Below are 230,686 nucleotides of genomic sequence, written 5' to 3'. Positions count from 1 at the left end.
AATTGATCAGCGTCGCGTGACTGCCGCCGGGCAGGTCGGTGCGTCCGACCGAGCCCGCGAACAGGACGTCACCGACATGGGCAAAGCGCAAGTCCTTGTTGAAGAACGCTACGCTGCCCGGTGAGTGGCCGGGGCAGTGCAGAATGTCGAACCGCAAGCCGCCGATCGACACGGTGTCGCCCTCCTCCAGCCAGCGGTCGGGCGCAAAATTGCGCACCCCGGTCATGCCGAAGCGCGCACCGCTCTCGACCACATTGTCGAGCAGGAACTTGTCCGCCGCATGCGGGCCTTCGATCGGCACCTTCAGCGCATCGCGTAAGTCGGCTGCGCCACCGACATGATCGATATGACCGTGGGTCAGCCAGATCTTCTCCACGGTGACGCCGGTCTGCTTGATCGCCTCCAGAATCTTCGGCACGTCCCCGCCGGGATCGATCACCACGGCCTTCTTGCCGGGCTCGTCCCAGATGATGGTGCAATTCTGCTCGAACAGCGTCACGGGAACGATGATCGCGCCGGCCTTGGCTTGCTGGGGGTCCCTGGTGTCATTTTGCTCAGTCATGGGCGTCACAATGCTGATTTTTGCCCGATCTCCAAGCAAAAGATTCGTGCTCGTTCCAGGGAACGGCGGCGGCGCCCGCCACACCGCCGTCCCAATTGGCCTGCTGGTTTGAACCGGGGCGTTCCTTCCGCGTTCTCCCGCGCGGAGCAAATCTCAGGATGGCGATTCCAACATGGCTCAGGGCGGCGAGAACTGGTGGCGCGAGGGCATCTTCTATCAGGTCTATCCGCGCTCCTTTCAGGACTCGAATGGTGACGGGGTCGGCGATCTCGCCGGCATCCTGCGGCGGCTGCCTTATGTGAAATCCCTCGGCGTCGACGCGATCTGGCTGTCGCCGATCTTTCCCTCGCCGATGGCCGATTTCGGCTACGACATCTCCGACTATGTCGGCATCGAGCCCCTGTTCGGCACGATGGCGGATTTCGACGCGCTTCTCGGCGCCGCGCATGACAACGGCTTGAAGCTGATCCTCGATCTCGTGCCCAACCACACCTCCGACCAGCATCCCTGGTTCCTCGAGAGCCGGTCCTCGCGCGACAACCCCAAACGCGATTGGTACATCTGGCGCGATCCGAAGCCTGACGGCAGCGCGCCGAACAACTGGCTGTCGGAGTTCGGCGGCAGCGGTTGGCAGTTCGACGAGACGACCGGCCAATATTACCACCACGCCTTCCTCGCCCAGCAGCCCGATCTCAACTGGCGCAATCCGGATGTCCGCGCGGCGATCTACGACGTGATGCGGTTCTGGCTGGAAAAAGGCGTCGACGGCTTTCGCGTCGACGTGATCTGGCACCTGATCAAGGATGCCGAATTCCGCGACAATCCGCCAAACCCGCATTATGTCGAAGGCCGGCCGCCGAACGAAAAGATCCTGACGCAATATTCCACCGACCAGCCGGAGGTGCATGACGTGATCGCGCAGATGCGCCGCGTCACCGATGCCTATGGTGCGCGCGTGCTGATCGGCGAAATCTATCTGCCGCTGCACCGTCTCATGGCCTATTACGGCAACGATCTCACCGGCGCGCAGATGCCGTTCAATTTCGCGCTGCTCTCGACCTTCTGGAGCGCGCGGTCGATCGAGAAGATCATCGAGGATTACGAGAAGGCGCTGCCGAAAGGCGCCTGGCCGAACTGGGTGCTCGGCAATCACGACCGTCCGCGGGTCGCAAGCCGGGTCGGGCCGGAGCAGGCCCGTGTCGCCGCCATGCTGTTGCTGACGCTGCGCGGCACGCCGACGCTCTACTACGGCGACGAGATCGGCATGCATCAGCTCGCGATCGCGCCCGAGGACGTACGCGATCCCTTCGAGAAGAACGTCCCCGGCATCGGCGTCGGCCGCGACGGCTGCCGCACGCCGATGCAGTGGGATTCGTCCAACTTCGGCGGCTTCTCGGACGTCAGGCCATGGCTGCCGCTGCCGGAGGATCACATCCATGAAAACGTCGTCAATCTCGAAGCCGACCCACGCTCGATTCTCGCGCTGTACAAGCGGCTGATCGCGTTACGAAAGGCCTGTCCGCCGCTGGTATCGGGCGACTATCACCCGATCGCGGCGCAAGGCGATCTCTTGGTCTATCGCCGCGAGGCCGAGGGCAGGGCGGCGATCGTGGTGCTCAATCTCGGCCCCGATCCGATCGCCGTGACCACCAGCGCGGTTCGCTTCGGCAGCGAGATATTGCTCTCGACGTTTTTGGATCGCGAGGGCGAGAAGCTCGAAGGCGTGCTCGATCTGCGCGGCAATGAGGGCGTGGTGGTGACGCCGCCTTCCTGACCGTCGTCCCGGCCTTCGCCGGGACGACGGCGGAGAATGGGGAGGCATCTCGTCTGTATCGAAGGTGTTCGCACCCGATGGAATCGGCTACACTCCCCCCATGGACAGCACCGTCCGCAACATCGCCCTCGTGCCGCCGCCCGACCGCCGCCAGTCAGAGACGGCGTTGGCGATCGCGCGCGGCACAGCGCGGTTGCTGCGCTCGCTCGGTTTCTCCTGCATCAGCGAATTGCCGCTGCCGTCAGGCCGGCGCGCCGATCTGGTGGCGCTGAACGAGCGCGGCGAGATCTGGATCGTCGAGATCAAATCGTCGGTGGACGATCTGCGCGCCGATCAGAAATGGCCCGAATACCGCGCCCATTGCGACCGGCTGTTCTTCGCCTTCACGCAGGATCTGCCCTGCGAGATCTTTCCGGAAGGCACCGGCCTGATCATCGCCGACGCCTACGGCGCGCATCTGCATTGCGAGGCGCCGGAGCACAAGCTGCCGGCGCCGACGCGCAAGCAGATGACCGTGCGCTTCGCGATGGCGGCAGGCTTGCGGATCAATCGGCTGGTCGATCCGCAAGGGCATGCGGAGTTCTGGGAGTAGCTGCGTACAGTAAGTAAGACCCTCATCCTGAGGAGCGCGCTCTTTGCGCGCGTCTCGAAGGATGAAGGCCGAGCTGCTACAGCGCGGCCTGCATGGTTCGAGACGGCGCTGACGCGCCTCCTCACCATGAGGAGATAGATCGAATAGCCGGAAGTGCGTTACCGCGGCGCGCGCTTGGCCAGAATCCGCTGCAACGTGCGCCGATGCATGTTCAGCCTCCGCGCCGTCTCCGAGACGTTGCGGTTGCACATCTCGTAGATGCGCTGAATGTGCTCCCAGCGCACGCGGTCGGCCGACATCGGGTTCGCCGGCAGCTCGGATTTGTCCGAGCCGGTTGAGAGCAGCGCGGCGACGACGTCGTCGGCATCCGCAGGCTTGGAGAGATAATCGATCGCGCCCATCTTCACCGCGGTCACCGCGGTGGCGATGTTGCCATAGCCGGTCAGCACGATGGCGCGGGCATCGGGCCGTTTCTTCTTCAGCGCCGAGACGACGTCGAGGCCGTTGCCGTCGCCGAGCCGCAGGTCGACCACGGCGAATGCGGGCGCCGCCTTGCCGATCTGTGCAAGACCATCCGAGACCGTGTCGCACGATGTCACGGCGAAGCCGCGTGTTTCCATCGCGCGCGACAACCGCTCCAGAAACGGCTTGTCGTCCTCCACGATGAGAAGCGAGCGGTCGGTCCGTTCGTTCAGTTCGGCGATGGCGTTCAAGGTTTTGTCCTCTCTCCAGCGCGTCCACATATGGCGTCACAATCAGGCAGTGCCAAGGCCGCCAATAGTAGATCGGCCCCGTTGTGCGACGCAAGGTCGCGGCCTATCCTATTGTTTCTTCAAGCGTCTCGATAGCCTCAAAACGCTGCCTGGGCCACGCAATCTGGACTACCGCACCATGGTCCGGGAAAGTCCGATTGCTAAACGCGACCTTGGCACCGGTTCGTTCCAGCAAGGTGCGTGCGATGAAGACACCAAGTCCAAGGCCGCCGCCTTCGTCCTGGCTGCGCCGCCGCGACAGATAGGGCTCGCCGATCCGGTTCAACAAATCGGGCGGAATGCCCGGGCCGTCGTCGGAGATCACGAGCTCGATGGTATCGTTGTTCCACCAGGCGTTCACCTCGACGGTGGTATTGGCGAAATCGACGGCGTTCTCGATGATGTTGCCGACGCCGTAGAGGATCGCCGGGTTGCGCGAGCCGACCGGTTCGGCCGCGGCGGCAATTGCGATCCGCACCTTGATGTCGATGCCGAAATCGCGGTGCGGTGCCACCACCTCCTCGATCAGCTCGGACAGCTTCATGCGGTCGAACGGCGCGCCGCTGGAGGAGAGTTGCGTGATCTTGCTCAGGATGTCGCGGCAGCGCTGCGTCTGCTCGCGCAAGGTTTTCAGGTCGGCAGCAAAGCTAGGCTCTTTCACCGTCTTTTCCAGCTCGCGCGAGATCAGGAAGATGGTCGCCAGCGGCGTGCCGAGCTCGTGCGCGGCGGCCGCAGCGAGCCCGTCGAGCTGGGTCAGATGCTGTTCACGCGTCAGCACCAGCTCCGTGGCAGCCAGCGCGTCCGTAAGCTTGCGCGCCTCCTGGGTCACCTGGAAGGAGTAGAGGCTGGTGACGCCGATCGCGAGCACGATCGAGAGCCAGACACCGACGAGATAGATCGGCGGCAGCACCAGCGGATCGTCGGAATCCCAGGGCAGCGGCAGATGGAAGAAGAACAGGATCGAGGCACAGGCCACGGCGAGGAGACCAAGGCCGAAGGTGAGCCGCGCGGGCAGCGCGGTCGCCGAGATCAGCACGGGCGCGAGGAACAGGAACGAGAACGGGTTCTGCAATCCGCCAGTGAAGAACAGCAGCCCCGCCAGTTCCACGATGTTCAGCGCAAGCAGTCCGGCCGCCTGGATCGGCTCGAGCCGCTGCATCGGATTGGCCGCGGTTTGCAGCGCCAGATTGACCGCCGCCGACAGCGCGATGATGCTGACGCAAGGAACGATTTCAACGTTGAACTCGAGCCCCTGCGCCACGATGAAGATCGCGGCGAGCTGGCCCAGCACCGCGAGCCAGCGCAGCCGCAGGATCGTGTCGAGGCGGATATGTCGCTGCACGTGGCGAAAATCGGTATCGGCGGTCTCGGTCATCTCTTCCAATCTAACGACGCATGGGGCCGATCACAAACACGCTTGGCCACACGTTCCATCGCCTTGCAAGCCTCTTACATCAAGCCTTTACAACAAGCCTTTGCGTCTAGACCTTACGTCAAGTCTTGCGCTTGATCCCGCAATGGCGGAAGAACGGCCCCAGCATGACCGGGAACGACAACGCTTCAAGTCGGCCGACTGTCGCGGATGAGATTTCGTCCGCGGCAATCGAGGTCGACCGTCTGGTCAAGGTCTACAAGCAGACCCGCGCGGTGGACGACATCTCATTTTCGCTTCCACGCGGCAGCATCACCGGCCTGCTGGGCGGCAACGGCGCCGGCAAGACCACCACCATCGCGATGATCATGGGCCTGGTGCTGCCGACCTCCGGCCGCGTACGGGTGCTCGGGCACCGGATGCCGGAGCAGAGCGCCGCGGTGCTGGGGCGGATGAATTTCGAGAGTCCCTATGTCGACATGCCGATGCGGCTCACGGTCCGCCAGAACCTCACCGTCTTCGGCAAGCTTTATGCGGTGAAGAATCTCGCCGACCGCATCGCAAAGCTGGCCGGCGACCTCGACCTCACCGAATTCATCGATCGCGCCAACGGCAAGCTCTCCGCCGGGCAGAAGACCCGTGTCGCGCTCGCCAAAGCGCTGATCAACCAGCCGGAGCTGCTGCTGCTGGACGAGCCGACCGCCTCACTCGATCCTGATACGGCCGACTGGGTGCGGGCGCATCTGGAACGCTATCGCCGCGACAACAATGCCACCATCCTGCTTGCCTCGCACAATATGCTCGAGGTCGAGCGGCTCTGCGATCGCGTCATCATCATGAAGCGCGGCCGCATCGAGGATGACGACACTCCCGAGGCCATCATGACGCGCTACAATCGCTCGACGCTGGAGGAAGTGTTCCTGGATGTCGCGCGCGGCCGGGGGAATGGCGTTCGGGAGGCCGCGCGATGAGCGAGCCCCTATGTTTCAGCCGTAGCCTGGATGGAGCGAAGCGCAATCCGGGGCCTTCGTCGCTTGTGGCACGATTCCCGGATTGCGCCACCGGGCGGCGCTTTGCGCCGACCCGTTGGCTCCATCCGGGCTACTCGGTGCAGCCATGAGCGAACTGTCCCTCCATCGCGGCATTTCCATGCAGCGCATCGGCGCGATGATCCTGCGCTACTGGTATCTCCTGATGTCGTCCTGGCCGCGGCTGCTCGAGCTGCTGTATTGGCCGGCGCTCCAGGTCATCACCTGGGGCTTCCTGCAGCTCTACATCGCTCAAAACGCCAATTTCTTCGCGCGCGCAGGCGGCACGCTGATCGGCGCCGTCATCCTCTGGGACATCCTGTTCCGCGGACAGCTCGGCTTTTCGATCTCGTTCCTAGAGGAGATGTGGGCGCGCAACATCGGCAATCTCATGATGAGCCCGTTGAGGCCGATCGAGTTTCTGCTGTCGCTGATGATCATGAGCCTGATCCGGCTCGCGATCGGCGTCATTCCGATGACGCTGCTGGCGCTGTTCCTGTTTCAGTTCAACGTCTACGGCCTCGGCCTGCCGCTGATCGCCTTCTTCTGCAATCTGATCTTCACCAGCTGGTCGGTTGGCATCTTCGTCTCGGGGCTGGTGCTGCGGAACGGATTGGGAGCCGAGAGCATCGTCTGGACCTTAATGTTCGCGATCCTGCCGCTTGCCTGCGTCTACTATCCCGCCAGCGTGCTGCCCGCCTGGCTGCAATATGTCGCCTGGGCGCTGCCGCCGACCTATGTGTTCGAGGGAATGCGCGCACTTCTGATCGAGAACACCTTCCGCACCGACCTGATGCTGGATGCGCTGGCGATCAATGCGGCGCTGCTGGTTGCATCTTTTGGGGCATTCCTCGCCCTTTTGCGCAGCGCCAAGAAAAACGGCTCGCTGCTGTCGGGCGGCGAATAGCTTCACTTTCCCGTGGATTCAGGCTGGTTTAGCCGTGTGCGGCACGTAGATCTACGGAACCAAGCATTGACGCAATATTACGCATTCGGCAGTATGCTGCGATGCGAAGAGGGATATGATCATGCCTATTGGTGAGTTCGGCGGCGCGCCGCCCCTGGCGGCTGAAGGCAGTCCGGTCCTGACGACGCCGATGTACTGGATGTACGAGATGGCGCAGGCCTCTCTCAATCCGGCACGCGCCGTCACCGATGCGACCAAGCTCCTGTTTCAGAATCCCCTGAATCCCTGGGCGCGCACCGAGGTCGGCAAATCGCTCGCCGCGGCCTGCGAATTGTTCGAGCGCACCACGCGCCGCTACGGCAAGCCGGAATGGGGCCTCAACGATACCGAGGTCAACGGCATCCGCGTCCCCGTCGAGGTCCGCTCGGTCTGGGAAAAGCCGTTCTGCCGGTTGCTCTACTTCGATCGTAAGTTCGCGCGTCCCGTGCGCAGTCCGCAGCCACGCGTGCTGATCGTCGCGCCGATGTCGGGCCACTATGCGACGCTGCTCCGCGGCACGGTCGAAGCCTTCCTGCCGGCGCATGAGGTCTACATCACCGACTGGGCCGACGCCCGCATGGTTCCGCTCAGCGACGGCCGCTTCGATCTCGACGATTACATCGACTACGTCATCGAGATGCTGCACGTCCTCGGCGGCAACACCCATGTGATGGCGGTGTGCCAGCCCTCCGTGCCTGTCGTCGCCGCCGTTTCGATCATGGAGGCGCGGCGCGATCCCTTCGTGCCGACCTCGATGACGCTGATGGGGGGCCCGATCGACACCCGGCGCAATCCGACCGGCGTGAACAATCTCGCCCAGGAGCGCGGCATCGACTGGTTCCGCAACCACGTCATTACCAAGGTGCCGTTCCCGCATCCGGGCATGATGCGCGACGTCTATCCGGGATTCCTGCAGCTGAACGGCTTCATCAGCATGAATCTCGACCGGCATATGAATGCTCACAAGCAGCTCTTCGCCAATCTGGTGAAGGGCGACGGCGACCTCGTCGACAAGCACCGCGACTTCTACGACGAATATCTTGCGGTGATGGATCTCTCCGCCGAATATTATCTGCAAACGGTCGACACCGTGTTCGTAAAGCACTCGCTGCCGAAGGGCGAGATGACCCATCGTGGAACACGCGTCGATCCCTCCAAGGTCACGCGCGTCGCGTTGATGACGGTCGAAGGCGAGAACGACGACATCTCCGGGCTCGGCCAGACCGAAGCGACGCACGGATTGTGCAGTTCGATTCCCGAGCACCGCCGTGTTCACTACGTCCAGAAGGGCGTCGGACATTACGGCGTGTTCAACGGATCGCGCTTCAAGTCGGAAATCGTGCCGCGGATACACGATTTCATGGTCTCGGCAGCGAATCCGAATTCATTGCAGGCTCTCGCAGCCGAATAGCAGCGTTTTTCGGCTTTCCCGTCAAAAATTCGAAGCCCGCCGGAGGGCTGGTTCCCGCCAGATTCGTGGTATTTAGGTAGTTTTCTAGGAGTGAGTCTTACCTCACCCCTTGGGGGTGCCGCATGCGTTCAACGGGGGCGAAAAATTGGGGTTCCAACCCCAGTCTGTAGGGTCTCCCGGACGCCTGACCCCTGTATATTGGGCAAATGATTTGTTTTTGCGCCGAGCGCTTTCCCTGGCGGCGGTTATGGCAGAATCCGGGCGCACTCCTGCCCCCCGGACTGACAGACATGGCCACTCGCGCGCTTCTCTATCGGCGGCCCCACGAGCCGAAGACCCTCGTCATCACTCATGGATCGCAATTTTTCGCGATTCGGCTGCGTCGGCACCGCCGCGCACGCCGTTACACGCTGAGAATTCATCCGAGCGATCGCGAAGCCATCCTCACCATGCCGCCGCGCGGCACGCTCGCCGAGGCGAAAGACTTCGCGCAACGTCACGGCGCCTGGATCGCGGCACGTCTCGGCCGATTGCCGAAGGCGGCACCGTTCCAGCCCGGCACACTGATACCGCTTCGCGGGGTGCCCCATCGCATCGTTCATCGCGCCAGCACGCGCGGCACGGTGTGGACCGAGGTGCGCGATTCCGGTGAACGCATTCTCTGCGTCGCCGGCGGCGTCGACCATGCCGACCGCCGCGTCCATGACTTCCTCAAGCGCGAGGCGCGCCGGGATCTTCAGCGCTCGGCGGAGGCCTATGCGGTCGAACTCGGCGTCAAGGTCAAGCGGCTCTCGATTCGCGATCAATCCAGCCGCTGGGGCTCTTGCACCTCGGCCGGCTCGCTGTCGTTCTCCTGGCGCCTGATCCTCGCGCCGCCCTTCGTGCTCGACTATCTCGCCGCCCATGAGGTCGCCCATCTCGTCGAGATGAATCACTCGGCGCGGTTCTGGCGCGTGTGCGGAAAAGTCTGCCCGTCGATGGAGCGCGCCAAGAAGTGGCTCGACACCTACGGCAACGATCTGCACCGTTATGGGGCCGAGGATTAGGACTGGGTGCGAGCATCACGGAAGCTGTCATCGCCCGCGAAGGCGGGCGATCCAGTATTCCAGAGACGGTTGTTATTAAGCCGAGACGCCGCGGCGTACTGGATTCCCCGCCTTCGCGGGGAATGACAGTCGAGAGTGAGGCGACACTAGCGCGTTTTGCGCGACTCTCGCTCCACGCCGCGGTGATTGCGTGCCACGCTTGATTTGCGTCGTCGCCTCAAAGGTTTCGCACAATCAGCCGCGCGTCGCGCCGGACATCCCCGGCTACTGTGCATGGGGTTGTTTTTCAGTTTTGGTTTTGAGGCCGCAGAGATCTCGGGCCGACGCTACCGATTTCCGCCGAACAGCCGGTCCATCAACCAGCCATCGAGTCCCGCCGCGGGTTCCGGCCGCACATTGGTGCGCGTCGGCGGCGGGCGATAGCCGCTAGTGGTGGCCGGTGCTGAAGCAGATGGTGTCGGCGGCGACACTTGCGAGGCGGCCTGCGCTAGATTCGACAGCCCCCAGCCACCTGGCGAGCTCGGCAGGTTCGCGACCGGCACGCCTTCGTGCGCGGTGCGCATGAAGCGGGACCAGACTTCCACCGGCAGGCCGCCGCCGGTCGCCTTCTTGGTCGGCGAGTTGTCATCGTTGCCGAGCCAGACGCCGGTGACGAGGTTGGCGGTGTAGCCGATGAACCAGGCGTCGCGATAATCCTGGCTGGTGCCGGTCTTGCCGGCTGCCGGCCAACCGGGGATCTCCGCCTTCTTGGCGGTGCCGGAGATCAGCGTCTCCCGCATCATCGTGTTCATCATGCCGACATAACGGGGGTCGATCACCTGGTTGTGCTCGTCGGCCTGGCGCATATAGAGCAGCTTGCCGTCGAGCGTCTTGATCCGCCGCACTACATGCGGCGCCACCGCGAAACCGCCATTGGCGAAGGGCGCATAGGCGCCGACCAGCTCGACCACCGAGACCTCGGAGGTGCCGAGCGCGATCGAGGCGTTGGGCTCGAGCTTCGAGGAGATGCCGAGCCGGTGCGCGGTGCGCACCACGTTCTTCGGCCCGACCTCGAGCCCGAGCCGGATGGCGACCGTGTTGAGCGACATTGCCAGCGCCTGCGTCAGCGTCACCGCGCCGAAATATTCATGGGTGTAGTTCTCAGGTCTCCAGCCCTTGACCTCGATCGGCGCGTCCTGGCGGATGGTGTCGGGCGTCAGCCCGGCTTCGAGCGCGGTCAGATAGACGAACGGCTTGAACGAGGAGCCCGGCTGGCGCCTTGCGGTGACCGCGCGGTTATACTGGCTCTCGGCATAGTTCCGCCCGCCGACCATGGCGCGCACGCCGCCGTCGGGCGTCATCGCCACCAGCGCGCCCTGGCTGACATTGAACTTCACGCTCTTGGCCGCGAGCTCGTCGATGATGGCGGCCTCCGCCACGCTTTGGAGCTTCGGATCGATCGTGGTCTCGACCGTGATGCTCTGGTCGATCTGTCCGACGAGGTCGTCCAGCACCTCGCCGATCCAGTCGGCGACGTAATTGACGGTGCCGGCGCCGACCGGCTTCACATTGTAGGAGGGATGGCCGATCGAAGCCTTGGCCTGCGCGTCGGTGATGAATTTGGCGTCCGCCATCGCCGTGAGCACGATTTGCGCGCGCGCTTCCGCGCCTTCCGGATTGCGGTTCGGCGCCAGCCGCGACGGCGATTTGACGAGGCCGGCCAGCATCGCGGCTTCGGCGACGGTGACGTTCTTCGCCGACTTGCCGAAATAGCGTTGCGCAGCGGCCTCGACGCCGTAGGCGCCGGAGCCGAAATAGACGCGGTTGAGATAGAGTTCGAGAATCTCGTTCTTGGAATGCTTGCGCTCCAGCCAGATCGCGAGCTCCGCCTCCTGCAGCTTGCGCGCCATGGTGCGTTCCTGGGTCAGGAACAAATTCTTGGCGAGCTGCTGCGTCAAGGTCGAGCCGCCCTGCGACACCCCCCGATGGAGCACGTTGGTGACGAGGGCGCGCAGGATCCCGACCGGGTCGATGCCGAAATGCGAATAGAAGCGGCGGTCCTCGATAGCGATGAACGCCTTCGGCAGATAGGGCGGCAGATCCTTCAGCGACACGTTGGCGCCGGCCATCTCGCCGCGCTGCGCCAGCATGCTGCCGTCGATGCCGACGATCTGGATCGTCGGCGGCCGCTTGGGGATTTCCAGCGACTGGATCGGCGGCAGATGCGCGCCCACCCAGACCACGATTCCGACCACGGCGATCGCGCCCCACAGGCCCAGCACCGCGCCCCAATAGACCAGACGGCCGAGGCTAAAACTGCCACGGGACTTCGACCGGCGCTTGGCGCCGCTGCGGCTGGCCTGCGCCTTCCGCTCGCGCGGCGGCTCGTCACCTGAATTCTCGCTCTTGCGCTTGGTAGATGATTTTGCGGATTTTTTCGGCTTATCCTCGGCGTTGGGGATGCGGTCTGCCACCGTCAGGCGCAGATCGGCGAGCGCCGCGGGCAGGCCGAATAGCGGCTCTTTCCGCCCGCCACCCTTTTTCTTTCCCCACGCCATACGCAAAACGCCCGGTCAGCCCGCCCCGCCGCACGCTAGCGGTCGCTGTTTAAGGCCCGGTTACCCAGAGCTTAACGCGCGATTAGGAGGTGCGGCATTCGCCCGCCGCAGTTCCGCTCGTCAGGCGGCGGCGCTAGGATCGACGGGATAAAAACGAGGGAAAACGCATGGGCCATATCGATCCGACCAAGGAGATCTTTGCGCAATTCCGGGACAACGACCGCCCCGGTCCGATCCACATGCTCAACCTGGTGCGGCTGCGCAAAGAGGCAGCCTATCCGGACGGCCGCAAAGTGTCCGGTGCGGAAGCATATGCGGCCTATGGCCGCGAGAGCGGCCCGGTGTTCGAGCGGCTTGGCGGCCGCGTCGTCTGGCAAGGCAAATTCGAGCTGATGCTGATCGGCCCGCAGGAGGAGCGCTGGGACCACTGTTTCATCGCCGAATACCCAAGCGTCAAAGCCTTCGTCGAGATGATCCGCGATCCCGTCTATCGCGAAGCGGTGAAGCACCGGCAGGCGGCGGTAGAGGACTCGCGCCTGATCCGCCACGCGGTGCTGCCGGTGGGAAAGAATTTTGGCGAGATACCGGAGTAGACGCCTACAAATCGGCGATCCCTCTCTCCGTCATCCTTGAGCTGCGAGCTCTTGCGAGCCTCGAAGGATGCGCGGCCCCGATTTCTCCGCACGGCCAATAGCAGGGCCGTCGCCCTTCGAGGGCCGCTGTAGAAGCGGCCACCTCAGGGTGACGGAGATGGATTGGGTGAAGCTCCAAAAAAATCGGCGGCCGGAAGGCCGCCGATCGCCTTTCAGAATTCAAACAACCACTAACCGGCCGGACCTGCATCCTCCATGATCGGACCGAACAGCTCCCAGCGCTCGCCGTTGAACTTCATCATCTGCATCTGCTTGTTGACGCGGTAGTCGTTCGACCCGGTGTTGATCTTGATGCCGGGCAGCGCGAAGCTCGGGGTGAAGTCCTTGATGTTGGCGACCTGCCTCATGACGTTCTCGCGCGTGAGGTCGTCGCCGCATTGCTTCAAGACCTGCGTCAGCAGCTCGGCCACCGAATAGGCATAGGTGTTGACGGTGTTGAGCTTGTCGCCTTCCGGGAAATACTTGTCCATGAAGGCGAAGAAGGCCTTCACGCCCGGATCGTCCTTCCACTGCGGATCGCCCGGCTCCTTGCCGTATTGGGTCGAAATGATGCCCTTGGAGATGTCGAGGCCGGCCGGCTTCAGCGTTGCCGAGATCGGGCTCGCATTGATGTCGAGGATGTGGACCGGCGTCCAGCCGAGATCGGCAAGCTTCTTGATCGCCTGTGCCGCGAATTTCGGTGTCGAGGCATCAAAGAACACGTCGACGCCCATCGACTTCAGCTTGACGACCTGAGAGTCCACGGTCGGATCGGTGACCTCGTAGGACAGCTCGCCGACGACCATGCCGGCGGCCTTGTCGCCGAGCCCGCTCTTCAGACCGGCGAGATAGTCGCGGCCCATGTCGTCGTTCTGGTAGAGCACGCCGATCTTGGCGTTGGGGTGATTGGCGAGAATGTACTTTGCGTAGATGCGCCCCTCGGACACGTAGTTCGGATTATACGCGATGGTCCAGGGATAGTTCTGCGGATCGTTGAAGCGTGCGGCGCCGGTCGAGGCCAGCAACTGCGGCACCTTCTTGCCGTTGAGATATTTTTGTACGGCGGCATTCGCCGCGGTACCTATCAGCTGGAAGGTGAACAGCACCTCGTCGCCTTCGACGAGCTTGCGCACCTGCTCGACCGTCTTCGGCGGCGAATAGGCGTCGTCATACTGGATCAGATTGATCTTGCGGCCATTGATGCCGCCCTGATCGTTGATCATCTTGAAGTAGGCGGCCTGGGTCTTGCCGATATTGGCGTAGACGGAATAGGCCCCGGAGAACGGCACGGTCTGGCCGATCTTGATCTCGGTGTCGCTCGCACCGGTATCGTATTTCTTCTGTGCCAGGGCTTGGCTGGCTGAGAACGCGAAGGCGAGCGCCGCCGTGGCAGCTATGAAGGCTCTGCGATTGTTCATGTTGGGTCGTTCCTCCTGACGGAATTTTCGATCGATGGTCTTTTTCCGTTGATTGCAACGGTCGCCATCGCTGCCGAAGATTGTGGAGGAACGTTCGCCGCCGCGCAAGGATCGCGACGCCGCGCCGGAGCGGCCAAGAGATTTAGGCCAGGAATAATGCGGCCAGCGCGATCGCGGCCGGCAGGGCCTGCACGATCAGGATGCGCGTGCTGACGGTCGCCGCACCGTAGGCGCCGGCCACGATCACGCAAAGGAGGAAGAACGCCTTGATCTGGAACGCGAACGCCGGATTGCCGTGGACGAGGCCCCAGATCAGGCCGGCGGCGAGGAAGCCGTTATAGAGCCCCTGATTGGCGGCCAGCACTTTGGTGATCTCGGCCTTCTCCGGCGTGTTGCGGAATGTCTTCAGGCCCAGCGGCTTGTCCCAAAGGAACATCTCCAGGATCAGGAAGTAACCGTGCAGCGCGGCGACCAGCGCTACCAGGACATTGGCGATCAGGATCAAGTTGAGCTCCCCCAAAGCGTCAGCTTTCGGGTGGACGTTAGCATGGCCGGCATGGCAAGTGCGACACGTGTTTGGATGCAATGGTGAAGCAATGACCGGCCGACCGACACGTTTGCCCGAGAGTTTTGGCCTCGATCGCCTGGCGACGCCGATCGGGATCGCGTTGCTCGTCACCGATGCCGAGGGCGCGTTGCGCGCGCTCGACTGGGAAGACTACGAGCACCGCATGCGCGAGCTGCTGCGCCTGCATCATGGCGCGGTGTGTCTCAGTGACCAGCCTGCGCCGGCGGCCATGCGGGCTGCGCTGTCGGGCTATTTCGAAGGTGATCTCGGCCAGCTTTCAGCCGTCGCGTGGCGCGTCACCGGCACGCCGTTCCAGCGCAAGGTCTGGACCGCGCTTGCCCAAATCCCCGCCGGCACCACGCTGAGCTATGGCGCGCTCGCCGCCAGGCTCGGCATGCCCAAAGCGGTCCGCGCCGTCGGCCATGCCAACGGCTCCAACCCGATCAGCGTCGTGCTGCCCTGTCACCGCCTGATCGGTGCCGACGGTTCCTTGGTAAAATATGGCGGCGGCCTGGAGCGCAAGCGCTGGCTGCTTCGGCACGAGGGGGTGGAGATTTAGTGAGCCTGCTCAGCGCCCCAGCCTCTTCCCTTGTCATTCCGGGGCGCGCGAAGCGCGAGCCCGGAATCCATCTGTCACCGGTTGCGAGATGGATTCCGGGTTCGCCGCTGACGCGGCGCCCCGGAATGACAGATGGAGAGAGGCTTCGCGCCGTCCCTCACGCCGCCGGCGCAACCGCCTTGTCGCCGGCCATGACATGGGTCAGCGCGCTCTTGATCGCGGCTTGGCGCGTCGGTGCGTTGATCTGCGCGCCGAGGAGGTCGGTGACGTAGAACACGTCGCGGGCGCGCTCGCCGAAGGTTGCGACATGGGCCGAGGCGATGTTGAGATTGAGCTTCGAGATCGCGGTCGTCAGCTCGTAGAGCAGGCCGGGACGGTCGAGGCCGGACACCTCGATCACGGTGTAGCGGTCGGACCATTGGTTGTTGATGGTCACTTCCGGCTCGATCACGAACGGCCGCGCCTTGCTGCGCACGGTGCGACGCGCCACCACTTCCGGCAGGCGCAGCTTGCCTTCCAGCACGTCCTCGATCATCTCGCCGATCCGGGTGGCGCGCCGTCCCTCGTCCTCGTCGCGGTCGTACTCGCGGGAGATCGAGATGGTGTCGAGTGCTCGGCCGTCGGTCGTGGTGTAGATCTGGGCGTCGACGATGTTGGCGCCGGCCGAGGCACAGGCGCCCGCGATGATCGAGAGCAGCCAGGGATGGTCGGCGGCGAAGATCGTCAGTTCCGTGACGCCGCGCACCTCGTCGAAGCCGACATTGATCGCGAGCTTGTGGCCGGCCTGTTCGCTGGAGCGGACGAAGCGGGCGTGGCGGATCTTTCGCGGCAGCTCGACCTTGAGCCAGTAGGCCGGATAATGCCGGCCGATATAGGCATCGAGCTCTTCCTTAGGCCATTCGGCGAAGGCGATGCGGAATTCGCCGTGTGCGGCTGCCAGGCGCTTGCCCCGGTCGACCTCCGAGAAGCCGCCGGTGAGCACCGGCTCGGTCTCGTAGTACAGGGAGCGAAGCAGCTGCGCCTTCCAGCCGTTCCACACGCCCGGACCGACGCCGCGAATGTCGGCGGTGGTCAGGATCGTCAGCAGCTTCATCTGCTCGACCGACTGCACCACGGCGGCGAAATTCTCGATGGTCTTGCGGTCGGACAGGTCGCGCGACTGCGCAACCGTCGACATGGTCAGATGCTCCTCGATCAGCCAGGCCACGAGCTCGGTGTCGGCCGGGCTGAAGCCGAGCCGCGGGCACAGCCGGCGCGCCACCTTGGCGCCGGCGATTGAGTGATCCTCGGGCCGGCCCTTGGCAACGTCGTGCAGCAGTGTCGCGATGTAGATCACGGACCGGTGCTCCGGCCGGGTCTTGCGCATGAGGTCGCTGGCGAGCGTGAACTCCTCGCTGCCGCCGCGCTCGATGTCCTGGAGGAAGCCGATGCAGCGGATCAGATGCTCATCGACGGTGTAGTGATGATACATATTGAACTGCATCATCGAGACGATCTTGCCGAAGGCGCGGATGAAGTGGCCGAGCACGCCAGTCTCGTTCATGCGTCGCAGCACGATCTCGGCGTTGTCGGAGGTCAGGATCTCCATGAACAGCCGGTTGGCTTCGGGGTTCTCGCGAAGCTGCGCGTTGATCAGGCCGAGCGAGCGCGTCACGTCGCGCATCGCATCCGGATGGAAGGCGAGGTTGTTCTTCTGCGCCAGGCGGAAGATGCGGATCAGATTGACCGGGTCGTGCTTGAACACGTCGGGCGCGGCGACGTTGATGCGGTTGTTGTCGACGATGAAGTCGTCGCTGTCGGGCACGCGCCGCTTCACGGCGGTGGGCCGCAGCCGCGCCATCATCCGGCTCAGTACCGGCGCGGGCTTGGCCTGCTGGTCCTCGAGCTTGGCGCAGAGGATGGCGGTGAGGTTGCCGACTTCCTTGGCGACCAGGAAGTAGTGCTTCATGAAGCGTTCGACGTCCTGCATGCCGGGATGCGAGGTGTAGCCGAGCCGGACCGCGATCTCGCGCTGGAGATCGAACGACAGCCGCTCTTCAGCCCGTCCGGAGTGGAAGTGCAGGTTGCAGCGCACCGACCAGAGGAAGTCTGCGCAGCGGCGGAAGGTGCGGTATTCCTGCGCGTCGAACACGCCGCGCTCGACCAGCTCGTCAGTGTCGCGGACGCGGTAGACATACTTCGCGATCCAGAACAGCGTGTGCAGGTCGCGCAAGGCCCCCTTGCCGTCCTTGACGTTGGGCTCCACCAGATAGCGCGACTGACCGCCGCGACGGTGCCGTTCCTCGCGCTCGGCAAGCTTTGCGGTGACGAATTCCGATGCGGTGCCTTGCACCACTTCCTTGTCGAAGCGTGCAACCAGCTCCTCATAGAGCGGCTTGTCGCCGGTGAGGAAGCGCGTCTCCAGGATCGCGGTGCGGATCGTCATGTCGCCGCGCGCCTGCCGGATCGATTCATCCACCGAGCGCGTGGCGTGACCGACCTTCAACCCCATGTCCCACAGGCAATAGAGAATTGCTTCCGCCACCTGCTCGCCCCAGGCGGTCTGCTTGTAGGGCAGGATGAAGAGCAGATCGATGTCGGACTCGGGTGCCATCAGGCCGCGGCCATAGCCGCCGGTCGCCACCACCGCCATGCGCTCGGCCCCGCTCGGAATCGGCGAGCGATAGAAATGACGGGTGGCCGCCGAATACAGGATGCGGATGATCTCGTCCTGCACGTGGCACAGCCGCTCGGCGCAGCGGCGGCCGTGGCGATCCTTCAGCAGGATCGCTTGCGCCGCGGCGCGCGCCGCGATCAGTTCGGCCTTGAGCAGTTGCGCAACTGCGGTGCGGAACGTGTCCTCGCGTCCCTGGTGCTTTTCGGCAAGCGCGTCGACCGCGGCGGTGATCCGCGCGCTGTCAAAACGATCATCCACCTCGGCCCTGTGCTCAGTCGCGACGCTGTCCATGCCTCACCGGATATAAGAGGCGACAGGCGCTGTCACCCGCCATTCTCTGGCAATAGTCGTTCCACGCTTGGAAAGGCGTGCTCGTGCAGATTCGTATTCCGCGAGCCTGCCTTGAAGATGTGGGTTCTCGGCTCAAATCTAAGGTTAACTAATTGAAAAACAATAAAATTACAGTGACCGCAGAGGCGATCCCGTCTTGCGGCCGGCCGGCATCGTCGACAATCCCGCCTCAAGCCGGTATTCGAGGGGCGATTTTTCCGGGAGAGAACAAGATGGACGCCGCAGAGCTGCGCCAGATGCAGGCCCCGATCAAGGAGCGCTACAAGACCGACCCCAAGGCCGCGCTGATCACGCTGAAGGCCAAGGGCTCCACCGACAGCGACGGCATTGCCTGCAAGGTCGAGACCGGCCGTGCCATCGCGATGGCCGGCCTGCATCCGGCCACCGGCGGCTCCGGCCTCGAGCTCTGCTCCGGCGACATGCTGCTCGAAGCCCTGGTCGCCTGCGCCGGCGTCACGATGAAATCGGTCGCGACCGCGATCGAGGTGCCGTTGAAGACCGGCAACGTCTACGCCGAGGGCGATCTCGATTTCCGCGGCACGCTCGGCGTCGACAAGGAGACGCCGGTCGGCTTCGCCGAGATCCGCCTGCGCTTCGAAGTCGACACCGACGCTCCGCAGGACAAGCTCGATCTTCTGCTCAAGCTCACCGAGCGTTATTGCGTGGTCTATCAGACCATCAAGAACGGCCCGAAGGTCTCGGTGTCGATGCAGCGGATGTAAGGCTCTTACCCTCCCCTGGAGGGGGAGGGTCGATCGCGCGCAGCGCGAGCGGGGTGGGGTGATCTCTCCGCGTCGCACAGTGCCCGTGTTGAGAGATCACCCCACCCCGTCTCGCATCGCTGACGCGCCGCGAGCCGACCCTCCCCTCCAGGGGAGGGTGTTCACAGCACCCATGCACATCGAACTCCACTTCATCTTCATCCTCATCCTTCTCCTGCGCATGGCGATCGCGGCGGCGTTTGTCGTGTCGGCGTCGATCATCACGGAGCGCTCCGGCCCGGTGATCGGCGCGCTGGTCGCGACCTTGCCGGTGTCGGCCGGTCCGTCCTACGTCTTCCTCGCGCTCGACCATGACGCCGCCTTCATCGCGCAAGGCGCGCTGTCGAGCCTTCCGGTCAATGCTGCGACGATCTTCATGTGTCTCGCCTATGTCGTGCTGGCGCAGCGGCGTAGCCTTGCCGTGAGTTGCGGAAGCGCTGTCGCGATCTGGATCGTGCTTGCCTCGATCATCCGCCAGTTCGATTGGCCGCTCACCGCAGGGCTCGCCGTCAATCTGGTTGCGTTCGGCATCTGCATTCCGCTGCTCGCGCGCTATCGCCACGTGAAGATGCCGCTGGTGACCCGCCGCTGGTACGACATTCCGATGCGGGCTACGCTGGTCGCGACGCTTGTCGCCATCGTTGTCTCGACATCGGGCTGGGTCGGTCCCCGGATCAGCGGCATCATCGCGCTGTACCCGGTCGTGTTCACCAGCATCATGGTGATCCTGCATCCGCGCATTGGCGGTCCGCCGACGGCGGCCGTGCTCGCCAACTCCGCCTGGGGCCTGCTCGGATTTGGTATGGCGATCGCGGTGATGCACGTCGCGGTGGCTTCGTGCGGCTCTGCCATTGGTTTGTGTCTCGCGCTCGGCACCTGCGTGGCCTGGAATCTGACGCTATGGGGACTCGGGCGGCGTGCAATGCACAAGGCGTGGCAAGCACCGTGACACTACGGACATGCGTGATATCGAGTCGCGAACGGTATCTCCGGCGAAACCTGCTTGCCCCAACAGCGCGTGCATCTCCGCAACTCGTTGAATTACAAATCTCATTTCAGGTCACGCGATGGCCGCTGCCGAGTGCGAGCGAGCGTTCGTGCAGCGCTAAGTTGCTCTTTCGCCTGCCAATTTCCAAAAATCCGTTAGAACTTTATTCGAATTCTTCCGGTAGGAATTATCTTGCGTACCCGCCTCGGTTTTCGCCAATGCGAATTTTGCCCGCGGGAGTTGTCGATTGGAATTCGGCACCCGTTGCCGCGCTGTCACATCCCACTGGTCCCCGATGAGCATGTGCCATCGGCGCAATTTCAAACTTGGAGATTGATTGATGTTTGGTCGTAAGCCCACGTTCGATGCTCTCACTCTTCTGGCAGCCAAGGTGGTTGACGCGAACATTATGGTGGCGGACGAAAATCTGCACATCGTCTATCTGAACGATGCCGTGAAAAGCCTGCTTCGAGAAGCCGAGGCCGATCTCAAGAGGCAACTCCCCCAGTTCAGCGTCGATCGGCTGATCGGCTGCAATATCGACGTATTCCATAAGAATCCCAGCCATCAACGCCAGCTGCTCGAGGCTCTGAATTCCAAGCATCGTGCGACCATCAAGATCGGGAGCTGGACTTTCGACCTCATTGCAACCCCGTTCAAGTATCCCGATGGCAAGCGCGCCGGCATCGTGGTCGAATGGTCCGATGCGTCGATCCGCCTGCAAAATCTAAATTATGCGGCACAGGCCGCCGCCATCAGCCGCGCGCAGGCGGTCATCGAATTCAACCTCGACGGCACCGTTGTCACCGCCAACGAGAATTTCCTGAACACGTTGGGATATTCCCTGGATGAAATTCAGGGCAAGCATCACAGCCTGTTCATGCCGCCGGACGAGCGCGCTGCGGCCGCCTACCGCGAATTCTGGGCCGCACTCAACCGCGGCGAGCTTCAGGCCGGCGAATTCAAGCGCATCGGCAAGGGCGGTCGGGACGTCTGGATCCTGGCATCCTACAATCCGGTGCTGGACGAGAGGGGCAAGCCGTTCAAGGTCGTCAAGTTCGCCACCGACATCACTGCGGAGAAGCTGAAGAATGCCGATCTCGCCGGGCAGATCGCGGCGATCGACAAGGCGCAGGCGGTGATCGAGTTCGACATGGACGGCACGATCATCACCGCAAACGCGAACTTCCTCGGCGCGCTCGGCTATTCGCTGGCCGAGATCAAGGGCAAGCATCACAGCATGTTCGTTGAGCCGTCGGAGCGCGAGGGCGCTGCCTATCGCGAGTTCTGGGCCGCGCTCAACCGCGGCCAGTATCAGGCGGCCGAATACAGGCGTATCGGCAAGGGCGGCAAGGAGATCTACATCCAGGCCTCCTACAACCCGATTCTCGACCTCAACGGCAAGCCGTTCAAGGTCGTGAAATATGCGACCGACACCACGAAACAGGTGCTGGTCCGCATGGGCAACGAGCGTGTTCGCGGCATGATGGAGTCGGTCGCCGCGGGCTCGGAGGAACTGAACGCCTCGGTGCGGGAGATTTCCGAGGCCATGACCAAATCGCGCGAGACCGCGATGAGCGCGGTGGATCAGGTCGCATCCGCCGACGCGCAGGCCCAGCGCCTCACCGAGGCCGCACAGTCGATGAGCGGCATCGTCGAGATGATCAACAGCATCACCGGCCAGATCAACCTGCTGGCGCTGAACGCCACGATCGAATCCGCTCGCGCCGGCGAAGCCGGCCGCGGCTTCGCCGTGGTCGCCTCCGAAGTGAAGAGCCTCGCCAACCAGGCCAAGCAGGCGACCGACAAGATCGGCCAGGAGATCGGGAATCTCAACGGCATCTCCGGCGACGTCGTCGGCGCGCTCGGCTCGATCAAGCAGGCGATCAACAACGTCAGCGAATACGTGACCTCGACCGCGGCCGCCATCGAAGAGCAGAGCACGGTGACGGCCGAGATGTCGACCAGCATGCAGCGCGCTGCTGCGGAAGCAGCGGCGATCGCGGCGAGGGCGTAGCCAGCGGCGCATTCATCGCAGGTGGTGAGGCTATGGACGCCGGATGGGCGTCGAACTTTACCACCCGCGACCCGCGGGCTTCGCCTCTCCGGCTCGCAGGGCGCATCACGCGCTGCTCATTACCTGCCTGGCGGGAGTGGTGACCGAACGATCAGAATTCGGCGTCGATGTCGACGACGTCGATCAACTTGTGATTGACGAACTCCTTGATGCCCAAACCGAGCAGTTCGCGGCCGTAGCCGGAGCGGCGGATGCCGCCGAACGGCAGGTCGGCCTTGACCATCGTCGGATGGTTGACGAACACCATACCGGTCGAGATTTTCCTGGCCACGTCTGCCCCATGTTTGGGATCCGAAGTGAAGACCGAACCACCCAGACCGAACGGAGAATCGTTGGCGATGCGTACCGCGTCACTTTCATCCCTGGCGCGGAACAGCATCGAGACCGGCCCGAAAAACTCCCAATAGCGGGCGGGATTGTCTTCGGCGACGTCAGTCAAAATCGTCGGTTGCACGAACGCGCCTCTGTTGGGAACGCTGGGCCCGACTTCAGTCGCCTTGGCGCCGTAGCTGACCGCCTGCCGGATCTTCTCCTTGATCTCGTCGGCCGCGCCCTGCGACGACAGTGGCGCCAAGGTGGTTTCCGGAGCGAATGGATCGCCCGCGCGCAGGCCAGCTACGCCTTCGATATAGCGCTCGAGGAACTGGTCGTAGACTGTATCCACGACGATCATTCGCTTTGAGGATACACAGACCTGTCCGCCGTTCCAGTGACGACCGAAGACCGCCCATTTGATCGTCTTCTCCAAATCGGCATCAGCCAACACCACAAACGCGTCCGCGCCACCGAGCTCCATCGTGGATTTCTTCAAGGCCTTGCCAGCCTGGGCCGCGATCTGGGCGCCGGCAACCTCGGATCCAGTAAGCGCAACACCATGGACGCGCGGATCGTTCAGGATGAGCTCGATCTGCGAGCGCGTGGCGTAGAGATTCCTGAAGGCGCCCTTCGGCAGACCGGCTTCCCACATCAGCTTCTCGAAGGCCGCCGCGCTTTGAGGGACATTGGAGGCATGCTTGAGCAACATCGTGTTGCCGGCGGACAGTTGGGGCGCAATGATCCGCGCAATTTGGTAGTAGGGAAAATTCCAGGGTTCGATCGCCAGCAGTACGCCAAGCGGATCGTGCACAATCATCGCCTCCCCTTCCGAAGACTTGGCCACCGGCAGCTTCTGCGGCGCAAGCAGAGCCTCGGCATTCCGGACGTAGTACTCGAAGATCTCAGCGCATAGCTCCACTTCCGCCTTGGCCTCGGAAAAAAGTTTGCCCATCTCAAGGGTAAGAAGCTTGGCGTAAGAATCGATGCCCTTGCGCAGTATGTTCGCTGCCGCCTGCATCACTTCGGCGCGCTCGGCGAACGAGGTCTCCTTCCAGGACAGAAACGCAGTGTGTGCGTCATCGATGGCCTGCCTGACCTCATCATCGGCGGCATCCGGAAATGTCTTCTGCAATTCACCGGTATAGGGGTTTGTGGTGGCATAAGTCATGACGATCTCTTCTCTGCACATTGCGCCGGATCACGCATCTGGAGCCCGCCGCGCTGATTTTCAGGTTGTCATCCGGCGGCGCATCGAGCGTTGATCCGTGTCAAGCTGAGCACCGCGAACACGCCGGTGGTACTTCCTCAGCTTGGGAAACCGACGGAGGAATTGACGGCGACGGCGAGCACGATGAACGCGGTGGTCCTGCGGTTCGTGGGATCCGGCAACCAACGATCTCAACAAAAGCTCATGGCGGAGGGGGGCCGAAGGCGCAACCCACCGCTCCCCGCGCGGCGACAAAAGGGTGGATTGCGCTTCCCTAACCTCACCCTACCGCAGCGTCATTGCTTCGGAAGCTTCCCCTTCAGCGCGTAGAGCGCATCCAGCGCCTCGCGCGGGGTCATCTCGTCCGGGTGCAGCGCCTTGACCGCTTCCATCAACAGTTCGGCCTCGCTCGGCGCAGCAGCTTCGGCGGCGGCGCGCGAGGGCACGGCGAACAGCGGCAAATCGTCGACCAGCGCGCGCGCGGTCTGGCCGCGGTCCTGGGCTTCGAGTTTTGCCAACACGGATTTTGCGCGCGTGATCACGGCCGGTGGCAGGCCTGCGAGCTTGGCCACCTGGATGCCGTAGGAACGGTCGGCGGAGCCAGGCAGGACCTCGTGCAGGAACACGACATTGCCCTGCCATTCCTTCACTCGCACCGTCGCATTGAACATCCGCGGCAGCTTGGTCGAGAGCGCGGTCAGCTCATGATAATGCGTGGCGAACAGCGTTCGGCAGCGATTGCTCTCGTGCAGATGCTCGATCGCGGCCCAGGCGATCGAGAGACCGTCGAAGGTTGCGGTGCCGCGACCGATCTCGTCGAGGATGACGAGCGCGCGTTCGCCGGCCTGGTTCAGGATCGCCGCGGTCTCGACCATCTCCACCATGAACGTGGAGCGGCCGCGGGCGAGATCGTCGGCGGCACCGACGCGCGAGAACAGCCGGTCGATGATGCCGATGCGCGCGCGCGAGGCCGGAACGAAGCTGCCGATCTGGGCGAGCAGGGCAATCAGCGCATTCTGGCGCAGGAAGGTCGATTTACCCGCCATGTTGGGACCGGTGAGCAGCCAGAGCTGGCCGGATTTTTGCGCAGGTCCAGGCGAAAGATTGCAGGCATTGGCAATGAACGGCTCGCCGTTGCGCTTGAGCGCCTGCTCCACCACGGGGTGGCGGCCGGCCTCGATGGCAAAACCGAGCGAGGAGTCCACCTCGGGCCGAACGTAATTCTCCTCGACCGCGAGCTTGGCGAGCGAAGTTGCAACATCGAGCAGCGCAAAGCCATGCGCGGCAGCGCGCAAATCGTCGCTGATCGCCAGCGCCCTGGCGCTGAGCCGCTCGAAGATCTCGAGCTCGAGTCCGAGCGCGCGATCGCCGGCGTTGGCAATCTTGGCCTCGATCTCCCCGAGCTCGGAGGTGGTGAACCGCACCTGGCCTGCCAGCGTCTGGCGATGGATGAAGGCCGCATTCAGCGGTGGCGACATCAGCTTGTCGCCATGCTGCGCCGTGACCTCGACGAAATAGCCGAGCACGTTGTTGTGCCGGATCTTGAGGCCCTTGACGCCGGTGCTGTCGGCGTAGCGCGCCTGCATTGAGGCAACGACCAGGCGCGAGGCGTCGCGCAGGTTTCGCGTCTCGTCGAGCGCCGGCTCGTAGCCCTGGCGCACGAAGCCGCCATCGCGCTTGATCAGGGGTAGCTGCTCGTCGAGCGCGCTGGCAAATTCTGCCGCGAGCTCGCGCGACGGCCGCTGCAGCGCCGCCATCACCGCTGCGATCTCCTGCGGCGGCTGGTCGATCTCGGCGAGCCGCGCCAGCGCCTGGTCGGCGGCCATGATGCCATCGCGCAGGCCTGCGAGGTCGCGCGGACCGCCGCGGCCGACCGAGAGACGGGCCAGCGCCCGTGACATGTCGGGCGCACCGCGCAGGATGCTGCGGATGTCCTCGCGCGCTGCCGAATCCGCAACGAAGCTGCTGACGGCATCGAGCCGCCGTGCGATTCCCGTCGCATCGGTCAAGGGCGCAGCCAGCCGCTGCGCCAGCAGGCGGGAGCCGGCCGAGGTCACCGTGCAGTCGATGGCATCGAGCAGAGAGCCGCGTCGCTCGCCCGCCAAGGTTCGCGTCAGTTCGAGATTGGCGCGGGTGGCCGGATCGATCGCCATGGTGGCGCCCGAGCTTTCGCGCGCGGGCGGCGACAGCGGCGGGTGCTTGCCGACCTGGGTGCGGTCGACATAGGTGACGGCGGCGGCCGCTGCCGTGGCTTCCAGCCGTGTCAGCTGCGCCAGCCCGTCCATGGTTGCGACCGCAAAGTAATCGCACAGACGCTTCTCGGCCGTGGCGCCGTCGAAGACGTCGCGGGTCAGCGGCGTTACCGCCGGCAGCTCGCGCAAGGTCGGCCCGAGCTCGCTGTCGTTATAGAGCGCGTCGGCAACGATGGCTTCGTTCGGGTTGATGCGCGCCAGCGTCGCGGTGAGCTCGCTCCCTGCGCATTCCGTCACCATGAATTCGGCGGTCGAGATGTCGATCCAGGCGAGGCCGAAGCGGTCGCCGCCGGCGGAGGAGCGGGCGCGCGCGATCGCCAGCAGATAATTGTTGGCGCGCGCGTCGAGCAGCGTATCCTCGGTCAGCGTGCCCGGAGTGACCAGCCGCACCACGCCGCGGCGCACCACGCTCTTGTTGCCGCGCGCCTTGGCGGCGGCGGGATCCTCGGTCTGCTCGCACACCGCGACCCGGTGCCCGGCAGTGATCAGGCGGTGCAGATAATCCTCGGAGCGCTCGACCGGCACGCCGCACATCGGGATATCCGCGCCCTGATGCTTGCCGCGCTTGGTCAGCACAATGCCGAGCGTCCTGGAGGCGATCTCGGCGTCCTCGAAGAACAGCTCGTAAAAATCGCCCATCCGGTAGAACAGCAGCAGGCCCGGATGGGCCGCCTTGATCTCCAGATATTGTTCCATCATCGGGGTGACGCGTGCAGCGGCTTCCGCTTGCGGTGCGGGCGTCGGGTCGGGCTCCGGCGCGGGGATGGGTTGTTGTAATGTCATGGGCGGCGCAACCTACAAAATTTCGCCGCTCGCTCCTATCGCTTTGGCTGGGGAGGGGAGGTTTTCCACGTTGTCCGCACGACGGGATACGTACGAGTGTCACACCCTCAGTCGTCATTCCGGGATGCGCCGCCGGGCGCAGGCCCGGAATCCATTCATCAGCGGTCTCTGCGGCCCTATGGATTCCGGGCTCGCCCCATCGGGCCGCGCTTCGCTGACCCGGTGGGGAGCCCCGGAATGACGGCTGAGGTTTCACATGCATCGCCCGCGAAACCGTCAATTGACCTGCCGCGGGCGCGCTCCTAAAACTCCGCCGTCATTGAAGAATTCTGGCCGAACCGCGGCATTTTGGGAGAACAGCGATGCGTGACGTCTTTATCTGCGATGCCGTGCGGACCCCGATCGGCCGCTTCGGCGGCGCCCTCGCCAAGGTGCGCGCCGATGATCTGGCCGCAGCTCCTATCAAGGCGCTGATGGCCAAGCACCCCAATCTCGACTGGTCGCAGGTCGATGAAGTCTTCTTCGGCTGCGCCAACCAGGCCGGCGAGGACAATCGCAACGTCGCGCGCATGGCGCTGCTGCTTGCCGGTCTGCCGGATTCGGTTCCCGGCCAGACACTCAATCGCCTCTGTGCCTCCGGGCTCGACGCCGTCGGCGCTGCCGGCCGCGCCATCCGCTCCGGCGAGGTTGAACTGGCGATCGCCGGCGGCGTCGAATCCATGACACGGGCGCCGTTCGTGATGGGTAAGGCACAGGAAGCGTTCTCGCGCTCCGCCGAGATATTCGACACCACCATCGGCTGGCGCTTCATCAATCCGCTGCTGAAGGCGCAGTATGGCGTCGACGCCATGCCGGAGACCGGCGAGAACGTCGCCGAAGAATTCCAGGTCTCGCGCGCCGATCAGGACGCCTTCGCGATCCGCTCGCAGCAGCGCGCGGGCGCCGCGATCGCCGCAGGTTACTTTGCCGAAGAGATCACCCCGATCACCATTCCCGGCGGCAAGGCCGGCCCGATCACCGTCGACAAGGACGAGCATCCGCGTCCCGAGACCACGCTCGAAGCCCTCACGAAACTGAAGCCGATCGTGCGCAATCCGGGCACGGTCACCGCCGGCAATGCCTCCGGCGTCAATGACGGCGCCGCCGCGATGATCCTGGCGTCTGAAGCCGCCGTGAAGAAGCACGGCCTGACGCCGCGCGCGCGCATCCTTGGCCTTGCCTCGGCCGGCGTGCCACCGCGCATCATGGGCATCGGCCCGGTGCCGGCGACCCGCAAGCTGATGGAGCGTCTCGGCAAGAAGATCAGCGATTTCGACCTGATCGAGCTCAACGAAGCCTTCGCCTCGCAGGGCATTGCTTGCATGCGCCAGCTCGGCGTTGCCGACGATGCCGATTTCGTCAATCCGCATGGCGGCGCCATCGCGCTCGGCCATCCGCTGGGCATGAGCGGCGCCCGCCTCGTGCTTACCGCCGTGCACGGCATGGAAAAGCGCGGCGGCAAGCTCGCCCTCGCCACCATGTGCGTCGGCGTCGGTCAGGGCGTCGCGGTTGCGATCGAGAAGTTGAACTGACGGGACGCTTAGCGTCCCGTCATCCCGGGGCCGCCCGCAGGGCGGAATCCGGGATCTCGAGATTCCGGGTTCAGTCCCACTCGGGCTGCCCGGAATGACAGAGTCGGATAAAGGAAGGAATCCTCAAACCCGCTTCCCCCAATTAGTTATATCCTATAATGATTGGCGGAAGCGTTGACCGGCTGGACCGAAATGGCCGGGGAGGAGTTCGCCGATGACATTCATCTATCCCGTCGACAGCAACAAGGCGCATCCGCTGCCGTTGTCGCCCGAGTACAAAAGCTCGATCAAGCGCGCGCCGAACAAGCCCTTGATCCCGATGCGCCACACCCTGTCGGAGCTGACCGGACCGGTCTATGGCCACGAGACCGTGCGTGAAGGCGACAACGATCTCACCCGCCAGCATGCGGGCGATCCGCTCGGCGAGCGCATCATCGTGCACGGCCATGTGCGCGACGAGGACGGCCGCGGCGTGCCGAACTCGCTGGTCGAGATCTGGCAGGCCAATTCCTGTGGCCGCTATGTCCATGTCCGCGACCAGCATCCGGCGCCGCTCGATCCGAATTTCACGGGCGCCGGCCGCGCGCAAAGCGATGCTTCCGGATACTACCGCTTCGTCACCATCAAGCCGGGCGCGTACCCCTGGGGCAATCATCACAATGCCTGGCGGCCGGCCCACATCCATCTCTCGGTGTTCGGCCATTCCTTCGTCACGCGCCTGGTGACGCAGATGTATTTCCCGAACGATCCGCTGTTCCCGTTCGACCCGATCTTCAACTCGGTGCCGGACGAGAAGGCGAGGGCGCGGATGGTCTCCTCGTTCGATCTCGAGAACACCCAGCCCGAATGGGCGCTGTGCTACCGCTTTGACATCGTGCTGCGCGGCAAGAACGCGACCCCAATGGAGACCAAGTAACGTGCAGGACAACGAGAAGGATAACGGGATCACGCCATCGCAGACGGTCGGTCCGTTCTTCAAATACGGCCTGACGCCGAACGGCGAGTACGCCTGGAACGACGCCTTCACCAACTCCACCCTCACGCCCGACGTCTCCGGCGACCGCGTCCGCATCGAGGGCCGTGTGTTCGACGGCGACGGCGTCGCCGTGCCGGATTGCATGCTGGAAATCTGGCAGGCCGACGCGCAGGGGCGCTTTGCCGATCCGCAGGACAAGCGCGCGCTGCCGAATGCAAGCTTCCGCGGCTTCGCCCGCTGCGGCACCGACAAGGACGGCAATTATTCCTTCGAGACCATCAAGCCGGGCGCGGTCCCGGATCCGGACGGCAAGCCACAGGCGCCGCATATCCTGCTTGCGGTGTTCGGCCGGGGCATGCTGCGGCATCTCTACACCCGCATCTATTTCAGCGACGAGGCCGGCAACGCCGCCGATCCCGTGCTGGCGGTGGTGCCTGCTGAGCGCCGCGCCACGCTGATCGCCGTGCGCGAGGCCGGCAAGCCGGTCTATCGCCTCGACCTGCGGCTCCAGGGCGGCGACGAGACGGTATTCTTCGACGTATGATGCAGCGCGTGCCGGCGATATCGGGTCGCCGGCACGGGTTTCTCATTCAGCGCAACTGCGCCCGTGGCTGCCTGCTTCAGGCCCGAATGATCCTGTTTCGCGTTTGTGTGTCAGCCACACTGACTTAAAATCGACCGTTTGGCGCTCTGTTCCCGTAGTCTAGCGGTGTTTGCGCGCTACAATTTCCGCGCGTGGCAAGTCCGTGTTTACCGTAATGATTTAGGGTCACCGCAAATCTGACGCGGGGCCCGGATCTCTCCATGAAAATTCGCCTGTCGTTGTCCTCCGCGATCATCGCGTTCGGGATCGTTCTCGCCATTGGCTTCACCGCCGTGGTTTCGACCAGCCTCTACGCCTTGAAGGAGCTGAAGGTCGGCGGCCCGCTCTATTCCGACATCAAGCTGGGCAACGATCTGATCGCCGACATCCTGCCGCCGCCGGAATACGTGATCGAGGCCTACCTCGAGGCGACGCTGGCGATGCGCGAGCCGGACCAACTGGCGGCCCATGGCGAACGCCTGGTCCAGCTCCGCAAGGACTATGACGAGCGCAAGGCATTCTGGGTCGCCTCCAGCCTCTCGGCCGATCTGAAGACGGCGCTGGTGTCGAAATCCGATACCGAGGTGCAGAAGTTCTGGAAGCTCCTATCCGACCAGCTCCTGCCGGCCGTCAAGGCCAAGGACACCGCCGCTTCCGAGCGCGCCTATGCGCAGCTCAAGGACGCCTACACCGCGCATCGCGCGGTCATCGACAGCATCGTCGAGAACGCCAACAAGCAGAATGCCGACATGGAGAAGCTGGCCGCGGACCGCGACAGCTCCATGCTCTACATCCTTCTCGGCGTGTCCGCTGCGGTCCTGGCCTTCATTGCCACCGGTCTGCTCGGCGTCGCGCTCGGCGTGGTGCGCCCGATCGTGCGCATGACGGATACGATGCAGAAGCTTGCGACCGGTGACCTCGCCGCCGACATCCCCTTCGCGCACCGTCAGGACGAGGTCGGATCGATGGCGGGCGCCCTGCTCGTGTTCAAGCAGGCGGCGGTCGACAATGCCCGGCTGCGCGAAGAACAGCAGCAGAAGGAGCAGGAGGCGGCGCTCGCCAAGCGCGGTGCCCTGCACCAGATGGCCGAGACCGTGGAGCGGGAAACCGGCCGCTCGGTCGATACCGCGAGCGCTGCGACCCAGGGCGTTGAACGGGCCGCCTCCAGCCTCTCCGAGATTGCCCGGTCGTTGTCCACGGAGTCGCAGGCGGTGGCTTCGGCGTCCACCCAGGCCCTGAGCAGTTCGCAAACCGTCTCGGCCGCGGCCGAGGAGCTGAGCGCCTCGATCCGGGAGATCGCGACGCAGGTCGCACGGACCAGCACCGTCACCAAATCGGCGGTCTCCGGCCGCGAGCAGGCGCGCTCGACCATTCAGGCGCTGGCCGGATCGGTGAAGAAGATCGCCGAGGTCACCGATCTGATTGGCGGCATCGCCGGCCAGACCAACCTCCTCGCGCTCAACGCCACGATCGAGGCGGCGCGCGCCGGCGACGCCGGACGTGGCTTTGCGGTGGTCGCAGCCGAAGTGAAATCCCTGTCCGACCAGACCGCCAAATCGACCGAGGAGATCGCGCGCCTGATCGCCGAGATCCAGGCCTCGACGCAGGCTGCGGTCGACGCTGTCGAAACCATGGGAGGCCACATCGCCGAAATTGACGGCGTTGCGACGTCGGTTGCCGCGGCGATGCAGGAGCAGGACGCGGCGACACGGGAGATCGCGCGGTCGATTTCCGAATCGGCCTCCGCCGCGAAGGAAGTCTCGGCCAAGATCGCCAATGTCAGCCGCGATGCCGGTTCGGTGAACGAGCGCGCCGCGGAGGTCAGGCAGGCCATCGCCGGCATGGTGGCCAATCTCGAAGCGCTGCGGTCGGTCGTGGTCCGGACGGTGCGGGACTCGACGGCGGCGGCCTAGCCGGCTGTTAAGGCCGCTGGCGCCCGCCAGAGCGGTATGCAGAATGGAGCAACGCGACGGGGGTCGGGCGCTCATGACAGATTCACGATTGCCGGAGGTGGCGGACGCAGCACGCCTCACCGCGGCGCTGCGCAAGGCCGGCGCGCTGGACGCCGGCGCCGTGCGCGAGGTGAAGGTGCTGCATGAGCGCGACACCGTCGTGTCGCACATCACCCGGCTCGGCCTGCGCTATGTCGGGGAATCCGCAGGCGCCCCGCAGTCTCTGATTTTCAAGACGCCGCATGCCGCATTCGCCAAGCCGCTGGCGAACGCTGGTCGCCACGAGGTGGCCTACTACACACAGATTGCACCGAGAATGCCGGCGCTGCTGATGCCGCGCTGCTTCGACGGGAATTTCGACGAGGAGAGCCTCGCCTGGCATCTGCTGCTGGAGGATCTCACCGACAGCCACGAGATCGCAACCGCCTGGCCGCTGCCGCCATCGCGCGGTCAGGCGACGGCCATCGTCACCGCGCTCGCGCGCTGGCATGCGGCGTGGTGGGACCATGCCGGTCTCGGCGAGACCGTCGGGGCCTGGGCGAGCATTGCCGATACAGCCGGAGATATGGAGACGTTCGCCTCCCACTACGACCGGTTCGCCGATCAGCTCGGCGACCGCCTCAACGAAGAGCGCCGCACGCTCTACCGCCGCTTCATCGATCGGTCGGACCGGCTGTTGCAGCGCTACCATTCGCACCGCCACGTCACCATCACCCATGGCGATGCCCATATCTGGAATTTCCTGCTGCCGCGTGCCGGCGTGGCTGACACCGTCCGCATCTTCGATTCCGACCAGTGGCGCATCGGCGTGCCGACCCGCGATCTCGCCTACATGATGGCGATGCACTGGTATCCGGAGCGCCGGCAGGCGCTCGAACGCCTTCTGCTCAACCATTACCACGACACGCTGATCGCGCACGGTGTCAGCGGCTATACGCGCGGCGCGCTCGATCAGGACTATCGCTGGTCGGTGCTCTGGCACATCACCAAGCCGGTCTGGCAATGGAGCATCAACATCCCGCCGGTGATCTGGTGGAATAATCTGGAGCGGGTGATGATGGCGGTGGAGGATCTCTGCTGCGAGGAGTTGTTATAGCGCGCTCGTGCAGCAAGCCGTCATTGCGAGGTGCACTTGCGACGAAGCAATCCAGGCTGCCGCCGCGGATACAGTCTGGATTGCTTCGCTGCGCTCGCAATGACGGTGTGAAGCGCTAACGTCCGAATGATCACTCCATCACCGCGTGTTCCGGCCCGGCCGCCTGCTTGCGCAGCGTGGCCTTGGTCGAGCCGATCAAGAGGGCGAGCGGGATGGTGCAGAGGATGAAGATCATCACCAGCTGGTAGTCATGCGAGAACGAAATGATCTGCGCCTGCACGCTGACCATTCTGTCGGCCATGGCGCGGCCGGCGTCGGTGGACAGATTGATCATGCCGCTGACGTCGGGCATCTGCAGTGCGTGGTTGAACGGGTTGATCCGCTCGGAGAGGATCGCATAGGTCCTCCGCGTGCCCTGCGTCAGCTGGGCGATGACGACGGAAATGCCGACCGAGCTCGCGACGTTGCGCATCAGGGTCAGCATCGCGGTGCCGTCGGTGCGCAGCTCGTTCGACAGGGTCAGGAACGCCACGGTCGAGAGCGGCACGAAAACCAGCCCGAAGCCAAAGCCCTGGATAACGCTGACGGTCACGATCTCCGGCACCTGGGTCAGGTCGGTCCAGCCGGTCATCTGGAATAGCGAGCCCGCGGTCAGCGTCAGGCCGATGATGATCAGCGTGCGCGCCTCGAAATAGCGCATCATGCGGCCGACCAGCATCATGGCGAAGAAGGTGCCGAAGCCGCGGCTCGCCAGCAGCAGGCCGGCGGTGATGATGGGATAACCGATCACGTTCTGCATGTAGGGCGAGGCCAGCGCCATGGTCGAGAACAGCACGAGCCCCATCACGATCATGAACATGCAGCCGGTGACGAAGTTGCGATCGCGAAACAGCGCGAAACGGATGAACGGCGTCGAGGTCGTGAAGGAGTGCGCCACGAAGAAATAGAAGGCGACCGCCGAGACGATGAATTCCGCGATGATCTCGTTCGATTCGAGCCAGCCCAATTGCTCGCCGCGGTCGAGCGCGAGCTGGAGCGCGCCGATCGCGATCGCCAGCGCCGCGAAGCCGAACCAGTCGAATTTGAGGCTCAGGTCCTTCCTGGTCTCGTCCATGAAAATGATCAGTCCGAGCACGGTGATGGCGCCGAACGGCAGATTGACGAAGAACACCCAGTGCCAGGAATATGTCTCTGTCAGCCAGGCGCCGAGCGAGGGGCCCATGATCGGCCCCATCATCACGCCCATACCCCAGATCGACATCGCCTTGGCGCGCTCCTGGAGCGTGTAATAGTCGAGCATCACCGACTGCGACAGCGGCACCAGGGCGGCACCGAACACGCCTTGCAGCAGGCGGAACAGCACCATCTGGTTGATGTCCTGCGCGAGCCCGCACAGCACGGAGGCGAAGGTGAACCCAGCCGAGCAGATGATGAAGATGCGCTTGCGGCCGAAGCGGTTGGAGATCCAGCCCACCGGTGCCGTCATGATCGCGGCGGCGACGATGTAGGAGGTCAGCACCCAGTTGATCTGGTCCTGCGACGCCGACAGCGTGCCCTGCATATAGGGCAGGGCGACGTTGGCGATGGTGGTGTCAAGCGCCTGCATGATGGTCGCGGTCATGGCGCAGATCGTCACCATGTTCCGGCGCAGGCCGGGGACCATCAGGTGGGCATTGGGGCCGGACACGGGATCAGTCCTTGTCCTGGTTCGCCGCGGCGGCCAGGCCGAAGAGGCCGGCCAGCGAGCGCTGATGGCCGGTGTCGATGGTGGCATAGACGCTCATGCCGGCCTTCAGCTTCCGCACGTATTTGTCGGTTTCGTCGAAATAGATCCGGATCGGCACGCGCTGCACCACCTTGACGAAGTTGCCGGTGGCGTTCTGCGGCGGCAGGATCGCGAATTGCGCGCCGGTGCCGGGCGAGAGCGAGCCGATCTTGCCCTTGAAGGCATGATTTGGGAACGCGTCGACCTCGAGCGTAACGGGTTGTCCTTCGGTGACGTAGGTGAGGTCGCTCTCCTTCGGATTGGCATCGACCCAGGGATGGGCAACGTCGATGATGGAGAACACTGGCGTGCCGGCGGTGACGTAGCGGCCGAGCTGGATCTGTTCGACCTGCGTCGCAACGCCGCCCATCGGCGCGCGCAGCACGGCGTGGTCGAGATTGCGCTCTGCGTTGTCGAGCTTGGACTTGGCCTGGGCATAAGGCGGGAATTTTTCCAGCGGCAAGTCGGTGTCGCCAAGCAGTTGCGTCTTGGCCGTCGAAATCTGCTGCTTGACATATTGCGCGATCGAGCCGGATGTCACCAGCGCGTTCGCGGCGTTGTCGAGGTCGAGCTGCGAGCCATAGCTGTTTTTCACCAGTGCCTGCTTGCGTTCGACGTCGCGCTGTTTCAGGTCGACGCCCCGCTGGGCGAGATCGAGCATGTCGCCGTAGATCTTTATGTTGGCGCGCAGGTTGTCATAGCTCGTCTGAGCCTGCGCGAGCTGCGCCTTGGCCTCGTCCACCGCGAGTCGGAACGGCACGGGGTCGATCTCGAACAGCTCGTCGCCCTGCTTGACGAGCTGGCCTTCCTTCACGACGACCTTCTCGATCTTGCCGGAGATATCGGGCGTCACCAAAACCTTTTGCGCGCCGACATAGGCGTCGTCGGTGCCGACGTAGCGGCCGCCATTGAGGTAGAAGGTGAAGCCGGCGACGGCGACGGCGATCGGCAGCACGACCAGGAGCAGGACGCGACGATAGCGGCGCAAGCCGGCCATCAGGCGGCGGCGCGGGTTGGTGCCGGCTTTCTTGGTGGGCTTGCCGCTGTCGATCTTCTGCTCGGGCTGGAATTTGAGAACCTGATCAGCCATAGCGTTGCTCCTTACGCGCTTGTTCCGCTCCGCTGGTCTGGATCGCGTTACGCACGTTTTCCTTGATTGTTTCGAGTTGGGTGAGGAGACGGTGCGCGTCAGCCGGACTGATGCCGTCGAGCGCATTGGCGGTGATTTCGGAGCGCAGCCCGCCCATTCGGCCGAGCAGCGTCCGACCCGCCTTTTTCAGGTACAGGCGTTTGACGCGACGGTCCGAGGCGTCATTGCGGCGCTCGAGCCAGTCATTGTCGCAGAGCTTGTCGATCAGGCGCGTCAGCGTGATCGGCTGCACCTCGAGGAGTTCGGCGAGTTCCGACTGCTTCATGCCCTCGCTGCGCTCGACCTTGGCCAGCACCGCCCATTGCGCGCGGGTGATGCCGAAACGGGATGCCTCCTTGTCGGCATAGACCCGCAGCAGGCGGTAGAGCTCGGAGAGCGTAAACAGGAAGTTCTGGTCCACGGGCCCGCGGCTCATGAGCTTGGTCTCCAATAAGCTTGAAATACTATAAGCAAGCTTATGATTATTTCATGGCGGCTTGGCGCGCCGCTGCCCCGCCGGAAAAGCATGGCTGACAGCCGCACCCGGCCCGGCCTTTGGGTTCCACGGCCAAAATGCTAGAACGCGGGTCACATGACCCTCGCAAAGCCGGCATTTCCTGCGCCCGACCACGATCACGACCGCTGCACCGCGGACGCGCTGGCGCATGCCGAAGAGGTCTGCGAGCAGCGCGCGCAGAAGTTCACACCGATTCGCCGCCAGGTGCTTCAGGCATTGCTCTCCAGCCATCGGCCGCTCGGCGCCTATGAGGTGATCGACGAGCTCGCCAAGGCAATGCCTCGGCCGGCGCCGATCACTGTCTACCGTGCTCTCGATTTCCTGATGACCAACGGCCTCGCGCACCGCATCGAAAGCCGCAACGCCTATCTCGCCTGCGCCGCGCACGACCACGACGCGACCTCCGCAGTGGCGTTCCTGATCTGCGAGCACTGCGGCCTGGTCGGCGAAATCCCGTCGGCGTCCTTTGCCAAGGACCTTAACGCTGCCGCGCGCGTCTCGGGCTTTGCGCCGAGATTATCCGTGGTCGAGATCACCGGCACCTGCACCCATTGTCAGAAAACATCTTGAGGATGGGAGTCTCAGGTCAAGCCGCGCTGAAGGTGTCCACCTCTCCCATGGGGAGAGGTCGGCGCGAGGCGCCGGGTGAGGGGGTCCGCTCTCTCGTGGGACCTGTACCCCTCACCCGATTTGCTGCGCAAATCGACCTCTCCCCGTCGGGGAGAGGTGAAGAGCGCGCCGATATCCGATACATCGAAAAACAACGGCAATAAGCCGGTCCGGGAAGAAATGTCCTCACCTCAAGCAATATCGTCCGCCGGGCGCCCCCTCAGCGCCGGCGCCATCGCCCTGATGCTCATGCTGTGCTTGACGTGGGGATTCAATCAGATCGCGGTGAAGCTGGTGCTGCCGGATATCCCGCCGATGATGCAGGCGATGATCCGCTCGATGGGCGCGCTGCCGGTGCTGTTCATCGTCGGCAGCTTGCGCGGCGTCAGATTCTTCGAGCGTGACGGCACCTGGAAGGCGGGCCTGATTGCAGGATTGATGTTCGGCATCGAGTTCGTGCTGATCTTCCAGGGCCTGCGCCTCACCTACGCCTCGCGCGCGGTGGTGTTCCTCTACACCGCGCCGTTCTTCGTCGCGCTCGGCTCCTACCAGGTGCTCGGCGAGCGGCTCGGTAGCGCGCAATGGCTGGGGCTCGCGATCAGCTTTGCCGGTGTCGCGCTCGCGATCGGTGTGCCGCAGCCCAATGTCGATTCACACATTTTGCTTGGCGATCTCATGATCGTGGGCGGCGCGGCGCTGTGGGCCGCGACCACGCTGGTCGCCAAGGGCACGCGGCTGCGCTTCGCTGCGCCGGAGAAGGCGCTGGGCTATCAGGTCGCCACCTCGATCCCGATCCTGGGGCTGGCGGCCTGGCTGTTCGGCGAATCCATCACCCATACGCCGGCGCCGCTGTCCCTGGCCTTGATGGCCTTCCAGGCGATCTGGGTGGTCGGAACCACGTTCACGCTTTGGTTCGCGCTGGTGAAGACCTATTCGGCCAGCAAATTGTCGGCTTTTACCTTCATCACCCCTTTGTTTGGCGTGGTCGGTAGCTATTTCATCATGCATGACAGCCTGAGCCTGGCTTTCGGGGCCGCCGCGGTCCTTGTAATTGCTGGGCTTTTTCTGGTTAACCGTCCGAGCTCAACGGCTGCGGCGCCGCGCGATGCATTGCTGAATGTCACCAAAACCTGATATTTGGACCCCATGAACAAGCTCGAAAACACCATCGATTCCGACATCGCGGGCCCTGCGCCGCGTCATCACACCACCCAGGTCAAGGTCGGCGACGTCCTCGTCGGCGGCGGCGCGCCGATCGTGGTGCAGTCGATGACCAACACCGACACTGCCGATATCGACGGCACCATCGCCCAGGTCGCAGCGCTCGCGCGCGCCGGCTCCGAAATGGTACGCATCACCGTCGACCGCGAGGAGGCCGCTGCCGCCGTTCCGCACATCCGCGACGGCCTGCTCAAGCGCGGCATCACCACGCCGCTGATCGGCGACTTCCACTATATCGGCCACAAGCTGCTCGCGGCCTATCCGGCCTGCGCCGAAGCGCTTGCCAAGTACCGCATCAATCCCGGCAATGTCGGTTTCAAGGACAAGCGCGACACCCAGTTCGCCGACATCATCGAGATCGCCAACAAGAACAGCAAGCCGGTGCGCATCGGCGCCAATTGGGGCTCGCTCGACCAGGAGCTGCTGACCAAGCTGATGGACGAGAACGCCGCCTCGGCCAATCCGCGCGACGTGCGCGCGGTGACGCGCGAGGCCATGGTGCAGTCGGCGCTGCTGTCGGCCGCGCGCGCCGAAGAACTCGGCATGCCGAAGGACCGCATCATCCTGTCGGCGAAGGTTTCGGCCGTGCAGGATCTGATTGCGGTCTATCAGGATCTCGCCTCTCGTTCCGATTACGCCATCCATCTCGGCCTCACCGAGGCCGGCATGGGTACCAAGGGCATCGTTGCTTCCTCCGCCGCGCTCGGCATCCTGCTTCAGCAGGGCATCGGCGACACCATCCGCATCTCGCTGACGCCCGAGCCCGGCGGCGACCGCACCCGCGAGGTGCAGGTCGGCCAGGAACTGCTCCAGACCATGGGCTTCCGCACTTTCGTGCCGCTCGTTGCGGCCTGCCCCGGCTGCGGCCGCACCACCTCGACCACCTTCCAGGAGCTGGCGCGCTCGATCCAGGATTTCATCCGCGACGAGATGCCGAACTGGAAGACCAAATATCCTGGCGTCGAAGAGCTCAACGTCGCTGTGATGGGCTGCATCGTCAACGGACCCGGCGAATCCAAGCACGCCAATATCGGCATCTCCTTGCCCGGCACCGGCGAAGCTCCGGCCGCTCCCGTCTTCGTCGACGGCAAGAAGTTCCGCACACTGCGCGGCCCGACCATCTCGGCCGACTTCAAGGCGCTGGTGATCGACTACATCGACCAGCGCTACGGCGAGGGTGCCAAGGCGCCGGTGACCGCGGCGGAGTAGTTTCGCTCCGCTATTTGTGACGCGCGCGTGGCCCGGATGGAGCGGAGCGAAATCCGGGGCTCTCTCAAGCTAATAAACCGTTCCCGGATTGCGCTCCGCTCCATCCGGGCTACGATGTCCTCAATCAAGAATGATTGGGAGACACGCCATGAGCTCGCTGTCCGGCAAGCAGGGCCCGCGCTATCGCCACATGGCGGACGACGGCGCGCCGTATGAGACCATCGCCGTTGAAAAGCTCACCCCGATCATCGGCGCGGAGATCTCCGGCGTCGACATCGGCAAGCTGGTCTCGGATGACGCCCGCTCCAACCCGCAGATGGACGAGATCCATCGCGCGCTTGCCGAAAACCTCGTAATCTTCTTCCGCGACCAGCATATCACGCCACAGCAGCATCTTGCCTTCGGCCGCAAGTTCGGCGAGCTGCATTTTCATCCCGCCGCCCCGCACGAGGACGAAGACCCGGCGCTGATGAAGATCTACGCCGACTCGAACTCGCCGCGCGCCAATGGCGAGGGCTGGCATTCCGACGTGTCCTGCGATCTCGAGCCGCCGATGGGTTCGATCCTCTACATCAAGCAGTGCCCGCCGCGCGGCGGCGACACGCTGTTCGCCAACATGTACGCGGCCTATGAGGCGCTGTCGGACCGCATGAAGGCCTATCTTGACGGGCTGACCGCGCTGCATGACGGCGAGCCGATCTATCGCGGGCTCTACGCCAATTACGGCGTTGCCGACCGCCCCGCTTATCCGCATGCCGAGCACCCGGTGGTGCGCACGCATCCGGTCACGGGCAAGAAGGCGCTCTACGTCAACCGCGGCTTCACCCGCCACATCAACGGCGTCCCCCGCGACGAGAGCGACGCGATGCTGGCCTATCTCTACCAGCACGCCGAGAACCCGCTGTTCCAGTGCCGCTTCCGCTGGACCGAGAACGCCATCGCGTTCTGGGACAACCGCTGCACCCAGCACCGCGCGATGTGGGACTACTGGCCGCATACGCGGTCGGGGACGCGGGTGACGGTAAAGGGAGAGCGGCCGGTTTAACGTGGGTAGGGTGGATTAGCGAAGCGTAACCCACCACTTGTGCTTCCGCGGAGATAGACAGTGGTGGGTTACGCGTAGAGGACTGCGCTTCGCGCGTCCGCTACGCTAACCCACCCTACCAATCCTCCCGTGTGGCGCCTACGCCCCCTGGTCGAACGCCTTGCGCAAGGCGACATAGCCCTGTTGCTGCTGGGTCCAGTTGCGGCCGCCGGTGATGGCGCCGTCGACAACGAGGTCGTGGCCGTTGATGAAGCTGGATTCGTCGCTGGCCAGAAACACCGCGGCATGCGCGATGTCGTCGGGAAGACCCGCGCGCGGGATCGGCTGCGCGGTCTTGTAGACCTCGCGCATCACAGCCGGCGTCTTCTCGGCCGCATCGGTCGAGAGCCCCAGCGCCTTGCCGAAAATTCCGGTGGCGATGGCGCCTGGCGAGATCGAGTTGACGCGCACGTTGGATTCGCCGAGCTCCATGGCCACGCATTTGGTGAGATGGATCACGGCGGCCTTGGCCGCGCCATAGACCATTGAGGACGAGTAGCCGGCGAGGCGGCCGGCGATGCTGCCGTTGTTGATGATGCTGCCCGACCCCTGCTGCTTCATGTGGGGCGCGGCGTGCTTCATGCCGAGCATGACGCTGCGCACCAGCGTCGCCATCGCCGCGTCGAACCGCTCGGCCTCGAGGCCCTCGATGCCGCCGGTCTGCGCCGGACCGCCGGCATTGTTGAACAGGCAATCGATCCTGCCGAACTTTTCGACCGCGAGCGCGATCAGCGCGCGCATCTGCTCTTCGACCGTCACGTCCGTCTGGCGGAAGATGCAGTCGGCGCCGAGCTGCTTGGCCAGCGCCTCGCCTTCCGGTCTGCGCCGGCCTGCGATCACAATTTTGGCACCTTCAGCAACGAAGACTTCCGCGGTCCGCAATCCGATCCCGCTCGTCGCGCCCGTAATCACCGCAACCTTGCCGTCCAGCCTGCCCATGGAGTGTTCCTGTTTCCGAACCGTTTAATGCCAAATTGCGGGCGCAGATCGATGACGGCGCCGCGACAATCACTATTCCTGCCTGCTCCGGACAAGGCAAGCTATGCTTGTGCGGGCGACATGCATAACATTCCCGCCCAGAGCTCGATTTTCAGACGCAGATCGCAACCGGGCAGCGCATGGGGAAGCTGATCGACGAATTCCGCAACAGCTGGCAGGGCGTGGCCCCGCCATCGATCGGCCTGACCATCGCCTTCGCAGTGGCCTGCCTGCTGGTGGCGACCCTGGCGCGCTGGGGCCTCGCGCATGTGCGCCCGGACGTCTACTTCACGCCGTACTTCCCGGCGGTGTTCTTTGCCGCCGCGTTCGGAGGCTTGCGGATCGGCGTCGTGACGGCACTGGTCGGCGGCGTGCTCGGCGTCGTGCTGAATTTCGGCGATGCCTTTGCCGATCGCGCCCGGTTCGCCCTGCTGGCGCTGTATTGGGGGGTCAGTGCGCTCACCATCTGGGGCGTCGAGCATTATCGCTCGCTGCTGATCGAGCAGAGGCGGATTTCCAAGCGCCTGATCGAGGAAGAGGACTACCGCAAGCTGCTGGTCGACGAGCTCCAGCACCGGCTGAAGAACAAACTGTCGACGGTGCATGCCGTGCTGCATCAGGTGCTGCACGACCAGCCGCAGATCTGGGCCCGGATCGATCCGCGGCTGCGGTCGCTGGCCGCGACCGACGACCTGATTTCGCGGATCGACAGGGCCGGCTGCGACATCCGCGACCTCCTGATCTCGGAGCTCGGCCCATACGGCCATGTCCGCTTCACGCTCAACGGCGACCGGCTGTTCCTGCCGCCGAAGCTCGCGGTGACGCTGTCGCTGATGTTTCACGAGCTCGCCACCAACGCAGGCAAATATGGCGCGTTCTCCGCGCCGCGCGGATTGCTGCAGGTGTCATGGACCGTCAGCGATGACCGCCTGTCCATCACCTGGGACGAAACCGAGGGACCGAGCATCGACACGGTATCCGAAGCCGGCTTCGGCACCCAGCTGCTGAAGTCGGCGCTGTCAGCCTTCGACGGCAAGACCGAGATCTCGTACTTGAAGACCGGGCTGCATTGCACCATGCAATGCCGCATTCCCCGCAGCGAATAGCCGCTGCAAACGAAAGCGGATCGCGGGCTTCGCTGGCGCTTTCGCAAGCGGCGTTGACCCCCTGTTAATGACGATCGGCTGCCCGCGCCAGAACGCCGCAAGTTTCTCGCAAAACACCCCCGTATTTCTCCCGACCCCTTAACCAAACCTAAGAGGGAACCGCGCAAGATCGCGCTCATTGCAAAAGGCGCGCTGAAACAACAAGATTCATGAATTCTATGAACGACAACAGATACTCCGGCGCGACCGAAGCCGAGCTCGGTTTTCTCAAGGAAATCGTTAGAATGCTTCCGGCCGGCGTGATCGTGCAGGACGCCGGCGGCGAACTTCTTCTGGTCAACGATGCCGCGGCCACCCAGCTCGGCATGGACGGCAGCCGTCCTGCGCCGGATCTCGCGCAGCGCCGGGAGGCCTGCCGCCGGGCGCTGAGCGCCGGCCAGGCCGTCGTCACCGAGGAAGCGCTCGAGGACGGAGCTGCACGCCAGGTGCTGCTCACCACCCATCGTCCGGTCCACCTCGCCGGACGCGAGCTCCTGATCTCAGCCTCCGCCGACATTACCGAGCAGAAGAATTTCGAGGACCAGCTATTCCGCTCGGCCTATTTCGACGAGCTGACCGGGCTGCCTTCGCGGCGTGTGATCGAGCACCGCGCCACCGGCCTGCTGGCGCGGGACGACGAGCGCTTTGCGCTTGCCTTTCTCGACGTCGACAATTTCAAGCACATCAACGACTATTACGGCCATACGGTCGGCGATGCGCTACTGGTCGAGCTCGCGAAGCGGCTCGGGCGGGACCTGCGCGACTCCGACATGCTGTCGCGCATCTCCGGCGACGAATTCCTGCTGCTGCTGTCGCCGATCCAGAGCCAGGAGGAAGTCGCCGAGTTCATGCAGTCGACGCTGGAACTCCTGACCGCGCCGTTCTTCATCGACAATTCGGAGGTGTTCGCCTCCACCTCCGTCGGCGTCAGCCTCTACCCCGATCACGGCCGCAGCTTCGCGACGCTGCGCCAGAACGCCGACATCGCGATGTACCGCATCAAGAACAATGGCAAGGGTTCGGCGGCCTTCTTCGATTCCGGCATGGAGCGCGAGGCGCTGGCGCGAATGAAGATCGAGCAATCGCTGCGGCTCGCCATTCTCGAAAAGCGGTTCTGCTGCGCCTTTCAATCCAAGGTCGACATCAGGACGCAGGCGGTGGAGGGCATCGAGGCCCTGGTACGCCTGCGCGACGACGAAGGCATCATTCAGGCACCCGGCTCTTTCATCAACCTTGCGACCGAACTGGGGCTGATCGACGAGCTGACCCACCTCGTGCTCGCCGAGATCGTCAAATCGATCGACCTGATCAACGACACATTCGGCGCAGACGTGAATATCAGCATCAACGTCGCCGCCAAACAGGCCGGCAACCCCGAATTCATGCGCAGCTTTGCGCAGGCGCTGGACGACACCGGCTTTCCCCAACGCTTCATGATCGAGGTGACGGAAGACGCCTTCGTCGCCAAGAATCATTTCCAGGCCGAGATCCTGCCGATGTTCCGCAAGCTCGGTGTCGGCATCTCGATCGACGATTTCGGTAGCGGCTATTCCTCGCTCTCCGCGCTCGCCGACATCACCGCCGACGAGATCAAGATCGACCGCTCCTTCATCACCGACATCCATAAGCGTCCGCGTAACCAGGGCATCTTGCGCGCGATCGAATCCCTGAGCGAGGCGCTCGGCATGGTCGTCATCGCCGAAGGCGTCGAATCCTACGAGGAACTGGCGTATCTGCAGGCCGCAACCCGGATCCGCTATGCGCAGGGCTATTATTTCGCCCGCCCGATCTTCCTCGAGGAGCTGACGCTGGCAACGCCCATCTCCAGCGAGGCGCGCGCCAGCGTGGCAAGCCGCCCGACGCAGCCGAACCGGCAGGGCTATTCGCGAGCGAGCGGGTACCGGCGGTAGGGGCGCGAGGCCCATCCCTGGCGTCGTCCTGGCGAAAAGCCAGGACCCATTACCCCAGCGAGCAGTTGTGGGACGAGATGGCCGTTGGCAGTCTTCGCCAAACCACCTCTTGGGGTAATGGGTCCTGGATCTGCGCTCCGCTTGTCCAGGACGACGGCTATGGTGCGGCCAGTTCCGCAAACCCCCGTTTTCGCCCTTTGAAATTGCTGCCCTTTTGGTAATAAGCAGACCGGCTTCCCGCGAGGCATGCCATGTCCACTCTCTCTTCCGCCGTCAGCGATCCCGCCTATGTCCGCGCGCGGGCGATGGTGACGCTGTTCGAGCGGCTGGAGCATCTCTGCGAGGGCGCGATTGCGATCGACCGCGGCGGGCGGGTCGTCTACGTCAACGAGAAATACCTCGCCGCGCTTGGCCTCAAGCATATTGCGGAAGCGATCGGACGGCCGATCGAGGAGATCATCCCGAACAGCCTGATGCGGAAGGTGGCCGAAACCGGCGAACCAATCCTGCTCGACATCATGGAGCTCGGCGGCGAGCAGCTCGTGGTTACGCGGATGCCGATCGAGGACGAGAACCGGAAGGTCATTGGCGCGATCGGCTTCGTGCTCTATGACCATCTGGAGAGCCTCAAGCCGCTATTGGCCCGCGTCAGCCAGCTCGAGAGCGACCTGCGTCTGGCGCGGCGGCAATTGTCCAACGCCCGCGCGGCGCGCTTCACGTTCGCGGACTTCGTCGGCGTGACACCCGGAATCGCGCAGGCCAAGGAGCTTGCAGGGCGCGCCGCGCGGCAGAGCGTCACGGTGCTGCTTACCGGCGAGACCGGGACCGGCAAGGAAATGCTGGCGCAGGCGATCCACAACGCTTCATCGCGCGCGGACAAGCCGTTCGTCAGCGTCAATGTCGCTGCTATTCCCGACACGCTGATCGAATCCGAGTTTTTCGGTACCGTGCCCGGCGCCTATACCGGCGCGGACCGCAAGGGCCGCGAGGGAAAATTCCGGATCGCCGACGGCGGCACGCTGTTTCTCGACGAGATCGGCGAGATGCCGCTGCAATTACAGGCCAAGCTCTTGCGCGTGTTGCAGGAGCGCGAGATCGAGCCGCTCGGATCGGACAAGGTCTCGAAGGTCGACGTGCGCGTGGTCGCCGCCACCAATGTCGATTTGCGCAAGCGCGTCAGCGACGGCGCGTTCCGCGCCGACCTCTATTACAGGCTGAACGTGCTCTCGATCGATCTGCCGCCGCTGCGCGACTGCCTTGGTGATCTTCCCGAGATCAGCGCCCGGTTGCTCGAGGACATCAGCGCGTCCGGCGATTACGTCAGCGCCAAGATCACGCCGAGCGCGCTCGCCGCGCTTGCCTGTTACGACTGGCCGGGCAACGTTCGGGAACTTCGCAACATCCTGGAGCGCGCACTGATCCTCAGCGATTCCGGGCGGCTGACCGGCGACGATTTCGTGCGCATCCTTCCTGTCGGCACGCAGACCAGGCTCGCCGTGCCGATGCGCGCGGCCGGCCTCGTGGTGCCCTATGCCGAGGCCGAGGCGGAATTCGAGAAGCACACGCTCGAACAGGCGCTCGCCGCCAGCAACGGCCAGATCTCCGAAGCCGCCAAGATGCTGCGCATCTCGCGCGCTACCTTCTACAAGAAGCTCGCCAAGTTCGGCCTCGCCGCGGGACCGGCCGCCGTCTGAGTTTCGAGACACGGCGCGTCCGGAGTCTCGGATTCCTGACAGCGCGCTTTTGCCGCTCTGTCCCGGAGCCAGCGCTGAAACTGCTGGATTTTCAGCCATTTTGTGCAAACGAACGGCATCTGGCGCGGAGCTTGCTCTTCGCTTTGCACAATGACGCATGCTGCACATGCGCATTCGCAAACAGGGAGGAAGCCAGATGAGTGAAGCGATCTCAGTCCATCAGCTTCAGGCGAAACAGCCGTCGCACGTGACGGTCGCCACCGCGAGCCTGATCGGCACCGCCATCGAGTGGTACGATTTCTTTCTCTACGGCACCGCCGCGGCGCTGATCTTCAACAAGCTGTTTTTTCCGACCTTCGATCCGGCGGTCGGCACGCTGCTGGCATTCGCGACCTACGCGCTCGGCTTCATCGCGCGTCCGCTCGGCGGCGTCGTGTTCGGCCATTACGGCGACAAGATCGGCCGCAAGACCATGCTCTATCTCACGCTCCTGATCATGGGCGCCGCGACCGCGGCGATCGGCTTCCTGCCGACCTACGAGACCGCCGGCATCTGGGCTGCGATCCTGCTCGTCACCTGCCGCCTGATCCAGGGCTTTGGCCTCGGCGGCGAATGGGGCGGCGCCGTGCTGATGGCAGTCGAGCACGCACCGGAGGACAAGAAAGGCTTTTACGGCAGCTGGCCGCAGCTCGGCGCCCCGCTCGGCCTGGTGCTCGGCACGCTGGTGTTCTCGGTGGTGTCCTCGATGCTGACCGACGCCCAGCTCTACGCCTGGGGCTGGCGCATCCCCTTCCTGTTCTCGATCGCACTGGTGCTGGTCGGCCTGTGGATCCGTTTTACTATCGCGGAATCGCCGGAGTTCCAGAAGGTCAAGGACAGCAAGCAGGAGGTGAAGATGCCGATCGTCGACGCGATCCGCATGTATCCCAAGAACATCCTGCTGGCGATGGGCGCGCGATTCGCGGAGAATGGCTTCTTCTACATCTACGCCACTTTCGTGCTCGCCTACGCGACGCAATCGCTCGGCATGAACAAGCAGGACATGCTCAATGGCGTGCTGATTGGAGCTGCGATCGAGACCTTCACCATTCCCGCCTTCGGCGCGCTGTCCGATCGCGTCGGGCGGCGGCCGATCTACATCTTCGGTGCGGTGTTCTCGGCGCTGATGTCGTTCCCGCTGTTCATGCTGCTGGCGACCAAGAATCCGCAACTCGCCTGGATCGCGATCGTGCTGGGTCTGGCCATCGGTCATGCCGCGATGTACGGCCCGCAGGCGAGCTTCCTGTCGGAGTTGTTCGGCACCAAGGTGCGCTACAGCGGCGTCTCGCTCGGCTACAACCTCGCCTCGATCTTCGCCGGCGCACTGTCGCCGCTGATCGCCACCGGCCTGATGACGGCCTACGCGCCCGCCACCTGGCCGATCTCGGCCTACATGATCGCGCTTGCGCTCGTCACCATCGTCTCGGTCTACTTCGCAACCGAAACACGCAAGATAGTGCAGCGCTGAACGGCCTGATCCCATTCAATCGCGCGGAGCGGCCTGTTCCAGAACCTCTCCGCGCGATAGGATGGCTGCAAAGCAAGAACAAGCGCATGCGATCCAGATAGCGGGAGGAACGCCGTGAGCCAGCACCCAGTGTTGCCTTACCTGCGCAATTCGGAGAAGGGCAAGGTCGTCACGGCGGCAGACGCCGTCATGCTGATCCGTGACGGCGACACGGTGGCAACCGGCGGCTTCGTCGGCATCGGCTTTGCCGAGGAGATCGCGCTGGCACTGGAGGAGCTCTATCTCTCGAACGAGGGCGATGCGCCATACACGCAAGGCAAGCCGCGCAACCTGACGCTGGTCTATGCCGCAGGTCAGGGCGACGGCGAGCATCGGGGACTGAACCATTTCGCCCATGAAGGCCTGGTGCGCCGCGTGATCGGCGGCCACTGGGGCCTCGCGCCAAAACTCCAGCAGCTCGCGATCGCCAACCAGATCGAGGCCTACAACCTGCCACAGGGCGTGATCACGCATCTGTTCCGCGATATTGCCGCACACCGGCCGGGCCACATCACCCACGTCGGCATGGGCACCTTCGTCGATCCGCGCCATGGCGGCGGCAAGCTCAATGCCCGCACCACCGAGGACATGGTGGAGCTGATCACGCTTCGCGGTGAAGAGTGCCTGCTCTACAAGACCTTCCCGATCCATGTTGGCATCATCCGCGCCACCACCGGCGACCCCGACGGCAACCTCACCATGGAGAAGGAGGCGCTGACGCTGGAAGCGCTCGCCATCGCCATGGCCGCGCACAATTCCGGCGGCATCGTCATCGCCCAGGTCGAACGTGTCGCGGAGAGCGGCAGCCTCAATCCGCGCCAGGTCAAGGTCCCCGGCATCCTCGTCGATTGTGTCGTGGTGGCGAAGCCCGAACACCACTGGCAGACGTTTGGCACCCAATACAATCCGGCGTTCAGCAGCGAGATCCGGGTCCGCACGACCTCGCTGCCGGTGATGCCGATGAGCGAACGCAAGATCATCGCGCGGCGGGCCGCCTTCGAGCTCAAGGCCAACAGCGTCGTCAATCTCGGCATCGGCATGCCCGAGGGGATCGCCTCCGTCGCCAATGAGGAGCGGATCATCGACCTCATCACGCTGACCGCCGAGCCCGGCGTGATCGGCGGCATCCCGGCAAGCGGCATCGATTTTGGCGCGGCGATCAACACCCAGGCCGTGATCGACCAGCCCTATCAGTTCGACTTCTATGACGGCGGCGGCCTCGATGCCGCCTTCCTCGGGCTCGCCCAGGTCGACCGCGCCGGCAATCTCAATGTCAGCAGGTTCGGGCCGAAACTCGCTGGCGCCGGCGGCTTCATCAACATCAGCCAGAATGCCAAAGAGGTCGTATTCGTCGGCACGTTCGGCGCCGGCAAGCAGCGCATTGCGGTGAACGACGGCAGGCTTTCGATCCTGGACGAGGCGACGGCACGCAAATTCGTCGACAAGGTCGAGCACGTTACTTTCAGCGGCGCCTTCGCCGCCGCGCGCAAGCAGCGCGTGCTCTATGTCACCGAACGCTGCGTTTTCGAGCTGCGGCCCGACGGGCTCGAGCTCACGGAGGTCGCGCCCGGCATCGACATCGAACGCGACATCCTGCGCCTGATGGATTTCAAGCCTCGGATCCCGCGCGATCCCGCAACCATGGATGCGCGCATCTTCCGCGACGGGCCGATGGACCTGCGCGAGCGGCTGCTCGCCATCCCGCTCGACCAGCGCTTTACGCTGGACGAGCGGCAGAACCTGTTCTTCGTCAATCTGGAGCGCTATCCCCTGCGCAGCAAGGCCGACATCGATGCGATCGCGCGGATGGTCGAGGCCAGGCTCACCCCGCTCGGCCACAAGGTCTACGCCATCGTCAACTATGACCACTTCTCGGTGCTGCCCGAGCTGCTGGACGATTACTCGGCCATGGTCCGCAGCCTCGTCGACCGCTTCTATACCGGCGTGTCGCGCTACACGACCTCCGGCTTCTTGCGCATCAAGCTCGGCGAAGCCCTGGAGAGGCGCGGCGTCGCGCCGCATATCTTCGAGAGCGCGGAAGAGGCCCAATCGGATTGGCGCCAGCTCGTGGGAGTTGCGCCCGATCACGGCGGGCAGCGCGCGGCGCGGCACGCCTGGAAATGATGCATGTCTTACGCCAGCCGCTCAGCCGGAAGGTTTAATTGCAATGTTCGCAACGTTATGCAAATCGCTATGGCCGAGAAACTTTGAATCAGGAGGGACCATCGTGCGTCGATCACTCATCATAACAACAACCATTCTCGCTCTGGCCGCGAGCACCTCCGTGAAGGCCGACGACCTAAAGGTCGCGCTGATCTACGGCAAGACCGGGCCGCTGGAGGCCTATGCCAAGCAGACCGAAACCGGCCTGCAGATGGGATTCGAATACGCCACCAAGGGCACCATGACGCTCGACGGTCGCAAGATCGTCATCATCACCAAGGATGACCAGGGCAAGCCGGACCTCTCCAAGGCCGCGCTCGCCGAAGCCTATCAGGACGACAAGGCTGACATCGCGATCGGCACGACCTCCTCGGCCGCGGCGCTGGCCATTCTGCCCGTCGCCGAAGAGAACAAGAAGATCCTGATCGTCGAGCCGGCGGTCGCGGACCAGATTACCGGCGAGAAGTGGAATCGCTACATCTTCCGCACCGCGCGCAACTCCTCGCAGGACGCGATCTCCAACGCGGTCGCGATCGGCAAGCAGGGCGTCACCGTGGCGACGCTGGCCCAGGACTACGCCTTTGGCCGCGACGGCGTCGCCGCCTTCAAGGAGGCGCTCGCCAAGACCGGCGCGACGCTCGCCGCGGAAGAATATGCGCCGACCTCGACCACCGACTTCACCGCGGTCGGCCAGCGCCTGTTCGACGCGCTGAAGGACAAGCCCGGCCGCAAGGTGATCTGGGTGATCTGGGCCGGCGCCGGCAATCCGCTGGCAAAGCTCCAGGACATGGATCCGAAGCGCTACGGCATCGAGTTGTCGACCGGCGGCAACATCCTGCCGGCGCTCGCCGCCTACAAGGGTCTGCCCGGCATGGAAGGCGCGACCTATTATTTCTACGCGATCCCGAAGAACCCGGTGAACGACTGGCTGGTCGCCGAGCACCAGAAGCGCTTCAACGCACCGCCGGACTTCTTCACCGCAGGCGGCTTTGCCGCCGCGATGTCCGTCGTCGCCGCCGTCACCAAGGCGAAGTCGACCGACACCGAGAAGCTGATATCAGCCATGGAAGGCCTGGAGTTCGACACGCCGAAGGGCAAGATGATGTTCCGCAAAGAAGACCATCAGGCGCTGCAGAGCATGTATCACTTCAAGGTCAAGGTCGATTCGAACGTCGCCTGGGCCGTGCTCGAGCCGGTGCGCGAGCTAAAGATCGAGGACATGGACGTTCCGGTCCGCAACAAGCGCTGAGCGCTTCACCTCTCCCGCTTGCGGGAGAGGTCGGCGCGAAGCGCCGGGTGAGGGTTCTCTCCTCGTGGGGGTTCTCGCCTGCGGAAGCACCCTCTCCCCAGCCCTCCCCCGCAAGCGGGGGAGGGAGCGCGGTGTGATTGTGGATACATCTTCGTCTCACGCTTCCCGGAATCTAAATGACGCTGACTCTCGAAACCCGCGACCTGACGATCCGCTTCGGCGGCCATGTCGCGGTCAACAACGTCACCTGTACGTTCCGTCCGGGCGAGCTCACCGCCATCGTCGGGCCGAACGGCGCCGGCAAGACCACCTATTTCAACCTGATTTCGGGCCAGTTGCGTGCGTCCAGCGGCAGCATCCTGTTCGACGGCACCGACATCACCCAGCACTCCGCGCCCTTACGCACGCGCGCAGGCTTGGGCCGCGCCTTCCAGCTCACAAACCTGTTCCCGAACCTGACGGTCGAAGAAAACGTCCGCCTCGCCGTGCAGGCCGCGAGCGGGACCCATTACGACATGTTGCGACCCTGGATGGTGCGGCGCGACCTGATCGCCCGCGCCGACGCCATCCTCGACCAGGTCGCGCTCGGCACCCGCCGCGGCGTCACCGCGACCGCACTGTCGCATGGCGATCAGCGCAAGCTCGAGGTAGCGCTGATGATCGCGCTGCAGCCGAAGGTGTTCATGTTCGACGAGCCCACCGCCGGCATGAGCATCGACGAGGTGCCTGTGGTGCTGAACCTGATCGCGCAGCTCAAGCAGGACAGGAGCAAGATCATCCTCTTGGTCGAGCACAAGATGGACGTGGTGCGCTCGCTCGCCGACCGGATCATCGTGCTGCATAACGGGCAACTTGTTGCAGATGGTCCGCCGGCCGAGGTGATCGCCTCGCCGATCGTGCAGGAAGCCTATCTCGGCGTTGCCCCCAAGCGCGCGACGTCAGGGAGTGCGGCATGACAGACCTGCTCAAGCTCTCCGGCGTGCACACCCATATCGGCCGCTATCACATTCTCCAGGGCATCGATCTTTCGGTCGCGCAGGGGCAGACCACCATGCTGCTCGGCCGCAACGGCGCCGGCAAGACCACGACGCTGCGCACGATCATGGGTCTCTGGCAGGCCTCCAGGGGTGAGATCAGCCTCGCAGGCGAGCGCATCGAGAGCCGCACAACGCCCGATATCGCGCGGCTTGGCGTCGGCTATGTGCCGGAGAGCATGGCAGTGTTCTCCGACCTCACGGTCAAGGAAAACCTGGTGCTGGCGGCCCGCGACGGCCCGCTCGACGACAGCCAGCTCGAGTGGATTTTTGGCTTCTTTCCGGCGCTGCGCCGGTTCTGGTTGTCGCGCGCGGGAAGTCTCTCGGGCGGACAAAAGCAAATGTTGTCCATCGCGCGCGCCATCATCGAGCCGCGCAAGCTCTTGCTGATCGACGAGCCGACCAAGGGGCTGGCACCCGCGATCGTGGTGGCGCTGATCGAGTGCCTCAAGGAGATCAAGCGCAAGGGCGCCACCATTCTCCTGGTCGAGCAGAATTTCTTCGCCGCCCGCGAGCTTGGCGACAATGTGCTGGTCATGGACAATGGCACCATCGTCCATCGCGGCGACATGGCAGCCCTGGCCTCCGACGTGCCGCTCCAGGAGCGGCTGTTGGGCCTGAGCCTGGAGACGCATCAGTGACCGAGCTTGCTGCAACCGATCCGCTGCCGAAGCCCAAGCGCGACATCGCACCGATCCTGCTGCCGGTCGCGCTGGCGGTGGTGACGATCCCGCTGATCGGCTCGCCCAGCACCTGGCTGACACTGACGGCCGCGAGCCTCGCCATGGGCATGATGATCTTCATCATGGCCTCGGGGCTGACGCTGGTGTTCGGCTTGATGGACGTGCTCAATTTCGGCCATGGGGCGTTCATCGCGGTCGGCGCCTATGTCGCGACCCTGGTGCTGGCGCCGTTCGCAGCCTCGGTGCAGGCGGATTCGCTATGGGTGAACCTTGCCGTGCTGGCGCCGGCGGCGCTGCTGTCGATGGCGGTGTCCGGCGCGCTCGGCCTGATCGTCGAGCGCGTGCTGATCCTCCCCGTCTACGGTCAGCACCTGAAGCAGATCCTGATGACGACCGGCGGGCTGATCGTCGCGGAGCAGACACTCTATGCGCTGTGGGGACCGCAGATCATCCCGACGCCGCTGCCGACCTCGCTGCGCGGCTCCTTCATCATCGGCGACGTCGCGATAGCGAAGTACCGCGTGCTGGCGACGCTGATCGGCCTCGCCGTCTTCATCGCGATCCAGCTCGTGCTCAACCGCACCAAGCTCGGGCTTCTGATCCGCGCCGGCGTCGAGAACCGCGAGATGGTCGAGGCGCTCGGCTATCGCATCCGCCGGCTGTTCCTGGGCGTATTCATGACGGGATCGGCGCTCGCCGGTCTCGGCGGCGTGATGTGGGCGCTCTATCGCGAGCAGGTCCACGCCTCCATGAGCGACGACCTCACCGTGCTGATCTTCATCGTCGTCATCATCGGCGGGCTCGGCTCGATCGGCGGCTGCTTCATCGGCGCCATCCTGGTCGCGATGGTCGCCAACTACGGCGGCTTCCTGGTGCCGAAGCTCGCGCTCGTCTCCAACATCCTGCTGATGGTCGCCATTCTGATGTGGCGGCCGCGCGGCCTCTATGCGGTGACCAGCCGATGATGATCCTGTCAGGCGATCCGCCGAAGAGCCGCGTCCTCACCCTCGTTCTCATCGTCATCATCCTGGCGCTGGCGGCGACACCGTTCCTGTTCCCGGGCGCCAAGGCGCTCAACGTCGCGGCCAAGATCTGCGTCTTCGCGGCCCTTGTTGCGTCCTACGACCTGCTGCTCGGCTATACCGGCTCGGTGTCGTTCGCCCACACCATGTTCTACGGCATCGGCAGCTACGCGATCGCGATCGCGCTGTATGGGATGGGCCCGAATTGGGCCGCGATCGCAACCGGCATCGTGGCCGGCCTGCCGCTCGCCGCCCTGCTCGCGCTCGCCATCGGCCTGTTCTCGCTGCGGGTCGCGGCGATCTTCTTCGCCATGATCACGCTCGCGGTCGCCTCCGCCTTCCAGGTACTGGCTTCCCAGCTCTCCTGGCTGACCGGCGGCGAGGACGGACGCAGCTTTCAACTGCCGGAATTGCTCAGGCCCGGCACGATCCTGATCTCCAAAAGCCTCTTCGGTTTCGAGGTCAACGGCCGGATCCTCACCTACTATCTGGTATTCGCCACCTCGGCCGTGATGATCCTCGCTTTGTTGCGGGTGGTGAACTCGCCGTTCGGGCGGGTGTTGCAGGCAATCCGCGAGAACCGTTTTCGCGCCGAAGCGCTCGGCTTCCGCACCGTCTTCCACCTGACCTATGCCAACTGCCTCGCCGCGCTGGTGGCCGCCGGCGCCGGCATCCTCAACGCGCTGTGGCTGCGCTATGCCGGCCCCGACACCTCGCTCAGCTTCTCGATCATGCTGGACATTCTCCTGATGGTGGTGATCGGCGGCATGGGCACGATCTATGGCGCAATCATCGGCGCCGCAATCTTCATCCTCGCCCAGAACTACCTCCAGTCGCTGATGGGCGTCGCCTCAAAGGCGGCATCGGAAGCCGGCCTGCCGCTGCTGCCTGGACTGCTGCATCCCGACCGCTGGCTGCTGTGGCTCGGGCTGCTCTTCATCGCCAGCGTCTATTTCTTCCCGACCGGTGTGGTCGGACGGCTGCGTAATGCGGGTGCCAAGAAGGCGGGAGGCGTCTCGCATTAAGTCGACATTAACAGTGCGGCCGTCCTCATGGCATTTGCGCAAGGCACAATCTGAAGACGATCCAACGCGGTTCCTCGCTCGCCGCATCGGGCTAAGGCATTGCCGCTATTAAACCTTTGAGTAACCGGCTTTCCTAAGCTTTGTGCCACTTGTCGAGGGTATGCATATCCCTCGGAGGGTGGGGGAATGCGTCAGATCGTTTCCACGATTGCAGCGAGCATAGGCTTGGCCGCCAGATCCGGCTGGGCGACTCTTTCGCGGCGCGGCCCCGTGCTGTGGCTGACCTTGAGCGGCGCGCTGCTCGTCGCCGGCATCTTTATCGCAACCATCCTGACCGTGGGCGAGTTTCGCGAGCGGGCGCTGGTCAATAGCGAGCGCGAGCTGGAAAACACCGTCCTGCTGCTGACCCGCCATTTCGATCAGCAGTTTGAGGATTCCGAGATCGTCGCGGCCGACTTGATCGCGCAGATGAACCTGTCGGATATCGCCTCGCCCGAGATGTTCAACGAGCGCATGTCGAGCGCAGAAGCGCGTCGCATGCTCACGAACAAGATCAGCGCCGTGAACTATCTCGGAGACATCGCGATCTACGACATAAACGGCGACATCATCAACTGGTCCCGCAACGAGCCGCTGCCGAAGATCAATATCTCCTCCCGCGCTTACTTCCAGACCTTCAAGTCCAACCCGCAGTCCGAGCCGGTGCTGCTCGAGACCGTGCACAGCTTTCTGATCGGCAAATGGACGACGGTGGTCGCACGCCGGCTGACAAATCCAACGGGCGAACTGCTCGGCATCATGGTGCGCCGGATCGACCCCGAGAGCTACCAGAAGTTCTTCTCGTCGGTTGCGCTTGGAAGGGGCGCAGCGATCGCGCTGCTCGACCGCGGCGGCACAATGCTGGCGCGTCACCCACACGCCGAGGCGTTGATCGGCAAGAGTTACGCCAGTGGCCCCTTACTGCAGAAGATCGTCGCCAACGGCGGCCGGCAGACAGTGCGGATCGAGAAGAGCCCGATCGACGGCGTTGGACGGCTGGGTGCGGGTGCGCAGCTGGCGCATTTTCCCATTCTGATCATGGCAACCAATACGATGGATTCGGCGCTGGCGGATTGGCGCGAGCAAACCAGGCTTATGGTGACCGCGGCCACGGTCTCGGCCACGATCATCGCACTCATTCTCTATCTCATCATTCGCCAGATCAACCGGCAGAACCGCGAGACGCAGGAGCGGATCGAATCGGAGCGGCGGCGGCTCGACACCGCCCTGAACAACATGTCGCAGGGGCTGATCCTGTATGACGCTGCCGGATACATCGTCACCTGCAACCGCCGCTATGCCGACATGTTCGGCCTGTCCCACGACGTCATCAAGCCTGGCTGCCACATCCATGAGGCCATGTACCATCGCAGGGAACGCGGAGCATTCAATGGCGACGTCGAGGCGTTTTGCGCCGACGTCATGAGGGTTGTCGCCGAAGGCACGGTCTCCACCAGGGTCCATGAGCTGTCCGGCGGCCGCGCCTTCCAGGTCATCAACACCCCGCTCGCGCAGGGCGGATGGGTCGCCACGATCGAGGAGGTCACCGAACGGCGCAATCTGGAGCAGGAGCGCGACCGCAACTACACTTTCCTGCGCGAGATCATCGACCATATCCCATCGCAGATCACGGTGAAGGACGCTCGCACGCGGCGCTATTTGCTGATCAACGGCGTCGCCGAGCAACAGTTTGGCCAGTCGCGTCAAGAGGTCGTCGGCAAGACGGCGTTCGAAATCTTTCCCAAGCGGTCGGCGACGCTGGTGACCGAGGATGATAGCAAGGCTTTGCAATCGCCCAAGGGGCTGTTCAAAGACGAGCACCCCTGGCAGACCCAGGCCATGGGGCTGCGCTACATCACCTCGACCCGGATCGGCATTCGCGACGACGCCGGCGAGCCGCGCTACCTCATCCATGTCGTCGATGACGTCACCGAACGGCGGCGCGCCGACGAGAAGATCGCGCACATGGCGCACTATGATGCGCTGACCGACCTGCCCAACCGCGCGCTGTTCCGCGAGCAGATCGAGCGCGAGTTGGAAAAGGTCGCCTGCGGCGATCAGTTCGCGCTGCTTTATATCGATGTCGACGAGTTCAAGGGCATCAACGATTCGCTGGGCCATCACGTCGGCGACGAGCTATTGAAGGCGATCGCGGGCCGCATCCGCGGCTGCCTCGGCGCGGGCGACCTGATCGCCCGGCTTGGCGGCGACGAATTCGCGGTGATCCAGACCGGAATCGAGTCGCCTGCGGACGTGCTATCATTCGTGACACGGATCTATGAGGCAATCCGCCGCCCCTATCACTGCTTCGGTCATCAACTCTCCACCGACGCCAGCATCGGCATCGCGCTGGCGCCGCAGGACGGCACCGATCTCGACCAGCTCATCAAGAATGCCGACCTCGCGATGTACGGCGCCAAGGCGGAGGGACGCCGCACCCATCGCTTCTTCGAGCCGGCGATGGATGCGAGCGCCAAGGCGCGCCTGACCATGGAGCAGGATTTGCGTCAGGCCCTGGTGAACGGCAGCTTCGAGATGCACTACCAGCCGCTGGTCGATCTGCGCACGAACGAGGTCTCCGGCTGCGAGGCGCTGCTGCGCTGGCGGCATCCCGAACGCGGCATGGTATCGCCGGCGGAATTCATTCCGGTCGCCGAGGATACCGGGTTGATCAACGAACTTGGCGACTGGGTGCTGCGCACGGCCTGCAACGAGGCCGCGACCTGGCCCGCGCATGTGCGGCTCGCCGTCAACGTCTCGCCCGTGCAGCTCAAATGCGACACGCTCGCCCTCAAGATCGCCGGCGCGCTCGCCGCCTCCGGACTCGATCCGCGCCGGCTCGAGCTCGAAATCACCGAGGCCGTGCTGATCCGCGACGACGAGGCGGCGCTCTCCATCCTGCATCAGCTCCGATCGATCGGCGTGCGCATCGCGCTCGACGATTTCGGCACCGGCTACTCCTCGCTGAGCTATCTGAAGCGCTTCCCGTTCGACAAGATCAAGATCGACCGTTGCTTCGTCGCCGATATGGCGGAGGCAAGCGGCGCGCCGGTCATCGTACAGGCGGTGGTGAACATCGCCGCGGCCAGCAACATGACCACGGTCGCCGAAGGCGTCGAGACCGAGGCCCAGCGCGAGATGCTGCGCGCGCTCGGCTGCACCGAGATGCAGGGCTATCTGTTCAGCGCCGCCAAGCCGGCCGCCGAAGTGCGCAGACTGTTCGGCGCCGACGCCACCCCCGTGGCGGCGGTGGCCTGACGTGGCGAAGCCGGACAAAACCATCGACGTCGCAGATTCCTACGCCGTGCGGCCGATGCAGCATCTCGTCGTGCCGACCTTTCGTGATCGACCCGAAGCGCCGCGTCGTGATCTGGAACTGGGCCTGTGAGCGACTGACCGGCGTCGCGGCCTCGGAAGTCATCGGCACGACGAAGCACTGGCAGGCCTTTTACGAGACCAAGCGACATTGCCTCGCCGATCTGGTCTCACTCGACCGGCCGGAGCAGCTGCCGGAGCTCTCCGCCCGCTCGACCTCGCCAGCTGCTATGGCGGCGAGGAGTTCGCGCTGATCCTGCCGGACCTGAATTGCGATGCCGCCTGTGCCGTCGCCGACGAGCATGGCCATGCGGATCGCCCATGGCACCACGGGGGCTGGCGACCACGTCACCCTCAGCGTCGGGGTGGCGAGCCACATCCCGGGCGAGAGCGACGGCGGGCCAGACCGACTGTTAGCTGCGGCCGACCAAGCGCTCTACGCGGCAAAACGGCTCGGCCCCAATCGCGTCATCTGCGCCGAACGCCTGCTCGCCGAGTTCGCCGGCCTCGGCCGCGACCCGGTTCCGGCGCCCGGGCGGCGCAAATCGGCCTAGCCCGCCGCGGCGAGAAGCGGTTGCCCGCCCCTCGCCAATCGGCTACATGAGGCCTCGTTGCGCCCGTAGCTCAGCTGGATAGAGCGTTGCCCTCCGAAGGCAAAGGTCACACGTTCGAATCGTGTCGGGCGCGCCACTTTGGTACAAAACCGGGCACTCCAAAACCTGCCGTTTTTGCGCTCGAAGCGGCGACGAGCGTGCACAGAAGCACGCTTTTCGATCCCATGATGCGAATCTCTTTCGAGTCTACTTCGACGCGCTGGGCCAGCGCACGGAGGTGGTCGCGGCGGTAGCCGCCCGATTCGGTCCGCATGCGCCTGCGGGCCTGGCTGGCGAAGGTTTTCAGCGCCTGCGGTGTGACGCTCGGCCCAGCCCGATCGAGCGCGCCCTCGGCTCGCTCCGCGTCAGCGCGGGCCTGATCGCGGATGGCTTTCAGCTCGATCACGCGCTCCTTGAGCAGCGGATCGGAGATGTCGGCGATCCCGTTTTCGATGGCGTCGTAAAGGCGCTTGAGTTTGGCTTCGGCTTCGGCCGCGCGCTTGCGCAATTCGGCAATATGCGCCGTTCGACGCTCGGTGCGCTCTTTCCGGCGATGAAGTACGGCCGATAAGATTCGCTCGAGACGCTTGGGGCTGCAAAAGCCGCTGCTCGATGTGTTCGGCCACGAGGCCGTCCTGCGCGTCTTGAGCAGCGTCTGCACCGCCTCAAACTCGGCGGCCTCGATGATCGGCGGCACGGCCATCTCGACCACCTCAGCCTCCGGTTTGCGCTCGCGCGTCTTCCAATGCTTGGTGTTGAAGCGGTGGCGGCCGATGTACGTCGTTCGGGTGAGCACCTTGTGCACGGCATCGACCCCCCAGCGTCCGCCGTCGCGGGTGCGGATGCCGGTTTCATTCAGATGTTTGGCAATCGACTTGACGCCCATCGGCCCGGAGGAGCCGTTTCCTTCGCGCGCCAGCCGGTCGAGAAGGCCGCACCGTTGTGGTCTGGGAAAAGTGGAATCGCCGATCCAGTGAATGGCTCCAGCCAGAAGCCGCGAACACCTACGCACACTTTGGGCGGGGTCGTGAGGCATATGCCGCCATTCAGTCTCGCCGAAGTGGTCGGGTTGCGTGCCTTCAGCTGCCTCGCCCTACAGCTTGTCGATAACGAGCTTCCAAGACCGCGGCAGCCGCCTGTAACGAAATTTCTTTGGACCAGATTGACGCGGTCTCACGGTAGTCAGCGGCTCTCATTCTTCGGGCAATCCGGCCTTCCTAAGTCCTTCGACGATCCGCTGATACTGGGCGACAAAGACCGGATTGTCCGAATAACCTTCATTCGCCCATTTTTTTACTGTGTAATTTGGTACTAGCTTATTCAGCTCGGCTATTGCGGCCTGCGCGTTATCCTTCTGCCCCTTCCAGCCATAGGCAGAGATCAGGTCAATATAGACATACCAAAGCGGATTAGTGGCGATCGACTTGCTACACCAGTCGATCGCTTCGTCGTCGTGACCGAGATGTGTATGTGCGTGACAGATCCAGTATAGCCAAACGCTCAGGAGCGGGTCGCGCGGACTCAGCCGGATAGCGGTTTCGACTGGCGTGAACAACTGCTCCGCGCGCCCTGCAAAGAGCTTGGTAAGGCCACTCGCACCATAGGCGTTCGCGAGATTGCGGTCGAGATTGATAGCCGTCTCGTACTCAGCAATCGACTGCTCAAACTGTTTTCGCGCCCGCAAAATGTGGCCCTTAGTATCGTGTGCCAGCGCATCGTCGGGCCAGCTCCGGAGGACCCGCCCCACCGCTTCATCGGCGCGCATAAGGTCATCAGCCGGCGCGTTGCTAAAGCGGCTTGTTACCGCCCAGGCAAGCGTGCGCGCCAGACCGTGCAGTGCCTGCGGAGATTGAGGATTGATACGTAATGCTCGCTCGAACAGCATCCGCGCCTCGGCCAACTGCTGAGCGGACAGCGGTCGGTAATAGGCGGCCCAGCCCCGCATGGCGAGATCGACCGCGTCGGGATTGTCCGCATGCTCGCGCTCTGCGCGCTGGCTTTCCGCCCTGATCAGTTCCAGGTTCAAAGTCCCGGCAATGCGAGCGGTGACCTCGTTCTGCACTTTGAAGATATCTGCCCGATCTTTGTCGAACCGATCAGCCCAAACGTGTGCGCCGGTTTCGGCGTTAATGAGCTGCGTATTTACTCGGACTTGGTCTCCGTCCCGCCGTACGCTGCCCTCCAAGACATACCGCACATTCAACTCGCGGCCGACCTGTTTGATGTCCACCGGCTTCCCCTTGAAGGTAAACGCAGTGTTGCGGGCGATCACGAAGCTATCCGAGATGCGTGACAAGTCGGTCGTCAGATCATCGGTAATGCCGTCCGCGAAGTATTCCTGATCCGGATCGCTGCTCGTGTTCGCGAAGGGCAACACGACAATCGAGAAGCGTGGTGGGGAGCTTGCGTGAGAAATCGCAGCAATGCTTTTGGTGGCGGCGTTGTTCGTAGCAACAGACGCCGATGAGGCGGTGTTAGAAGACGGTCGAAACCACCAAGCGGCCGCTACTGTGACGCCGATGACAAGCACCAAGGCAATCGCGGCCATAGCCCAAAGAGATCCGCGTGGCCGCGACCTCACGGGTGCAGGATTCACGGACGGTGCCGAAAGACCAGCCAGAGCATCGGGCTGCAAGGCAAAAACGCGCACAGGTCGGGCGATGTTCTTGACAGAATGCTCACCCAGATCGGCGAACTCAACCCGGATCTTGTCTCTGATTTGATCGTAGGCAGCAGAGGAGATGCAGATGCCGCCAGGTTCGGCGATACCCTCAAGCCGCGCCGCGATGTTGACGCCATCTCCAAAAATATCATGCGGCTCAACTATGACGTCGCCGATATTGACGCCCACGCGGAAAGCAATACGCCTGTCCTCAACCTCGCCAATTGTAAGCTCCTTGATGCGGGTTTGGAATTCTGTCGCAGCTCGAACCGCCTCGACCGCGCTTGGAAACTCCACCAAGAACCCGTCACCGGTGTTCTTCACGAGGTGCCCGCCGTGCTCGGCGATTGCCGGGTAGACGGCGTCGGTCAGGAGTGCGGTTAGCCTGGCGTGTGTAGCTTCTTCGTCGCGATGCATGAGCCGCGAATAGCCCGCCACATCGGCAGCCAATATCGCCGACAACCTACGCTCGACCCGGACTGGCCGCTCTTGCACCATGGCCCGCAATCCAACTCGGCACATTTGTACGACGGATCACGCCGCAGCGCCAAGGCGCTTTGACGGGGGTGCCTCCCAGGGCGCATGCCGGTCGTTGCCGTTAGCTTGAAATGTCAGCCGCACTGACCGATGCCTGCCTGGATAGGTGAACAAACATTGGGAAGACGTGCTGCTGATGTCGCCGAATGGCTCATCGTGAATCCACGATTTGATGGAAAAAGGCCCGCTATCAAGGGTAGCCGGACTACCTGCGATATCGGGAAGTCGGGCGGCCCCCAATAGGCTAGTGCAAGATCGCAGTCCGTCGCGGTTTTGCCGATTGGAGCGCCCAGCGGGCCACGGCATCATAGCGCCACGGCGAAAGAATAGTGCCCGTCTTCATCGGCCGCCGCGCGCCAATCTACGCAAAAGCGCGATAGGGTGCCCTATCGACGCCCCGCCGCCTCCTGCGGCGCTCCGCACGCGGCGCTTAGCCTGCGTTCTTGATCGCGGCCTCGAAGCTCTTTGCATCGAAGGCCGGCATACTTTGGATCCGCCCCAGACCCTGAGTGGAGTACCAGACAGAGAACGCGAGCATCGCTTCCGGATTCGGGGCATCAACGATATCGACGAAATCGTAGTAGCCCTGCGTGTAGTGGATCGACTCGATCTTGATGCCCAGATTGTCGAGCTTCGCCTTGGCTTTGCCGACCCGTTCCGATTGCTTGCTCGCCCACTCTGGGGCCAGATTACCAAGCAGCACATATTTCATGGCCACCTCCACGTCATGTTGATCATTTTGCGCGAGGGACCCGATAATTGTACGCCTCCCCGCAGCCCGCGTACATCCCCTTGGGCAGCGGAGACGGTTATGGAAGCCGGGCCTGGGAGAAGATTGCCCGACGACGCGTAGTGCAGAATCGAAGGCTAGCCGTGCGCTGGTAACCGGACCGGGTTCCCGGCCACAACATCATAGCGCCACGGCGAAGCAATAGTGCCCATCTTCATCGGCCGTGGCGCGCCATTTCCTTCCAACTCCGTCTGGCGGCGTGGCAGCACTCAGTGCTTCATTTGCTCGAACACCACGATCACACCGGTCGGCTCGGGCTCATGCGCCGTCAGGCGCGTCAGGTCCGAATCGGCCCAGTTGGCGAGGCTGACAACTTCGCCGCTCTGACGGTCCGTCGCGGGTTGGTGCGGTGGCCGCGCTGCTCGGCGGCTTCCACGATGCGGTAGCCGATCGGGGGCAGCGCGCCATTCCAGAAGCCTTGGCGGGCATTCTCCTTCATGGCGCGCAGCGTATGCTTGGCGTTCTCCTTGGACTGGTATTCGTCGAATAGCGCCATGATCTGGCGGATCATGTTGCTCATTGGGTCGTCGCCGAGCTCCTGCGTGATCGACACCGGGCGCACGCCGTTCTTGGCAAGCCGGCGAACATAGAACTCAAGCTGGAACTGGTTGCGGAAGAAGCGGCTGAAGCTGTGGACCACGATCACGTCGAATGCCGTCGGCTTGACCGTCGCCGCGTCGATCATGCACTGGAACTCCGGCCGCCGATCGTCGGTCGCAGACGCGCCCGGCTCGACATAGTCGGAGGCAATCTCCCACCCACGCGATGCGCAATAGCCCTTCGCCTGGCGGCGCTGATCCGGGATGGAGAGATCGTTATCGGCTTGCCGTCCCGTCGAGACCCGCAGGTAGAGAGCAGCCCGAACCGTTGCAGCCATGGTGATGTCCCCTCAGTCCTTTCCAAACAACTCGTCGAACAGATCACCGAACCAGGCTTCGAAGACATCGATCTCCGTTTCGGTCACTGACACGTCCTTCGGCCAGTCGTCCGTCACCGCCCATGTCACCGAAGCGCGCTTCGCTCGTCGTCGACCAGGACGCGCGGGCGCACGCGCATAGTCGTAGAGATCGTCAAGTGGGGTGCGGTCCGGCGGACGCCGTAGCTGCGATTTGTGAGGAAGAGCCATGGCGCCACTGTGGCAAGCCTGGCCGATCCGCAGAACGGCCGATGTCTACGCCAAGTCACGCTGCAGCCCTGCGAACTCGCACTTTCTCTGCAGCATGAGCGCGATCGCGCAGTGCAGGCCATGAACGCATGGAAGCAAAAGAGCCGGGCCAGCGGAGCGCCGTCAAGGCCGCGAGCCGGCGGAGCCGGTCGCGCGCAGCGCGAGCCTTGGCGGTGCACCGTTGGTCCGGCAGTGGCCTCCCATGCGGTCATGGCAATATCGACGCTCTTGACCCAAATCGGACGGCGAAGAGGCGGTTCAGAGGCCCCGATCTGAAGGGGTTTACCCGTATCGTCGACGATGAGTCTCACGCCACCGATCTCACCGCGAGCGTGGTACCTTAGCCCCAGCATTTTTGATACCTAGCGCCCCCTCCGCAACTAGGCTACGCTCCCTCAGAACAGACAAAGGGAGGCCCTCGATGCGTGCGGTCGCTCTCATGTCGTTTGTTGCCGGGTTGCTTGTGAGCGGAGCGGCACTGGCGGAATGCCCGACGGCCGAGGCAATCCAGATCTTCATTAAGGACTGGCAAGCGAAGCGTCCGACGAAGGCGCTGCCCGTTTCCGACATGAGGGATGCCGTATGCGCTCGCGACAAGCTCGTCGAGGCCTTGACCGACTCGCAAGGCAAGGTCGTTGGGTACAAGGCCGGGCTGACAGCTAAAGCGGTTCAGGAGCGCTTCAACTGGAACGCGCCTGTTGCGGGCCTTGTGCTCGAAAAGATGGTGTTGAACGATGGCGCCACCGTGCCGGCGACGTTCGGGGCGCGCCCCGTATGGGAGTCCGATATGCTCCTCGTCGTAAAGGATGACGGTGTAAATCAGGCAAAAACCCCGGAGGAGGCCCTGCGACATATATCAGGGATGCGGCCCTACATCGAGCTGAACGACATCGCGCTCGGCCCCAACGAGAAGATCGACGGCCTTCAGCTAATCGCGATCAACGTTGCCGCTCGTCTCGGAGTCGCGGGCCCTGAAGTCCCGTTAGAGAACACGCCGGAAACTCTGAAGCGTCTCGCTGAAACGAAGATCGTCGCGACCGACGAGAGCGGCGCTATGCTGGCCGAAGGGGTCGGTGCGGCGACACTCGGGAATCCGCTAAGCGTGGTCGTGTGGCTTGCGGAAGACCTCGCGAAGAGCGGCCGCAAGCTGAAGGCTGGCGACCTGATCAGCGTCGGGGCGTTCTCGCCGTTAACCCCGCCGAAGCCCGGTCAGACGGTCACCGTCCGATATGAAGGACTGCCGAGCATTCCGAGGGTGTCAGTGAGATTTGAGTAGACCATTTCGTTTCGGAGTCGATGGATCCGGGCCGAGCCGGCGCATCGCATCAGGACCTGCTCTGTTGTAAAGCGCGGGCGCAAGTGTTCGGAACCTCGCGTGAGGGCTATGCGATGGTACTGGAGACACGGTATGCCAAAAGCGGAGAGGTTCGGATCGCTTATCAGGTGGTCGGGAACGGGCCGCTTGATTTGATCCTTGTGCCAGGCTTCATCTCCAATCTCGATCACCAGTGGGACAACCCGGCGCTGGCGCATTTCCTGTCGCGGCTTGCGAGCTTCAGCCGTCTCATCCTGTTCGACAAGCGCGGCACCGGGCTTTCGGACAGGACCGGAAGCATCCCGACCCTGGAAGAGCGCATGGATGATGTGCGCGCGGTGATGGATGCCGTTGGCAGCGAACGCTCCGCCGTCTTCGGCACCTCGGAGGGCGGTGCGATGAGCATGCTGTTTGCGGCGAGCTATCCCGAGCGGTGCCAGGCCCTCGTGCTCTATGGAGCCTACGCCCACTTCTTCACGTGGGTCCTGCCGCCGGATAAGTTCGAAGGCTTCCTCGACAAGGTCGAGCAGTCGTGGGGAACAGGGGCGAGCATCACTGCGTTCGCGCCGACGTGGGCGCCGGACGAGCGATTCAGGCAATGGTGGGCACGCTCCGAGCGATTGGGAGCGAGCCCCTCGGCCGTCCTTGCGCTCCTGCGCATGAACAGCGAGATCGACGTTCGGCACATTCTCCCGACCATTCACACGCCGACGCTCGTGCTGCACCGGACCGGCGACACCAGGGTCAACGTAGAAGCTGGCCGCTACCTGGCGCAAACCATTCCGGGAGCGAAATACGTTGAGCTGTCTGGACAGGATCATTTTATCTCGGCAGGCGACCACGACAGTGTCGCTTGCGAGATAGACGAATTCCTCACGGGCTCACGAGCCCACGTCGAGCGGGATCGCATCCTCGCAACGGTAATGCTCACCGACATCGTCGACTCGACGAAGCGCGCATCGGAACTCGGTGATACGCGCTGGAGCGCGCTGCTTGACCAGCACGACCGCATTGCACGGCTGGAGATTGAACGCTTCAAGGGACGGGAAGTGAAGACAACAGGCGATGGGTTCTTGGCAACTTTCGACGGTCCTGCTCGCGCAATTCGGTGCGCTGCCGCCATCTCCGAGGGCGTGCGCTCGTTGGATCTCCAGGTCCGAGGCGGAGTGCATACGGGGGAGATAGAGGTAAAGCCGGACGACATTAGCGGAATAGCTGTGCACATCGCAGCTCGCATCTGCGACTTGGCCGGAGCTGGGGAGGTGCTCGTGTCCAACACCGTTCGTGATCTGGTCGCCGGCGCAAACCTTCGCTTCGGAGATTACGGTTTTCATGCCTTGAAGGGACTTGATGAAGCCGTGCACCTGTATCGGGCCGAGACTGAAGAGCATGTGCGGGCCGCCTCGGCGAGGTGACTCCAACGCTTGGGCTGCGCTGTCGTTTTCATTTCTTGGCGTCCCGAAGCAGAGCCCGCGTAGGCGCGTGTGATTCTTATTATCTCGATATTCAGGGCCGCAGCACAAAGGCAGCGTGGCTGCCGTCCCTTGAGCGCCGGAACAACTTCTCAGGCGAAGATGCAAGGTCGGTTCCTGGCCCATCGCGCCGTTCCCGGGATTGATCGAAATGGCCGCAGCCGAAGGGTAACCGGACCACCGGCGAAATCGGGCGGACAGCGCCCATGAGGCGTAGCGCAAGATCGCAGGCCATCGCTGGTCATCCGGCCGGATCGCTTAAGCGGCCGTTGCATCATAGCGCCACGGCGAAACAATAGTGCCCATCTCCATCGGGCCGTGGTGCGCCATTCTGAACGATGGCTTGGGTTGGCCGGCCCCGATTTGTGGCCTGTGCGCGTCATGAACCGTGGCGCAGCCATTCAGGTGGCAACCTTTTCGGCTTATCTTCCTTGTTTGGCGGCGTTGCCGGGCACCACGTGCGTCCTAATGCTATCGATACGGGTCTTGGCGCTCTTCAAGCACTCATCACTTCGATAGTTCGCGTACCCGTAAGCGATCGTCCAGCCGATCATCAGGATACCAACCGCACCCATAAAGAGGCCGTACCTCATGTTGTTTGGAGCTGCGTCCGCGATATTGCTCATCCCTATTTCCCTGTCCCCCGAATCGTGGCGTCGAGGGCCTCCAATTCGATCTGCTGGAATCGGCACGCGTCGAGCGATTGGTATTTGCGATACAAATTGTAGAACATGCAAGGCAGCAGCAGGATCCAAAAGACGACACTGAGCATCCTGAGCTTTGAAGCGTCTACGCGCATCTGGCCGCCTTCAATCTTGAAGCAATCGTTCGAAAGATATCGTCGAGAGGTCAGTAAGGAACTTCGCCGGGCGGGAGCCGCGACCCCGGTCGCCACCCGGGGGGATTGGGCTTGCAACCCGTTGCCGTATGATGCCAGCCGCGATTGCAGCTGGTCTTATTTGCCTGGATACAACGATTTCTATCGCAGTCCGAACGACAGCTTAAGATCGCCGCGCCGGTGTAATGTCGGTCACAAACCATGTAACAAAATACGCAATCTCCGCCGGATCTTCCCTGAGCCGCGGCTGGCAATATTGGTGCAACTGAACAACCGACAAGCAACACGAAAGCCTTGTTCTGGCTCAATGCATACATCTCAAAAGCTCCGGATTGACCAGTGATCCACCCAGCGCATTCAGAGTGGTGCGTTCATATGCGGCTTTAGGCTTGTTCGATGCGGCCAATGGCGTTTTGACGCATTGGTCGCATGATAGTTGACATGGCGATCACCCAACCAAGCTTGCCCAGCCCAGGACAAGCTCGCGCCGAGCCCAAGACGGGTGATGGGATATGCCTATTCGCGCCCATCCGCTACTTCGTTGCCGAAGCTCGAGAAATACGAGGCCGCAGAAAGATGATTGCAGGACGGTTCAACTTCGTTCGATGCCGCAGACCCCCTGATGCCGGCCACAAGCTATTAGTCGCAATCCCACGGTAACAGTTCATTCGATCCAGCCCATTTCGTGGCTGATCTCATTTGTCGGCGAGTCTGCAGTGTTTCGGCGCTCCGAGGTGAGCGCCAAACCGGCTCAGCCCAGAGCCTCACGTCGTGATCATCGTTCAGCAACTCAACGGCGCTTGCCGGCCTGACTGAGGTTGCAGGAACACCATCATAAACGCAATGAGCGGCTCTTCGTGAATGATCTTCTGTCTAGACCCGGTGAAGGGTCTGCCGGGGCTGGCCGCTTCGCCAAGATATCGGGTGCTGAGTTGCCACCTCGTTACTCGTACCCATACTGCCGGTTGCAGTAGTGCCGGCCACGCTCCTGAGCGGCAGCTTCCTGGGCCTTGCCTTGGGGGTGTCCGTTGTTCCATCCAGCGAGGAAGGTCGTTGTCTTGAGACATTCCACGTATGGCTGATTGGAAAGCCAATCCAAATTCAGCCCTCCGGCGTTGGCGGCCGAGTCATACGCAGAGCCAATCACCGAACTAAGGCCCACGAGGGCGGCGAGGGCCGCGAAGCGAACGGTTCTCATTGTCCAGTCTCCCGTTTACGAGGCGTAAGGATCATCCCCCGTCCCGACGGTGTAAGAACTAGATTGTCGCGCGGAGACTCGCTGTGATGTCCATCACGTTGATTTCAGCGCTGACGTTTTGAGCCCGCTTGGCTTTGCCCGCAATGGCGGCTGGTCTTTGTCGGTTACCCGCGTTCAACCGACGTTTGCAGTGGCCCTCGAAATCCGGATCGCACCATGGAGGTGCACATCGTCAGCCACGCATCTGATGCGGACCTTCAGAACCATCGCAATGATTCCCCGGCGCGCATTGCGCGCGCCGGGTGGCTGAAAAAAGCTCCGCGCCATTGGCTGGCGAGCGTCTCTCAATGGCCGCCGATCTTGCGAAGGTGCTTAGCCCGGAGGTCCTTTGGCCGATTTTACCACGACTGACCGCCAGCTTTACACGCCCTGGTGGCGTCAGTGCTTCATTTGCTCGAACACCACGATCACACCGGTCGGCTCGGGCTCATGCGCCGTCAGGCGCGTCAGGTCCGAATCGGCCCAGTTGGCGAGACTGACAACTTCGCCGCTCTGACGGTCCGTCGCGGGCGATGGGGTGGGTTCGACAACCTTGAGTCCTGACTCATCGACAAAGAACGTGTGCTCGCCGAACATGCTGCTGAGCTGGGGCATGGCGGGATGCTCGTCGGGCAGCACCTGAGCGCCGAGTTGATTGACGGTCTGCTTGACCTGCGTGGATGTTAGCTTCATGGGCTGCTCCGTTTTTGTGATTTTCGGGTTTCGTTGGCTTGGGCCAGAGCAGGCGTTCCCTGCGCTTGTGTTCGCCTGGCTCAAACTCCCGAACGGATGCTGCGCACAAATGTTCCGCCGAAATGCATTTCGTGATGACGAATCGCGCCTGCCGCAGCTTCGGCGCGAGGTCGCCACACCATGCACATCATTTTGGCGCTCCGGCGCCAGCGCGCTAGAGATCGAAATTGGTCGGCAGCATGACGACATCGCGAATCGTCATGCTGCGCGGCCGCGTCAGCATGAACATCACGACGTCGGCGACCTCGCCGGCTTCCAGCAGGCTGCCCGAGTCCCGGGCCTCCTTGAGCTTCTCAGGCGGCCAGTCCGCGAGCAGCGCGGTGATGACGGGACCGGGCGACACCGACCCGACGCGGATGCCGTGCTTGCAGACCTGACGCCGCACGGTCTGGACGAAGCAATTGATCGCCCATTTGGACGACGCATAGACCGGCTCCCACGGCGTTGGAAAATGGGCCGCCAGCGAGCTCGTGACGATGACGTCGCCGGTCCGGCGTTCGATCATGTGGGGCAGCACGTCGCGCACATTCTTCATCACGACATTGATGTTCAGGTTCAGCATCCGGTCGATCGCAGTGCCGTCGGCATCGACGAGGTCGCCGCCGACATAGGCGCCCGCATTGGCGTGCAGGATGTCGAGCCGGCCGGCGGTCTCCAAGACTCTCGGCAGCAGCGTGGCGCAATCCGTGGGATCAAGGAGGTCGATGACGAGCGGGATCACGGCATCGCCGTGCTTGCCGTGGAGTGCCTTCAATGCCGCACCGTCGCGGTCGACCGTCGCCACGCGCGCGCCGGCGGCCAGCATCGCCTCGGTGCTGGCCAGTCCAATGCCCGACGCAGCCCCCGTGACGACGGCAACCTTGCCTTCCAATTCACCTGCCATGAGCGTCACTCCGTTACTCTCCTCGCTATTCTTCCCGGTTCTCGCCAACCGACAGCGCGCAGATGCGCGACAAATGCGTGTAGGGCAGTCCGGTCTCCTCGGCCCAGGCGTTGAACTGCGCCTGCACCCTGGCGAGATCGCCCTTCGATTTGACCTCCTCGGCGATGTCGAGGCCGGCCTCGCGCAGGCAAGCGACGACGTCCTTCGACGTGACGAAGCCGTCCCAGCCGACGAAGCGCAGCAGCATCTGGCCCGTGTTGCCCCCGAGCCGGCTGCCACGCTTGGCCAGAAGGTCGAGCAGGCCGATTTCGTCGGACGACGGCCACTTCGCCAGAAACCTGCCGAAGCTGCCGTGCTCCTTTGCGATGTCCTGGACAAAGGCGGCGTTGTCGCGCACCGACATGATCTTGGCGCCGTTGCGCACGATGCGCGCGTCGCGCAGCAGGCCTTCCCAATAATCCTCGGGCTGGAAGCTGAGCCTGGCCGGCTCAAAGCGCAGGAAGGCGCCCTCGAAACCGTCCCATTTTGCGTCGATTACGCTCCAGGCAAATCCCGCGCAAAACACCCGCCTGGTCATCTCGGCCAGGATGCGATCGTCGCCGAGCCTGGCCAGCCGCTTCAAATCGGGCTTTGCCGGCATCAGCTTTTCGAGTGCCTTGGGCCCGCCCTTGCGCTTCTCGGCGCGGGTGCGAACGGTCTTGAAGGAGATCATGCGATCACCGCGTTGGGGATGGACCACGACATCAGAATTCGATGACCCGGTCCAGCCCTGCGGCGTCAGGCACTTGCGCGTGGGAGCGCGCAGGAGCATGCTTGCCCGATCGGATTGCCAAGGGGCGGGCATGCTGGTCTGCTCCTTGCTTAGAACATTTTGCAATTCCCAAACATTTTCAATCTCTCGCTCACGGATTTTTCCATGCGCTGCCTGGTCGTCGCCGACCTGCATTACTCACTGCCGCAGTTCGACTGGCTGGTCAGCGCGGCGCCGCAATTCGACCTCGTGATCTTCGCCGGCGATGCGCTCGACATCGGCTCGATGGTGGATTTTCGCGCCCAGATCGTGGTGGTGAAAAAGTACCTTGCGCTGCTCGCCGCCCGGACGCGGGTCATCCTCTGCTCCGGCAATCACGATCTCGACGAGCGCAATACGGAAGGCGAGAAAGTCTCGCGCTGGATCTCGGAGGTGCGGGAGCTCGGGATCGCCTGCGACGGCGACAGCTGCACCATCGGCGATACGCTGTTCACAGTGTGCCCCTGGTGGGACGGTCCGCTGGTCAAGCAGCGTCTCACCGACCAGCTTCGCGATGCCTCGATCAACCGGCCGCAGCGATGGATCTGGGCGCATCACGCGCCGCCGGCGGATTCGCCGACGAGCTGGGGCGGCAAGCGCTTCTTCGGCGATGTCGAGCTGGTGCAGTGGATCATGCAGTATCAGCCATCGCTGGTGATCTCGGGCCATGTCCATCAATCGCCCTTCATCAAGGACGGCTCCTGGTTCGACCGGCTCGGCCCGACCTGGGTCGTCAATGCCGGCCTGCAACCCGGCCGGCCGCCGACCCATATCGTACTGGATCTCGAGGCGGACCAAGCGTTCTGGCTGGCGGCGGGCGAAGCGCAGTGGATCGATCTCAGCGCGCCCCTGAAGCGGCCCGCTTTGCCGGTCGCGGCTGCGCCGGACTGGCTTACATTCTTGGATCGGATTCCCGATCCGAGCCTGGCGAGACCTCAAGCGGCGGCAGGTTGATCATGCTCTGGAGCACCTCGCCGACCATCGCCAGATGCGTGCCGTGGCCGGCATATTGCCGCTTGAGATCGGCGAGATAGGTGTTGGCGACGTTGAGCCGCTGCGCCAGCAGGCGCGCGATCAGCAGCGCAACCTCAGGCTCGCGCTTGAGGACCGAGGCGGCATCCTCGAATTCGTAGACGATCGAGTCGGAGCAGGCCCGCACCGTCGCCGTGTGCGGCTGTCCCAACAACACCGACATCTCACCGAGCACCGCGCCGGGCTCCGTGACAATTGCGACCACCATCTCGCCCTTGAGCACTTCGAGCTTGCCTTGCATCAACACATAGAGGTGACCGGTGGTACCACCCTCGGTGATGATGAGCGTGCCGGCCGTGACCTGCCGTTCCGTTCCGCCGGTGCAATAGTCCAGAACTGCGCGCATCTTGCGAAAAGCTCCCGTCGCGAAAGGCCACTAGAGCATGATCCGCGGGAACGTGCAGCGGTTTTCGGGCACGCCATACGCCTGCTCAAGTTTTCGGCACACCGACGCCGAGCATCACACTCGTGAGAGCGACGGCACCTCCTCCGGCATGATCGCCTGCAGGCCGCCGAAACGACGCTCGCGGCCATGAAATGATGCGAGCGCCTCGGCGAGGTCGACCGCCTCGAATTCGGGCCACATCCGCTCGGTGAAGTGCAGCTCGGCATAGGCGCCTTCCCACAACAGGAAGTCCGACAGCCGTTTCTCGCCGCTGGTGCGGATGATGAGGTCGACGTCGCGCAAGCCGGCCTCGCCGGTGACGAGCTGCGAAAAGGCCTCGCGGGTCAGGTTGGTCAGCGCCGCCGCCTTCGCCGCCGCCTTGAGGATGGCATCGCGCGCGGAATAGTCGACGGCGATGCGCAGATGCAGCGTGCTGCCGTGAGCGGTGGCGGCTTCGGCACGCGCGATGGCGGCGGCGATGCCGTCAGGCAGCCGGTCGCGGCGGCCGATCACCGTCAGGCGCACGCAGTTCTTCACCAGGCTCTGCACCTCGTTGGCGAGATAGAACCGCAACAGCGTCATCAGCGCGGCGACCTCGGCCTTGGGCCGGCGCCAATTGTCGGTGGAGAAGGCGTAGAGCGTCAGCGTGCCGATGCCCTGCTTGGGTGCGATCTCGACGACGCGGCGGATCGCCTCGACGCCGGCCTCGTGGCCGCGTGCGCGCGACAGGCCGCGGCGTGTCGCCCATCGGCCGTTGCCGTCCATGATGATACCGACATGAAGCTTCTGGTTCTGGGACGTGACGTCACTTTGCATTGCAAAGTCTCCGGTCAAAAAGGGGGGCGATCAGGTCGAGAGCATGCCGAGCCGGCCGAGCGGCGGCGCCTCGCGGCCGGCGGCCTTGGCGGCGTCGCGGACCAGGCGCTCGAGCACGGCGAGATAGTCGAGGAAGCGGCGGCGGCCGGCCTTGGTCAGGCGGCAGGTGGTGTGCGGACGGTTGCCCTCATAGCCCTTGGTCACCTCGACGAGGCCGGCGTCCTGGAGGACGGCGAGATGCCGGCTGAGATTGCCGTCGGTGAGGCCGCAAAGCTGCTTGAGATCGGCGAACGCCAGCCCTTTCGGATGCGCCATCAGCGAGGTCAGAAGCCCGAGCCTCGCCTTCTCGTGAATGACGCGGTCGAGCCCCTGATAGGAAAACGGCGCGCTGTCAGTCTTCGACATCGTTGTCTCCGGACGCGAAATACAAAATGGCCGCCATCACCGACTGGCCGATCACGAAGGGCAGGCCCATGGTCCATGGCGACAGCGTATGGGTCGCGCTTGCCAGCACCACCACGGCAAAGCCCGAAATGAAATACCAGGCGCCGGCAAGCGCGACCGTGCGCGGCAGCGAGCGGACGGAGGCGAAAATGCCGAGCGAAACCAGGATCTGCCACAGGCCAGGCAGCAGCCATAGAGTCTCGGCCGCGAACTTCCACATCACCACCGCGAGCAGGACGCCGGCGACGCCGGCGGGGAGGAACTGCTCGACCGCCTGGTGGATCATCGCATCGGCGAGACCGGAATGATGGCGGCGCGAACGCGCGCGCATCTCGATCCCGATGATCAGGCCGGAAAGTGCGGCGGCGATGAACCAGCCGAAAAAGAAGCCGAGCGGCTCGCTGGTGGGATCGCCGAGCAGCCAGAATTGCAGCACCGCGGTAACGAGCGCGACCGCGCCGGTTGCAGCCATCGTCGCCGGGCCGTAGCCGCGGAACGCGGTGCCGGCCGCGATCTGGCTTCGGATCGCTACGATGTCGGCCAGTGCCTTGTCGAGATCACGCATTGGCAACGCCAAGCCCCGCTCCGCCCATGCTTTCGAGATCGCCTATCCCGTCACTTTGTATTGCAAAGTATATAGGATTGCAAAGTAAAGACAAGGTCGAAGGTGCGGTAAGGAGACGTTGCCAGGGGCAAACAACTGCCGGTTGCGCAACCTGTCTTGCCCTGGATAAGATAGCATCAAAACATTCCCGGGGGCTCGTATGTGGCTTAAGTCAATTGTGGTTGCGTTTGTTTTCCAGGCGGTGCTCGCCGGGCTCGTCCATGCGGCGGGGCCTTTCGGCACCATCCATGTCGGCAACTGGAACGGTGGCGCGTATACTAATGATTCGACCGGCGCGTTCTCCCATTGCGCCGCGAGCACGCCCTACGCCAACGGCGTAACTTTGCTTGTAGGCCAGGATTCAAACAATGCGTGGCTGCTGGGCTTTGCCAATCCAGCGTTTCGTTTCAAGAAGGGCGAGAATCTGACGATCGACGTGACCTTCGATGGTCAGGCCGAGGCAAGGCTCTTCGCGACGGCGTTTTCCGAGGTCATGGTCTCAGCGGTTCTGCCTACGACCGTCGCTCGTGCGTTTCAGAAGGCGAGCCTGATGGTGGCGGTGGCAAGAGGCACGCCATTTCAATTCAGTCTGACATCGACTGCACCTTTGGTCGCCGCGGTCACCAATTGCGTGGCTCGAGTCAAGGCCGACGGGCTGGACAAAGCCGGCGATTTTACGAAAGTTGCCGCCAAGCCGCAGGCTGCTCCGGACAAACAGGCGCCGCCGGCTGCCAGCAAACCTGGCAGGGGGAAGAGCGGCACCGGTTTCGTGGTAAGTGCCAACGGGCACGTCGTCACCAACAACCATGTGATCGACGGCTGTGTTGGCGACATCAAGGGTAACCTCACCGGCGAGGCCGCGATGGTGCTGCGCGTCGTGTCGAGCGATGCCAACAACGACCTCGCTCTGTTGCAGGCGCCGTCGACCACCACGTTCAAGGACTTTGCCCGGATCCGCGACCGTTCGATCCGCTCCGGCGATTCCGTCATCGCGATCGGCTTTCCCTTCCACGGCCTGCTAACCTCGGATTTCACCGTGACCACCGGCATCGTCAGCTCGCTCAGCGGCATGCGCAACGATTCGCGTTTCCTGCAAATCAGCGCGCCGGTGCAGCCCGGCAACAGCGGCGGCCCGCTGTTCGACACCACCGGTCAGATCGTGGGCGTGGTCACCGCAAAGATCCCCGTACTGCGCATCGCCGCTGCGACCGGCAACATTCCGGAGAACATCAACTTCGCCATCAAGACCGGCGCGCTGCGCGACTTCCTCGACAATTCCGTGGTGCCGTACCAGACCGCGGAGCCGAAGGGCGGCTCAAGACCACCGACATCGCCGGCAACGCGCGGCCCTACACGATGTTGATCTCGTGCAACGGCACCGAGCAGGCCGATGCGAAGCGGTAAGGCAGGCTGCAGATTACGCCGCCGCGTCAACTACCCCTGTCATTCCCCGCGAAGGCGGGGAATCCAGTACGCCGCGGCCTTTCCGTATCATAGCGCGGCCTCTGGAATACTGGATCGCCCGATCAAGTCGGGCGATGACGCTGTTGGTGTGGACCTAGCGGGCCCGACAACTCACCCGTGGCAGCACGAACCCTTTGCCGCCTGCGGTTCGTATTGGTCGCGCAGGCGGACCCAATCCATCGGGTAGGGCAGACCCTCTTCATGGCGGCCGAGCGGCGTCAGGTCGAGGTATTGATAGGCGGCGTTCATCATGTCGAGGCCGCGGGCGAAGCATGAGTAGGTGTGGAAGACCTCGCCAGCCTCATTGCGGTAGAATACGCTGATGCCGGGAAGCTCGGGGCCATAGATGCGCGTGGTGCCGAAATTGTACATCGGCTTGCCGGTGGCGATCTGCTCAGGCGAGAACGTCACGCCGTAATCCTGATTGAAACTGCTGCTCCCTGAGGAGACCCAGTCGAAGCTCCAGCCCATCCGCTTCTTGAAGGCTTCGAGCTTTGCGACCGGCGCCAGCGAGACCGCGACCACGCTGGTATCGCGCGCGGCCAGATGCGGCACCATGCGCTCATAACCATCGGCCCAGAACGAGCAGCTCTTGCAGGCAGCGTCCCAATCGGACGCAAACATCACATGCTGAACGACGAGCTGAGGGCGCCCCTTGAAGAGATCGCCGAACTCCACCTTGCCGTTCGGCCCGTCGAAGACGTAGCTCTTGTCCACCTTGACCCATGGCAATGCGCGGCGCTCTTCGGCGAGCCGCTCGCGCGCTTGTGTCAACTCCTTCTCATGGGCCAGATGGGCCTTGCGGGCTGCAATCCATTGCTCACGCGAGACGATCTGATGCTGTTGCATGATATCCTCCTTTGCAGGGATCAGGCGATGAAGGCGTCGAGCTTGTCGAAGGACGAACTCCAGCCGAGTTGATGGTTGTCGCGTGCGGTCTCGTCGAAGAACTGGGCGTGATGGAACACCATCAGCGTGCCGGCGCTGTCGGGCTTGAGCGAGATCGTCACCAGCGACTCGCGTTCCGGCGTCGAATGCCAGGCCCAGGTGAAGACCAGCCGTTCGTTCGGCACCACCTCGCGATAGCTCCCACGAGCTTCAAAATACTCGCCATCATCGCGCGTGAAGCTGATCCGGAAGTGGCCACCAGTGCGGACGTCCAGTTCGGCATCGAGCGTGGCTGGCTTCATGTTCGGCGGGCCGAACCATTGCATCAGTTGCTCGGCCTGCGTCCAGGCGGCGTAGACTTTTTCCGGGCGCGCACGGAGCCGGCGCGTGAGCGTGAGGCTTGGACGCTCGGTTGGACGTTCGTTGGCGCGGGGGTCGGCGTTGACGGCGGCGGCGGCCATGGGTCTTCCTCCACAAAAGCGGCAAGGCGATCGAGATTGTCGGACCAGAACTGCGCGTAGCGATTGAGCCAGTTCATCGCCTGCTCCATCGGCTGCGCGGTAAGCCGGCAGGAGACCGTACGCCCGGTCTTCTCCCGCACGACCAGGCCTGCATCGGTGAGCACGTCGAGATGCTTCATGATCGCCGGCAGCGAAATCGAGAACGGCGCGGCCAGTTCGCTCACGGACAGGCTGTCCCCTCCGCCGAGGCGCGCGAGCAGCGCGCGTCTGGTCGGATCGGATAGCGCCGCAAAAGTCCGATCCAGGATCTCGTCTTGATACTTAACCATGTGGTTTAGTATAGGCCCGAGCGGAAGCGCGTCAAGCCTCTCAAGAAAAAAGCCCTGCCATACGGCAGGGCTCCATCCCAACGATCACAAGATCGCTACTCGACCTTGAGGCCGGCGAAGTCGACGACCTTCTTCCACTTCTCGGTCTCGGCCTTGATCTCCTCGCCGAACGCCTCGGGCGTCTGCACCCGCGGCTCGCCGCCGAGTTCGACCAGGCGCTTGGTCATGTCCGGCTCCTTCATGAGCGTGTTGATCTCATTGTTGAGCTTGGCGATGATCTCCTTCGGCGTGTTCTTCGGCGCGCTCATGCCGAACAGCGCGCTGGCCTCGTAGCCCTTCACGGTCTCGTCGACCGTCGGCACGTCGGGCAGTTGCGCCGAGCGCTGCGTGGTGGTGACAGCGAGCGCGCGCAGACTGCCGGAACGGATGTGCTGGATGATCGAGGGCATGTTGTCGAAGATCACCTGCACCTGGCCGCCGAGCATGTCGGTGATCGCGGGCGCGGCACCGCGATAGGGCACGTGCTGCATCTTGCAGCCGGTCATCGCCATGAACATCTCGCCGGACAGATGCACCGAGGTGCCGTTGCCGGACGAGGCCATGTTCACCTTGCCGGGATTGGACTTCACGTACTCGATGAACTCGGCGACGTTCTTGGCAGGCACGTCCTTGTTCACGGTCATCACGTTCGGCACGCGCTGGAACGAGGCCACCGGCGCGATGTCGCGCACGAAGTTGAACTTGAGGTTGGTGTAGAGCGAAGCGTTGATGTAGTTGGCCGGATTGACCAGCTGCAGCGTGTAGCCGTCTGGCTCGGCATTGATGACGGATTCGGTGGCAATATTGTTGCCGGCGCCGGGCTTGTTCTCGATGATGAATTGCTGGCCGAGCCGTTCCGACAGCCGCTGGCCGATCAACCGCGCCAGGATGTCGGTGGCCCCACCCGGCGGATAGCCGACCACCCATTTCACCGGCCGGGCCGGGTAATCGGCGGCAAAGGCCTTCGACAGCGGAGTGGCTGCAAGCGGACTGGCAGCGAGCAGGCCCAGCGCGGTACGGCGAGTGATCATCTCAAGGGTTCTCCCACGTGTTGTTCTTCAAAGCCGGATGTCTTGAAAGTGGCGTGAGCGGCGTTGTAACAAAGCCCGGAGCACGCGGAAAGTGCGCAACGCACATGGCGACGAAAGGATTAAGGCATGCCGGTCAAGGTCCAGGCCCTCGATCACCTCGTCATCAACGTCGCCGATGTTGCAGCTACGGCCGAGTGGTATCGCAGGATCCTCGGCATGGAAGTCAAGGTGTTCGACCCCGGCGGCGGCAAAGCGCCGCGGACTTCGCTGCAATTCGGTAACCAGAAGATCAACGTCCGGCCGCGCGATGCCGACAAGGTTGAATGGTTCACCGCGGACCATCCGGCCGCCGGCAGCGAGGATCTGTGCTTCCTCACCTCCGCGACACCCGAAGAGGTCGTGGCGCATTTGCAGGCCAACGGGGTTGCGATCGAAGAGGGTCCCGGACCGAGGCAAGGCGCTCGCGGCACGTTGCGCTCGGTCTACTGCCGGGATCCCGACGGCAGCCTGATCGAGATTTCGTCGTACGAGGATTAGAGGCCAGGCAGCCCGCCGTTGGCGCCAGCGCCGCTAGATCAGCTACAGCGACTTGTTCAGAACGATCCCAGCGCCACCGGGCGGAATGCCTGCAACAGCTGCTGATCGAGCTTGCCGCCCATGCCTTCCATCATCGTGAAGGCGCGGGAGTGGGTGAAGGGCATGCGGTAGGCGCGCTTCTCCACCAATGCGGCGTAGATGTCGACGATGGTGGTGAGGCGGACGATATCGCTGATCTGGTTCGAGGACAGGCCGTTGGGATAGCCGCTGCCGTCGAGGAATTCGTGGTGGTGCAGCACCACATCTAACATCTCCGGCGGGAAGCCGCCTTGCGCTGCAAGCGCGTCATAGCCGCGGCGCGGATGCTGGCGGACCTCGTCCATCTCCTCGTCGGTGAGCTTGCCCGGCTTGTCCAGGAGCGCGGACGGAACGAAGGCCTTGCCAACGTCATGCAGCAGGGCGGCGCGGGTCAGGCGGCGCTGATCGTCCTCGCGCATGCCGAGATGCTGCGCGAAGGAGACCGCAAAACCGGTGACGAACAGGCAGTGCCGATAGCTGCCGACATGATGGCAACCGACGGTGGTGAGCCACTCGCGCAGCGAGGAGTGCTTGATCGCCTTCAGGATCTTGCTCTCGGCGGCGATGATATCGTCGAAGGTCAGGGGCACGCCGAGCGGCAGCTTCTCGAACATCTTCCTCAGCACCGCATGCGCCGCCTCGACGCCGCGGTTGAGCGTCTTGCCGCGATCGGTCGCGTCATAGCTGGCGGTGTCGGGAAAGGCGGCGCGGATGCGCTGCAAAATCGCCTCTGGCTGAAGCGGCCGCGAGATCGTGTCGGTGGCGCCGAGCGCCCAGGCCTGCATGGTGCCGTGATGCAGCGCGTCGGCGAGCACGAACAGCCGCGGCATCGCACGATAGGCGTCGCCGCGCAATTTGTTGCGCACCCGCTGCACGCTCTCAGGCGAGCGCAGGTTGATGTCGACCACGAGGCCGGAGAGACCGCGCGCCGGCTGCTCGGGGATCGCCTCGGTCGTCACCGTCGCGACGTCGCCCACCGCCTTCAGAATGCTGGCGAGTTCGCTGCTCTCGTCGCTCCGGTCGGAGGCGAGCAGAAGCCGGCGTTTGGCGGCAGGTTTGGCTGAGGCGTTCATGGCTTCCCCAAGAGCAACTGAAGTGCACGGGACTGTGTTGGGCATCAGCCTAAGCCCGATCGGGTTCTCCGGCCCTTAAGAGGCGTGCTCAATGGAGGCCTGAGGAATTGCACGCAATTTTACGGACTTCGGTTGCCGGAGGGTCCAAATCAAAACAGCGAAAACAACCCCATGCACAGTAGACGGACCGTTGATGATAAAGGGGGTTTTGGGGCGCGTCAGTCCCACCCCCGCCGTCATCGCCCGGCCTCGACCGGGCGATCCAGTACTCCGAGACGGCGCGGCTAGAACCGAGAAGCCGCGGCGTACTGGATGCCCCGCCCCAGTGCGCAAGCGCGCACAAGGCGGGGCATGACAGTGAGATTGTGGAGGCCGTTCTCCCAAAAAGAAATCCGCCGGTGGTTGCCCTCCGGCGGATCGGGTCAGATAGATCGAACCCCGCTTACGCCTTCATCGCGCCCTTCCCCGCTTCAGCCGCGATCGGCAAGGCGTGCACGCGGCGCTTGCCGCGCGCGGGATGCTGACCCAGCGCGATGCGCGCGTGATGGAGCTGTTGCCGGATATCAAGGTGCCGTCGCTGATCGTGGTCGGTGCCGACGACACGCCGTTCCTGGCGGCGTCTGACTACGTGGCGGCCAAAATCCCCAGCGCGCAAAAAATCGTGATCCCCGCGGGCGGGCACGCCGTCAACATCGATCAGCCGCAGGCTTTTGTTGACGCGGTGGTGGCTTTCCTGAAGAACTTGCCGGCATAGGCCGGTCAGACGGGAACGCAGACGATGAAGCAGGCGATGTTGGCCGCGATCATGGCGGCGGGATTGCTCTCGGCGCCGGTGCGCGCCGAACCGTTCGGTGCACCGCCGCCGCGCCTGCCATTCGTCGCGACATTGTCAAACACTACGCCGCTGGCGTTCGGCATGGACGCCGGGCAGACCGCGCGTGCCCTGGGCCGGCCGCTGCAATACGTCCGCGGGGGTCCAAGCAACGAGATCTATCTCGCCCTGCGCAACATCGGCGGCAGCGGATTGATCCCCTCTCGCCACCGCCTGTTCCTGCAATTCCGACATGGACGGCTGGCAGGATGGAAGGAGGACTACGGCGAGAACTGGATGTGGGAGTGACGCATAACTCCCACCCCTCATGGTGAGGAGGCGCGCAAGCGCCGTCTCCGGACGATGCTTGCATCGCCGGGCGAACCATGAAGGCCCGGCGGCCACCCCTCATCCTGAGGAGCTTGCGAAGCAAGCGTCTCGAAGGATGAAGGCCCGGCTGAGGCGGCACCGGCCTCTATCCTTCGAGACGCCCGCTTAGGGCGGGCTCCTCAGGATGAGGGGATAGGATGGAATTTCGGATTGGCAACAAGATCAACAAGCAAGAAGGACAACCCGCGTGGGACAAGACATCAAACTGACGGCCGCCGACGATTTCCAGTTCGGCGCCTATCGGGCTGATCCGGCAGGGAGCCCGAAGGGCGCGGTGGTGGTGATCCAGGAGATCTTTGGGGTCAATCACCACATCCGCTCGGTCTGCGACCGCCTCGCCGAAGAGGGCTATGTTGCGATCGCGCCGTCGATCTTCGACCGGACCGTGCCCAACTTCCAGTCGGGCTACTCGCCCGATGAGATTGCCGAGGCCCGCAAATTCGTGGCCAATCCAGATTGGGCTGCGATGCTGCGCGACACTCAGGCCGCGATCGACGCCGTGGCGAATGTCGGTGCCGTCGGCATCATCGGCTTTTGCCTCGGCGGCAGCGTCGCCTTTGTTGCGGCGACGCGGTTGTCGGGCTTGAAGGCGGCGATCGGGTATTACGGCGGCGCGGTCGTGCGCTTTGCGGATGAGACGCCGAAGGTGCCGACGCAACTGCATTTCGGCGAGAAGGACGCCGGCATTTCCCTGACCGACGTCGAGACCATCAAGGTGAAGCGACCTGAAGTCGAAGTCTTCATCTATCCCGGCGCCCAGCACGGCTTTCATTGCGACGAGCGTGCGAGCTACGACAAGACCAGCGCCGACATCGCCTGGCCGCGCAGCATGGGGTTTTTTGCCAAGCATTTGAGGAAGTAGCGCGCGGCCAACTTTAAGTCTCCGTCGTTCCGGGATGCGCCGACAGGCGCAGGCCCGGAATCCATCGTGCGTCAGTGTTTGTGGGCCGATGGATTCCGGGTTCGCGCTTCGCGCGCCCCGGAATGACGAGGGAGGGAGAGTTGCGCCACTCCTAAGCAGAAATCGGGTGGGCACCGCCTGGCGCGCGGCAGTAGAGCTGGCCAATCAAGCCAGCTCACGCCGGAGAACAACATGCAGCAGGCCGTCACGCACCTCGTCATCCGCAATCCCTTTGGAACCATGGACGTTCCCGAGCCCGGCGATTCCGAGGTCATGGACTATGCCGCGACCGCCACGCTTGCCGGCAATGCGGCCGACGACAATGTGGCACAGTGGGCGTCCTTTCCCGTGCCCGATCCGCTCGACGGCACCTGGGCGAGCCGCTGGAATGGCGGCGCCGATCCGACTATCGCCGGCGACACCCCTGAGACATGGAAACAGGGCCGCGCCGAGATCCGCGCCGTCGGCGAGCGTATCTATCTGCGCTTTGACTGGGACAACGGCCGCCGGCACGGACTGATCGATGCCGCACGCGACGGCGCGCATCGGCTGGTGGGCAAGTACATCAACCTGACCACGCCGGCGATCAGACGGCCATGGGTCGGGCTCGTGGTCGATGCCACGCGCATTGACGGCCGCTTTCCGAACGGACGGCTGGATTTTCGGCGATGAGGCGCGGGATCGCCGACATCACCTCTGCTGTCATTCCGGGATGCGCCGCGAAGCGGTGCAGGCCCGGAATCCATCGGGCGACAGAGTTGGTGGAGGAATGGATTCTCTGATGCGCAATTGCGCATCGTAGCTCGCGACTTTGTCGCGCCCCGGAATGACGAGGGGAGATTTGGAACGAACTTAAAACCAGCGCTCGCCGACGAACACGGTGTCGCCGGGGCTGAGGGGGGTACCGAGCGGCACCATGGCGCGCATGGCGCCGCCGGCTTCGGTGTGCGTGATGGTGACCACGTCGCGCTTGGCGCGCGGCGAAAAACCGCCGGCGATGGCGACCGCGCTCTCGACCGTCATGTTCGGCACGTAGGGATATTGGCCGGGCGCGGACACTTCGCCGAGAATGAAGAACGGGCGATAGGCCTCGATCTCGACCGCCACCGAGGGCTCGCGGATATAGCCGTTGCGCAGGCGCGCGCCGATTTCACCGGCGAGTCCCGCCGTGGTGCGGCCGCGCGCCGGCACGGCGCCGATCAAGGGCATGGTGATCGAGCCGCCGGCATCGATCGCATAGCTGTTGGTGAGACCTTCCTGGCCATAGACCACGACGCGCAGCTTGTCGCCGGCGTCGAGATGGTAGGAGGCGTCGTAGCGGACCGGTGCAGCCATCGGCGCGGCATAGCCGACCGGCATGGGTGCAGGAGCCGACGCAAAGGAATTGCGCAACGCGCCGATGGCACCGCCGGTGTCGGCGACGACAACCGGCTGCGGGGCGCTGTAGGGCTGGCCATAAACCATCGAGTCGAGATCGGCGCGCGGCTGCGCGATCGCGACCGGACCGGCGGTCTGCATGCAGCCGCCGAGGGCAAGCGCGGCGGACACTGCCAAGATCGACAATCGAAACGCGCGCACAACCCGCACCAGAGCCATCCCTCGAAACGAGACAGCGTTAGTGATGCACCGGGTATGGTTAATAAAGCGTTGAGGGGTGTGGCTGTGACGGTCGCACCCTCCCCTGGAGGGGGAGGGCAATCGCATATGGGTGCACGATGCGGCGACATCGGCAGTGGGCCCCCTCGCCCGCTTGCGGGAGAGGGTTGGGGTGAGGGTGTCTCGGCGACCGAGAATCCCCTGGAGGAAAGAACCCTCACCCGCCGCGCTCGGGACGATGCTTCGCATCGCCCGGGGCGCGTCGACCTCTCCTGCAAGCGGGAGAGGTGCACCGAGTTCGTCGCTAGCTTACGCGCTCACGCCGGCGCCGATCGGGCAGGACACGCCGGTGCCCCCTAAACCGCAATAGCCGGAGGGATTTTTTGCCAGATATTGCTGGTGGTAGTCCTCGGCGAAGTAGAACTCGCCGGCAGGCGCGATCTCGGTGGTGATGGCGCCGAGGCCCTTGGCGGCGAGTGCCTTCTGATAGAGCGCCTTCGACTCGTCGGCAGCCTTCTGTTGCGCATCCGAGTAAGTGTAGATCGCGCTGCGGTACTGCGTGCCGACATCGTTGCCCTGGCGCATGCCCTGCGTCGGGTTGTGGCTCTCCCAGAACGTCTTCAGGAGCTTGTCGTAAGAAACCTTCTTCGGATCGAACACGACCAGCACCACTTCGGTGTGGCCGGTGCGTCCCGAGCAGGTCTCTTCATAGGTCGGGTTCGGCGTGTGCCCGCCGGCATAGCCGACCGCAGTCGTGTAAATGCCGTCGCCGAGCTCCCAGAACTTGCGCTCGGCACCCCAGAAGCAGCCGAGTCCGAACACGGCCTGCTCGAGACCGGCGGGATAAGGCGGCTTCAGCTTCGCGCCGTTGACGAAATGGGTGGTGGCGGTCGGTAGAGGCTGCGCGCGGCCCGGCAGCGCTTCGGCTGCGCTCGGCAGTGCGGTGGTCTTGCGCATGAACAGCATGGTCGGATCTCCGAGACGAGCCGCGTGTCGCCCAAGGTGTATTCAAGTCAATCTCCTGAGCCAAAGCGCTCAGGCGGCGAGCTCGCGATAGAGTGGGAATATAGGCATTTTCGCAGCGATAGGCAGCTCTGTTACGCCGCAGCGTCGCGCGAAAGCTCAATCCCGGGAATAACCGATCAAAGGCCTGCGCGGCCGGAACAGGATCATCAAGAGGATGCCGAGAATGCCGAGCACGGCGAAAACCGGCTGATCCAGCACGAGGCGGATCACGGAGGTCCAGAGCCACGGCGCCTTGGCCTCGACCCAGGTCCGGAACGCCGACTGGCTGGCCTGATGGATGTCGTTCCAGAATTGGCCGAACCGGGTGAACCGCAGGGTCTGGTCGGCCACCCAGCGGGCGCCGTCATAGACCATGAAAATGAAACCGCCGGCGAGCAGCAACAGTCCAATCAGTCGGAAAAAGCCGCGGATCATGCCTCACCTTCATATGGTCGTCCGATCGAACGACCTTCGAGACGCTGCCAGCCAATAGCCGCAAGACGGCAGAAATTCAACCTCATCAGTGCGTTAAGGCCATAGCTGGAGCGCCAAAGGGCCGGTTTTCCGGGCCTGGAAAGCGTTGACGGTGCCGCAGACCCCCTCTATAAGGGCGCCAACTGGCGGCGGGCGCAATCCTGCCGCCGCTGTTCTTTGAGCAATTGCAGGCTCCTCGAGCCTCAGAGATCGCCGCAAGGTTGTCGCTCATGTTCCGGGAACGGCCTTGAACCGAACACCCTAAATCCGAGCGTCGATTTCGCGGTCAAGCAGCCGGCGCCACCCGATCAAGACGCGACCGGTACCCGCAGAGGACATTTGAGACCATGGCCAATACCACTTCCGCCAAGAAGGCGACGCGCAAGATTGCCCGCCGCACCGCCGTCAACAAGTCGCGCCGCACCCAGATGCGCGGCGCCGTGCGCACTGTCGAGGAAGCCATCAAGACCGGCGATCGCGCCGCCGCCGTGACGGCGCTGGCGAATGCTGAGCCCGCTCTGATGCGCGCCGCGCAGCGCAACATCATTCACAAGAACAATGCCAGCCGCAAAGTCTCGCGGCTCACCGCGCAGATCGCCAGGCTCGCTAAGTAAACGACAACCGAGCTGACGAATCCGTCGATCGATCCGATCGATGATCGCAACCATCAATCAGCCCGGCATCTCGCCGGGCTTTTTTTGTTGCCCGTCATATTGACGCATGCGTTCGGCGACTGGCTCCTGGCTGAAAGATCTGTCTCGTTGCCCGCGAGCTGCACTCCGTAATTTTACCGCCGATGATCTGGAAACGACGAGTGCGCTGCGCAAAAAACCTTGCGGGGCCGGCTCAACTTGAAATCGTGCGTGCGCGAGCTTTGCATACCGTAGTTTACCGGAACGCGCATCGCGGTGGAGTTACCCTCCGAAACGAGACTCAAAAAACGATGCTTCGATAATCACTTATCCACATAGTGACGACAAGCATTTGGAAAATGAGCCGGCGCGGCACTCGCGTGAAGGTTTTGTAAAATATTTTTGGTCGGCGTTCGAGAAATGTCACACATCGCGTTTCGTCTTCGATTCTGTGCGCTGATTCAAAACGTTGCTCTCAAGCCTGTGAACAACTCGCGCGCGGCGTTAACGCAGATCAAGTTTTTTGACGCCTCAAGTCTGAATCAATTTCGTTGCGAGTCTTTCCGCATAGTGTATTCCTTAAGTCGTCGCGGCGCCCACGATCTTGAGACCAGCGCGGTTTTGGAAAACGGGGCGAGCGTGCAAATCGGCGGCGGTGTGCACGTTGGCGGCGCTTAATCAAGCGATGGTCGGTTCGAAACCCATAGCAATATGGGAACGGTATGTTTTGTCTGAACGTTTCCAAGCGGGATCTTAAGTGGTCTCGTTCGCGCCAAGCGCAAATGAGAGACGGTTGAAGCTACCCGACACGCAAGATGGCGAAGCCAGGCGAACGACTAGTACAGAGGGCAGGACAGTCGCGGCTTTTGGCGCGGTTGTCTTCAAGACACGCAGGACCTTGCCGTGAGCAATCACGGCAGGACGGGGAGGTATCATGTCTTACGGACTCAACGCGGTATTGAAACAGGTTTCCCATTGCAGCGATGCCGTCCTAGATCCGTCCGATCTCCAGCCTCCCGCGTGTAACGGAGCGCCGAGTACGCGCTGACCTCGCGACCCATCCATCTCTGACATCATCGATCGGACGCGGCGTTCTCGCCGAACGGTTGAGCCATGCCTGAAGATGGAATCGCTTGAGGTCCTCGCCATTCTAGGGTCTTGGCAGGAACCCTGCATGGCGCCATCACCACGCAACCTTATCTCTCAAGAAAAGTTTTCAAACGATGACAACACCGGAACAGGATCGCTGGTCACGCGTGAAGGGTCGGCTGCGCTCGAGCGTTGGCGAAGACGTCTATACGAGCTGGTTTGCGCGCATGGATTTGGAAGGTGTGCAGGAAGAGAGCGTGCGGCTCTCGGTTCCGACCCGCTTCCTGAAGAGCTGGATCCAGGCCCATTACGCCGAGCGCGTGTTGTCGTGCTGGCAGGCCGAAATGCCGGAAGTGCATCGCATCGACCTCACCGTGCGCACCGCGGTGCGACCCATCGCGCCGCCGAAGGAAGCGCCCGCGCCGGTCGAGATGCGCCGCGCGCCGGCATCCGAGCTGCGCTCGACCGCGACCGCGCCGGTCTCCGCCAATCATGATGCGCTCGGCGGCTCGCCGCTTGATCCGCGCCTGACCTTCGCAAGCTTCGTCGTCGGCCGCTCCAACACGCTGGCGCATGCGGCCGCGCGCCAGGTCGCGGAAGGTCGCAGAGGCGATCCGGTGATGTTCAACCCGCTCTACATCCATGCCGGCGTTGGGCTGGGCAAGACGCATCTGCTCCAGGCGGTGACCTGGGCCGGCAATTCCGGCAACGAGCGCAAGGTGCTGTATCTGACCGCGGAAAAATTCATGTACGGCTTCGTCGCCGCGCTGAAGACGCAGACGGCGCTCGCCTTCAAGGAGGCGCTGCGCGGCATCGACGTGCTGGTGATCGACGATCTCCAGTTCCTGCAGGGCAAGTCGACCCAGGCCGAATTCTGTCACACGCTGAACGCGCTGATCGATGCCGGCCGCCAGGTCGTGATCGCGGCCGACCGTCCGCCGTCCGATCTCGAAAGCCTCGATGACCGCGTGCGCTCGCGGCTGGCCGGCGGCCTCGTGGTCGAGATGGGCTCGCTCGGCGAGGAGCTGCGGCACGGCATTCTCAAGTCGCGCGTCGCGGCAGCCCGCGCCCATCACGCGACGTTCGAGGTGCCCGAGGAGGTGCTGACCTATCTGGCCCGCGCCATCACCCACAACGGCAGGGATCTCGAAGGCGCGATCAACCGTCTGCTTGCGCACTCGAAACTGAATAACCGGCCGGTGACGCTGGAGATGGCGGAGCACGAGGTGCGCGATCTGATCCGGCCGCAGGAGCCGAAGCGGATCAAGATCGAGGACATCCAGCGCGTGGTGGCGCGGCAATATAATGTCAGCCGCTCCGACCTGTTGTCCTCGCGCCGGACCGCCAACGTGGTCCGCCCGCGCCAGGTGGCGATGTACCTCGCCAAGACGCTGACCCTGCGCTCGCTGCCGGAAATCGGCCGCCGCTTCGGCGGACGCGACCACACCACGGTGCTGCACGCCGTGCGCAAGATCGAGGCCCTGGTCAGCAAGGACACGGCGCTGTCGGAAGAGGTCGAATCGCTCAAGCGCCAGCTTCAGGAATAAACGCCTATTTCTTTCTGCGCAGGTGTGACTCCATCCCAACTGCATCGGAGATCGTCATGCCCGGGCTTGTCCCGGGCATCCACGTTCTTCGGACGGCAAACCAAGACGTGGATGGCCGGGACAAGCCCGGCCATGACGGGTGGGGAGACGTCCGTGCCCGGCGAGGCGTTAAGCGCGTCGCGGAAACATAGGTAAATCGTGGGGAACCGGCCCCGCAATCCCTTGAATCGGATGGCTTTCCGCGCCAACTTGGGCGACCTGGTGGCTTTTGGTCATATCGGCTGGATGATCCGGCTTTCCGGGGTCTTCGGTGCCGTGGCGCGCGTCCCGCCGCCCGGCTTTTCCATCGTTGTGTTTCCTTGGGGATCGGGCGAGTAGTGCAATGAAGGTTACGGTCGAACGCGCGCAACTCCTGAAATCGCTGGGCCATGTCCACCGCGTGGTCGAGCGCCGCAACACGATTCCGATCCTCGGCAACGTCCTGGTCCGCGCCGAGAACGCAAAACTGTCGCTGAAGGCGACCGACCTCGATCTCGAGGTGACGGAAACGCTCGCCGCCGAGACTGCGACCGCCGGCTCCACCACCGTGCCGGCGCACATGTTCTACGACATCGTGCGCAAGCTGCCGGACGGCTCGCAGATCGTGCTGGAGGCCGACGGCGACCGCGCCGTGCTGGCGATCCGCGCCGGCCGCTCGCGCTTCACGCTGCAGACCCTGCCGGAGAATGATTTTCCGGATCTGGCCGCCGGCGACATGTCGCATTCCTTCTCGCTCGCCGCCAAGGACGTCAAGCGGCTGATCGACCGCACCCAGTTCGCGATCTCGACCGAGGAGACGCGCTACTATCTCAACGGCATCTATCTGCACGCCGCCGGCACCGCGAAGGCCGCGACCTTGCGCGGTGTCGCCACCGACGGCCACCGCCTCGCCCAGCTCGACCTGGTCCAGCCCAAGGGCGCCGACGGCATGCCGGGTGTGATCGTGCCGCGCAAGACCGTCGGCGAGGTGCAGCGGCTGATCGAGGACAACGAGGCCGAGGTCACGATCGAGCTGTCGCAGGCAAAAATCCGCTTCACCATCGGCAATGTGGTGCTGACCTCGAAGCTGATCGACGGCACCTTCCCCGATTATGGCCGCGTCATTCCGCAGAACAACGACAAGGAACTGGTGGTCGACAAGAAGGACTTCGAGAACGCGGTCGACCGCGTCTCGACCATCTCCAGCGAGCGCGGCCGCGCCGTGAAGCTCTCGCTGTCGCCGGGCAAGCTGGTGCTGTCGGTGACCAATCCGGATTCCGGCAGCGCGACCGAGGAGATCGAGGTCGAATACGCCTCCGACGCGCTCGATATCGGCTTCAACTCGCGCTATCTGCTCGACATCGCTTCCCAGATCGAAGGCGAGGTCGCAACGCTGAGGCTCGCCGACCCCGGCTCGCCGACCCTGGTGCAAGACCGCGACGACAAGAGCGCCCTGTACGTGCTGATGCCGATGCGGGTGTGAGGGCTATGGCCCGCCTCCACGAGGCATCATTTGGTGAACCAGGCGCGCTGCGAATGACTGCGCCCTCTCCCTTGTGGGAGAGGGCAGCTCCGCCATCAGCCATGACCTCATTTGGGTGAGGGGTTAGTGACGCAAGAGCCGTCCCATCGGCCAGTCCCCAAACATCTGCGCGAGTTTGCGAGGAATATGCGGCGCGAGCCGACCGATGCGGAGGCTGCAATGTGGCGACTGCTCAGGGAGCGACGGTTATCTGCCTACAAGTTTCGCCGGCAAGTCCCATTCAAGAACTACATTCTCGATTTCGTCTGCTTCGAGAAGCGCTTGGTGATCGAGATCGACGGAAGTCAGCACGCGGAATCGCAACGCGACGCGGCCCGTGCAACAGCATTGGCATCTGAAGGATTTCAGACAGCGCGGTACTGGAACAACCACGTGTTGCAGCAACCGATGGCCGTGCAAGAGGACATCCTTGCAAAGCTCGTCTCGCGGTAACATACCCCTCACCCGTCGCCTCACTTCGTGAGGCGCCACCCTCTCCCACAAGGGGAGAGGGTAAGCAGAGCGTGCCGCAGTTCCAACATGACCCCCTCCCGCATACATCGCCTGACGCTGACGCATTTTCGCAATTATCGGGCGGCGGGGCTCGAGACGGCGGCTGACATGGTGGCGCTGGTCGGGCCCAATGGCGCGGGCAAGACCAATTGCATCGAGGCGATCTCGTTCCTGTCGCCGGGCCGCGGCTTGCGCCGCGCGACGCTGGACGACGTCGCCGACAACCAGGGCGACGGCTCCTGGGCGGTGTCGGCGCAGGTCGAGGGCGCGCTCGGCCTTGCCACGCTTGGCACCGGCATCGACGCGCCGCTGCCCGACAGCGCGGTCAGCCGGCGCTGCCGCATCGACCGCGAGCCCGTCAATTCGGCCAGCGCCTTCGGCGACCACATCCGCATGGTCTGGCTGACGCCGGCGATGGACGGGCTGTTCATGGGTGCGGCGTCCGAGCGGCGGCGCTTCTTCGACCGCCTGGTGCTCGCCATCGACAGCGACCATTCCAGCCGCATCTCCGCGCTCGAACGTTCCTTGCGCTCGCGCAACCGCCTGCTCGAGACGCGCAACTATGACGACCATTGGTGTGACGCGATCGAGCGCGAAACCGCCGAGCTTGCGGTCGCAGTGGCGGCCACGCGCGGCCAGACCGCCGCACGGCTGACCGGCATGCTGAACATGCGCGCGCAGGCCTCCGCCTTCCCGTCGGCTCAAATCGCGCTCGACGGCTGGATGGAGAACGCGCTGCTCACGGAGACCGCGACCGCGGTCGAGGACCGCTACCGCCAAATCCTGCGCGACAACCGCCCGCGCGACGCCATTGCCGGCCGCACCACCGACGGCCCGCATCTCACCGACCTGCAGGTGATCTATGCGCCGAAAAGCATGCCGGCGCGCGATGCCTCGACCGGCGAGCAGAAGGCGCTGCTGATCGGCCTCGTGCTGGCGCATGCGAGCCTGGTGGCCGAGATGACCAACATCGTGCCGCTGCTTTTGCTCGACGAAGTCGTCGCCCATCTCGATCCGAGCCGGCGTACCGCGCTGTTCGAGGAGCTGCGCAAGCTCGGCGCGCAGGTGTGGCTGACCGGCGCGGACCCCGCTGCCTTCGCCGAGATCAGCGCCGGCGGCGAGGTTTTCGACGTCGAGAACGGACGGGTGTCGGCCCGGCGCTAGCTGCCCCTGTTGAACCTCTCCGGTTCCTGCCGCGACTAGTTGTCTGAGGCCGCGCCGACGGTATCGCAGCCTGCAGCCGCGCGTGGAATGAAGACCGGCGCGAAAATCCAGGAGTTTTGGCGATGTCGATGATCATGCGCGGGACCCGGGTCCCGGCACGCTGGCGGCTGCTTGCCTGCAGCCTTCTGTTCATGGCGAGCGCTTCGCTTCCCGCGCGCGCCGACGATGGCATCGTCGACGTTCACGCCCTGCCGCAGCTCGCGGGCGCGGTCGAGGACACATCGCACCCGGATCGCTACCGCGTGGAATATCGCGTGCCGACGCCACAGGTGGTGACATTGCCCGCGGTGCGGAAGCTCCTGAGCGCCGACGGCTGGGTGCCCTATGTGATGCCGCTGGAGGAAAAAAGCACCACGCTGAAATTCAAGAAGGGGCGGCAGGGACTTTCGGTTCATTTCACCCAAGCACTCGGCCGGCCCGACCAGTCCGTGGTCTATTACACGACCGACCGGATCTATTCGAACGTGCCGTTCCCCGAAGGCGCAAGCGACATCGTGTTCGATGGCACCCGGCCCTATCTCGGCTGCGTCGCGCCGACCGCGCTCGATGCGACATCGGATTTCTACACGAGCCAGATGGCGGCGATCGGCTGGCGGAAGCTGACGCCCGAGACGGCCGCACCCTGGACGACGACCGGTCTGGACGAGACCGTTCCGAATGGCCAGCGCGCGTTCTTCGACCATCCCGACGGCGACGTCACCGGCTTCTACAAGCAGAAGCCGGTCATGCTGACGCTGACGCGCCGCGACGACGGCAGGACCAATGTCGACATCAGGATCGCGCCCTTCGCTCTCCCCGCCGATCTCAAGGCAGACAGCGACCTCGCCGGCCTGCCGCGGCCGAGTCCAACCAAGACGGCCATGGGTAAGGGCAGCGCCAGCTCCGACAAGCGCGAGATGTCGGCCGCCGTGATGGCCGAGCTGCCCGCGGTGCTCGCCTTCTATCGTCGCGAGCTCGCTGCGCGCGGATGGCAGGAGAATGGCAACGCGACGGTTGCCACGGACGACGAAATGGCGATCAAGGTCTCCTCGGCCGAGGAAAGCGGCGTGCTGCGGCTCAGCCGCAAATATGATTTCACCATTGTCAGCCTGGCCACGCAGTTGACGGAAGCGGCGCTGGCGGTGCGGATCAAGGCGAAAAAGGAAGCCGACGAGAGATTCTTCAAGGATGCGGAAACGGCCGCCAAGCAGGCCATCGCCGCCGACGAAGTCCGCCGCAAGGCGCAGGCCGCAACACTGTCCGACGCGCCGCTGAACGCGCTCGCTGACAGCAAAACGCCCGTGCCGCTCCCCGAAACGGCCGAGGGGGTGAAGTTTGCCGGCGACGACGGCCAGCTCGAATTCTCGTCCGGCTCAAGCGTGAAAGCGCTCACCGCCTTCTATCGCGCCTCGATGAAGACCTCAGGCTGGAAGGAGCAACCATCGGTCATCAACCAGCCCAACATGGCTGTGATGGAGTTCTCGAAAGGCGGCAAGGCGATCTCGATGACCGTGATGCAGATGGGCCCGAAGGTGAATGTCCGCGCCGACGGCTCCGGCCTCATGATGGCCGCGGCCAAGCCTGCGGCCAGCGTTGAGGCGCAGGCCAAATCCGCGGAGCCGCTCACGCCCGATTCCGAATCCCAACTGCCGGTACCGACGCAGCGTTCATCGACCTCGCTCGCGACCACAAAGCTGCCGGGCAGCGAGGCCCCGTTCCGCCGCGAGCTCGAAGCCAGCATCCCTGCCCCGCTTGGCGACGTCCTGGCCTTCTACCGAACCGAACTTGGGAAGCTCGGCTGGCAGGAAAAGGCCGACAATTCATCCGTGTCCACAGAACGTGCGCAAATCGACTTCGCCTCGCCGCAAGGGCCTGCCGTGCTCAAACTCGGCCGCGCCAGGGGCGAGACCACGGTCAATCTGGCGCAGAAGAATCCGGACGCTGCGACCAAGGCCGACATCATGCCGAAGCCCGGACAGGCCAGGCTGATGCTCGGCAATGTGGGGCCAAAGGAAGCTGCGCTGACGATCAACAAGCAGACTATCAAGATCGCAGCCGGTGCTGGCGGCCCGCAATCGCCAAAAGGCCCGATGCTCGATCTGCCGCCCGGCAAGTACCAATATGCGCTGCGCGTGGCGGGGCGTCCCGCCCGCAACGAGACCCTCACCGTGGCCGCCGGCGATGCCTGGGGCCTCATGGTGGGGCCGAGCGGCGATGTCCTGCCGCTCCAGATGTACTGAGCGCGGGTCGTTCCGGGGCGCGCAAGGCGCCTCGGAACCACGCTTCCCATATCCGCAAAATCCACGCCTTCCGGGACTGAAAACCAGGGACCGAATCGGGCTTTTCGCAGTGCTCCAAATCAGCTTTCAAACGCCTTGAAAACCGGGCGAAAATCCCTATCTGCTCAAAGGGTTGCGGGAGGATACTTTGCGCTAGGCGCAATCCTCCTTTCATGGCACAAATAGCTGCAATCAGCGCCTTTTTGCGCCGCTGATTCGACGACATCCTCGAAGGCCTCTCAATGACAGAACCTGCCCGGCAGACCACCGCCGAAACCGAGTCCACTCCCGCGAACGAATACGGTGCGGAATCGATCCGGGTGCTCAAGGGTCTCGATGCGGTCCGCAAGCGTCCGGGCATGTATATCGGCGACACCGACGACGGTAGCGGCCTGCACCACATGGTCTACGAGGTCGTCGACAACGCCATCGACGAGGCGCTCGCCGGCCACGCCACGCGCGTTGACGTGATCCTTAATGCCGACGGTTCCGTTACCGTGCGCGACGACGGCCGCGGCATTCCCGTCGACATCCACAAGGGCGAAGGCATCTCGGCGGCCGAGGTCATCATGACCCAGCTCCACGCCGGCGGAAAGTTCGACCAGAACTCCTACAAGGTCTCCGGCGGCCTGCACGGCGTCGGCGTCTCCGTGGTCAACGCGCTGTCCAGCAAGCTGGGCTTGCGGATCTGGCGCGACAACAAGGAGCACTACGTCGAATTCGCCCATGGCGATGCCGTCGCACCGCTCAAGGTGGTCGGCGACGCGCCGGGCAGGCGCGGCACCGAGGTGACCTTCCTCGCCTCGCCCGACACCTTCAAGAACATCGAATATGATTTCGCGACGCTCGAGCACCGGCTGCGCGAACTCGCCTTCCTCAACTCCGGCGTCAACATCGCCCTCTCCGACATGCGTCACGCGGTCGAGAAGCGCGAGGAGATGTACTATTCCGGCGGCGTCGAGGAATTCGTCAAATATCTCGACCGCAACAAGAAGGCGATCGTGCCGGCGCCGATCATGGTGCGCGCGGACGCCAACGGCATCGGCGTCGAGGCCGCGCTGTGGTGGAACGACAGCTACCATGAGAACGTGCTGTGCTTCACCAACAACATCCCGCAGCGTGACGGCGGTACTCATCTCGCCGGTTTCCGCGGCGCGCTGACGCGTCAGGTCAACGGCTATGCCGAGAACAATGCGAAGAAGGAAAAGATCGCGCTGACCGGCGACGACTGCCGCGAAGGCCTCACCGCGGTGCTGTCGGTGAAGGTGCCCGATCCAAAGTTCTCGTCGCAGACCAAGGACAAGCTGGTGTCCTCGGAAGTGCGTCCCGTGGTCGAAAACGTCCTCAACGAGGCGCTGCAGGCCTGGTTCGAGGAGCACCCCAGCGAAGCCAAGATGATCGTCGGCAAGGTGATCCAGGCAGCTGCCGCCCGCGAAGCCGCGCGAAAGGCGCGCGAGCTGACGCGCAAGAGCCCGCTCTCGGTCTCCTCGCTGCCCGGCAAGCTCGCCGACTGCCAGGAGAAGGACCCGGCGAAGTCCGAGTTGTTCATCGTCGAGGGCGATTCGGCAGGCGGCAGCGCCAAGCAGGGCCGCAACCGCGAATTCCAGGCGGTGCTGCCGCTGCGCGGCAAGATCCTCAACGTGGAACGCGTGCGTCCTGACAAGATGCTGGGCAGTGAGCAGATCGGCACCTTGATCACCGCGCTCGGCACCGGCATCAGCGACGAGTTTTCGATCGAGAAGCTGCGCTACCACAAGATCATCGTGATGACGGACGCTGACGTCGACGGCGCCCACATCCGCACGCTGCTGCTCACCTTCTTCTACCGGCAGATGCCCGCCATTATCGACGGCGGCTATCTCTATATCGCCCAGCCACCGCTCTATAAGGTCAACCGCGGCAAGTCCGAACAGTACCTGAAGGACGAGCGGGCGCTGGAGGATTATCTGATCGATACCGGGCTCGACGACTGCGTTTACATTCCCGGCACCGGCGGCGATCGCACCGGCCGCGATCTGCGCTCGCTGGTCGACGATGCCCGCACCGTCCGCGGCGTCCTGCGCAGCCTGCACAGCCGCTACAATCGCAAGGTAATCGAGCAGGCCGCCATCACCGGCGTGCTCAACAAGACGATCTACGGCGATCCGGAGAAGGCCGCCGCAGCCGCCCAATACATTGCCGCCCGCCTGGACACTCTGGCCGAGGAGGTCGAGCGCGGCTGGATCGGTCAATACGTGGAAGGCCAGGGTTTCAAGTTCGAGCGCACGGTGCGCGGTGTCAAGGAAGCCGCCGTCATCGACGACGCCTTTCTGGGATCGGTCGAAGCCCGCAAGCTCGACGAACACACGGAGAAGCTCCAGGAGGTTTACGCCCGCCCCGGCAAGCTGCGCCGCAAGGATGTCGAGCACATGGTCTACGGCCCGGTCGACCTGTTCGAAGCGGTCACCGACGCCGGCCGCAAGGGCGTCACGCTGCAACGCTACAAAGGTCTCGGCGAGATGAACCCCGAGCAGCTCTGGGAGACGACGCTCAACACCGACGCGCGCTCGCTGCTCCAGGTCAAGGTCAAGGAGGTCGACGAGGCCGACGACATCTTCACCAAGCTGATGGGCGACGTCGTCGAGCCACGCCGCGACTTCATCCAGGAACATTCCCTGAGCGCCACGATCGATATCTAGGCGGAATGGCTTCGTTACTCTCTGCCAGCCAAGCACTCGCTGCACCTCTCCCGCTTGCGGGAGAGGTCGACGCGCCCCGGGCGATGCGAAGCATCGTCCCGAGCGCGGCGGGTGAGGGCTCTGTCCACTCAGGGACGATCTCGATCGTGGAGACACCCTCTCCCCAGCCCTCCCCCGCAAGCGGGGGAGGGAGCGCACCTTCTTCGTGGCTGCGAAGCGACCCAATCCGCGACAAGTGCAGAATTGCTACCTCGCTCAATTCTCGGTAGTTTCCGCCTCCAAACCGGCTCCGCCTCACCCACACGACAACGAGAGACCCAAGTGGCGCCCATCCAATATATCGTCGAGGGCGGTCACCGGCTCTCGGGTTCAATCGAGCCGTCCGGCAACAAGAATTCGGCGCTGCCGATCATCGCGGCCGCGCTGCTCACCGAGCATCCGGTGACGCTGGAGAACGTGCCGCGGATCCGCGACACCGAAACGCTGGTCGAGCTGATCCGCTCGGTCGGCGCGTCGGCCGAATGGACCGCCCGCAATACGCTTGTTATTCACGCCAAGAGCATCCGCGCCGCCGATCTCGATCCCGAGCTCTGCGTCCGCATCCGCGCCTCGATCCTGCTCGCAGGTCCCCTGCTCGCCCGCTGCGGCGAGGTGATGCTGCCGCCGCCCGGCGGCGACGTCATCGGCCGGCGCCGGCTGGACACGCACATGCTGGCGCTGGAGCAGCTCGGGGCCAAGGTGACCGCGACCGACCGGCTTGAATTTCGCGCTTCGAAGCTCACCGGTGCCGACGTGTTCCTGGACGAGCCCAGCGTCACCGCGACCGAGAACGCGCTGGTCGCGGCCGTGGCCGCCGACGGCATCACGTATTTGCGCAACGCCGCCTCCGAGCCGCATGTGCAGGACCTCGCCAACTTCCTGGTCGCGCTCGGCGCGAAGATCGAAGGCATCGGCACCAACACCATGATCGTGCACGGGCCGGCAACGCTGCGTTCAGCGACCTACAGGATCCAGCCCGACCATATCGAGGTCGGCTCGCTGATCGGACTTGGCGCCGTGACCCGCTCGCCCTTGCGCATCGTGCGCGCCGGCGTCGAGCATCTGCGCTCGATCCGCATGGGGTTCGAACGGCTCGGCATCGTCTGCCGCGTCGAGGGTGACGACCTGATCGTGCCCTCCAACCAGACGCTGAAGATCCAGGACGATTTCGGCGGCCACGTGCCGAAGCTGGAGGACCAGCCCTGGCCGGCCTTCCCCGCCGACCTGATGTCGATCGCAATCGTCACCGCCACGCAATGCGAAGGCGTGATCCTGATGTTCGAAAAGATGTTCGAGTCGCGGATGTTCTTCGTCGACAAGCTGATCGCGATGGGCGCGCGCATCGTGCTGTGCGACCCGCACCGCGCCATCATTGCCGGACCAAGCCGCCTGCGCGGCGCACCGATGACCTCACCGGACATCCGCGCCGGCATGGCGATGCTGCTTGCGGCGGTCTGCGCCGAGGGCACATCGACGATCAACAACGCCGACCAGATCGAGCGCGGCTACGAGCGCATCGAGGAACGGCTGAACGCGCTCGGCGCCAGGATCAAGCGCGTGCCCGAGCGCAAGGGCTGAGGCCTCCTTCCCTTCTCCCCTTGTGGGAGAAGGTGGCATAGGCAGCCTTCGGCTGCCGTTCTTAAGAACGCCGAAGCGAAGCTTCGGCTATGGCGCCGGATGAGGGGTTGCCTCCGCGAATCCATTGCAAGAGATTTACGCGCGGAGAGAGACCCCTCACCCGTCTCGCCGCTAAGCTGCGAGCCACCCTCTCCCACAAGGGGAGAGGGAAAAAGCCGGGCCATGCTTTCGACGTGTGGCTGTGTTATTGACCGGCCATGCTCGACACCGTCAAGCCTCGTTCGCAGCCGCAAGGCGTGCAGGCCAACCGTCTCGCCGATGAATTCGCCGAGACGCTGCGGCTGGCCGTGCCGATGATGCTGACGCAGCTCGGACAGATCGCGATGATGACGACCGATCTCGCGCTGATCGGCCGGCTCGGCGAGGACGCGGTGGCGGCCGCCGCGCTGGCGCATACGGTTTATTTCGTCAGCTTCACGTTCGGGCTCGGGCTCGTGGTGGCTGTGTCGCCGCTGGCGGCGCAGGCGTTTGGGGCCGGCGACGTCAAGCGGCTTCGACACGCCTTGCGGGCCGGCTTGTGGGTCGCGCTGCTGATCTCGCTGCCGATGATGGCCTCGCCGCTTTATGGCGAGCAGATCCTGCTGGCGCTCGGACAGGCGCCACATTCCGCAAGCCTTGCCCAACACTATCTGAACGGGCTGGCCTGGGGCATCGCGCCGGCGCTGGGCTTCGTCGCACTGCGCAGCATGATGAGCGCGGTGAACCGGCCGCTGGCGCCGCTGTGGATCACGCTCGCGGCGATCCCCGCCAATGCCGCGCTGGTTTATGTCCTGATCCACGGACTGTTCGGCCTTCCGGAGCTCGGCCTGCTCGGCGCCGGCGTTGCAACCACGCTGGTCAATGCCGGCACCTTCGCTGCCGCGATCACCATTGTCGGCTTGCGAAAGCCGTTCGCCGATTATCGTCCGCTTGCCCATCTCTGGCGGATCGACTGGCCGTTGATGCGCGAGCTCGTCATGATCGGCGCCCCGATCTCGCTGTCCCTGCTGATGGAGTATGGCCTGTTCTCGTCGGCTGCGCTGCTGATGGGGCTGATCTCGACTACCGCGCTGGCAGCGCACCAGATCGCGCTCCAGGTCACGGCCGTACTATTCATGGTTCCGCTCGGCATCGGCATGGCCGCGACCGTGCGGGTCGGCCACGCCTTCGGCAGCGGCGACCCGCTCGCGGTGAAGCGCGCGGGTCTCGTCGCCGCCGTGCTCGGGATCGCGCTGGTGTCCGCTCTCACGATCGCAATCGTGCTCGGCCGCTACGCGCTGGGCCGGCTGTTCTTCGGCAGCGGCGAATCCAGCGCGGCTACCGTCGAGCTGACGGCAATGCTGCTCCTGGTCGGCGCGACCTTCTTCATCGCCGACGGGCTCCAGACCATCATGGGCGGCGCGCTGCGCGGCATCAATGACACGCGGATGACGCTGGTGTTTGCCGCCATCGGCTATTGGTGCATCGCGTTCCCGATTGCCTGGGTGCTGGCCTTTCACGCCGGACTTGGTGCCGTCGGCGTCTGGATCGGGCTGTCGATCGGGACGTTTATCTATGCCGGGCTGCTGATCTTGCGGTTTCGGATGTTGGCGCGCAAACTGGGCGGATGAGCTCCGTCCACGAAGTTACCCCAAATGTCGACGCGAATGCTGTGCTCGCTGGCGCGCAGTTCATCGACGCCTTTCGCGTCGAGATCGGCACCGCCAGCCTCGATGCGCGGCAGGCCTGCACCCGCATGGTGCTGCACGGACCGCGCTGGGTCGATGTGCTGGTGCGCCTGCGCAATCTTATGGTGACGCCGTTCGGGCTGAAGACCTCGGGCGAAGCTACCTCACGCTGATCATGCCCTTCCACAAGCTCGTGGTGCGCGGCATGATGGGACGCATCGTGGAGCCGGCCCGATAATCAATCGGCAACCCGCGCGGGCTTGTCGGCGGCGGCCTCCGACCATTCGCCGACGACCCGATCGAGATCGCAGAGATTCTGGTGCATCTGCTCCAGCGAGAATCCGATCGCAAAAAAGCGTTCGGCGGTATCGCTGGGCTGGCCGCGGATCAGGCCGTCCTGGCGCACGGCGGCGACTGCTTCGGCGTAATGCTGGAGCGCGACATGCACGGGATGGATCGGCGGCGCGCCGGCTCCGGCCCGAAGCGCTTCCGCTCCCGACCGCAGGAAGCGCGTAATCGCCGCGCTGACCTCTGCCAGCGGCGCGGCGAGCCTGATCTGCACGTCGGCCGGCAGCGGCACCACGGTGGCGCGGCCGATCATCACGACATCATGGCGCAGCCGCAAAATCGTTCGCAGCAGCGGGCCGGTGTCGGGGCCGCTCGACAGACGCGCTGCGCGCTCGCGTTCGGCCTCGGCGCCGATAGCGTTGAGGCCGACCATCGCTGTGCCGATGCCGTCCTGGATCCCGTGCAGCGCGTCGTTGTCGCGCCCGCGCGTGAGCCCTGCGAGCAGTTCGGTGAAGGCCTCCGCGATCAGTTCGAGCAGCTTGGCCGCGCTGGCGCGGATCTGCCGCACCGCGCGCGACGGCAGCACCACGAAGGAGACCAGCAATCCCGTGATGGCGCCGACCCCGACCTCGCTGACGCGATCGATCGCCGAGGTCATGGGATCGGAATGATGCATGGTCGGAACCAGCAGCACGATCACGGCCGTCACGGTGGCAGCGCTGAGGCTCGGATTGATCGCGGCGATGAAGGCGAGCGGAGCGACCGAGAGCACCAGCAGGCCCAGCAACCCGACCTCGCTGGAATAGGGGATCAGGATCGCGATGGCGCCGCCATAGATGGCGCCGCCGATGGTGCCGAGCATGTAATCGCGCGTCGCCTTCAGCGAGCGCCCGACGCTCATCTGGGTCACGATCAGCGAGGTCAGCACCGCCCACAGCGGCAGCAACAGATGCAGCGCAGTGGCAATCGCGTAGGCCGCGGTCGCCGCCACCGTGACGCGGATCGCCAGTCCCAGCTGCGTTCGCCGCGACCGGATCCGGTCGAACAGCTGTCTTGCGAGGGTCATCACCAAATGTCCCGGTCGCCGGTCCCGTCCATGCCGGCAGCATAGCTGATGCCCGCGACCGCAAGGCCGCTTGAAAGGCCAAATCAGCCCGCCTAACTTGCGCGCCAAAACGAGGAAACACGATGGCCCACGAAACCGCAACGCTCGCCGCCTATGTCGCCAGCCTGAAATATCAGGATATTCCGGCAGAAGTGCTGGATCGCGCCAAGGTGCTGACGCTGGATTTCCTCGGCAGCGCGATCCGGGCGAGGCGGGAGGCGGAATCCACCCCGTCGCTGCTGAAAATGCTGGAGGCGCTGGCGCTCGACACCAAGGGCGAGTCCACCGTGTTCGGCGATGCTAAGACCTGGACGCCGGCGGTCGCGGCGCTGCTCAACGGCGCGCTCGGCCACTCCCTCGATTTCGACGATACCCACGCCGATTCCTCGCTGCATCCGAGCGCGCCGGTCGTTCCCGCCACCTTCGCCCTCGGCGAGATGGTCGGCGCTTCCGGCCGCGACGTGCTGACCGCGATCGTCGCTGGTTACGAGGTCTGCTGCCGCCTCGGCAATGCGCTCGACCCGACTTCACACTATGCCCGCGGCTTCCATCCGACCGCGACCGCAGGCACCTACGGCGCGGCGGCGGCAGCGGCCAAGCTGTTCGGCCTCTCCGAGAAGCAGATCATCGCCGCCTTCGGCGTTGCCGGCAGCCAGGCGGCAGGCTCGCTGCAATTTCTGGTGAACGGCGCCTGGAACAAGCGCTACCAGGTCGGCGCCGCCGCGATGAACGGCGTGATCGCCGCGACACTGGCGCGCAACGATTTCGTCGGCGCGACGGAATCGGTCGAAGGCAAGCACGGTCTGCTCGCGGGCTATACCGACGACGCACATCCGGACAAGGCCGTCGCCGGGCTCGGCAAGACCTATGAGACCATGAAGATCGGCGTCAAGCCGTATCCGAGCTGCCGCTACACCCATGCCGCGATCGATGCGCTGATCGCGATGCGGCGTGAGCACAATCTGACCCCCGACCAGGTCAAGCGCGTCGAGATCGGCCTGCATCGCAACGGCATCACGCTGACCGGCGACGCCGCGACCAAACGCCATCCCACCTCGATCGTCGGCGGCCAGTTCTCGATGTTCTTCACCGGCGCGCTCGCGCTCGATCAGGGCAGCTTCGGCTGGGACGATTATGACCGGCTCGGCGATGCCGCGATCGACGCACTCGCCGACAAGTTCGACGTGGTGCAGGACGACCGGCTCGAGATCGGCCGCCCCCATCCGTTCGGCGCGCGCGTCAGCATCACCACCGATGACGGCGTGCACGAGCGCCTCTACGCCGATCCCTCCGGCGAGCCGACCTCCTTCCCGGATGCGCAAGCGATGCAGCAGAAGTTTTTGACCTTGGCACGGCCGGTGCTGAATGCACGGGCGGAGAAGTTCGCGGATGCGATCATGTCGCTCGAGCGGTTCGACCGCGTGGCGAAGGCGACGGAGCTGGGGAGGCAGTAGCGCGGCATCGGCACTGCACCCTCGCCCCCTGTGGGAGAGGGTGGATCGCCGCGAAGCGGCGAGCCGGGTGAGGGGTCTCTCTCCGCGAATGAATCTCTAGCGATTGAATCGGTGGATAGAGACCCCTCATCCGGCGCTTCGCGCCACCTTCTCCCACAAGGGGAGAAGGGAAAGAACGCCGCTAATCCGTCCCCGCCATCTTCCCCTTCTCGCTCGTTGCTGCCACCACATCCCGCACGAGCTGAAACACGCCATCCGCTTCCGGCGGCCAGTTGGGCGAACGGCCCAGGCGGACGATGACCAGGCGCTCCGATGGAATCACGATCGCATATTGCCCGATCGTTCCCTTGGCAAAGAACGCATCGCGCGGCCAGCCGTGCTCGATGCGATAGGTTGCGCCAAAGCCGTCGCCTTGGTTGGTCCAGAAGCCGGCGCCGATGCCGACCCATGCGTGCGGCGTTGCCGAGGCCGAGTAACGCACCCATCCCTCCGGCAGGATGCGCTTGCCGCCGGCCATGCCGTCATTGAGATAGAGCTGGGCGAAGCGTGCCCAGTCGCGCGCGGAGGCCAGCATCTCGCTCGATCCTTCCACGGTGCCGGCACCGTCAAGCTGAAGCGTGACGTGGCGCATGCCGAGCGGCGCGAAAAGTTCGCGGCGCGCGAAGGCAAGTACGTCGGCCGGATTGCCACCGGTCGCGTTGCGGATCAGATGCGAGAGGATGATGGGGTTGCCGTCGTGATAATTCCACGCGGTGCCCGGCGCGGTCTCGAGCGGCATGCTTTCGGCATAGGCGGCCATGTCGCCTTTCATGAACTTCATGCGATTGACCGGCTCGAAGGCGGAGCCGAGCGAGGCCTGCAGCGAACTGCCGAGGGCAAGGCCAGCGGTGTGACGCAGCAGCTGATCGACGGTGATGGCATGGCGCGGATCATCCGGGTCCTTCCAGGCGGCGACCGGCGCGGGCCCATTGAGCTTCAGCTTGCCTTGGCGCACCAGCACGCCGATCAGCGCCGAGGTCACCGATTTCGTCATGGAGAAGCCGAGCAGCGGCGTTTCCAGTCCAATGCCATCCGCATAGCGCTCAGCGATGACGCGGCCAGCTTTCATGACGACGACGGCGCGGGTGCGGCGGAAGGGCGGCTGCGCGGGTTCAGTGAAGGCGCGGTCGAGCCCGGCGGCCAGTTGCGGAGTTTGCGGCGACACGATCGACGGGCCGGCGATCTCCGGCAGCAGCGCCGGCTGCCTGTCATCCGCGGGCAGTGTCACGTCGGCGAGCGCCGCGCCATGATCGAGCGTGCAGCCGAGCCCCTCGCGGTAGACGGCATGGCTGCGGCCGATGCCGAACAATGTCACGGTGACGTCCTTGCGCGCACGGTCGACCCAGTAGTCCATCGCCCAGGTGATCAGGCCGGTGCCGGGCATCGCATCGGCGGTCTCGCTGAAATTGCGCCGGGGGTCGAGGTTTGAGACGAACGTCTCGGCGCAGAGGATGTCGGCGACGAAGCCGGTAGCGACCTTCGGCACGTCGCGGGCGCGCGCCGCGCCGAGCGCGAGGCCGGCACAGGCGATGGCGGTGGTGAGGAGGACGATCTTGCGGCGGCGGATCACGGGCTTTCTCCGGCTTGGGCGAGGTGTGCCGGGGATGAAGCGGGATGCGTGCGAGATCTGCTCGCCGGATTTGGAAAACGACCTCGCCGAAGCTTCGCAAAGGCTTGCCGATTCCAAAATTATCCAATTATTCCAGCGGCTTAGAGATCAGATCGCATTCACCTTGAGCCGCCGATACTCCGTCGGCGTCACGCCTGTGACCGCCTTGAAGGCGCGGTTGAAAGGGCCGAGCGACTGGAAGCCGGCGTCCATGGCGATGGTGATGACGGGCACCGCGGCCTGGGCGGGATCGGCGAGTGCGGCCTTGACCTCCTCGATCCGGTGGTTGTTCAGGAAGACGTTGAAGTTGCGGTAGCCGAGCCGCTGGTTGATCAGCCGGCGCAGCCGGTATTCCGGAATTTTCAGCCGGCCCGCCAGCACGCCGATGGTGATGTTCTCGTGGCGATAGATCCGCTCGTCCGCCATCAAACGCATCAAGGCATCGATCAGCTTTTGGTCGGCAGCATCCTCGGCCGCAGCGGGCGGACTCGGCTCGATCGCCGGAGCGGCCTCCGCGGCGACTGGAAACAGGTCGGCGCCGTCGACCCGCAGCATGGCGTAAGCGATGGCCGCGACGATGCAGGCGAGCACGCCGGCATTGATCGTGTCGGCGAGACCGCCGACATCACGGCCGGCAACAAAGATCTGGAGCAGCGCGTTCAACCCGCCATAGAGCGCAGCGGCGCAGACGGTGAAGACGCGGACATTGCGGCGGCTCTCGACCAGATCGGCCGGCCACGAGGCGATCGTCTGCACGACGGCAAGCGCGATGAAGCCGAGCACGATCAGATCGACCATAGTGACGGAGAAACGGACGTTCCCGCCCGGTGCAATCCAGAGGCACCCGATGAAGCTGAAGGCGGTCACCAGCCCCCAGATCAATCCATGCCACCAGCGCAGGCAGAAATCGTCGTCAAACAGCGCGCGCGTGAACAGCCAGAACACCACGATATTGCCGGTCGACAGCGCGATCGGCGGCGCATGCCAGGCCGGGACCAGAGACGATACGCCAACGGAATAGCTTGCCGCATGCGCGGCCGACCCGAGCGCGAAGGCGGCGCCGAGCCGGGCCGCCAGCACGTTGCGAAAATCCGCGAGCAATGACGCAGCCAACATCAGTAGCAGCGCGACGGCGGCTGAGCGGAACGCGAGTTCAAGGGCGGCGAGGGTCATATCGAATATTGCGCAACGGCCTGCGAAGAGAAGCCGAACATCCTCCGTCGCACTGACATTTTCAAGGACCATCCGAACCGAGCGGAGAGCGGCGCCTCATCAGGCACACCCTCAACTTGTCATCCACAACTGTCGTCGCCCGGCTTGACCGGGCGATCCAGTACTCCGAGAGGCTAATGAGCAAGCCGAGAGGCCGCGGCGTACTGGATGCCCCGCCTTCGCGGCTGACACCGGAGCGAGACGATGACAGCGGAGCGTGTGGAGCTATTGCCACCCGAAAGCGGGCTTTGCCGCGACGGCGATGCCAAATCCTGCTAGGGTCGTGCCCAAGAAGTTCAGAAGGAGTTTTACCATGAGCTGGCAACCCTCCAACGATCCGGTGCTCGGCGATCCCATGTCCTGCGATGCGCTCGACCTCGTCATCGTGCCGCGCACCCGCGATCTCGGCGACGGATTTCAGGTGCGGCGCGCGCTGCCGCATGGCAAGCGGCAGATGGTCGGTCCCTTCATCTTCTTCGACCATTTCGGCCCGGTCCAGTTCATGTCCGGCAAAGGCATGGACGTGCGGCCGCATCCGCATATCGGGCTTGCCACCGTCACCTATCTGTTCGACGGCGCGATCATGCATCGCGACAGCGAGGGCAACGTCCGGGAGATCCAGCCCGGCGCCATGAACCTGATGACGGCAGGCCGCGGCATCGCGCATTCCGAACGCACGCCGGATGCGCAGCGCGCCTCGGGCCAGAAGATGCTGGGACTGCAAAGCTGGATCGCGCTGCCGGCCGGCTCGGAAGAGATCGCGCCGTCGTTCCAGCATTACGGCGCGGGCGATTTGCCGATGATCTCGGAGCGCGACTTCACCGCGCGGGTGATCGCGGGCTCCGCGTTCGGCATCGCCTCGCCGGTCGCGATGGTGTCGCCCTGGTTCTACACCGAGGTCACGGCTGTTGCGGGCGCAAGCGTGCCGCTCGATCCTGATCACGAGGAGCGCGCCATTTACGTCGTCGACGGCGAGGTCGAGATCGCGGGCGAGCGCTATGAGGGGCCACGGCTGCTGATCTTCCGGCCCGGCGACCGCATCACGGTGAAGGCGCTGAAGGCCACGCGGATGATGTTTCTCGGCGGCGATGCGCTGGAAGGGCCGCGCCACATCTGGTGGAATTTCGTCTCCTCCAGCAAAGAGCGGATCGAGCAGGCCAAGCAGGACTGGAAAACCGGCCGCTTTGCGGCGGTTCCGCAGGAACATGAGTTCATTCCGCTGCCGGAATAGGCTAATCCGGTTTCCGGTCGCGCTGTCCGGCGCGGCTGGATTTTCCGCGCGAAAGCCTGCCTGCGAAAGTTTTTCCGATGACCACCATGCTCACCAGCGACCTGCCCCTGCCCAAGATCGGGCGCGGCAAGGTCCGCGATATCTACGCCGTCGACGACGACCGCCTGCTGCTCGTCACCACCGACCGCATCAGCGCCTTCGACGTCGTGATGGGCGAGACCATCCCGATGAAGGGCGCGGTGCTGACGCAAGTGAGCGCGTTCTGGTTTGGCGAGCTCGAAGGCGTGGTGCCGCATCACATGATCAGCGCCGACACCGACGCGATCATCGCAGCCGTGCCGGCCTTGAAGCCGCATCGCGCCGAGATTCTCGGCCGCGCCATGCTCTGCCGCCGCACCACCGTGTTTCCGATCGAATGCGTGATCCGCGGCTATCTCTCCGGATCGGCCTGGAAGGAATATGCGGCAAACGGCACGCTCGCGGGCGAGAAGCTGAAGGCTGGGCTGGTCGAGAGCGAGAAGCTGAACCCGGCGATCTTCAGTCCAGCGACCAAGGCCGAGACCGGCCATGACGAGAACATCACCATCGCGCGGATGCGCGAGGTCGTCGGCGACGAGACTGCCTATACGCTCGAGAGCATGACGCGCGCGGTCTATACGCTGGGCGAGGAGCTGGCGCGCGAACAGGGCATCATCATCGCGGACACCAAGTTCGAATTCGGCCGCGACAAGGACGGACGCATCATCCTGATCGACGAGGTGATGACGCCGGACTCATCGCGATTCTGGGCGGTCGACGCCTACAGGCCCGGCCAGCCACAGGCGAGCTTCGACAAGCAGCCGCTGCGCGACTATCTCGATGTCGAGCGCCGCGCCGGCCGCTGGAACGGCGACGCCCCGCCGCCGCCATTGCCCGCAAGCGTGGTGGAGGCGACCAGCAAGAGGTATCTGGAAGCGTATCGGCGGGTGACGGGGAAAGAGCTGAAGATTTAGGCTTGCCTCTCGCCTCACTTCGTCATTGCGAGCGCAGCGAAGCAGTCCAGACTGTCTCCGCGGCGGGATCCTGGATTGCTTCGCTCCGCTCGCAATGACGTGGGGAGGTCCGGCCCTCTAGATCGCTGCCGAGGTCGCCCCGAAAACTATCGGCAATTTCACACTTGAAAGAATCCTGTTTGCGCTAGGCTCGCAGTCCTCTACCTCTGGGACGGCAATTTTCATGAGCGAGTGTCAGGACGTGACAGATCCAGCAATTGACTTCGGTCCGGTTACCGGGGTCAATCCGTCGCTCAAGCGTGCGCTGAATGATATTTTGGGCGGAGGGGCCGCCAGCGTCCTGACCGTCACCTTCGGGCTGTCCTATGCGCTGCTGATCTTCGCCGGCCCGCTGTCGCCTTTTCTGTCCTACGGCATTGCCGCGACCTTCATCAGCTCCGCGGTGCTTGCGGCGACCATCGGACTTGGCAGCTCCCTGCCCTTTGCAGTCGCCGGCCCCGACAGCTCGACCGCCGCGGTGACGGGCATCATGGCCGCCTCGCTGGTCGAACGCATCGAAGCGGCGCATTTACCCCTGCTCCCGCCCGTCCTGATCACGCTTGGCCTGTCGACCGTGCTGACCGGGGTAGTGCTGTGCGGATTGGGACTGACACGGATGGGCCGCGCCATCCGCTACGTGCCATATCCGGTGATCGGCGGCTTCCTCGGCGCCACCGGGCTTTTGATTGTGCTGGGTGCGATCCGGGTGATCACCGATCATCCCGTGCAGCTGGCCACGCTGCTGCACTTGACCAACGGCGTCACGCTTTCGGAACTGGGCGCCGCCTGCGTGATGGCGCTGGTGCTGTACCTGACCTGGCACCGTTCGCGCAGCCCGTTCGGACTGCCGATCATCCTGATCGGGGGCATGCTCACGGCACATCTGGCGTTCTGGATCACAGGCATCTCGCCGGAGGAGGCGCGCGCCATGGGCTGGACCTTCCAGCCCCCGCCGCCGGCGGCGTTCATGCTGCCCTGGCACACCGAGGATCTTGCCCGCTATCCCTGGTCCGCAGTACCGGACCTGCTCGGCAATCTGGTCGCCGTCATCTTCGTCACAGCCTCCAGCACGCTGTTCAATACCACGGGAATCGAAGTCGCCGTGCATCGCGAGGCCAATCTGGAGCGCGAGCTGAACGTCACCGGCGCCGCCAACATTCTGACCGGCGCCCTCGCCGGCTATGCCGGCTGTGTCTCGGTCAGCCGCTCGATCCTCAATTTCTCCAGCGGCGGCCGCGGGCGCCTGTCCGGACTCACGGTTGCAGCCATGTCGCTGCTGATGCTCGCCGTCGCACCGGAGCTACTCGGCTTCATGCCGAAATTCGTGCTCGGCGGGCTGCTGCTCTATCTCGGCGCCGACCAGCTGCACAAATGGCTGATCGAGTCGCGCAAGCGGCTCTCGAAGCTCGAATATCTGTCGCTGGTCGCCATCATCGCGATCATCGTCGCCTGGGGCTTCGTGCCCGGCATCCTGATCGGCGTCGTCATCGGCTGCGCGACCTTCGCGTTCAGCGCGGCGCGGGTCGAATCGATCAAATACAGCTTTGACGGTTCCGAATATCGCTCTTCGCTCGACCGCTCGCGCGACGACCAGCAGGTGCTGCTGGCCCATGGCGGCAAGATCCAGGGCCTCAATCTCCAGAGCTACCTGTTCTTCGGCTCCGCCAACCGGCTCTTCCAGCACGTCAAGCTGCTGCTCCAGCAGCGCCCGGAGTGCCGCTATCTGCTGTTCGACTTCAAGCTCGTCACCGGCGTCGATTCCTCGGCCGCCTACAGTTTCGCCCAGATCAAACGCAGCGCGGGTGATCTCGGCGTCGAGCTGATCCTGGTGCACCTGTCAGCCGCGGCCGAGAAGGTGCTGCGCTCCAGCGATTTCATCGGCGCAGGCGTCACCGTCATTCCCGAGCTCGATCGTGCGCTGGAGTGGTGCGAGAACGAACTCATCGCGCAGCACCAGGAGCTGGCACGGGAGGAAGCGAGCCTGCGCGACTGGTTCACGGGGATGCTCGACAGCGAGGACGACGCCGACGAGCTGATCCGCCGCTGCCAGCGCCTCGAGGTCGAGGCCGGCGAGATCATCGTGCAGGCCGGCGATCCCGCCGATTCCATGCACTTCATCCTCGACGGCCGCGTCGGCATCATGATCCCGGCCGACGACGACCGCACCACCCGCGTGCGCAGCCTCGGCCGCTACACCACGATCGGCGAGATGGGGCTGGTGTCACAGACCCCGCGCAGCGCCACCATCCAGGCCGAAGTCGACAGCGTGCTCTATGTGCTGAACATGCACCAGTTCGACGCGATCAAGAGCGAGGATCCCGCGCTCAGCCACAAGCTGCTGACGTATTTCGTCTCGGTGATGGCCGAGCGGCTGACATTTGCAAACCGCACGATCTCGGTGCTGCGGCGCTGATGGTGACGTAGCCCGGATGGAGCGAAGCGCAATCCGGGATTTTGCCACGAGCCGCGGAGGCCCCGGATTACGCTTTCGCTCCATCCGGGCTACGAGACTACGGCCCTACACCCCCGCCATCATCACGTATTTGATCTCGACATACTCTTCCATGCCGTGATGCGAGCCTTCGCGCCCCAGGCCGCTTTCCTTGACGCCACCGAAGGGCGCGACTTCGGTGGTGATCAGGCCGGTGTTGACGCCGACCATGCCGGATTCCAGCGCTTCGGCGACGCGCCAGACGCGGCCGAGATCGCGGGCGTAGAAGTAGGAGGCGAGGCCGAACGGCGAGGCGTTGCACATCGCAATGACGTCGGCTTCGTCCTTGAAGCGGATCACCGGCGCGAGCGGGCCAAACGTTTCCTCCTGCGCCACCAGCGAATCCGGCTTGACCTCGGCGAGCACGGTCGGCTCGAAGAAGGAGCGCCCGAGCTCGCTGCGCTTGCCGCCGGTGACGATTTTGGCGCCGCGCTTCACCGCATCGGCGATGTGGCGTTCGACCTTGTCGATCGCTTTCATGTTGATCAGCGGACCCTGGGTGACGCCGCTCTCGGTGCCGTCGCCGATCTTCATCATGGCAACTTTCTTCGACAGCTTCTGCACGAACTCGTCGTAAATCTTGTCCTGGGCGTAGAGGCGGTTGGCGCAGACGCAGGTCTGGCCCATGTTGCGGTATTTCGAGACGATCGCGCCTTCGACTGCCGCATCGATGTCGGCGTCGTCGAACACCACGAACGGCGCATTGCCGCCGAGCTCGAGGCCGAGCCGCTTCACGCCGACGGAGGCCTGCTGGTAGAGAATCTTGCCGACGGCGGTCGAGCCGGTGAAGCCGACGAAGCGCACCGCCGGATGCTCGCACAGCACCTTGCCGATCGGCGGCGCATCACCGGTGATGATGTTGAACACGCCCTTGGGCACGCCGGCCTTCTCCGCCAGCACCGCAAGCGCCAGCGCCGACAACGGCGTTTCGTTGGCGGGCTTGAGCACCACGGTGCAGCCGGCCGCGAGCGCCGGCGAGACTTTTCGCGTGATCATCGAGTTCGGGAAATTCCACGGCGTGATCGCGCCGCAGACGCCGATCGGCTGCTTGATCGCGAGCAGGCGCGCATCGGGGCGTTGGGTCGGAATGGTCTCGCCATAGACGCGGCGCGCTTCCTCCGCGAAGAATTCGACATAGGCGCCGCCGATGTCGACCTCGCCGAGCGCCTCGCTGAGCGGCTTGCCCTGCTCGGAGGTGAGGATCAGCGCGAGGTCCTCGCGGTTGGCGATAATCAGCTCAAACCATTTGCGCAGGATGTTGGAGCGCTGCTTGGCGGTCTGCTTGGCCCAGGCCGGGAACGCGCGCTCGGCGGCCTCCACGGCCCTGGTGGCATCATCGGCCGAAAGCTGCGGCACCTTTGCGAGCTCGACGCCGGTCGCCGGATTGTTCACGGCAAACGTCGGCGAACCGACCCAGGCGCCATCAATGTAGCAGGCCTCCTTCAGCAGCGACGGGTCCTTCAACCGGCCGCGCAGGGCGGCGGTGGTGTGCTGAGCGCGTGCGGCGGCGGTCGGGGTCATGGCGTTACTCCCTAGGACGATCGGATCGGCCGGAATATAGGGACAAGCGGCGCGCAATGCACCGTCCCGCAACGCGCATCTGCCTATGAGGAAATTTGGGAGCCCGGCGTCAGGCCGCGCCGCTCATATAGGTCTCGCGCCGGCCGATCATGCGTTCTGCGGCCACCTTGGCGTCGGCCTTCGAGGAGGTTGCGCAGGTGCGGTATTCGAGATCGGGCGCGTCGGACGTGTCGCGGCGGCCGAACCAAGATTTCGCGCCAACCGGCAGCAGTGCCAGCGCCTGTGCCAGATTGTCGACGGCGCCGAAGGAATAGAGTGCGCCGGTGCCGGTGATGCGGACCTCGTAGATGCCGGGCGCGATCGGCGCCTCGAGGTTCTCGCCCCGTCCGGGACGGGGATAGCGCTTCCATTCGCTCCAGGTCGAAATCATCAAGGGTCCCCTCGCGGCCTATGACCGCCAAATTTGCATCAAGTCTTAACGTCGGCCGCGCGATTGGGCCGGGTGCTGAACGCCGCAACGCACAATATGTTTCAAGTGCTCGAAAGCGCTCGAAACATATCGCCTCGGCCTATCCCGGGTCACCGCGAAGTGCGGCCATCCACCGCAGATTGTGACGAAGTGTTGCAGTCCAGTCGCCTTGTCGTCGTGCGTCAGGCACGGACCGTCAAGTCACGACATCGCGACCGGCGCAGGTACGTGGATGTGCTTGCCGCGAGGAGCATGCGGGAGGACAATCGATCACTTCCAACAATAATAAAACCGGAGGAAACGCGTATGCAAAACCAAGCAGAGATCGACGAAGTCCTGCGCAAGAAGAGTGACGCAAAAGAGATTCCCGGCGTTGTGGCGATTGCCGCCAGCGGCAGCGAAGTGCTCTACCAGGGCGCGTTCGGCAAGCGCGATTTGTCCAAGCCCGATGCGATGACCACGGACAGCGTGTTCTGGATCGCATCGATGACGAAGGCGGTGACGACCACAGGCGCGATGCAACTGGTCGAACAAGGCAAGCTGTCGCTGGATGCGCCGATCGGATCGGTGCTGCCCGATCTCGCCTCGCCGCAGGTGCTCGAAGGCTTCGACGCCAATGGCGAGCCGAAGCTGCGGCCGGCCAAGTGGCCGATCACGCTGCGCCAGCTCATGACCCACACCGCCGGCTTTGCTTACAACGTATGGAACGGCGACTGCGCGCAATATCTGGAGAAGACTGGAACCCCGAACATCTTCTCCTGCCAGAACGTCGCGTTGAAGACGCCGATCATGTCTGATCCCGGCACCCGCTGGGAATATGGCATCAACATCGATTTCGTCGGCAAGGCGGTGGAAGCCGTGAGTGGTCAGCGGCTCGACGCTTATCTGCGCGACCACGTGTTCACGCCGCTGGGCATGAATGACACCGGCTTCAAGATCACCGACAACATGCGCCAGCGGCTGGTCGCCACGCATGCACGCGGCGAGGATGGATCGCTGGCGCCGATCCCGTTCGAGATCGAACAGAGTCCGGAATTCCATATGGGCGGCGGCGGCCTTTACGGCACTGCCGGCGACTACATCAAGTTCACCCAGATGATCCTGAACAAGGGCCGCGGCAACGGCAATCAGGTGCTGAAGCCCGAGACGGTCGCTCTGATGGGCCAGAACCACATCGGCGATCTCACCATTGGCAAGATGACGACGGTGGCACCCATGTACACGAACGACGTCGATCTCTTTCCCGACATCGTGAAGAAGTGGGGGCTCTCCTTCCTGATCAACACCGCCAAGACGGCGGAAGGCCGCAGCGCCGGCAGCCTCGCCTGGGCTGGTCTCGCCAACACCTATTTCTGGATCGATCCGGCGCGCGATGTTTCCGGCGTGATCCTGATGCAGGTGTTGCCGTTCGTCGACGCCAAGTGCCTGGAGACGTTCGCTGGGTTCGAGCGCGGGGTGTATGCCGGGCTCGATGCGGGGAGCGGGCAGAAGGCGGCGTGAGGGCCCCGTCTTTCACCACACAAAGACTGTCATTCCCCGCGAAAGCGGGGAATCCAGTACGCCGCGGGTTCTCCGTATTCCTCTGCCGTCTCGGATTACTGGATCGCCCGGTCAAGCCGGGCGATGACAGCGGAGAGTGAGGCGCGCACCCGCCTCCACATCGTCATTGCGAGCGGAGCGAAGCAATCCAGTCTGTCTCCGCGGAAAGACTCTGGATTGCTTCGCTTCGCTCGCAATGACGGGAGAGAGACGAGACTACCCCGTCAGCCCGCGCTGCTCGGCGAGCTCCTTCAGCGACACTTGCGGGCGCGCGCCGATGTGCTGGATCACTTCGGCAGCCGCCAGCGCACCGAGCTCACCGCACTGCTTGTACGCAAGGTTACGTGCGAGGCCGAACAGGAAGCCGGCGGCGAAGAGGTCGCCGGCGCCGGTGGTGTCGACCAGCTGGGCAATCGGGAACGCGGGCGCGGCGACCGCGTCTTCCGACGACACCACCATGCAGCCCTTCTCGCTGCGGGTGACCACGCCGAGATTGACGTCGTTGCGCAGCTGCTTGAGCGCGGTATCGAAGTCCGAAGTGGTGTAGAGCGAGTGCAGCTCGGATTCGTTGGCGAAGACGATGTCGACGGTGCCGTTGCGCATCAGCGCCAGAAACTCGTCGCGGTAGCGATCGACGCAGAACGAATCCGACAGCGTCAGCGCCACCTTGCGCTTTGCGTCATGGGCGATCTTGGCGGCCTTGACGAAAGCGTCCTTGGCATTCTTGGGGTCCCAGAGATAGCCCTCGAGATAGACGATGCCGGCGCCGGCGATTTCGGCCGGGTCGATGTCGGCGGGCGACAAATCTTGCGCGGCGCCGAGATAGGTGTTCATGGTCCGCTCGCCGTCCGCGGTGACCAGGATGTAGGAGCAGCCGGTGGCGGCGCCGTCCTTGGCGGCGGGCGTGTTGAAGGCGACGCCGGCGGCGCGGATGTCATGGACGTAGAGCTTGCCGATCTGGTCGTCCTTGACCTTGCCGACATAGGCCGCGCGGGCACCGAGACTACCAATGCCGACAATGGTGTTGGCAGCCGAGCCGCCAGAGACTTCAGTGGCCGGACCCATGTCCTTGTAGATGGCGGCGGCGCGGGCCTCGTCGATCAGGGACATGCTGCCCTTGGTCATGCCGTGCCGGGCGAGAAAGGCCTCGTCGGTCCGGACCAGCACGTCGAACAGCGCGTTGCCGATGCCGAGAACGTCATATTTCACGTCAGCCATTCACTTTGATCCCGTTGCCCGATTGCGATCTCGCGGAAAATCCGCTTCCTGTCGGCCTGAAAATGTAGCCCGCGGCCTATCACGACCGGCCGTGCCCGAGCAAGCAACGGTATTATTACGCCAGATGATCCGCTCCTTCCTGACGGTATCTACGGGAACACTGGCCTCGCGGCTACTGGGTTTTGCGCGCGATTCCATGATTGCCGCATTGCTGGGCACCGGCGCTGTGGCGGATGCGTTTCTGGCGGCGTTTCAGCTCGTCAACGTGGTGCGGCGTCTGCTCAGCGAGGGAGCGCTGAACGCGGCGCTGATCCCAGCCTGGCTGCGCATCCGCGAGCGCGGTGGCGAGAAGGCCGCAGCGGCATTCGCAGGACGCGTGCTCGGCACGGTCAGTGCGGCCCTGATCGGAATCTCGATCGTCATTGCGCTCCTGATGCCGCTGATCATCACGGTCATTGCGCCCGGATTTCTTGGTAGCGGCACGCTCGATCTCGCCGTTCAGAATGCGCGGCTGATGCTGCCCTATCTCGCCTTCGCCGGCCCGGTCACCGTGCTGATGGGACTGCTCAACGCGCAGGGGCGCTTTGCGCTCACGGCGTTCTCGCCGCTGCTGTTCAACATCGCGCTGATCGCCGCGATCGCGGCACTGCTGTTCGGCCACGCCGACGCTGTCTTCGCCGCGTGGATGCTGGCTACCACCGTCGGCCTCGCCGGCCTGCTGCAACTCCTGATGCTGCTGTCGCAGCGGAGTGCGCGACTGGCAACGCCGCTGCGCGCGACGTTCGACAAGGAGATGCGCGGCTTTTTCGCCAAGGCCGTTCCCGGCATGATCGCGAGCTCGGGTCCGCAATGGCTGATGGTGGCCGGCGCGATCATCGCCTCGGCCACGCCGTCCGCGGTCTCATGGCTCTATTTCGCCAACCGCCTGATCGAGCTGCCGCTCGGCATCGTCGGTGTCGCCATGGGTACCGTGCTGGTGCCGGAGCTGACGCGTGCGGTGGCTAGCTGCGACCGCAACGCGGTGGCGCATGCGGAATCGCGTGCGCTGGAGCTTGCAACCGGGCTGGCGCTGCCCGCCACGCTCGGCCTGATCGTGCTGGCCGAGCCGATCGTGCGGCTGTTGTTCGAACATGGCGCCTTCGGTGCCGGTGACAGCGCAGCCACCGCGCATGCGCTGAAATGGCTGGCGCTGGGCCTGCCGGCTCATGTGCTAATCAAGGCGCTGTCGCCGGCCTTCTACGCCCGCAGCGATACGATGACGCCGCTGCTTGCAACCGCCAAGGGATTTGTGATCGCCGTCGCGCTCGCGGTCTTGCTCGGCCATTTTTTCGGCGCAACCGGGATCGCCGCGAGCATCGCCGCGGGCGCCTGGAGCAGCGCGCTCGCCCTGCTGCGAAAGGGCACCACCGAGTTCGGCTTCTCGGTCGACGCAGCCGCCCGCAAAAGGCTGCCGCGGATCGTACTCGCCGCAGCCGTCATGGGCGCCCTGCTCTGGCTGACCGCGGGCTTCATCCCTGCCGGCAGCTACGGCGTCATCCGCTTTATCGCGCTAGGCCTGCAGATCGCGGCGGGAATCGCCGTCTACGGCCTGCTCCTCCATATCCTCAGCGTCGCCTCCTGGCGCGAGGCGGTTAGCGCCCTGAAGCGTCCGAGGCATTAGAGTAGCTCGTCGAGGGACCCTTCACCTCTCCCATCGGGAGAGGTCGATTTGCACAGCAAATCGGGTGAGGGACCCGGTCTCTCGTTGTAGCCTAACCCCTCACCCGCGCCTTCGGCGCGACCTCTCCCTATGGGAGAGGTGGAATTACACTTGACGACGCTGCGCCGCTGTTGGAAACGACGGCCGATTACCTCCAGGAAAGCTTGCCAGGAAAGCTTAACATGCCATTCGTTGAACGGGTCTTTTCGGGCGTCCAGCCGACGGGCAATCTGCATCTCGGCAATTATCTCGGCGCGATCGTCAACTTCGTGAAGCTGCAGGAAACCCACAACTGCATCTATTGCGTCGTCGACATGCATGCGATCACGCAAGGGCTGGACGTCTGGGGCGGACCGGCCGAGCTCGCGCGCAACACCCGCGAGGTGACCGCGGCGTTCATCGCCAGCGGCATCGATCCGAACAAGCAGATCGTGTTCAACCAGAGCCAGGTCTCGGGACATGCCGAGCTCGCCTGGATCTTCAACTGCGTCGCGCGCATGGGCTGGCTCAACCGCATGACCCAGTTCAAGGAGAAGGCCGGCAAAGACCGCGAGAACGCCTCGGTCGGGCTGTACGACTATCCCGTGCTGATGGCCGCCGACATCCTGCTTTACCGCGCCACCCACGTGCCAGTCGGCGAGGACCAGAAGCAGCATCTCGAGCTCTCGCGCGACATCGCGCAGAAGTTCAACAATGATTTCGGCGACTCGATCCGCGGCCACGGCGCCAATGACGGCCTGTTCTTCCCGCTGCCGGAGCCCTTGATCACGGGACCCGCGACGCGCGTGATGAGCCTGCGCGACGGCACCAAGAAGATGTCGAAGTCGGACGCATCGGACAATTCGCGCATCAATCTGACCGACGACGCCGACACCATCGCGCAGAAGGTGCGCAAGGCGAAGACCGATCCGGAACCGCTGCCGATCGAAGAGAAGGGTCTGGAAGCGCGTCCCGAGGCCGACAATCTCGTCGGCATTTTCGCCGCGCTCTCCGGCCGCTCCAAGGCCGAGGTGCTGCGCGATTTCGGCGGCGGCCAGTTCTCCAGCTTCAAGAACGCGCTGGTGGAGCTGTGCGTCACCAAGCTTTCGCCGATCGCCGGCGAGATGAAGCGCCTCGTCGCCGACCCCGGCCATATCGACGCGATCCTGAACGGCGGCGCCGACCGGGCCCGCGCGATCGCCGACGAGACCATGAAGCTCTCCAAGGACATCGTCGGCTTCATCCGCCCGCGCTGATTGTTGCGTTCGCGACCCCCGGGCGCCGGCCGACCTTCCCTCTCCCAAAGCATGATGGAGTGTGGCAGCATGCCAGCCGTGCTCACGCCGGGACATGCATGACCAGCAAGCGACAGTGCTTCGAGCCGGGTCACAAGCCCAAATGCCTTGTCATCGTCGACGACACTGCCGAATGGGATCGCGCGGTCTATTACGCCAGCCGCTGGGCGATCCGGGCCGGCGGCGGCGTGGTGATGCTGCGCATCATCGAGATCGAGGACCAGAACCAGCAATGGCTGGGGGTCGCCGACATCATGCGCGCCGAGGCGCATGAGGAGGCCAACGCCGCGCTCGACCGCGCCACCGGCCGCGCCAACGGCATTGCCGCGATTACGCCGGAACGGGTGATCCGCGAAGGCGCGCCGATGGAACAGCTGCTCGCGGTGATCGACGAGGATCCCGACATCGCCATGCTGGTGTTGGCCGCCAATCCCGGCGCCGAGGGCCCGGGGCCGCTGGTCACACTGCTCGCACATGCGCTCGGCACGTTCCCCGTTCCCGTGACGATTATTTCCGGCGCCCTGAGCGACCAAAGCGTGGATTCACTGTCGTAGCTTGCTCTTTACCCTCCCCTGGAGGGGGAGGGTCGGCTCATGTTGAGCGAAGCGAGACATGAGACGGGGTGGGGTGAAGGTCTCTCCACCTCTCACGCTGCCCGTGGGGAGAGATCACCCCACCCCGCTCGCGCTTCGCGCGATCGACCCTCCCCCTCCAGGGGAGGGTAAGAGGAGCCTAACCCGCTGAAAGTGATGGGTGAATTTCCCGCCACCCCTTGACCGTGCGTTCCCCGTCGCCATCTGCTAGTGGATAGCCTGCGCGCCGGCCTTGAACCGGCGACGTCCGGAGAAAGCCATGTTCATTCAGACCGAAGCCACCCCCAATCCCGCCACGCTCAAGTTCATTCCCGGCCGCGTCGTGACCGACGGCGGCCCGATGGAGTTTTCGAGCCGCGAAGCCGCCACGCGCTCGCCGCTCGCCGAAAAGCTGTTCGAGGTGCCCGGCGTCACCGGCGTATTCTATGGCTCCGACTTCATCACCGTGACCAAGGCGGGCGGTGAATGGCAGCAGCTCAAGCCAGCGATTCTCGGCGCCATCATGGAGCACTACATGTCCGGCGCGCCGCTGCTCGCCGACGGCGCGGCGCCAAGCGATAGCGACCTCGACTACGCGGACGAGTTCTTCGACGAGGCCGATGCCGAGACGGTCGACATGATCAAGGACCTGATCGAGACCCGCGTGCGGCCGGCGGTCGCCAATGACGGCGGCGACATCACCTTCCGCGGCTTCAAGGACGGCATTGTCTATCTCAACATGAAGGGCGCCTGCTCGGGCTGCCCGTCATCGACCGCAACGCTCCAGCACGGCATCCAGAACCTGCTCAAGCATTTCGTGCCCGACGTGGTCGAAGTCCGGCCGATGTGATTGCGCGTTCGACGATCGAGTTGAACACCGTCATGCCCGGGCAAAAGCGCGAAGCGCGTTCTTCGCGCTAGATGTCCCGGGCATCCACGTTCTTGGGACTCAAAGTCGTGGATGGCCGGGTCAAGCCCGGCCATGACGACGGGATGATGCTATGATCGTTCCATGCTGATCCTCGCCATCGATACTGCGCTCGAAGCATGCGCGGCCGCCGTGCTCGATACCGAGGCCAGCGAACTCCTTGCGCAGGAGCAGCTTCTGATGAAGCGCGGCCACGCCGAGGCGCTGATGCCGATGATCGCGCGCGTCATGCTATCAGCCAATCTGGCCTTCACCTCGCTCGACCGCATCGCCGTCACCGTCGGTCCCGGCAGTTTCACCGGCTTGCGCGTCGGCATTTCGGCGGCACGCGGCCTTGCGCTCGCGGCCAAACGGCCGGCCGTCGGGCTGACGACATTGTCGGCCTACGCTGCCGCCATCGTCGGCCAGAGCGGAACGACGCCCGTGATCTCGGCGATCGATGCGCGGCACGACCACGTCTATTTCCAGATCGTCGCCGGCGACGGCAGCCAGCTGGTGCGGCCGAACGTGGCCAGCATCGACGAGGCGATTGCGGCCTCGCAATTCGGCGCGCCGCATTTGGTCGGCAATGCCGCAAATATCCTCGCCGAGCGCTGGCCAAAGGACGCACCGCAACCGGTTGCGGTCGACGCGCAGCCTGCGCCCGACGTCGGCTGGGTCGCATGGCTCGGCGCGGCCGCCGATCCCGAAACAACGCCGGCGCGACCGTTTTATCTGCGCGCGCCCGATGCAAAGCCGGCAGCACAGCCGCCACGCGCAGCGCAAGCCGCGACCCCATGATGAGATGGTTGTCGCAATGGTGGCGCGGCGGCACTGCCGCCGTCGAGCCGGCTGCTGCGCGCGACGCCGCGCGGCTGGCGCAGCTTCACGGCGAATCCTTCGCGCGCGGCTGGGGCGAAGGTGAGTTCGAGACCATGATCGGCGAGCGCAACACGCTGGTGCATCGGTTGCGCCTGGGCCGCAAGACGGTCGGCTTTGCAGTGTCGCGGATCGGCGCGGATGAAGCCGAAATCCTCTCCATTGCCGTCGACCCGGCCCTTCGCGGCCGCGGCCTGTCCCGCACGCTGCTGATGACCCATCTCGGCCACCTTGCAGGGCGCGGCGTACGCACGATATTTCTGGAAGTCGAGGAAAACAACCAGCCGGCGCGACGGCTCTACGACCGGGCCGGATTCATGGTGGTCGGGCGCCGCGAACGCTACTATAAGCAGCCGAACGGGGAACAATTGAACGCACTTCTGATGCGACGTGACTTGTCGTAACATTGTTGGCACAAAGCGCCCCCGTCAGGCAGACAATTATGACCGCACTGAAACCTTCCTCGGCAGCCCCCACATCCAGCGCGTCCGGCATCGAGGCACGCTGCGCCGCCACCGGCATGCGCATGACCGAGCAGCGGCGTGTCATCGCCCGCGTGCTTGCGGAGGCGGTCGATCATCCCGACGTCGAGGAATTGTACCGGCGCTGCGTCGCCGTCGACGACAAGATCTCGATCTCGACGGTCTATCGCACCGTCAAGCTGTTCGAGGATGCCGGCATCATCGAACGTCACGATTTTCGCGAAGGCCGCGCCCGCTACGAGCAGATGCGCGACAGCCATCACGACCACCTCATCAATCTGCGCGACGGCAAGGTGATCGAGTTCACCTCGGAAGAGATCGAGAAGCTGCAGGCCGAAATCGCCCGCAGGCTCGGCTACAAGCTGGTCGACCATCGCCTCGAGCTCTATTGCGTCCCGCTCGACGACGACAAGTCGACGTCTTGAGCACGCTTTTTCGGATCATGCGCTAGTGCCCGTCGATCTCATCATCTTCGATTGCGACGGCGTGCTGGTCGACAGCGAGGTGATCTCCTGCCGCGCGCACGCGGATGTGCTGACCCGGCACGGCTATCCGATCACGTCGGAGCAGGTGTTCGAGCGTTTCCTCGGACGATCGACACGGCAGGCCAATATCGAGATCGAGTCCGAACTCGGGCGCAAGCTGCCCGAGGCCTATCACGGCGACTTGCAGGACGAGCTGTTCCGCGCGTTCGAAGCCGATCTCGAAGCGATCCGCGGTATTCATGACGTTCTCGATACCGTCACCCAGCACGTCTGCGTCGCTTCCAGCGGATCGCATCAACGTATGCAAGTGAGTCTCGGAAGCACGGGCCTCTATGAGCGCCTCGCGCCGAACATCTTCTCGGCCTCGCAGGTGAAACACGGCAAGCCGGCACCGGACCTGTTCCTGTTCGCGGCCTCCGAAATGGGCGTGCCGCCGCATCGCTGTGTCGTGATCGAAGACAGCCTTGCCGGCATTGCCGGGGCGCGAGCGGCCGGCATGACTGTGTTCGGCTTCCACGGCGGCAGCCATTGCGACGACGGCCATGCCGAGACGTTGCGCCAGGCGGGCGCCGACCTGACCTTCGACGACATGCGGCAATTGCCGGAATTGGTCCGGCGGGTCGAGGCGGACGCTTTGGCCGGCTGATTCCGCCCCATCACCGTCATTCCTGGGCACGCGCAGCGCGCGTGAAGGCCGGAATCCAGGGCTTTTGGGTCGAGATTCCGACTTTGCTCGCTCCACAAGCGACCGGAATGCCCCCGTGGGGTCCATTCGCTGGATTTTCGCCGCTCCAGCCTATATCTGAGGGCCTTCCTCCACCTCAATTTCGGGTTCCATGACGCCGCCGCGCAAGCTGCACATCAAATCATACGGCTGCCAGATGAACGTCTACGATGCCCAGCGCATGGTGGACACGCTGGCCCCGGAAGGATTCGTGGAGACGGCCAGCGCCGAGGACGCCGACCTCGTCATCCTCAACACCTGCCACATCCGCGAGAAGGCATCCGAAAAGGTCTATTCCGAGCTCGGCCGGCTGCGCGTCGCCAAGGACGAGGCCGCACGCGGAGGCCGCGCGATGCAGATCGCAGTCGCGGGCTGCGTGGCGCAGGCCGAGGGCGAAGAGATTGTGCGCCGCGCTCCTGTCGTCGACGTCGTGGTCGGCCCACAGAGCTACCATCATCTGCCGGAGCTGTTGAAGCGCGCCGGCACCGAAGGCCGCGCGATCGAGACCGAATTTCCGGCCGCCGACAAGTTCGGCTTCCTGGCCCAGCCAAGACCCGAGGCGATCCGCGCACGCGGCATTTCCGCCTTCGTCACGGTGCAGGAAGGCTGCGACAAGTTCTGCACCTTCTGCGTCGTGCCGTACACGCGCGGCGCCGAAGTCTCGCGTCCGGTGACGAAGATCATCGACGACGCGACGCGGCTTGCCGACAACGGCGTGCGCGAACTGACGCTGATCGGGCAGAACGTCAACGCCTATCACGGCGACGGACCCGACGGAAAAAGCTGGCCGCTCGGCAAATTGCTCGAGCGCCTGGCGCGGATTCCCGGCATCGCGCGGCTGCGCTATTCGACCAGCCATCCCTGCGACGTCGACGACAGCCTGATTGCGGCCCACCGCGATCTCGAGGCGCTGATGCCGTTCGTGCACCTGCCGGTGCAGTCGGGCTCGGACCGGATTCTGGCGGCCATGAACAGGAAACATACCGCCGATAATTATCGGCGCGTCATCGACCGTTTCCGGGCCGCGCGCCAAGACATTGCTTTTTCATCAGATTTTATCGTCGGCTTCCCCGGCGAGAGCGAGCAAGATTTTCTCGCGACCCTCGCACTTGTCACGCAAATCGGCTACGCTGCGGCTTATTCGTTCAAATACTCCGCCCGGCCGGGAACGCCGGCCGCGGACATGCAGGAGACGGTGTCCCCCGCCGAGATGGACCAGCGATTGGAGCGGCTCCAGGAACTGATCGACAGCCAGCAATCGGCCTTCAACAAGGCCGCGATTGGCACAACGGTCGACGTGCTGTTCGGACGCCCGGCACGCAAGGACGGCCAGATCGTCGGCCGAACCGCCTTCCTGCAGCCTGCCCACGTGATGGCGCCGCCCGATATCATCGGAACGATCCTGCCGGTCCGGATCGACAGCCTCGAGCGCTACAGCTTCCTCGGTGAGCTCGTGACGCCGCGCACTGGGCGCGAGCCCGCTTTATCCCCCATTGCCACTGGAGCCTGAACCCTTGCCAAAAAGCGCATCGGATTCGCCTTCCTTCGCTCCCAGCCGCAAATTTGACCGCGACATGCAGGTACCGCCGGAAACCCAGGTCGTCATCGATTTCGACGACAACCGCGCCGCGTCCGCACTCGTCGGCCCCTACGGCCAGAACCTCGCGCAGATCGAGCGGCGGCTCGGCGTGGTCGTGGATTCCAAGGGCAACCACATCACCATCGGCGGCACGCGCGACGGCTGCGATGCCGCCCGCCGCGTGCTGGAAATGCTCTACGCCCAGGCGGTGAAGGGACAGGATCTCGACCAGGGCGAGGTCGAAGGCGCGATTCGCTCCGTGATCGCGCAGGGATCGCTGTTCGAGTTCGATGCCAAATCGGCCAAGTCGACCTTCGAGAGCATTAATTTGCGCAAGCGCCCGGTGCGGGCGCGCACCGCCGCGCAGGACTCCTACATCCGCGCGCTGAAACGCCACGAACTGGTGTTCGGCGTCGGCCCCGCCGGCACCGGCAAGACCTGGCTCGCAGTTGCGCATGCCGCGCAGCTGTTCGAGCGCAAGGAGGTCGACAAGATCATCCTGTCGCGCCCCGCGGTCGAGGCCGGCGAGCGGCTCGGCTTCCTGCCCGGCGACCTTCGCGAGAAGGTCGATCCCTATCTGCGCCCGATCTACGACGCGCTCTATGACCTCATGGACGCGCGCATCGTCGAACGCGCGCTCCAGACCGGCGAGATCGAGATTGCGCCGCTCGCCTTCATGCGCGGCCGCACGCTCACCAATGCCGCCATCATCCTGGACGAGGCACAGAACACCACGTCGATGCAGATGAAGATGTTCCTGACACGTCTCGGCGAAAACAGCCGCATGATCGTGACCGGCGACCCCTCGCAGATCGACCTGCCCAACGGCCAGACCTCGGGCCTTGCGGAAGCGACCCGGCTGCTGAGCGGCGTTGAGGGCATTGCGCAAGTTCATTTCACCGCCGAGGACGTGATTCGCCATGAGCTCGTGGCGCGGATCGTCTCGGCCTACGAAGGGCAGCCGCAGCGGCCGTCCATCGGCAACAGATCCTGACGGGACAACAGCCGGATCATGCGGGCGCGCATACAGCGCCCTTCGTTCCGAACAAAGCGATGTCACATCCCAACCTTCCCATGACCGAGGTCCTCGTCGTCGCCGATTGCTGGCAGAGCGAGCCCGACGCCGAGACCGTGATCCAGCGCGCGGTCGCAGCCGCCGCCGAGTCGGTCGACGAAGACGTCGCCGAGGCCGAAGTGGCCGTCATGCTGACCGACGATGCCGGCATCCGCACGCTCAACAGCAACTGGCGCGGCCTCGACAAGCCGACCAACGTGCTGTCGTTTCCGGCGCTCCAGCCGGAGGGCGCGTGGAAGCCGGGCGATGCGCCGCGCATGCTCGGCGACATCGCCATCGCCTACGAGACCATGCGGCGCGAGGCGGACGAGGAGCAGAAGCCGTTCGACCACCATTTGAGCCATCTGGCCGTGCATGGATTCCTGCATCTGGTCGGCTACGACCACGAGAATGACGACGACGCGGAGGAGATGGAAGCGCTCGAAACCCAGATCCTGGCTCATCTCGGCATCCCCGACCCCTATGCCGACCGCTGACGGATGGATTGAGATGCCGGATTCCGACCCGACCCACGACAATCCGCGCAACACGCGCAACCTGCCCGTCGTCGTCACGCCCGGCGAGGTGATGCGCCCGACCGCGGAAAGCTGGCTGCTGCGCGCCATCCGCACGCTGTTCGGCTGGAAGGCGGGATCGGTGCGCGACGATCTGCAAGTCGTGCTCAACGCCACGACGCCTGACGACACCGGTTTCTCCACCGTCGAGCGCACCATGCTGCGCAACATCCTCAGCCTGCATGAGCGCCGCATCGCCGACGTCATGGTGCATCGCGCCGACATCATCGCGGTAAAGCGCGACATCCCGCTCGGCGAATTGATGGATCGTTTCGAGAGCGCCGGCCATTCGCGCCTCGTGGTCTACAACGAGACGCTCGACGATCCCGTCGGCATCGTCCATATCCGCGACCTGCTCGCCTTCATGACGGCGCGAGCGCGCGTGCCGCCAGTCACCAAGGCCAAGCGCAAGAAGCCGCTGCCGGCCGGGCTCGACCTGCGCGCCGTCGATCTCGCGCTGCCGCTCGAGGATGCGCGTATCATCCGCAAGCTGCTTTATGTGCCGCCGTCGATGCGGGCGATCGACCTGCTCGCGCAGATGCAGGCCACGCGCATTCACCTGGCGCTGGTGGTCGATGAATATGGCGGCAGCGACGGACTGGTTTCGCTCGAGGACATCGTCGAGCAGATCGTCGGCGAGATCGACGACGAGCATGACAGCGACGAGCCGCCCTCGATCGTGCGCCTGCCCGACAACGCCTTCATCGCAGACGCCCGCGCCAGCCTCAACGACGTCCGTACGGTGATCGGGGAGGACTTCGTCACCGGCGAGGCCGGCGAGGAAGTCGAGACGCTGGGCGGCTATCTCGTCAGCTTCGTCGGCCGCCTGCCGGTGCGCGGCGAAGTGATCTCGGGTCCGGGCAATTACGAGGTCGAGGTACTCGATGCCGATCCGCGCCGCGTCAAGCGGCTGCGCATCTCGACGCGGAAGGAGCGTCCCGCGCCGCGCACCCAGCGCGAGAGCCGCCGACGCGAGTCGGCGCCCGAGAGCGGACAAACGCCTTCCGGTGACACGCCCACTCCGCCGCCTGCCGACGGGGCCGGTTCCCAGTGAGCCCCTTCCAGCGGCTTCGTCAGATCGCCCTCGCCATCATCCTGACTTGGGGATGGAAGCGCGCCATCGTCGCAATGTCGGCCGGCGCGCTGTCGGTTCTTGCGCTGGCGCCGTTCAACGCCTGGCCGGTGCTGTTCGTCACCTTCCCGGTGCTGGTCTGGCTGATCGACGGCGCCGGCGCCGGCCGGCTCGGCGGCGTCCCCGCGGCGGCGCTGACCGGCTACTGGTTCGGGCTCGGCTATTTCGTGCCCGGCCTCTACTGGATCGGCTATGCCTTCTTCGTCGAGGCCGACGTCTTTGCCTGGCTGACACCGTTCGCCGTGCTCGGCCTGCCGGCCTATCTTGCCGTCTTCACGGCGATCGGGTTTGCCACGGCCCGCCTGCTCTGGAGCAAGGACGCCACGCGCGTGCTTGCGCTCGCGGCAAGCCTAACCATCAGCGAATGGCTGCGCGGCCACGCGCTGAGCGGCTTTCCCTGGAACGCTTTCGGGTATGCACTATCTGAGCCGCTGCCGCTGGCGCAGACGGCGTCGCTGATCGGCCTGTGGGGCATGACCTTCCTCACCGTCGCGGTCTTCGCGAGCCCAGCGGTGCTGATCGACCGCACGCGCGATCGCCGCCTGTCGTGGCATGCGCCGGCCGCTGCGGTCGCGCTGCTGATTGTCATGGGCATCTTCGGCGCGATCCGCCTGTCGCTGCATCCGACCACGATGGTCGCGGGCGCCAAGCTGCGTCTGATGCAACCGAACCTCCAGCAGGACGCAAAATTCAACTACGCCGCCAAAGCGGAGGTGATGAGGAAATACCTCGCGCTGTCGGACCGCGCTTCCGGACCGCAATCGACCGGCGTGCGCGACGCCACCATCCTGATCTGGCCGGAATCCGCGTTTCCGTTCTTTCTGACCCGCGAAGCCGACGCGATGGCGCAAATCACCGAGCTGGTGCCGAAGGGCACGGTGCTGATCACCGGATCGGTCCGCGCCCCTGACCTGCCGCCGGGCAAGCCGATCACGCGTGCCTATAATTCGATCTACGTGATCGACCACGACGGCAGCGTGCTCGCCATCTACGACAAGCTGCATTTGGTGCCGTTCGGAGAATATCTTCCTTTCCAGAGCGTGATGGAGAAGCTCGGCTTCGAGCAACTCACGCGGGTACGCGGCGGCTTCATTCCGGGCACCGTGCGGCATGCGTTGCCGGTGCCGGGTGCGCCGCCAGCGCTGCCGCTGATCTGCTACGAGGCGATTTTTCCCGGCGAAGTCGCAGCGCGCAACGAGCGCCCGGGCTGGATCGTGAACCTCACCAATGATGGCTGGTTCGGCATCTCGACCGGCCCTTACCAGCACATGGAGCAAGCGCGAATGCGCGCGATCGAGCTCGGCTTGCCGTTGGTCCGCTCCGCCAATACCGGCGTCTCGGCGGTGATCGATCCGGCGGGGCGAACCATCGCCAGCCTCGGCCTCGGAATCGAAGGCATTTTGGATGCAAACCTGCCCGCCGCAATCCCGCCGACCATCTATGCAAGGGTTGGCGACGCGCCCGCGGCCGTGCTCGTTGCGTTGGCTGTGATTCTGGCGGTACGGCGACGTGTTGCCAAACCGTACCCCTGATCACGCCATCACTGCCGACGCGTCCGGAAACCTTTGACAACCGTAGTCCCACGGTTGACAGACTGCAGCCGGGCTCCTCATTCTGCATCGGCTGCGCAAGACAGCGGTACATTGCTAAATTTCTCCGCAATGTTTCCCCAATCAGAGTGGAGTTTTGATGTCGCTGTCACCTGAGGCAATACTTCCCATTGCGCCGAGGGTGGTGTTTGGAGGGCTGAGGAAATGTCGAAAGCGCCCAACCCTGTTGACAAATATGTCGGCAGTCGCGTGCGTATGCGCCGCATCATGTTGGGCATGAGCCAGGAAAAGCTCGGCGATGCTTTGGGCCTGACTTTCCAGCAGGTTCAGAAGTACGAGAAGGGCACCAATCGCGTCGGCGCGAGCCGCATCCAGCAGATCGCCGAAATTCTCCAGGTGCCGGTGTCGTTCCTGTTCGAGGGCGGCCCGAGCGGCGTGGCCGGCCCGGACGGCTTCGCGGAAGGCGCCTCGCCCTCCTACGTCTCCGACTTTCTCGCGACTTCCGAAGGGCTCGCTCTGACCAAGGCGTTCACCCGAATCACCGATTCGAAGCTGCGCCGCTCCATCGTCGATCTCGTCGAACAGATCGCCGCCCGCGAGGGCCCCGACAAGCGCTGACACGTCAGCTCAATTCGGTTTGAGGCGGCGTCAAATCTGGCCTATGTCGTCATTTGCGGGCACGCCCTGGTATGCGTCCTCTCAGATGATCCGATTCAAAGGCCTAGATGCTTCCATGGCGAGCTCCAATTTGTTCGACTATCAAACTATTCTCGATGGCATCCGCCGCTGGGTGGAGATCGAGACGCCGACGGAAGTGCCTGAACAAGTCAACAAGCTAATCTCGATGGTCGCGGATCAATATCGCGATCTGCCCGTCGCGCTCGAACGCGTCGCCGGCGTCGATGGCTGCGGCGATCATCTCGTGGCACGCTCGACCTGGGGCCAGGACCGGCCGGGCATCCTGGTGCTGAGCCACCTCGATACCGTCCATCCCATGGGATTCATCGAACGCCTTCCTTTCAAGGTCGAAGGCAACAGCGCGTTCGGTCCCGGCATCTACGACATGAAGGGCGGCGCCTACATCGCCTATCACGCCTTTCGCGCGCTTTGCGCCACGGCCGACAGTTCGCCACTCGGCATCACGCATGTATTCACGTCCGACGAAGAGATCGGCAGCCCCACCTCGCGCGCGCTCATCGAGACGGAAGGACGCAAGGCCAAATACGTGCTGGTCACGGAGCCGGCGCGCGACGGCGGCAAGATCGTCACCGGACGCAAGGGCGTCGGACGATTCCAGGCGTTCATCAAGGGCGTGCCCGCTCATGCCGGGACGCGGCCCGAGGACGGCCGCAGCGCCGTCCGCGAGCTCGCCAATGTCATCCAGGCGCTGGAGGGCATGAACGATCTGAAACGCGGCGTCACCGTCAATGTCGGCGTGGTGCGCGGCGGCACGCGGCCCAACGTCACGCCGGAGGAGGCCTATGCCGAGATCGATCTGCGCGTACCGAGCCTCAAGGACGCGGAAGAGCTCGTCGGCAGGATCCTTGGATTGAAATCGAAAACCGAAGGCGTCAGCGTCAAGGTCACGGGCGAGCTCAATCGTCCGCCCTATGAGAAGAGCAATTCCGGCGCAGCGCTGTACGAGCATGCAAGGACGCTGGCCGCGGAGATCGGCTTCGACCTGGTCGACACCCACACCGGCGGCGGCTCGGACGGCAATTTCACTGCGGCCAACACCGGCACGCTCGACGGGCTCGGCGTCGACGGCAAGGGCGCGCACACCCATTACGAGCAGCTTTATGTTTCCTCGCTCGAACCGCGCGCGCGGCTGCTCTATCGCCTGTATCAGACGCTGCAATGACCGAGCGCAAATCAGATCCCGAGCGCGACGACAGCGAGCGCGCGTTCTTCGGACGCCGCAAGGGCCACAAGCTCAGGCAGCACCAGGCCGAGCTGATCGACCATCTACTGCCGCGTCTCGCACTCGACATCGCAGGTGAAGCGCCGGCGAATGCCGGCGAGATATTCGCTCCCGCAACGGATGATGTGCGACTCGAGATCGGCTTCGGCGGCGGCGAGCATCTTGCGGCGGAGGCGCAAAACTTTCCTGCGACCGGCTTCATCGGCTGCGAGCCCTATGTCAACGGCATGGCGAAGATCCTCGCGCAGATCGAGGCCGGCAACATCGGCAATATCCGCCTGTTCGCCGGCGATGCCGCCGAGCTGCTGGCCTGGCTGCCGCAAGCCTCGCTGTCGCGGATCGACCTGATCCATCCCGATCCCTGGCCGAAGCGGAGGCACTGGAAGCGGCGCTTCGTTCAGGACAGGACGATCGCGGCAATGGCGCGCGTGCTGAAGGCGGGCGGCGAATTCCGCTTCGTCTGCGACATCGACGATTACTGCGCCTGGACACTGTCGCATCTTTCACGCTCGCCGGAGTTTCAGTGGCTCGCCGAGCGCGCCGATGATTTCCGGCGCCCCTGGGACGGCTACACCATGACGCGTTACGGCCGCAAAGCCGCGCGCGAGGGACGCAAGGCCGCGTATCTGCGGTTTCGCAGGGTCTAGATCGTCTGCCGGTTGCGCCAGAAATTGACGACGCGCTCGGCCGTCGCCGGCATCAGGCGCGTGAAATTCATGCGCGCCGCCTCGATATCGGCATCGGCGGGCGTGCGATGCGGCCCGTACCACAACAGGATGAGCGCGCGCACCGTGGGCCAGCCCAGGTTCAACATCCGCCCCACGATCAGAATCGGATCGTAGCGGTCGCCCGTGATCAGACGGTCGAGGATCGAGATCCTGACGCCCGACATCGCCGAGAGCGAGGCGATCGCCTCCTCGTATTTGTGCGCCTTGGCGAATCCGAGCAGCGCGCTTTCGCCGAGATGACCGCCGCGATGCAGGCCGAGCACCGTGCGCTGCGCCGCCGAATAATCGCGCCGCGGCCCGGGCGGCTGCGTGGCTTCCTCGATTGAAGCCATCGCGCGCTTGATTTCGACCTGGCGCACCGGGTTGACCACGATGGAGAGGCGGCGGCGGATGACGTCGAGCGTGCCGTTCAGCAGCTCCTTCAGATGCTCGCCGGATAGATCCTCGCGCTGGCCGATCTTGAGCGTCAGCACGCCGTCCTGCGCCGCGCGCTTGATCAATTCCGAATAGCCGCCGGACGAGAACGCCGCGCCGGCATTGCCGGCGGCACGGCGCACCACGTCGCGATCGCCGCGCTCGACCAGCACGTCGGTGATGTCGGCCGACAATGTCGGACGCTCGGTCATGGCCAGCAGATGGCCCTGGCCCTTCAGCCGCGCAATCTCGACCAGTGCGGCATCATCGAGCACGGGCGAGCGGCGCAGCACGGGCCCCGCCACCATGATCTCGTTTTCGCGCGCGAGCTGGCGCACGAGGTGCGGCGGCGCATTGTTCAGGTGCGAGAAGCGCTCGGCGAGATCGACGCGCGAGGCAAGCTCGGCATGCGGGACGAGATCGATGAGGAGATTGTCGAAGAGATCGACGAGGTCGGGACGGAGGTTTGCAGCGTCGTGGAAGAACAATTCGGAGATGGCGCGCGCGACCTCGCCGCGGCGTCTCGGATCGCCGCGTTTGACGATATCGTCCAGTCCTGGAATAAGCGACGTGGCACCGGTCATGGAACGCTACTCGAATCTGGCACGCCGTGGGCGCGCCATAGGCTCAAGCCGCCCCACAATCGGAGAATTTAGGTCCCCTTGATGAAGGAAGCGTTGCGCGAGCGGCCGCAGACCGGGTCGCAAAAGGCCCGCCGCAAGCTGCAATGGGCCTTGTCCGGGTGGGTGGAAAGCGCTATATCGACCCCAACTTCATCTTCTCATGCGATCCGCGTAGTGAGAGTGGGCCCGAAAGGACCCGCTCTTTTTTATTACCTGAAGGTGGCTTGGCAGAAGATGCGCCGCCGACCACCTGTTGGGACAGAGAGTTCCGAAGCGGGCCCTGAAATCGTAACCAAGCCTTAACCATCGAGCGCCTTGACCCTGGATATGACCGAGCCGAACCCTGGTTCCACGGATGCCGAATTGCTGGCCGAGCCGCGGCTCGTGGTCGAGCCGGGCGTGGCGGCGCGGGTGTCTGCGGTCGCCGGTCCCGTGCTCGAGGGCATGGGCTACCGGCTGGTGCGGATTCGCATTTCAGGCGAGGCCGGCTGCACCGTGCAGATCATGGCCGAGCGGCCGGACGGCACGATGCAGATCGAGGATTGCGAGGCGATCTCACGGGCGCTGTCGCCGGTGCTCGACGTCGCCGACCCTATCGAGCGCGCCTACCGGCTGGAGATTTCCTCGCCGGGAATCGACCGGCCGCTGGTGCGTCGCTCCGATTTCGAGCGCTATACGGGTCACCTGGTCAAGGTCGAGATGGCAACCGCCCATGAGGGGCGGAAGCGATTCCACGGCACGCTCGCAGGCGTCGAGGGCGACCGCGTGCGGCTGAAGCGCGACGACGTCAAGGGTGACGACGATGCCGAGGTCCTCCTGGTGATGGAGGATATCGGCGAGGCGCGGCTGGTGCTGACCGACGAGCTGATCGCGGAATCCATGCGCCGTGGCAAGGCTGCGGCGCGCGAAATGCGACGTAATCTCGGCTTGGAGCCGCCGGCTGCACCGCACGCCAGCATCAGCGAGAAGACGACCAAGAACACCGGGCCGGAGAAGAAGAAGCCGGCCCCGACCAATACAAAGAAACATCGCCTTGCTGCCGAACGTGCGCGGCGCGGCGAGATCGAGCCTGACGAAGGAGACTAGCCATGGCAGTCAGTGCCAATCGACTTGAACTGCTCCAGATCGCCGACGCCGTTGCGCGCGAGAAATCGATCGACCGCGGCATCGTGATCGCGGCGATGGAGGATGCCATCGCCAAGGCGGCGCGGGCTCGTTACGGCAGCGAAACTGACGTTCATGCCGAGATCGACCCGAAGAAGGGCGAGCTGCGGCTGTCGCGCCACATGCTGGTGGTCGACAAGGTCGAAAACCATTCCAACCAGATCTCGCTGTCGGACGCGCAGCGCGCCAATCCCGGCGCCCAGGTCGGCGACACCATCGCCGACACCCTGCCGCCGCTGGAATATGGCCGCATCGCCGCGCAATCGGCCAAGCAGGTCATCGTGCAGAAGGTGCGCGAGGCCGAGCGTGACCGGCAATATCAGGAGTTCAAGGACCGCATCGGCGACATCGTCAACGGCGTCGTCAAACGCGTCGAATATGGCAGCGTGATCGTCGATCTCGGCCGCGGCGAAGCCATCATCCGCCGCGACGAGATGCTGCCGCGCGAGGTGTTCCGCAACGGTGATCGCGTCCGCGCCTATATCTTCGACGTCCGCCGCGAGACCCGCGGCCCGCAGATCTTCCTCTCCCGCACCCATCCGCAGTTCATGGCCAAGCTGTTCGCGCAGGAAGTGCCGGAAATCTACGACGGCATCGTCGAGATCAAGGCGGTCGCCCGCGATCCCGGCTCGCGCGCGAAAATCGGCGTGATTTCCCGCGATTCCTCGGTCGATCCGGTCGGCGCCTGCGTCGGCATGCGCGGCTCGCGCGTGCAGGCGGTGGTGAACGAATTGCAGGGCGAGAAGATCGACATCATTCCCTGGTCGCCCGACATCGCGACCTTCGTGGTCAACGCGCTGGCGCCGGCCGAAGTCTCCAAGGTCGTCATCGACGAGGACCGCGAACGCATCGAGGTCGTGGTGCCCGACACCAACAACCAGCTTTCGCTGGCGATCGGCCGCCGCGGCCAGAACGTCCGCCTCGCCTCGCAGCTCACCGGCTGGGACATCGACATCCTGACCGAGCAGGAGGAATCGGAGCGCCGTCAGGCCGACTTCGAGAATTCCACCCGCGTCTTCATGGAATCGCTCAACGTCGACGAGGTTGTCGGCCAGCTGCTGGCATCCGAAGGCTTCACCTCGGTCGAGGAACTCGCCATGGTGGACATTAAGGAGCTTGCCGGCATCGAGGGCTTCGACGAGGAGACCGCACAGGAGCTCCAGAATCGCGCCCGCGAATATCTTGATCAGCAGGAAGCCGAGCTCGAGGCCCGGCGCAAGGAACTCGGCGTCGATGATGCCGTCAAGGACGTGCCCGGCGTGACCTCGAAGATGCTGGTGAAGTTCGGCGAGAACGACATCAAGACCGTCGACGACCTCGCCGGCTGCGCCACCGACGACCTGGTCGGCTGGACCGAGCGCAAGGAAGGCGGCGAGCAGACCAAGTACGCTGGCGCGCTCGAAGGCCTCGACGTCTCCCGCGACGATGCGGAAGCCATGATCATGCAGGCCCGCGTCAAGGCCGGCTGGATCACCGAAGCCGACTTGGCCAAGCCGGCCGAAGAGGCCGAGGCGACCGAAGATCAGCCGGCTTAAGGGCGGCAGGAGATGTCGACCGGATGCTCGCGGATAATGACCACGATCTCGACAATGGCCCGCGGACCGAAAGGTCCGCGACCATGCGGATGTGCGCGGTCAGCCGCGAGGTCAAGCCGATCGACGAGCTGATCCGCTTCGTTGTCTCGCCGGAAGGGCAGATAGTTCCCGATCTCAAGCGCAAGCTGCCCGGGCGCGGCATGTGGATATCGGCCTCGCGACAGACGGTTGCGGAAGCCGTGCGTCGTCACCAATTTAGCAAGGCCTTCAAGCGCGAGCTTCGCGCGCCTCAGACGCTTCCCGCCGACATCGAGGCGCTCCTGGTTCGGAGCGTGATGGAAGCCCTTGGAATCGCCGCCAAGGCGGGCCAGATCGTAGCCGGCTTCGGCAAGGTCGAGAGCGCCGTGCGGGAAGGCACGGTCGAGGTCCTGATCCACGCCAGCGACGGGGCCGCGGACGGAATTCGCAAATTGGACACGCTGGCGCGTCAAAATGCCGGAAATCGCGGTGCCAAGCCGCAGATTCCCGTCATCACCGCGCTGAAATCGATAGAATTGGATTTGGCACTTACCCGGTCAAATGTGATACATGCTGCGCTGCTCGCGGGCCCGGCGAGCCGGTCATTCCTGTCACGTAGCCAGATGCTGGTCCGATACCGGATGGCGGACGATGACAAGACGGCCGAAAAGCGCGGCCAGGATTTCTGAGAGACAACGACCACCCGATAGGACGGTGCGGCAACGCACAACGTTAACAAAGATCAGGATTAGGACTGCTGAATGGTTGATACCAAGACCCCTGGCGACAAGAAGCTGAGCGTTCCGAGCAAGACGCTATCGCTCAAGCCGCGCGTCGAAACGGGCACCGTGCGCCAGAGCTTCAGCCACGGCCGCAGCAAGCAGGTCGTGGTCGAAAAGCGCGGCAAGCGCCGGATCGGCGACGGCCCGGAGCCGCAGGCAGCTGAGGTTGCGAAGCCGGCGCCGGCCGCGCCCGCTGTGGCGCCGCGTCCCGTGCCGAAAGCTGCTCCGCCGCGCAACGCCGGTTCCGGCGTGGTGCTGCGGACCCTGACCGAGGACGAGCGTTCGGCGCGTGCCAGCGCGCTCGCCGATGCCAAGGTGCGTGAGGTCGAGGAACGTCGCCAGGCCGAAGAGGAAGCCCAGCGCCGCGCCATCCGCGAAAGCGCCGAGCGCGTCGAGCGCGACGCCGCTGAAGCCCGCCGCAAGGCCGAGGAAGAACGTCACCGCCACGAAGAGGAGGCCAAGCGCAAGGCCGAGACCGAGGCCAAGAAGCGTTTTGGCGAGGGTGAGCCGTCTCCGTCTGCCGCGCGCGCTGCGACAGCCGCGCCGGCCACCAGCGCACCGCGCTCCACACCGACCACGTCGCGACCGGCGACGACCACAGCCCGACCGGCCACGACGACTGCACAGCGGCCGGCCGGTGCGCCGGGTCGCGCCCCCGGCGTTGCAGCCGGGCCGGACGAGGATGATGGTCCGCGCCAGATCCGTCGCGGTCCCGGCGGCGCCATGCGTCCCGTGGCAGCCCCGAAGACCACCCACAAGCCGGGTCCGCAGAAGGAACGCGGCCGCCTGACGCTCGTCACCGCGCTCAGCGCCGGCGACGTGCGCGAGCGCTCGATCGCGTCGTTCCGCCGCCGCACCCAGCGCCTGAAGGGTCATGTCTCGAACGAGCCGAAGGAAAAGCTGATCCGCGAGGTGGTCATTCCGGAAGCGATCGCCATCCAGGAACTCGCCAACCGCATGTCCGAGCGCGCGGTCGACGTCATCCGCATGCTGATGAAGCAGGGCGCGATGCACAAGATCACCGACGTGATCGATGCCGACACCGCGCAGCTCATCGCCGAGGAACTCGGCCACACGGTCAAGCGCGTGGCGGCCTCCGACGTCGAAGAAGGCCTGTTCGACGCCATCGACGATTCCAACGACACCGAGCCGCGCTCGCCGGTCGTGACCGTGATGGGCCACGTCGACCACGGCAAGACCTCGCTGCTCGACGCGCTCCGTCATGCCAATGTTGTCTCCGGCGAAGCCGGCGGCATCACCCAGCATATCGGCGCCTATCAGGTGCTGTCGCCGGAAAGCGGAAAGAAGATCACCTTCATCGACACGCCCGGCCACGCCGCGTTCACCGCGATGCGCGCTCGCGGCGCCAAGGTGACCGACATCGTCGTGCTGGTGGTTGCGGCCGATGACGGCGTGATGCCGCAGACGGTCGAAGCCATCAACCACGCCAAGGCGGCGCGGGTGCCGATCATCGTTGCCATCAACAAGATCGACAAGCCCGATGCGAAGGCCGAGCGCGTGCGCACCGAGCTACTCCAGCACGAGGTTCAGGTCGAATCCTTCGGCGGCGATGTCGTCGACGTCGAGGTGTCGGCCAAGAACAAGACCAATCTCGACAAGCTGCTCGAAATGATCGCGCTCCAGGCCGACATTCTCGACCTGAAGACCAATTCGGAGCGCCCGGCCGAAGGCACCGTGATCGAGGCCAAGCTCGACCGCGGCCGCGGCCCCGTCGCGACCGTGCTGGTCCAGCGCGGCACGCTTCGTGTCGGCGACATCATCGTCGCCGGCGCCGAGATGGGCCGTGTCCGCGCGCTGATCTCGGATCAGGGCGAGACGGTGCAGGAAGCGGGTCCGTCGGTGCCGGTCGAGGTGCTCGGCTTCAACGGTCCGCCGGAAGCCGGCGATCGTCTCGCAGTGGTCGAGAACGAAGCCCGTGCCCGCCAGGTCACCAGCTACCGCGCGCACCAGAAGCGCGAAAACGCGGCTGCCTCGATCTCCGGCATGCGCGGCTCGCTCGAGCAGATGATGTCGCAGTTGAAGACGGCGGGCCGCAAGGAATTCCCGCTGATCATCAAGGCCGACGTGCAGGGCTCGCTGGAAGCCATCCTCGGCTCGCTGGAGAAGCTCGGCACCGACGAAGTCGCCGCCCGCATCCTGCATGCCGGCGTCGGCGGCATCTCGGAATCCGACGTGACGCTCGCGGAAGGCTTCAACGCCGCGATCATCGGCTTCTCGGTCCGTGCCAACAAGGAGGCCGCTGCCGCCGCCAAGCGCAACGGCATCGAGATCCGCTACTACAACATCATCTACGACCTCGTGGACGACGTGAAGAAGGCGATGAGCGGCCTGCTCGCGCCGACCTTGCGCGAAACCATGCTCGGCAATGCTTCCATCCTGGAGATCTTCAACATCTCCAAGGTCGGCAAGGTCGCCGGCTGCCGCGTCACCGACGGCACCGTGGAACGCGGCGCCAATGTGCGCCTGATCCGCGACAACGTCGTCGTGCACGAGGGCAAGCTGTCGACGCTGAAGCGCTTCAAGGACGAAGTGAAGGAAGTCCAGTCCGGCCAGGAATGCGGCATGGCCTTCGAGAACTACCACGACATGCGCGCCGGTGACGTGATCGAGTGTTACCGCGTGGAGACGATCCAGCGCTCCCTGTAAGTCCAAATCTTACCGAAGCGCCCGGATCTTTTTGAACTGAAATTGCGAGAACGCGATGGCCGGATTTATTCCGGCCATCCGCGCCTCATTCGTTTCAACCGGACAAATGACAATGCCCGTGCCGCAAACGCGGACATGACGAGGTGATTTTCGAACAATGCCCCGCCACCATCAGAAGAAAAGTTCCGCGCCAGGCGGAGGCTCGCAGCGTCAGTTGCGCGTCGGCGAGCAGGTTCGCCACGCGATAGCCGATATTCTGGCGCAAGGCAGCGTGCATGATGCGGACCTCGAAGGCCACATCATCACCGTGCCGGAGGTGCGGATGTCGCCCGACCTGAAGCTCGCAACGGTCTACGTGATGCCGCTCGGTGGCCGCGACGCCGGCATCGTCATCGCTGCGCTCGAACGCAACAAGAAGTTCCTGCGCGGCGAGGTCGCGCGGCGCGTTAACCTGAAATTTGCACCTGACCTTCGCTTCCGCGTCGACGAACGATTCGACGAAGCGGAACGGATCGAGAAGCTTTTGCGAACGCCTGCGGTGCAGAAGGACCTGGAACAGGATCCGGACTCGGATCGGGAAGAAGAACGATGATGATGGACCCGGCTCACGGCACGATCGGCGGCGAAGAGCCCGATACGCGCGACGTGCAGAAAAATAATTTCGCGGACGTGGGCGACGATACCCAGCCGCATCAGGAGCCGCGCCGCGTCAACAATGATCCTCGCGCGGGCAAGCAGAAGGGCAATCAGCCGCGCCGCGATCGGCGCGATGTCCACGGCTGGGTCGTGCTGGACAAGCCGATCGGCATGACCTCGACGCAGGCCGTCGCCGTGCTCAAGCGCCTGTTCCAGGCCAAGCGCGCCGGCCATGCCGGCACACTTGATCCGCTGGCCTCCGGCGGCCTGCCGATCGCGCTCGGGGAAGCCACCAAGACAGTTCCCTTCGTCATGGACGGCCGCAAGCGCTATCGCTTCACCGTATGCTGGGGCGAGGAGCGCGACACCGACGACATCGAGGGCCGGGTCACCCACACCTCGGACCAGCGCCCGACCCGGGAGGCCATCGAGGCCCTCCTGCCCCGCTTCACCGGGGTGATCGAGCAGGTCCCGCCGCGTTATTCCGCGATCAAGATCCAGGGCGAGCGCGCCTATGACCTCGCCCGCGACGGCGAGATCGTCGAGCTGGCGCCCCGCCCGGTCGAGATTCACCATTTATCCCTTGTGGATCAACCTGATAACGACCGGTCGACGTTCGAGGCCGAGTGCGGCAAGGGCACCTATGTCCGCGCGCTGGCCCGCGATATGGGCCGGATTCTCGGCACTTATGGCCATATCTGCGCGCTGCGGCGGACCCTGGTCGGTCCATTCGGCGAGAACGACATGATTCCACTGGATCAGTTGGAGGCTTTGTGCGATAGAGCCGCGTCCGGCGAGGGTAGCCTCGCCGACGCGCTTATGCCCGTTGAGACCGCGCTGGACGACATCCCGGCACTGGCCGTCACTCGGGCTGATGCGGCAAGGCTCCATCGGGGCCAGGCCGTTTTGTTGCGCGGACGGGATGCGCCCAATTGTAGCGGCACAGTCTATGTCACGGTGGCAGGCCGGCTTCTCGCGCTTGCTGAAGTTGGCAATGGCGAAATCATCCCCAAGCGTGTGTTCAACCTGACCGGCCTGACTGCCAGCTCCGGTCGCAACGAGAGAAATTGACGATGTCGATTGCCGCAGAACGCAAAGCGGAAGTCATCAAGACGAATGCCACCAAGGCCGGCGATACCGGCTCGCCCGAGGTTCAGGTCGCGATCCTTTCGGAACGCATCAACAACCTCACGAGCCATTTCAAGACCCACGTGAAGGACAACCATTCGCGTCGCGGCCTCTTGAAGCTGGTCTCGACCCGCCGCTCGCTCCTCGACTATGTGAAGAAGCGGGACGAGGCGCGCTACAAGGCGCTGCTCGAGAAGCACAACATTCGCCGTTAAGTGTTGCTGCGCGCGCCAAATGGCGCGCGTTTTCGCGCGTGGTTTCGAACGAAAGCGCTTGTTTAAAGGTTTTTGATCGAGGCTGCGTGCGCGTCGGGTGCGAGCCAATGATGATTCGCATCCGGGGCATGATCGGCGAAGACCGCGGTTCGGTATTCGCGTTCGTGCCGACTGACAGTCCAGCAGCAATCCGGCGGCTGGGCACAACGGGCAAGGCGCCCGTATGACCCGAAAGGATGGACGCCATCCGAATTCCAAAAACCATGGCAGGATCGCAGGACGCTGATCGCCCGCTCCGATCAGCGTCCCGCAATCTTGCGCATGGTTTTTGTTTTTCGAGCCGTCCTTCTTTCGAGAACCCATGAAAGAAGACCTCTATGTTCAATAAGCATTCAGTCGAGATCGACTGGGGCGGACGCCCTCTCAAGCTCGAAACCGGCAAGATCGCACGCCAGGCCGACGGCGCCGTCGTCGCCACCTATGGCGAGACCGTGGTGCTCGCCACCGTCGTCGCGGCGAAGTCGCCGCGCGAAGGCGTCGACTTCCTGCCGCTGACCGTCGACTACCAGGAAAAGACCTACGCTGCGGGTCGCATTCCCGGCGGCTATTTCAAGCGCGAGGGCCGTCCGACCGAGAAGGAGACGCTGGTCTCCCGCCTGATCGACCGTCCGATCCGCCCGCTGTTCGTCGACGGCTGGCGCAACGAGACCCAGGTGATCGTCACCGTGCTGTCGCACGACATGGAGAACGATCCCGATATCGTGGCGCTGGTGGCATCGTCGGCGGCGCTGACCCTGTCCGGCGCCCCCTTCAAGGGCCCGATCGGCGCAGCGCGCGTCGGCTTCGTTAATGACGAATACGTGCTCAACCCGACCCTCGACGAGATGGTCGACACCCAGCTCGACCTGGTCGTCGCCGGCACTGCCGACGCGGTGCTGATGGTGGAATCGGAAGCCAAGGAGCTGAACGAAGACATCATGCTCGGCGCGGTGATGTTCGGTCACCGCCACTTCCAGCCGGTGATCAACGCGATCATCGATCTCGCCGAGAAGGCCGCGAAGGAGCCGCGCGAGGTCACCACGATCGACAATTCGGCGCTCGAAAAGGAAATGCTCGGCCTCGTCGAGCAGGAACTGCGCGCCGCCTACGCCATTCCGGTCAAGCAGGATCGCTACGCTGCGGTCGGCAAGGTCAAGGAAAAGGTGATCGCCCATTATTTCCCTGAAGGGCAGGAGCCGAAATACGACAAGCTGCGCATCGGCGGCGTGTTCAAGGAGCTCGAAGCCAAGATCGTTCGCTGGAACATCCTCGACACCGGCAAGCGCATCGACGGCCGTGACTCCAAGACGGTGCGCAACATCGTCGCCGAAGTCGGCGTGCTGCCCCGCGCCCACGGCTCGGCGCTGTTCACCCGCGGCGAGACCCAGGCGATGGTCGTGACCACGCTCGGCACCGGCGAGGACGAGCAGTACATCGACGCGCTGTCGGGAACGTACAAAGAGACGTTCCTGCTGCACTACAACTTCCCTCCCTACTCGGTCGGCGAGACCGGTCGCCTCGGCGGCACCAAGCGCCGCGAGATCGGCCATGGCAAGCTCGCCTGGCGCGCGATCCACCCGGTGCTGCCGCCGCATCACGAGTTCCCCTACACGATCCGCGTGGTCTCCGAGATCACCGAATCCAACGGCTCCTCGTCGATGGCTTCGGTCTGCGGCGCTTCGCTTGCGCTGATGGACGCCGGCGTGCCGTTGAAGCGGCCGACCGCGGGCATCGCGATGGGCCTGATCCTCGAAGACAAGCGCTTCGCGGTTCTCTCGGACATCCTCGGTGACGAGGACCATCTCGGCGACATGGACTTCAAGGTCGCCGGCACCGAGCAGGGCATCACCTCGCTCCAGATGGACATCAAGATCGAGGGCATCACCGAGGAGATCATGAAGGTCGCGCTCGGCCAGGCCAAGGATGGGCGTATCCACATCCTCGGCGAAATGTCGAAGGCGCTCACCAACGCGCGCGCCGAGCTCGGCGAATATGCGCCGCGCATCGAGACCTTCAAGATTCCGACCGACAAGATCCGCGAAGTGATCGGCACCGGCGGCAAGGTGATCCGCGAGATCGTCGAGAAGACCGGCGCCAAGGTCAACATCGAGGACGACGGCACCGTGAAGGTCGCCTCCAGCGACGGCGAAGCGATGAAGGCCGCGATCAAGTGGATCAAGTCGATCGCGTCCGAGCCGGAAGTCGGCCAGATCTACGAAGGCACCGTCGTCAAGGTGATGGAGTTCGGCGCCTTCGTGAACTTCTTCGGCTCCAAGGACGGCCTCGTTCACATCAGCCAGCTCGCTTCGGCGCGCGTGCAGAAGACCTCCGACGTCGTCAAGGAAGGCGACAAGGTCAAGGTCAAGCTGCTCGGCTTCGACGACCGCGGCAAGACCCGGCTGTCGATGAAGGTGGTCGACCAGACCACCGGCGAAGACCTCGAGGCCAAGGAAAAGGCCGCCGAGGGTCAGCAGCCTCCGCGCGAAGCGGCGGGCGAGTAAGCCTCGCGGCCGACATCGGAAACACGAAGGGCGGCCTCACGGCCGCCCTTTTTGTTTGGGTTCTCCCCCGAGCCATATGCGCTCCCTCTCCCGCTTGCGGGAGAGGGCTGGGGAGAGGGTATCTCCGCAGAGAGAGTCCCAACGAGGACAGAGCCCTCACCCGCCGCGTGCGGGACGATGCTTCGCATCGCCCGGAGCGCGTCGACCTCTCCCGCAAGCGGGAGAGGTGAAGCAAGACCTCAGGCGGCGAGATCGAACCGGTCGAGATTCATCACCTTGGTCCAGGCCTTGGCGAAGTCCTTTACGAACTGCTCCTTGGAGTCCGAGGTGGCATAGACCTCGGCATAGGCACGAAGTTGCGAGTGCGAGCCGAAGATCAGGTCGACGCGCGTGCCGGTCCACTTGACCGCGTTGGTCTTGCGGTCGCGTGCCTCGTAGGTGCCGTCAGTGCCGGCCGGAGTCCATTGCGTGCTCATGTCGAGCAGGTTGACGAAGAAGTCGTTGCTCAGCGTTCCCACCTTCGAGGTGAAGACGCCGTGCTTCGAACCGTCCGTATTGGCACCGAGCACGCGCAGACCGCCGACGAGCACGGTCAGCTGGGGCCCGGTGAGCCTCAGCAGCTGCGCGCGATCGATCAGGGCCTCTTCGGGCATCATGAACTGCTGCCGCTTGCCGATGTAGTTGCGGAAACCATCGGCGCGCGGCTCCAGCGGCGCAAAGGAAGCTGCGTCGGTCTGCTCCTGCGAGGCATCCATGCGGCCAGGCGTGAACGCGACCTGCACCTCGACGCCGGCGTCCTTCGCGGCCTTCTCGACCGCGGCGGTGCCGCCGAGGACGATCAGGTCGGCAAGCGAGATCTTCTTCGCGCCGGCCGAACCGTTGAACTCCTTCTGGATCGCTTCGAGCTTGCCCAGAACCTTCGAGAGCTGAGCCGGCTGGTTCACCTCCCAGTCTTTCTGCGGTGCAAGCCGGATACGCGCGCCATTGGCGCCGCCGCGCTTGTCGGAGCCGCGGAACGTCGACGCCGACGCCCACGCTGTCGACACCAGTTCCGGCACCGAGAGGCCCGAGGCCAGGATCTTCGTCTTCAGCGCGGCGATGTCCTGATCGCTGGTCAGCTCGTGATTCACGGCCGGAATCGGATCCTGCCAGATCAGCGTCTCCTTCGGCACCAGCGGGCCGAGATAGCGCGCGATCGGGCCCATGTCGCGGTGGGTGAGCTTGAACCAGGCGCGGGCGAACGCGTCCGCAAGCTGATCGGGATGCTCGAGGAAGCGCCGCGAGATCTTCTCGTACGCCGGATCGAAGCGCAGCGAGAGATCGGTGGTCAGCATGGTCGGCCGATGCTTCTTGGACTTGTCGAAGGCATCCGGAATGATTGCCTCGGCGCCCTTGGCCGTCCACTGGTGCGCACCCCCCGGGCTCTTGGTCAGCTCCCATTCGTACTTGAACAGGTTCTCGAGGAAGTTGTTGCTCCACTTCGTTGGCGTCGTCGTCCACGTCACTTCGATGCCACTGGTGATGGCGTCACCTGCCAGGCCCGAAGCGTGCTTGCTCTTCCAGCCGAGGCCCTGATCCTCGAGCGCGCCCGCTTCCGGCTCCGGTCCGACCAGCGACGGATCGCCCGCGCCATGGGTCTTGCCGAAGCTGTGGCCGCCTGCGATCAGCGCGACGGTTTCCTCGTCGTTCATCGCCATGCGGAAGAAGGTCTCGCGGATGTCCTTTGCCGCCGCGATCGGATCCGGCTTGCCGTTCGGGCCTTCCGGATTGACGTAGATCAGGCCCATCTGCACGGCGCCCAAGGGCTCTGCGAGCTGGCGCTCGCCGCTGTAGCGCTCATCGCCCAGCCACGTGCCTTCGGGACCCCAATAAAGCTCTTCCGGCTCCCACACATCGGCGCGGCCGCCGGCGAAGCCGAAGGTCTTGAAGCCCATCGATTCCAGCGCAACGTTGCCGGCGAGGACCATCAGGTCGGCCCAGGAGAGCTTGCGGCCATATTTCTGTTTGATCGGCCACAGCAGCCGGCGCGCCTTGTCGAGGTTGGCGTTGTCGGGCCAGCTGTTGAGCGGCGCGAAGCGCTGCTGACCAGCACCGGCGCCGCCGCGGCCGTCGGTGATGCGATAGGTGCCTGCGCTGTGCCAGGCCATGCGGATCATCAGACCGCCGTAATGGCCGAAATCGGCCGGCCACCACTCCTGTGAGTCCGTCATCAGGGCGGTCAGGTCCTTGATGACCGCGTTCAGGTCGAGGGTCTTGAATTCCTTGGCATAGTCGAATTCCTTGCCCATTGGATCCGACAGGCCGGAATTCCTATGCAGCACGTCGATGCTGAGCTGGGTTGGCCACCAGTCGCTGTTCGTCCGCGCGGGTTTTCCGCCCGAAAACGGGCATTTTGAAGTGTCGTCCATGAATACCTCCTCTGGTGGCGTCGAGCTCGCGCCTTTGACCAGGTAGAACCACTCTAAGCTCCCCATTCCATCAGGGGAAGTTGACTTTAATGATCGCTGCGATAGGATTTTCTGATGGTCAACGTGACGATGCGCCAGCTCCGGTATTTCGATGCGCTGGCGCGCCACAGCCATTTCGGCCGCGCGGCGGAGGCCTGCTCCATCTCGCAGCCGGCCCTGTCGATGCAGATCAAGGAGCTGGAGGAGGCGCTCGGCGGCCTGCTGCTGGAGCGTAGCGCCCGGCAGGTCGCGCTGACCCGGTTCGGCGAAGAGCTCGCGCCGCGCGTCCGCGACATTCTGCGCTCGGTCGATGAACTCGGCGACTTCGCGCGCGCCTCGCAGGACCGGTTCGCGGGCCGCCTGCGCATCGGCATGATCCCGACGATCGCACCCTATCTCCTGCCCAAGATCACCAAGAATCTGACGCGGCTGCATCCCGAGCTCGATATCCGCGTGCGCGAGACGATGACGCCGCGGCTGATCCAGGAACTGGTGGAAGGCCGGCTCGACACCGCCATCGTTGCGCTGCCAGTGTCCGAGCCCTCTCTCACCGAAGTCGCGCTGTTTGACGAGAAGTTCCTGCTGGTCCGTCCGGGCGTGGACGAGGGAACGCCGGTGCCCTCTCGCGAGATGATGCGCGAGATGCGGCTGTTGCTGCTCGAGGAAGGGCACTGCTTCCGCGATCAGGCGCTCTCGTTCTGCAATATGCAATCGGCGCCGCCACGGGAGATGCTGGATGCGAATTCACTGTCGACGCTGGTGCAGATGGTCAGCGCCGGCATCGGCGTTACGCTGATTCCGGAGATGGCTGTGCCGGTGGAGACGCGATCGGCCTCGGTCTCGCTGGCGCGCTTCCACGACCCGCAGCCCTCGCGCACCATCGGCATGGTGTGGCGCAAGACCAGCCCGCTGGCGCGACAGCTCCTGCAAATCTCCGAGGTGGTGTGCCTCTCGGCCGGCAAGGCGCGTCCACGGCAAACCCTACGCAGCCAGAGGGTTTGAGCTCCCGATGTCACGTCCCGTGATCCGCCTCGCCCGCGCGGACGAATATGACGAGGTCGCCCGCGTCTGGATGGAGAGCTGGGTCTCGACCGGGCTCGCTGAAGCGAGCGACTTCCTGCTCGCGAATCTGCGCGCGCGCATCCGTCGCGAGATCGAGGACGGCTGGAGCCTGTTCGTCGCCGACGACGACGGCGCGATCGCCGCCATGCTGGCGCTGCATCTGCCAAAGCTCTATCTCGACATGCTTTTCGTCGCGCCCGCCTATCAGGGTCAATCGCTCGGCCGGCAATTGCTCGCCTTCACGCGCACGCAACTGCCCGACGAGATGCACCTGCGCTGCGTGCGCGAGAACGAAAAGGCCTGGCGCTGGTACGAGCGCGAGGGCTTTGTGTTCGAGCAGGAAGAGATCGAACCCTCGAACGGGTTTGTGATGAAGTATTATCGGTGGAAGCGGCAGCGGCCAACCGGATAGACAGCGATTCCGGCTGCAGCTTGCGGTTGTCACGATCCCAACCTAGTGTGGCGTGTCCGATGACCTCTTGCCTCTGATCCCTGGAATCCATGATTCGATCTGCTGCCTCGGCGCTCGTCCTGCTGTCCTTTCTCACTCCGGCAGCCGCGCAAACTCCTTCCTCGACCGCCCCGCCATCCGCTCAAGCTGCACCGGCGAAACCGGTTGCCAAGAAGTCGGCGCCGAAGGCCAAACCGGTTGCGAAGCAACCGGTCGCGGCGGAGAGCGGCCCTTGCCGGCTTGGCGTGATCTCGGTGATCGGAGACCATTACTCGGTACAGAAATTTGGTCTTACGATCTTCGAGAATGAGGCAAGCGAGGTTCCAGTCGACTGGGGCCTCGATGACCTCGTCTTTGCGCGGGTGCGCGTGGCAACGAACAACGATCCCGCAGTGCGCAGGATCGCCTATCCCAAGGGCGTCTTCGAGCCCTTCTATAATCCGAAAACGATCCTCATCCGAGATCCCGGAGAGCGTCTGCCGGTGATCGTGCGCAGCTTCACCGCGAATGCGAATTGCGATCGCTATCTTGTTGCAACCACGTTCAAGGCGGAGTTGCCGAACACGCATATGACGCTGAATGGCATCGGCACCTACAATCAGGGGCTCGGCGGCCTGCTCCGGCACTCCCACCTTTTCGCCAATGTTGCGATCACGCTGATTGACGGCCGGAGCTACGAGGAGATCAAGCGCCCCTTTGTGAATTTCGGCGCGAACTTCGCCGCAAGCATGCGACTGACCGAAGACCCGCTGACCAAGCTCGACAACTCTCTATTCCCCGACCCGCCCGCGGCGGCTTCGGCCAACACGGCGCTCCGCGACAGGACACGAGCACTCGTCGCAGACAGGCTCGACCGGGGCCTGCCGGGCTATCTTAGGGAAGACTGAGCTGGAGCATTGATTCCGGACGAGGCCGCCGAAGAAGCTCGGATCATCTGGACCCTAGACGTAGTGCGTTGCGGATTCGAAGGAGACGCGCGATGAATGGACCCGTGTTCGCCTCCCGTCGATGAAAGGTTCGCTCGCCATGATCAAGCTGTATTGGTCGCCCCGCTCGCGCTCGTTCACCACGCTTTGGCTGATGGAAGAAAGCGGCCTGCCCTATGAGCGTGTGCTGACCGACATTTCGACCGGCGCGCAGAAGGCGCCGGATTTCCTCAAGGTCAATCCGATGGGCAAGGTGCCGGCGCTCAGCGATGGCGACGCCGCGCTTGGCGAGGCTGCGGCGATCTGCGCCTACATTGCCGACCGTTATCCCGAGACCAGGCTCGCCCCTGCTGTGACCGACCCGCGTCGCGCGCGCTATCTGCAATGGCTGTTCTTCTCGCCGGGCTGCATCGAGCCCGCCATCATCCAGCTCTTCACCAAGATCGAAGTGCCGACCTCGACCGCGGCCTGGGGCAGCGCGACGCAGGTCTTCGACGTGCTGGAAGCTGCGCTTGAAAAAGGGCCGTGGATTCTCGGCGAGGAGTTTTCCGCGGCCGACATCACCATCGGCTCGGGCCTCAACTTCGCGGTGCGCCTGTTCAAGATGGTGCCGTCGCGTCCGGCCTTCGATGCCTATCTCGCCCGCTGCATGGCGCGGCCGGCATTTCAGCGCGCGGAGAGGATCGCGGCCGGGTGAGGCGGCCGGCTCAGAGCTTGACCTTGAAGACGGCCAGGGCGGACTGCTGGAGCAGACCGGAGGATGTAGCCGCAAGGCCATAGCGGAGGCCGAGATCAAAGTGGTTGTTGTCGGCCGCCACGAGTCCGAGCGCAGTCGAATAGATCCATGGCGAAAGCGCAAGGCCGTTGGTGACGAAGGCGTCGCCACCTCCGGCAAACGCTGCCTTGATCTGAACTCCCTGATTCAGCGCATTGTAGCCGACGCCGAAATCGCCGGTGAGATAAACTTGCCGCGCGATCCTGTAGGCGCCCTTCAACCCTGCCGTCAGCGTCAATTCGCGATAGGCTTGCGAATCCACATTGAGGCTGAATCCTCCAGCGCCACTCTCCTGGTAGGCGGGTGACCGGACCTGCCCATAATCCAGCCGCAGCGACGGCGAGATCGCCAAGCCCGATTCGATCGGGATCAGCTTGCGGATGCCGGCACCCGCGTGCCCGCTATAGGACCGATAGCCGGCCGCGGCGGTGCCGTTGATGAACGTCAGCGAACGGCTTTCGCCATTGTCGTTCAACGCACCATCGAGCTGGGCATCGATCTGGATGCCGTTGCCGAGCGCATATGCGCCATAGAGCCCCGCCTGATATGAATCGATGACGAGCCGGTTGGGAACCGCATCCTCGCTGCCGGTGATGGCCTGATGGGAATAGGCGAACACGCCGCCAAGCATCCCGCGCGAGGCGACCGGCGTGTCCGCGCCCACGGCAATGCCGCCCCCGGAGGCGTTGTATCCGGAAACGCCATCGACGCCTCCCTGCCGAACGCTGCCGCCGAGCGGCTTCATCCAAAAATTCCGCTCGGGCAGAGCGCCGGCGTTCAGACCGAGCACATCGTCCAGCCGCCCCGCCACCGCCTGTTGGAACGCGCGCTGCGTGGCATAAGTCGCCTGCGATGCCGCGCCGGTGACAACGGGCAGGGTCTGGTTGACAGCGTTGACTAGACCAGGGCCGCTCAAATTATCAAGCGCGACGAAGCCGGGCGCCATGGTGCCGGACCAGCCAAGCGACGTCGTGGACAAGCGATAGAGAGTATCGGCTGCAGCGAGCCCCGCGCGGCTGTTCTGGGCTTGCAGGATTTCTGCATAGGGTCGCACCAGGGATAGATAAGCGACGCCTCCGGTCGGGTTGCCCGCCGAGTCATAGGTGCTGACGAGCATCTGCGCGCCCGATGCGTCGCCGCTCGCCGCCCCGTAGAGGCTGGCAAGAGTGCCGCGCGAAAGCGTGTTGAAGAGAACGTTGCCCTCCGGCGTGACCGAGCCCAGGAGCGTGAAATTGGGAGCGCCGCCGCCTGGGGGCGCGACGCCGGCGCCCCAGAAATAGCCGTTCTGATAATTCGTGATGACAAAGCGCCCGGGAGCCGCGGTGCCGAACAGAGCGGGGCTGACGATCCGCCACGGCGTGCCGGCCGTCCATGCCCATTGCGGCACTGAATTGGCCGGAACAGGTTGCGAGGCCGGCGGCGTGTACGCCGCGGGATCGTAGGGCAGCATGTAGGCCCAATGCGTCACGAGCAAGCTGTCTCCCGTGATCATCTGCATTTCCATCCCGGTCACGCCGTTGATGGTTCGCATGTGGCCAAGGCCGATGGTCGCCGAACCGCCCGAGGTCGGCGTGAACAGCATCGTGATCTGGCCTGTGCTCGTGACAAAGCCCTGGATCGTCGAGGTGTCGGTCAGATGCGCAGGTCCGATCGCAAGCTGCGCCACGCTCGTTCCGGTGAACGAGCCATTGGTCGCGGCCGCGAGCGACCACAGCGTCTGGTCGCCGATCGAAATCGGATTTGAAAAGCCGGTCTTCGGCGCAGCGTAGGCGAGCAGTTGCGCCGTCGGTACGTACCAGTGCGTGTTGGATAGGACCGAGTCCCAGACCGTCGACTGGGCCAGGACAGGGAAAGTCCCACAGGTCAGCACGGTGCCGACAACGGATGCCAGCGCACCAGCGCGCCACATCGCTTGCATCATCGGCAAGATCGTTCCTCCCGAACCGCGTGACGCGCTATTCGCGCAGCACAATCAGGCACAGCAAACATGATCCTGCTGCCCGGTCAGCCCCATGATCGTGGGGGTTCCGCCAACCGTCGCGACCTCAGGCCTGCGGACAAGTCATTCCGTCTTCAGATCGTCCGGCCTCGGCATCAGCACGGTGTTGTAGCCGGAATCGACATAGTGGATCTCGCCGGTGACGCCGCCGGAGAGGTCCGACAACAGATACAGCGCCGAACCGCCGAGCTCGTCGAGCGTGACACCGCGGCGGAGCGGCGAATGTTTTTGCATGAACGCGAACATCGCGCGCGCCTCGCCGATACCCGAGCCGGCGAGCGTCCGGATGGGGCCTGCGGAGATCGCGTTGACGCGGATGCCGCGCGGCCCGAAATCGGAGGCGAGATAGCGCACGGAGGCTTCCAGCGCCGCCTTGGCCACGCCCATCACGTTGTAATTCGGCATCGCCCGCTCCGAGGCGCCGAAGGTCAGCGTGACCATGCTGCCGCCCTCCGTCATCAGCTCGGCGGCGCGTTTTGCAACCTCCGTGAAGGAGAAGCAGGAGATCACCATGGTGCGCGAAAAATTCTCGCGGCTGGTGTCGGCGTAGCGGCCCTTCAGCTCGTTCTTGTCGGCAAAGCCGATGGCGTGGATCACGAAATCGAGCCGGCCCCATTTCTCGCGGAGCACATCGAATGTGGCGTCGACACTGGCGATGTCCTCGACGTCGCAGGGCAGCACCAATTCCACACCAAGCGATTCCGCCAGCGGCTTGACGCGCTTGCCGAGGGCTTCGCCCTGGAAGGTAAAGGCAAGCTCGGCGCCATGGGCATGCAGCGTCTTCGCCATGCCCCAGGCGATCGAATGATCATTGGCGATGCCCATGATCACACCGCGCTTGCCTTTCATTAATTCCTGCATTGCAGCCGTCGCTCCCATTTTCGACGTCATCGCCCGCGCAGGCGGGCGATCCAGTATTCCAGAGACGATCGTGATAGATCGAAAAGCCGCGGCGTACTGGATGCCCCGCCTTCGCGGGGCATGACAAAGTGCCGCGTCACACGTCCAACCGGCTGAAAACCAGCGTGGCGTTGGTGCCGCCGAAGCCGAAGGAGTTCGACAGCACGGTGCCGATTTTGACGTTGTCGATGCGCTTGCGCACGATCGGCATGTCGGCGAACACGGGATCGAGCTCCTGGATGTGCGCGCTTTCGCAGATGAAACCGTTGTTCATCATCAACAGCGAGTAGATCGCCTCCTGGACGCCGGTGGCGCCCAGCGAATGGCCGGTCAGCGCCTTGGTCGCCGAGATCGGCGGGCACTTCTCGCCGACGCCGAACACCTTGCGGAGCGCCTCGATCTCCGGCGGATCGCCGGCCGGGGTCGAGGTGGCGTGCGGATTGATGTAGTCGACCTTGGTCTTTACCGTCGACATCGCCATGCGCATGCAGCGCTCGGCGCCTTCGCCTGATGGAGCCACCATGTCGTAGCCGTCGGATGTCGCGCCGTAGCCGACGATCTCGCCGTAGATGCGCGCGCCGCGCGCCTTGGCATGCTCGAGCTCTTCCAGCACCAGCGTGCCCGCGCCGCCGGCGATGACGAAGCCGTCGCGGTTGATGTCGTAGGGGCGCGAGGCGGTGGCGGGCGTGTCGTTGTATTTCGACGACATCGCGCCCATCGCGTCGAACAGCACCGATAGCGACCAGTCGAGCTCCTCGCAGCCGCCGGCGAAGATGATGTCCTGCTTGCCGATCTGGATCGTCTCATAGGCGTTGCCGACGCAATGGTTCGACGTCGCGCAGGCCGAGGAGATCGAATAGTTCACGCCCTTGATCTTGAACCAGGTCGCGAGAGTCGCCGACGCCGTCGACGACATCGCCTTCGGCACCGCAAACGGTCCGATCCGCTTCGGCCCCTTGGTGCGGGTGATGTCGGCGGCTTCGACGATGGTGCGGGCCGACGGACCACCGGAGCCCATGATGATGCCGGTGCGGACGTTGGAGACTTCGTCGGGTCCGAGACCGGAATCCTGGATCGCCTGCTCCATCGCGATGTGATTCCACGCCGCACCCTGGCCGAGGAAGCGCATCGCGCGCCGGTCGATCACCGTCGAAGGATCGAGCGTCGGTTCACCCTGAACCTGGGAGCGGAAGCCGAGTTCGGCATATTTCTCAGCCCGCGAGATGCCTGACTTCGCCTCGTGAAGGCTCGCAAGCACTTCCTGGGTGTTGTTTCCGATGGAAGAGACAATGCCCATCCCGGTGACCACAACCCGTCTCATGACAGCCTCGCCTTAATCGTTGTCTTCTTGGTGATGCGCTCAGCCCAGGCTCGTGCCCTGCTTGAACAAGCCGACTTTCAGATCCTTCGCGCGATAAATAATCTGGTCGTCGACCGAAAGCCATCCGTCGGCGATCCCGAGCACCAGCTTTGAACGCATCACCCGCTTGATATCGACATTGTACACAACCTTGCGGGCCTCGGGCAGCACTTGGCCGCCGAACTTCAGCTCGTTCAGGCCAAGCGCGCGGCCGCGACCTTCGCCGCCGATCCAGCCCAAGTAAAAGCCGACCATTTGCCACAGCGCATCGAGGCCAAGGCAGCCGGGCATCACCGGATCGTTCTTGAAGTGGCAGCCGAAGAACCAGAGATCGGGCTTCACGTCGAGCTCGGCGCGCACCAGCCCCTTGCCGAATTCGCCGCCGGTCTCGTTAATGTCCGTGATGCGGTCGAACATGAGCATCGGCGGCAGGGGCAATTGTGCATTGCCCGGACCGAACATCTCGCCGCGGCCACATGCCAGCAAATCTTCATATTCGTAACCGTTGCGCCTGTTCAACATGCGGAAGCCTCTGTGTTCTAACCCCGATTGAGCGGCGTTTCTGGCGAAAATCGGCCCCGTCTTGTTCGGAAAGCAACGCCAATTGCCGTCGTCAGGCGCGAATGCCGAGAGCCCGGATGGACCTGCGGGCCGGGCCTCAATGCCTGGCTGCGCCAAAATCGGCTAAGCGGAACCGCGCGCTCTCTAACACAGGCCTTTTCGGGTGGCAAAGCGGTCTCGTGAAGGTAAAATGACGACGGCCCCGCCCGGTTCCTTGCTCATTAGAACCACTCTAGTTGCGAGAAACTTGCATCTGCATCTATCTCTCAATATATTGCAGACAGATAGTGTTCACGCGTGCCCGAATTTGGAAATGAACGAAAACAACGCGCCCCATCGCGACGACGACGCCCAGGCGGCGGCCCTTCTGTCCGGCCGCCAGCCGGCCCTGACCGGCTGCCCCTGGCATGACGTCAACGAAATGCTCCAGTCCGCCGGCCTTCGTCCGACGCGGCAAAGGATGGCGCTCGGCTGGCTGCTGTTCGGCAAGGGTGCACGCCATCTCACGGCTGAAATGCTCTACGAGGAAGCGACGCTGGCCAAGGTCCCGGTCTCGCTTGCGACGGTCTACAACACGCTGAACCAGCTCACCGATGCAGGCCTGCTGCGTCAGGTCAGCGTCGACGGCACCAAGACTTATTTCGATACCAACGTCACCACGCACCACCACTATTACCTCGAGAACAGCCACGAGCTGGTCGACATCGAGGACCCGCACCTTGAGCTGTCCAAGATGCCGGAGGTGCCCGCAGGCTACGAGATCGCGCGCATCGACATGGTCGTGCGCCTGCGCAAGAAGCGCTGAGGTCAATCCTAAACTGTCGATTTCGTCGTCATGGCCGGGCGTAGCCGTCCGAAAGACGGCGTCGCTTCGCTCGCCTATGTCCCGGCCATCCACGTTTTTGGGCTAGGTGCAAAGTCCGTGGATGCCCGGGACAAGCCCGGGCACGACGACGAGGCGCCAGATTGCCCCTAAACTCAGTTCACCGGCTCGTCGGCGTAGACGCCCCAGAGCCGTTCCTGCTGGATCCAGCCGTCGAAGCCGTTGCCGGTGACGCGGCACCAGTTTGCGCTGCACTTCTTCACCTGCGTGACGACGCCGGCCTGGAGCCTTGCTGAAATCGCGCTATCGGGATCGGCGCGGTCGTAGATCGGCGCGAGCTCGTCCTTCTGCTTCATGGTCACAACCGCGGTGCGGCGGCCCGACAGCAGGGAATGATAGACCCAGCCTTCGGAGCCTTCGGAGTCGCGCACCCGGCGCCAGTTCTCGAACTCGGCGGTGATTTCGACCGGCAGGCCGGCGCGGGTATAGACCCAGGCCACGTCATTGTCTTTGGTCGGGCCGGCACGGACGTTGACGTGATCCGACTTGAGGCTGACATAACGCGGCACCGGCAGGCCGCTGGCAGTCTGCGGCGTGTTGTCCTTGGCTGAATGCCCGGGGCTGACCGAGGCGCCCAACCAGCCGCAAACGAGCGCCATCACCGCGCAAAAACGCCCCAACGCCATCAACCCGTCTCCTGTCGAGGACCGGCCAAGCCGGATCCTCACCCCAAGTCCAAACCCTGCCGCGCACCCCTTCGTCCTGCCCCACGCGGGTGTTCCCGAAGCCCGGCCCGTGGTTCTTGTCTTGGCCCGGTCTTCTGCTAGAGAGGACGGACGCTTGAACAACCAGTTTGCCCCGATTTTTCGGCCGGAAACGTCGGGGAGCTTGAAGGAAACGCCGGGGACGACGCGGCAAGGGCAGTGTCGAACAACCGGGTTAATGAGGCCTGAACGGCCGGCCTTTGGCGACAGAGGCGGCTTGCGACGCCTGATGAGAGCAGGACATGTCGGTGAAGAAAAAGCCCCTCGTCGTCGTGACGCGCAAGTTGCCGGATTCGATCGAGACCCGGATGCGCGAGCTGTTCGACGCGCGGATCAATCTCGACGACACGCCGATGTCGGCCGAGCAGATCGCCGAAGCCGCGCGCGTCGCTGACGTGCTGGTTCCGACGGTCACCGACCACATCACCGCCGACATCGTCAATCAGCCCGACTGCAAGCTGCGCCTGATCGCGAATTTCGGCAACGGCGTCGATAACATCGACGTCGAGGCCGCGCACGCGCGCGGCATCACCGTCACCAACACGCCGAAAGTTTTGACCGAAGACACCGCCGACATGACCATGGCGCTGATCCTGGCCGTGCCGCGCCGCCTGATCGAAGGCGCTTCTGTTCTCACTGAGGGCAAACCCTGGGCCGGCTGGTCGCCGACCTGGATGCTCGGCCATCGCATCGGGGGCAAGCGCCTCGGCATCATCGGCATGGGCCGCATCGGCCAGGCGGTCGCGCGCCGCGCCCGCGCCTTCGGCCTGCAGATCCACTATCACAACCGCCGGCCCGTTGCTCCGAAGATCGCCGAAGAGCTGGGCGCGACCTATTGGGAAAGCCTCGACCAGATGCTGGCGCGGATGGACATCATCTCGGTGAACTGTCCGCACACGCCGGCGACCTATCACCTGCTCTCGGCGCGACGGCTGAAGCTGATCCGGAAAGACGCCTACATCGTCAACACCGCGCGCGGCGAGGTCACCGACGAGGACACGCTGATCAAGCTGATCGAAGCCGGTGAAATCGGCGGCGCCGGCCTCGACGTCTACGAGCACGAGCCCGCGGTCAACCCGAAGCTGGTGCGGCTCGCCAGGGCCGGCAAGGTGGCGCTGCTGCCGCATATGGGCTCGGCCACGATCGAGGGCCGCGTCGAGATGGGCGAGAAGGTGATCATCAATATCCGCACCTTCCTCGACGCGCACAAACCGCCGGATCGCGTGCTGCCGAGCATGCTCTGAGTTTCCAATCAACTGCGTGACAAGCTTTCCGTCCTCATCCTGAGGAGACCGCGCAGCGGTCGTCTCGAAGGACGGCGCGGGCGAGAATCGGGTCTGCATGGTTCGAGACGGCGCTTCGCGTCTCCTCACCATGAGGGTCTAAGGCCGAGGCGCGCTTCGCTTGCGCTAGCTCGCGACGAAATCGATGAAGGCGCGCAGCGCCGGCGGCACCTGTCAGCGGCTCGGATAGTACAGGAACGGTCCCGGAAACGGCTCGCATCAGTCTTCGAACGCGCTCCGCGTAGCATCTGCAATCAATTGCGATGGGCGCTGAGGTCGGTCACGACCGGCCCATCGCCATTGAGCGGATTGGCCGGATCGCGCGTGTAGCGCAAGGTCTCGAAGCGCATCGCGCGCGCATCGATCATCAGGAGGCGGCCGACCAGGCCGTCGCCAAAACCGACGATCTCGCGGATCGCCTCCAGCGCCATCATCGAGCCCATCACGCCCGCGAGCGCGCCCATGACGCCGGCCTCCGCGCAGGCCGGCACCGTGCCCGGCGGCGGCGCCTCCGGAAACAGGCAGCGGTAGGTCGGGTTGAACACACCCTCGTCGTTCTTTTCATGCGCGCGGATGGTCGTCAGCGAACCATCGAAGGTGCCGAGCGCGGCCGTGATGAGGGGCCGCTTCGCGAAGAAGCAGGCGTCGGAGGCCAGATAACGCGTAGAGAAATTGTCGGAGCCGTCGAGCACAAGATCGTAGTCGCTGATCAGCGAGAGCGCGTTGTCGGCGTTGAGCCAGGTGGCGTGGCCGACAAAACGCACATGCGGATTGAGCGCGGTGATCCGTTCGGCGGCGCTCTCGACCTTGTGTCGGCCGATGTCGGGCGTCGTATGGATGACCTGGCGCTGAAGGTTGGATAGCGACACCACGTCGTCATCGACCACGCCGAGGGTGCCGACGCCGGCAGCGGCCAGATACATCAGCGCCGGCGCGCCGAGCCCGCCGGCGCCGATCACCAGCACGGACGCCCGCTTCAGCGCGGCCTGACCGGGACCGCCGACATCGCGCAGCACGATATGGCGGGCATAGCGTTCGAGTTCGTCCGGGCTCAGCATCGTCGCACGTCCTCCTACCAAGCCCTTCGTCGTTGACCCTCATGGTGAGGAGCGCGGTACGCGCGTCTCGAACCATGCAGGCCCGGATCTCGCCTAAAGCCATCCTTCGAGACGCGGCCTTCAGGCCGCTCCTCAGGATGAGGACCTGAGTTGGTGGCCGCTATCGCCACCTGAACCGCCCCGAGATTGTTCGCGACCAACGAGATGTGCTTCAATGGCAGCACGTTCAATGGGCTGGCTGGATTTGTCATGAGATCGATGCTTGCGGCAACAGTGTTGTTGGCGACCGCCGCAGGCGCGAACGCCCAGATGACGACGCCACAGGTCTCCGGCACCAGGCCGAAGACGGTCCAGACCGTTCCGATCCGCCCGCCCGCCTTGCAGACGCCGTCGGAGACCGCCGATGCCATGGCGCAGGCGGAACGCCTGTCGCTGCAATCCGACCTCGCCTGGGTCGGCCAATATAACGGCGCCATCACCGGCGACGTCAGTGCGCGCATGGTCGAGGCGATCAAGGAATACCAGAAGGTTAAGGGCGGCAAGCCGACCGGCGTGCTCAATCCGCAGGAGCGCGCCGCGCTCGCCGAGACGGCGCGCCGAAAGCAGGACAGCGTCGGCTGGAAGATCGTGATGGAGCCGACCAGCGGCGCCCGGCTCGGTATCCCCGGCAAGCTGGTGCCGCAGCAGGCGACCGACGCCAACGGCTCGAAATGGACCTCACCAACTGGAACGGTGCAAGTGCTGCTCAGCCGCCGCAAGGAGGCTAACCCGACCACAGCCAAGCTCGCGGACGCGGAGAAGAAGGAGCCGGCCGGGCGCAAGGTCGACTACACCGTGGTGAAGCCGGACTTCTTCGTGCTGTCGGGCCTCCAGGGCCTGAAGAAGTTTTACGTGCGCGGCACCTTTAAAGGCGACGAGGTCCGCATCATGACCATCCTCTACGACCAGGCGACCGAGAACACAGTCGAGCCGGTCGTGATCGCGATGTCGAGCGCATTCAACGCATTTCCGGCAGGACCGCAGGCCGGGCCAGCGCCGCGCAAGAGCGTCGAATACGGCACCGGCATCGTCGTCAGCGACGACGGCGCGATTGTCACTGACCGCCTTGTCACCGACAGCTGCCTCGCGATCACGGTCGCCGGCTATGGCAATGCCGACCGGCTCGCCGAAGACAAGGAGCACGATCTCGCGCTGCTGCACATCTACGGCGCGCGCGGTCTGAAGCCGCTCGGCCTCGCCGGCGGCGTGGCCAAAACGAACGTCGATGTCATCGGCATCGCGGATCCGCAAAGCCAGGGCGGCGCGGCCGGCGTCTCAAGTGTCAAGTCCGCGCTGGCGCTGGCGCCGGTGACGAGCAACGATTCGGCGCTGTCCCCGCCACCGGCCGTCGGATTTTCCGGCAGCCCGGCGATCGACAGCGACGGCAGGTTTGCCGGCGTCGCGCTGCTGAAGCCAGCGATAGTCGCGGGCTCCGCGACATCGGTGCCGGCGTCACAAGCGGTGATGGTGTCCGCGGAAGCGGTGCGCGATTTTCTGAAGGCGAACGATGTCATGGCGAACGGCACGTCGACCGATGCAAGGGCCGCCGTGGTGCGAGTGATCTGCGTGCGCAAGTAGGCCAAGGGGCAGCATCCTTATTCCCGCAGCCTTGGGTGGTAACGAGCGCCCCCACGTACGACTACGGGTCCAGTAATGGTACGGATTCGCTGGCATTCCCTATTCCGCCATCATCGTTAGCGTTGATTCGGACATCCGCGGTCCCCTTTGGACTGGGCAGGGCACGTCCTGAGCGAGAAGAGCTCAGCATCGAAAAGCGATGCACGTTCGCGTGGCGTTACCCAGAGACCCAAGCACCCAAAGGATTCGTCTTCCATGCACACGATCGTACTGGCCACCCAAAAGGGTGGCAGTGGCAAGAGCACGCTCGCCATCGGCCTCGCGCTAGCAGCCAAGCAGGCCGGCTTCACCGTTCGCCTGATCGAGACCGACCCGCAGGGTACCCTGTCCAACTGGCGGCGCCGCCGTACCGCGGATGATCTCGTCGTCGAGCCGATTTATCATGCCGTCGACATCGAACCGCGTCTGAAGATGCTGGCCGACAGCGGTCTGCAGCTCGCCATCGTCGACACCGCGGCAGGCCTCAGCGCCGCCACTGCCGCCGCGATCCGTCATTCCGACCTCTGCCTGATTCCGGCCCGGCCGAGCGTCGCCGACATCGAGGCGACCGCTTCGACGCTCAGCGTCGCGCGCGCCTGGAAGCGGCCCTATAGCTTCGTGCTGAACCAGACGCCGATCCGCGGCCAGCGCATCGACAACGCGGCCAACACGCTCGCCGAGGAGGCGGCGCTCGATCTCACTGAGGTGCTCGCGCGCCCGCTGATCGTGATGCGCAACGATCACCAGGACTCGCTGGCAGCCGGCCTCGCCGTCAGCGAATTCGCACCGAACGGCAAGTCGGCGGACGAAGTCCGCGGCCTCTGGCAATGGATCGAGACCCGTCTCGAACTCGCCGCCACGACCAATGTCCTGATCGACGAGGTCATCACGGCCGCGGACGGCATGCTGCACGCCGCCGAGCTGTCGTCGGACGAGACCACGACACTGGCGTCCTGAGCGGGGCAATCGCTCAGACGACGGCCGGGCTCTTCACCATCCGGTCAAAGAGCCCAAACGACGAAGCAATCCGGCCGCCAGCCCGGCCGGATTGCTTCGCTTCGCGCCTTTCGGAGGCTCCATCCATCTCGTCATTGCGAGCGCAGCGAAGCAATCCAGAATCTTTCCGCGGAGGGATCCTGGATTGCTTCGTCGCAGGGGCTCCTCGCAATGACGGTTGTGGTCAGCTTGTCGTCCTTCGAAGCTCAGTGCTTCTCGGCCCGCTCGCCAGCTCTCACTTCTGACATTTCGCACACCAGAAGGTCGATCGCCCATTCTGGGTGAAACGCTTGATCGTGCCGTTACAGCCCGGCGTCTTGCAGATCTCGCCCTCGCGGTCGTAGACCTTGAACGCGTGCTGGAAATAGCCGAGCTCGCCTGAGGTCTGGCGATGGTCGCGAAGTGAGGAGCCGCCGGCTTTGATGGCGTCGTTCAGCACGGTGTGAATCGCGCCAACCAATCTCGTCGCATGGTCGGTCGGCTCGCCCTTCTTGGTCGACAGCGTCGCGGCGATCCGGCGCGGCGACAGATGCGAGCGGTGCAGGGCTTCGCAGACATAGATGTTGCCGAGCCCGGCCACCACACGCTGGTCGAGCAACGCTGCTTTCAGGCTCGTGGTCTTTCCGGCGCACGCCCCCGCCAGCATGCAAGCGTCGAACGCGTTGCCGAGCGGCTCGGGACCGAGCCCGCGCAGCAGCGGCTCCTCGTCGAGCGCGTTGCGCGCGATCACTTTCATGTAACCGAAGCGGCGCGGATCGTTGAAGACGATGTCGGCGCCCGAGGACATCCGAAACAGCACGTGGTCGTGCGTGGAGTCCTTGGCCCGTGGATAGTGAAACTCGCCGGGCGCCGCATCGTTGTCCGGCTTGATGACGCGGAACGAGCCTGACATGCCCAGATGCATCAACAGCACGTCGCCTGAAGCGAGATCGGCCATGAGATATTTTGCACGGCGGCCGAGCCCGGTGACGAGCTGCCCCTGGAGCCGGGCTACGAAGTCCGGCTGAAAGGGAAAGCGCAGATCCGGCCGCCGGGCCTCCGCGACGAGGATCTTTGCACCCTCCATGACGGGCTGAAGGCCGCGGCGGACGGTCTCGACTTCGGGCAATTCAGGCATGGTCAGGCATTCACCTTATGAGGGCGGTGTGATAGCGCCATTGCGGCGGGCGCGCTATGGTCCGCCTCGTGGAGTAGAGTAATGGATCGGCCGGGCGAAACCACGCATTTTGGCTTCAGGGACGTTCCCTTGGGGGACAAGCAGACGCTGGTGAACGATGTGTTTCACAGCGTGGCTTCGCGCTATGACATGATGAACGACCTGATGTCCGGTGGCCTGCACCGGGTCTGGAAGGACATCATGATCAACGCGCTCGATCCGCCCAGAAGCGAGCGGCCGTTCGCGCTGCTCGATGTCGCCGGCGGCACCGGCGACATCTCGTTCCGGGCCGCCAAGGCGGCCGGCTCCGGCTTCCATGCCACCGTTTGCGACATCAATTCCGGGATGCTGGCCGTAGGCCGCGAGCGCGCCGCCAAGCAGCATCTCGAGACCCAGGTCGATTTCGTCGAGGGCAATGCCGAAGCGCTCGCCTTCGCCGATCGCAGCTTCGACGCATATACGATCGCTTTCGGCATCCGCAACGTGCCGCAGATCGACCTTGCGCTGCGCGAGGCCTATCGCGTGCTGAAGCCCGGCAGCCGATTCCTGTGCCTGGAGTTCTCCACCGTCGAGATGCCCGGCCTCGATAAGCTCTACGATCTGTTCTCGTTCAAGGTGATCCCGCCGCTCGGCCGCTTGGTGACGGGCGACGCCGAGTCCTATCAGTATCTCGTCGAGTCAATCCGCAAGTTTCCAAAACCCAACGCCTTCGCCGACATGATCCGCAATGCCGGTTTCGCCCGCGTGAGCTGGCAGACACTGACCGGCGGCATCGTTGCACTGCATTCGGGCTGGCGTTTGTGATCTCTGCAATTACCCACACTGCGCGCCTGATGCGCGCTGCGTTCGTATTCGCGCGCGAAGGCGTGTTCGGCTCCGTCGATCCGAGCCTGGTGCCGCCGCCAGGGCAACTCGCGCTGAAGCTTGCGCGTCTGATCGAACGGCGCGGTCCCAAGCATGGACCGCGGCTGTCGCGCGCACTGACCCGGATGGGTCCGGCCTATCTCAAGCTCGGGCAATTCCTGGCGACACGTCCAGACGTGGTCGGCGTCATCATGGCGCGCGACCTCGAAAGCCTTCAGGATCGCCTGCCGCCATTCCCGCAAGCCGACGCGGAAGCCGCCATCGCGGCTTCGCTGGAGCGTCCGCTGACGGACGCATTCGCGAGCCTCGGCCCGCCGGTCGCGGCCGCCTCGATCGCGCAGGTGCATCGCGCCGAAGTCTGGCGCGACGGCGTGCGCAAGCCGGTCGCGGTGAAAGTGCTGCGCCCCAACGTGGCCTCGCGCTTCCGGCGGGATCTCTCCGATTTCTTCTTCGTCGCACACAAGGCCGAATCTTACTCGGCGGAAGCGCGGCGCCTGCGCCTCATCGAGGTCATCAACACCATGTCGCGCTCGGTCGCGATGGAGATGGACCTGCGGCTCGAGGCCGCCGCGCTGTCGGAGATGGCGGAGAACACCCGCGACGATCCGGACTTCCGCATACCGACCGTCGACTGGGACCGCACCACGCACAACGTGCTGACGATGGAGTGGATCGACGGCATCGCGCTGAACGATCACAAGCGTCTGGCAGAGGCGCAGGTCGACCTGCCCGATCTCGGCCGCAAGATCATCCAGAGCTTTCTGCGGCACGCGTTGCGCGACGGCTTCTTCCACGCCGACATGCATCCGGGCAATCTGTTCCTGGATGATACGGGCCGGCTCGTCGCGGTCGATTTCGGCATCATGGGCCGGCTCGGCATGAAGGAGCGGCGCTTTCTTGCGGAAATCCTGCTCGGCTTCATCACCCGTGACTATCGCCGCGTCGCTGAAGTGCATTTCGAGGCGGGCTACGTGCCCGCTCATCATTCGGTCGAGAATTTCGCGCAAGCCATCCGCGCTATCGGCGAGCCGATCCACAATCGCACCGCCGAAGAGATCTCGATGGCGCGGCTGCTGACGCTGCTGCTCGAGGTCACCGGCCTGTTCGACATGACCACAAGGCCCGAGCTGATCCTGCTGCAGAAGACCATGGTGGTGGTCGAGGGCGTGGCGCGCGGCTTCGATCCCAAGCTCGATATCTGGAAGATCGCCGACCCGGTGGTGCGCGAATGGATCGAGCGCAATCTCGGACCGCTTGGCCGGGTCCAGGGTGCGATTTCCGGCACCGGCGACCTTGCGCGCGTGCTGATGCGGCTTCCCGACATCGCGCAGCGTTCGGTCGTGGTGCTCGAGCAACTGGAGACCATGACGCGGGAGGGCCTGCGGCTGTCGCCGGAGAGCATCGCGGCCATGGGGCGCAGCGAGGGCCGCAAGAACCGCTGGCGCACCGTGGCGCTCTGGATCATCGCCGCGACCTTCATCGGCATCCTGATCGCCGTCCGGAATCTATGATTGCACTGCAATCACAGGAGTGATAGCATCGCTGTCACTTCTGTGCTGGAGGGCGTCATGGCGAGCCTGACCATCCGCAAGCTCGACGAGACCGTCAAAACCTATCTGCGCCTGCGTTCGGCCAAGAACCGCAGGTCGGTCGAGGAAGAGGTTCGGGTCATCCTGCGGGAGCTGATCGAGGGCCGTGAGGAGCCGCTGACGCCGTTTGCGGTCCGTCCCGCGCCATCCCCCGCCCCCACATCCCAGCGCACCGGAGCCCTGCCCGAGGCCAGCGTCACCCTGATCATCGGCGGCGGGATCGCGGCCTATAAGTCGCTCGACCTGATCCGCCGGCTCAAGGAGCGCCGCATCGAGGTCCGCTGCGTCCTGACCAAGGCGGCGCAAGAATTCGTCACGTCTTTGGCGGCGAGCGCGCTCTCTCATGAGCGCGTCTATACCGACCTGTTCGACCCCCAGAGCGAGTTCGACGCCGGCCACATCCGGCTGGCGCGCGACTGCGACCTGATCGTGGTGGCGCCCGCGACCGCCGACCTGATGGCGAAGATGGCCGGCGGCCATGCCGACGATCTCGCCAGCGCGATCCTGCTCGCCACCAATCGAAAAATCCTGCTGGCCCCGGCGATGAATCCGCTGATGTGGAATAACGCCGCGACGCGCCGCAACGTCAGCTTGCTTCAACGCGACGGCGTGGTGCTGATCGGCCCAAATTCCGGCGAGATGGCCGAAGCCGGAGAAGCCGGCACCGGCCGCATGTCCGAGGCGGTGGAGATCGCGGCCGCCGCCGAGCGGCTGCTGCGGCCGCCGGTGCCGCGCCCGCTCGCCGGCAAGCGCGTGCTGATCACCGCAGGCCCGACGCACGAGCCGATCGATCCGGTGCGCTACATCGCCAATCGCTCGTCCGGCAAGCAGGGCTTTGCCATTGCCGCGGCCGCGCAAGCCGCCGGCGCCGAGGTGATCCTGGTCAGCGGCCCGGTCGATCTTAGCGATCCCCAGGGCGTGACGGTGAAGCATGTGGAATCGGCGCGGCAGATGCTGGAGCAGGTTCAAGCTTCGCTCCCGGTCGACATCGCCATCTTCGCCGCCGCGGTCGCCGACTGGCGGGTCGCCAGTGAAGGCGAGCAGAAGCTGAAGAAGACGTCGGCCGGCATGCCGCCGCTTCAGCTCGTCGAGAACCCCGACATCCTCGCCACGATCTCGAAGCTGACGGACCAACGCCCGCCGCTGGTGATCGGCTTTGCCGCCGAAACCGAGCATCTCATCGACAACGCCAAGTCCAAGCTTGACCGTAAGGGCTGCGACTGGATCGTCGCCAACGACGTTTCACCCGCAACCGGCGTGATGGGCGGGGACCGCAACACCGTTCATCTCATCAGCCGCAAGAATGGCGAGAGCACCGGCGAGATCGCGGTTGATTCCTGGCCGGCGATGACCAAGGAACAGGTCGCCACCGAACTGGTCGCGCGCCTCGTCAAGAGCGTGACCGGCAAATCCCTGGAGCCCGCATCTTGAGCACGAAAGTCACGGTCGAACTGCAACGCATGGCCCATGCCGAAGGCCTGCCGCTGCCGGCCTATCAGACCACTGAAGCCGCCGGCCTCGACCTGATGGCCGCGGTTCCAGACGGCGAATCTGTGACGCTCGCGCCGGGCCAGTATGCGCTGGTGCCGACCGGCCTTGCGATTGCATTGCCGCCCGGGCACGAGGCGCAGGTGCGGCCGCGCTCGGGGCTCGCCGCCAAGCACGGCGTCACCGTGCTGAACTCGCCGGGCACGATCGACGCGGACTATCGCGGCGAGATCAAGGTGATCCTGATCAATCACGGCGCGGTGCCCTTCGTGGTCAAGCGCGGCGAGCGCATCGCGCAGATGGTGATCGCGCCCGTGGTGCAGGCCGCGCTGGTTCCTGTGGTCGAATTGTCGGCAACCGACCGCGGTGCTGGCGGCTTCGGCTCGACCGGCCGCTAACACACAGCAATTCCAACCGAATCACCCGAACAATGACGGGGTTGGAACAACGCGGCCGGCATTTTTGTGGGACCGGCTTTGCGTTCACGATCTGGACTCTTACCGGTCGAGTCACGATGAGGATATTGTCGTTTGATTCGCGCGCGACGGGGGTCGCCGCGCGCAAATCCGTGCGATCTTGGGGCAACTATGTCAGGCGTGATCGTGTCGATGCGTCGGACGCTGCTGTCTTGCACATCGTTGGTGCGCGACGGTCTTGTTGGAAGCGCTCTGGCGGCGCTGTTGCCGGCTGGCCCGGCGCAGGCCGCCGACCTCGTCGACACCCTCTCCACATTGCTGGACTTCAACCGGCAGGAACTCGCGGTGCTGGCGACGGCGCTGGCTCTGCTCGGCTTCTCGGTCATGGCCGCGATCCTGCTGATGCGCACGCGCGTGCGCACGGCGAAGAACGAGGCGGGGCTGCGTGCGCGGATCAGGGAGCTGCAGCTTCAGACCGACCGCTTCGGCGCGCTGCTGTTCGCCGAGCCGCAGATCCTGATCTCGTGGCCGGCCGGCGACAACCGCGCGCAGATTTCCGGTGACCTCTCGATGGTGCTGCCGCGCGACTCGTCGCCGCAGCGCGTGCTTGCGTTCGGAACCTGGCTGCCGCCGGAACCGGCGCTCCGGATCGACCACGCGGTCGAAGCGCTGCGTGACCGCGGCGACGGGTTCCAGCTGACGCTGACCACCGCCAACGGCCGCACGCTGGAAGCCATCGGCCGCGCCATCGGCGGTCAGGCCATCGTCCGGATTCGCGAACTCTCGGGTCTGCGCCGTGAACTGGCCGAGACCAATCTGCGCCACAAGGCGCTGTCCGACGAGACCGAGATGCTGCGCGGCTTTGCCGCGACGGCGCCATGGCCGATCTGGGCCAAGGGCGAGAACGGCGCTCTGACCTACGCCAATCCGGCCTATGTGCGTGCGACCGAGGCGACCAGCGTCAGCGATGCCCAGGAGCGCAAGCTCGAGCTGCTCGACAGCGACGATCGTACCGCCATGGAGCGCGGCCTGAAGGAGGCCGCCAACTTCACCTCGCGGCTGCCGATCGTGATCGGCGGCGAGCGGCGCATCTATGACGTGCGCGCCGTCAATGTCGGCAGCGGCAGCGTCGGCGTCGCCATCGATGCCAGCGAGGCCGATGCGCTGAGCTCGGCCCTGGTGCGAATGGCCGAAGCGCATCGCCGCACGCTCGACCAGCTCTCCTCGGGGGTCGCCCTGTTCGACGGCCAGCGACGGCTCGCCTTCTACAACGATTCCTATCGGCGGCTGTGGGACCTCGACCGCAGCTTCCTCGACACCAGTCCCGACGATTCCAGCGTGCTCGACCAGCTCCGCGCCGCGCGCAAACTGCCGGAGCAGCCGGACTTCCGCGCCTGGAAAGCCAAGCTGCACGAGGCCTATCGCGCGGTCGAGACCGCCAAGGACACCTGGTTCCTGCCCGATGGCCGCGCGCTCTCCGTCGTCACCACGCCGAACCCGGAAGGCGGCGTCACCTATCTGTTCGACGACGTCACCGAGAGCCTCGACCTCGCCCGCCGCTTCGACGGCCTGATCCGGGTCCAGCGCGAGACGCTGGACAGCCTCGCCGAGGGCGTCGCCGTGTTCGGCAGCAACGGCAAGGCGCAGTTGTTCAATCCGGCCTTCGTCCGGATGTGGAAGCTGTCGAGCGACGCCATGCGCGACGAGCCGCATATCCAGACCGTCGAAGGCTGGTGCCATCAGCTGTTCGATGATCCAGTTGTCTGGCGGCAGATCCGCGAGGCCCTCACCTCGATCGAGAACCGTGCCGACGTCCCGCTGAAGCTGGAGCGCAAGGACGGCAGCGTGCTCGACGGCATGATCCGGCCGCTGCCCGACGGCGCCACCATGCTGACGTTCCAGGACATCACCGACACTGAGAATGTCGAGCGCGCGCTGCGCGAGCGCAACGAAGCGCTGGAAGCCGCCGACCAGATGAAGGTGGATTTCGTCCACCATGTCTCCTACGAGCTGCGCTCGCCGCTGACCACCATCATCGGCTTCGCGCATTTCCTTAGCGATCCCTCCACCGGGCCGCTAACGCCGAAGCAGGCCGAATATCTCGACTACGTCACCAAATCGACCAACGCGCTGCTCGCGCTCACCAACAACATCCTCGATCTCGCCACCATCGATGCCGGCGCAATGAAGCTGGAGCTCGGCCCGGTCGATGTCGTCAAAGCCATCGAGCTCGCCGCCGAGGGCATCCAGGACCGGCTCGCGACCGACCGCATCCGCCTCAAGGTCGAGATCGCGCCGGACGTCGGCAGCTTCATCGGCGACGAGAAGCGCGTGGTGCAGGTGCTCTATAACCTGCTGGCCAACGCCGTCGGGTTCTCGCCGCAGGATTCCTCGGTCGGCATCAGCGCGCGCCGAACCGACCGCAATGTGGTCTTCACCGTGACAGATTCTGGGCCTGGAATACCGGCCGACATGAAGGACAAGGTGTTCAACTGGTTCGAAAGCCGCTCGCAGGGCTCGCGTCACCGCGGCGCCGGGCTCGGGCTGTCGCTGGTGCGCTCCTTTGTCGAGCTGCATGGCGGCAAGGTGCGGGTGGATTCGAGCGCGGGCAAGGGCACGGTCGTGATCTGCGACTTCCCGACCGACCAGGCGGCGCATCGCGACGCCGCCGAATGACCGCGCCCAAGAACACGTCAACGACCTTCTCCGTGGCGCTCGTCAACGAGACGGCCACAGCAGAGCTGATGGCCGATCTGGCGCTGCTGGTCGGGCCCGGCGACGTCATCACGCTCACCGGTGATCTCGGCGCCGGCAAGACCGCGGCCGCGCGCGCCATGATCCGCTATCTCGCCGGCGACGAGACGTTGGAGGTGCCGAGCCCGACATTTACGCTGGTGCAGGGCTATGAGCTGCCGCCCTTTCCGGTACAGCATGCCGATCTCTACCGCGTCGAGGACGAGAGCGAGCTCGAGGAGATCGGGCTGTCGCCGCTGCCGGAAGCCACGCTCATCCTGATCGAATGGCCTGAGCGTGCGCCGTCGGCAATGCCGGAGGACCGCATCGACATCGCGCTGACGCATCGGCCGGCGCTGGGTTCGACCGCGCGCGCCGCCGAAATCACCGGTTACGGCAAGAGAGCCGCGCAGGTCGCGCGGCTGAAGGCGCTGCGGGAATTCCTCGATGCATCCGGCTACATCGACGCGGCGCGCCGACGCATGGACGGCGACGCCTCGAGCCGTTCCTATGCGCGGCTGGTCCGCGACGATGGCGTCGTCATCCTCATGAACTTCCCTCAGCGCCCCGACGGCGCTGCGATGTACAACGGGAAATCCTACAGCGCCGCGGTGCATCTTGCCGAAAACGTCAAGCCCTTCGTCGCCATCGACCAAGGCCTGCGCGCGGCAGGACTCTCCGCGCCGGCGATCTACCATTCCGATCTCGACCACGGCTTCCTGATCACCGAAGATTTCGGCAGCGAAGGCGTGATCGAAGGCGATCCGCCGCGCCCGATCGTCGAGCGCTACGAGGCTGCGACCGACGTCCTCGCCGTCCTGCACGGAAAGACGCTGCCGGACACGCTGCCGCTAGGGGATCAGAGCTACGCCATTCCCGTGTTCGACGCCGAGGCGCTGCTGATCGAGATCGGATTGATGCCGGAATGGTATCTGCCCGACCGCAACGCTCCCCTGAGCGAGGCGGCCCGCGCGGACTTTTTCGCGATGTGGCGCGAGTTGTTGCGGAAGCCGCTGGCGGCGCCGAGGACGTGGATCATCCGCGACTATCACTCGCCCAATCTGATCTGGCTCGCCGACCGTGCCGGCATCGCGCGCGTCGGCGTGATCGACTTCCAGGACACCGTGCTCGGACCGCAATCCTACGACGTGGTCTCGCTGCTCCAGGACGCCCGCATCGACGTGCCTGAAAGCCTCGAGCTGACGCTGCTGTCACGCTACATCAAGACGCGCCGCGCGGAAGATGCGACCTTCGATCCGGCCGGCTTCGCCGAGCTCTACGCCATCATGTCGGCGCAGCGGAATACGCGCCTGCTCGGCACCTTCGCCCGCCTCAACCGCCGCGACGGCAAGCCGCATTATCTGCGCCACCAGCCGCGGATCTGGACCTACCTTCAGCGCTCGCTGGCGCACCCTGCGCTTGGCCATTTGCACGATTGGTACCTCGCCCACGTCCCGCCGCCCCAATCCTGATTCGGGGCCGATTTACCGGCTGTTAGCCAAGGCGCCGGTATTCTGGCTGCGAGGCAGCCGGATCGTTACGGGGCTGGAGCAGAGCAGATGGCGGTGAAGACGGACCAGCGCGGCAACAGCCGGGTTGTTTTCGAGCGCGGGATTGCAGCCCAGATGATGGGGATCGACGGCACCTGGCGGCGCGACTGCACCATGGAGGACGTCTCCGAGAGCGGCGCCAAGCTGACCATCGACGGCTCGGTCGAAGGCCTGCATCTGAAGGAATTCTTCCTGCTGCTGTCGTCTACCGGACTCGCTTACCGCCGCTGCGAGCTCGCCTGGGTCAATGGCGACCAGATCGGCGTCAATTTCCTCAAGCTGGGCGACAAGAAGAAAAAAGCGCGTTCCACAGTCATCGGAGCGTAAGTGCAACACCCGTCGTACAACCGTCACGCCGGGTCATTAAGGCGATTGGGACGCGGTGCGGCTGACCGGGGCCCGTGCTAGGATTGCTGGGCACGCTCACAAGGACCGAGAAAGCGAAGGATGTCCGTCAAACCGACCAAAGCCATGGTGCTCGCCGCAGGGTTTGGCCTGCGCATGCGTCCGTTGACGGAGAAGATGCCGAAGCCGCTGGTGCCGGTGGCCGGCCAGCCGCTGCTCGACCATGTGCTCGACAAGCTCGACCAGGCCGGCGTGAGCGAGGCGGTCGTCAACGTGCACTATTTGCCGGACCAGATCATCAACCACGTGGCGCCCCGCCAGCATCCGCGCGTGATCATCTCGGACGAGCGCGACGAGGTGCTCGGCACGGGCGGCGGCGTGGTGAAGGCGTTGCCGCTGCTTGGCGATGCGCCGTTCTTCCATGTCAATTCCGACACGCTGTGGATCGACGGCGTCCGCTCCAACCTGGCCCGGCTCGCGGAAAACTTCGATCCCGCCCGGATGGATATCCTGCTCTTGATGGCGCCGACCGCGACCAGCATCGGCTATAGCGGCCGTGGCGATTACGGCATGATGGCCGACGGCGCCCTGCGCAAGCGTCGGGAAAACCAGGTCGTGCCGTTCGTCTATGCGGGCGCCGCGATCATGTCGCCGTCGATCTTCGCCGGCGCGCCAAAGGGCGAATTCTCGCTGACGAAAATGTTCGACCGGGCCAATGAGCAGGAGCGGCTGTTCGGCCTGCGGCTCGACGGTGTCTGGATGCACGTCGGCACGCCTGATGCCGTGCATGCGGCTGAAGAGGCGTTTCTGGAGAGCGTGGCTTAGCTCCCGTGTCCCGGACGCGGTGCAGCGCGCAGTGGTGCACCGCTGAGCCGGGACCCAACAATCGACAAATGTGATGGTCAGCCTGGGCCCCGGCTCAGCAGCGCGTCATTTCATGCCGCGCTTTGTCCGGGGCACGAAGCACTAGGTGCTGTACTCAAACTGTCAATCGGCGTTGGACTGGGACCCCCGATCGGCGTCCAAAGGGGACCCCTTTGATCGGCGAGTCTTGATGGCAGCGCTCGCGGCGTCGGAGCTGGCCGGGGTTGCGGAGACGGCGCGAGCACGGGTCGTTTGATCGTCGTCGCGGCTTTTAAAGCGCCAGCTGTCGTTACCGGTCTCGACGATCTCGTCGTGGTGACGATGGCGGATGCATAGGCCGGGACATTGAACTGCAGGGAACGGCCTGATTAAGCGGCGGCCCTATCAGGACCGTCCCGTCCGCTACGCCTACCAGTCACCGACAAGGCACGGGAACTCGACGGGATCATGCTAACGCTCAGGCTGTGGGGGATGCGGCACCGCGGGTTCAATCCCGAGGCCGAAAGCGCTGTTACCATAACACATCGCCGGACAGGCGCGATCGTCGATGCCGACTGGCGGCCGCAACAGGAGGACCTGCCATTCAGCTTCGCCGAGGTCGAGAGCCGGATAAATCCCGGCTGGGAAGCGGAACGCGCCGCGTCGCCGACACTCGGCCTGACCAGATGACCTCGCATTCGGATCGCCACATCTTCGCGGGCATCCTCTCTGTGGAGAGACGGCGGCAGGAGTTTGTGGCAAAACCTGTCGGTTATCGCATCGGGCTATAATTCCTGCCCAGGCGACGCCGGCGAGAAGGAGATCAGTCCATGCAGCGGAAAAGTTGGGCCTCGGAAGAGTGCCCCATGGCCCGCTCCGTTGACGTCATTGGCGACTGGGGCAGTTTGATGATCCTGCGACAAGCCTTTGGGGGCACGACCCGATTCGACGATTTCCAGAAGGAGCTGGAGATGTCGCGAAACCTGCTGACCGCGCGACTGAAGAAACTCGTCGACTGTGGCATTCTCGAACGCCGGCCCATCGCCGAGGAAGCGCGGCGGCACGAGTACGTTCTGACCGAAATGGGCGAGGATCTCTTTGCGACTATCATCGCACTCCGCCAATGGGGCGACCGATGGCTGTTCCGGCCCGATCCGCCCCCTATTCGAATGCTTGACGGCATCGACGGCAGCGAACTGGAGCCGATAAAGGTCCGCTCCTCCCTTGGGCGCGAGATCACGCTTGCCGATTTTCGCTTGCGCCGGCGCGCCGCGGGCAAGCCGAAGGCTCGGGCCGGCAACCTCTAGTTCACGCCGGCACCGTGAAGGGGCTTGTCAACATTCATTCATTCATGCGCCTAAAAGTTCAATATTGAGACTAACAGGTCAGACGACCTAACGCGAGGAGACTGAAATGCGGGCAGCGTACATCACCGGCTATGGCGACAATTCGGTGGTCACCTACGGGGAGGTCAGCGACCCCGTCCCGGGCTCCGACGAGGCGCTGCTCGAGGTCCGCGCCGCCGGTGCGAATCCCGTCGAGGTCGCCATGCGCCAGGGTCTGTTCCATGCCGCCTTTCCATTCACCTTTCCGCAGGTGTTGGGCTACGACGTCGCGGGCGTTGTTGTCTCGGCGCCCTCGGGCGCGGCGTTCAAGGCAGGTGACGAGGTTTACGCCCGCCTGCCTAACCGGCGTCCCGGCGCCTATGCCGAGCGCGCAGCCGTTCCACTCAGTCTCCTGGCCCACAAGCCGCGCACCCTTTCCTTCGCGGAGGCGGCGAGCCTACCGACGGTCGCCTTGACCACCTGGCAGGCATTTGTGGAGCGCGCGCGGCTCAAGGCCGGCGAAAGCATCTTGATCCAGGCAGGGGCGGGCGGCGTCGGCGCCTTCGCCATCCAGCTCGCTAAGCACCTAGGGGCCTACGTCGTTGCGACGGGCGGACCGGGCAGCCAGACGTTCATGGCTGGGCTCGGAGCGGACCGCACGATCGACTACACAACCGAAACCTTCGAGGCTGCCGGCCCGTTCGACGTGGTCTATGACGGTGTGTGCGGTCCGCTGACCGAGCGTGGCATCGACACCCTGCGCGAAGGCGGCCGCTATGTCGGCCTCGTGCGCACCGCCGACGCCCAGAGCTATCGCGAAATCGGCTTCCCGCCTCCCGTGGCCGAGCAAGCTTCGGCGGCCGTTCGACCGTTCATCGAGCGCGCCGCCGCCCGCAAGGCGGAGTTCCATGGCCCCCTCACCCGACCGGACGGCGCTCAACTGGCGGAGATCGCGGCCCTGATCGACACCGGCGCCATCCGCGCCTCCGTGAGCGCGGCCTATGGCCTCGATCAGCTCGCTGCCGCCTACGAGATTCTAGCCGGCGGACATACGCGCGGGAAGCTCGTCATCGTCCCCTGATGCAAGGCTCAGGCTCATTCAGCAAGTCCACGGAACGGAGGCAACCATGAGCGACACTCCCACTAGGATCAGCATCGACAAGTCCACGCCGGGGTATTGGCGCGTGACCTTCAACAACCCGCCGATCAACGCGATCGACGATCGCACCTACGACGAGTTCTACGACCTGGTGGAGGAGATCGACGCGGACGATGCGCTGAAGGTCGTGACCTTCGAGAGCGCCAACCCGGACTTCTTCATCGCTCACTACAGCACGGCCGGGCCCCGCAGCCGGTTCGGCGCGCCACGCTGGATCGAACCGGCCACCAAGCTGGCTCATAGTAACGTCCTCAGCATTGCAGTGATCCGCGGCCGGGCGCGCGGCGGTGGAAGCGAGTTTACCCTGGCCTGCGACATTCGCTTCGCCAGCAAGGAAAAGGCGATCTTTGGCCAGCCAGAAGTCGGAACCGGCCTCATCCCAGGCGGCGGGGCGCTTCAACGCCTGCCTATCCTGGTGGGCCGCTCTCGCGCCATGGAGATCATCCTCGGTAGCGACGATTTCGATGCCGAGACCGCCGAACGATACGGCTGGATCAACCGCGCCATCCCCGAGGCCCACCTTGATGAGTTCGTCGCGAATTTCGTGCGGCGCATCCTGTCGTTCGACAAACAGGCGCTGAGCACCTGCAAAGCGACGATCAACCAGCACGGGCTGCCGGACCCCGCTCAGCTGCAGGCGACGCAGGACACCTTCTTCACGACGTTCGGCTGGCCAGGCGCAGCAGAGCGCATGCCGAAGCTGCGCGCGCGAGGCATTGGAACCGCTGGCGAGTTTGAGCTGAACCTCGGCCGCGAAGTCGGGAATCTTTAGGCGACATGGCTGACCTTCCCGCAGCCACTCGAGGCGCCTGTCTTGTGGTGGGCGCGGGACCCGACGTCGGGGCCGCGGTCGCGCGCGCCTTTGCGCGCGGTTGCCTGCCTGACCCGGCGACCGCGAAACCTCGGAGAGCTGACGCCGATCGTGGAACAGATCGAAGCCGAAGGCGGCCACGCCCGCGCCTCCGGCGTCGACGCGCGAGAGGAAGCCGACATGGGCACCCTGATCGACCGGATCGAAGCCGAGGTCGGGCCGCTGGAAGTGCTGGTCTTCAACATCGGCGCGAACGTCTGGTTTCCGATCGTTGAGACCACGACCCGCGTCTACACCAAGGTCTGGGAACTGGCGGCCCGTCGGGATTCATTTCCGGGCGCGAGGCCGCGCGCGTGATGACCCCGCGTGGGCGGGGCACCATCCTCTTCACCGGCGCTCAAACCCCTTGTCGCCGATGAACCGGAATGATTCAAGGCTTCCAAAGAGAGGCTTTGATGGCACGCTTCGATTTGACGGACGCGGAATGGACGATCATCGCACCGTTATTGCCGGGAGCTGAAGGCCGGAAGAACGGCCGGCCTCGGCCGGATGATCGCAAGGTTATCAACGGCATCTTCTTCGTGTTGCGCACCGGCACTCCCTGGCGAGACCTGCCGGAGCGTTATGGGCCCTACACGACCGTGCCCCAACTTTGATCGAAGGGCTCAAGCCGGGTCGCGACCTCGTCGCTGATCGCGGCTACGACGCCCGTGCTATCATCGATCTGGTCGAGGCTCGCGGCGGACAGGCGCACATCCCGACCTCCCGCGACCGCAAGGTCCAACGCTCAGTCGACCACTTCATCTATCGCCAACGCAACCTGATCGAGCGCTTCTTCAACAAACTGAAGCATTTTCGTCGCGTCGCAACCCGCTACGACAAAACCGCCCGAAACTTCCTCTCAGCTGTTCTACTTGCCGCCACTCGCCTATGGGCTAGGTTTGAGTCCACGACCTAGACCAGCAAACAGCGGGGAAGACTCCGCCTGCGTGCATGACCATTCGAGTCCGCCTCCCTATATTGGCGCCTGACTCCGAATCAGGCAGCTCATGCGCGTTTTCAGCGTTCCCGTCTCAGTTCCGTTCCTGCGCACGGTCGTATCAAGCCTGCTCGACGGCCGGCTGGTCGATGGTTTCGAGGCGCGTAGCGAGCCGGCGCGGCTTGCGGATGCCACGCTCTATTTGCCGACGCGGCGCGCCATGCGCGTCGTCCGCGAGATCTTCCTCGACGAGATGCAGGCGGACGCGGCGGTGCTGCCGCGCATCGTCGCGCTCGGCGACATCGACGAGGACGAACTCGCCTTCACGGGCGAGGCCGAACAGTTTTCCGGCGCGACGCAACTCGACGTTCCGCCGCGGCTGGGCGAGCTGGAACGGCGGCTGACGCTGGCGCGCCTGGTCGCGGCCTGGGCCAAGGGCCCGGTGCTGGCGCCGCTGGTGGTTGGCGGTCCTGCCTCGACGCTGGCCCTGGCCTCCGATCTCGCACGCCTGATCGACGACATGGTCACGCGCGGCGTCGACTGGAGCGCGCTCGATGGCCTCGTGCCGGACCAGCTCGATCAATACTGGCAGCACTCGCTCGAATTCCTGCGTATCGCCCGCATCGCCTGGCCCGGTCACCTCGCCGAGATCAACCGGATCGAGCCTGCTGCGCGGCGCGATCTTCTGATCGCGGCCGAAGCGAAACGGTTGACGGCGCACCCCGGCGGTCCCGTGATCGCAGCTGGCTCGACCGGCTCGATGCCGGCCACCGCGAGATTCCTCCAGGCGGTCGCCTCGCTGCCGCATGGCGCAGTGGTGCTGCCGGGGCTCGATACCGATCTCGACGAGGACGCCTGGCGGACCATTGGCGGCGTGCGCGATGCGCTGGGCAAATTCGTTGAGCATCCGGAGTCGAACCATCCGCAATACGCCATGCACGCGTTGCTAGAGCGCTTTGGCATCAAGCGCGGCGATGTCGACATCCTCCAGCCACCAGCGAAAGGCGGCCGCGATCTGCTGGCCTCCGAATCGATGCGGCCGTCCGCCAAGACGGAGATCTGGCACGACCGCCTGAAGCAACCGGACGTGGCTGCGAAGATCACCGGCGGCATGGCCAATCTCGCAGTGGTCGAAGCCCAAAATCCCGAGATGGAAGCGCTCGCGATCGCGATCGCGATGCGCGAGGCGCGTCATCTCGACAAGTCGGCGGCGCTGGTGACGCCGGACCGCGCGTTGGCGCGGCGGGTGATGGCCGCGCTCACGCGATGGAACCTCGCTTTCGATGATTCCGGCGGCGACGTGCTGATGGAAACCTCCGCCGGCAATTTCGCGCGCCTCGCGGCGGAGGCAGCGACCAAGGGGTTGGAGCCGCCGACGCTGCTGGCGATGCTGAAACATCCGCTGTGCCGGCTCGGCCGGCCATCTGGCGCGTGGAAGGCGGCGGTCGAGGGTCTGGAGCTTGCCGTCTTGCGCGGCACGCGACCGCCCGCGGGGACCGCAGGCCTGTTGCGTGAATTCAACCGTTTTCGCGAGGAACTCGCAAAGCTGTGGCGCAGCGAAGTTTCTGCGCTGCATCGCGCAGAGCCGCGCGCGCGTCTCAAGACGGAGGATCTCGATCGCATCCAGGCGCTGATCGATGTCCTGCAAAAGGCTGTGGCGCCGATCGAGACCCTGGCATCATCGAAACCGTATGATTTCGCCGAGCTCGCGCACCGGCATCGCGAGATCCTGATCGAGCTGTCGCGCGACGAGCAGGGCGTTCCGCTGGCCTTCGAGCAGCGCGAAGGCCTCGCGCTCGCCGCCGCCTTTGACGATCTCTTGCGCAGCGGTACGACCAGCGGATTGATGGTGCCGCTGCCGGATTATCCGGACGTCTTCCAGACCGCGTTCAGCGATCGCGCGGTGCGGCGGCCGGACAGACCGGGCGCACGGCTTCACATCTACGGTCCGCTCGAATCGCGCTTGATGCAGGCCGACCGCGTCATCGTCGGCGGCCTGATCGAGGGCGTCTGGCCGCCGGCGCCGCGCATCGATCCCTGGTTGAGCCGGCCGATGCGGCACGAGCTCGGCCTCGATCTGCCGGAGCGGCGCATCGGCCTCTCCGCCCACGATTTTGCCCAGCTGCTCGGCGCCGACGAGGTGATTCTCACCCATTCCGCCAAGGCCGGTGGTGCACCGGCGGTGGCCTCGCGTTTCCTGCACCGGCTTGAAGCGGTCGCGGGCGATGCGCACTGGAAGGCCGCGAAACAGGCCGGCGAGATATATGTGCAGTTCGCCGGCGCGCTGGACCAGCCCGCCGAAGTCACGCCGATCAAGCAACCGGAGCCGCGGCCGCCGCGCGCGACGCGGCCGCTCAGACTTTCGGTCACCGCGATCGAGGACTGGCTGCGCGATCCCTACACGATCTATGCAAAACATATTCTACGGCTCGACACGCTCGATCCGGTCGACATGCCGCTGTCGGCTGCCGACCGCGGCTCGGCAATCCACGATGCGCTGGGCGAATTCACCGAAACCTATGCAACCCAGCTACCCGAGGATCCCGCCCGCGTGCTGCGTGCGATCGGCGAAAAGTATTTTGCGCCGCTGATGGAGCGCCCCGAGGCGCGGGCGCTGTGGTGGCCACGCTTCCAGCGCATCGCGCGCTGGTTCGGCGAATGGGAGACCGCGCGCCGCGACGCGATCGAGACAATCGTCGCGGAGACAAGCGGCGAGATCTCGATCCCGCTCGACCATGAGCGCAGCTTCCGCCTCTCCGCGCGCGCCGACCGCATCGAGCGGCGCCAAGGCGGCGGCTATGCCATCCTCGACTACAAGACCGGCCAGCCGCCGACCGGCAAGCAGGTCCGCATGGGCCTGTCGCCGCAGCTCACCCTGGAAGCAGCGATCCTGCGCGAGGGTGGTTTTCCCGAGATCGACGCCGGCTCGTCGGTGAGCCAGCTCGTCTATGTGCGCCTGAGCGGCAACAATCCGCCGGGCGAGGAGCGCATCCTCGACCTCAAGATCAAACAGGGCGACGAGCCGCAGCCACCGGACACCGCGGCCGCTGAGGCGCGGGCCAAGCTTGAGGCGCTGATCCGCGCCTTCGAGGATGAGAACCAGGCCTACACCTCGCTGAACCTGCCGATGTGGACCAACCGCTACGGCGCCTATGACGACCTCGCCCGCATCAAGGAATGGTCCGCGGCGGGCGGACTGGGGATCGAGGAATGGTGAAGGCGCCCCGCCCCATCCCGGATGAGGTGCGCGCGCGGCAGGCGCGCGCCTCCGATCCGACCGCATCCGCCTTCGTGTCCGCCAATGCCGGCTCGGGCAAGACCCATGTGCTGGTGCAGCGCGTGATCCGCCTGCTGCTTTCGGGCGTGCCGCCGGAAAAAATCCTCTGCATCACCTTCACCAAGGCCGCCGCCGCCAACATGGCCGAGCGCGTGTTCACCACGCTCGGTCATTGGGTGACGCTGGACGATGCCGCGCTTGATGCGGCGATCCGCGCGGTCGGCATCCCCCACCCCAACCCGAAGCTGCGGCGCGAGGCGCGAAAACTGTTCGCCTGCGCGCTGGAGACGCCGGGCGGCTTGAAGGTGCAGACCATCCACGCGCTATGCACGCGCCTGCTCCAGCAGTTTCCGTTCGAGGCCAACGTGCCGGCGCGCTTCGCCGTGATCGACGAGCGCGACCAGACCGACATGATGGAACGCGCCAACCTGAAGGTGCTGCTGGAGGCTGCGCGCGATCCCGAGAGCGTCACCGGCCGCGCGCTGCTGACGGCGATGGCGAATGCCGCCGACGTCACCTTCAAGGAGGTCGTGCGCGAGGCTTGCCTCAGCCGCGACCATTTCATGGCCTGGACCGACGAAGCCGGCAGCGCCGAAGCCGCTGCCGCGGAGATGGCGGCGGTGCTGGGCGTCGATGTGAGCGACCGCATGGAGGATATCGAGAGCGAGATCCTCGATGGTCCGTTCCTGCCCCGATCGCGCTGGGACGAGATCGCCTTTGCGCTGGAGGATGGCAGCAAATCCGACAACGACCAGGCCGGCCGTCTGCGCGAGGCAAAAGCCTTTTCAGGAAGTGCGCAGGTCGATGCCTATCTCGGCGTCTTCCTCACCGACGAGAAGCTGCCGCGCAAGGCGGTGCTGACCAAGAAGTTCTGCGATCAAAATCCGTCCGTCGCCCGCCTGTTCGAGGCCGAGGTGCAGCGTATTATTGGGCTGATCGAAAAGCGCCGGGCGATAGCCGTGCGCGATCGCACCGCAGCTCTGCTGCATATCGCGACGGCCGCTGCCGCAAATTACCGGCGTGAGAAGCGGGAGCGCGGCCTGCTCGACTACGACGACCTGATCGACAAGACGCTGGCGATGCTCAACCGCGTTTCTTCGGGCTGGGTGCATTACAAGCTCGACCGCGGCGTCGATCATGTCCTGATCGACGAAGCCCAGGATACCAGCCCGCGGCAATGGGACATCGTCGCGCATATCATCTCGGAATTCACCGCCGGCGAAGGCGCGCGCGAGGGGCTGAACCGCACGGTTTTCGCCGTCGGCGACGAGAAGCAGTCGATCTTCTCGTTCCAGGGGGCAGCGCCGCACGAATTCGACGCGCGCCGGCGCGAACTGCATCGCAAGTTCACCGCCGCCGGGCTGAAATTCGACCCGGTCGCCTTCACCTACTCGTTCCGCTCGGGCGCGACGATCCTGCACTCGGTCGACCACGTGTTCCGCGAGCCGGAGATCTACAAGAGCATCCATTCGGCCGCGATCGGCCATCCCCTGCACAATGCGCTCGGCGATGCCGGTCCAAGCACAATCGAGCTGTGGGACCTCGCCGAAGCCGATGACCGGCAGGACATCGAGGGCTGGCGCGCGCCGTTCGATGGCGTCGCAGTCACCAGCCCCGAGGTGAAGCTCGCCCGCCGTATCCAGACCGAGATCAAGCGGCTGGTGGAGAGCGGCACGCTGACGGGACACGAGGGCGAGCGGCGCCCGCTGCGCTACGGCGACATGCTGGTCCTGGTGCGCCGTCGCGGCAATGCGTTCGACGCCGTGATCCAGGCATTGAAGCACGCCAATGTTCCGGTCGCCGGCGCCGACCGGCTGAAACTCACCGAGCACATCGCGATCATCGATCTGATGAACCTCGCCGATGCGCTGCTGCTGCCGCGGGACGACCTCGCGCTCGCGGTCGCGCTGAAAAGCCCGCTGTTCGGGCTCGATGACGACGATCTGTTCAGGCTTGCCTGGGACCGCAAGGGATCGCTGCGCCGCGCGCTTGCTGAGCACGCGTCCGAAAGCGACAAGTTCGCCGCGGCGCTGAGGCGCCTGCAGGCTTGCGAGACACGCTCGCGCGACGAGACACCGTTCGCCTTCTATGCCTGGCTGCTGGGCGGCGACGGCGGACGCGCGCGCATCCTGCGCCGCCTCGGCTTTGAGGCCAACGACGCGCTCGACGAGTTTCTGGAGCTCGCACTGAACTACGAGCGCAAGGCGCCGGCTTCGCTGCAAGGCTTCATGGCGTGGCTGCGCTCGGCCGACACCGAGGTGAAGCGCGACATGGAGATCTCGCGCGACGAGGTGCGGGTGATGACCGTGCACGGCGCCAAGGGCCTGGAGGCCTCCGTCGTGTTCATGGTCGACACCACGTCTTCGCCCGCGGACACGCAACGCCTGCGGCTGATCCAAGTGCCGCGCGGCGATGGCGGCGAGATCGTGGTATGGGCCGGCCGCAAGGCGGACGATCCAATGCCCGTCGTCGAGGCGCGCAAAGCCATGCTCGAACAGACGGAGGACGAATACCGCCGCCTGCTCTATGTCGCGATGACGCGCGCGGCCGATCGCCTGGTCGTCGGCGGCTGCATGCCCGGCAACATGAAGACGGTCCGCAAGCTCAGCTGGTACGACCTGATCGACAAGGGCCTCGCCGGATCGGACCTAGAGAAGCAGGTGGTCGAGACGCCGCTCGGCAAGGTGACGCGCTTTGCCCGGCCGGAGGACGTGGCGGCGAGCGGCACCCCCGCGACTGCGGTGGACCAGACGATCGCATTGCCGGCCTGGCTGCGGGCGGCGGCGGCGCGCGAGACCATCGACGAGGATCCGGTGCGTCCTTCCGGTCAGGCCGCCGAGGAGGGCCGCCCAGTCCGGACCAGCGAATCGGTCCAGACCCGCGCGCTTGCGCTGCAACGCGGCACGCTGGTGCACCGGCTGCTGCAATCGCTGCCGGACATCGCCATCGCGCGCCGGCGCGACGCAGCGCTCGGCTTCATGGCGCGCAACGCCTCCGATTGGACGGAGGCTGACCGCGCCGCGCTCGCCGACAAGGTGCTCGCGCTGATCGCCGAGCCGCGATTCGCGCCCGTCTTTGCCGCCGGCAGCCGGGCAGAGGTCGCCATCGTCGGCCGGCTGGAGCGGCCGGGCCGGTCGCCGGCGCTGGTGTCGGGGCAGATCGACCGGCTGGTGGTCACGTCGGACGAGGTCCTGATCGTCGATTTCAAGACCAACCAGAGCCCGCCCAGGAGCGCCGCCGAGGCGCCCGCGACCTATATCCGGCAGCTTGCGCTGTACCGGGCGGTGCTTGCCCGGCTTTATCCCCAAAAGCCGATCCGCGCCGTGCTGCTCTGGACCGAGGCCCTTGAATACGTGGAGATTTCCGCGCCCGCGCTGGACGCGGCGCTGGCATCTCTTCATCTCAGTGTGAGCGTCCTTGACCCGGCAAGGACCCATTCATAGGTTGACGCCATGATCTCAGGCGCGATTCTCGTCGCGCCCTTCTCTCAGGTACGAGGTATCTCCATGGCCGTTGGTAAGGTTTCCGATTCCGATTTCGAAGCCGAGGTGCTCAAGGCGAACGGCCCGGTGGTCGTGGATTTCTGGGCCGAATGGTGCGGCCCCTGCCGCATGATCGCCCCCGCGCTCGACGAGATCGCCGGCGCGATGGGCGACAAGATCAAGATCGTCAAGCTCAACGTCGACGAGAGCCCGAAGACCGCGTCGAAGTATGGCGTGATGTCGATTCCGACCCTGATGATCTTCAAGGGCGGTGAGATGGCTTCCCGCCAGGTCGGCGCAGCGCCGAAGGCGAAGCTTCAGCAGTGGATCACCTCCGCGGTCTGATCCGCTCCGCGGCAACGATTATTTTTCGACAACGGCCGGCGAAATGCCGGCCGTTTGCGTTGAAGGGGCATGTCCTGCGTATCATGAGACGCTTTTGACGAGCCTTGTCCTTGCCCGCCCCTCCCCGAAAGCGCACGCGCAAATCGACCTCGCTCGTTGCGATGGAAGCGCGGTCGGTCGATGCGATCCCGCGCGGCGCGGAGTGGCAGTACGAACCGAAATGGGATGGCTTTCGCTGCCTGCTCTCGCGCGATGGCGACCACGTCGATCTGCGCTCGAAATCCGGCGAGGATCTGGCGCGCTATTTTCCTGAAGTCGTTGCTGCGGCCCTGAAGCTGAAAGCAGATCGTTTCACGCTGGACGGCGAGATCGTCGTGCCGCACGGCAAGGGCTTCTCCTTCGACGCGCTGTTGCAGCGGATCCATCCCGCCGAGAGCCGCGTGAAGAAGCTCTCTCAGGAAACGCCGGCGCTTTATCTCGTCTTCAGCCGGTGGTCGACCGAGCGTTCGGCAAAGTGGTGCCCGCTCAAGCCGAAGCTCGTGGTCGAAGTCTGCTACGACCATTTCACTGGCCAGCGCTTTCGGCACGGCACTTCGATCCTGCGCTGGCGCCCCGACAAGGCGCCGCGGCAATGCACCTTCGAGCAGTTGAAGCAGAAGGCGGCCGATCCGATGAAGCTGCTGCCGCAGCCGTAGGTCGAATCGACCCGCCGAACCGTGCTTGGGACGAGCGCCCCCATAGGGCTGCCGCACGCTCGGCAAACCTTGGTGGGCCCTGTTTTCATGCCGATCCTGTTTCAGCAATCTTGGCGAGGGCTGCAAGAACCTCCGGAAAATCGGACGCGACCGCGGGACCGACCTCGGCAGCGCCGGGCCCGTTCGCTTGGGTCGCATAAACGATGCGGGTGCGCCCCGCGCCAAGGGATTCGATGCGATGCTCGACCGTAATCGTAAGCGATCCGACGCGGGTCTCATCCACGAAGCATTCGTTCTCGCGAACTTCGATCAGCCTTGATCGAAGCGCATCCTGCCCGGGAGGCTTCATCGTGAACCACGTTCCTGTCGCGAACGGCCCATCGATCTCGATGTGTTCGATGCCGGCGTTCCAGGTCTTCCATCCAGGCACGTCGTGGAAGATGCTCCAGACCACGTTCGGGGTCGCCGATGTTTCGATCCCGTATTCTGCGCGCCAGGTCTCTTCGTGGTTCATTGCGAAGTCTCCCATGACTAACGCGCATTCTACATGCGCGCTTGTCACATGTGTCAATCGGTAGAGTGCGGACGCCTTGTCGCAAAGGCAGCCGGCTTATCCGATCCAGCCCGTGGCCAAGGCGGACGCGAGCGTAGGCTGGCCGTTTTTGCGCGCCAGCTCCGCCATCGAATCGTGATCGTAGGGTACCTGGCGGAACATCACGCACCAGCCTTCGTGGACAAGCTCCAGGATCGCGTAGCGCGCGTGCGGCGTGCCGGCTTCGACGACATGGGGAAACGGATGCACGTCGCGATAGCCGGGGCTGCCCACGCTGCCGGGATTGACGATCAGCCGACCGTCACGCAGCCGCACGCTACGGGCGAGATGCGTGTGGGCGCAAAGGATCAGGGACTGCGTGACGCCTTGCGCGAATTGTTCGATGCGATCCAGCGGCGACATCGCGACCGTGCCGTCAGGATGCACGGTGTCGAGCCAATAGATCTCGTCATTGTCCGGCGTCGCGTGGCAAAGGAAGACCCGGTCGCGAAATACGTGTGTCATGGGCTGGGCGCGCAGCCAGCCGAGATGCGCAGCATCGAGCTGCGCATGCGCAGGGCGGTCCCACGAACCCATCTTCTCCGGGGGACGGTCGAGCAGATAGCGGTCGTGATTGCCGAGCACGTGCACGGCCTCGAGTGTCATCAGAATGTCGATGGTCCGCCGCGCATCGAGCGGCCCGCTCAGCATGTCGCCGAGATTGACGATGTCGGCAATGCCCTGTGCCCGGATGTCGGCAAGCACGGCTTCCAGCGCGAGGTAGTTTCCATGGATGTCGGCAATCGCGGCAAAGCGCATTGGCATTCTCACTCGTGCCCCGGAGACGATATCGTAGCCCGGATGGAGCGAAGCATAATCCGGGGCCTCCATTGCTTCCGGCACAACCACGGATTTCGCTTCGCTCCATCCGGGCTACGCAATCCCTATGCAGGAGGCGTGCCGTTGATGGCGAGCACGTGGCCGGCGAGATAGAGCGAGCCGGTGATCAGGATGCGCGGCGGCACCTCGTAGGCGAGCTTCGCCAAGGCGCGCAGCGCGGCCTCGACGCCGGGGGCGATCTCGACGCGCATGCCGAGGCTGCGCGCGGCATCCGTGACGCGGTCCACCGGCATCGCATTCTCGGTGTCGGGAATCGGCACCGCGATGATGTGGCGGGTAAGGCCGGCGAAATTGGCGAGAAACGCTTTCGCGTCCTTATTGGCCATCATGCCTGATATCACGACCAGCGGCCGCGACACCCGCTCCTCGAGATCGCCGAGCGCCGCCGCCGCGACGCGGCCGCCCTCGGCATTGTGGCCGCCGTCGAGCCAGATCTCCGATCCCTGGGGTCCCCAGGCGAGCAGCTCGCCCGACGTGATGCGCTGCATCCGCGCCGGCCATTCGGCACCGACGATGCCGGCCTCGAACGCCGCTTGATTGACCTTGAAAACGTTGGTGGCGCGCAACGTCGCGATCGCAAGCCCGGCATTGTCGAACTGGTGACGGCCGAACAGCCGCGGCGCGGCGAGATCCATCAGGCCGCGTTCGTCGGAATAGACCAGCCGTCCGTGCTCGACGTTGACATGCCAGGCTTCGCCGGCGGCAAACAGCGGCGCGCGCATGCGCCGGGCCTGCGCCTCGATCACGGCCATCGCTTCCGACGGCTGCTCGGCCGAGACCACCGGCACGGCGCGCTTGATGATCGCGGCCTTCTCGCCGGCGATCGAGGCGAGGGTATCGCCGAGAAAATCCATGTGATCCATGCTGACCGGCGTGATTACACAAGCGGCCGGCGTCTCGATCACGTTGGTCGAGTCGAGGCGTCCGCCGAGGCCGACCTCGAGCAGCACCGCATCGGCCGGATTCTGCGCGAACAGAAGAAAGGCGGCCGCGGTCTTGAGCTCGAATACGGTGGCGGCCTCGCCGGCGTTGACGCGCTCGACTTCTAGCAGGGCCGCACGCAATTCGTCGTCGCTGACCAGCACGCCGCCTCCGGCACGGCCGAGCCGGAAACATTCGTTGATCCGCACCAGATAGGGCGAGGTATAGGCGTGGACGCGCAGGCCCGCGGCTTCCAGCGTTGCACGCAGATAGGCGAGCGTCGAACCCTTGCCATTGGTGCCGGCGATATGAATTACCGGTGGCAGCTTGCGCTCGGGATGGCCGAGCCGTTCGAGCAGGCGGTGCATCCGCTCCAGCCCGAGATCGATGCGCTTCTGGTGCAGGGCCGACAACCGCCCGATCAATTCACCGAGCGATGGCTTTGCGCTGTCCGCGGAGCCGTTCACGCGTGCGGCGCGGCCGGCGCCACGTCGGCGGCCGACACGATCTGGGCCGGGCTGGCGACCGGCTGCGCCGATTTCGACACGGTCTCGAGCGCCGGCGATCTGGTCAACAGACGGCAGAGCCGCGCCAGCGTCGGACGCAAATCATGGCGGTGCACGACCATGTCGACCATGCCGTGCTCTTTCAGATATTCGGCGCGCTGGAAGCCCTCGGGGAGCTTTTCCCGAATCGTCTGCTCGATCACGCGCGCCCCGGCAAAGCCGATCAGCGCACCCGGCTCGGCGATCTGCACGTCGCCGAGCATCGCGTAGGATGCGGTGACGCCGCCGGTGGTCGGATTGGTCAGCACGACGATGTAAGGCAGCTTCGCCTCACGCAGCATCTGGATCGCGACGGTGGTGCGCGGCATCTGCATCAGCGACAAGATGCCTTCCTGCATGCGCGCGCCGCCCGACGCCGCGAACACGATGAACGGCGACTTCTTCTCGACCGCGAGCTCGAGCCCGCGCACGATGGCCTCGCCCGCGGCCATGCCGAGCGAGCCGCCCATGAAATCGAAATCCTGCACCGCGACGACGACGGCGGCGCCCTCGAGCCTGCCATAGCCGACCTTGATCGCATCGTTCAAATTGGTCCGGGCGCGCGCATCCTTGATGCGGTCGACATATTTCTTCTCGTCACGGAACTTGAGCGGATCGGGGGTGACGTCGGGCAATGCGACGTCGAACCACGTCTCGTTGTCGAAGATCGACTTCAGCCGCGCCACCGCGCCCATGCGCATGTGGTAGTTCGAGCCGGGAATGACGAACTGGTTGGCCTCGACGTCCTTGTAGAACACGAGCTGTCCGGAATCCGGGCATTTGATCCACAAATTCTCCGGCGTCTCCCGCCGCAGGATGTTGCGAATTTTCGGCCGAACCACATTGGTGAGCCAGTTCATGGTTTGCTCCGATGTGCGATTCCGCTTCGGGATCGCCTGAAGGGATATATGGCCGCGGGACCCTGCCCCGGCAAGCCGCCGTGTCGCCCGCCCTGAGAGCGGAATTGTGGCCTATTCCGCCGCCGCTCGCGCGCCCCTGACGCCCTCCGCCAGAGACGCGGTCAATTCAGCGACGGCGCTAACGGTTTTGCCGGTTGCCCGGCCGTCGGCATCGAGGCTGCTCCTGAGCGAATCGACCAGCGCGGTGCCGACCACGGCGCCGTTGGCATGCGAGGCGATGGAGCGGGCGGTCTCCGGCGTGCGGATGCCGAAGCCGACGCAGACCGGCAATTTGGTGTGCCGCTTGATCCGGGCAACCGCCTCGCTGACGGCGGTGGAGTCGGCAGCCGCCGCACCGGTGATGCCGGTGATCGAGACATAGTAGACGAAGCCCGAGGTGTTCGCGAGCACCGCGGGCAGGCGCTTGTCGTCGGTCGTCGGCGTCGCCAGGCGAATGAAGTTGAGGCCGGCCTTCATCGCAGGCAGGCAGAGCTCGTCATCTTCCTCGGGCGGCAGGTCGACGATGATGAGGCCGTCGACGCCGGCGGTCTTTGCGTCTGCGAGAAACTTGTCGACGCCGTAGATGTAGATCGGATTGTAGTAGCCCATCAGCACGATCGGCGTGGCGTGGTCGTCCTTGCGGAAGCCGTGCACCAGCTCCAGCGTCTTCTTCAGCGTCATGCCGGCCTTGAGCGCGCGCAGGCCCGCGGCCTGGATCGACGGACCGTCGGCCATCGGATCGGTGAAGGGCATGCCGATCTCGATCACATCGGCGCCCGCCTTCGGCAGCGCCTTGATGATCTCCAGCGACGTCGCCGGATCGGGATCGCCGGCCATCAGGAAAGTGACAAAGGCCGAGCGTCCCTGCTGCTTCAGCTCGGCAAAACGGGTGTCGATACGCGTGGTCATGGTTTCGCGGCCACTGTGCTATACCTCTCCCCTCCGGGGAGAGGTCGGCTGCGGAGCAGCCGGGTGAGGGGGATGGAAAGATTCAAGTCGAGGGCGCGAAGGCTCCGCGAGTCGCAGACGAGCGCCGAAGCAAAGCTTTGGCAGGCGCTGCGCAACAGGCAGCTCGCCCGCTGGAAATTTCGTCGCCAGCATCCGGTCGACCGGTATGTCGTCGACTTCGTGACGCTGGACGGAAAGCTGATCGTGGAGGTCGATGGCGTCACGCACTCCGGCCCCTCGGAGATCGAGCGCGACAAGGTTCGGACCGAGGTGCTTGAAGCCTGCGGCTTCCTCGTGCTTCGCGTGTCCAACACGGATGTGTACGAAAACCTTGAAGGCGTGGTTGAGCTCATTGAAACATCGCTAAGGTTCGAGTGAGTGGAAAGACCCCTCACCCGGCTGCTGCGCAGCCGACCTCTCCCCTGCGGGGAGAGGTGAAGAAAGCGCGACACGCTCCTCACTTGGCCCTGCCTCTCAGGATTTCGCCGACCTGCGGCACGTCCTTGTCGCCGCGGCCGGAGAGATTGACGACCATCAGGTGATCCCTGGGCCGTTTCGGCGCGAGCTCCATCACCTTGGCGATGGCATGCGCCGGCTCGAGCGCGGGGATGATGCCTTCGAGCCGCGACAGCAGCTGGAATGCGGCCAGCGCCTCATCGTCGGTCGCCGAGAGATATGTCACGCGCCCGGTCTCGTGCAGCCAGGAATGCTCCGGGCCGATGCCGGGATAGTCGAGACCGGCCGAGATCGAATGCGCGTCCTGGATCTGGCCGTCTGCGTCCATCAAGAGATAGGTGCGGTTGCCGTGCAGCACGCCGGGGCGGCCGCCCGCAATCGACGCCGCATGCAATTGCGTGAGCCCGTGGCCCGCGGCCTCGACACCGAAGATTTCGACCGAGGGATCGTCGAGGAACGGGTGGAACAGGCCCATTGCGTTGGAGCCGCCGCCGATGCAGGCGACCAGCGAATCCGGCAGGCGGCCTTCCATTTCCTGCATCTGCACTCTGGTTTCGTTGCCGATGATCGACTGGAAGTCGCGCACCAGCGTCGGATAGGGATGCGGACCCGCCACCGTGCCGATGCAGTAGAAGGTGTTGTGCACGTTGGTGACCCAGTCGCGCAGCGCCTCGTTCATGGCGTCCTTGAGCGTGCGCGTGCCGGACTGCACCGGCATCACCTTGGCGCCCAGCATCTCCATGCGGATGACGTTGGGCTGCTGCCGCTCGACGTCGACGGCGCCCATATAGACCACGCATTCGAGACCGAAGCGCGCGCACAGCGTCGCGGTGGCGACGCCGTGCTGGCCGGCGCCGGTCTCGGCTATGATGCGCTTCTTGCCCATGCGCCGCGCCAGCATGATCTGGCCGAGCACGTTGTTCACCTTGTGCGAGCCGGTGTGGTTGAGCTCCTCGCGCTTCAGATAGATCTTTGCGCCGCCGAGATGCTCGGTCAGGCGCTCGGCGAAATACAGCGGCGAGGGCCGGCCGACATAGTGCTTGAGATAGCCGTTCATCTCGGTTTGGAAGGCCGGGTCGGCCTTGGCGTCGGTGTAGGCCTTTTCCAGGTCGAGGATCAGCGGCATCAGGGTTTCGGCGACGAAGCGGCCGCCGAAGATGCCGAAATGGCCGCGCTCGTCGGGGCCGCTGCGATAGGAGTTCGGTTTGGCGATATTCATCGGACGCTCAACTCTTGCGTGGCGCGCGCGGCGCGAATGAAGGCTTTGATCAGCTCAGGGTCCTTCACGCCCGGGGCGCTCTCGACACCGGAGGACACGTCGACGCCGCCGGCGCCGGTGACGCGAACGGCCTCGGGGAGGTTCTGCGCATGCAGGCCGCCGGAGACCATGTAGGGCAGGCTCAGCTGAAGGTTTTCGAGCAGGCGCCAGTCGAAGGGCGCACCGAGGCCGCCGGGCCGGGTCGCGTCTTTCGGCGCGCGCGCGTCGAACAGGATGCGGTCGGCAATTGCGGCATAGCCGGGCAGCACGGCGAGATCGGCAGCGGTTGCGACCGGCACGACTTTCATCACCGGGCGACCGAACCGCTGCTTGATGTCGCGCAGCCGCGCCACGCTTTCCTTGCCGTGAAGCTGGAGGATATCGGGTGACAGCGCGTCCATGATGTTGTCCAGCGTCGCGTCGTCGGCATCGACGGTGAGCGCGACCCTGAGCGCACGCGCGTTGACCTGGCGGCTGAGCTCACGCCCCAGCTCCAGCGATAGATGCCGCGGCGACGGCGGAAAGAACACGAACCCCACCATATCCGCGCCCGCGTCGAGCGCCGCTTCGAGCGTCTCGCGCGTGGACAGGCCGCAGATTTTGACGAGCAGGGACATGGTCTCAAAGCAAATGGCGGCCGCGGGCCGCGGCTGGAGAACCGGGTTTTCGGTTGCGGCCGCTTCTACAACGTCGCGCGCTGCTTGTCTCGCCCGATGGGCCCGTAAAGGCCCATCCCGGAGGGGGCTGGAAGGCGCTGCGGATCCGGCCGCGCCGGGGCCGTCGAGGCCCGCAAATCGGCGAGCTCGGCCCTGGCGGTGCGCGCATCCGCCTCATGCCGTCGCGCCGCCCGCCGCCAGTGCCGCTGGCCGAACCAGACCGCAGAGCCGCCGGCCAGGACACCCAGCGCCGCCACCAGGATCAGGAGCAGGAACAGCGGCAGCGTGATCGACAACGACGGATCGTTCGAAATGAAGGGATCGAACGAGACGGTGACGAAATGCCGGTTGGCGACGGCGAAAACCACCAGGAGCAGGCCCAGCGGAATCACGATCAGCGCGGTCAGGAACTTTCGCATCTGGCTTCGCTCGCCTTGAATCAAGCGTCCGGTCGCATCGCAGCGACCCTGGGAAATCCTGACGCCGGCCTCAGTCGGGCGCGCCCGGATCCGGATGGTCGCGATTCAGCCGCTCGCGCATTTCCTTGCCGGTCTTGAAGAACGGAACGCTCTTCTGATCGACAGGGACATGGGCGCCGGTGCGTGGATTGCGCCCGGCGCGCGCGGGGCGATGCTTGACCGAAAAGGCACCGAAGCCGCGCAGCTCGACGCGGTCACCGCGTGCGAGGGCCGCTACGATCTCTTCGAGAATCGCATTCACAATGTTCTCGACATCCCGCTGGTACAGATGCGGGTTGTGCTCGGCGATACGCTGAACAAGTTCGGATTTGATCATCGAGAGATAGGACCCGGGAGCGTGCGGATGACCATTTCCGTGAAAATACCTTGATCTGTCAAGACGCTAAATCAAGGTTGAGCGTCGTGAAAATGCGTGACAAATGCCAAAAAAGCAGGCTGGCCGGCCACCCGCAGCGCGGGAATAAGCTCCGCCGCTCGCGCGGTTCCAGTCAATTCGACGCCGCCGGCTGCCACAAGGCCAGCATTCCATCCATTCCGAAGCGGTCGACCGCCTGCACGACGCCGGTTTGCCCGATCTGGTGCGCAATCGGGCCTAAACCCAGCGCTTCCAGCGTGACGGCGGCGGCCGTCTTGAGGAACGGCAGATCGCTGAAGCGCGGCTGAAGCTTGTAGTCGCGCACGTTAAGCCCCTTCTTGACGCCCTTCTGCTCGACCAGCCAGCTCACCGCCGTCTTCTCGTCGCCGATCTGGTCGATCAGCTTGAGATCGATCGCCTGGCGCCCGGTGAAGACGCGGCCATCGGCAACTTTTTCGAGCTGCGTGTCATCCATGCCACGCCGCTCCTTCACCAATCCCTTGAACCAGGCGAAGGAATCCTTCACCAGCGCGTCGAGCGCGGCGCGCGCTTCGGGACTGGTCGGCTCGAAGCCGTTGGGCGCGGCCTTCAGCGGCGAGGACTTCACCTCCTCGACCTTGACGCCGATCGTCTTCAGGAGCTCGGTGACATTGGGATACTGGAACAGCACGCCGATCGAGCCGACCAGCGAGCTCTGCTGGGCGATGATGTGATCGCTGGCAATCGCTGTGATGTAGCCGCCGGAAGCGGCGAGACCTTCGACCACGACGACCAGCGGCTTCTTCGCCTTGAGCCGCACCAGCGAGTCGTAGAGCTGCTCGGAGCCGGCGGTGGTACCGCCCGGCGAGTTGATGTGGATGATGACGGCGGCGGCCTGCGAGTTTTCGAGCCGCTCTAGCGCCTGGGTGCGGTCGGAATCGCTGCGGATCAGGCCATCGATCTGCACACGCGCGATCGAGCCTGCGGACACGAAGGTGCCGCGTGCACCAGGCGTCGCGATCAGCGCAAAGCCTGCAATCGCCGCGATCGCGATCAGCGCGGCGAAGACTCGCCAGAAGGTCAGCTTGCGGCGGATCCTGCGACGATCGACGATGATGTCCGAATCGAGCGACATCGGAATATCTCCAAATGAAAGGCCAGGCGCGTTGTGCCGTCACAGCGTGACCATTAGCCTATCTGGATACATCAATTGCGGCGCAATTTGAAGAAGACAAGGTTGGTAGCCGCGTAGCCTGGATGGAGCGCAGCGTAATCCGGGACGCCTTCAATCGCGGAAACACCCGGATTTCGCTGCACTCCATCCGGGCTACCGTCGCAACAAAAAAGCCCCGGCTCGCGCCGGGGCTTTGATGCTCGCGAAACAGGCGTTTCGCTTACTTGTCGCGGTTCTTGAGCGCGGTGCCGAGGATGTCGCCGAGCGTCGCCCCCGAATCGGAGGAGCCGTACTGCGCGATGGCTTCCTTCTCTTCGGCAACTTCGAGCGCCTTGATCGACACCTGGACCTTGCGGGCCTTCTTGTCGAACTGGATCACCCTGGCATCGACCTTCTCGCCGACGGCAAAGCGTTCGGCGCGCTGGTCGTTGCGATCACGGGCAAGCTCCGAGCGCTTGATGAAGGTCGAGAAGTCGGTACCGGTGATCTTCACCTCGATGCCGCTCTCCTTCACTTCGAGCACTTCGCAGGTCACGACCGCGCCCTTCTTGACATCGCCCGGCTCGGCGAAGGGGTCGCCTTCGAGCTGCTTGATGCCGAGCGAGATACGCTCCTTCTCGACGTCCACATCGAGCACCACGGCTTTCACCACGTCGCCCTTCTTGTAGTTGTCGATCACCTGCTCGCCCGGAAGCTTCCAGTCGAGGTCGGAGAGATGGACCATGCCGTCGACGTCGCCTTCGAGACCCAGGAACAGGCCGAACTCGGTCTTGTTCTTGACCTCGCCCTCGACCGTCGAACCGGTCGGATGACCTTCGACGAAGACCTCCCACGGGTTGCGCATGGTCTGCTTGAGCCCGAGCGAGATGCGGCGCTTGACGGAATCGACTTCCAGCACCTGCACTTCGACTTCCTGCGAGGTCGAGACGATCTTGCCGGGGTGCATGTTCTTCTTGGTCCACGACATCTCGGAGACGTGGATCAGGCCTTCGATGCCCGGCTCGAGCTCGACGAACGCGCCGTAGTCGGTGATGTTGGTGACGCGGCCGGTGAAGCGTGCACCCAGCGGATACTTGGCTTCGATGCCCTGCCACGGATCATCCAGCAGCTGCTTCATGCCCAGCGAGATGCGGTGCGTCTCGTGGTTGATCTTGATGATCTTGACCTTCACGGTCTGGCCGATCGACAGCACCTCGGTCGGGTGGTTGACGCGACGCCAGGCGATGTCGGTGACGTGCAGCAGGCCGTCGATGCCGCCGAGATCAACGAACGCACCGTAATCGGTGATGTTCTTGACCACGCCGTCGATGACCTGACCCTCTTCGAGGTTCTGCACCAGCTCCTGACGCTGCTCGGCGCGGGTCTCTTCCAGCACCGTGCGGCGGGAGACGACGATGTTGCCGCGGCGGCGGTCCATCTTGAGGATCTGGAACGGCTGCGCGTTGTTCATCAGCGGCGCAACGTCGCGGATCGGACGGATGTCGACCTGCGAGCGCGGCAGGAAGGCCACGGCGCCGTCGAGGTCGACGGTGAAGCCGCCCTTGACCTGGTTGAAGATGACGCCGGTGACCTTTTCGTTGTTCTGGAACGCCTTCTCGAGCTTGCCCCAGCTTTCTTCGCGGCGCGCCTTGTCGCGCGACAGCACGGCTTCGCCGAGGGCGTTCTCGATCCGATCGAGGAACACTTCCACCTCGTCGCCGACCTTGAGCTCGCTGTCACGGCCGGGGCCCGAAAATTCGCGCAGCGCGACGCGGCCCTCGGTCTTCAGGCCGACGTCGATGACGGCCATGTCCTTTTCAATTGCAACTACCTTGCCCTTGATGACGGAGCTTTCCTGCAGGTTGCCACCGGCGAAGGACTCGTCGAGCATCGCGGCGAAATCGTCGCGCGAGGGGCTGTAGGTATCAGCAGAAATCGAAGCCATTTGTTCTCCAGTTGCGGATGTCTTGCCGGCCGTTGGGTTCATGGGCGTATCGGGCGCGCAGTGTCGGAAGGTCCGCAGAACCTTCGAGCGACCGCTCGCTGCTCCGGCTGGCACCGGAACCGCGGAAGCGGGCCGGCTGAGGCCCGCGCGTTCGAAACGTGGAATCTTTTGTCCGGAGCCTGGATCGCGCCGGTCCCAAACAGGGACCGAGGTATCGACCTCAAAGAGCGGGAGCGGGCGCTTCCTCCAATGACGACCGCGGCTTAACCCCGCGGACGGCCCGCTCGAACGGCCTCGATAATGTCGATGGCGGCTCGGACGCCGCCTTCTATATCCAGTTGGGAGTTATCTAGCAAGTAAGCATCGAGGGCGGGCTTCAGGGGGGCGATCGGGCGATTCTTGTCCCGCTCGTCGCGCTGGATGATGTCGGCAAGCACGGCCGCCTCGTCCGCCTCCTCGCCCCTCGCCTTGGCCTCCATGGTCCGGCGGCGCGCTCGCACCCGGGGGTCTGCGACAACGAAAATCTTCACGTCGGCATGAGGGCAGATCACGGTTCCAATGTCCCGGCCGTCCAGTACTGCCCCTGGCGGGTCGGCGGCGAACTGCCGCTGGAAATTGACCAAGGCTTCGCGAACCTTGGGGATTGCCGAGACGATCGAGGCGCCCTCGCCGACCTTCTGGGTCTTCAGGGCGGGATCACCGAACTTTTCGGGATCGAGTTCCAGCGCCGCCGCGACCGCTGCCGCTTCGTCCCGCAGATCATGCCCGGACTGCATCAGCGCGTAGGCGACCGCGCGATAGATCACGCCGGTATCGAGGTGACGATAGCCGTAATGGTGGGCCAGCCGCTTGCCGAGCGTCCCCTTGCCCGACGCCGCAGGCCCGTCGATGGCGATGATCATGTCACTCAAACCTTGGCTGTGTGGGGCCCGCGGGCGCGTCGCAATGGCCGCTCTTCGGTAAAGATGTTGCGAGACGCGAATTCAGCGGGACTCGCATAGGTGAGATATTCGCGCATCGCATCGGACGGAGACGACGCGGTGAACCACGGCTCGGCAAGGCGCCGCGCCGGATCGCATACCCATGCCGGCACCTGCCCGAGGCGGCGCTGTTTTGCCAGATATTCGGCGATCGCGCCGACCAGGGCGTCGAGCCGATCGTTCCGCGTCAGGACTGGCTCGTCTTCGATCGTCTCGTATTGAGCGCGGCTCGTCCCGGCCAGATCGAACGCGTCGAGGAATTCAGCCAACGTGGCGTCCTGGGGCGCGCCGGCGCAAATGCGATCGACGGCTTCAGCGAGGGTATTCGGGCGCATCCGCTCCTCCCTCCAGATCCATGTTCTTCAGCAGGAAGCGCTGCTTTTCCGGGGACGCCGCGCTCACTGGAAAATACCGGCCCAGCAACGCGATGGCTTCCTCTGCTCCCGAGATTCCAACCACTTTCATCAAATTCAAGATATCCAGCCGCTCGGTCTCGCCGCGAACGGGATCAGTGACCCGAAATGCCTTCAATTTCAACGCCAGCAGATATGCGGCGGACGGCACCGAGACCTCAAGTCCCGGCGTCGTTCCGTCGCGCGGGAAGGTCCCAAATTCCAGATGGTCGGCAGCATGGTCAGCGAGCGGGCTAAGGTGAAAGGCGACCTGATCGTTGAACCAGTTGGGGTCCCAACCATTTCTTGCAGCGATTTCTGCTGTCGCGTGATCGAGCCAATCCGGCAGCGGGTACTCGAGTTTCGAGACGTCAACATCCTCGGTCGCAAAGCGGAAATTGCTGGCGAGCATGAGAGCGGAGCCGCCATAGACTGCGATCTGAAGCTTGGCTCCCGCGCCGGCCGCAGCCCGACCGATGGAATCGAAGGCGTCGAGCAAGGCATCGCGGTCGAAGGCTGCGCTCATGGCGGCGGCCTCATGAAAACTCGGCCCCTAGCGAACGCATCATCGGAATGAAATCCGGAAAGCTGGTGGCGATGAAGGCGGTGTCGTCGACGGTGACCGGCTGATCGGACGCGCAACCCATCACCAGCGCCGACATGGCGATACGGTGGTCCATGTGGGTGGCGACGAGGCCGCCGCCAGGGACGTGACCGCGGCCCTCGACGATCAGATCATCGCCGGAGACCTCGACCTTCACGCCGTTGACGCGCAGCATCTCGGCGGTGGCTTCGAGCCGGTCGGATTCCTTGACCCGCAGCTCCTGCAGGCCGCGCATGATCGTGGTGCCTTCGGCGAAAGAGGCCGCCACCGCCAGCACCAGATATTCGTCGATCATTGAGGGCGCGCGCTCCGGCGGCACCTCGACGCCGCGCAGTTTCGAGGCGCGCACCCGCAACTGCGCCATCGGCTCGCCGGCATCGCCGCGAACTTCGCCTTCCTCGATCGAGGCGCCCATTTCACGCAGCGTGGTGAACAGGCCGGTCCGCAGCGGATTGGTCATGACGTCGGACAGGGTGACGTCGGAGCCTTCGACGATCAGGGCGGCGACGACCGGAAACGCCGCCGAGGACGGATCGGCCGGCACCACGACGACGGCGCCATGCAGTTCAGGCTGTCCCACCAGTGCAACGCGACGGCCGTGCCGGCCCTCCTGCGTCGAGGTGATGTCGGCACCAAAATGCTTCAACATCAGCTCGGTGTGGTCGCGGCTGGCTTCGGTCTCGATGACGGTGGTCGTGCCCGGCGCGGCCAGGCCCGCGAGCAGCACGGCCGATTTGATCTGGGCCGAGGCCACCGGGGTTTTGTATGTGATCGGCAGGGGATCGCGCGCGCCCTGGACGGTCAGCGGCAGACGGCCGCCCTCGCCGCCGGAAACGACCTTGGCACCCATCTTTTCGAGCGGGTCCAGGATCCGGCGCATCGGACGGGTGCGGAGCGAGGCGTCGCCATCGAACACCGCCGAAATCGGGCAGCCGGCAACGGCGCCCATGACCAGCCGGCAACCCGTGCCGGAGTTGCCGAAATCGAGCGCCGCCTTGGGCTGGGCAAAGCCGGCCACGCCCACGCCGTTCACCTTCCAGGCAAAATCGCCGGTGCGTTCGACCCTGGCGCCCAAGGCCTGCATGGATTTCGCGGTATTGAGGACGTCCTCGCCCTCGAGCAGGCCGGAAATCCGGGTCTCGCCGACCGCCAGCGCGCCCAGGATGAGGGCGCGATGGGAGATCGACTTGTCCCCGGGCACCCGTACTTTCCCGGTCAGGGGACCGCTGGTGCGAGACTTGAGCGGCCTCGGTTGGTCGGAATGGGTCAAGATTGTGTCCTTGGATCTGCCCTCAAGCGGCGGGAGCGCAGGTACCACATGGTCCGTGCTCCGTCACGGCATGTCGTTCTCCCGTAATGCGCTATTGACAGCGGGCCGCCAACTAGCCAAGTGAAACACCGCTTTTCAGACATTCCAGGATTTCTCTGCCGTGGCCAAGTCCGAACTCGGAACTAAACGTATTTGCCCGACCACGGGCAAAAAGTTCTATGACCTCAACAAGAGTCCGGTGATCTCGCCGTACACGGGCGAAGTCGTGCCGATCGCCCCGCTGGCGCCGGCCCGTGCGACCCGCGGGGCAGAAGCGAGGCATGCTCCAGCCGCCGACACCACGCCCGAGCCGGCGGAGGCCGAAGAGTTGGTCTCGCTCGAGGAAGCCGACGCCGAGGAGAACACCGGCAAGGTCAAGGCCGTCGTGCCCGAATCCGAGGACGACATCGAAGCCGACGAGACCATCGAGGACGATGACGACGATGATTCGACCTTCATCCCCGACGACGAAGAGGGTGATGAGGACGTGACCGACATCATTGGTGATGTCGGCGGTGACGAAGAGACTTGAGATAATTCCAGAACTGTGGTTCTGGGTCTTTCCCGACGCGTCGCCCAAGGCGCGTCGGACGGTTAAGGGGCCATAGCTCAGCTGGGAGAGCGCTTGCATGGCATGCAAGAGGTCGGCGGTTCGATCCCGCCTGGCTCCACCACGCTTCGCCCTTCGGGCTACGCGTGGCGCAGCCGCGCAGAGCCCGAAGGGTGAAGCGTGGTGTCCGGCCAAGCCCGAAGGGCGAAGACGGACTGGTGACACACCCACCTAGCGACTACCCAGGCGATAGCCGTCAATGTGGTAGGTCTACATCCTCCGCAGCATCGAATTTCCCGAGCAGGAATACATCGGGGCCACGGAAGATTTGAAGCGGCGGGTGCCGGAACACAATGCCGGGAAATCCAGCCATACTGCCAAGTTCAAGCCTTGGAAGTTGATTTGGTACTGCGCTTTCGCCGACAAATACAAAGCACTTGCGTTTGAAAGATATTTGAAATCTCACTCGGGCCAAGCCTTCACGAAGAATCGGCTTCTTTGACGAACCTCCCTACTCCCCGATCACGGCGTTGAGCCTGTCGCGCAACGCGACGATTTCGTCCTTCATCGTCACCAGTTCCGATACCGAGCAGTCCGATGCCGCCAGGATCGACTGCGGCACGGCGCGTGCTTTTTCCTTCAGCGCATGGCCCTGCGGTGTCAGCGCGATCAGCACCAGGCGCTCGTCCTCGCTGGAGCGCGTGCGCCTGACCAGATGAGCGGCCTCCAGACGCTTCAGCAGTGGGGTCAGTGTCCCTGAATCGAGAAACAGGCGTTCGCCGATGTCCTTGACCGGCACATCGTCGCGCTCCCACAGCACCAGCATCACCAGATATTGCGGATAGGTCAGGCCGAGCCGGTCGAGCAGCGGCTTGTAGACGCGGTTAAAGGCGTGCGCGGCCGAATAGACCGCAAAGCAGATCTGGTTATCGAGCCGCAGCGGCGCGTCCGCCGCCGATTGTTTGCGAGCCATGTTCGATCTCTCGAGATTCGTTCCGCCATTCTGGGACCTGGCGGCCGCGTATTCAATTGCGAACAATTAAGTGTGAGGCATTTCAATTTCAATTGCGTGCAATCTAATTGTCTGCGATATAGATCGCTGCGACCCCGGAAAACCACAGGGAGACGACAATGTCCGTGAATGTTCTCTACAAGACCAGCGCCAAGGCCACCGGCGGCCGCGACGGCCATGCCGCAACGCTCGACGGCGCGCTCGACGTCAAGCTCACCACGCCGAAGGAGCTCGGCGGCGGCGGCGGTGCCGGCAACAATCCCGAGCAGCTGTTTGCCGCCGGCTATGCCGCCTGCTTCATCGGCGCGATGAAGTTCGTGGCCTCCCAGGGCGGACCGAAGGTCCCGGCCGACGCCGCCGTCACCTCGACCGTCGGCATCGGCCCGCGTTCGGCAGGCGGGTTCGGCCTCGACATCGATCTTTCCGTCTCGCTGCCGGGGCTCGCCCGTGCGGAAGCCGAGGCGCTGGTCGAGAAGGCTCACCAGGTGTGCCCCTATTCCAACGCCACCCGCGGCAATGTCGACGTCCGCCTGACGGTCGTCTGATCGGAACGGCGGATCGGCTGGCCCGAGATCCCCCTCGGGCTGGCCATTCCGATCGATTTGCCGATCGATTTGCCACGCCGCGGGATTGATGTGCGGCGGCGCATGCGGCCCCACGCCCGGGGCCATTGCCGGCGTGCACGAACCTCGCTAGGCCTGTGATCAATGATCGACACAGGGGAAGCGAAGGCATGAGTTCTGAAGTCGCGGGTTCTGAAACCGCTATGGGCGCGATGAGCGGACTGCGCGTCATCGATCTCACGCGGGTGCTCGGTGGCCCCTACTGCACCCAGATCCTCGCCGACCACGGCGCCGACGTGATCAAGGTCGAGCCGCCCGCCGGCGACGAGGTGCGCGACTGGGGCCCTCCCTTCCACGAGGAAGACGCGGCCTATTTCGTCGGCATCAACCGCAACAAGCGCTCGATCGGCCTCGACCTCGCCTCCGAGGGCGGCCGTATCGTGCTGCTCAAGATGCTGGAGACGGCCGACGTCCTGATCGAGAATTTCAAGCCGGGCACGCTGGAGAAATGGGGCATCGGCAACGAGGTGCTGCGCAAGAAATTCCCGCGCCTCGTGCATTGCCGGATCTGCGGCTTCGGTGCCGACGGCCCGCGCGGCGGCAATCCCGGCTATGACGCCATCATCCAGGCCATGACCGGCATGATCGCAGCGACCGGCTCGCCCGAGAGCGGGCCGATGCGTATCGGCGTGCCGCTGGTCGACATCACCACCGGGCTCTATGCGGCGATCGGCATCCTGATGGCGCTGTCGGAGCGGCAGCGTTCCAGCCAGGGCCAGTTCCTGGAGACCACGCTGTACGAGACCGGGCTCGCCATCATGCATCCGCACACCGCGAACTATTTCATGCATGGCAAGCCCCCCGGCCTGACCGGCAACGAGCATCCCAACCTCGTGCCTTACGCGATCTTCCCGACCAAGACCGACGACATCTTCATCGGCGTCGGCAATGACGGCACCTTCCGCAAGCTTGCCAAGGAGATCGGCAAGCCCGAGCTCGGCACCGATCCGCGCTTTGCCCGCAACAAGGACCGCATCGCCAATCGCGAGGCGCTGCGCGCCGAGCTCGCCGCCGTGTTCAGCCAGCACGAGGCCGAGCCGCTGTGCAATCGCCTGCTCGCCGCAGGCCTGCCCGCAGGTCCCGTGCAGAAGATCGACCAGGCATTGACCAACCCGCACACGATCCACCGCGGCGATGTCATCGAGAAGGATTGGTACAAGGGCGTCGCCTCGCCGATCCGGCTCGATCGCAGCAAGCCGAGCCTGCGCCGCCTGCCGCCGAAATTCAGCCAGCATGCGGCGGAGGTGCTGGGCGAGTTCGGCTACTCCAGGGCCGAGATCGACGCGATGGTCGAGAAGGGCACCGTCTGCGGACCCGAGCGCAAGCGGTAGGGGCTTCATGGACTAGGCTTCAGCATTGCCGCAGAGGCAGTGCGCTCCCTCTCCCGCTTGCGGGAGAGGGTCGGGGAAGGGTCGGGGAGAGGGTGTCTCCGCAGTGAGACTCCCCAAGAGGAGAGAGCCCTCACCCGGCGCTATGCGCCGACCTCTCCCGCAGGCGGGAGAGGTTAAGGCAGACCGGGGCCGCATCGGTTTTACCCAACGCCATTCCGCACTGGCGGCGCTCGCCTTCCGCATCAACCGATGCCATGCTGCGGCGCGGGCGCGAGTGTGCACCGCGAACAGCTGCCGCTGACCACGGCACCTTCGCCTAATTGACCGCTTCCCTTTTGCAGCGCTTGCCGCTTTCGTTTCGGCCGCTTACACAGTCATGTGAACGTCATATGGCGCTGCTAGCGCAAGCGATCAATTTTGACGGCCCTAGGGAGGTTTTCTTGATGGCTCTTCGACACTTTGGTGCGGCTGCCGCTGTTGCAGTCACGTTTGGCTTGGGCGCCTCGCCGGCCTTGGCCGTGACCGAAATCCAGTGGTGGCACGCGATGACCGGCGCCAACAACGAGGTTATCGTCAAGCTCGCCACCGACTTCAACGCGTCGCAGAGCGACTACAAGGTCATTCCGACCTACAAGGGCAACTACCCCGACACGATGAACGCCGGGATCGCGGCGTTCCGCGCCGGCAACGCGCCGCATATCATGCAGGTGTTCGAAGTCGGCACCGCGACCATGATGGCCGCGACCGGCGCGGTGAAGCCCGTCTACAAGCTGATGGCCGAGGCCGGCGAGAAGTTCGATCCCAAGATCTACCTGCCCGCCATCACCGGCTACTATTCGACCTCGAAGGGCGAGATGCTGTCGTTCCCCTTCAACTCGTCCTCGACCGTGATGTGGGTCAACCTCGACGAGCTGAAGAAGGCGAATGTCGAGATCCCGAAGACCTGGCCTGAAACGTTCGAGGCCGCCAAGAAGCTGAAGGCTGCCGGTCACGACACCTGCGGCTTCTCCGGCTCCTGGATCACCTGGGTCAATCTCGAGCAGCTCTCCGCCTGGCACAACGTGCCGCTCGCCAGCAAGGCCAATGGCCTTGACGGCTTCGACACCGTGCTGGAGTTCAACGGACCGCTCCAGGTCAAGCACCTCGAAACCCTGGTCGAGCTCCAGAAGACCAAGACCTATGACTATGCCGGCCGCACCAATACCGGTGAAGGCCGCTTCACCTCCGGCGAATGCCCGATCTACCTGACATCGTCGGCATTCTTCGGCAACGTCAAGGCGCAGGCCAAGTTCAACTTCACCGCGGTGCCGATGCCCTATTATCCGGACGTCAAGGGCGCGCCGCAGAACTCGATCATCGGCGGCGCCTCGCTGTGGGTGATGGGCGGCAAGTCGGCCGAGGAATACAAGGGCGTCGCGAAATTCCTGACGTTCCTCTCCGACACCGATCGCCAGGTGTACATCCACAAGGCCTCGGGCTATCTGCCGATCACCAAGGCGGCCTATGAGAAGGCCAAGGCAGAAGGCTTCTACAAGGATCAGCCCTATCTCGAGACCCCGCTGCTCGAGCTGACCAACAAGGAGCCGACCGAGAACTCGCGTGGTCTGCGCCTCGGCAACATGGTTCAGCTCCGTGACGTCTGGTCGGAAGAGATCGAGCAGGCGCTGGCCGGCAAGAAAACCGCCAAGCAGGCGCTCGACGCCGCCGTCGAGCGCGGCAACACGATGCTGCGGCAGTTCGAAAAGACCGCCGTCAAGTGAGGCGATGAGCGGCAGGCCACGCATTCGCGGCCTGCCGCTCTGCTGACATCATGCAAAAGCAAGCCATTTTCCAGACTAAGGTATTGCCCTATGCGCTGGTCGCGCCGCAGCTCGCGATCGTCCTGATTTTCTTCTATTGGCCGGCCTTGCAGGCGGTGATCCAATCCTTCCTGCTCCAGGACGCCTTCGGCCTGTCGACGACCTTCGTCTGGTTCGAGAATTATCTCGAGCTGTTCAGGGATCCCGCCTATTTCGCGGCGATCGTCCGGACCTTCTTCTTCTCGTTCGCTATCGCCGTCTCGTCGCTGTCCTTTGCGCTGCTGCTCGCGGTGATGGCGGACAAGCCGCTGCGTGGCTCGATGCTCTACCGCACGCTGCTGATCTGGCCCTATGCGGTGGCCCCGCCCGTGGTCGGTGTGCTCTGGATCTTCATGCTGCATCCCTCGCTCGGCGTGCTCTCGCGCTATCTGCGTGCGATAGGCGTCGATTGGAATCCGCTGCTCGACGGCGACCAGGCCGCGGCGCTGATCATCCTCGCCGCCGCGTGGAAGCAGATCTCCTATAATTTCCTGTTCTTCCTCGCTGGCCTGCAGGCGATCCCCAAGAGCGTGCTCGAGGCCGCCGCGATCGACGGCGCGCGCCCGATGCGGCGGTTCTGGACCGTGACCTTCCCGCTGCTGTCGCCGACCATCTTCTTCCTCCTGGTCGTCAACATCGTCTATGCCTTCTTCGACACCTTCGGCATCATCGACACCATGACCCGCGGCGGCCCCGGAACGTCGACGGTGACGCTGGTCTACAAGGTCTATTCCGACGGCCTGCTCGGCGGCAATCTCGGCAGCTCCGCGGCGCAATCGGTCATCCTGATGGTCATGGTCATCGTGCTGACGGGAATTCAGTTCCGCTTCGTCGAACGCAAGGTGACCTACTGATGGTCGAGGAAGAGGGCTTCAGGCGCTACGTCGCCCACATCATCCTGTGGATCGGGATCGCGATCGTCGCCTTCCCGGTCTACATCGCGATCATCGCCTCCACTCAAGACAACGCGCTGATCGCCAACGGGCAGATGTCGCTGTTGCCGGGCGGCCATTTCTTCGAGGTCTATTACCAGACCATCTTCGTCGGCACGAGCGGCTCGACCCGCGAGCCCGTCGGCAACATGATGCTGAACTCGCTGGTGATGGCGCTGGCGATCGCAATCGGCAAGATCGCGATCTCGATCATCTCGGCCTATGCGATCGTCTATTTCCGCTTTCCGTTCCGGATGCCGATCTTTTGGATCATCTTCATCACCCTGATGCTGCCGGTCGAGGTCCGCATCTATCCGACCTACAAGATCGTCGCCGACCTACACATGCTCGACAGCTATGCCGGCCTGTCGCTGCCGCTGATTGCCTCGGCCACCGCGACGCTGCTATTCCGGCAGTTCTTCATGACCGTGCCGGACGAGCTGCTGGAAGCCTCGCGCATCGACGGCGCCGGCCCGGTCCGCTTCTTCTGGGATACGCTGCTGCCGCTGTCGCGCACCAACATGGCGGCGCTGTTCGTGATCCTCTTCATCCTCGGCTGGAATCAATATCTCTGGCCGCTCTTGATCACCACGCGCGACGACATGCAGACCATCCAGGTCGGCATCCGCAAGATGATCACCACCACCGATGCGCTGACCGAATGGCCGATCGTGATGGCGACCGCCGTGCTGGCGATGCTGCCGCCGGTGTTCGTCGTGGTCGTCATGCAGAAATTGTTCGTGCGCGGATTGGTCGAGACGGAAAAGTAGGTTTTTGGAAGTGAGTTTTTATGGCTAACGTCACCCTGCGCAACGTGCGCAAGACCTATCCCGGCGGCTTCGAGGCCATCAAGGGCGTCGACGTCGATGTCGGCGACGGGCAGTTCTGCGTGCTGGTCGGCCCCTCCGGCTGCGGCAAGTCGACCCTGCTGCGCATGGTCGCCGGGCTGGAAACGGTGACCGGCGGCGAGATCGACATCGGCGGCCGCGTGGTCAACCAGGTCGAGCCCGCCGATCGTGACATCGCGATGGTGTTCCAGAACTACGCGCTCTATCCGCATATGAGCGTCTACAACAACATGGCCTACGGCCTGCGCAACCGCGGCATGGCGGAGGCCGAGATCAAGACCCGCGTCGAGGAAGCCGCGCGCGTGCTCGAGCTGACCTCGATGCTGGAGCGCAAGCCGCGCCAGCTCTCCGGCGGCCAGCGCCAGCGCGTCGCCATGGGCCGCGCCATCGTGCGCCAGCCAAAGGTGTTTCTGTTCGACGAGCCGCTGTCCAATCTCGATGCAAAACTGCGCATCGCGATGCGGGTCGAGATCCGCAAATTGCAGCGCCGACTGAACACGACGTCGATCTACGTCACCCACGACCAGCTCGAGGCGATGACGCTCGCCGACATTCTCGTCGTGATGAATGGCGGCCAGGTCGAGCAGGTCGGCAATCCGCTGGCGATCTACGAGAAGCCGGCGACAACGTTCGTCGCCTCATTCATCGGGGCACCACCGATGAATCTGATGTCGATCCACCAGGACGAGATCAAGTCGCAGCTCGGCGATGGCCGCGCGAGCGAGGCCGGCATCCTTGGCATCCGCCCGGAAGATTTCGTCATCACCGACCAGACGCCGGCCGGCGGGATCGCGCTGCCGCTGACCGTGGAGGCGATCGAGCGCGTCGGCGCCGAAACCTTCATCTACGGCGCGCGGGCGCATGACGAGCAGCGTATCGCCGCCAATCCCGGCGAGCTGCCGCCGGGCGAAATCATCGTCCGGATTCCCGGAACCGAGGCCCCGGCCATTGGCGAGAAAATCCGCGTCGCAGCGGTGCGGGCGAAGCTGCATCTGTTCAGCGGCGACGGGCGGACGCGGGTCGAGGCCTGACCGGTTCCGAACGACCGGTAAACAAAAGGCGCGAAACAACCCCATGCACAGTAGCCGGGGGTCTGTTTTTGTTGGGAAAAATCGCCGGGCAGATTCGCCGTTCTCGGGCTTGTCCCGGGCATCCATGTTTTAGCGCACGAGAAGGTCGTGGATGGCCGGGACAAGCCCGGCCATGACGATCCGGCAGCATTTGCGCGACGACGGGCCGGGTCGCTGGCGCGAGATGACCCATCCACAGCCCCTCGGCTACCTGCTTGAACCCACACGGGGATATGCCCATATTGCTGACCAAGGGGTGCCTCTACGGGCCCTGAAACGCCAAAGTCGCTTCGAGAGGACTTTGTAAACTATGTCTCGTGTTCCCACGCTTTCCAGTCCGTTCCTTCTGGGCTTCGACGAGATTGAGCGCGTGCTCGATCGCGTCGTCAAAGGCGCCGACGGTTACCCTCCCTACAATATCGAGAGGTGCGACCGATCGGAGGGCCAGCCCGAGCGGTTGCGCATCACGCTGGCGGTCGCCGGATTCACCCGCGATCAACTCGATGTAACCATTGAGGAAAACCAGCTTGTGATTCGCGGGCGGCAGCAGGACGACAAGACCCGGCAATACATCCATCGCGGCATCGCCGCGCGCCACTTCCAGCGCACTTTCGTGCTGGCGGAGGGGATGCTGGTGTTGGGTGCCGATCTGAAGAACGGATTGCTGGCGATCGATCTTGCCCGGCCGGAACCGGAGAGGATCGTTAAGACAATCGCTATCAATGAGCACGAATAATGGAACGAGTAGCGGACTCGACCGCTTAGTTTCGAGAGAGGAGTCGAGACCATGAGTGAAGGTCATGTTGCGTTCGAATATGAAGCCCAGAATGTCTCTCCGGAGACGCTGGCGACCCTCGGCGAAGGCCATATCGCCTACGTGAAGCAGATCCGCTCCGAGGATGTGCCGGGCCTGTTTCCGGAAGCGCCGAAAATCGCGCCGGGCCTCAAGCTCTTCGCGCTCCATTCCGCGGACGGCACGCCGATCATGCTGACCGACAGCCGCGAAGCCGCAATCGCCAATGCCTGGAGCAACGAGCTGCAAGCGGTGAGCGTGCACTGAGCACGCGCACGCCGGACGAATAGAGTTTCAAGCGGGCATGCCTTCGCACGAAGGCGTGCCCGCTTTGTTTTGTCCGTATGCTCCCTTAGTTCTGCCGCGCCAAACCCACTCCTCTGCTCATCCTGAGGAGCGCGGAACGCGCGTCTCGAAGGAAGGCCTCGGCGAGATCCGGGCCTTCATGGTTCGAGACGCGCTTCGCGCTCCTCACCATGAGGGTTTCGTGACGCAGCAGATCAGTCGACGATCCCCCGCTCATCGACCGCAGGAGACAGTCCCGCCAGAAGCGGCGCGTACGCTGCGAGCCGACGCGACATGAATTCCATAAACAGCCGCACCCGCTTGGTCTTGCGCGACTCGCCTTGCGTGAGCAGCCAAAGCGTTCCGAGCATGCGCAGGGTCGTCCCCGGCACCCGCACCAGCGACGGATCGGCATCTCCGATAAAACAAGACAAGGACGCCATCCCGAGCCCCTGTCGCACGGCAAGGATTTGCGCTGAGGCGTCCGTGACTCTGAACGGAACGTCCGAGGCAGGAACCTCACCCTTGCGCGCCCACTCCGAGACCGGATCCTTGCTCCTGACGATCCAGCGGATGCGATCAGGCGCTCCCGCACGCCACGCCGCAAGCAGGTCGCGGGACATGTAGACGCCGCCGAACAACTCCGGCGCCTTCACGCCGTGAAGATTGAGCGGGAGCGCGTTACGGTCATAGACGACGCGGATCGCGACGTCAGCCTGACGGTTGGTCAGATTGATCGGCTCGTTGATGGACAGTATTTCCATCTCGATCTCGGGGTGAAGACGCCCGAACTCGGCCAGGTCCGGCATCAGCAAGTGCGTGGCGAGGGTCGACGGCAGCGTCACCCGCAGAAGCCCGCGCACACTCTGGTCGCGGCCAAAGACGCGCGTCTGCAATTGAGCCGACGAAGCTTCCATCTGCTCCGCAAATGCGAGAGTCTCCTCTCCGGCCTCCGTCAGGCGATAACCTGACGGCAGCTTCTCGAACATCCGCGTCCCGAGGCGCTCCTCCAGCTGGGAGATGCGTCGCAATATCGTCGAGTGGTTCACTTTGATGCGCTCGGCGGCAGCCCGGACCGAACCCTCGCGGGCGACGGCAAGAAAGTAGCGAACGTCATCCCAATCGATCATCCCGCGCAATCCTTAGCCCGGGATTGCGCTTCGAATCCCGCGTTCCTTCATCGAAAATCGTCATCTATGTAGATGGTGGCGCGGGTAAACCCAATTCGGAAGCCGGCCGAAAACGCACTGCGGGGGCAAATTTTGCGATTGGGGTGTCGACGCGGGCGAACTCAACATCAGTTGCGCGGCCGGATCGTTTGCGCACCACGCTGGTGCAAACTTCCGGACTGACCGCCTGACGCCGGCGGGCCTACCTCAGGGTTTCCCGGACGTGCCGGGAAGGCAAACTGAGGAAAATGTTATGTCACGATTGAAAGGCAAGGTCGCGGTTGTCAGCGGCGGCAACAGCGGCATCGGGCTTGCCATCGCCCAGCGGTTCGTCAGGGAGGGCGCCCATGTCTTCATCTTCGGCCGGCGCCAGGAAGCGCTCGACAAGGCGGTAAAGCTCATTGGCAGCGGCGTCACGGCCATTCAGGCGGACGCGTCCAGGCTTGCGGATCTCGGCCGCGTTGCCGACGCGGTCCGGAGTGCCAAGGGCAAGGTCGACGTGGTCGTGTCCAACGCCGGCTTCACCGAGCAGGTGCCATTGCGCGACATCACGGAGGACCACTTCGACCGCACATTTGACCTGATGGCCAAGGGGCCGCTGTTCCTGGTGCAGAAGATGCTGCCGATGATGAGTGGCGGCGGATCGATCATCCTGGTGTCCTCGGCCATGCACTACATGGGCCTGGCGAACCACTCGACCTACACGGCGACCAAGGCGGCCGTGCGTTCGTACGTCCGGACCTGGGCGGCCGAATTCAAGGACAGCGGCATCCGTGCGAACCTCCTCAGCCCGGGCCCGGTCGACACGCCGATCATGGACTCCCAGGCGACCAGCCCCGAGGAGGCCGTCGCGCTTCGCAAGATGTATGCGAACTACACGCCCATGCTGAGAATCGGACGTCCCGACGAACTGGCGGCAGCGGCCCTCTTCCTCGCCTCGGATGAGAGCTCGTTCATGACGGGCTCCGACATGGTCGTCGACGGCGGCGTCTGCAACGTCTGATCAGGACCATCCACGTAGAGGATGCTGCGATTGGTGAGGGCACGCCGATCATGCTGACCGACAGCCGCGAAGCCGCAGTCGCCAACGCCTGAAGCAACGAGCCGCAAGCGGTGAGCGTGCACTGAGCGAGCGAGCGTCGTAAGAATAGAGTTGGAAGCGGGCATGCCTTCGCACGAAGGCGTACCCGCTTTGCTTTATCCGCATACTGCGAGCTGAGCTATCAGCCGGAAGGCGATGACGGGATGCTCAAATCCGGGTCGTGCTCTAGATTTGCCTGATAATCGATATCACCATACAAAATAGCATGACGGCTCCCCACCCAAGTGCCATCCAGTAGAAACACACGCAGGCGCCGAAGACTGTCTCGTTGCTTGTACGGGTTACATAGCCGTTACGGCTCCAAACTTTTCCCTTGGTACTCGCAAGCCGCAATTGCCAAACCACGCTGGCCAACCATCCAAACATGCCGGCCAGTACGAGGAATGTAATCAAGAGAAGATCCTCTGGCGAGGCGTACCGCTTAGTCGTGGAAAGCAGGGACTTCTTATTGGATCGATGCTTGCGAGAGAAGGCGTGCCCGTTTCCATTTTGAGAGATGACGTTTCCGCGTCGTCATTGCGAGCGCAGCGAAGCAATCCAGAATCTTTCCGCGGACGGACTCTGGATTGCTTCGTCGCAAGAGCTCCTCGCAATGACGGTGTTGAGAGAGCTTCGCTCGCAATAACGGATTAAGCCGCCGTGGCCGGCGGCAGCGCCAGCACCGAATAGATCGCTTGCGCATCGCGCGAGGCGCGGAGCTTTTTCGCGATGTCCTGGTCGCGCAGCAGGCGGGCGATGCGCGCCAGCGCCTTGAGATGGTCGGCGCCGGCGCCTTCCGGCGCAAGCAACAGGAACACGAGATCGACCGGCTGGCCGTCCATCGATTCGAAATCGATCGGACGATCGAGCCGCGCGAACAGGCCGAAGATCTTTTCCAGCTTGGGCAGCTTGCCGTGGGGAATGGCGACGCCGTAACCGACCGCGGTGGTACCGAGCTTTTCCCGCTGCAGCAGCACCTCGAACACCGCGCGTTCGTTCTGACCGGTCAGCTCGGCGGCCTTGGCCGCGAGTTCCTGAAGCGCCTGCTTCTTGCTGTTGACCTTCAATGCCGGGAGAATCGCCTCGGGCGCGACCAGATCGGTAATCGGCATGGAAGACTTCCGAGGTGAATGAAAACGTCAGGTTCCGAATTGGCCAACCTGGACAGAGAACCGAGGCGGGCCGGCGTCAAGAAGGTGAAGCAGGAGGCGGACTTAACCCTTGGCTGATGTGGGGGGCTTCTACTCCAACGCAATCCCGGTGCCAACTGCCGCGTGCGGCTTTGTCCCGGTCATTGTTAAGGGGTGGTGGGGGCACGGTTGGTGCCCCCTCAGGCCTTGCCTTCCGGCTTGCCTGCGGGCGGGTCGATCCAGCCGACATTGCCGTCCGCCCGGCGGTAAATGATGTTCACCCGGCCGCTCGAGCCATGCTGGAATACCAGGCAGGGAGCCCCGCTGAGGTCGAGTTCCATGACCGCTTCGCTGACCGACAGCTGTCTGAGCGAGGTGGTTGCCTCCGCGATGATGACGGGGCTGTAGCCGGTGACCTCGTCCTCGGACGGCGCCTCCAGAACGTAGCTCGTGGCATCGAGCGCGGCGAGTGCCGCGGCAGCGTGGGACTTGCGGCCGGAGCGGTCCTTGAGCCGGCTCTTGTAGCGGCGCAACCGTTTCTCGATCATCAGAAGCGCCTGGTCGGCACTGGCATAGGCGTCCGGGGCGTTCGAATCGGCCTCCAGCGTAATTCCCGAATCAAGGTGCAGCGAGCAATCGGTGCGGAAGCCGAAGCCGTCCTTGCTCAGCGTGATGTGGCCGGAATAATTGCCGTCAAAAAACTTGCGCAGGACCTCATCGGTTCGCTCGGCAACGCGGCCGCGCAAGGCCTCGCCGACGCTGATGCTTTTTCCCGAAATCCGGAGAGTCATGTGATGCCTCGCTGGTTGAAGGCCTAGCTTGGATCGGTCGCGATGGGGGGTTGAGAGTAGCGCGATTTGGCGCCAGCGCAATCAGGCCGGCTCGGTGTTGCGGGAGCGATCGGACATTGCGGTGGAGAGGACGTTACCAAGAGCGCTCTGCTTGTCGCGGCGGCGTTGCACCGAGGAGGGAATGCGCATGGCTTCGCGGTACTTCGCGACCGTGCGGCGGGCAATATCAATGCCCGAGGCGCGCAACCGTTCCACGATGGTGTCGTCGGAAAGAATTGCGGCAGGTGCTTCCGAATCGATCAACTGCTTGATGTGGTGACGCACGGCTTCGGCGGAATGCGCCTCGCCGCCATCGGCCGACGCGATCGAAGCCGTGAAGAAATATTTCAGCTCGAAGGTGCCGCGATTGGTCGCCATGTATTTGTTGGCAGTAACGCGCGACACCGTGGATTCATGCATCTGGATGGCATCGGCCACGGCCTTCAGATTGAGCGGCCGCAGATGCGCCACGCCATGGGTGAAGAAGCCGTCCTGCTGGCGCACGATCTCGGTCGCAACCTTCAGGATGGTGCGGGCGCGCTGATCGAGCGCGCGCACCAGCCAGGTTGCGTTCTGCAGCGCGTCGGTGAAATACGATTTGTCGCCGTCCTTGCCGATCTTCTTCGACAGTTGCGAATAGTAGGTCTGGTTGACCAGCACGCGCGGCAAGGTGTCGCTGTTGAGCTCGACATGCCAGCCGCCGTCGGGACCCGGGCGGACATAGACGTCCGGCACCATGGTCTGTAGACGCGCCGAGCCGAACTTCATGCCGGGCTTGGGATTGAGCCGGCGGATCTCGCCGATCATGTCCGCGATGTCCTCGTCGTCGACGCCGCAGACCTTGCGCAGGCCCGCAATGTCGCGCTTGGCGAGCAGATCGAGATGCTCGACCAGCGCCTGCATCGCCGGGTCGTAGCGATCGAGCTCGCGCAGCTGGATCGCCAGGCATTCGCTCAAGTTGCGCGCGCAGACACCGGGCGGATCGAATTTGTGCAGCACGGCAAGAACGTGGTCGACATCTTGCTGCGACGCGCCGAGCCGCTCGGCGGCCTGGCCAAGGTCCGCCGGCAGATAGCCGGCCTCGTCGACGAGATCGATCAGATACTGCCCGATGATGCGCTGTGCGGGACCGGTGAAGGCGACCGAGAGCTGCTCGGCCAGATGGTCGCGGAGCGTGATCTCCGCCGCGACGAAGGCCTCGAGATTGTAGTCCTCGTCGCTAGAAGCGCCGCCGCCCCATTCGGTATAGGTGGTCGGCGCGACATCCTGGGCGTTGCGCGCAGCCGTCTCGGCCGGCTCTTCGGAGAAGACGTTGTCCAGCCCGGTGTCCAAGGTCTGCTCGATCTCGGCGCGGGTGCCGAGATCCTTGCTCATCCATTCTTCCTGGCCGGGCTCGAAGGCCTCGCCCGGGCCGCCGCCCGGTTCGTCGTTGTGGCCGCCGTCGCTGTCGTTGAACTGGCCGACCTCGGCCGGGGCTTCGCCGGCCGGCGCCTCGTCGTTGGCCCGTTCCAGCAGCGGATTACGCTCGAGTTCCTCTTCCACGAAGGTCGTGAGATCGAGATTGGACAATTGCAGCAGCTTGATCGCCTGCATCAGCTGCGGCGTCATGACCAGCGACTGCGATTGCCGGAACTCTAATCTCTGCGTGAGCGCCATGAAGCAAGAACCGTTCCCAAAAAATTGGTCCGATTTTTGCTTATCCTAGTCTTAGCCCGATGTACACGTCTTGACGTAACGCAAAAACAGGCTAGAGGCGGAATTCCTCGCCAAGGTAAAGGCGGCGAACGTCCGGATCGTTGACGATCTCATCCGGGCTGCCCTCGGTCAAGATTTCACCGGCATAGACGATATAGGCGCGATCGGTGAGCCCGAGCGTCTCACGGACATTGTGGTCGGTGATGAGCACGCCGATGCCGCGATTGGTGAGATGGCGCACGAGGTCCTGAATGTCGCCGACCGCGATCGGATCGATGCCGGCGAAGGGCTCGTCCAGCAGCATGTAGTTCGGGCGCGTCGCCAGCGCGCGCGCGATCTCGACGCGGCGCCGCTCGCCGCCGGACAGCGCGATCGAAGGCGATTTGCGCAGGCGCGTGATGTTGAACTCGTCGAGCAGGGCGTCGAGCTGCTGCTCGCGCTGCTTGCGCGACGGCTCGACCACTTCGAGCACGGCGCGGATATTCTGCTCGACGGTGAGGCCGCGGAAGATCGAGGCTTCCTGCGGCAGATAGCCGATGCCGAGCCGCGCGCGCTGATACATCGGCAGCTTGGTGACGTCGTGGCCGTCGAGCTCGATCGCGCCGCGATCGGGCTTGATCAGGCCGGTGATCATGTAGAACACGGTGGTCTTGCCGGCGCCGTTCGGCCCCAGCAGGCCGACCGCTTCGCCGCGGCGCACATAGATGCTGACACCGCGCACCACCTGGCGGCTGCCAAAACTCTTTTCCACGCTATGCACAGCCAGGAAGCCCGGCCGCTTCAGAAGCTGCGGGCCGCCTGAGCCGTTGGACTTGGCAGTGGCCTTGGCATTGGCTTTGGCAGCGGCTCTGGCCGGTTGAGCCGGCGGCTGGCGCGGCCGCGGCGGCTCGGCGCGGAACTGGTCCGGCTCACGGGCAATGGGGGGCGCGTCCCGCACGGGACTCGTCACCAGACCGCCGACGCTGTCGCCGAGCGAGGTGATGTCCTGACGCGCAAATCCTGGCCGGCCGCGCTTGGCGGGGCGCCGACGGAACATGCTGAATAGATCGACCATCCCCGCTGTCTCAAGCCTTTCACGGTAATTCCGCACGGTGATCCCGCACGGTGATCCCGCGACCTGCCGCGCCGGCCCACGATTCGCCGGTGCAGCATGAGTGAAAGGATGTCTCATGCCCAGAGAAACACCCCCGAATAAGCGGATCCCGCTTCGAAGCCCGTTGCGCTAGATACAGTCTTGCCGGCCCGGCTTCAACCTCGGATCACCGTCGCCTAGCTCAAGTAATTGAATTTACTTCTGTTTACTTGCTTTGTTTACTTCCGCCCGGCAATTGCAGCGGCGCGCCCGGGCCGGGCTTGCCCCCTTGGCCAGCTTGGCCACCTTGGCCGCAATCATTGCCGCCACCCTGCGGCAGCAGGGCCTGCACCCGGCCGCTGTCGGATTCCACGCGGGACACCCCGGTCGTCATGTCGACCATTAGCCGGTCGCCGCGCAGCACGTTCTTGCACTGTGTCAGGACCACGCCGCCGAGCATGGTGATGAGATTTGTCTTGGTGTCGAACACGGCGGTCTCGCCGGTCACCACCTGGTCCTTCTGGGTGACGACGACATTGCCGCGCGCCTCCAGCCGCTTGATCGAGGAGGCGCCGCCCGGGCCGGGCGTTGCCGACTGCATCGGCGCCGACTTGGCGCCCTTTGCAGCTGCAGCTGGCGCAGCCGCCGGCTGCGGCGGCTTGTCGCCACCGGATTCGTAGAACACCACCAGCGTCTTCGAGGTCATGGTGGTGTCGCCCTGCACGACCTTCACATTGCCGGCGAAGGTCGCCTCCTTCTTCTTGTCGCGCATCTCGAGCGAGGCGGCTTCGATCTGGATCGGCTGATCGCGGTTCTGCGAAAAGCCCTGCATCGCATTGGGCACGCCCTGCATCGTGCTCTGCGCGAGCGCCGCACCGGCTGCGATCAGCACGATGCCGAAGACGGACGCAATGGCGCCGGCGCTCAGGCCCGCGCTGCGCGTACCGCCCGGAAAAAACTTCGTCATGAAAATCATCTTGAGTTGGCAGGCTTGTTCTGGGGCGCACGCGTCTTTGCCGGCGGTGCGGGCTCGACGGGCGCGGGCTGAGCGGCGGCGGGATCGTCCAGCTTGTCCAGATGCATCACGACGTTGCCCTCGAAGCGGATGACGTCGCCGCCTTCGGTGATTCGCAGCCGATCCGACGTCAGCGTGCCGTTGGTCAGCTTGACGTCGACATGCTCATCCGACGAGACGGTGCCCTTGGCCATGTCGACGAAGGCCGAGTTCAAACGCGCCTCATAGCCGGTCGAGGTGCGCAGGAAGATGTCCTTGTGCAGGTCGAGCTGCTGCTGCTTGTTGTCGAACCGGCCGGTGCGGGCATCGAGGAACAGGTTCGATTGATCTTCCATCAGCACTTTCGCGCGCAGATCCGACAGATCGACATGGTCGGGGTCGGTGATGTCCTGTGTCGCGGTCTTGGCCCAGAGCTCGTAGGGCCGCTGGTCCGGGGTGAAGCCGGCCATATGCGGCGATTCCATCGTGATCTTGGTGCCTGTCACCACGAGGTTTCCGGAGTCGAGTTTCAAGGGGATCTGGAAGGGGTTCAGAAAGGTCGAGACCGCGACGATCGAGGCCATGGCCACCACCACAGTCACCGGCACCGCGACGCGCAGAATCCGCACCAGACGGCTATGGCGCGCCGCGCGGGCAAACCGCGCCGCAAGCGCAGCGTCATAGGTGGGATACTGGGCCGAGTTCACCGCTGCTCCAGAGCGTCGCTAGCCTTTTCCAGATGAAGGCTCCCATCGAAGGTGCCTCATTGTACCCGGCACCGGCGGAATATGCAGCCCGCGACAGGCCGTTACGACTGTGTCCGAAACGGGGCGGCAGGCCTCCGCCCCAAGCGGCCGAAAGCTTCAGGAATGCGCGAAAATGTCCTCCTCGGCCCAGCCCTGGAGGTCGAGCAGGGCGCGAGTCGGCAGGAAGTCGAAACAGGCCTTGGCCAGCGCCGTGCGGCCCTCCCGCACCAGCATCGCATCCAGCCGCTCGCGCAAGCCGTGCAGATGCAGCACGTCGGAGGCGGCGTAGGCGAGTTGCGGCTCGGTCAGGCTGTCGGAGCCCCAATCGCTGGATTGCTGCTGCTTGGAGAGATCGATATTGAGCACCTCGCGCACGAGGTCCTTGAGGCCGTGCCGATCGGTATAGGTGCGGGTCAGGCGGGAGGCGATCTTGGTGCAATAGATCGGCCCGGTCATGATTCCGAAGGTCTGGTACAGCACCGCGACGTCGAACCGTGCGAAGTGAAAGATCTTGGTGATCGCAGGATCGGCCAGCAGTGCCTTCAGGTTCGGCGCGTCGGTGTGGCCCTTGGGGATCTGCACCACGTCGGCGCTGCCGTCACCGGGCGAGAGCTGCACCACGCAGAGCCGGTCGCGGTGCGGGTTCAGCCCCATGGTCTCGGTGTCGATCGCCACCGCTCCGGTGTAGCGGGACAGGTCGGGCAGGTCGCCGCGGTGCAGGCGTACGGTCATGGCGTGTCAAAACCTCGGGTCGAATCGGTGCGTCGGCATCATAGGCTAATCGGATCGATCGCGATGTATCCACTGGCGGCGGGCCACGCAAGCGCCGGCTCGGCCCTCAAGGCCGTCAGATCGCCGCCAGCATGATGCAGATCATCGCCGCCACGGTGATGCGGCTGGCGCCGTCGCGGAAGGTGTAGAGAATCGGATCGTCCGGCATCTCGCGGCGATGCGCCATCATCAGGGCGCGGCCGAACCAGTATAGCAGCAGCGGGTTGAGCAGCCACAGCATCCAGGGACGGCTGTACAGCGGCGTCACCGCCGACGAGGACACATAGAGCGAGAACACAGTCACCGCGTTCATGGCGCTCGCGGCCGCCATGGCGGCGATGATGTGCAGGTCGGTGATCCTGTAGTCGCGGTTGGAGGGATCGGACAGGCCCGCATCCTCGCGCATGCTGAGCTCGCTGAAGCGCTTGATCAGCGCCAGCGAGGTGAACACGAACAGCGAGAAGATCAGCAGCCATTCCGACAGCACCACGCCGACGCCGACGGCGCCGGCGATGATGCGCAGGCTGTAGAGGCCTGAGAGCGTGACGACATCGACCAGCATCTTGCGCTTGAGCACGAGCGAATAGGCGATGGTGGTGGCGAGATAGGCGCAGAGCACGCCGAGGAAGAGCGCGGAGATGCAGAGGCTGGCCGCGAGCGCGAACAACCACAGCGCAGGGATCGCGAGCAGCGCCGACGAGATCGGCAGATCGCCGGCCGCGAGCGCGCGATGGCGCTTGGTCGGATGCTGGCGGTCGGCGGCAAGATCGAGCAGATCGTTCATCAGATAGGCGCCCGACGCGCAGGCCGAGAACGCCAGGAACGCCAGCAGCGCAGAGCCGAGCGTTGCAAAATTGAGCTGATGCGCGGTGATCGCCGGCACGAACACCAGCGTGTTCTTGGCGTATTGATAGATGCGCAGCGCGTTCGCCCAGGTCTTTACGCTAGATGTCTTTACGCTCGGACGGCTGCCGCTTCCTTCGCTGATGCGCGCGATCGAGGCGCGATCGAACGGCAGCTTGTCGCCCGCGACGAGATCGGCCGGCGCAACGACGCCATCGAAGCCGAGATGCGCGGCGATGCCAGCGGCATGTTGGCCGAAGCGGCCGGCGACCAGATAAATCTTCTCGCCCCGCGCCCGCGCCGCCAGCGCCTGGTTCAGCACGCCGGAATCATAGGGCAGATGGGCGTAGTCGATCCTGGCGTCCGCCAGAATATCCGTGAGCGCCGCCATGCCCGGCCGTCCGCCAGCGCCGAAGCGGGCCAGCATGCGGCCGGGTGCACTGAACAGTGCCTCCATCACCAGCTCGGAGCGCAGCAGCGCACCTTCGAGATCGATGAGCAGCGTCCGCGCAGGCGCCGGCATCGCCGACGGCTCAGGCGCGCCGCGATCATACTGCCAGGCAGGCTGCTCCATCCGAAAACGCTCTATTGGCCGCGACACGACCGGCCCAAAGGCTGGGGAGGCCGGGAGCAGGGAAATGGACGCGGAGAGCCTAGGCGAGCATTCGCTAAGGGCGGCTTAATCGGCCGCGACGGGGTAACTCCCGCTTGATTCACGGGCAATGCAATAATAGTTATTGATCAGGAACTGGCGGAGAAGGCAGCATGGCAGTCAGTGCGGATCTCGGCGAAGCCCTTGAAAACTTTGTGACAAAACTCGTCGCGTCGGGCCGCTACCATTCCAAGAGCGAGGTGCTGCGGGAGGGCGTGCGGCTGATTCAGGAGCGCGAAGCGCGGCTAGCCGCATTGGACGCTGCGATCGCACGCGGGCTTGATGACGCTGATGCCGGTCGGGCGAAATCAAGCTCCGACGTCTTTGACCGGCTCGAGGCAAGATTGGCCGGCAAGACGGACCGCACGTGATCGTCGTCATCACTGCGGAAGCCGAAGCCGACCTCGAGGACATCGCGTCATATGTCGCCGAGCAAAGCCCGCGCAGCGCGCTGGCGCTCATTCACGGGCTGCGGGAAACATGCGAATCCCTTGCCGCCGCGCCCCGCGGCTATCCTCTGGTCCCTCGATACGAACACAAGGGCGTTCGTCGGCGCCCGTTCGGGCACTACCTGATTTTCTATCGGGTCGGCAGCGATGCGATCGAGGTCATCCACGTACTGCATGGCGCCCGCGACTACGAACCGCTGCTCTTTCCCGAGACCTAGAATTGGGGGGCGATCGTTGAGTGCGGTTGCATGAGCTTAGTGTGGTGCCCAGGAAAGGACTCGAACCTTCACGGCTGTTAAGCCACTGGCACCTGAAGCCAGCGCGTCTACCAATTCCACCACCTGGGCATGCCGGTTGGGGCACGGAGGCGGTTACTACGGATCGGTGACGCGGTTGTCAATTCATGCTTGAATCGTGCCTGACGGATCCTTGGGGCTGCGGATTGCGCATCGCAAAATGGCCCGATACAAGCCTCCCCAACACGCTCTCTCCGTCAGGAATGGACCCCCATGGCATCGAATCTGGAAACTCTCGTCACGGTTTTCGGCGGATCGGGGTTTTTGGGCCGGAATGTCATCCGCGCGCTGTGCAAGCGCGATTACCGGATCCGGGTCGCGGTGCGGCGGCCGGAACTGGCCGGCTTCCTGCAGCCCTCCGGCAAGGTCGGACAGGTCCACGCCGTGCAGGCCAATTTGCGCTACCCGGCCTCGGTCGAGGCGGCGATGCGGGATTCGCACGTCGCGATCAACCTTGTCGGCATCCTCACTGAGGGCGGGGCGCAGAGCTTTGACGCCGTCCAGGCCAAGGGCGCCGAGACCGTCGCCAGGGCCGCCGCAGCCGCCGGCGCCCGGATGGTGCATGTCTCGGCGATCGGTGCCGACCCGCAATCGCCCTCGCGCTACGCCCGGGCCAAGGCGGCCGGCGAGCAGGCGGTGCTGGCGGCGGTGCCGTCGGCCACGATCTTCCGCCCGTCCGTGATGTTCGGGCCCGAGGATCAGTTCACCAACCGCTTCGCCGCGCTGGCGCGGATCTCGCCGGTCCTGCCGCTGATCGGCGGGGAGACGAAGATGCAGCCGGCCTATGTCGGCGACGTCGCCACCGCGATTGCGGACGCGGTCGACGGCAAGGCCAAGCTAGGCGCCACCTACGAGCTCGGCGGGCCGGAAGTGCTGACGATGCGCGAGATCATCGAAGCGATTTTGGCCATCACCGACCGCAAGCGGCCGCTGATCCCGCTGCCGTTCGGCCTTGCCCGCTTCAAGGCCAACTTCCTGCAGTTCGCGCCGGGCGCGCTGAAGCTGACGCCGGACCAGGTCACGCTGCTCGAGCGCGACAATGTCGTCTCGGATGCGGCGAAGGCGGCAGGGCTGACGCTGGAAGGCCTCGGCATCACCCCCGATTCGCTGGAGGCGATCGCCCCGCAATATCTCTGGCGTTTTCGCAGCGCCGGCCAGTTCCAGCGCAAGAGCGCTTAGTCCCGCGTCGACGGCGGTCTCTCTAATCTCTCCCGCTTGCGGGAGTGGTCGATCGCGCAGCGATCGGGTGAGGGCTTTCTCCGCGTCGGGAGTCTCTCTGCGGTGACACCCTCTCCCGTAGCCGATGCTTTGCATCGGCGTCCTTTTTTAAGAACGGCGGCCTTGGGCCGCGTATGCCTCTCCCGCAAGCGGGCGAGGGAGCGCACCTTCAGCGCAGCAGCGGCGTCAAAACCTCAGCTTCTTGAACACCGCTTCCGGCAGCGTCTTGATGATCAGCATCACGAGGCGCCATTTGCCGCTGACATAGACGACGTCGGTCTTCTTCTCGACGGCCTTGAGGATCGCATCGCCGACCACGTCCGCTTCGACGGTGAGCGGGCCGATCAGCTTCATGCCTTCCGTCATTTTGGTGCGGACGAAGCCGGGCTTCACGGTGACGACGTGGACGCCGCTGCGGCTGGCGCGGGCGCGCAGGCCGGACAGGAACGCCGAGAAGCCGGCCTTGGCCGAGCCGTAGACATAGTTCGAGGCGCGTCCGCGATCGCCCGCGACCGAGGATACGCCGACCAGGGTGCCATTGCCGCGGCCCAGGAATTTTTCCGCGAACAGGCCGAGGATGAGGGACGGGCCTTCGTAGTTGGAGCGCATGATGGTCGTGGCGTGCGCAAGATCGCTTTGCGCCCTCTCCTGCGCGCCCAGCAAGCCGACGATCGAGATGACGACATCGGGCAACGCCGGAAGGCCGCCGGCAAAGCCCTCGAACGAGGCAGTGTCGAGCACGTCGAACTTGAAGACGCCGACATCGACATTGTAGCGCGCGCGCATGTCGGCGGCGTCCGGCTTCAGCGCCGCGACGTCGCGCCCTGCGAGGGCGACATCGTAACCCGCCTTGGCAAAGGCGCGCGCGGCGGTGCGGCCGATATCGGAGGAGCCGCCCAGTACCAAAACGGACTTGCGCGGAGTCATGGCTTAAACCTCATCAAACAAACGCTGTGAAAGTTTCGAACGGATATTGCCCGCAGGATCGAGCGACTTTCGAATCGCGTTGAAGCGCTGCAGGGCCGGATAGCCGGCCTCGAACGTCGCGCGCGACTGGCGCGCATCCTTGGCGAGATAGAGCCGGCCGCCGGCCGCGACGACGAGGCGGTCGATCTCGTCGAGGAAATTCAGGATGTCGCCCCTCAGCGGGAAATCCAGCGCGAGCGTGTAGCCGGGCAACGGAAACGACAAAATGCCGTCGCCGTACCCGAGCTTCTTCAGCACCGCGAGGAAGGAAGCGTCGCCGCGCTTCGAAACGCGAGCGAGGATCTCGCCGAGCACGTCGCGCGCGCTCTGCTCCGGGATCACGCATTGATGCTGGAGAAATCCGCGTTTTCCGTAGATGCGATTCCACCCACCGATACTGTCGAGCGGGAAGAAATATGGGAAGAGCGAGACCACATGACTGCCGCCGGCCCGCCTGGCGCCCATGCGGTAGTAGAGCTCGTTGAAGGCGCGGATGCTGTAGCGGTTCAGCGTCATCGACGGAAGATCGATGGGCATGGCGAGCCCGGGATCCTTGCCGACCGGAAAGCGCTCGGCGCCGCCGGCAACCTCGTCCGCGCCGGCGTGCTCGCCGAGATAGATCAGCGAGCGGCCGAGATTGCCGCCGGCTGCCGCGCAATCGATCCACGCCACCGAATAGGTCGCGGAATCGCCGGCGTCGAGCGCCCGCATCGCGGCATCGAGATCGACCGCGGAGATCACCCGCTCGCGGATCCATCCCGTCTCGACCGGCCGCAGCCGGATCGTGGCTTCGAGAATGACGCCGGTGAGGCCCATGCCGCCGATGGTCGCGAAGAAGGCATCGGCATTCTCTGCGCGCGAGGCCTCGATGGTCTCGCCCTGACCGGTGCGCAGCAGGATACTTCCGACATAGCGGCCGAAACCGCCTTCGCAATGATGGTTCTTACCGTGCACGTCGGCGGCAATGGCGCCGCCAACCGACACGAAGCGCGTACCCGGAACCACGAAAGGCAGGAAGCCGCGGGGGCCGAATGTGTCGATCAGGTCCGACAGCAACATGCCGGCTTCGAGACGGATATAGCCCGTGGCCGGATCGAACGACCTGACGCGGTCAAAGCCGGTCATCGCAATCGTCCTGCGGGCGCCGATGCCAGCGTCGCCATAGGCGCGGCCGTTACCCCTCGCCACGGAGCCGCTCGCCGCAGCGACGGCTTCACCGACGGCATCGAACGACCGCGGCCTCAGCACATCGCTATCGACGACCGGGAAACGCCCCCAGCCGCTAACGAGGGTCATGGTTCAGCTCCTGTGCAGGGCGTGCCGCGCCTTGCGTTGGAAACTGCCTATCGATCAAAAGCTTATATTAGGTTGAAGCGCGTCTAGAGTTTTCGGAAGTTGCGGGCGCAACAAGCCTAAGCCGGAGGCTCCGCCCTTCCTCTCCCCGTCGGGGAGAGGTGTGTCACGCCCCGGCCAGCAGCGACTAAATCAGAAATTCGTCACACGTTACCGGCCGAGCGCCAGCGCGATCAGGCCGAGCGTGCCGACGACGACGCGCCACCAGGCGAACACCGCAAAGCCATGGCGGGTGACGTATTCCAGGAACGTCTTCACCACGATGATCGCGGTGATGAACGACACCACGAAGCCGATCGCGACGATGCCGATGTGGTCCACGTTCATCTCGGAACGGTTCTTGTAGAAGTCGTAGGCGAACGCGCCGATCATAGTGGGGATGGCGAGGAAGAACGAAAACTCCGCCGCGGCGCGCTTGTCGGCCCCCAAGAACATCGCGGCGACGATGCTGGCGCCGGAGCGCGACACGCCCGGGATCATCGCGACGCACTGGGCGATGCCGATATAGAGATACATCAGCAGCGGAAAGCGGGTGGCGTCATGCTCGCGCGGCTTGAGATCGATCCGATCGACCCACAACAGGATGGCGCCGCCGACGATCAGCGAGAAGCACACCACCCACGGATTGAACAGCAAGATCTTGATGTATTTTCCGGCGACGAGGCCGACGACGACCGCGGGCAGGAACGCCACCAGCACGCCGATCACGAAGCGGCGTGCATAGACGTCGCCCGTGAACATGCCAATCGCGACGTCCCACAATTTCTTGAAGTACAATACGACGATCGCAAGGATCGCACCGAGCTGTATCAGGACCGTGAACGAATCCCAGAAGGCGCCTTCGCCGAGATCGAAGAAGCGCTCCGCAACCAGCAGGTGGCCGGTCGAGGACACGGGAAGGAACTCGGTCACACCCTCGATGATGCCGAGGATCACTGCCCGTATTGCATCTGACATATTTACGGTCCATTTCCGCTGGAAAAGCGGGGCTCTTCTCGCCTATTCGCCCCCGTGCCGCAATCGCAAAATGCGCCATCGCGCCCTTGCTTCGCGGTTTTGAGGGACTAGTGTGGCGCCGCACAAACATTGATGGATTCTTAAGCACCATCACATAACCAAAGGCTTCATGTTTACGCTGTTCCATCATCCGTTCTGTCCGCATTCGCGTTTCATCCGCCTGATCGCGGGGGAATACGGGCTCGACCTGAAGCTGGTCGAAGAGCGCAGCTGGGAACGGCGCGAGGCATTTCTGCTGCTCAATGCGGCGGGCACGACGCCTGTCCTGGTGGACGAGGAGCAGCCGATTCCGGGCGCGGCCATCATCGCGGAGTATATCGACGAGGCCTATGGCGCCGAGATAGGGCCCAAGCGCCTGATGCCGGAGACGGTCGCCGAGCGCGTCGAGGTGCGCCGGCTGATGGCCTGGTTCAACGAAAAATTTTTCGAGGAGGTCTCGCATCCTCTCGTCACCGAGCGCATCTACAAGCGCTTCATGAGCGAGGAGAACGGCGGCGGCGCACCCTCGGCCGACGTGATGCGTGCGGCAAAAGCCAATGTGCGCTATCATCTGGCCTATATCGGCTGGCTGGCGCAGACGCGTAACTTCCTCGCCGGCGACCGGCTCACCTACGCGGATCTCGCCGCCGCGGCGCACCTTTCGGCGATCGATTATCTGGGCGACGTGCCATGGAGCGAGGACGACGCAGCAAAGGCGTGGTACGCGCGGGTGAAATCCCGCCCGTCGTTCCGTCCGCTGCTGAGCGAATGGCTGGCCGGCGTGCCGGCGTCGCGGACCTATGTGGACCTGGATTTCTGAACTCCAATCCGACTGAACTGAAGACGGCGCTTGCGCGCGAAGCCAAGGCGCTCGGCTTCGACTGCATCGGCATCACCGAGCCCGGCACGATCGAAGATGCCGGAAAGCATTTTCTCGAATTCATCGCCTCCGGCGGCCACGGCAACATGGACTGGCTCGCGGCAAGTGCTGAGCGCCGCGTCGATCCGCGCGGGCTGTGGCGGGACGTGCGCAGCGTGATCATGCTCGGCGTCAATTACGGTCCCGACCAGGATCCGCTCGCGATCCTCGAGCAGCGCACGCGCGCGGCGATCTCGGTTTATGCGCAGGGCGACGACTATCACGACCTGATCAAGAAGCGGCTGAAGGCGCTGGCACGCTGGCTGGTCGCGGCTGCGCCGTGTGAGGTGAAGCCTTGCGAGGTCAAGGTGTTCGTCGACACCGCGGCGGTGATGGAGAAGCCGTTGGCACAGGCTGCGCATGTTGGCTGGCAGGGCAAGCACACCAATCTGGTGTCGCGCGGATTCGGTTCATGGCTGTTTCTCGGCGCGATCTACACCACGCTCGAGCTGCCGCGTGACGACGCGGAGATCGATCATTGCGGCTCCTGCCGGGCGTGTCTCGACATCTGCCCGACCGCGGCATTCCCCGCGCCCTACAAGCTCGATGCGCGGCGCTGCATCTCCTACCTCACCATCGAAAACAAGGGGCCGATCCCGCGCGAGTTTCGCAAAGCCATCGGCAACCGCATCTATGGCTGCGACGACTGCCTCGCGGCCTGCCCCTGGAACAAGTTTGCGCAACAGGGGCGCGAAGCCAGGCTCAGCGCACGCGACGCGCTGCGTGCACCAACGCTGGTTGAACTGGCGCGTCTCGACGATGCTGCCTTTCGCGCGCTGTTCACGAAGTCCCCGGTCAAGCGCATCGGCCGCGACCGTTTTTTGCGCAACGTGCTGATCGCGATCGGCAACTCCGGTGATGTGGCGTTAGCGCAGGAGGCGCGGCGATTGCTGGCGGATGAGAGCGCGCTGGTGCGCGGGGCGGCGGTGTGGGCGCTCGGGCAGTTAGTGCCGCGAGAAGAGTTTGCAGTGGCGAAGGCGGCTGCAATCGCGAACGAGCCCGATGAGAGCGTTCGTGAGGAGTGGCAAGCGGCTTCCTAACCCTCCACTGTCATGCCCCGCGACCCGGCTACGCCAAGGCTTCGCCGGGGTTGAGGCCCAGGGGCGTCGAAGCTTTAGCGTAGGCGGCAGGCGGGGCGGGGCATCCAGTACGCCGCGGCCTCGCGATTCAATCACAGCCGTCTCTAGAATACTGGATCGCCCGATCAAGTCGGGCGATGACAGCGGGGAATGATGAAAGAGCGCACGGCTCCTCACTGTGAGGGCTGAGCAGCTTGATTTCCCCGCGCGATCCTTCAAGGTCGCACGTCATGACCAACACGCCTTTCTTCACCGTCGCAATTGCGCATCATAGTTCGCGCTACGCGCGCCCCGGAATGACGATGTGGGGACAGTCAGGCCAAATGTCTTCGCATCTCTGGCCTCGCCTTCAACTCCGCGCCTTGCTTGGCGGCGATCTTCGCAATCCGTTCAGGCGCAAAGTTTAGGTCAACGAAAGCCGGCGCGGTGTTGGCGACCTCGTGGTAGCTCGCTATCTTGCCGTCGCGGAGCGTCATGATCGCCACGCCCTCGAACATCGCCCGCGCGCCGTTCGCCTCGGGCAAGGTCGAACGATAGCTGAAGGTGTAGCGCGCGTAGAGCGTGGTGCGGTCGGACACGGGGTCGTGCATGTCCCAGCGGAAATCGCTCGCCGTGCGATAGAACCAGTCGTCGATCATGTCTGCGATTTTGGTGCGGCCGGCGAAGGCGCCGTAGAACACGTCGTGATAGACCCCGTCCTCGGTGAAGAGGTCCGCAAAGGCTTTGCCGTTGCGCTGCTCGACCGCGTCGCAGAAGGCGCGCAGCATGGCGGTGGTGGTCATCGGCGTTTCTCCCGCGTTCTTTTCTTCCCCTCTCCCCTTGTGGGAGAGGGTGGATCAATCGCGCGCAGCGCGATTGAGACGGGTGAGGGGTTACCTCTGCGAGTCCAACTCTCATTCGAATGCGTGGAGGCAACCCCTCATCCGGCGCCATAGCCGAAGCTTCGCTTCGGCGCTTTAAGAACGGCGGCCGAAGGCCGCCTATGCCACCTTCTCCCACAAGGGGAGAAGGAAGAAAAACCTTCACTCGATCTCCGCCACCGCGGCAACAATGCGCGCGATGTCCTGCGGGCGGGAGAGGCGATGATCGCCGTCCTGGATCATGGTCAGCACGACATCGTCGGCCGGCAGGCGATGCGTCAGCGCGAATGCGTGCTGCCACGGCACGTCGGGATCCTGGGCGCCTTGCAGGATGCGGACGGGGCAGCCGAGATCGATGGCGCTGCCGAGCACGAGGTGATTGCGGCCCTCTTCGATCAGGTTGCGCGTGATCGGATAGGGCGAGCCGTCGTCATATTCCGACGGCCTCAGCCACATGCCCTTGGTCTCGATCTCCTGCTTCACCTCGCGCGAAAATTTTTTCCACATCAGCTCCTCGGTGAAGTCGGGCGCCGGCGCGATCAGCACCAGGCCCGCTAGCGACGGCATAGTTTCCTTGATGGCTTGCTGGCTCTCTTGCCGCTTCCGGATCTCGCGCGCGAGCAGCAGCGCCATCCAGCCGCCCATGGAGGAGCCGATCACGACCTGCGGGCCGTCGCAGAAACGCTCGAACACCGCCACGCTGTCCTCGAGCCAGCGCCCGATGGTTCCGTCGGCGAAATCGCCGCCGGATTCGCCATGGCCGGAATAGTCGAAACGGACCGAAGCACGGCCGTGTTCGCTGGCCCAATTGTCCAGCGCCACGGCCTTGGTGCCCTGCATGTCCGACTTGAAGCCGCCGAGCCAGAACAGGCCGGGACCCGCTCCGGCGCGGCTGCGCACCGCGATTCTGCGTACTGAGGCACCCTCGCCGACTTCGATGAAGTCGAGCACGGCATCGGAAAGTGCGTTGGTCATGGAACGTTTACTCTGGCTGTGCGGTTTGAGCTGTCCCGGCTGGGCCGGCGTAATACGGTGTCAACGCTGACCTTTTGGGGCGCTTGCAGAACAGGGGCAAGGTGTCTATGTCGAGCACCGTGCCGATGGGCGTGACCAAAATGCCGCGCATTTGAGGGTTTTTCGATCGCGGCACGGGCGACTTGCTTGCCGGCAACCGCATCTTCCTTCAAAATAGCCGCTTCCTTCACAACTTTGGAGAACAACCCATTCGCCGTCCCAACAGAGCCCCGGCCCCTGCCGCCAAAGACGGGCCGCGCATCAATGATGATATCCGCAACGCGCAAATCCAGCTGATCGATCAGACCGGCGACAACAAGGGTACGGTCGAGACCGTCCTTGCGATCCGCATGGCCCAGGAGGCCGGCATGGATCTGGTCGAGATCTCGCCAAATGTCAGCCCTCCCGTCTGCAAGATCATGGACTACGGGAAGTACAAGTATTCCGCCCAGAAGAAAGCCGCCGAGGCCCGCAAGCGGCAGAAGACGGTCGAGATCAAGGAGATCAAGCTCCGCCCCATGATCGACGACCACGACTACGACGTGAAGATGCGCGCGATGCTCCGGTTCTTCGAAGAAGGCGACAAGGTCAAGATCACACTGCGTTACCGCGGCCGCGAGATGGCGCACCAGGAGATCGGCACCAAGCTTCTGGACAAGATCAAGACGGACGTCGCCGAGCTCGCCAAGGTCGAGCAGGACGCGAGGTTCGAAGGCCGCCAGGTCGTGATGGTGCTGGCGCCGCGCTGACGCCGGCCATTTGAGGCCCTGACAGTTCAACGGCCCGTCCGGATCTCCGGCGGGCCGTTTTGTTGGTCGGACACGCGGGCCGCGGACTCGGTGCACCTCTCCCGCTTGCGGGAGAGGTCGGCGCGAAGCGCCGGGTGAGGGCGTCCTCCTCTTGGGGTTTCTCGCCCGCAATCTCGGAAAAGTCGGCGGGCCGGTTCGAGCGGTTCACCGTTGCCATTTGGCTCGCGCTCTGCCATAAGCCCAGCCTTCATCGCCCGGCTGATTTAAGGGCTGCCGTGGCGGTGTTTCGTGCGGGTTTCGCGCCAGTTCGCAAAAACCTGAGCACAATCAACGCTCTAACGAGCATTTTAGACGGCCAGCCGCCTTCACGGGCGGCATTCTGTTGTGGCCATAGGAGAGCAAAATGCCCAAGCTGAAGACCAAGTCGGGCGCTAAAAAGCGCTTCAAGGTGACTGCCACCGGCAAAGTGATGCACGCCCAGCGCGGCAAGCGTCACGGCATGATCAAGCGGACGAAGAAGCAGATCCGTCAGCTCCGCGGCACCCGCGTGCTGTTCAAGACCGACGGCGACAACGTCAAGAAGTACTTCTTGCCGAACGCCTGATCGCGTCCTCGATCACTGCCACCTGCGCCGCGATTTGACGCGGCGATCCGAAAACCAAGTCATCTCTGAAGGATTTTGTCATGTCTCGCGTCAAACGCGGTGTGACCGCCCACGCCAAGCACAAGAAAGTCTACAAGGCCGCCAAAGGCTTCCGCGGCCGCCGCAAGAACACCATCCGCGCCGCCAAGCCGGCGGTCGAGAAGGCGCAGCAATATGCGTTCCGCGATCGCAAGCGCAAGAAGCGGACCTTCCGCGCGCTCTGGATCCAGCGCCTCAACGCCGCCGTCCGTCCGTTCGGCATGACCTACAGCCGATTTATCGACGGCTTGGCCAAGTCGGGCATCAGCGTGGACCGCAAGGTGCTGTCGGATCTCGCGATCAACGAGCCCGCCTCGTTCCAGGCGATCGCCGAGAAGGCCAAAGCTGCTCTCGCTGCCTGAGCAAGCTTGCGCTAACGGCCGGCTCCGCCGGCCTTCAGCGCGCGTCGCGAGTAACGCTGGGCGACCTCCGCCCGGCAGAACGCCGTGAAAGACAGGTACATGGTGCCGGACTTATTCCGGTACTTCCCGTCGCAGATCCGCAACTCGCGCCGATAGGCCTGTTTCTGCGTGGCCTTGAGGCCGGGCATGAAATCCGCCTCGCATTTCTTCTCGACGGCGGCGCCGAGCTGGACGTCGCCGCTCGCGGTCAACTGGCAATCCCTGAACACCTTCATCGCGCTTTCGCAGCCGTTCTGGGCACTGATGGTGTCGACGACCTCGTCCAGCGTCATGGATTTCTCCATGCAAACCATCGCGCGCGCCGGGGTGAAGGTGACCGATACAACGACGGCCAGAACCGCCAGGCAGGTTCTCAAGAACATCGCGTCATTCCTCGTAATCCTCTTGGTGCAGTGTAGCGGCGCAGGGTTCAACACAGCCAATCGTGACCCCGAAACGACCGGCTTTTTGCTTGACGTTACGGCCTTCGGGCGGCGACAACCCAGCCGAATTTAGCAGCAGGGATTTGACAGTGTCCGACCTCGCAACGCTCGAAACATCCATCCTCGACCAGATCGCCGCCGCCGGCGACGAGGCCGCGCTCGAAGCGGTGCGTGTCGCCTCGCTCGGCAAGAAAGGCTCGATCTCCGCGCTGCTTGCGACCCTCGGCAAGATGTCGCCGGAGGAGCGCAAGACGCAAGGCGCGGCGATCAACCTCGCCAAGGACAAGGTCACCCTGGCGCTTGCCGCGCGGCGCGACGTGCTGAAGTCGGCAGCGCTCGATGCGCGGCTCGCCTCCGAGACCATCGACGTCACCCTGCCGCTGCGCGATGCGCCGGCCGAGGCCGGACGCATCCATCCGCTGAGCCAGGTCTGGGACGAGCTGACCACGATCTTCGCCGACATGGGATTCTCGGTCGCCGAAGGGCCCGATATCGAGACCGACGACTACAATTTCACCAAGCTGAACTTCCCCGAGGGCCATCCCGCGCGCGAGATGCACGACACCTTCTTCTTCCATCCGAAGGAGGACGGCTCGCGCATGCTGCTGCGGACCCACACCTCGCCGGTGCAGGTGCGCACCATGCTGAGCCAGAAGCCGCCGATCCGCGTGATCTGCCCGGGCCGCACCTACCGCATCGATTCGGACGCGACCCACACGCCGCAATTCCACCAGGTCGAAGGCCTCGTCGTCGATAAGCACTCGCATCTCGGTCACCTCAAGTGGATCCTGCACGAGTTCTGCAAGGCATTCTTCGAGGTCGACCACATCAACATGCGGTTCCGGCCGTCGTTCTTCCCATTCACCGAGCCGTCGATGGAAGTCGACATCCAGTGCCGCCGCGACAAGGGCGAGATCCGCTTCGGCGAGGGCGAGGACTGGCTCGAGATTTTGGGCTGCGGCATGGTGCACCCGAACGTGCTGCGCGCCTGCGGCATCGATCCCGATGAATACCAGGGCTTTGCCTGGGGCATGGGCATCGACCGCATCGCCATGCTGAAATACGGCATGAGCGATCTGCGCCAGCTGTTCGACAGCGACATCCGCTGGCTGTCCCACTACGGCTTCAAGCCGCTGGAGGTGCCGACGCTGGCAGGAGGGCTGAGCTCGTGATGGTTGAGCTTGGGCATGTGAAGACTCGCGACAATCTCTTCGCGGAGAGAACCCTCTCCCTGCCCCTCCCCCGCAGGCGGGGGAGGGAATGGATAGAGCGAGTGCGCGGCGGCTGTCTCATGGATACTTATTCCCTGTCCGCTCGACGGGTCGAACTCCCTCCCCCGCCTGCGGGGGAGGGTTGGGGTGAGGGTGTCTCCTCGATGGGGTTGCCAATGGTCGATCCTAAGCATCCGAATTGGAAAGTATCGACCAGGCTCCGAGCCAATGCGCGCTCGCTCAGACGCACTTCGACCGACGCAGAGCGTATCCTCTGGTCGGAGCTGCGCGCCGGCCGGTTGAACGGTTTGATTTTTCGCCGCCAGGTGCCGATCGAGAACTACATCGCCGATTTTATCTGCCACGCAGCAAAGCTCGTCATCGAGCTCGATGGCGGCCAACACTTCTCAGACAAAGGTGAGCGCGCGGATGCGCATCGCTCCGCCTTCCTCGAAGCGAGAGGCTTCAATGTCCTCCGCTTCGGCAATCACGATGTGATGACAAATCGCGTCGGCGTTCTCGAAACAATCGCCACTGCCGTTGCGGAGAGAGCCCCCACCCCAACCC

203 protein-coding genes, 3 tRNA genes and 8 pseudogenes (1 of these 214 cut by a window edge) are annotated in these 230,686 nt (G+C 64.4%); 131 read left to right on the top strand and 83 right to left on the bottom strand.

Translation table 11 applies throughout. The features are described from left to right. Positions 1–562: the 5' portion of an MBL fold metallo-hydrolase gene (locus GWG65_RS12875; RefSeq protein WP_275195934.1), read on the bottom strand. 119 nt of this gene lie to the left of the window's left edge; the window shows 562 of its 681 coding nt (coding positions 1–562); the start codon lies at positions 560–562; its stop codon lies beyond the left edge, outside the window. A gap of 172 nt (positions 563–734) precedes the next feature. On the opposite strand from GWG65_RS12875, the gene GWG65_RS12870 reads away from it, so the two are divergent. Further along, entirely contained in the window at positions 735–2,336 is a 1,602-nt protein-coding gene (locus GWG65_RS12870) for an alpha-amylase family glycosyl hydrolase (RefSeq protein ID WP_275195933.1), read from the top strand. A gap of 100 nt (positions 2,337–2,436) precedes the next feature. Beyond that, positions 2,437–2,928: an MmcB family DNA repair protein gene (locus GWG65_RS12865; protein WP_275195932.1), complete on the top strand. Its 492-nt coding sequence runs from the start codon at positions 2,437–2,439 to the stop codon at positions 2,926–2,928. A gap of 158 nt (positions 2,929–3,086) precedes the next feature. On the opposite strand, the gene GWG65_RS12860 is transcribed toward GWG65_RS12865, so the two are convergent. Both GWG65_RS12860 and GWG65_RS12855 read right to left on the bottom strand, forming a co-directional pair. Next, on the bottom strand, positions 3,087–3,641 hold the full coding sequence (locus GWG65_RS12860; RefSeq protein ID WP_275195931.1) for an ActR/PrrA/RegA family redox response regulator transcription factor: 555 nt from the start codon (positions 3,639–3,641) through the stop codon (positions 3,087–3,089). 103 nt (positions 3,642–3,744) lie between these two features. Next, positions 3,745–5,055 (bottom strand): ActS/PrrB/RegB family redox-sensitive histidine kinase, encoded by a 1,311-nt coding sequence (locus tag GWG65_RS12855; RefSeq protein ID WP_275195930.1) that lies wholly within the window; start codon positions 5,053–5,055, stop codon positions 3,745–3,747. Between the two features lie 164 nt (positions 5,056–5,219). Here GWG65_RS12855 and GWG65_RS12850 point away from each other — a divergent pair, with 164 nt between their 5' ends. The 4 genes from GWG65_RS12850 to GWG65_RS12835 all read left to right on the top strand — a co-directional run bounded on the left by GWG65_RS12850 (position 5,220) and on the right by GWG65_RS12835 (position 9,483). Beyond that, complete coding sequence (locus tag GWG65_RS12850; RefSeq protein WP_275195929.1) at positions 5,220–6,023, top strand: ABC transporter ATP-binding protein; 804 nt, start codon at positions 5,220–5,222, stop codon at positions 6,021–6,023. A gap of 145 nt (positions 6,024–6,168) precedes the next feature. Further along, positions 6,169–6,987 (top strand): ABC transporter permease, encoded by an 819-nt coding sequence (locus tag GWG65_RS12845; RefSeq protein WP_275195928.1) that lies wholly within the window; start codon positions 6,169–6,171, stop codon positions 6,985–6,987. Between the two features lie 121 nt (positions 6,988–7,108). Then, on the top strand, positions 7,109–8,437 hold the full coding sequence (gene phaZ / locus GWG65_RS12840) for a polyhydroxyalkanoate depolymerase (protein ID WP_275195927.1): 1,329 nt from the start codon (positions 7,109–7,111) through the stop codon (positions 8,435–8,437). Between the two features lie 206 nt (positions 8,438–8,643). Further along, on the top strand, positions 8,644–9,483 hold the full coding sequence (locus GWG65_RS12835; RefSeq protein ID WP_275195926.1) for a SprT family zinc-dependent metalloprotease: 840 nt from the start codon (positions 8,644–8,646) through the stop codon (positions 9,481–9,483). Positions 9,484–9,809: 326 nt separating this feature from the next. Here the strand turns inward: GWG65_RS12835 and GWG65_RS12830 are convergent, their stop codons facing one another. Beyond that, positions 9,810–12,020, bottom strand: coding sequence for a penicillin-binding protein 1A (locus GWG65_RS12830; RefSeq protein WP_275195925.1), 2,211 nt, complete (start codon positions 12,018–12,020; stop codon positions 9,810–9,812). A 167-nt stretch (positions 12,021–12,187) separates the two neighbouring features. Between GWG65_RS12830 and GWG65_RS12825 the strand changes: the two genes are divergently transcribed. Then, positions 12,188–12,613: a DUF1330 domain-containing protein gene (locus tag GWG65_RS12825; protein WP_275195924.1), complete on the top strand. Its 426-nt coding sequence runs from the start codon at positions 12,188–12,190 to the stop codon at positions 12,611–12,613. Between the two features lie 230 nt (positions 12,614–12,843). Here GWG65_RS12825 and GWG65_RS12820 read toward each other — a convergent pair whose 3' ends face one another. Together GWG65_RS12820 and GWG65_RS12815 are read right to left on the bottom strand one after the other, a co-directional pair. After that, the gene (locus GWG65_RS12820) at positions 12,844–14,070 is read right to left on the bottom strand and encodes an ABC transporter substrate-binding protein (protein WP_275195923.1); all 1,227 of its coding nucleotides are present in this window, start codon (positions 14,068–14,070) and stop codon (positions 12,844–12,846) included. Between the two features lie 142 nt (positions 14,071–14,212). Continuing rightward, positions 14,213–14,569, bottom strand: a complete 357-nt coding sequence (locus tag GWG65_RS12815) for a DUF1304 domain-containing protein (RefSeq protein WP_275195947.1) — start codon at positions 14,567–14,569, stop codon at positions 14,213–14,215. Positions 14,570–14,666: 97 nt separating this feature from the next. Between GWG65_RS12815 and GWG65_RS12810 the strand changes: the two genes are divergently transcribed. Continuing rightward, positions 14,667–15,197 (top strand): methylated-DNA--[protein]-cysteine S-methyltransferase, encoded by a 531-nt coding sequence (locus GWG65_RS12810; RefSeq protein WP_275195922.1) that lies wholly within the window; start codon positions 14,667–14,669, stop codon positions 15,195–15,197. Positions 15,198–15,354: 157 nt separating this feature from the next. Here the strand turns inward: GWG65_RS12810 and GWG65_RS12805 are convergent, their stop codons facing one another. Continuing rightward, entirely contained in the window at positions 15,355–18,144 is a 2,790-nt protein-coding gene (locus GWG65_RS12805; RefSeq protein WP_275195921.1) for a [protein-PII] uridylyltransferase, read from the bottom strand. Between the two features lie 272 nt (positions 18,145–18,416). On the opposite strand from GWG65_RS12805, the gene GWG65_RS12800 reads away from it, so the two are divergent. From GWG65_RS12800 to GWG65_RS12790, 3 genes are all read left to right on the top strand, one after another. Beyond that, positions 18,417–18,926, top strand: coding sequence for an OsmC family protein (locus GWG65_RS12800; protein WP_275195920.1), 510 nt, complete (start codon positions 18,417–18,419; stop codon positions 18,924–18,926). A gap of 172 nt (positions 18,927–19,098) precedes the next feature. Further along, on the top strand, positions 19,099–19,914 hold the full coding sequence (locus GWG65_RS12795; RefSeq protein ID WP_275195919.1) for a hypothetical protein: 816 nt from the start codon (positions 19,099–19,101) through the stop codon (positions 19,912–19,914). A gap of 379 nt (positions 19,915–20,293) precedes the next feature. Further along, positions 20,294–21,970, top strand: coding sequence for a PAS domain-containing methyl-accepting chemotaxis protein (locus GWG65_RS12790; RefSeq protein WP_275195918.1), 1,677 nt, complete (start codon positions 20,294–20,296; stop codon positions 21,968–21,970). 151 nt (positions 21,971–22,121) lie between these two features. Here the strand turns inward: GWG65_RS12790 and GWG65_RS12785 are convergent, their stop codons facing one another. Both GWG65_RS12785 and mutS read right to left on the bottom strand, forming a co-directional pair. Then, on the bottom strand, positions 22,122–23,513 hold the full coding sequence (locus tag GWG65_RS12785; RefSeq protein ID WP_275195917.1) for an NAD-dependent succinate-semialdehyde dehydrogenase: 1,392 nt from the start codon (positions 23,511–23,513) through the stop codon (positions 22,122–22,124). A gap of 335 nt (positions 23,514–23,848) precedes the next feature. Further along, the gene (gene mutS / locus GWG65_RS12780; RefSeq protein WP_275195916.1) at positions 23,849–26,587 is read right to left on the bottom strand and encodes a DNA mismatch repair protein MutS; all 2,739 of its coding nucleotides are present in this window, start codon (positions 26,585–26,587) and stop codon (positions 23,849–23,851) included. Positions 26,588–26,949: 362 nt separating this feature from the next. Here mutS and pcaF point away from each other — a divergent pair, with 362 nt between their 5' ends. The 5 genes from pcaF (at position 26,950) to GWG65_RS12755 (ending at position 32,765) form a co-directional block, all read left to right on the top strand. Continuing rightward, complete coding sequence (gene pcaF / locus GWG65_RS12775; RefSeq protein WP_275195915.1) at positions 26,950–28,158, top strand: 3-oxoadipyl-CoA thiolase; 1,209 nt, start codon at positions 26,950–26,952, stop codon at positions 28,156–28,158. 214 nt (positions 28,159–28,372) lie between these two features. Next, the gene (gene pcaH / locus GWG65_RS12770; protein WP_275195914.1) at positions 28,373–29,074 is read left to right on the top strand and encodes a protocatechuate 3,4-dioxygenase subunit beta; all 702 of its coding nucleotides are present in this window, start codon (positions 28,373–28,375) and stop codon (positions 29,072–29,074) included. A 1-nt stretch (position 29,075) separates the two neighbouring features. After that, entirely contained in the window at positions 29,076–29,678 is a 603-nt protein-coding gene (gene pcaG / locus GWG65_RS12765; protein ID WP_275195913.1) for a protocatechuate 3,4-dioxygenase subunit alpha, read from the top strand. Between the two features lie 260 nt (positions 29,679–29,938). Then, a complete protein-coding gene (locus GWG65_RS12760) occupies positions 29,939–31,630 on the top strand; it encodes a methyl-accepting chemotaxis protein (RefSeq protein WP_275195912.1) in 1,692 nt (563 codons plus the stop codon). Between the two features lie 73 nt (positions 31,631–31,703). Beyond that, positions 31,704–32,765, top strand: a complete 1,062-nt coding sequence (locus GWG65_RS12755) for a phosphotransferase (protein ID WP_275195911.1) — start codon at positions 31,704–31,706, stop codon at positions 32,763–32,765. A gap of 130 nt (positions 32,766–32,895) precedes the next feature. On the opposite strand, the gene GWG65_RS12750 is transcribed toward GWG65_RS12755, so the two are convergent. From GWG65_RS12750 to GWG65_RS12740, 3 genes are read right to left on the bottom strand one after another with little or no spacing between them, the layout of a single operon-like run. Continuing rightward, positions 32,896–34,452 (bottom strand): MDR family MFS transporter, encoded by a 1,557-nt coding sequence (locus GWG65_RS12750; RefSeq protein WP_275195910.1) that lies wholly within the window; start codon positions 34,450–34,452, stop codon positions 32,896–32,898. 4 nt (positions 34,453–34,456) lie between these two features. Then, the gene (locus GWG65_RS12745; RefSeq protein WP_275195909.1) at positions 34,457–35,620 is read right to left on the bottom strand and encodes an HlyD family secretion protein; all 1,164 of its coding nucleotides are present in this window, start codon (positions 35,618–35,620) and stop codon (positions 34,457–34,459) included. Then, positions 35,613–36,095, bottom strand: a complete 483-nt coding sequence (locus tag GWG65_RS12740; protein WP_275195908.1) for a MarR family transcriptional regulator — start codon at positions 36,093–36,095, stop codon at positions 35,613–35,615. Before GWG65_RS12740 ends, GWG65_RS12745 begins: the two co-directional genes overlap by 8 nt. A gap of 156 nt (positions 36,096–36,251) precedes the next feature. Here GWG65_RS12740 and GWG65_RS12735 point away from each other — a divergent pair, with 156 nt between their 5' ends. The 4 genes from GWG65_RS12735 to GWG65_RS12720 all read left to right on the top strand — a co-directional run bounded on the left by GWG65_RS12735 (position 36,252) and on the right by GWG65_RS12720 (position 40,260). Further along, positions 36,252–36,746 carry a transcriptional repressor gene (locus GWG65_RS12735; protein ID WP_275195907.1) on the top strand — a complete coding sequence of 165 codons (495 nt, stop codon included), beginning with the start codon at positions 36,252–36,254 and terminating at the stop codon, positions 36,744–36,746. Between the two features lie 219 nt (positions 36,747–36,965). Next, positions 36,966–37,919 carry a DMT family transporter gene (locus GWG65_RS12730; protein ID WP_275195906.1) on the top strand — a complete coding sequence of 318 codons (954 nt, stop codon included), beginning with the start codon at positions 36,966–36,968 and terminating at the stop codon, positions 37,917–37,919. A 12-nt stretch (positions 37,920–37,931) separates the two neighbouring features. Beyond that, positions 37,932–39,215, top strand: a complete 1,284-nt coding sequence (gene ispG / locus GWG65_RS12725; protein WP_275195905.1) for a flavodoxin-dependent (E)-4-hydroxy-3-methylbut-2-enyl-diphosphate synthase — start codon at positions 37,932–37,934, stop codon at positions 39,213–39,215. A gap of 148 nt (positions 39,216–39,363) precedes the next feature. Beyond that, the gene (locus GWG65_RS12720; RefSeq protein WP_275195904.1) at positions 39,364–40,260 is read left to right on the top strand and encodes a TauD/TfdA family dioxygenase; all 897 of its coding nucleotides are present in this window, start codon (positions 39,364–39,366) and stop codon (positions 40,258–40,260) included. Positions 40,261–40,398: 138 nt separating this feature from the next. On the opposite strand, the gene GWG65_RS12715 is transcribed toward GWG65_RS12720, so the two are convergent. Further along, entirely contained in the window at positions 40,399–41,238 is an 840-nt protein-coding gene (locus tag GWG65_RS12715) for a glucose 1-dehydrogenase (protein ID WP_275195903.1), read from the bottom strand. Between the two features lie 179 nt (positions 41,239–41,417). Between GWG65_RS12715 and GWG65_RS12710 the strand changes: the two genes are divergently transcribed. The 13 genes and pseudogenes from GWG65_RS12710 to GWG65_RS12645 all read left to right on the top strand — a co-directional run bounded on the left by GWG65_RS12710 (position 41,418) and on the right by GWG65_RS12645 (position 58,792). Then, complete coding sequence (locus GWG65_RS12710; protein ID WP_275195902.1) at positions 41,418–42,383, top strand: sensor histidine kinase; 966 nt, start codon at positions 41,418–41,420, stop codon at positions 42,381–42,383. Between the two features lie 218 nt (positions 42,384–42,601). Then, positions 42,602–44,332, top strand: coding sequence for an EAL domain-containing protein (locus GWG65_RS12705; protein ID WP_275195901.1), 1,731 nt, complete (start codon positions 42,602–42,604; stop codon positions 44,330–44,332). A gap of 251 nt (positions 44,333–44,583) precedes the next feature. Further along, a complete protein-coding gene (locus GWG65_RS12700; RefSeq protein WP_275195900.1) occupies positions 44,584–46,026 on the top strand; it encodes a sigma 54-interacting transcriptional regulator in 1,443 nt (480 codons plus the stop codon). 196 nt (positions 46,027–46,222) lie between these two features. Beyond that, positions 46,223–47,533 (top strand): MFS transporter, encoded by a 1,311-nt coding sequence (locus tag GWG65_RS12695; protein WP_275195899.1) that lies wholly within the window; start codon positions 46,223–46,225, stop codon positions 47,531–47,533. 114 nt (positions 47,534–47,647) lie between these two features. Next, on the top strand, positions 47,648–49,696 hold the full coding sequence (locus tag GWG65_RS12690; RefSeq protein WP_275195898.1) for an acyl CoA:acetate/3-ketoacid CoA transferase: 2,049 nt from the start codon (positions 47,648–47,650) through the stop codon (positions 49,694–49,696). A 103-nt stretch (positions 49,697–49,799) separates the two neighbouring features. Beyond that, positions 49,800–50,984, top strand: coding sequence for a substrate-binding domain-containing protein (locus tag GWG65_RS12685; RefSeq protein WP_275195897.1), 1,185 nt, complete (start codon positions 49,800–49,802; stop codon positions 50,982–50,984). A gap of 176 nt (positions 50,985–51,160) precedes the next feature. Next, positions 51,161–51,940 carry an ABC transporter ATP-binding protein gene (locus GWG65_RS12680; RefSeq protein ID WP_275195896.1) on the top strand — a complete coding sequence of 260 codons (780 nt, stop codon included), beginning with the start codon at positions 51,161–51,163 and terminating at the stop codon, positions 51,938–51,940. Next, a complete protein-coding gene (locus GWG65_RS12675; protein ID WP_275195895.1) occupies positions 51,937–52,659 on the top strand; it encodes an ABC transporter ATP-binding protein in 723 nt (240 codons plus the stop codon). The genes GWG65_RS12680 and GWG65_RS12675 overlap by 4 nt, the downstream gene beginning before the upstream one ends. Further along, positions 52,656–53,666, top strand: coding sequence for a branched-chain amino acid ABC transporter permease (locus GWG65_RS12670; protein ID WP_275195894.1), 1,011 nt, complete (start codon positions 52,656–52,658; stop codon positions 53,664–53,666). The genes GWG65_RS12675 and GWG65_RS12670 overlap by 4 nt, the downstream gene beginning before the upstream one ends. After that, a complete protein-coding gene (locus GWG65_RS12665; protein WP_275195893.1) occupies positions 53,663–54,748 on the top strand; it encodes a branched-chain amino acid ABC transporter permease in 1,086 nt (361 codons plus the stop codon). The genes GWG65_RS12670 and GWG65_RS12665 overlap by 4 nt, the downstream gene beginning before the upstream one ends. Positions 54,749–54,934: 186 nt before the next feature. Next, a complete protein-coding gene (locus GWG65_RS12660; RefSeq protein ID WP_275195892.1) occupies positions 54,935–58,045 on the top strand; it encodes an EAL domain-containing protein in 3,111 nt (1,036 codons plus the stop codon). 55 nt (positions 58,046–58,100) lie between these two features. Beyond that, a pseudogene (locus GWG65_RS40445) lies at positions 58,101–58,656 on the top strand (diguanylate cyclase). A 59-nt stretch (positions 58,657–58,715) separates the two neighbouring features. Then, positions 58,716–58,792: transfer RNA gene (locus tag GWG65_RS12645), tRNA-Arg, on the top strand. Here the strand turns inward: GWG65_RS12645 and GWG65_RS12640 are convergent. From GWG65_RS12640 to GWG65_RS12620, 5 genes and pseudogenes are all read right to left on the bottom strand, one after another. Further along, positions 58,763–59,731, bottom strand: a complete 969-nt coding sequence (locus GWG65_RS12640; RefSeq protein WP_275195889.1) for a recombinase family protein — start codon at positions 59,729–59,731, stop codon at positions 58,763–58,765. The two genes, GWG65_RS12645 and GWG65_RS12640, sit on opposite strands and share 30 nt — an antisense overlap. A 156-nt stretch (positions 59,732–59,887) precedes the next feature. Then, positions 59,888–61,819 (bottom strand): tetratricopeptide repeat protein, encoded by a 1,932-nt coding sequence (locus GWG65_RS12635; protein ID WP_342760641.1) that lies wholly within the window; start codon positions 61,817–61,819, stop codon positions 59,888–59,890. 505 nt (positions 61,820–62,324) lie between these two features. Continuing rightward, the gene (locus GWG65_RS12630; protein WP_275195887.1) at positions 62,325–62,606 is read right to left on the bottom strand and encodes a GYD domain-containing protein; all 282 of its coding nucleotides are present in this window, start codon (positions 62,604–62,606) and stop codon (positions 62,325–62,327) included. 421 nt (positions 62,607–63,027) lie between these two features. Beyond that, positions 63,028–63,561, bottom strand: a pseudogene (locus GWG65_RS12625) (recombinase family protein); the annotation flags it as partial. 12 nt (positions 63,562–63,573) lie between these two features. After that, complete coding sequence (locus GWG65_RS12620) at positions 63,574–63,810, bottom strand: hypothetical protein (RefSeq protein WP_275195886.1); 237 nt, start codon at positions 63,808–63,810, stop codon at positions 63,574–63,576. 460 nt (positions 63,811–64,270) lie between these two features. On the opposite strand from GWG65_RS12620, the gene GWG65_RS12615 reads away from it, so the two are divergent. Both GWG65_RS12615 and GWG65_RS12610 read left to right on the top strand, forming a co-directional pair. Next, positions 64,271–65,125 carry a hypothetical protein gene (locus tag GWG65_RS12615; protein WP_275195885.1) on the top strand — a complete coding sequence of 285 codons (855 nt, stop codon included), beginning with the start codon at positions 64,271–64,273 and terminating at the stop codon, positions 65,123–65,125. 113 nt (positions 65,126–65,238) lie between these two features. Further along, complete coding sequence (locus tag GWG65_RS12610; RefSeq protein ID WP_275195884.1) at positions 65,239–66,579, top strand: adenylate/guanylate cyclase domain-containing protein; 1,341 nt, start codon at positions 65,239–65,241, stop codon at positions 66,577–66,579. Positions 66,580–67,058: 479 nt separating this feature from the next. Here GWG65_RS12610 and GWG65_RS12605 read toward each other — a convergent pair whose 3' ends face one another. From GWG65_RS12605 to GWG65_RS12590, 4 genes are all read right to left on the bottom strand, one after another. Next, complete coding sequence (locus GWG65_RS12605; protein ID WP_275195883.1) at positions 67,059–67,262, bottom strand: hypothetical protein; 204 nt, start codon at positions 67,260–67,262, stop codon at positions 67,059–67,061. Between the two features lie 1,848 nt (positions 67,263–69,110). Further along, positions 69,111–69,404, bottom strand: coding sequence for a hypothetical protein (locus tag GWG65_RS12600; protein WP_275195882.1), 294 nt, complete (start codon positions 69,402–69,404; stop codon positions 69,111–69,113). A 214-nt stretch (positions 69,405–69,618) separates the two neighbouring features. Further along, complete coding sequence (locus GWG65_RS12595) at positions 69,619–70,347, bottom strand: SDR family oxidoreductase (RefSeq protein WP_275195881.1); 729 nt, start codon at positions 70,345–70,347, stop codon at positions 69,619–69,621. 25 nt (positions 70,348–70,372) lie between these two features. Then, positions 70,373–71,059, bottom strand: a complete 687-nt coding sequence (locus GWG65_RS12590) for a DNA-3-methyladenine glycosylase I (protein ID WP_275195880.1) — start codon at positions 71,057–71,059, stop codon at positions 70,373–70,375. A 204-nt stretch (positions 71,060–71,263) separates the two neighbouring features. Here GWG65_RS12590 and GWG65_RS12585 point away from each other — a divergent pair, with 204 nt between their 5' ends. Then, positions 71,264–72,091: a metallophosphoesterase gene (locus GWG65_RS12585; protein ID WP_275195879.1), complete on the top strand. Its 828-nt coding sequence runs from the start codon at positions 71,264–71,266 to the stop codon at positions 72,089–72,091. Here the strand turns inward: GWG65_RS12585 and GWG65_RS12580 are convergent. The 4 genes from GWG65_RS12580 to GWG65_RS12565 all read right to left on the bottom strand — a co-directional run bounded on the left by GWG65_RS12580 (position 72,030) and on the right by GWG65_RS12565 (position 74,379). Then, positions 72,030–72,515 (bottom strand): cyclic nucleotide-binding domain-containing protein, encoded by a 486-nt coding sequence (locus GWG65_RS12580; RefSeq protein ID WP_275195878.1) that lies wholly within the window; start codon positions 72,513–72,515, stop codon positions 72,030–72,032. The genes GWG65_RS12585 and GWG65_RS12580 overlap by 62 nt on opposite strands. Before the next feature lie 114 nt (positions 72,516–72,629). After that, positions 72,630–73,370 carry a di-trans,poly-cis-decaprenylcistransferase gene (locus GWG65_RS12575; RefSeq protein WP_275195877.1) on the bottom strand — a complete coding sequence of 247 codons (741 nt, stop codon included), beginning with the start codon at positions 73,368–73,370 and terminating at the stop codon, positions 72,630–72,632. A 30-nt stretch (positions 73,371–73,400) separates the two neighbouring features. Further along, complete coding sequence (locus GWG65_RS12570) at positions 73,401–73,775, bottom strand: transcriptional regulator (RefSeq protein ID WP_148737118.1); 375 nt, start codon at positions 73,773–73,775, stop codon at positions 73,401–73,403. Next, positions 73,762–74,379 carry a hypothetical protein gene (locus GWG65_RS12565; RefSeq protein WP_247383653.1) on the bottom strand — a complete coding sequence of 206 codons (618 nt, stop codon included), beginning with the start codon at positions 74,377–74,379 and terminating at the stop codon, positions 73,762–73,764. The genes GWG65_RS12570 and GWG65_RS12565 overlap by 14 nt, the downstream gene beginning before the upstream one ends. Positions 74,380–74,578: 199 nt before the next feature. On the opposite strand from GWG65_RS12565, the pseudogene GWG65_RS12560 reads away from it, so the two are divergent. Further along, a pseudogene (locus GWG65_RS12560) lies at positions 74,579–75,822 on the top strand (trypsin-like peptidase domain-containing protein). A 171-nt stretch (positions 75,823–75,993) separates the two neighbouring features. Here the strand turns inward: GWG65_RS12560 and GWG65_RS12555 are convergent. The 4 genes from GWG65_RS12555 to GWG65_RS12540 all read right to left on the bottom strand — a co-directional run bounded on the left by GWG65_RS12555 (position 75,994) and on the right by GWG65_RS12540 (position 78,630). Continuing rightward, a complete protein-coding gene (locus GWG65_RS12555) occupies positions 75,994–76,731 on the bottom strand; it encodes a DUF899 domain-containing protein (RefSeq protein ID WP_275195876.1) in 738 nt (245 codons plus the stop codon). Between the two features lie 20 nt (positions 76,732–76,751). Next, positions 76,752–77,096, bottom strand: a complete 345-nt coding sequence (locus GWG65_RS12550; protein WP_275195946.1) for an SRPBCC domain-containing protein — start codon at positions 77,094–77,096, stop codon at positions 76,752–76,754. Then, positions 77,096–77,560: a metalloregulator ArsR/SmtB family transcription factor gene (locus tag GWG65_RS12545; protein ID WP_275195875.1), complete on the bottom strand. Its 465-nt coding sequence runs from the start codon at positions 77,558–77,560 to the stop codon at positions 77,096–77,098. Before GWG65_RS12545 ends, GWG65_RS12550 begins: the two co-directional genes overlap by 1 nt. 95 nt (positions 77,561–77,655) lie before the next feature. Beyond that, positions 77,656–78,630 carry a tripartite tricarboxylate transporter substrate binding protein gene (locus tag GWG65_RS12540; protein WP_275195874.1) on the bottom strand — a complete coding sequence of 325 codons (975 nt, stop codon included), beginning with the start codon at positions 78,628–78,630 and terminating at the stop codon, positions 77,656–77,658. Positions 78,631–78,756: 126 nt separating this feature from the next. Between GWG65_RS12540 and GWG65_RS12535 the strand changes: the two genes are divergently transcribed. Next, complete coding sequence (locus GWG65_RS12535) at positions 78,757–79,167, top strand: VOC family protein (RefSeq protein ID WP_275195873.1); 411 nt, start codon at positions 78,757–78,759, stop codon at positions 79,165–79,167. A gap of 56 nt (positions 79,168–79,223) precedes the next feature. On the opposite strand, the gene GWG65_RS12530 is transcribed toward GWG65_RS12535, so the two are convergent. Next, a complete protein-coding gene (locus tag GWG65_RS12530) occupies positions 79,224–80,318 on the bottom strand; it encodes an HD domain-containing phosphohydrolase (RefSeq protein WP_275195872.1) in 1,095 nt (364 codons plus the stop codon). 499 nt (positions 80,319–80,817) lie between these two features. On the opposite strand from GWG65_RS12530, the pseudogene GWG65_RS12525 reads away from it, so the two are divergent. The 4 genes and pseudogenes from GWG65_RS12525 to GWG65_RS12510 form a co-directional block, all read left to right on the top strand. Continuing rightward, a pseudogene (locus tag GWG65_RS12525) lies at positions 80,818–81,072 on the top strand (alpha/beta fold hydrolase); the annotation flags it as partial. Between the two features lie 24 nt (positions 81,073–81,096). Next, positions 81,097–81,438, top strand: coding sequence for a hypothetical protein (locus GWG65_RS12520; protein WP_275195871.1), 342 nt, complete (start codon positions 81,097–81,099; stop codon positions 81,436–81,438). A gap of 268 nt (positions 81,439–81,706) precedes the next feature. Next, a complete protein-coding gene (locus GWG65_RS12515) occupies positions 81,707–82,381 on the top strand; it encodes a dienelactone hydrolase family protein (protein WP_275195870.1) in 675 nt (224 codons plus the stop codon). 231 nt (positions 82,382–82,612) lie between these two features. Next, positions 82,613–83,092: a hypothetical protein gene (locus GWG65_RS12510; protein ID WP_275195869.1), complete on the top strand. Its 480-nt coding sequence runs from the start codon at positions 82,613–82,615 to the stop codon at positions 83,090–83,092. 180 nt (positions 83,093–83,272) lie between these two features. Here GWG65_RS12510 and GWG65_RS12505 read toward each other — a convergent pair whose 3' ends face one another. The 3 genes from GWG65_RS12505 to GWG65_RS12495 all read right to left on the bottom strand — a co-directional run bounded on the left by GWG65_RS12505 (position 83,273) and on the right by GWG65_RS12495 (position 85,456). Then, positions 83,273–84,016 carry a polysaccharide biosynthesis/export family protein gene (locus GWG65_RS12505; RefSeq protein WP_275195868.1) on the bottom strand — a complete coding sequence of 248 codons (744 nt, stop codon included), beginning with the start codon at positions 84,014–84,016 and terminating at the stop codon, positions 83,273–83,275. A 309-nt stretch (positions 84,017–84,325) separates the two neighbouring features. Then, the gene (gene msrA, locus GWG65_RS12500) at positions 84,326–84,982 is read right to left on the bottom strand and encodes a peptide-methionine (S)-S-oxide reductase MsrA (protein WP_275195867.1); all 657 of its coding nucleotides are present in this window, start codon (positions 84,980–84,982) and stop codon (positions 84,326–84,328) included. A gap of 156 nt (positions 84,983–85,138) precedes the next feature. Further along, the gene (locus GWG65_RS12495; protein WP_275195866.1) at positions 85,139–85,456 is read right to left on the bottom strand and encodes a hypothetical protein; all 318 of its coding nucleotides are present in this window, start codon (positions 85,454–85,456) and stop codon (positions 85,139–85,141) included. A 386-nt stretch (positions 85,457–85,842) separates the two neighbouring features. Here GWG65_RS12495 and rpsT point away from each other — a divergent pair, with 386 nt between their 5' ends. The 11 genes and pseudogenes from rpsT (at position 85,843) to GWG65_RS12440 (ending at position 100,537) form a co-directional block, all read left to right on the top strand. Beyond that, complete coding sequence (gene rpsT / locus GWG65_RS12490) at positions 85,843–86,109, top strand: 30S ribosomal protein S20 (protein WP_275195865.1); 267 nt, start codon at positions 85,843–85,845, stop codon at positions 86,107–86,109. Between the two features lie 438 nt (positions 86,110–86,547). Then, positions 86,548–86,805, top strand: a complete 258-nt coding sequence (locus GWG65_RS12485) for a hypothetical protein (protein ID WP_275195864.1) — start codon at positions 86,548–86,550, stop codon at positions 86,803–86,805. A 545-nt stretch (positions 86,806–87,350) separates the two neighbouring features. Further along, entirely contained in the window at positions 87,351–88,763 is a 1,413-nt protein-coding gene (gene dnaA / locus GWG65_RS12480; RefSeq protein ID WP_275195863.1) for a chromosomal replication initiator protein DnaA, read from the top strand. Between the two features lie 382 nt (positions 88,764–89,145). Further along, positions 89,146–90,264 (top strand): DNA polymerase III subunit beta, encoded by a 1,119-nt coding sequence (dnaN, locus tag GWG65_RS12475; RefSeq protein ID WP_148737087.1) that lies wholly within the window; start codon positions 89,146–89,148, stop codon positions 90,262–90,264. Positions 90,265–90,390: 126 nt separating this feature from the next. Beyond that, positions 90,391–90,756, top strand: a complete 366-nt coding sequence (locus tag GWG65_RS12470; protein WP_275195862.1) for a DUF559 domain-containing protein — start codon at positions 90,391–90,393, stop codon at positions 90,754–90,756. 87 nt (positions 90,757–90,843) lie between these two features. Continuing rightward, positions 90,844–91,980, top strand: a complete 1,137-nt coding sequence (gene recF, locus GWG65_RS12465; RefSeq protein ID WP_275195861.1) for a DNA replication/repair protein RecF — start codon at positions 90,844–90,846, stop codon at positions 91,978–91,980. A gap of 122 nt (positions 91,981–92,102) precedes the next feature. After that, on the top strand, positions 92,103–94,259 hold the full coding sequence (locus tag GWG65_RS12460) for a hypothetical protein (protein ID WP_275195860.1): 2,157 nt from the start codon (positions 92,103–92,105) through the stop codon (positions 94,257–94,259). Between the two features lie 281 nt (positions 94,260–94,540). Beyond that, positions 94,541–96,976, top strand: coding sequence for a DNA topoisomerase (ATP-hydrolyzing) subunit B (gene gyrB / locus GWG65_RS12455; protein WP_275195859.1), 2,436 nt, complete (start codon positions 94,541–94,543; stop codon positions 96,974–96,976). Positions 96,977–97,297: 321 nt separating this feature from the next. Further along, positions 97,298–98,593, top strand: a complete 1,296-nt coding sequence (gene murA, locus GWG65_RS12450) for a UDP-N-acetylglucosamine 1-carboxyvinyltransferase (RefSeq protein WP_275195858.1) — start codon at positions 97,298–97,300, stop codon at positions 98,591–98,593. 257 nt (positions 98,594–98,850) lie between these two features. Next, the gene (locus GWG65_RS12445) at positions 98,851–100,242 is read left to right on the top strand and encodes an MATE family efflux transporter (protein WP_275195857.1); all 1,392 of its coding nucleotides are present in this window, start codon (positions 98,851–98,853) and stop codon (positions 100,240–100,242) included. Next, positions 100,239–100,537, top strand: a pseudogene (locus GWG65_RS12440) (DUF2867 domain-containing protein). The gene GWG65_RS12445 and the pseudogene GWG65_RS12440 overlap by 4 nt, the downstream one beginning before the upstream one ends. On the opposite strand, the gene GWG65_RS12435 reads toward GWG65_RS12440, so the two are convergent. Continuing rightward, on the bottom strand, positions 100,538–101,653 hold the full coding sequence (locus tag GWG65_RS12435) for an FUSC family protein (RefSeq protein ID WP_275195856.1): 1,116 nt from the start codon (positions 101,651–101,653) through the stop codon (positions 100,538–100,540). It abuts the pseudogene before it with no gap. Between the two features lie 122 nt (positions 101,654–101,775). Between GWG65_RS12435 and GWG65_RS12430 the strand changes: the two genes are divergently transcribed. Further along, the gene (locus GWG65_RS12430) at positions 101,776–103,146 is read left to right on the top strand and encodes an MmgE/PrpD family protein (protein WP_275195855.1); all 1,371 of its coding nucleotides are present in this window, start codon (positions 101,776–101,778) and stop codon (positions 103,144–103,146) included. Between the two features lie 181 nt (positions 103,147–103,327). On the opposite strand, the gene GWG65_RS12425 is transcribed toward GWG65_RS12430, so the two are convergent. Together GWG65_RS12425 and GWG65_RS12420 are read right to left on the bottom strand one after the other, a co-directional pair. Beyond that, positions 103,328–104,755 (bottom strand): serine hydrolase, encoded by a 1,428-nt coding sequence (locus GWG65_RS12425; protein WP_275195854.1) that lies wholly within the window; start codon positions 104,753–104,755, stop codon positions 103,328–103,330. Between the two features lie 147 nt (positions 104,756–104,902). Next, on the bottom strand, positions 104,903–105,967 hold the full coding sequence (locus GWG65_RS12420) for a helix-turn-helix domain-containing protein (protein ID WP_275195853.1): 1,065 nt from the start codon (positions 105,965–105,967) through the stop codon (positions 104,903–104,905). A gap of 352 nt (positions 105,968–106,319) precedes the next feature. Here GWG65_RS12420 and GWG65_RS12415 point away from each other — a divergent pair, with 352 nt between their 5' ends. From GWG65_RS12415 to GWG65_RS12405, 3 genes are all read left to right on the top strand, one after another. Beyond that, a complete protein-coding gene (locus tag GWG65_RS12415; protein WP_275195852.1) occupies positions 106,320–107,237 on the top strand; it encodes a pirin family protein in 918 nt (305 codons plus the stop codon). Between the two features lie 77 nt (positions 107,238–107,314). Next, positions 107,315–108,229, top strand: a complete 915-nt coding sequence (locus GWG65_RS12410; RefSeq protein ID WP_275195851.1) for a phosphoribosylaminoimidazolesuccinocarboxamide synthase — start codon at positions 107,315–107,317, stop codon at positions 108,227–108,229. Positions 108,230–108,470: 241 nt separating this feature from the next. Further along, the gene (locus GWG65_RS12405) at positions 108,471–110,681 is read left to right on the top strand and encodes a SulP family inorganic anion transporter (protein WP_275195850.1); all 2,211 of its coding nucleotides are present in this window, start codon (positions 108,471–108,473) and stop codon (positions 110,679–110,681) included. Positions 110,682–110,786: 105 nt separating this feature from the next. Here GWG65_RS12405 and GWG65_RS12400 read toward each other — a convergent pair whose 3' ends face one another. Together GWG65_RS12400 and GWG65_RS12395 are read right to left on the bottom strand one after the other, a co-directional pair. After that, positions 110,787–112,280 (bottom strand): NAD-dependent succinate-semialdehyde dehydrogenase, encoded by a 1,494-nt coding sequence (locus GWG65_RS12400; protein WP_275195849.1) that lies wholly within the window; start codon positions 112,278–112,280, stop codon positions 110,787–110,789. Positions 112,281–112,389: 109 nt separating this feature from the next. Beyond that, positions 112,390–112,710, bottom strand: coding sequence for a hypothetical protein (locus GWG65_RS12395; protein WP_275195848.1), 321 nt, complete (start codon positions 112,708–112,710; stop codon positions 112,390–112,392). 345 nt (positions 112,711–113,055) lie between these two features. On the opposite strand from GWG65_RS12395, the gene GWG65_RS12390 reads away from it, so the two are divergent. Then, positions 113,056–114,249 carry a serine hydrolase domain-containing protein gene (locus GWG65_RS12390; RefSeq protein WP_275195847.1) on the top strand — a complete coding sequence of 398 codons (1,194 nt, stop codon included), beginning with the start codon at positions 113,056–113,058 and terminating at the stop codon, positions 114,247–114,249. A gap of 255 nt (positions 114,250–114,504) precedes the next feature. Here the strand turns inward: GWG65_RS12390 and GWG65_RS12385 are convergent, their stop codons facing one another. Beyond that, entirely contained in the window at positions 114,505–115,506 is a 1,002-nt protein-coding gene (locus tag GWG65_RS12385; protein WP_275195846.1) for an adenosine kinase, read from the bottom strand. A 124-nt stretch (positions 115,507–115,630) separates the two neighbouring features. Between GWG65_RS12385 and murJ the strand changes: the two genes are divergently transcribed. The 16 genes from murJ (at position 115,631) to trmB (ending at position 130,986) form a co-directional block, all read left to right on the top strand. Beyond that, positions 115,631–117,166, top strand: a complete 1,536-nt coding sequence (gene murJ, locus GWG65_RS12380; protein ID WP_275195945.1) for a murein biosynthesis integral membrane protein MurJ — start codon at positions 115,631–115,633, stop codon at positions 117,164–117,166. A 221-nt stretch (positions 117,167–117,387) separates the two neighbouring features. Then, positions 117,388–118,440 (top strand): tryptophan--tRNA ligase, encoded by a 1,053-nt coding sequence (gene trpS, locus GWG65_RS12375; protein ID WP_275195845.1) that lies wholly within the window; start codon positions 117,388–117,390, stop codon positions 118,438–118,440. Positions 118,441–118,538: 98 nt separating this feature from the next. Further along, the gene (locus GWG65_RS12370) at positions 118,539–119,033 is read left to right on the top strand and encodes a universal stress protein (protein ID WP_275195844.1); all 495 of its coding nucleotides are present in this window, start codon (positions 118,539–118,541) and stop codon (positions 119,031–119,033) included. Positions 119,034–119,331: 298 nt separating this feature from the next. Next, on the top strand, positions 119,332–119,901 hold the full coding sequence (locus tag GWG65_RS12365; protein WP_275195843.1) for a NifU family protein: 570 nt from the start codon (positions 119,332–119,334) through the stop codon (positions 119,899–119,901). Positions 119,902–120,063: 162 nt separating this feature from the next. Beyond that, on the top strand, positions 120,064–120,759 hold the full coding sequence (tsaB, locus tag GWG65_RS12360; RefSeq protein WP_275195842.1) for a tRNA (adenosine(37)-N6)-threonylcarbamoyltransferase complex dimerization subunit type 1 TsaB: 696 nt from the start codon (positions 120,064–120,066) through the stop codon (positions 120,757–120,759). Next, positions 120,756–121,241 carry a ribosomal protein S18-alanine N-acetyltransferase gene (rimI, locus tag GWG65_RS12355; RefSeq protein WP_275195841.1) on the top strand — a complete coding sequence of 162 codons (486 nt, stop codon included), beginning with the start codon at positions 120,756–120,758 and terminating at the stop codon, positions 121,239–121,241. The genes tsaB and rimI overlap by 4 nt, the downstream gene beginning before the upstream one ends. 38 nt (positions 121,242–121,279) lie before the next feature. After that, positions 121,280–121,744, top strand: coding sequence for a Fur family transcriptional regulator (locus GWG65_RS12350; RefSeq protein ID WP_275195840.1), 465 nt, complete (start codon positions 121,280–121,282; stop codon positions 121,742–121,744). Between the two features lie 25 nt (positions 121,745–121,769). Continuing rightward, entirely contained in the window at positions 121,770–122,450 is a 681-nt protein-coding gene (locus tag GWG65_RS12345) for an HAD family hydrolase (protein WP_275195839.1), read from the top strand. A gap of 190 nt (positions 122,451–122,640) precedes the next feature. Beyond that, a complete protein-coding gene (gene miaB / locus GWG65_RS12340) occupies positions 122,641–124,038 on the top strand; it encodes a tRNA (N6-isopentenyl adenosine(37)-C2)-methylthiotransferase MiaB (protein WP_275195838.1) in 1,398 nt (465 codons plus the stop codon). A 64-nt stretch (positions 124,039–124,102) separates the two neighbouring features. Then, positions 124,103–125,101 (top strand): PhoH family protein, encoded by a 999-nt coding sequence (locus tag GWG65_RS12335; protein WP_275195837.1) that lies wholly within the window; start codon positions 124,103–124,105, stop codon positions 125,099–125,101. Positions 125,102–125,160: 59 nt separating this feature from the next. Next, on the top strand, positions 125,161–125,658 hold the full coding sequence (gene ybeY / locus GWG65_RS12330; protein ID WP_275195836.1) for an rRNA maturation RNase YbeY: 498 nt from the start codon (positions 125,161–125,163) through the stop codon (positions 125,656–125,658). Between the two features lie 13 nt (positions 125,659–125,671). Next, positions 125,672–126,790, top strand: a complete 1,119-nt coding sequence (locus GWG65_RS12325; RefSeq protein WP_275195835.1) for a hemolysin family protein — start codon at positions 125,672–125,674, stop codon at positions 126,788–126,790. Further along, complete coding sequence (lnt, locus tag GWG65_RS12320; RefSeq protein WP_275195834.1) at positions 126,787–128,400, top strand: apolipoprotein N-acyltransferase; 1,614 nt, start codon at positions 126,787–126,789, stop codon at positions 128,398–128,400. Before GWG65_RS12325 ends, lnt begins: the two co-directional genes overlap by 4 nt. Before the next feature lie 222 nt (positions 128,401–128,622). After that, positions 128,623–129,036, top strand: a complete 414-nt coding sequence (locus GWG65_RS12315) for a helix-turn-helix transcriptional regulator (protein ID WP_275195833.1) — start codon at positions 128,623–128,625, stop codon at positions 129,034–129,036. 85 nt (positions 129,037–129,121) lie between these two features. Then, the gene (locus GWG65_RS12310; RefSeq protein WP_275195832.1) at positions 129,122–130,279 is read left to right on the top strand and encodes a M20 family metallopeptidase; all 1,158 of its coding nucleotides are present in this window, start codon (positions 129,122–129,124) and stop codon (positions 130,277–130,279) included. Then, on the top strand, positions 130,276–130,986 hold the full coding sequence (gene trmB, locus GWG65_RS12305) for a tRNA (guanosine(46)-N7)-methyltransferase TrmB (RefSeq protein WP_275195831.1): 711 nt from the start codon (positions 130,276–130,278) through the stop codon (positions 130,984–130,986). Before GWG65_RS12310 ends, trmB begins: the two co-directional genes overlap by 4 nt. Here the strand turns inward: trmB and GWG65_RS12300 are convergent. After that, positions 130,983–132,065, bottom strand: a complete 1,083-nt coding sequence (locus tag GWG65_RS12300) for a DUF2336 domain-containing protein (protein ID WP_275195830.1) — start codon at positions 132,063–132,065, stop codon at positions 130,983–130,985. The genes trmB and GWG65_RS12300 overlap by 4 nt on opposite strands. Before the next feature lie 366 nt (positions 132,066–132,431). On the opposite strand from GWG65_RS12300, the gene rimP reads away from it, so the two are divergent. From rimP to pnp, 8 genes are all read left to right on the top strand, one after another. Next, entirely contained in the window at positions 132,432–133,190 is a 759-nt protein-coding gene (rimP, locus tag GWG65_RS12295; RefSeq protein WP_275195829.1) for a ribosome maturation factor RimP, read from the top strand. A gap of 2 nt (positions 133,191–133,192) precedes the next feature. Continuing rightward, the gene (gene nusA, locus GWG65_RS12290; protein ID WP_275195828.1) at positions 133,193–134,803 is read left to right on the top strand and encodes a transcription termination factor NusA; all 1,611 of its coding nucleotides are present in this window, start codon (positions 133,193–133,195) and stop codon (positions 134,801–134,803) included. A 23-nt stretch (positions 134,804–134,826) separates the two neighbouring features. Continuing rightward, positions 134,827–135,510, top strand: coding sequence for an RNA-binding protein (locus GWG65_RS12285; protein ID WP_275195827.1), 684 nt, complete (start codon positions 134,827–134,829; stop codon positions 135,508–135,510). Positions 135,511–135,582: 72 nt separating this feature from the next. Further along, complete coding sequence (infB, locus tag GWG65_RS12280) at positions 135,583–138,270, top strand: translation initiation factor IF-2 (RefSeq protein ID WP_275195826.1); 2,688 nt, start codon at positions 135,583–135,585, stop codon at positions 138,268–138,270. 157 nt (positions 138,271–138,427) lie between these two features. After that, positions 138,428–138,862 carry a 30S ribosome-binding factor RbfA gene (rbfA, locus tag GWG65_RS12275; RefSeq protein ID WP_275195825.1) on the top strand — a complete coding sequence of 145 codons (435 nt, stop codon included), beginning with the start codon at positions 138,428–138,430 and terminating at the stop codon, positions 138,860–138,862. Further along, positions 138,859–139,977: a tRNA pseudouridine(55) synthase TruB gene (gene truB, locus GWG65_RS12270; protein ID WP_275195824.1), complete on the top strand. Its 1,119-nt coding sequence runs from the start codon at positions 138,859–138,861 to the stop codon at positions 139,975–139,977. Before rbfA ends, truB begins: the two co-directional genes overlap by 4 nt. Before the next feature lie 2 nt (positions 139,978–139,979). Next, a complete protein-coding gene (gene rpsO / locus GWG65_RS12265) occupies positions 139,980–140,249 on the top strand; it encodes a 30S ribosomal protein S15 (protein ID WP_148741028.1) in 270 nt (89 codons plus the stop codon). Between the two features lie 377 nt (positions 140,250–140,626). Beyond that, complete coding sequence (gene pnp / locus GWG65_RS12260; RefSeq protein WP_275195823.1) at positions 140,627–142,789, top strand: polyribonucleotide nucleotidyltransferase; 2,163 nt, start codon at positions 140,627–140,629, stop codon at positions 142,787–142,789. A gap of 239 nt (positions 142,790–143,028) precedes the next feature. Here the strand turns inward: pnp and katG are convergent, their stop codons facing one another. Further along, positions 143,029–145,197 (bottom strand): catalase/peroxidase HPI, encoded by a 2,169-nt coding sequence (katG, locus tag GWG65_RS12255; protein ID WP_275195822.1) that lies wholly within the window; start codon positions 145,195–145,197, stop codon positions 143,029–143,031. A 114-nt stretch (positions 145,198–145,311) separates the two neighbouring features. Here katG and GWG65_RS12250 point away from each other — a divergent pair, with 114 nt between their 5' ends. The 4 genes from GWG65_RS12250 to GWG65_RS12235 all read left to right on the top strand — a co-directional run bounded on the left by GWG65_RS12250 (position 145,312) and on the right by GWG65_RS12235 (position 148,372). Continuing rightward, entirely contained in the window at positions 145,312–146,238 is a 927-nt protein-coding gene (locus GWG65_RS12250) for a hydrogen peroxide-inducible genes activator (RefSeq protein WP_275195821.1), read from the top strand. A gap of 7 nt (positions 146,239–146,245) precedes the next feature. After that, positions 146,246–146,710, top strand: coding sequence for a GNAT family N-acetyltransferase (locus tag GWG65_RS12245; RefSeq protein WP_275195820.1), 465 nt, complete (start codon positions 146,246–146,248; stop codon positions 146,708–146,710). Between the two features lie 89 nt (positions 146,711–146,799). Further along, complete coding sequence (locus GWG65_RS12240) at positions 146,800–147,636, top strand: hypothetical protein (protein WP_275195819.1); 837 nt, start codon at positions 146,800–146,802, stop codon at positions 147,634–147,636. A gap of 139 nt (positions 147,637–147,775) precedes the next feature. Continuing rightward, positions 147,776–148,372: a glutathione S-transferase family protein gene (locus tag GWG65_RS12235; protein ID WP_275195818.1), complete on the top strand. Its 597-nt coding sequence runs from the start codon at positions 147,776–147,778 to the stop codon at positions 148,370–148,372. A 10-nt stretch (positions 148,373–148,382) separates the two neighbouring features. Here the strand turns inward: GWG65_RS12235 and GWG65_RS12230 are convergent, their stop codons facing one another. The 4 genes from GWG65_RS12230 to fabA form a co-directional block, all read right to left on the bottom strand. Continuing rightward, a complete protein-coding gene (locus tag GWG65_RS12230) occupies positions 148,383–150,371 on the bottom strand; it encodes an autotransporter outer membrane beta-barrel domain-containing protein (RefSeq protein ID WP_275195944.1) in 1,989 nt (662 codons plus the stop codon). Between the two features lie 141 nt (positions 150,372–150,512). Next, the gene (gene fabI, locus GWG65_RS12225) at positions 150,513–151,310 is read right to left on the bottom strand and encodes an enoyl-ACP reductase FabI (protein WP_275195817.1); all 798 of its coding nucleotides are present in this window, start codon (positions 151,308–151,310) and stop codon (positions 150,513–150,515) included. Positions 151,311–151,446: 136 nt separating this feature from the next. After that, positions 151,447–152,670 (bottom strand): beta-ketoacyl-ACP synthase I, encoded by a 1,224-nt coding sequence (gene fabB / locus GWG65_RS12220; RefSeq protein WP_275195816.1) that lies wholly within the window; start codon positions 152,668–152,670, stop codon positions 151,447–151,449. A 39-nt stretch (positions 152,671–152,709) separates the two neighbouring features. Next, on the bottom strand, positions 152,710–153,231 hold the full coding sequence (gene fabA / locus GWG65_RS12215) for a bifunctional 3-hydroxydecanoyl-ACP dehydratase/trans-2-decenoyl-ACP isomerase (protein ID WP_275195815.1): 522 nt from the start codon (positions 153,229–153,231) through the stop codon (positions 152,710–152,712). Positions 153,232–153,583: 352 nt separating this feature from the next. Between fabA and irrA the strand changes: the two genes are divergently transcribed. Beyond that, complete coding sequence (gene irrA / locus GWG65_RS12210) at positions 153,584–154,075, top strand: iron response transcriptional regulator IrrA (protein ID WP_275195814.1); 492 nt, start codon at positions 153,584–153,586, stop codon at positions 154,073–154,075. Positions 154,076–154,248: 173 nt separating this feature from the next. On the opposite strand, the gene GWG65_RS12205 is transcribed toward irrA, so the two are convergent. After that, positions 154,249–154,779, bottom strand: a complete 531-nt coding sequence (locus tag GWG65_RS12205) for an SH3 domain-containing protein (protein ID WP_275195813.1) — start codon at positions 154,777–154,779, stop codon at positions 154,249–154,251. A gap of 320 nt (positions 154,780–155,099) precedes the next feature. Here GWG65_RS12205 and GWG65_RS12200 point away from each other — a divergent pair, with 320 nt between their 5' ends. Continuing rightward, positions 155,100–156,101 carry a D-glycerate dehydrogenase gene (locus GWG65_RS12200; protein WP_275195812.1) on the top strand — a complete coding sequence of 334 codons (1,002 nt, stop codon included), beginning with the start codon at positions 155,100–155,102 and terminating at the stop codon, positions 156,099–156,101. A gap of 165 nt (positions 156,102–156,266) precedes the next feature. Here GWG65_RS12200 and GWG65_RS40440 read toward each other — a convergent pair. After that, positions 156,267–156,368: pseudogene (locus tag GWG65_RS40440) on the bottom strand (LysR family transcriptional regulator); the annotation flags it as partial. A 26-nt stretch (positions 156,369–156,394) separates the two neighbouring features. Continuing rightward, positions 156,395–157,198 carry a molybdopterin-synthase adenylyltransferase MoeB gene (moeB, locus tag GWG65_RS12195; RefSeq protein WP_275195811.1) on the bottom strand — a complete coding sequence of 268 codons (804 nt, stop codon included), beginning with the start codon at positions 157,196–157,198 and terminating at the stop codon, positions 156,395–156,397. A 249-nt stretch (positions 157,199–157,447) separates the two neighbouring features. On the opposite strand from moeB, the gene GWG65_RS12190 reads away from it, so the two are divergent. Together GWG65_RS12190 and GWG65_RS12185 are read left to right on the top strand one after the other, a co-directional pair. Next, complete coding sequence (locus tag GWG65_RS12190) at positions 157,448–158,815, top strand: serine protease (protein WP_275195810.1); 1,368 nt, start codon at positions 157,448–157,450, stop codon at positions 158,813–158,815. A 255-nt stretch (positions 158,816–159,070) separates the two neighbouring features. Next, on the top strand, positions 159,071–159,811 hold the full coding sequence (locus GWG65_RS12185; protein ID WP_275195809.1) for a ParA family protein: 741 nt from the start codon (positions 159,071–159,073) through the stop codon (positions 159,809–159,811). A 274-nt stretch (positions 159,812–160,085) separates the two neighbouring features. Here GWG65_RS12185 and mutM read toward each other — a convergent pair whose 3' ends face one another. Then, a complete protein-coding gene (mutM, locus tag GWG65_RS12180; RefSeq protein WP_275195808.1) occupies positions 160,086–160,967 on the bottom strand; it encodes a bifunctional DNA-formamidopyrimidine glycosylase/DNA-(apurinic or apyrimidinic site) lyase in 882 nt (293 codons plus the stop codon). 81 nt (positions 160,968–161,048) lie between these two features. Between mutM and ubiE the strand changes: the two genes are divergently transcribed. The 8 genes from ubiE (at position 161,049) to GWG65_RS12140 (ending at position 170,816) form a co-directional block, all read left to right on the top strand. Beyond that, complete coding sequence (gene ubiE, locus GWG65_RS12175; RefSeq protein WP_275195807.1) at positions 161,049–161,810, top strand: bifunctional demethylmenaquinone methyltransferase/2-methoxy-6-polyprenyl-1,4-benzoquinol methylase UbiE; 762 nt, start codon at positions 161,049–161,051, stop codon at positions 161,808–161,810. After that, entirely contained in the window at positions 161,807–163,381 is a 1,575-nt protein-coding gene (gene ubiB / locus GWG65_RS12170) for a 2-polyprenylphenol 6-hydroxylase (protein ID WP_275195806.1), read from the top strand. The genes ubiE and ubiB overlap by 4 nt, the downstream gene beginning before the upstream one ends. 57 nt (positions 163,382–163,438) lie before the next feature. After that, a complete protein-coding gene (gene coaBC, locus GWG65_RS12165) occupies positions 163,439–164,890 on the top strand; it encodes a bifunctional phosphopantothenoylcysteine decarboxylase/phosphopantothenate--cysteine ligase CoaBC (protein WP_275195805.1) in 1,452 nt (483 codons plus the stop codon). Then, complete coding sequence (dut, locus tag GWG65_RS12160) at positions 164,887–165,345, top strand: dUTP diphosphatase (protein WP_275195804.1); 459 nt, start codon at positions 164,887–164,889, stop codon at positions 165,343–165,345. Before coaBC ends, dut begins: the two co-directional genes overlap by 4 nt. A 189-nt stretch (positions 165,346–165,534) precedes the next feature. After that, positions 165,535–168,039 carry a PAS domain-containing sensor histidine kinase gene (locus GWG65_RS12155; RefSeq protein ID WP_275195803.1) on the top strand — a complete coding sequence of 835 codons (2,505 nt, stop codon included), beginning with the start codon at positions 165,535–165,537 and terminating at the stop codon, positions 168,037–168,039. Next, entirely contained in the window at positions 168,036–169,568 is a 1,533-nt protein-coding gene (gene tsaE / locus GWG65_RS12150) for a tRNA (adenosine(37)-N6)-threonylcarbamoyltransferase complex ATPase subunit type 1 TsaE (protein WP_275195802.1), read from the top strand. The genes GWG65_RS12155 and tsaE overlap by 4 nt, the downstream gene beginning before the upstream one ends. Positions 169,569–169,655: 87 nt before the next feature. Then, positions 169,656–169,973 (top strand): PilZ domain-containing protein, encoded by a 318-nt coding sequence (locus GWG65_RS12145; protein WP_275195801.1) that lies wholly within the window; start codon positions 169,656–169,658, stop codon positions 169,971–169,973. Positions 169,974–170,093: 120 nt separating this feature from the next. Then, positions 170,094–170,816 carry a nucleotidyltransferase family protein gene (locus tag GWG65_RS12140; protein ID WP_275195800.1) on the top strand — a complete coding sequence of 241 codons (723 nt, stop codon included), beginning with the start codon at positions 170,094–170,096 and terminating at the stop codon, positions 170,814–170,816. Positions 170,817–170,978: 162 nt separating this feature from the next. Here GWG65_RS12140 and GWG65_RS40435 read toward each other — a convergent pair. Continuing rightward, positions 170,979–171,173, bottom strand: a pseudogene (locus GWG65_RS40435) (IS21-like element helper ATPase IstB); the annotation flags it as partial. 129 nt (positions 171,174–171,302) lie between these two features. Between GWG65_RS40435 and GWG65_RS12135 the strand changes: the two are divergent. The 10 genes and pseudogenes from GWG65_RS12135 to GWG65_RS12090 all read left to right on the top strand — a co-directional run bounded on the left by GWG65_RS12135 (position 171,303) and on the right by GWG65_RS12090 (position 182,907). Then, on the top strand, positions 171,303–171,524 hold the full coding sequence (locus GWG65_RS12135; protein WP_275195799.1) for a hypothetical protein: 222 nt from the start codon (positions 171,303–171,305) through the stop codon (positions 171,522–171,524). Positions 171,525–171,700: 176 nt separating this feature from the next. After that, the gene (locus GWG65_RS12130; protein ID WP_275195798.1) at positions 171,701–172,141 is read left to right on the top strand and encodes a helix-turn-helix domain-containing protein; all 441 of its coding nucleotides are present in this window, start codon (positions 171,701–171,703) and stop codon (positions 172,139–172,141) included. Between the two features lie 106 nt (positions 172,142–172,247). Beyond that, the gene (locus tag GWG65_RS12125; protein ID WP_275195797.1) at positions 172,248–173,240 is read left to right on the top strand and encodes an NADP-dependent oxidoreductase; all 993 of its coding nucleotides are present in this window, start codon (positions 172,248–172,250) and stop codon (positions 173,238–173,240) included. 46 nt (positions 173,241–173,286) lie between these two features. Next, complete coding sequence (locus GWG65_RS12120; RefSeq protein ID WP_275195796.1) at positions 173,287–174,090, top strand: enoyl-CoA hydratase/isomerase family protein; 804 nt, start codon at positions 173,287–173,289, stop codon at positions 174,088–174,090. Between the two features lie 150 nt (positions 174,091–174,240). Then, entirely contained in the window at positions 174,241–174,486 is a 246-nt protein-coding gene (locus GWG65_RS12115) for a hypothetical protein (RefSeq protein ID WP_275195795.1), read from the top strand. 98 nt (positions 174,487–174,584) lie between these two features. Further along, positions 174,585–175,087: pseudogene (locus tag GWG65_RS12110) on the top strand (transposase). 91 nt (positions 175,088–175,178) lie between these two features. Further along, positions 175,179–178,325 (top strand): double-strand break repair protein AddB, encoded by a 3,147-nt coding sequence (addB, locus tag GWG65_RS12105; protein ID WP_275195794.1) that lies wholly within the window; start codon positions 175,179–175,181, stop codon positions 178,323–178,325. Beyond that, on the top strand, positions 178,319–181,828 hold the full coding sequence (gene addA / locus GWG65_RS12100) for a double-strand break repair helicase AddA (protein ID WP_275195793.1): 3,510 nt from the start codon (positions 178,319–178,321) through the stop codon (positions 181,826–181,828). The genes addB and addA overlap by 7 nt, the downstream gene beginning before the upstream one ends. Before the next feature lie 63 nt (positions 181,829–181,891). Beyond that, positions 181,892–182,212 (top strand): thioredoxin, encoded by a 321-nt coding sequence (gene trxA, locus GWG65_RS12095; RefSeq protein ID WP_275195792.1) that lies wholly within the window; start codon positions 181,892–181,894, stop codon positions 182,210–182,212. A gap of 161 nt (positions 182,213–182,373) precedes the next feature. Next, positions 182,374–182,907: a hypothetical protein gene (locus GWG65_RS12090; RefSeq protein ID WP_275195943.1), complete on the top strand. Its 534-nt coding sequence runs from the start codon at positions 182,374–182,376 to the stop codon at positions 182,905–182,907. A gap of 85 nt (positions 182,908–182,992) precedes the next feature. Here GWG65_RS12090 and GWG65_RS12085 read toward each other — a convergent pair whose 3' ends face one another. The 5 genes from GWG65_RS12085 to trpA form a co-directional block, all read right to left on the bottom strand. Further along, positions 182,993–183,421, bottom strand: coding sequence for an SRPBCC family protein (locus tag GWG65_RS12085; RefSeq protein ID WP_275195791.1), 429 nt, complete (start codon positions 183,419–183,421; stop codon positions 182,993–182,995). 96 nt (positions 183,422–183,517) lie between these two features. Further along, positions 183,518–184,258: a metallophosphoesterase family protein gene (locus GWG65_RS12080; protein WP_275195942.1), complete on the bottom strand. Its 741-nt coding sequence runs from the start codon at positions 184,256–184,258 to the stop codon at positions 183,518–183,520. Positions 184,259–184,383: 125 nt separating this feature from the next. Continuing rightward, positions 184,384–185,727 (bottom strand): folylpolyglutamate synthase/dihydrofolate synthase family protein, encoded by a 1,344-nt coding sequence (locus tag GWG65_RS12075; protein WP_275195790.1) that lies wholly within the window; start codon positions 185,725–185,727, stop codon positions 184,384–184,386. Beyond that, a complete protein-coding gene (accD, locus tag GWG65_RS12070; RefSeq protein WP_275195789.1) occupies positions 185,724–186,665 on the bottom strand; it encodes an acetyl-CoA carboxylase, carboxyltransferase subunit beta in 942 nt (313 codons plus the stop codon). Before accD ends, GWG65_RS12075 begins: the two co-directional genes overlap by 4 nt. A 111-nt stretch (positions 186,666–186,776) precedes the next feature. After that, positions 186,777–187,613 (bottom strand): tryptophan synthase subunit alpha, encoded by an 837-nt coding sequence (gene trpA, locus GWG65_RS12065; protein ID WP_275195788.1) that lies wholly within the window; start codon positions 187,611–187,613, stop codon positions 186,777–186,779. Positions 187,614–187,685: 72 nt separating this feature from the next. Here trpA and GWG65_RS12060 point away from each other — a divergent pair, with 72 nt between their 5' ends. Further along, positions 187,686–188,030 (top strand): DUF559 domain-containing protein, encoded by a 345-nt coding sequence (locus GWG65_RS12060; protein WP_275195787.1) that lies wholly within the window; start codon positions 187,686–187,688, stop codon positions 188,028–188,030. A 79-nt stretch (positions 188,031–188,109) separates the two neighbouring features. Here the strand turns inward: GWG65_RS12060 and trpB are convergent, their stop codons facing one another. The 10 genes from trpB to aroA form a co-directional block, all read right to left on the bottom strand. Continuing rightward, positions 188,110–189,327: a tryptophan synthase subunit beta gene (gene trpB, locus GWG65_RS12055; RefSeq protein WP_275195786.1), complete on the bottom strand. Its 1,218-nt coding sequence runs from the start codon at positions 189,325–189,327 to the stop codon at positions 188,110–188,112. Further along, positions 189,324–189,983, bottom strand: coding sequence for a phosphoribosylanthranilate isomerase (locus GWG65_RS12050; protein WP_275195785.1), 660 nt, complete (start codon positions 189,981–189,983; stop codon positions 189,324–189,326). The genes trpB and GWG65_RS12050 overlap by 4 nt, the downstream gene beginning before the upstream one ends. Positions 189,984–190,048: 65 nt before the next feature. After that, on the bottom strand, positions 190,049–190,441 hold the full coding sequence (locus GWG65_RS12045; protein WP_275195784.1) for a lipopolysaccharide assembly protein LapA domain-containing protein: 393 nt from the start codon (positions 190,439–190,441) through the stop codon (positions 190,049–190,051). Between the two features lie 70 nt (positions 190,442–190,511). Then, positions 190,512–190,817 carry an integration host factor subunit beta gene (locus GWG65_RS12040; RefSeq protein WP_007598410.1) on the bottom strand — a complete coding sequence of 102 codons (306 nt, stop codon included), beginning with the start codon at positions 190,815–190,817 and terminating at the stop codon, positions 190,512–190,514. A 172-nt stretch (positions 190,818–190,989) separates the two neighbouring features. Next, entirely contained in the window at positions 190,990–191,970 is a 981-nt protein-coding gene (sppA, locus tag GWG65_RS12035) for a signal peptide peptidase SppA (protein ID WP_275195783.1), read from the bottom strand. A gap of 259 nt (positions 191,971–192,229) precedes the next feature. Beyond that, positions 192,230–193,933, bottom strand: a complete 1,704-nt coding sequence (gene rpsA, locus GWG65_RS12030; RefSeq protein ID WP_187436007.1) for a 30S ribosomal protein S1 — start codon at positions 193,931–193,933, stop codon at positions 192,230–192,232. Positions 193,934–194,196: 263 nt separating this feature from the next. After that, the gene (gene cmk / locus GWG65_RS12025; protein ID WP_275195782.1) at positions 194,197–194,835 is read right to left on the bottom strand and encodes a (d)CMP kinase; all 639 of its coding nucleotides are present in this window, start codon (positions 194,833–194,835) and stop codon (positions 194,197–194,199) included. A 5-nt stretch (positions 194,836–194,840) separates the two neighbouring features. Continuing rightward, positions 194,841–195,248 (bottom strand): hypothetical protein, encoded by a 408-nt coding sequence (locus tag GWG65_RS12020; protein ID WP_275195781.1) that lies wholly within the window; start codon positions 195,246–195,248, stop codon positions 194,841–194,843. Further along, complete coding sequence (locus tag GWG65_RS12015) at positions 195,226–195,831, bottom strand: hypothetical protein (RefSeq protein ID WP_275195780.1); 606 nt, start codon at positions 195,829–195,831, stop codon at positions 195,226–195,228. Before GWG65_RS12015 ends, GWG65_RS12020 begins: the two co-directional genes overlap by 23 nt. Before the next feature lie 10 nt (positions 195,832–195,841). Beyond that, positions 195,842–197,179: a 3-phosphoshikimate 1-carboxyvinyltransferase gene (gene aroA / locus GWG65_RS12010; RefSeq protein ID WP_275195779.1), complete on the bottom strand. Its 1,338-nt coding sequence runs from the start codon at positions 197,177–197,179 to the stop codon at positions 195,842–195,844. 160 nt (positions 197,180–197,339) lie between these two features. Between aroA and GWG65_RS12005 the strand changes: the two genes are divergently transcribed. The 3 genes from GWG65_RS12005 (at position 197,340) to GWG65_RS11995 (ending at position 198,270) form a co-directional block, all read left to right on the top strand. Beyond that, complete coding sequence (locus GWG65_RS12005; RefSeq protein ID WP_275195778.1) at positions 197,340–197,750, top strand: TIGR02300 family protein; 411 nt, start codon at positions 197,340–197,342, stop codon at positions 197,748–197,750. A 66-nt stretch (positions 197,751–197,816) separates the two neighbouring features. Further along, positions 197,817–197,892: transfer RNA gene (locus GWG65_RS12000), tRNA-Ala, on the top strand. A gap of 150 nt (positions 197,893–198,042) precedes the next feature. Next, complete coding sequence (locus GWG65_RS11995; protein WP_275195941.1) at positions 198,043–198,270, top strand: GIY-YIG nuclease family protein; 228 nt, start codon at positions 198,043–198,045, stop codon at positions 198,268–198,270. A gap of 9 nt (positions 198,271–198,279) precedes the next feature. Here the strand turns inward: GWG65_RS11995 and GWG65_RS11990 are convergent, their stop codons facing one another. Next, the gene (locus GWG65_RS11990) at positions 198,280–198,741 is read right to left on the bottom strand and encodes a MarR family transcriptional regulator (RefSeq protein WP_275195777.1); all 462 of its coding nucleotides are present in this window, start codon (positions 198,739–198,741) and stop codon (positions 198,280–198,282) included. 158 nt (positions 198,742–198,899) lie between these two features. Between GWG65_RS11990 and GWG65_RS11985 the strand changes: the two genes are divergently transcribed. The 8 genes from GWG65_RS11985 (at position 198,900) to GWG65_RS11950 (ending at position 206,482) form a co-directional block, all read left to right on the top strand. Continuing rightward, positions 198,900–199,325 (top strand): organic hydroperoxide resistance protein, encoded by a 426-nt coding sequence (locus tag GWG65_RS11985; RefSeq protein WP_275195776.1) that lies wholly within the window; start codon positions 198,900–198,902, stop codon positions 199,323–199,325. A gap of 188 nt (positions 199,326–199,513) precedes the next feature. Beyond that, positions 199,514–200,734 (top strand): CaiB/BaiF CoA-transferase family protein, encoded by a 1,221-nt coding sequence (locus GWG65_RS11980; RefSeq protein WP_275195775.1) that lies wholly within the window; start codon positions 199,514–199,516, stop codon positions 200,732–200,734. Positions 200,735–201,177: 443 nt separating this feature from the next. Then, on the top strand, positions 201,178–202,494 hold the full coding sequence (gene ugpB / locus GWG65_RS11975) for a sn-glycerol-3-phosphate ABC transporter substrate-binding protein UgpB (protein WP_275195774.1): 1,317 nt from the start codon (positions 201,178–201,180) through the stop codon (positions 202,492–202,494). A gap of 50 nt (positions 202,495–202,544) precedes the next feature. After that, a complete protein-coding gene (ugpA, locus tag GWG65_RS11970) occupies positions 202,545–203,426 on the top strand; it encodes a sn-glycerol-3-phosphate ABC transporter permease UgpA (RefSeq protein ID WP_275195773.1) in 882 nt (293 codons plus the stop codon). Beyond that, positions 203,426–204,274: a sn-glycerol-3-phosphate ABC transporter permease UgpE gene (ugpE, locus tag GWG65_RS11965; RefSeq protein ID WP_148740982.1), complete on the top strand. Its 849-nt coding sequence runs from the start codon at positions 203,426–203,428 to the stop codon at positions 204,272–204,274. The genes ugpA and ugpE overlap by 1 nt, the downstream gene beginning before the upstream one ends. Positions 204,275–204,294: 20 nt before the next feature. Then, the gene (locus GWG65_RS11960) at positions 204,295–205,383 is read left to right on the top strand and encodes a sn-glycerol-3-phosphate import ATP-binding protein UgpC (protein WP_275195772.1); all 1,089 of its coding nucleotides are present in this window, start codon (positions 204,295–204,297) and stop codon (positions 205,381–205,383) included. Positions 205,384–205,732: 349 nt separating this feature from the next. Continuing rightward, positions 205,733–206,158, top strand: a complete 426-nt coding sequence (locus tag GWG65_RS11955) for an Hsp20 family protein (protein WP_007598583.1) — start codon at positions 205,733–205,735, stop codon at positions 206,156–206,158. 51 nt (positions 206,159–206,209) lie between these two features. Further along, the gene (locus GWG65_RS11950; protein ID WP_148740980.1) at positions 206,210–206,482 is read left to right on the top strand and encodes a DUF1150 domain-containing protein; all 273 of its coding nucleotides are present in this window, start codon (positions 206,210–206,212) and stop codon (positions 206,480–206,482) included. A 233-nt stretch (positions 206,483–206,715) separates the two neighbouring features. On the opposite strand, the gene GWG65_RS11945 is transcribed toward GWG65_RS11950, so the two are convergent. After that, a complete protein-coding gene (locus GWG65_RS11945) occupies positions 206,716–207,630 on the bottom strand; it encodes a LysR family transcriptional regulator (protein ID WP_275195771.1) in 915 nt (304 codons plus the stop codon). A gap of 292 nt (positions 207,631–207,922) precedes the next feature. Here GWG65_RS11945 and GWG65_RS11940 point away from each other — a divergent pair, with 292 nt between their 5' ends. Then, entirely contained in the window at positions 207,923–208,672 is a 750-nt protein-coding gene (locus tag GWG65_RS11940) for an SDR family oxidoreductase (RefSeq protein ID WP_275195770.1), read from the top strand. A gap of 728 nt (positions 208,673–209,400) precedes the next feature. Here GWG65_RS11940 and ptsN read toward each other — a convergent pair. The 8 genes from ptsN to GWG65_RS11900 form a co-directional block, all read right to left on the bottom strand. Further along, entirely contained in the window at positions 209,401–209,862 is a 462-nt protein-coding gene (ptsN, locus tag GWG65_RS11935; RefSeq protein ID WP_011083550.1) for a PTS IIA-like nitrogen regulatory protein PtsN, read from the bottom strand. A 218-nt stretch (positions 209,863–210,080) separates the two neighbouring features. Continuing rightward, positions 210,081–210,671 carry a ribosome-associated translation inhibitor RaiA gene (gene raiA, locus GWG65_RS11930; RefSeq protein ID WP_275195769.1) on the bottom strand — a complete coding sequence of 197 codons (591 nt, stop codon included), beginning with the start codon at positions 210,669–210,671 and terminating at the stop codon, positions 210,081–210,083. Between the two features lie 81 nt (positions 210,672–210,752). Then, complete coding sequence (rpoN, locus tag GWG65_RS11925; RefSeq protein ID WP_275195768.1) at positions 210,753–212,366, bottom strand: RNA polymerase factor sigma-54; 1,614 nt, start codon at positions 212,364–212,366, stop codon at positions 210,753–210,755. A gap of 91 nt (positions 212,367–212,457) precedes the next feature. Further along, positions 212,458–213,459: an LPS export ABC transporter ATP-binding protein gene (gene lptB, locus GWG65_RS11920; protein ID WP_275195767.1), complete on the bottom strand. Its 1,002-nt coding sequence runs from the start codon at positions 213,457–213,459 to the stop codon at positions 212,458–212,460. Positions 213,460–213,703: 244 nt separating this feature from the next. Further along, positions 213,704–214,453, bottom strand: a complete 750-nt coding sequence (locus GWG65_RS11915; protein ID WP_275195766.1) for an LptA/OstA family protein — start codon at positions 214,451–214,453, stop codon at positions 213,704–213,706. Then, positions 214,450–215,178: an LPS export ABC transporter periplasmic protein LptC gene (gene lptC, locus GWG65_RS11910; RefSeq protein WP_148740975.1), complete on the bottom strand. Its 729-nt coding sequence runs from the start codon at positions 215,176–215,178 to the stop codon at positions 214,450–214,452. The genes GWG65_RS11915 and lptC overlap by 4 nt, the downstream gene beginning before the upstream one ends. 156 nt (positions 215,179–215,334) lie before the next feature. Next, complete coding sequence (locus GWG65_RS11905; protein WP_275195765.1) at positions 215,335–215,949, bottom strand: ribonuclease D; 615 nt, start codon at positions 215,947–215,949, stop codon at positions 215,335–215,337. Between the two features lie 115 nt (positions 215,950–216,064). After that, the gene (locus GWG65_RS11900; protein ID WP_275195764.1) at positions 216,065–217,405 is read right to left on the bottom strand and encodes a UbiA family prenyltransferase; all 1,341 of its coding nucleotides are present in this window, start codon (positions 217,403–217,405) and stop codon (positions 216,065–216,067) included. Positions 217,406–217,596: 191 nt separating this feature from the next. On the opposite strand from GWG65_RS11900, the gene GWG65_RS11895 reads away from it, so the two are divergent. Further along, positions 217,597–217,854 (top strand): type II toxin-antitoxin system ParD family antitoxin, encoded by a 258-nt coding sequence (locus GWG65_RS11895; RefSeq protein ID WP_275195763.1) that lies wholly within the window; start codon positions 217,597–217,599, stop codon positions 217,852–217,854. After that, positions 217,851–218,150 (top strand): type II toxin-antitoxin system RelE/ParE family toxin, encoded by a 300-nt coding sequence (locus GWG65_RS11890; RefSeq protein ID WP_275195762.1) that lies wholly within the window; start codon positions 217,851–217,853, stop codon positions 218,148–218,150. Before GWG65_RS11895 ends, GWG65_RS11890 begins: the two co-directional genes overlap by 4 nt. A 42-nt stretch (positions 218,151–218,192) precedes the next feature. On the opposite strand, the gene GWG65_RS11885 is transcribed toward GWG65_RS11890, so the two are convergent. After that, positions 218,193–218,279: transfer RNA gene (locus GWG65_RS11885), tRNA-Leu, on the bottom strand. A 162-nt stretch (positions 218,280–218,441) separates the two neighbouring features. Here GWG65_RS11885 and GWG65_RS11880 point away from each other — a divergent pair. After that, a complete protein-coding gene (locus GWG65_RS11880; RefSeq protein WP_275195761.1) occupies positions 218,442–219,407 on the top strand; it encodes a complex I NDUFA9 subunit family protein in 966 nt (321 codons plus the stop codon). Between the two features lie 225 nt (positions 219,408–219,632). On the opposite strand, the gene GWG65_RS11875 is transcribed toward GWG65_RS11880, so the two are convergent. From GWG65_RS11875 to GWG65_RS11865, 3 genes are all read right to left on the bottom strand, one after another. After that, positions 219,633–220,373 (bottom strand): SDR family oxidoreductase, encoded by a 741-nt coding sequence (locus GWG65_RS11875; RefSeq protein ID WP_275195760.1) that lies wholly within the window; start codon positions 220,371–220,373, stop codon positions 219,633–219,635. A 3-nt stretch (positions 220,374–220,376) separates the two neighbouring features. Then, positions 220,377–221,708: an FAD-binding oxidoreductase gene (locus GWG65_RS11870; RefSeq protein WP_275195759.1), complete on the bottom strand. Its 1,332-nt coding sequence runs from the start codon at positions 221,706–221,708 to the stop codon at positions 220,377–220,379. Positions 221,709–221,915: 207 nt separating this feature from the next. Continuing rightward, entirely contained in the window at positions 221,916–222,722 is an 807-nt protein-coding gene (locus GWG65_RS11865) for an undecaprenyl-diphosphate phosphatase (protein ID WP_275195758.1), read from the bottom strand. Between the two features lie 169 nt (positions 222,723–222,891). On the opposite strand from GWG65_RS11865, the gene GWG65_RS11860 reads away from it, so the two are divergent. Both GWG65_RS11860 and queG read left to right on the top strand, forming a co-directional pair. Continuing rightward, a complete protein-coding gene (locus GWG65_RS11860) occupies positions 222,892–223,581 on the top strand; it encodes a glutathione S-transferase family protein (RefSeq protein ID WP_275195757.1) in 690 nt (229 codons plus the stop codon). Continuing rightward, entirely contained in the window at positions 223,530–224,720 is a 1,191-nt protein-coding gene (gene queG, locus GWG65_RS11855; protein WP_275195756.1) for a tRNA epoxyqueuosine(34) reductase QueG, read from the top strand. The genes GWG65_RS11860 and queG overlap by 52 nt, the downstream gene beginning before the upstream one ends. A 353-nt stretch (positions 224,721–225,073) precedes the next feature. Here the strand turns inward: queG and GWG65_RS11850 are convergent, their stop codons facing one another. Continuing rightward, positions 225,074–225,541 carry a nuclear transport factor 2 family protein gene (locus GWG65_RS11850; protein WP_275195755.1) on the bottom strand — a complete coding sequence of 156 codons (468 nt, stop codon included), beginning with the start codon at positions 225,539–225,541 and terminating at the stop codon, positions 225,074–225,076. 240 nt (positions 225,542–225,781) lie between these two features. Beyond that, positions 225,782–226,594 carry an alpha/beta hydrolase gene (locus tag GWG65_RS11845; RefSeq protein ID WP_275195754.1) on the bottom strand — a complete coding sequence of 271 codons (813 nt, stop codon included), beginning with the start codon at positions 226,592–226,594 and terminating at the stop codon, positions 225,782–225,784. Between the two features lie 248 nt (positions 226,595–226,842). On the opposite strand from GWG65_RS11845, the gene infC reads away from it, so the two are divergent. The 3 genes from infC to rplT all read left to right on the top strand — a co-directional run bounded on the left by infC (position 226,843) and on the right by rplT (position 228,426). Further along, a complete protein-coding gene (gene infC / locus GWG65_RS11840) occupies positions 226,843–227,382 on the top strand; it encodes a translation initiation factor IF-3 (protein ID WP_148743626.1) in 540 nt (179 codons plus the stop codon). Between the two features lie 403 nt (positions 227,383–227,785). Continuing rightward, entirely contained in the window at positions 227,786–227,986 is a 201-nt protein-coding gene (gene rpmI / locus GWG65_RS11835) for a 50S ribosomal protein L35 (protein ID WP_008539890.1), read from the top strand. A gap of 80 nt (positions 227,987–228,066) precedes the next feature. Beyond that, positions 228,067–228,426, top strand: a complete 360-nt coding sequence (gene rplT, locus GWG65_RS11830) for a 50S ribosomal protein L20 (protein ID WP_148743624.1) — start codon at positions 228,067–228,069, stop codon at positions 228,424–228,426. Positions 228,427–228,437: 11 nt separating this feature from the next. Here the strand turns inward: rplT and GWG65_RS11825 are convergent, their stop codons facing one another. Continuing rightward, positions 228,438–228,848, bottom strand: a complete 411-nt coding sequence (locus tag GWG65_RS11825) for a hypothetical protein (protein WP_275195753.1) — start codon at positions 228,846–228,848, stop codon at positions 228,438–228,440. Between the two features lie 149 nt (positions 228,849–228,997). Between GWG65_RS11825 and pheS the strand changes: the two genes are divergently transcribed. Beyond that, entirely contained in the window at positions 228,998–230,080 is a 1,083-nt protein-coding gene (gene pheS / locus GWG65_RS11820) for a phenylalanine--tRNA ligase subunit alpha (RefSeq protein WP_275195752.1), read from the top strand. Between the two features lie 215 nt (positions 230,081–230,295). Then, a partial coding sequence (locus tag GWG65_RS11815; protein WP_275195751.1) for an endonuclease domain-containing protein occupies positions 230,296–230,686 on the top strand: 391 nt, incomplete at its 3' end.

The organism is Bradyrhizobium sp. CSA207 (assembly GCF_029051685.1).
Classification (GTDB): Bacteria; Pseudomonadota; Alphaproteobacteria; order Rhizobiales; family Xanthobacteraceae; genus Bradyrhizobium.
The sequence above is the reverse complement of the archived record's forward strand: the minus strand, read 5'-3'. Positions and strand labels throughout refer to the sequence as shown.

Bases quoted from the DNA above. Each gene is read 5' to 3' on its own strand.
- GWG65_RS12870 (WP_275195933.1), top strand. From the start codon at position 735: ATGGCTCAGGGCGGCGAGAACTGGTGGCGCGAGGGCATCTTCTATCAG.
- GWG65_RS12865 (WP_275195932.1), top strand. From the start codon at position 2,437: ATGGACAGCACCGTCCGCAACATCGCCCTCGTGCCGCCGCCCGACCGC.
- GWG65_RS12855 (WP_275195930.1), bottom strand. From the start codon at position 5,055: ATGACCGAGACCGCCGATACCGATTTTCGCCACGTGCAGCGACATATC.
- GWG65_RS12850 (WP_275195929.1), top strand. From the start codon at position 5,220: ATGACCGGGAACGACAACGCTTCAAGTCGGCCGACTGTCGCGGATGAG.
- GWG65_RS12845 (WP_275195928.1), top strand. From the start codon at position 6,169: ATGAGCGAACTGTCCCTCCATCGCGGCATTTCCATGCAGCGCATCGGC.
- phaZ (WP_275195927.1), top strand. From the start codon at position 7,109: ATGCCTATTGGTGAGTTCGGCGGCGCGCCGCCCCTGGCGGCTGAAGGC.
- GWG65_RS12835 (WP_275195926.1), top strand. From the start codon at position 8,644: ATGATTTGTTTTTGCGCCGAGCGCTTTCCCTGGCGGCGGTTATGGCAG.
- GWG65_RS12830 (WP_275195925.1), bottom strand. From the start codon at position 12,020: ATGGCGTGGGGAAAGAAAAAGGGTGGCGGGCGGAAAGAGCCGCTATTC.
- GWG65_RS12825 (WP_275195924.1), top strand. From the start codon at position 12,188: ATGGGCCATATCGATCCGACCAAGGAGATCTTTGCGCAATTCCGGGAC.
- GWG65_RS12820 (WP_275195923.1), bottom strand. From the start codon at position 14,070: ATGAACAATCGCAGAGCCTTCATAGCTGCCACGGCGGCGCTCGCCTTC.
- GWG65_RS12810 (WP_275195922.1), top strand. From the start codon at position 14,667: ATGACCGGCCGACCGACACGTTTGCCCGAGAGTTTTGGCCTCGATCGC.
- GWG65_RS12805 (WP_275195921.1), bottom strand. From the start codon at position 18,144: ATGGACAGCGTCGCGACTGAGCACAGGGCCGAGGTGGATGATCGTTTT.
- GWG65_RS12800 (WP_275195920.1), top strand. From the start codon at position 18,417: ATGGACGCCGCAGAGCTGCGCCAGATGCAGGCCCCGATCAAGGAGCGC.
- GWG65_RS12795 (WP_275195919.1), top strand. From the start codon at position 19,099: ATGCACATCGAACTCCACTTCATCTTCATCCTCATCCTTCTCCTGCGC.
- GWG65_RS12790 (WP_275195918.1), top strand. From the start codon at position 20,294: ATGTTTGGTCGTAAGCCCACGTTCGATGCTCTCACTCTTCTGGCAGCC.
- GWG65_RS12785 (WP_275195917.1), bottom strand. From the start codon at position 23,513: ATGACTTATGCCACCACAAACCCCTATACCGGTGAATTGCAGAAGACA.
- mutS (WP_275195916.1), bottom strand. From the start codon at position 26,587: ATGACATTACAACAACCCATCCCCGCGCCGGAGCCCGACCCGACGCCC.
- pcaF (WP_275195915.1), top strand. From the start codon at position 26,950: ATGCGTGACGTCTTTATCTGCGATGCCGTGCGGACCCCGATCGGCCGC.
- pcaH (WP_275195914.1), top strand. From the start codon at position 28,373: ATGACATTCATCTATCCCGTCGACAGCAACAAGGCGCATCCGCTGCCG.
- GWG65_RS12760 (WP_275195912.1), top strand. From the start codon at position 29,939: ATGAAAATTCGCCTGTCGTTGTCCTCCGCGATCATCGCGTTCGGGATC.
- GWG65_RS12755 (WP_275195911.1), top strand. From the start codon at position 31,704: ATGACAGATTCACGATTGCCGGAGGTGGCGGACGCAGCACGCCTCACC.
- GWG65_RS12745 (WP_275195909.1), bottom strand. From the start codon at position 35,620: ATGGCTGATCAGGTTCTCAAATTCCAGCCCGAGCAGAAGATCGACAGC.
- GWG65_RS12740 (WP_275195908.1), bottom strand. From the start codon at position 36,095: ATGAGCCGCGGGCCCGTGGACCAGAACTTCCTGTTTACGCTCTCCGAG.
- GWG65_RS12735 (WP_275195907.1), top strand. From the start codon at position 36,252: ATGACCCTCGCAAAGCCGGCATTTCCTGCGCCCGACCACGATCACGAC.
- GWG65_RS12730 (WP_275195906.1), top strand. From the start codon at position 36,966: ATGTCCTCACCTCAAGCAATATCGTCCGCCGGGCGCCCCCTCAGCGCC.
- ispG (WP_275195905.1), top strand. From the start codon at position 37,932: ATGAACAAGCTCGAAAACACCATCGATTCCGACATCGCGGGCCCTGCG.
- GWG65_RS12720 (WP_275195904.1), top strand. From the start codon at position 39,364: ATGAGCTCGCTGTCCGGCAAGCAGGGCCCGCGCTATCGCCACATGGCG.
- GWG65_RS12715 (WP_275195903.1), bottom strand. From the start codon at position 41,238: ATGGGCAGGCTGGACGGCAAGGTTGCGGTGATTACGGGCGCGACGAGC.
- GWG65_RS12710 (WP_275195902.1), top strand. From the start codon at position 41,418: ATGGGGAAGCTGATCGACGAATTCCGCAACAGCTGGCAGGGCGTGGCC.
- GWG65_RS12705 (WP_275195901.1), top strand. From the start codon at position 42,602: ATGAACGACAACAGATACTCCGGCGCGACCGAAGCCGAGCTCGGTTTT.
- GWG65_RS12700 (WP_275195900.1), top strand. From the start codon at position 44,584: ATGTCCACTCTCTCTTCCGCCGTCAGCGATCCCGCCTATGTCCGCGCG.
- GWG65_RS12695 (WP_275195899.1), top strand. From the start codon at position 46,223: ATGAGTGAAGCGATCTCAGTCCATCAGCTTCAGGCGAAACAGCCGTCG.
- GWG65_RS12680 (WP_275195896.1), top strand. From the start codon at position 51,161: ATGACGCTGACTCTCGAAACCCGCGACCTGACGATCCGCTTCGGCGGC.
- GWG65_RS12675 (WP_275195895.1), top strand. From the start codon at position 51,937: ATGACAGACCTGCTCAAGCTCTCCGGCGTGCACACCCATATCGGCCGC.
- GWG65_RS12665 (WP_275195893.1), top strand. From the start codon at position 53,663: ATGATGATCCTGTCAGGCGATCCGCCGAAGAGCCGCGTCCTCACCCTC.
- GWG65_RS12660 (WP_275195892.1), top strand. From the start codon at position 54,935: ATGCGTCAGATCGTTTCCACGATTGCAGCGAGCATAGGCTTGGCCGCC.
- GWG65_RS12640 (WP_275195889.1), bottom strand. From the start codon at position 59,731: ATGCCTCACGACCCCGCCCAAAGTGTGCGTAGGTGTTCGCGGCTTCTG.
- GWG65_RS12630 (WP_275195887.1), bottom strand. From the start codon at position 62,606: ATGAAATATGTGCTGCTTGGTAATCTGGCCCCAGAGTGGGCGAGCAAG.
- GWG65_RS12620 (WP_275195886.1), bottom strand. From the start codon at position 63,810: ATGGCTCTTCCTCACAAATCGCAGCTACGGCGTCCGCCGGACCGCACC.
- GWG65_RS12615 (WP_275195885.1), top strand. From the start codon at position 64,271: ATGCGTGCGGTCGCTCTCATGTCGTTTGTTGCCGGGTTGCTTGTGAGC.
- GWG65_RS12610 (WP_275195884.1), top strand. From the start codon at position 65,239: ATGGTACTGGAGACACGGTATGCCAAAAGCGGAGAGGTTCGGATCGCT.
- GWG65_RS12605 (WP_275195883.1), bottom strand. From the start codon at position 67,262: ATGAGCAATATCGCGGACGCAGCTCCAAACAACATGAGGTACGGCCTC.
- GWG65_RS12600 (WP_275195882.1), bottom strand. From the start codon at position 69,404: ATGAAGCTAACATCCACGCAGGTCAAGCAGACCGTCAATCAACTCGGC.
- GWG65_RS12595 (WP_275195881.1), bottom strand. From the start codon at position 70,347: ATGGCAGGTGAATTGGAAGGCAAGGTTGCCGTCGTCACGGGGGCTGCG.
- GWG65_RS12590 (WP_275195880.1), bottom strand. From the start codon at position 71,059: ATGATCTCCTTCAAGACCGTTCGCACCCGCGCCGAGAAGCGCAAGGGC.
- GWG65_RS12585 (WP_275195879.1), top strand. From the start codon at position 71,264: ATGCGCTGCCTGGTCGTCGCCGACCTGCATTACTCACTGCCGCAGTTC.
- GWG65_RS12580 (WP_275195878.1), bottom strand. From the start codon at position 72,515: ATGCGCGCAGTTCTGGACTATTGCACCGGCGGAACGGAACGGCAGGTC.
- GWG65_RS12575 (WP_275195877.1), bottom strand. From the start codon at position 73,370: ATGCAAAGTGACGTCACGTCCCAGAACCAGAAGCTTCATGTCGGTATC.
- GWG65_RS12570 (WP_148737118.1), bottom strand. From the start codon at position 73,775: ATGTCGAAGACTGACAGCGCGCCGTTTTCCTATCAGGGGCTCGACCGC.
- GWG65_RS12565 (WP_247383653.1), bottom strand. From the start codon at position 74,379: ATGCGTGATCTCGACAAGGCACTGGCCGACATCGTAGCGATCCGAAGC.
- GWG65_RS12555 (WP_275195876.1), bottom strand. From the start codon at position 76,731: ATGCAACAGCATCAGATCGTCTCGCGTGAGCAATGGATTGCAGCCCGC.
- GWG65_RS12550 (WP_275195946.1), bottom strand. From the start codon at position 77,096: ATGCAATGGTTCGGCCCGCCGAACATGAAGCCAGCCACGCTCGATGCC.
- GWG65_RS12545 (WP_275195875.1), bottom strand. From the start codon at position 77,560: ATGGTTAAGTATCAAGACGAGATCCTGGATCGGACTTTTGCGGCGCTA.
- GWG65_RS12540 (WP_275195874.1), bottom strand. From the start codon at position 78,630: ATGATCACTCGCCGTACCGCGCTGGGCCTGCTCGCTGCCAGTCCGCTT.
- GWG65_RS12535 (WP_275195873.1), top strand. From the start codon at position 78,757: ATGCCGGTCAAGGTCCAGGCCCTCGATCACCTCGTCATCAACGTCGCC.
- GWG65_RS12530 (WP_275195872.1), bottom strand. From the start codon at position 80,318: ATGAACGCCTCAGCCAAACCTGCCGCCAAACGCCGGCTTCTGCTCGCC.
- GWG65_RS12520 (WP_275195871.1), top strand. From the start codon at position 81,097: ATGAAGCAGGCGATGTTGGCCGCGATCATGGCGGCGGGATTGCTCTCG.
- GWG65_RS12510 (WP_275195869.1), top strand. From the start codon at position 82,613: ATGCAGCAGGCCGTCACGCACCTCGTCATCCGCAATCCCTTTGGAACC.
- GWG65_RS12505 (WP_275195868.1), bottom strand. From the start codon at position 84,016: ATGGCTCTGGTGCGGGTTGTGCGCGCGTTTCGATTGTCGATCTTGGCA.
- msrA (WP_275195867.1), bottom strand. From the start codon at position 84,982: ATGCTGTTCATGCGCAAGACCACCGCACTGCCGAGCGCAGCCGAAGCG.
- GWG65_RS12495 (WP_275195866.1), bottom strand. From the start codon at position 85,456: ATGATCCGCGGCTTTTTCCGACTGATTGGACTGTTGCTGCTCGCCGGC.
- rpsT (WP_275195865.1), top strand. From the start codon at position 85,843: ATGGCCAATACCACTTCCGCCAAGAAGGCGACGCGCAAGATTGCCCGC.
- GWG65_RS12485 (WP_275195864.1), top strand. From the start codon at position 86,548: ATGTCACACATCGCGTTTCGTCTTCGATTCTGTGCGCTGATTCAAAAC.
- dnaA (WP_275195863.1), top strand. From the start codon at position 87,351: ATGACAACACCGGAACAGGATCGCTGGTCACGCGTGAAGGGTCGGCTG.
- dnaN (WP_148737087.1), top strand. From the start codon at position 89,146: ATGAAGGTTACGGTCGAACGCGCGCAACTCCTGAAATCGCTGGGCCAT.
- recF (WP_275195861.1), top strand. From the start codon at position 90,844: ATGACCCCCTCCCGCATACATCGCCTGACGCTGACGCATTTTCGCAAT.
- GWG65_RS12460 (WP_275195860.1), top strand. From the start codon at position 92,103: ATGTCGATGATCATGCGCGGGACCCGGGTCCCGGCACGCTGGCGGCTG.
- gyrB (WP_275195859.1), top strand. From the start codon at position 94,541: ATGACAGAACCTGCCCGGCAGACCACCGCCGAAACCGAGTCCACTCCC.
- GWG65_RS12445 (WP_275195857.1), top strand. From the start codon at position 98,851: ATGCTCGACACCGTCAAGCCTCGTTCGCAGCCGCAAGGCGTGCAGGCC.
- GWG65_RS12435 (WP_275195856.1), bottom strand. From the start codon at position 101,653: ATGACCCTCGCAAGACAGCTGTTCGACCGGATCCGGTCGCGGCGAACG.
- GWG65_RS12430 (WP_275195855.1), top strand. From the start codon at position 101,776: ATGGCCCACGAAACCGCAACGCTCGCCGCCTATGTCGCCAGCCTGAAA.
- GWG65_RS12420 (WP_275195853.1), bottom strand. From the start codon at position 105,967: ATGACCCTCGCCGCCCTTGAACTCGCGTTCCGCTCAGCCGCCGTCGCG.
- GWG65_RS12415 (WP_275195852.1), top strand. From the start codon at position 106,320: ATGAGCTGGCAACCCTCCAACGATCCGGTGCTCGGCGATCCCATGTCC.
- GWG65_RS12410 (WP_275195851.1), top strand. From the start codon at position 107,315: ATGACCACCATGCTCACCAGCGACCTGCCCCTGCCCAAGATCGGGCGC.
- GWG65_RS12400 (WP_275195849.1), bottom strand. From the start codon at position 112,280: ATGACCCCGACCGCCGCCGCACGCGCTCAGCACACCACCGCCGCCCTG.
- GWG65_RS12395 (WP_275195848.1), bottom strand. From the start codon at position 112,710: ATGATTTCGACCTGGAGCGAATGGAAGCGCTATCCCCGTCCCGGACGG.
- GWG65_RS12390 (WP_275195847.1), top strand. From the start codon at position 113,056: ATGCAAAACCAAGCAGAGATCGACGAAGTCCTGCGCAAGAAGAGTGAC.
- GWG65_RS12385 (WP_275195846.1), bottom strand. From the start codon at position 115,506: ATGGCTGACGTGAAATATGACGTTCTCGGCATCGGCAACGCGCTGTTC.
- murJ (WP_275195945.1), top strand. From the start codon at position 115,631: ATGATCCGCTCCTTCCTGACGGTATCTACGGGAACACTGGCCTCGCGG.
- trpS (WP_275195845.1), top strand. From the start codon at position 117,388: ATGCCATTCGTTGAACGGGTCTTTTCGGGCGTCCAGCCGACGGGCAAT.
- GWG65_RS12370 (WP_275195844.1), top strand. From the start codon at position 118,539: ATGACCAGCAAGCGACAGTGCTTCGAGCCGGGTCACAAGCCCAAATGC.
- GWG65_RS12365 (WP_275195843.1), top strand. From the start codon at position 119,332: ATGTTCATTCAGACCGAAGCCACCCCCAATCCCGCCACGCTCAAGTTC.
- tsaB (WP_275195842.1), top strand. From the start codon at position 120,064: ATGCTGATCCTCGCCATCGATACTGCGCTCGAAGCATGCGCGGCCGCC.
- rimI (WP_275195841.1), top strand. From the start codon at position 120,756: ATGATGAGATGGTTGTCGCAATGGTGGCGCGGCGGCACTGCCGCCGTC.
- GWG65_RS12350 (WP_275195840.1), top strand. From the start codon at position 121,280: ATGACCGCACTGAAACCTTCCTCGGCAGCCCCCACATCCAGCGCGTCC.
- miaB (WP_275195838.1), top strand. From the start codon at position 122,641: ATGACGCCGCCGCGCAAGCTGCACATCAAATCATACGGCTGCCAGATG.
- GWG65_RS12335 (WP_275195837.1), top strand. From the start codon at position 124,103: ATGCAGGTACCGCCGGAAACCCAGGTCGTCATCGATTTCGACGACAAC.
- ybeY (WP_275195836.1), top strand. From the start codon at position 125,161: ATGTCACATCCCAACCTTCCCATGACCGAGGTCCTCGTCGTCGCCGAT.
- GWG65_RS12325 (WP_275195835.1), top strand. From the start codon at position 125,672: ATGCCGGATTCCGACCCGACCCACGACAATCCGCGCAACACGCGCAAC.
- GWG65_RS12315 (WP_275195833.1), top strand. From the start codon at position 128,623: ATGTCGAAAGCGCCCAACCCTGTTGACAAATATGTCGGCAGTCGCGTG.
- GWG65_RS12310 (WP_275195832.1), top strand. From the start codon at position 129,122: ATGATCCGATTCAAAGGCCTAGATGCTTCCATGGCGAGCTCCAATTTG.
- trmB (WP_275195831.1), top strand. From the start codon at position 130,276: ATGACCGAGCGCAAATCAGATCCCGAGCGCGACGACAGCGAGCGCGCG.
- GWG65_RS12300 (WP_275195830.1), bottom strand. From the start codon at position 132,065: ATGACCGGTGCCACGTCGCTTATTCCAGGACTGGACGATATCGTCAAA.
- rimP (WP_275195829.1), top strand. From the start codon at position 132,432: ATGACCGAGCCGAACCCTGGTTCCACGGATGCCGAATTGCTGGCCGAG.
- nusA (WP_275195828.1), top strand. From the start codon at position 133,193: ATGGCAGTCAGTGCCAATCGACTTGAACTGCTCCAGATCGCCGACGCC.
- GWG65_RS12285 (WP_275195827.1), top strand. From the start codon at position 134,827: ATGCTCGCGGATAATGACCACGATCTCGACAATGGCCCGCGGACCGAA.
- infB (WP_275195826.1), top strand. From the start codon at position 135,583: ATGGTTGATACCAAGACCCCTGGCGACAAGAAGCTGAGCGTTCCGAGC.
- rbfA (WP_275195825.1), top strand. From the start codon at position 138,428: ATGCCCCGCCACCATCAGAAGAAAAGTTCCGCGCCAGGCGGAGGCTCG.
- truB (WP_275195824.1), top strand. From the start codon at position 138,859: ATGATGATGGACCCGGCTCACGGCACGATCGGCGGCGAAGAGCCCGAT.
- rpsO (WP_148741028.1), top strand. From the start codon at position 139,980: ATGTCGATTGCCGCAGAACGCAAAGCGGAAGTCATCAAGACGAATGCC.
- pnp (WP_275195823.1), top strand. From the start codon at position 140,627: ATGTTCAATAAGCATTCAGTCGAGATCGACTGGGGCGGACGCCCTCTC.
- katG (WP_275195822.1), bottom strand. From the start codon at position 145,197: ATGGACGACACTTCAAAATGCCCGTTTTCGGGCGGAAAACCCGCGCGG.
- GWG65_RS12250 (WP_275195821.1), top strand. From the start codon at position 145,312: ATGGTCAACGTGACGATGCGCCAGCTCCGGTATTTCGATGCGCTGGCG.
- GWG65_RS12245 (WP_275195820.1), top strand. From the start codon at position 146,246: ATGTCACGTCCCGTGATCCGCCTCGCCCGCGCGGACGAATATGACGAG.
- GWG65_RS12240 (WP_275195819.1), top strand. From the start codon at position 146,800: ATGATTCGATCTGCTGCCTCGGCGCTCGTCCTGCTGTCCTTTCTCACT.
- GWG65_RS12235 (WP_275195818.1), top strand. From the start codon at position 147,776: ATGATCAAGCTGTATTGGTCGCCCCGCTCGCGCTCGTTCACCACGCTT.
- GWG65_RS12230 (WP_275195944.1), bottom strand. From the start codon at position 150,371: ATGATGCAAGCGATGTGGCGCGCTGGTGCGCTGGCATCCGTTGTCGGC.
- fabI (WP_275195817.1), bottom strand. From the start codon at position 151,310: ATGCAGGAATTAATGAAAGGCAAGCGCGGTGTGATCATGGGCATCGCC.
- fabB (WP_275195816.1), bottom strand. From the start codon at position 152,670: ATGAGACGGGTTGTGGTCACCGGGATGGGCATTGTCTCTTCCATCGGA.
- fabA (WP_275195815.1), bottom strand. From the start codon at position 153,231: ATGTTGAACAGGCGCAACGGTTACGAATATGAAGATTTGCTGGCATGT.
- irrA (WP_275195814.1), top strand. From the start codon at position 153,584: ATGAACGAAAACAACGCGCCCCATCGCGACGACGACGCCCAGGCGGCG.
- GWG65_RS12205 (WP_275195813.1), bottom strand. From the start codon at position 154,779: ATGGCGTTGGGGCGTTTTTGCGCGGTGATGGCGCTCGTTTGCGGCTGG.
- GWG65_RS12200 (WP_275195812.1), top strand. From the start codon at position 155,100: ATGTCGGTGAAGAAAAAGCCCCTCGTCGTCGTGACGCGCAAGTTGCCG.
- moeB (WP_275195811.1), bottom strand. From the start codon at position 157,198: ATGCTGAGCCCGGACGAACTCGAACGCTATGCCCGCCATATCGTGCTG.
- GWG65_RS12190 (WP_275195810.1), top strand. From the start codon at position 157,448: ATGAGATCGATGCTTGCGGCAACAGTGTTGTTGGCGACCGCCGCAGGC.
- GWG65_RS12185 (WP_275195809.1), top strand. From the start codon at position 159,071: ATGCACACGATCGTACTGGCCACCCAAAAGGGTGGCAGTGGCAAGAGC.
- mutM (WP_275195808.1), bottom strand. From the start codon at position 160,967: ATGCCTGAATTGCCCGAAGTCGAGACCGTCCGCCGCGGCCTTCAGCCC.
- ubiE (WP_275195807.1), top strand. From the start codon at position 161,049: ATGGATCGGCCGGGCGAAACCACGCATTTTGGCTTCAGGGACGTTCCC.
- coaBC (WP_275195805.1), top strand. From the start codon at position 163,439: ATGGCGAGCCTGACCATCCGCAAGCTCGACGAGACCGTCAAAACCTAT.
- GWG65_RS12155 (WP_275195803.1), top strand. From the start codon at position 165,535: ATGTCAGGCGTGATCGTGTCGATGCGTCGGACGCTGCTGTCTTGCACA.
- tsaE (WP_275195802.1), top strand. From the start codon at position 168,036: ATGACCGCGCCCAAGAACACGTCAACGACCTTCTCCGTGGCGCTCGTC.
- GWG65_RS12145 (WP_275195801.1), top strand. From the start codon at position 169,656: ATGGCGGTGAAGACGGACCAGCGCGGCAACAGCCGGGTTGTTTTCGAG.
- GWG65_RS12140 (WP_275195800.1), top strand. From the start codon at position 170,094: ATGTCCGTCAAACCGACCAAAGCCATGGTGCTCGCCGCAGGGTTTGGC.
- GWG65_RS12135 (WP_275195799.1), top strand. From the start codon at position 171,303: ATGCTAACGCTCAGGCTGTGGGGGATGCGGCACCGCGGGTTCAATCCC.
- GWG65_RS12130 (WP_275195798.1), top strand. From the start codon at position 171,701: ATGGCCCGCTCCGTTGACGTCATTGGCGACTGGGGCAGTTTGATGATC.
- GWG65_RS12125 (WP_275195797.1), top strand. From the start codon at position 172,248: ATGCGGGCAGCGTACATCACCGGCTATGGCGACAATTCGGTGGTCACC.
- GWG65_RS12120 (WP_275195796.1), top strand. From the start codon at position 173,287: ATGAGCGACACTCCCACTAGGATCAGCATCGACAAGTCCACGCCGGGG.
- addB (WP_275195794.1), top strand. From the start codon at position 175,179: ATGCGCGTTTTCAGCGTTCCCGTCTCAGTTCCGTTCCTGCGCACGGTC.
- addA (WP_275195793.1), top strand. From the start codon at position 178,319: ATGGTGAAGGCGCCCCGCCCCATCCCGGATGAGGTGCGCGCGCGGCAG.
- trxA (WP_275195792.1), top strand. From the start codon at position 181,892: ATGGCCGTTGGTAAGGTTTCCGATTCCGATTTCGAAGCCGAGGTGCTC.
- GWG65_RS12090 (WP_275195943.1), top strand. From the start codon at position 182,374: ATGGAAGCGCGGTCGGTCGATGCGATCCCGCGCGGCGCGGAGTGGCAG.
- GWG65_RS12085 (WP_275195791.1), bottom strand. From the start codon at position 183,421: ATGAACCACGAAGAGACCTGGCGCGCAGAATACGGGATCGAAACATCG.
- GWG65_RS12080 (WP_275195942.1), bottom strand. From the start codon at position 184,258: ATGCGCTTTGCCGCGATTGCCGACATCCATGGAAACTACCTCGCGCTG.
- accD (WP_275195789.1), bottom strand. From the start codon at position 186,665: ATGAACTGGCTCACCAATGTGGTTCGGCCGAAAATTCGCAACATCCTG.
- trpA (WP_275195788.1), bottom strand. From the start codon at position 187,613: ATGACCACGCGTATCGACACCCGTTTTGCCGAGCTGAAGCAGCAGGGA.
- GWG65_RS12060 (WP_275195787.1), top strand. From the start codon at position 187,686: ATGGAAAGATTCAAGTCGAGGGCGCGAAGGCTCCGCGAGTCGCAGACG.
- trpB (WP_275195786.1), bottom strand. From the start codon at position 189,327: ATGAATATCGCCAAACCGAACTCCTATCGCAGCGGCCCCGACGAGCGC.
- GWG65_RS12050 (WP_275195785.1), bottom strand. From the start codon at position 189,983: ATGTCCCTGCTCGTCAAAATCTGCGGCCTGTCCACGCGCGAGACGCTC.
- GWG65_RS12045 (WP_275195784.1), bottom strand. From the start codon at position 190,441: ATGCGAAAGTTCCTGACCGCGCTGATCGTGATTCCGCTGGGCCTGCTC.
- GWG65_RS12040 (WP_007598410.1), bottom strand. From the start codon at position 190,817: ATGATCAAATCCGAACTTGTTCAGCGTATCGCCGAGCACAACCCGCAT.
- sppA (WP_275195783.1), bottom strand. From the start codon at position 191,970: ATGTCGCTCGATTCGGACATCATCGTCGATCGTCGCAGGATCCGCCGC.
- rpsA (WP_187436007.1), bottom strand. From the start codon at position 193,933: ATGGCTTCGATTTCTGCTGATACCTACAGCCCCTCGCGCGACGATTTC.
- cmk (WP_275195782.1), bottom strand. From the start codon at position 194,835: ATGATCATCGCCATCGACGGGCCTGCGGCGTCGGGCAAGGGGACGCTC.
- GWG65_RS12020 (WP_275195781.1), bottom strand. From the start codon at position 195,248: ATGCGCCCGAATACCCTCGCTGAAGCCGTCGATCGCATTTGCGCCGGC.
- GWG65_RS12015 (WP_275195780.1), bottom strand. From the start codon at position 195,831: ATGAGCGCAGCCTTCGACCGCGATGCCTTGCTCGACGCCTTCGATTCC.
- GWG65_RS11990 (WP_275195777.1), bottom strand. From the start codon at position 198,741: ATGGCTCGCAAACAATCGGCGGCGGACGCGCCGCTGCGGCTCGATAAC.
- GWG65_RS11985 (WP_275195776.1), top strand. From the start codon at position 198,900: ATGTCCGTGAATGTTCTCTACAAGACCAGCGCCAAGGCCACCGGCGGC.
- GWG65_RS11980 (WP_275195775.1), top strand. From the start codon at position 199,514: ATGAGTTCTGAAGTCGCGGGTTCTGAAACCGCTATGGGCGCGATGAGC.
- ugpB (WP_275195774.1), top strand. From the start codon at position 201,178: ATGGCTCTTCGACACTTTGGTGCGGCTGCCGCTGTTGCAGTCACGTTT.
- ugpA (WP_275195773.1), top strand. From the start codon at position 202,545: ATGCAAAAGCAAGCCATTTTCCAGACTAAGGTATTGCCCTATGCGCTG.
- ugpE (WP_148740982.1), top strand. From the start codon at position 203,426: ATGGTCGAGGAAGAGGGCTTCAGGCGCTACGTCGCCCACATCATCCTG.
- GWG65_RS11960 (WP_275195772.1), top strand. From the start codon at position 204,295: ATGGCTAACGTCACCCTGCGCAACGTGCGCAAGACCTATCCCGGCGGC.
- GWG65_RS11955 (WP_007598583.1), top strand. From the start codon at position 205,733: ATGTCTCGTGTTCCCACGCTTTCCAGTCCGTTCCTTCTGGGCTTCGAC.
- GWG65_RS11950 (WP_148740980.1), top strand. From the start codon at position 206,210: ATGAGTGAAGGTCATGTTGCGTTCGAATATGAAGCCCAGAATGTCTCT.
- GWG65_RS11945 (WP_275195771.1), bottom strand. From the start codon at position 207,630: ATGATCGATTGGGATGACGTTCGCTACTTTCTTGCCGTCGCCCGCGAG.
- GWG65_RS11940 (WP_275195770.1), top strand. From the start codon at position 207,923: ATGTCACGATTGAAAGGCAAGGTCGCGGTTGTCAGCGGCGGCAACAGC.
- ptsN (WP_011083550.1), bottom strand. From the start codon at position 209,862: ATGCCGATTACCGATCTGGTCGCGCCCGAGGCGATTCTCCCGGCATTG.
- raiA (WP_275195769.1), bottom strand. From the start codon at position 210,671: ATGACTCTCCGGATTTCGGGAAAAAGCATCAGCGTCGGCGAGGCCTTG.
- rpoN (WP_275195768.1), bottom strand. From the start codon at position 212,366: ATGGCGCTCACGCAGAGATTAGAGTTCCGGCAATCGCAGTCGCTGGTC.
- lptB (WP_275195767.1), bottom strand. From the start codon at position 213,459: ATGGTCGATCTATTCAGCATGTTCCGTCGGCGCCCCGCCAAGCGCGGC.
- GWG65_RS11915 (WP_275195766.1), bottom strand. From the start codon at position 214,453: ATGATTTTCATGACGAAGTTTTTTCCGGGCGGTACGCGCAGCGCGGGC.
- GWG65_RS11905 (WP_275195765.1), bottom strand. From the start codon at position 215,949: ATGACCGTACGCCTGCACCGCGGCGACCTGCCCGACCTGTCCCGCTAC.
- GWG65_RS11900 (WP_275195764.1), bottom strand. From the start codon at position 217,405: ATGGAGCAGCCTGCCTGGCAGTATGATCGCGGCGCGCCTGAGCCGTCG.
- GWG65_RS11895 (WP_275195763.1), top strand. From the start codon at position 217,597: ATGGCAGTCAGTGCGGATCTCGGCGAAGCCCTTGAAAACTTTGTGACA.
- GWG65_RS11880 (WP_275195761.1), top strand. From the start codon at position 218,442: ATGGCATCGAATCTGGAAACTCTCGTCACGGTTTTCGGCGGATCGGGG.
- GWG65_RS11875 (WP_275195760.1), bottom strand. From the start codon at position 220,373: ATGACTCCGCGCAAGTCCGTTTTGGTACTGGGCGGCTCCTCCGATATC.
- GWG65_RS11870 (WP_275195759.1), bottom strand. From the start codon at position 221,708: ATGACCCTCGTTAGCGGCTGGGGGCGTTTCCCGGTCGTCGATAGCGAT.
- GWG65_RS11865 (WP_275195758.1), bottom strand. From the start codon at position 222,722: ATGTCAGATGCAATACGGGCAGTGATCCTCGGCATCATCGAGGGTGTG.
- GWG65_RS11860 (WP_275195757.1), top strand. From the start codon at position 222,892: ATGTTTACGCTGTTCCATCATCCGTTCTGTCCGCATTCGCGTTTCATC.
- queG (WP_275195756.1), top strand. From the start codon at position 223,530: ATGGCTGGCCGGCGTGCCGGCGTCGCGGACCTATGTGGACCTGGATTT.
- GWG65_RS11850 (WP_275195755.1), bottom strand. From the start codon at position 225,541: ATGACCACCACCGCCATGCTGCGCGCCTTCTGCGACGCGGTCGAGCAG.
- GWG65_RS11845 (WP_275195754.1), bottom strand. From the start codon at position 226,594: ATGACCAACGCACTTTCCGATGCCGTGCTCGACTTCATCGAAGTCGGC.
- rpmI (WP_008539890.1), top strand. From the start codon at position 227,786: ATGCCCAAGCTGAAGACCAAGTCGGGCGCTAAAAAGCGCTTCAAGGTG.
- rplT (WP_148743624.1), top strand. From the start codon at position 228,067: ATGTCTCGCGTCAAACGCGGTGTGACCGCCCACGCCAAGCACAAGAAA.
- GWG65_RS11825 (WP_275195753.1), bottom strand. From the start codon at position 228,848: ATGTTCTTGAGAACCTGCCTGGCGGTTCTGGCCGTCGTTGTATCGGTC.